We start from the raw sequence: 217,330 nt of genomic DNA, 5'->3' as shown, positions 1-217,330 counted from the left end.
TAACTGATCGGCATTACCTCATATGGGAGCTCTTTTCGTTCAACGGCTAGAAAGCAAAACAACCGAGTTATTCAGTAATCTAACGACCAGAATAATACATACAGATTCGAACACCATCGAACTCACGAATCTCAAATGGGATCTCGTAGATAGACTCCATCACTGATTTTTCAACCACTTCCGAAACCTTACCCGACTTAACCACTTTGCCTTTCTTCATCGCAACAATGTTATCTGAGTAACAAGAAGCGAAGTTGATGTCATGAATCACGATAACGACCGCTTTATTGAACTCATGCGCTAAACGACGCAACGTCTGCATAATTTCGACCGAGTGTTTAATATCAAGATTGTTCAGAGGCTCATCTAAGAACACATAATCCGTATCTTGCGCCACAACCATCGCGATAAACGCCATTTGACGCTGACCGCCACTCAACTCATCAAGGTATTTGTTTTGGATGTCAGTAATGCCAAGGTGTTCTAGTGCTGTATCGACGATCTTATGATCTTCGTCTTTCAAGCGACCTTGAGAGTGTGGGAAACGACCAAAACAGACCAATTCACGAATCGTAAATCGCATGTTGATGTTATTTGATTGTCTTAACACGGCAAGGTGCTTCGCTAGCTCTTTGGTATCCCACTCAGCCAGTAACTTATCGCCAATGACCACTTCACCTGCGTCACTGTCGGTTAAGCGGCTCGCCATTGAAAGTAGTGTACTTTTACCCGCACCATTTGGGCCAATGATAGAAGTCACTTCGCCTTTCGGGAACATAGCACTGGCATCATCCACCACGAGTGACTTGCCATACTTCTTACTTAAACCTGTTAATTTAATCACTACTTACTACCTTTACTGAATTCTGGTGCGTAACAACAAGAACATAAAATACAAACCGCCGACCAAGTTAATAATCACACTCACAGTGGTTTCAAACGCCATCACTTTTTCGATAAACCATTGGCCAGAAACCAATAGCACGATCGCTAATAAGCTGCTTGCGATGATAAGCACACGATGCTGATAAGATCGGAATATCTGGCGAGCTAAGCTCACGGTGATCAAGCCAAAGAACAGCACAGGGCCAACCAGAGCCGTAGACACCGCGACCATCACTGACACAATCACCAAAGTAATCTGAGTCAGTCGCTTGGTGTTCACGCCAAGGCTTGTCGCGTTATCAACACCAAGCCAAAGTACATCAAGCTTAGGCGCCAACAACCAAAGGCCAAATAAGCTCAAACCCAATGGAATAAGGCTGAGGTAAACCAGTTCGCCTTTCACGTTATTGAAGCTTGCGAACATCACATTCTGCAGCACCGCAAATTCATTGGGATCAATCAACATCGCAAGGAAGTTCGCTAAGCTCGAGAATACGCTGCCACACACGATGCCTATTAAAAGCAGTGTGAAAACGTTATTTCGCTTGCTCTTAAAGTAGAAATGGAACAAAGCAAACGAGAACAAGTTCATCACAGTCACAGACATCGAAAAGTTTGCGATTGAATCAATCACCCAGAAACTGGTACTGCCAAACACAAACAGAAGTACCGTTTGAACCAGCATATACAAACTATCAAAGCCCAAGATGGATGGGGTTAGAATTCGATTATTAGTAATAGTTTGGAAAACCAATGACGATGCAGAAATCGCCACCGCCGCCAACACAATTGACAGTAGTTTAGGTAGTCGCAGAGACAAGAAGAACTCATAGTTATCCCACGTAAGTCCCTGCCCCACAAATACAGCCGCCATACACAAAGACGCGATAGCCAGAATCGCAATTTTTACTGAATCACGCATTCGACTTGTCTCTCATGATTAGGTAAATAAAAATCATGCCACCAAAGATGCTGATTACCATCGAGATTGGAATCTCATAAGGGAAGATGACGATTCGAGCTAGCAGGTCACAAGCCAACACCAAGATCACCCCCCAGTAGGCAGTCCAAGGCAGAATCTTCTTCATGTTATCGCCCATCATCAGCGACACGATATTCGGCACGATAAGGCCAAGGAATGGGATAACACCAACGATCATCACCACAGAGGAGGCACTGATAGCCACTAACGCAACACCAATGAAGACGATCTTCTGATAATTCAAACCGATGTTTTTCGCGAAGCTCTCACCGATGCTCGCCGCACTGAACTGGCTCGCGAAATAGTAAGCCAATACACAAGCAGGCACCGCGAGATAAAGGATTTCATAGCTGCCCTGCAACACGCTCGCAAAGTTCGCCATAGTCCATGCCGACATGGTTTGTACTAAGTCGTACTTATAAGCAATAAAGGTTGTTAGAGACGAAACAACGTTGCCATACATAATGCCAATCAAAGGCACCAATACCGCGTTCTTAAACTTGAGGTGTTGTAGGAAGCGAACCAATAGCATGGTGCCAAACACTGCAAACGCGAAGATAAAGCCTAAGTAGCTCCATTGCGCAGCATTGCCTAGCACTAGAATGCCGACAATGTAACCCAACATCGCACAGTCAATGGTGCCCATCGTCGAAGGCGCGGCAAACTTGTTCTGTACGATTTGCTGCATGATCAAGCCAGAAACACTCAATCCCGCTCCGGCAAGCACGATCGCGAATAGTCGAGGAATCCGACTAACAATATAAATAGAATTGGCGTGTTGGTTGCCATTGAAGAAGTCACTAAAACTGATTTCAGCGACTCCAATCATCAATGACGCAACGCATAACACAACAAGAAATACAGCAGCTGCAATGGGTTTCAACATAGGAATAATACTAAAGATAGGTCTCGGGTAGCCCGTATAAAAAAGTGAAAAAGGGCTTATAAGAACACTCTTATAAGCCCGAAAATCTGATGGTTAGTAACTATTGAATCGTACGTTCAATGTCACTAAGCATTCTATGAATCGCTGTCACACCGCCACTAGCCAAATACCAAGCACTTGAATCAAGGTAAACGATATTGCCGTGCTGCGCTGCAGGTGTTGCCGCAACCAGTGGGTTATCAAACAGTTGTTGTGCGCGTCCTTCTGATTTACCAATCGCTTTTTCGCGGTCAAGCACGTAAAGCACTTCAGGTTTTGCATCAGCTATGTATTCAAAAGAGATTAGGTTGCCGTGTGTTCCTTTAATCGGAGCCACGGTTGCACTCTTTGATTCCACGAAACCAAAGTCATCAAAGATGATTGAGAAACGGCTGCCTTTGTTGAACATCGCAATGTTGTTACCGTTGTTCATTAGCATCATTGCTGAAGTTTCGTCAGACGCTACTTTGTCGTTTACCGCTGTGATAGAAGCTTGAGTCTCTTTAATGATCGCTTCGACTTCAGCTTGCTTATCAAAGATGTCGCCTAGCACACGCCAGTTTTGCTGAGCATCAGCCCAGTACTTGTCGCCTTCAATAGAAAACATGACAGTAGGAGCAATTTGTGCCAGTTTGTCGTAAACCTTAAGCATGCGGTTTTCCGCGATGATGATGTCAGGCTTCAACATGTAGATAGCTTCAAAATCAGGTTCGCTTAAAGAGCCTGTATTTGCCGTCGTATCTTTGTACGAAGCTAGGTAATCAGGCAGCAAGCTATGAGGCGCGCCAACTGGCTGTACACCAATTTTATCGAGCACGTCTAAGCTACCGTGACCTAGAACCACCACTCGCTGTGGTACTTCAGTAAACTGCGCTGTGCCTTTCACATGCTCAATGGTGACGGTTTCCGCATGCGCGGTCATCATGAATGATGATGCTAGAACGATGGCAAGCCCGCTCAATAACTGGCGAACTGAATTGATTGTTTTCTTCATGTTTCTTCCTTTGCCATTGATACAAACCACCACTCATGACAATGAAAGTCACATTACTCATAGACGAGCATGGGGCGTACACAACTGCTAAATAACGATAATTTAAAGTCTGTCATTGGATTGACAACAAACTTGTAACGCAAGTGAGAACTATTATCAATTATATTTGCACTAAATTGGCGACACAACAACTTTATTATTCAGAAATGTAAAAGTGAGTATTCATATTTTGCGTAGTCAGGAGAGATGCTAGGGATCAGAAATAACAAAAAGACGCGAAGAGGAAAGTGATCATCAATCTGAAGAATAAACTGATGGGGAAAGTGCCCGAAAACCCTGCAATTAAAACTCTGAACCCCAGAATCACAACGCTCAACCTCAGAGTCAAGAATTGTAATTTACAATGTAAAGATCATATACAACAGAGACTTAATCATCACCAAATTAGCTGATCAATTAAACCCACTAATGACAACGAATACGAACAGCTGAAAAGCCAAGACTCAGTCAGATATCATGGTCAAATCCCTGACCTTCGCTCATTTAACCTTCAGTAACCGATGGTAAATCACCCAAAAATATTTTTGAATTTAATTGAAAATAGGGTTGTAATTTTGAAAACTAGGCGTATAGTTCGCCACCTGGCTCTAATCTATAGAGCTGTTAATGCTAAAGTAAGTCCAAGTTCCACATAGACAGTTCTCGATTCCCTCGTTACACCATCTCTGCGTCAGCTTTCACCCAGATAGTCATTCAATAGCTTTTAAATTCGATCCTACTACCGATCTATCGTCATTTGCTCTTTTGTCAGCGAAGTCAGAATAGATCGAGCACTTAAATACAAATGTAATAAACACAAGGCACAGTTATGTCACGCAGAACAACACGACAAACCCATTGGTACCAACTATCACGCGAAAAAACAGTCAATAAACTAAAAGGTAATAAATGCTCAAGATTAAAATAGATTTACACAAAGAAGAGATTTCATGGGTCACCGAGATTCGACAGCTCAATAGCGATATACTCCACCGCCACATATTGCCCAAGCTACAACATCACAGCTATCTCATCGACTTTGAATTTAATGAACGAGAAAGCATCGGAACTATCGTTTCAGGCAACGGAAACACCCTAGGACATTTCACACTCCTATAGCATTTCCCAAAGGCTACAAAAGAAACACCATCTAGTCCCAAAGATGTAAAAGATGTCACCCTCAATTCGCTCTAGCAGAACAAAATAGAGTAGAAGTAAAACAGATCTGAAACCTAGCCCTTTTTGCATTTCACACGCGGCTAACGCTAGCTAGGTTATCGTACTTCTATTGAAACCAACTTATATCAAACTCTAAATCACCATTGAGTCATTATCAGTGCATTCATGGACTAATAAGTTAACGGCATCGACCTTAACTTCTGATCAAGAGTATATATGTGTTCTGCAGCTTGCATGTGTTGAGGGTAATCACTGAACTTCTCACGATTCTCCTCATTCATCTTACATGTCTCATCCACCAGCATTAACTTCCAATACAGCTTCGTTGTATGCAACATCGCCAGTAACGGTTTGAACACCTCTTGCTCATAAGCTTGAATCAACTCTTCAATCAACTCGTCACGTTCGTCTTCGCTTGCGATTGAACCCTCGGTTGCCGACAACACTTTTTGATACTTCAGGTTTTGTTGCAGCTTATCCATGACCGTTTGGTTTTCTTCCGCTAAGTCAACAAGCTTCGACTTAATGATGTTTACCCAATTCGCTTGGCTCAGTACTGTGTCATCAACGTTGGTAAAATCTTCTCGTATTTGTCGTTCAACATCTTTTTGAGCTTTCTTTAAAACCGCACGCACCTTTTGGAAAGGCAGCTGATACTCCTTACTTAGCTCGATAATCAGTTTATGAAAACCACCATTTGGAAGGTGTAAGTTTTCTTTAAACGTCGCCATTGCAGCTTCTTGCTGTTCGGTAAGGTGAGTCATTCTGTTTCCTATTCTTTATCACTTATGGTGCTGAGCCCGCGATCATACCACTATTACCCTCGTTTTTTCGGTAACTTGAACAGTTACACCTCGCTATGCCGTTAAATTCACCCAACTCTTTACCTTTTGCCTAGTTATTAATCCATATGGCATGAAATGGTAAATCCCTACCGGTGAAAGTTCGTACATTACGCGCTCAGGGTATATCGCCAGACAGGAGTCGTTACTTACATATGAAAGACAACCGCGAGAAATGAGAAAACAGATGACCTATTCAGAATACAAAGAATCCGATTTGCATAAGTGTGTAAGCATTGGTGCAGAAGCAATGGTATCCATTGCCAAGTTTGCCTTTAAAGCCACCACCCTTTTATTTCGGTTTTTCCGCTGGCTTGTCGTATCGGCTTATACCTACGTGATGAAGTAATTCTATATTGGAGTGGTTGTTTTCATTACGACTTATCTAAATACCCCAAAGCGCGCCCTATTAGGTCGAGCTTTTTTTTGTGCCCAGTTTTATACCTAGCTTTATGCCAAAAATCCGAGTGCATTTTATATCGTCAGTCGCGCTAAATGGTAAAACTGACCATCGAATAAAAACCATACTACACCTGTTCCAACGAAACAGACTTCTAACTTATACAGGTACTAAAATGAAAAAGATTGCACTTAAAATTGTAGGACTAACGGTTTTGGCTTCTGCGCTAACTGGTTGTATCGGTAGTAACGCCGTAACAGGGAAAGTGATGAAATTTAACGTTGAAGTTGTCGATAACCGCTATGCTCGTGCAGGTGTAAACTTCTTATTAGCGCCTGTATACGGTATTACTACCGCAGCAGACTATGTGGTATTCAACTCACTTGAATTCTGGACAGGTAAAAACCCTATCAGCGGTTCACCACACGTATTTGATACAAAAACAGACACGCACTTCAAAGTGAACGATGAGCTGGACCCAAGCTTGAAAGAAGCCCCTGTCGGCCCAATTTCTAACAATCGCACCATTGAAACGGGTGAGATGATTAAGATCGACGAAAACACGATTCAAATGGACATCGTCTATACATCTGGTGAAACAGCGACTCTAACGGGCATCAAAGACGGTCAAAACGTTACCTATTACATGGATGGTCAGCTTGTATCGCAAACAACTATCGCTGAATTAGAGAAGATTCAAGGCACTGAAGCTTAAGGTTCATCGCCCACACAGAGTTCAAACTTAAAGAGACTTTTGAGCTCATAAAATAGAACAAGCCCGGCGATTGCCGGGCTTGTTTGTATGTGCTCTATTATTTGTAAATGCTCTATTGGGACTGAGACTGTGCAAGTCGAATGCTCACCAAACTCGCCACCATGATAGCTAAGTAAAAGCTGCCGATAATGGATTCCATAAACACAAAGAATTGAGCAATAGGCAGAGCTGGTAATATGTCGCCGTAACCAACCGTAGTCAAGGTGATAAAGCTAAAGTACATCGCATTAAACAAGTTCGTCAGCCAGACTTGCTCTTCTAACCCGTTAAAGGCATTAGGAAAGATCTCTAAAATTAACAAGTAGATGGTCGACCAAGCAAACCCTAGCAACAAGTAAATACAGATGGAGCCGATGATGTGATTGGGTGTCACCGTTTTGGCTTTCATCACCTGCTTCAACGCCGAGTAAATGTGTGAAAACAAGAACACAGCCAACGCCGATAGCGTCACTATCGACAGGTTATAGCCTTCCAAAAATGAAAACACGCCAGACACGAGCGCCGTAATCAATAACAGCCCATACCAAGAGCGATACAAGGCTCGCTCTTTATGAATACCGGCAATTGAACTCGCCAACGTAATAATGATAAGAAATAGGATTGTTTTCTGGCCTTGCGGATAAAACTGCTGCATCACCGCGCAACCAAAAAACAACACCAACAGTGCATAGAATAAGAAGTAGAAGTTGTCGTCTTTAGAGACTGGCTTCATCTATTTTCCCTCGACCTCTGCAGGTTTTTTCTCAGTTTCTTGTTGGTTTTTCTCTTCAAGTCCAAGCCACGCCATCATCAGCTCATAGCTTAAACTCAGTATCACAGCACCGACAAACAGACCGACGATGCCTGACATAGCCATTCCGCCCAGAGCACCCAATAGAATTACCAACATTGGAATGTGAGAGCCACGGCTCAGCAATACTGGCTTTAAGATAGCGTCACTGCCGCTCACCAAAATACACCACACTAAGAACAAGCTCGCCGCCAGTGTCGATTCAACGCTGAACATGTAGATGATCGCCGGCAATAGAGCGAGAATCGGTGGAAGTTGGATTATCGCAATGAGCAGCACAGCTAGCGCCCAAAACGCAGCTGCTGGAACGCCTGCAATCACCAAACCGATTGCCGACATCATGGATTGAATCACAGCCACACCAATCACACCTTGCACAACGCTTCGCACGGTCGATTTAGAGAGCTCTACCAACTCTTCACCTTTACCGCCCGTTAAACGCGCCACTAAGTGAGTCACGCCGGTTTTGCATTTATCGGCATTACTCATGAATGCACCCGCAATGATGGTAGAGATGATGAACTGAATAAAGCCGCCACCTAACGAGCCAAGAACAGAAGCCGCTTTCGTCGCAAACTGTTTAAGTTCATCCGCATACTTTATGAAAGTGCCTTCAATATTGTTGGAGGCGGCAACCAAGGTTGAATAAACCTTCTCACCTATGAATGGAATATCTTGTAAGGACTCTTTCGGTTTAGGCAATGACAATGTGCCATCTTGAAGCCCTGTCATCAGGTCAGTCGCGCTGGTGTAGATACCAGAAGAAAGCGCCGCCAAAGGAATAAATAGAAGAATCACACCAATAAAGCTCAGCAATGCACTGGCTTTACCTTTCGACATCCCGGTTTTATTTGAAATTGCGACCGCCACTGGATACAACGCAGTCGCAATGATCGCACCCCATATCACCAGAAGAATGAATGGGCGCAAAATCGAAAAACACCAATACACGAGCATGGCAATCGCTGCGATCTTGATGGCAGCGTCTATCGCCTGTTTTGAAAAATCATCGGTTAACTTCATGAGACGTCCTTGTTAGACAAAATTAAGGCTGATTTTGTAGAAACTTCCAATTCCGTGTTTCTAGGAATAGAGAAGCCAAAATCATATATATGCCAATTAACACTAATTGGAATATGCGTATAAGAGTGTTGCTATCGATGTCACCGGAGCTCATCAACGTGCTACCAACCAGTACGAGCAACGTACTAAATGCAGTGGCGAAAATAGGTGCTTTTTCGGGAACCGTGTAGATCTTGGTAGCCATAAGAATGCAATAAGTCCTATAAACAAAGAATAGAAGACAATGTTGGGTACTATAGAAAGAATTGAAAAAGCAGCAATCGCCAGCAATCCCCCGATACCGTTACTTATCACCAAAAAAGCGCTCAACTTTATCGACTTCTCTGACGTAATCATCAACGATAACAACGCAATGAACATCATTGTCAGTAAAGCTTCAGATATTTGAAAAATAAAGAAAAAGCACACCACTGGATAGGAGATAATCATCGCCTTAAAGGCCGCATACCAACGCTGTTTCTTTTCGAGTGGCGCAGCAGCGAAGCCTGAGAACGCCGATTTAGGCTCAGGGAAAAACACATGCACTAACGCAAAACAGGAATGTGTGTAACCATAACGCTCTGCCAGGTTAGAATAATGTTTTAAGTCGTTATCAAAGCGGCGTCGATTCCAGCCCCCTGTCAGTGAATCCGTTTCCACCAGCATTCTTAATCGACGCTCCAATATCTTGCGTCGGCTAATATCCGTAAAGGTCACCACGTACTTGTTATTGTGCGGCAGAATTTCAGTTAGCTTTTCCACCACAACGTTTACGGTAAACTGCTCACCAAGTCGACTGACGCCACTCAACTCACCTTTCCATCTCTGGTTTTCCTTCAGTGAGCGAGTAATGGTCGTGATTAGGCTGCTGTTATTCATAAAACAGAGATCAGAAATCGGACGAGATTCGACTTGGTCAAAGGCATAACCTGAAACCCGAGAGAATTGTTGATTCACTTGTATGACCCTCAATTGACTATCGAGGACAATAAAACCTGCGACACCATCAATGATCGCTTCCGACAAGTTATTCTTGCTTTGAGCCATTTCATGTCGATAAAGGCGTGCGGTAATAAGAGTGCTAAGTAAAAACAACGCACACACCGAAAAAAACATGGCTGGCGTAGAAGCAATACTCAGCAACCACAAGCTAAATGCCATATTGAGGACAAGTGCAGACACCACGTATAGCGGCATTTTTCGGTCATAACTTAACTTGTTCATAGTTTGCTCTGGTGATGGGCGAATGACTATGATGGCTAAGTTTTAATTAAGATATTTACCATTTTACGACACATACAAATTCAAATTACATATCGAACAATAAGTGCATAGGGTTACACTAACTATTAAGCGGAAGAGATTGAAAAGATTCGAGACCGCCACTTTGAATGCCAACCAGTGCCGGGTTACCTTGGCCTACTAACCGAATATCTCCGTCAAAATAACGAATAAACAAACGGTTAGTGGCCAAGCTCGTGTTTACTGACTTGGTAGATTACTGAACGGCTAGCTCCCCTCTGCGTACCCAGAATGCTCGAACATGGTCATAAATCAGATTAAACACAAACGCGTAAATGGTAATAAAAATGGTCACGCCGATGTCCATCAAAAATGCTTGCCATAACCCCACGTTAAGTAAGTATGCCATCACAGGGATCGTCGCGATCAACAAGCCAGCCTCAAATAGCACGACATGAAAAACACGTAATTCGAGCGAACGCTTTGATTTTTCACCCGTGAAATAACGATCAAAAATACGGTTAAAACAGTAGTTCCAAATCATCGCGATAGTCGCAACAACTATCATGGTTCCTGATAAGGCATTCACATCGTGATCAGTAAATATCGCTAAACCTATAATTGACAGTGTGACGGCCAATACTTCAAACAACACCGAGTGGAAAACTCTCTCTAACGTACTCATACATTCCTATAGCAATTTATAACATGGTGGACTTACCGAAATTATGTCACCGAAAACAATAAGAGAAAGTTAACAGCCATCACATTTAGTGATAGCTTAAGTATAAGTACCCCATTTTGTATTGAGCGAGAGATAACATGTACAGTTTTGAGCAACTAAAAGTCTTCGTCACGGTGTGTGAAAGTGGCTCTTTCTCTGCCGCCGCTCGCAAACTGAAACGAGCTCAGTCTGGGGTAAGCCAATCGATAGCCAACCTCGAAATTGCCATTGACCAAGAGCTGTTTAACCGAGAGAAAAACATCCCCGTTTTAACCAGCAAAGGTAAAGCGTTATTGCCTGTGGCTAAGTCCATTCTTGACCAGCAAAAGTACTTCGATCAAAAAGTAGAATCGCTGACCCAAGAAGATGAGCACGAACTGATCATTGCGGTTGATGAAAGCATCATATATAAGAATTTCATTAAGATAATCAGCTCACTGGCCGATCAGTTCCCAATCACGCACTTCGATATCATCACCACTTCTACCTTCGATGTTGAAGATCTAGTGAGACGTGGCAAAGCGCAGATTGGCATCATCTATGCGGATGGTGAACTTAAAGTGGATATGGACTTCTTCTTACTGGGCCAAGCGCGTTTCCTAACTGTTAGCTCTGCCACTCACGAACTGAGTCGCATGTCCGTAGTACAAGACTCGGACCTCAAGCGTTATCGCCAATGTGTGCATCGCAGCTCAAAGCAGCGCGAATTGTGGTTCACCTACGGTATTAGCTCGATGCTTTGGTACGCCAACAACCACAAGACCATTGTTGATCTCGTTGAACAGAACGTGGGTTGGGCTAATGTGCCCGAGATGATGGTGATGGAAGGCATTCAAAAAGGCGACCTTGTGGCGTTGCCTGTTTCGCACGAGCATGGTGGTTGGATTACTCCAGTGGGATGTTTGGTGTCTCGCAGCCACATCAACGGCCCAGTTCTCACCAGCCTTATTGAGCAGCTTAAGAGGCACTCACTGCAATACAATCAATGGCAGGCTAACTAACCTCCCCTGTTCTTCACTCATCGTCAATTCATAGATTCAATATCGACGTGGGACTCACCACCGCTACCTCATTTCTGCTTATCTTGCCGATAAATATCTTTGTCGTGTGGATAAAACACCCTAGTTGATGTCCCAAAGTGACATAACTACTATGCGATCCCAACGGGTTTGTCTTTTCAAACGAATATAGACAGACCCAAATCGTTCTTTAACACCACTGACCCAACTTCAAATCTCCCAGATAAGCGCTCAGCCTTGCCGTTGCTTATATCGGTTTCAAATAGATCACTTTTTGAATATTAATTCGCACCCAGTTTATGAGCGCTCTTTGAGTGCTTTTTTATATCTAAATGAACCTTTTGGAAAATTTGTCGTGAACGTTTTAAGAAATATTTGCCCTGAGAAAATGGGTAAAGAGCGTAACAAACGAGAGTATGATTTACGCGTACTTAATTGTGTCAGTGAAAGCGAATATGAATCGCGTATGGCGGTTTGGAATAGCCTTGCGTTAACTGCTACTCCGTCTGCTTCGGAAACAAAGGGCTTCATCGATGAGTCTTTCAACAAGCTTCAACAAGACCTGAAAGAAGCTAGCCGTGAGTTATCGATTAACTACACGGACTTCATCGCAATGGCGCATGAAGAGATCAACTACATTAAGGTGTTTGTTGCTGATAAAACAGCACAATACGGTTGGTACGCTGCGATCGTTCTTATGGTCATCGGCACGGTTGCTCTGTGTATTCAGTAAGTTAGACCACAAATTTTACTGGCTACTGCATCGAGCGCTTTAATGCGCTCTAACTAGAAAACAAATGACGAGTCTCATTTGTTTTCTAGCCACCACAAACTCACTCTCCCATCAAAAACAACAAATCTTGGGTCGCTTGTTTCGGGTCTTCTGCGTGACATATCGCTGATACCAAGGCCAGGCCGTGAATACCTGTCTGAACCAACTGCGGAATGTTCGATTCGTTGATTCCACCGATACCAACAATCGGCAATTTCGTTGTTTTCAAAGCCATTTGAATGCCTTCATAACCCCAATGTTTCTTTAGATTCGTCTTAGTCGGTGTGGCAAAAATCGCACTGAGACCAATGTAATCGATCGGCAAACTATCTGCTTGTTGTAGCTGCTGTTCAGTTTCAATTGATAACCCAAGAATCTTGTCTGAACCAATCAGCTTACGTGCTAACTCTGCAGGCATATCCGATTGACCCAGATGCAAACCATCGGCGTCGACAGCCAATGCTACGTCCACTCGGTCATTGATGATCAGCGGAACACCTGAGCCAGCCAGAATCGACTTAACCGCTTGTGCTCGTTCAATGAAGGCTCTTACGTCCCCATGTTTTTCTCTTACTTGAACCATAGTGACGCCACCCGCAACCGCTTGTTCAACCACGAATTTAAGCGTTTCTAGATCTTGTTGGTCGTCAGTCACCAGATAAAGTTTATAAGGGTTCATCGCGTACCTTTGAAGTCGATTTCTAAAATTGGTTTTCTGCCATTTTACCGACAAATCACATCCTATGCATGGAAGTTAGCACTTAATTCCTTAAGTTAGGCGGTTGAATTCAAATACGCAACTCGTTGAAAGCATGTTGAAAAACCCGATTTTTCTAACAAAAGCGTTACTTATTACACAAACTATTCGCTTTAGCATGCCCAGAATGCTGTTTTATGAAATACTCCCCTATGAAGGAATCAGGTAAATATAGGGATAGTTATGCGCCACCTTTCTATAGCGCTCAAGATCAAGCTGGGTTATGCCATCTGCTTGCTCTTTTTCGTCATTTCAGGCCTTGTGAGTTACAAAGGTATTCAAACCTTGTCGAACGGCTTTAGCCAGTACAGTGACCTCAGCCACAAGGCGACATTGTCAGGCAACATTCAAGTGCACTTTCTTCAGATGCGTTTAGCTTCTGAACGTTACTTAGAGTCATTGGATGATCAATACGAAGCGAATTATCAATCGAGCAAACTTGCGATTGATGAACTGCTGAACAACTTAATCCAAACCACCACCAATACTGATAGCTTGTCGAGCCTGCAATTAGTGCAAGACAGCGTTGCAGCTTTTGATGCGGCTTATGGATCAATGAAACAGAGCCAACTGCTCATTGACCAGTTAGTGAACGTGGAGATGGTCACACGAGAAACCAACGCACTGAAAGCGGCTCAGAGCTTATTGTATGAGTCTTACAATAACAATGATCCAAACGCGAGCTTATACACAGGCATGTTGATGGAGAACTTCCTCGCAGCCAAGATCACAGTGCTGAGTTACTCAAACAACAACGACCTCAAAACCTATGAAGCTGGTAAAGACATTTTTGAATATGCTCTGCCAGGTATAGAAGGCGATATTGAATCTCTTAAATCATCTCCTTATCAAAGTGAATTGATTGAAGATTTCTCTAACCAACGGGAAGCGTACGCGAAAGGCTTTGAGCAAGTTCATCAACAGATGATTGAGAACACGCAAAGAACCGCTACCCTCGCCTCTATTGGTGACAGCTTAGCGATTTCGGTAGCTGATGCTCAGAGCATTCTAGAACAACAGAAACAAGCATTAACACCAGAACTGCAAGCCAGCGAAAAGCGCTCGATTCAAATCATCATATTGCTGACGGGTGTGGCTTTAGTTATTGGCATGACGAGCGCCGTGTTGGTGACTCGCTCTATTACTAAAGGCATCGCACAAGTTAAACAGATCACCAACGAGCTTTCTCAGGGCAACCTGAATGTGGAAGTGAACATTGAGAGCAAAAATGAGATTGGCGAACTGCTGACTAATATGGAGATCACCATTGAATCTCTGCGCGATATTGTTGGCCAAGTGAACCGTTCTAGCGTGCGTATTGGTGAGATGTCGGAGTCACTCAATCAAGTGACCAATAACAGCTCGACCAACGCAACACAATTGAATAGCGAGATGATAAATATCTCTTCTGCCGTTGATCAGCTGGCTTCAAGCACATCAGAGATAGCTTCAAGTGCCAACCACGCCTCTCAAGTCGCGAACCAAGCGACCGAGAATGTCGCGATGGGTCTCAAGGAAGTAGACAAGACACTGCACGAAATTGGCAGCGCCGATGAAAGCATGCAGGTCAGCAGCCAGAAAGTGACCGACCTGCACAAAGAGTCGATGAACATTGGCGCGATACTGGAAGTAATCAAAGGCGTATCTGAGCAGACCAACCTTCTCGCGCTGAATGCCGCAATTGAAGCCGCTCGAGCAGGCGAACAAGGTCGTGGATTTGCCGTCGTAGCCGATGAAGTAAGGACTCTGGCTAAACGTACCCAAGATTCTGCAAGCCAGATTGATGAGCTCATTACCTCACTACAACGTGGCGCTAAAGATGCGTTAGAGTCAATTAAAGAGAGCCACAGCACGGTTTCAGATGCTTCAACTCAAGCACAGCAAGCTTCTCAGAACTTACATGTGATTAATCAACACATCCAAGATCTGAATCAAGCCAACAGCCAAATCGCAGTGTCAGTTGATGAGCAGGATCGTCTCACTAAATCACTCGGTGAGAACGCGCAAGGTGCAAACACCATCGCGCAAAGTAACCAAGAATCAGTCAGCAGCATTTCAGGTGCAGCCAGCGACTTAACTGAGGTTGCTCACCACCTAGAGAGCCAAGTGAATCGATTTAGAACCTAGCCAGCTAGTCCATACACAGCTGGCACAGTTCCAAAGCAATAATAAAAAGCCCCCAGCACATAAGTGTCGGGGGCTTTTCTTTATCTAAAGAGATTTAAGTTAGGCTTGTGGCTTAGAGTTCGGTTAACCCTACTGAATCTTCAATCGTTGAATCAGAGTCTCTTCGTCTAACTGATACAACTCATCAAGCAAGTTAATTTGCAAGCTACCCGGGCCGCGTGAGTTTTCAGCTGCGATTTCACCAACCACACCTAATACCGCTGCTGCCGCCAAACCACTGTCATCACCAATAGCAGCAAATGCGCCCGTCAATGCTGTTAAAGTACAGCCCATGCCTGTCACATACGGCATCATTGGATGACCATTGTTTAACGTCACAACACTGTCTTTCGTGACAACGTAATCCGTCTCACCAGAAATAACTACATTCGCGCCGTATTCAGCCACTAAGCATTGCGCAGCGCCTAATGCAGCATCACTGCTATCCAACGCATCAACGCCTTTGCTCTGTGCTTGCTCACCCGCTAGCGCGATAATCTCAGACGCATTACCACGAATGATTAGCTTATCGGCTAAACGTGCAATTTCACGAGAAGTCTCAGTACGCAGCGTACTTGCACCGCAACCCACAGGGTCAAGAACCACAACCTTATTGTTCGCGTTAGCTTGTTCGACCGCGAAGCGCATTCTTGGCGTCCAAACACTGTCTAATGTGCCAATGTTAATCACAAGCGCGCCAGAGAATGACATCATCTCAGCCAGTTCTTGTTGTGAGTGCGCCATGATAGGCGAAGCGCCAATCGCCAATAACGCGTTGGCCGTGTTGTTCATCACTACATAGTTAGTGATGTTCGCAACCAGTGGTTTTTGCTCTCGTACTGCGCGCAACGATTGGATGATTTGTTCAGTTAGCATGGATAAATCCTTATTCGTGAAAGTCGCTTTAAGCCGCGGTTGAGTCATTAAGTGCATTCAGACCTTGCTGCCAAAAAGCCACTTCCATACGCGTTGCCGTTTTGAAGATATGAACGATGTTCTGACCGCGCTCGCTGTTGATATCAATTTCAGCAAGCAGCTGGTTGAAGTATTCCGCGCCCGTTGCCACGCCAGATTGGAACTCTTCTCCGCCGTATAGTTGCAGCCAGCTTGCGTACGAGTTGCCTTCTAATACAGTATCACTGCTTTCTAACAGCGCTTTACCAATCACGGCATAACCGATTGAACACGGAGCCAGTGCCGCATATAAGTCGACAAGATCACCCGTCATACCCGCATCTAGAACGTAGCGCGTGTAGGCAACAGTGCCGAAATCTTCAGGCTCGTTTTCTAAATCCGATTCGGTTAAACCCCACTGACCACAGTAAGTCACGTGGTGTGAAATTTCAGAATCTAACAGAGCATGAACACTAGGCAGTGCACGACGCATATCAGCCAAGGTTTTAGCCTTGTAAATTGCCAATGCATAAGCACGGGCATACTGCTTTAAAAACAAAAAATCTTGCTTCAAATAATGCAGAAAACACGGCTGAGCGAGGGTGCCGTTTGCTAGCGTTTTAACAAAATCATGCTCGGTGTAGTCTTGCCAATCTTGCTGACAGGCTTGGATTAAGTCTTGGTATTTCATGAGATTCCTTAGTCAAAAGTCGGTACGTAATCAGCGGCTTTTGGTAGTGATTTGATGATGCCTTTGTCGAACATGAACTGTGCGTAATCGTCGTAACGCTTCATATCTACAGCAGAAGGGCGAAGTGCAAAGCGAGTCAATGTGTCGTTCCATGCGCGTTGGTTAAGCTCGTTATTCAACGTATCTGGTGAATACGCCACAAACTCACTCCAAGAGTCTTGCGGGTGGTTCACAATGTAAGTCGTTGCTTGCTCGAGCGCTTTGTTGAATGCTTTGATGGCTTCGTCGTCGTGTTTCTTTGCGTTCGCCACAAAGATCAACTCGTCGTAAGCTGGCACACCGTGCTCTTCTGGGAAGAATGCTTTGGCTTTAAATCCTTCAAGGGCTAGCTGGTTCGTTTCGAAGTTACGTAAGCCACCCCAAATTGCATCTACCTTGCCTGATGCCAGTGAAGACGAAAGAGCCCAACCAACATTGATGGTTTGCACATCTGTAAACGCAACGTTTTCCTGAGCCAGCATGGTACCGATCGTCGCTTCTTCATTACCCGCAATCGCGATACCGATCTTCTTGCCTTTCAGATCCGCTAACGAATCGTTCTTGCCGTTATCCAGCACCATGAGTGTGTTCAGTGGTGTCGCAATAAGGGTTGATGCACGAACGAGAGGCAAGCCTGCCGCCACATCCATGGTTAAACTTGGTTGATAGGTTACTGCGAGATCGACCTTACCTGCTGCAACGAGTTTTGCAGGTGTGCTTGGGTCAGCGGGTTCTTGGATTTCAATCTCTAGACCCTGATCTGCAAAGTAACCGCGCTCTTGAGCAATCACAATTGGACCATGGTTCGGGTTTACAAACCAATCCAACATCAGTGTCAGTTTTTTCTGTTCCGAATCCGCTAATACATGACCTGAAACCAATGAAGCAAGCAGTGCCACTGCACCTACCAATTTGGTATTTTTCATAGTTAACCTTCCCTTTTGAATATTATTATTGTGTTTATAGAGCTCATTTTTAACGAGCTATTGTTGAGATAAATAGCGTTGAGCGAAGCCTTATTAAACAAAGTGTTATTGAGCAAGCCATTACTGGTTCTCCCAAGGGATAGCTTTTTTGAGTAATTTATCTGTAACGAAGTAGAGCGAGATAGACAGCACCGCCAAGATGAACAAGGCAGCAAACATCTCATCGATGATCATGCGCGCGTTGGCCTGCAGCATTAAGTAACCCAGCCCCTCACTCGAACCAACCCACTCGCCGACAACCGCTCCAATTGGCGCAATCACCACCGCCACACGAATGCCAGACGCTAAGGTTGGCAGTGCGGCAGGAAGTTGGATATGACGTAGCAATTGCCACTTCGATGCACCCATCGTCTTGGCAAGATCGAGATAACCTGTCGGTGTATTGCGTAGACCGTCGTAACAACAAGTGGTTACTGGGAAGAAGATAATGATCGCCGCCATCACCACTTTTGATGCGATGCCATAACCTAGCCACAGCATCAGTACTGGCGCGATAGCAAACACAGGGATCGCTTGGCTGGCAATTAAGATAGGCAATAGCCAACGCTTTAGCGGATCAAACATCAGCATCTGCAGGGCGAAAAACAGCCCCATCGACAAACCGAGTAACAAGCCAAGTAGGATCTCTTGCGCAGTCACCCATGTGTGTTTTAGTAACACATCGTAACGTTCAATCAGCTTTAAAAAGACTTCTGCTGGCGTGGGCAGAATGAAGCTCGGCATCTCGAAGATAACCACAACTAACTGCCATAAACCGAGAATCACAGCACTGCTGATAAGCAAACGAACAACAGGATTCATCTGACGATGGCGTGTAGTGTCAGCCTGTCCGTTAGTTGAATGAGCTACAGCTCCACTTCGCGTTAGATCATTCATAATCACGCTCCAACTGATCTAAGATCGCTTGTTGCAACTCGGCACACTCACCATCGAGCACTCGTGGTGTTGATGTGAGAGGCACAGATAAAGACTGAGCATTCGCAGGTGTGCCTTGCAACACATACAAATTGTCCGCCAAACGCACCGCTTCTTGTGGATCATGGGTGATCAACACAACGGTTTTATCTCTCAACAGCTCACACGCTAAGCTCTGTAGTTTGTGTCTCGTTACCGCATCCAACGCAGAGAACGGCTCATCCATCAGCACCACTGGCTTGTCTTGCATTAAAGTTCGAGCCAAAGCGACACGTTGACGCATACCACCAGACAACTGATCCGGCATCGCATTCGCATAATCAGCCAAACCAACCGCAGCGAGCAACTCGAGTGCTTGATTGGTTTGCAGTGCTTTGTCAGAAGCTGAATTTTGAAAACGATGACTCAGACATACATTGTCGATAACCGACAGCCACGGCAGCAACAAATCCTGCTGCGCCATGTAAGCGATGCGATCCGTTAAAGGCAATTCATCAGAGGTTGTCAATATTCCCTGCCACTCCACCTTGTCGTCCAACAAGCCTGCCAGATAACGCAATACCGTGGTTTTCCCGCAGCCACTTCGACCTAGCAATACCGTCCACTTACCTGCGTTTAAGCTAAGCGACAATCCCGATAAGGTTGCGTGCTCACTGTCGTTATAACGTAAAGAGGCATTGCTGAGCTGAACACCCACCGTATTAACAGACATTCCCGTGCCCAGCGAAGAAGTGATTTACGGGCCCATGACCTTGGCCGACTTGCAACTCATCAGCATGAGCAATCGCGCGCGAAATGTATTGTTTGCCTAGCTCAACAGCCTCTGACAGCGTGTTGCCTTGCGCTAAGAAAGAAGCAATAGCAGATGAAAGCGTACAACCCGTACCGTGGGTGTTTTTGGTAGGAAAACGCTTCGCACTAATCAAAGCAGACGTGGTTGGCAGAATCAGTAAGTCGTTACTGTTCTCATCCTTCTCTAAATGACCGCCTTTGAGAAGAACGGCTTTAGCACCTAGTGCACGCAGGTCTTCAATCATATCCTGCATTTCGGCTTCGCTTTCAGGCACAGCTTTGCCCGTTAGTGCTGCGCCTTCCGGCAAGTTAGGAGTAATGATGTCTGCCAGCGGAATCAGCTCTTGTTTTAACGTCGTAATTGCCGAGTTTTCTAACAGCAGATCACCACTTGTCGCGACCATCACAGGGTCAATCACTAAGTGTTTAGGTTGGTATTGTTTGATTTTGTCCGCGACGACTTTGATGATTTGCGAATCAGCCAACATGCCGACTTTTACCGCCACGATATTCAAATCGGTAAACACTGCATCTAACTGACTAGCGACATGCTCTAGTGGGATTGGAAATATAGCGGACACGCCTTGGGTGTTCTGAGATGTAATCGCGGTAATTACCGAACAAGCGAAGCTACCCGTTGCAGACATGGCTTTAATATCAGCTTGAATGCCCGCGCCACCACCACTGTCAGAACCCGCAATGGTCAAAACAATCGGAGTATTGATCGAAGAAGATTGGTTTTCTGGTGTTTGAGTGCTGTTAGGTGATACTTGAGAATTGGAATGCTGTGTCATGGTCGCTCCTACTGTCTAAAAGACGTAAGAGAACCGAACTTTGGCCGCAAAGAGAGTGTGGAGGTGAAAGCAATGAGAGATCATTGTTGAACCACGTAGGCAAAGTAATCATAGTTCCCTACGCCAGTGTTAACTGAATCAGGTTCAACGGGTCTCGAATAACGATCTCAGCAAACACCAACTAAGGTATATGCCCCCCGACTATTGATAACGATAGTAACAGCACTCTCGCAACTGAGATACTCATTTTATTCAATTATAAGAATCACGCATGAATTTAATTCAATTAATCCCGTTTTAACAAATACTTATAATGGCTTTTTAGTTGGCTGAGATTGGATGAATAAACACATCACTATCAAGAACATACCTAGCCATCCAACCAATGGAATAAGCTCACCCACAATACACACGGCCAACACGGCGGCAACGACTGGCTCAAGTAAGGTAATCAAGTTGGCGCTACTCGCTGTGACATGGCGTAGCCCAAAACTGAAAGCGATATAGCCTAAACATTGAGGAAGTAACACCAAGTAACTCACCACCAATATATTGGTATTCGATGCGAACAAGTTATCCCCCGTAAACCAAAGCGTTGGCAGTAGCAACATCGCTCCTAGCCCAAATATGCTGCCCATCGCTGCTTGCGACTTAATGCCTTCGTCTATCAGAGCTTTTGTCGCCCATGAATAAATGGCGTAACACAACCCAGCAATCAACCCTAATCCAATGCCCAAAAGCTTCAGATCGTCACCAGAATCATTCGCTGATGATGATTCTGAAAATACCAGTAGCCCAATACCAACCACGCCAATGGCAAAGCTCGTTAACCAACGTTTGTTGATATTATTCTTTTTGCTAATAAGACACTCTAAAAGTGCAGAAAAGAAAGGAGCAGTAGCTATCGACACCACTGTGCCCATTGCGACACCCGATAACTTCATCGAAGAGTAAAAAGCCAGAGGATAGATCGCCAAAGCCAGCGCACTCGCCGCTAACAACTTTTTGTTGAGCAAAAGCTTATCAAGTGAAGATAAGATCTTTCGATACGCCAAGCCCGCTTGCATTAGACCACCGACGCCCATAGAGAAAGCACCAATCGCTAGTGGGCTTAAATCAGGCGCAAAGCTTGCGGCGGTGCCTGTCGTGCCCCATAAAATAGAAGCAAACAAGATGGCTAAAGTGCCCGTTTGGAATTCGTTAACGCGATTGATGGCAAGATTCATTTCTATTACCCAATTTTCAGTTCTGAAATAGATAATAGTGAAGATTGATAAAAGTTAGTTTGCCGAAAGGACGCTATTGTTGTTTCTAAAGACTCTCTTTCATTGAGCCTAGAAACGCCCTTGGAGACATCCCAAAGTGCTGAGAGAAGCGACGACTGAAAGCAGACACATCACTATAGCCCACATTTTCAGCAATCAATTGAACCGGTAAATCGGTATGAGTTAACAAGGCTTGGGCTTTCTCCATGCGATATCGAGTGATGTATTTAAGCGCACTGATCCCCAGGCACTCTTTGAAGCGTTTTTTAAATTGAGTGGGGCTCAAACAGGCCGTTTCTGCAAGTTGTGAAATGGATAACGGTTGCGTGTAGTTATCCGCTATCAGCCTTTGTACCGCCCGGATTCTTGGGTCGATGCTCTTGCTCACTTGTTGTTGCTCTAACAGCAGTGAAAACACATCCAAGATGGATGACTCAATACCGCTATCGACCTGATATTCCAGCTGCTTCTCAACAAACAACAAGAAGCTCATCAAAGGTGGCGTTATCGTGAAAACCGAGAGCTCATGCTCCAACAAGTGCTGCGGCAACTCCGCCATATCCGCGACAATAAACCGCGCGGCTTCATCCGCTTTAAACGCATGCGCTGTAGTTACCGGAATCACCACACATTCTCCCACGGCCACTTTGCCGACATACCCCACCATCTCGATATTGATACTGCCTTGGATCGGCAATACCAGTTGATGATGGTCATCATGAGCATGGGTATTAAATTGCTTGGTGTAAGATCGAATACTTAAGCTAGATTTCATGAGCAACGCCGGAATTCAGTTTATTGAAACATGAGTGTTAAAAAGAAATTACATGATTTAAGCGAGGGAGTCACATCGGACTAGTATTTTTGTCGTATCTCTTTCTAGCCTTTCTAAGTCGGAGCAAAAAAGCCGTTTAAGTATTGATACTCAAACGGCTTTTTACTCAAGTCTAATTCGCAATCTCAAGAACAGTTAACCGAATCGGCTATCACTTCCTAACAAAATCGCTCATTCAGACTCTATTATTTTTGAAGTTGCTCTTTAGCGGCTTCAACCTTAGAAAAATCTAGGCCAAGCTCTTCAACTGCTTCTTTGATTAGCGCAGGGTTTTGCATTACCTGGCCCATCAGCATTTGAAGTTTATCTTGTGGTAAGCCAAGTTGGCTGATCGTCGCCATTGCTGCAAGAGGGTTCTCGGTCAACGTCTTGAATAGCTCGCTGATCTGCTCGTCGCTAATATTGTTCTCTTTCAACATTGCTAAAATCGGGTTCATTTTTTTGCCTTTGAAACACTAAATTAAGTAGGAGCACAGCATACCATCTAGCTGTGCTCGATTGTACTAGCAACTTATACTTTGCCTACTGTGAAGTAACCCTAAGCCTAGCGAGACTCTAATGGGTAAGAGCGGTAGCTCCACATACCATAGGTTCTAAGCGCATCTCGGTAGATACCTAGTAGCTCACCATCACTCGCCTTCTTAAGATCTGCGAGTGGCTTGTCTGGGTAAGAAACCGTATCAAAAGTAATGCCCTGAGGGCCGGTTTGCCAGCTAGCGATTTCAAACAGAGTTTGACCACGACGAACATGGCTTGCCGAGCTAATAATGGTCGCGTGCTTAATATCATGGCGAGCAAGTGCGTAGCTACTGAACAAGGCATTGCCAACCGTGCTAGTCGCATAGTTTTCTTCAATGATGCGATCTTTGCTTACCCCTTTATCGATAAGCCAGTCCGCCATCAACTTGCCTTCAGTCTTGTGGTTCTTGGGCACGCCACCCGTTAACACGATCATCGCATCCGGATTCGCTTTAGCCATCGCCAATGTCGTCTCAAGACGCTCAATCAAGATCTGATGCATTGAGCCGTCTGGATTCAGCGCATAACCTAGAGTAACGATAGCGCCGTGATCATCAAGCAACCCTTTGTCCGCAGATTCTTTAAGCGGTGTTTCTAGCACGCGATCGACCGTAGCAAAAATGCGTTTGATGTCTTCTGCTTTACCTTTGTTCAGGCTTTCTAGCTTCTCCATGTGCTTGTTGGATTCACTTTCATTACCTTCAAAACGCTGCCAAACCGCAAGATAAGCGTGAAGATCAACATCGTCTGGTGCAACCGTCAGCGCTTGTTCAAACAGCTCAATAGCTCGCTCTGCATTCTTGTTGTAGATCTGAGCGTTCGCTGCCGAGATAAGCAAGTCAGTACGGTAAGGTTCTAGTTGGTAAGCTTCTAACAATCGGTTAGTCACAATTTCCATGTTACTTGGCATTTTAGCCGTGAAGCCCGCGTGAGAAATTCTTGCCGGAGACTTAAACGCCTGCAACGCATCAAGAAGTAATTGGTCGACAACTTGTCGCTTGGTCACCAACTGCGCGTAATCCGCAGAAGCCTGTACAGCGCCATCGTTAGCTGCAAAAGAATAAGGTGTTGCGCCAAAAGCGAGCATGCCACCAAGAGCGAGGGCGATAATGTTCTTTTTCATGGAAAGATCCTGTGTCGTTAAGTGTTCACATCAGATTTGCTCACCAATGTAAGCCGCCAAGATTAAAAAACCGTGAACCAAACCTTACTCTCCAAGGTTTATATTCATTTGTTGCATAAGATGTGGCTGCAGATCACGATTTTATGCGCCAGAGTAGGCTCAAATATCCAGATAGCTTCGAGTTATGAGGAGCTCCCTTGATGTCTTAGGAATATTTAACTTCAAATCCCACCTGCCTATTCCATCTAAATCCGTAAGTTTCGAAGCTCTGTCTTATTTCTAAATGTACGTTTTATGTTCATTATTTCAGCAACTTAAAACGCTATCTCCCTTTTAGTCCACGCTCATTCACGTTTGCTCACCAAGTTCAAAAAGCACAGAGTGTGATATCAAATCAGTCAATTCACAGAAAATTCAAAAATCAATCATTGAACGATCGTTCAAGTGGTGCTTTAATAAATGACCAATACAAGGAGTTACCCCATGCTTAAGTTCTATTTTCACCAAACACCAAACCCAATGAAGATCGCTCTGTTTTTGGAAGAGACAGGCCTAGATTTTGAACTTGTTCCTGTCGATACCTTAAAGGGTGAGCAGCATTCACCGGAATATCGTTTAATCAATCCAAATGGCAAAACGCCTGCGATTGAAGATGAAGGACAACGTGTATTCGACTCTAACGCTATCCTTCTGTATCTCTCAGAGAAAACAGGCAAGCTTGGCGGTCAGCCAGAAGACAGAGCTGAACTACTCTCTTGGATGATGTTTATCGCGAGTGGCCTTGGTCCATATTCAGGCCAATCGGTACACTTCCGCCATGCTGCACCAGCAGGCTTAGACTACGCTGTGAACCGATACCTACGTGAAGCACAACGTCACTACGAAGTGTTAGAGAAGCATATAGAAGGTCGTGAGTTTATCGTCGGAAATGAGTACACGATTGTCGATGTCGCTGCATGGGGCTGGATTGATAAAGCACCTGTCGTGCTTGGTGAAGAAGGCTTAGAACCCTACCCGAACTTGAAGCGCTGGTTTAACGCAATCAACACTCGCCCTGCTGCACTGCGTGCTCGCGAAATCGGCAAAGGCATTGAGTTTAAAACCGAACGTGATGAAGAAGCGAAACGAGCACTGTTTCCTTCGAATTTCCCAATCAACGAATAATTCAGCATGAAGTAAACGATGTGGAGCGAAAGCTCATTACTGGGCGAGCTATCTAAAAATCAATAGTATTGTTTCTATTAACTGATACCACACTAGTTAAAATATCAATACTATTGATATAGCTATTGTAAGAACCCTTACCGACATCCGATGGTGTCTCTGTCGGTCGTGCCGGGGAAAAGTCCTGAATCAATTACTCTGGATCGCAGCGAATTTGTAAAGCATATGTTAGGCATGAATTAAACTTCGACTACAAAGCATAAACTTATTTTCAAGATACCAAATGAAAAAACAATCATGTGACAATCAACTAAAGAGACGATAAATGAGTTTTACAAAGACTAATAGCATTTGAAAGTAATATTAATTTTTGAATGCTAATTCAAATAATTAGGCGTTCTGATAGTTTTGCTTTTTTCGTTAATATTCTAGGCAACAAAATGAGATCAGGCTGCCTTAGTGCTTTACTTGTTACAATATCTGGTACGTGCTACCTGTCTATAGGTTTTTCAGGACTTGAGAATCAGTTTGGTATGGTATGGGCAGGAGCTGCGTTAATCGTCTTAATCGTGTTTAATTTGACGCTGCCACTCTCTTTAGGCGCTTACTTTTATACTACAAGTATATTAGGTTGGCACTGGTTTGAGGCATCATTATTCACGTTAGTACTAATAACCATCATAGTTCCTGCGATCATTAAATCTGTTAGTCACATTCTAAATCCAGCGTCTTCTGAAAATTAGACAGATTATTAGCGCGCAGGTTTAATGACATTGATTTTATCAATTTCACGTAAAAAAAGAGCCGCTTTAGCGGCTCTTGATTTTCAAACTATTCGAATCAGTTCAGATTACTCTTTACCGAATACGTTGTTTTCTTGTTCTTGTACACGAATGAAAGTTGTACGCTTAGTTAGCTCTTTAAGCTTTGCTGCGCCTACGTATGTACAAGTTGAACGTACACCACCAAGGATGTCAGAAATTGTGTTGTGAACAGAGCCACGGAACGGAAGTAAAACAGTTTTACCTTCAGCAGCACGGTACTTAGCAACACCACCTGAGTGCTTGTCCATAGCCGACTGTGACGACATTCCATAGAACTTCATGAATTGCTTACCGTCTTGCTCTACAACTTCGCCGCCTGACTCAGAGTGACCTGCTAGCATGCCGCCTAGCATTACGAAGTCAGCACCGCCGCCGAACGCTTTAGATACGTCACCCGCACATGAACAGCCACCGTCACCGATGATCATGCCGCCAAGGCCGTGTGCTGCGTCGCCACACTCGATGATTGCAGAAAGTTGAGGGTAACCTACGCCTGTTTTAACACGTGTAGTACAAACAGAACCAGGGCCGATACCAACCTTAACGATGTCTGCGCCAGCTAGGATTAGCTCTTCAACCATGTCACCCGTTACAACGTTACCAGCAGAGATAACTTTAGTCGGGAATTCAGCACGTACTTTTTGTACATACTCAACTAGGTGCTCTGAGTAGCCGTTAGCGATATCAATACAGATAAATACGAATTCGTCGCTAAGCGCCATGATTTGCTTAGTTTTCTCAAACTCAGCTTCAGAAGTACCTGTTGAAACAAATACGTTGTTCAGCGTTTTCTTGTCTGCTGTTTTTGCGAACTCAGCCCACTGCTCTACTGTGTAGTGCTTGTGTACTGCAGTCATAACACCGTGCTCTGCTAGAGCAGCTGCCATTTCAAAGCTTGCTACCGAATCCATGTTCGCTGCAATTACTGGAGTACCAGACCATTGACGACCGCTATGCTTGAATGTAAAATCGCGGGTTAATTCAACTTGAGAACGGCTTTTAAGGGTAGAACGCTTCGGACGGAAGAGTACATCTTTGAAACCTAACTTAAGTTCTTGTTCGATACGCATGATAATTTGTCCTGTAATCATATTACGTGTCGTGCGTTTTCGGTAAGCGTTGGCAGACGCTTTACTGAGTTTCGGACACAAAAAAACCGGAGCGTTGGCAGACGCTCCGGTTTTCAGCATTATAGGCTGTGATTTACTAACAGCAAGTCTGATATTTCATTTTTTTTTGTGCTATCCTCTCAAAGATTCCATATCTGGTAAAAGCTTCCCGCCCGTCATTTCCTACTAAATTCATAGTAATTAATAACTTAACAACATATTCACGCAAACGCTGTCGGTTTATTGCGCAAACGTTTCCCTTGCAAATTCGGCGAAAAAATCTTCGATAAGGCAAATTTGTGAAAAAAGTGCCCTTTAATCACATAAAAATCACACTTTTCTTGAATCAAAAAATGCGTTTTTTCTTAAATAATTTCATTTTTTTCTGACTTTTTTCGCTTCGAGTGCCGATCTCAGCCCTCTTTCATTAGCCCTGAAATTTATAAAGTACAAAGGCAAGATCGATTAGCACGTTCGAAACTTGGATGAGCGGGGTAAAGTCCACAAAATATGGCAGGTTAGGTGCGCTTATTTATGAGAACCCAGCGGATACAAGCCGCTGTTTATAGAGCCTAACAACAACTCGACTAAAGTTAACGAACACGGAACGCCTTTCTTTAGTTCGAACTCATTACTACAGGATCAGATACAAAAATGGCCAAGGGGATTAACCTTGGCCATTTTTATTTGGTTTTCAGAGTGCTCTTATAAGGCGATTCAATTTTCACCTTAAGGTACGTCAAGCCTTTTTCTGAGACATCAGAGCTTCAGCAGTCGCATCTTGAATCGACAAGAACAAGGATGTCACTTGCCCAGTTGGAGAACGCATCGGGTTAAGCGTGACGTTCTGATACATAAAGTCGGCTTGCTGAGTTACTGGCCTCACGTTGCGGCACTTAAACAGATAAGGCCTTTGTTGCCATGTAATGAAGCTGCGACAGCCTAGGTCATAGACTGGCTTGGTTTTCAGCCTAAACCACTCTTCTGGGATCTCAGGAAACAGTTCAAAGATCGATTTACCGATCGCGTCATGCGATTGCTTACCGCTATGGTGCGTCATAAAGCCATTCCAAACTTGTACCTGAAAGTCACGGTTAATGACCACCAGCCCCATATCGACGTTTTGAACCATGTCCACCATCCAGTGGAACTGTTCAAATTCAGCAGGAAGATTCAGCATATTAAAACTCCTCCATTAGGTAGGCCAATTTGTTGTCTAGAAGAGGCAGAGACTCATCAACGAACATAAACAGAAGGTCACAACGGATAGAAGTGCCATCAATGTTGTAGCTAACTTCAAAGGTCATGGTCTTTTTAAATGAGCCGCTGGTATTTTCGATGACCGAGTCGATCGAGATATGTTGCCCTAGTAGAACAGGCGAACTCTGGAAGAAACGAACTTCTGATTGCTCCCCTAACCCATTCAAGAAAGAGCCGACTAAGATGTTCGATACATCCATCAGCAGCTCTAGTTCTTCTAGCTGCTCGCTTTCTGTTGGCACCTTCATGAGCTTCTTAAGGTCGCTCACACTGGAATCACTCAACAAAACTAGTGCTTCACCTGCAATGCCTTCTCCGCTGAAGCCTTGGCAAACACCCGACACTTGGTCGTTGTCGGCTAGGTCGCGAAGTGCCATGTGCAATTCACTCACTTCGAAGATGTTAACGTTCGGCAGCGGTAGGTGAACAAACACATTAAAGTGACGAGCCAGTGCATCAGCGGCACGGCCTATCGCTACGTTCGCGACTTCCATATAGATATCGCGTCTGCGAAGTATTGGCAGTTCTAAAGCGGTTGGGGTAATGATTTGAGGTTGTTTTGGCGGCTCAACATGCTCACGTAAAATGGCTTTTAGCGCTTCTTTATCGATCGGCTTTTGCAAAAATGCTTTGGCGCCAAGATCCAGCACCTTCTTTTGTGCTTTTGGTTGTATGTCACCAGAAACAACGACAACAGGCGTGGTATCACCTAAACGTTGCATCTCTTCCAATGTGCCATAGCCGTCTAATTCCGGCATGGTTAGGTCGAGGAACATCAATTTGAATTGGTTTTTAGCGAGCTCTTCAAGTGCATTAAGCCCATGAACAGCAAAAGTTATATCTGCATTTAGAGAACTAGGCAGTGACCGAGCCATCTGCTTCCTTGCTAACGCAGAATCATCACATATAAGAACTGGGAACGACATAAATGCACCACTGACAAATTAAAGCTAATTCGACCGAGTGTAACAGAACATTATGGTATCAGGTACGGGGTGAATGGATTTATGTGCAGATTATTAGTAAGAATGATGAAACAGGTGGGTAAGCTATTATTTCGCATTATTCTTCATGAAAAACAATATGCTACAAAGGTAATAGCCAATCCTTGCTGTTGAGTAATAGCACTATTATATTTAACAGCAGCCTTAACAAGCGGGTTTATTAAGGCTCGACTGACTCATTCATTGAACGGCTTTATGTAGCCATGATAGAGAGCTATCCAACAAAGCTAATGCAAGAGAACTAGAACTGATATGAAGGCCATAAAATCAGTAATGCGAAACGTATGATCACAGCAAATACCAACAACGCGATCCCCAGGCGATACCATTTGTATTCGGCGATGTTCATTGGGATACGCTTGTAGAACATCGTAATCACGCCTTTCCAATCGCTACTGCGTCTTCCGTACTGCATCATGCTCGTCAAAACAAACAGTGCGCCAAGCACTAACATTCCTTTTTCAGCCCAGAACAATCCAACTTCCATTTGTGTATTCCTTGATAAAACGGTGAGCAACTCAAATCATTCTAGTCACCTTTTAGCTCGGTTTCTGTAAGACCAAGGTCTAAATTACGAAGTACGCAATTTAGGGCTTATAGGTCATTGTTGGTAATTGATAGTTCTCGGTCAGCAATACAACGTTTATCGTTCAAGGTTCCATGGTAAAGGCGAGCATCACAAGCAAATCACGTATAAGCATGATTCGACAAATCTGGAGATTGGTTGTTCTTTTGAATGACACGCATCAATTGGATAAGCAGCAGAATACCTGTCACGCCTAAGCCAACACCGATTCCGCCCCAAATCCCTGCCAATTCGAACTTAGGCATCAAATACCAAGCCGCAGGCAAGCCAAATACCCAGTAACCGATGGCAGTCATCACGGTTGGCATAGAGACAATCTTCATGCCTCTTAGCAGGTTAATCGCCAGTAGTTGCCAAGCATCAACAATAAAGCACAAAGCAACGACCCAAATCACAGAAGCCAGTAGTGAAGTCATAGCACCCGTGCCATCGTCTAACTTGAAGATAGAAGCGATCATCTCAGGCCATATAATGAACACGGCCGACAACGCCACACTCAACACCGACACCAATATGAAGCTTTGAATCGAGGTTCTTTTTATTCCTTCGTAGTTACCCGCGCCAAAATCACGGCCAACCAAAATCGCCGCAGCTTGTGAGAAACCAAAATTGAAGTTCCAAGTAAAGCTTAAACATTGCAGCAAGATTTGGTGCAAGGCTAACGAAGCAATACTGATCGTGCCCGCCATCAAGGTGCCACCGTAAATCAAGCCATGCTCAAGTAAAGCAGCCAAGCCGATAGGTAGACCCATCAACAACAATGGGCTCATCAACTTGATTGAATACTCTTCTGTATTTAGCCAAGGGGCGAACTGCTTAAACTCGTCACGCTTAAATACCCAAACCGTGTATCCAACCATCACGATAAATGCCGCGATAGCCGTACCAAGCCCTAAACCTGTTAAGCCCATGTCTAATTGGAAGGTGAGAAAGTAGCTCACTGGCACATTCAGAATTACGGTGATAATCGACATCACAAGAATGGAGCGCACGTTGCCAAACGCACTGGTTAAGCCACGAAGTACCAACAAGATAAGCGAAGGCAACATTACCCACTTCAAAGCATGGACATATTCCATGGCTAAAGTGATCACTTCTGGTGGCTGTTTGGCTGCTTCTAATACCAACGGAGCAAACCAGAAGCTGGCCATTAAGGTCACGCTGAGCACGAATGCCAACATGGTTGCGCCTTTCACCGCCAATCTAATTTGAGTATTACCAAACTCAGGGCGAGCTACTCGCTGACCATAAGCGATCGCAATCAAATTCGCGACACAACCCACGGTGCTGCTCGCAATAATGAAGATGAAAAAGTAGATTGAGGCACCTAAGCCACCAGCCGCAAGGGCTGACACACTGATACGCGACATCATCCAAACATCAGTAAGGACTAAAGCCATAGAGATCAGCTGTGAAATGATCAAAGGGAATGCAAGAGTGAGTATTTTTTTCATGAGCGCCTCAGTTAATTTCGCCCAAAATACGATCGATGAGGCTGGCGTTCAATTGATAAATTTGCGACTCTAACATTCCATAAACTCATGCGAACGAATTATGACCCCATATCCTAGCTTGCCATCATCACATAATGGCTTAAAAGCCTTTGAAGCTGCCGCAAGGCTGATGAGCTTTACTCTGGCTGCCGAAGAGCTGCATGTGACACAAAGTGCGATCAGCCGACAGATCAAACAGCTTGAAGATGAGTTAAACGCATCACTGGTTATTCGTAAGCATCGAGCCATAGAATTAACGGTACAAGGTCATGATTTGTATGTCGCTTTGCGAGAAAGCTACGGTAATATCGAAGCTGTTATCGCCTCTTGGAGTGAGCCCAAGCAGAAGCGTATCGTGATCAAAGCGACTCTGAGTTTCGCGACGCGAGTATTGATCTCCAAAGTTCGGGAATTAAACGAGCGTTATCAAGATCATGAGATAGTCATTGTTCCTGTGATTGAGGAAGACGAATCGATTAATAGTAGTGAGTATGATCTACTGATCTTCCACACGCGTTTCAAAAAACGCTATGACAAGGCACCTGACATTACCTTCTTGCGTGAAGAGTTCATGGCGCCGGTTTGCTCTACTAGTTTAACCACCAAAGACACCGACCTTGATTCAATCTTAACCTTGCCAAGGCTGCATCCAACCTTAGATCATCACGACTGGAAAGTGTGGCTGGCCGATGTTGAATTCCCACCAAAGAAACCTGTCAGAAATACCAGCTTCTTGTCTTTAGATATGGCGCTCAGTGCCTGTCTATCCGGTGAAGGGGTTACGGTCACGGATCTGTTGTTAGTTCAACAAGATCTCCAACGAGGCTTCTTGTACTGCCCTAGAAATGCAAAAATCCAACACAGTGCTTGGACTTACTTCATGCACCAGCGTAGTCACACGCCTATCATCAACGACCTTATTGAATGGCTTAGAGAAGAGACAACAAAAGAGATCGAGTTGCTGAAAGTACTCGCACAGCAATATCAATGGTTTGGTGTAATAGAACAGGACAAAGACTTTGGTCGGCTCTTCTAAACTACGTTATGATTCCTTTTCCCCTCAACCAATTGATATTTTTATGCCTTCTTTCTCTTTTTCACTGATCCCTGTAGGGGTTCGGTTCATAATCCTTTCTGCTTTTGGATTCGCACTGATGTCAGCTTGTGTGAAATACGTTAGCAATTACGGCATACCTGTATTTGAAATTGTTGCAGCAAGGGCTTTGGTGTCGTTGATCATCAGCTACATCGACGTCAAACGAAAAGGCATTTCGATCTGGGGAAATAACAAACCTTTGTTGTTTGTTCGAGGCGCAGTTGGTACAGCAGCCTTGATGTGTGTTTACTACGCTGTGACCACTTTGCCATTAGCCGAAGCGACCATTCTACAATACGTTCATCCTGTATTTACCGCCCTACTTGGCGTGTTATTTCTGAAAGAACGCGTCCAAAAATCGACCATGACCTGCATTGCGTTCTGCCTAGCTGGGCTATTAGTGATGGTACAACCAAGTATGAACAGTGGCGCGAGCAGCGAGTTACCGCTATTTAGCATTATGGTGGCGTTATGTGGCGCATTTGGTAGCTCAATTGCTTATGTGATTGTGAGAAAACTTAGCCAAACGGAAGATAGCTCAGTCATCATCTTCTACTTCCCATTGGTTGCGCTACCAATCTCAACAGCTCTTATCTGGAACGACTTTGTATGGCCTAGCCTATTCCTAACCATGATGCTTGTGCTCGTCGGGATTTTCACACAAATAGGACAATACGGTTTAACCAAAGCAATGCAAACCCAGGCAGCAGGTAAAGCTTCAGCTTACTCATACGTGCAGATCGTCTTCTCAGCGCTATTAGGTGTGTGGATCTTCAATGAGATTCCATCGGTTTGGACTTATCTAGGTGGTGGCCTGATTGTCACTGGTGCACTCATTAACGTGTTTGGTAAACAGCTATTGGTGCCGTTCAAGGCTAAATAAGTAACCCACTCAATATCAGCTGATAAATAGAATCTAAAAAGGGCATTGCGGATTATTCCACGATGCCCTTTTCTATAAATGCTCTCTAGCGCGCTTTCATTCAGCTAACCAACTTTAACAAAGCGGCGTATTACGTAACTAACTCGTGGCATTTCGTAACTTAGGATCATCACTCAAATACTCAACAAACTCGATTTCAAAGCCTGCAGGATCCACAAAGTAGACATTTTTTCGATAAGGTTCTTCGGCACCGGGTTTGGCAATTGGAAAGCCCGCATCAACAAGGCGTTGAGTGACACTTTCGATATTATTGGTCACATAAGCGAAGTGTGCGAGACCAACAGAATGCCCAGCCAAATCTCTATTTTCACCTTCACCGTGATCACTTATTGCTATGTATTGGTACTCGTCGCCAAAATGCAGCCAGTTACGTGGCTTACCTGACCACTCCCCTTTTCCCTCATCACGGACATACCAATGAGGGAACGCCGCTTTATAGAAAGCCAGCATTTCTGGGATATCTTTTACCACTAAATTCACATGTTCAAGTTGGATCATTCTTCTCTCCTTAAAGTATTCTCGTAAGCAACGTTGCATATCCTAATACCTCAAGTTAAGTTGAGGTAAAGCACTAATTTGCATTTATTTCGAGAACGTCTTTAGAGCCCAAACTGTTCTACTTTGACTACATACAAACCTTAAGTTTAGACGACTTAATCTAATGTGGCTTCCTTGCCTGTGTTCTGTTCTTTGTGCCTTGGTGATCTCGTTGTTCAGAACAGATAACTAAATCGCGACACACATTGGTGTATTTGAAACAGGGTCACGAAACACGCTCGCTTTGAGATCAAACACGTTACTGAGCATAGTTTCGGTCATCACCTCATCAGGCGAGCCTTCTGCTATTAAACACCCTTTTTCCAAAACCACTAGATGGTCGCAGTAACGACTGGCTTGGTTAAGATCATGCAACACAACAACCACCGTTTTTCCTTTGGCATTCATCTGTTGCATCAGGTTCATTAATTCCACCTGGTGAGACATATCAAGGTATGTGGTCGGTTCATCCAACATCACTACGTCCGTATCTTGTGCAATTACCATCGCAATCCATGCTCTTTGACGCTGGCCACCAGACAGTGACTCAACAGGCTTATCAGCAAACTCAAGCACACCTGTATCACGCATAGCTTGTTCGACAATCCTTTGATCGTCCTGCCCTAGCCTCCCCCAATGAGACACATAAGGCGAACGGCCATATTCGACCAACTTTCTTACCGTGATCCCCTCAGGGCTTACCAAGATTTGCGGAAGAAGTGACAACGAACGAGCAAGCGCTTTATCGCCATAGCTTGATAGCGGTTTGTCTTCAAACAACACCTCTCCAGCCACTGGTTTGTTAATTCTGACTAACGTCTTTAACAAGGTAGATTTACCGCACCCGTTAGGTCCTATCAATGCGGTGATTTTTCCCTTAGGGATAGAAACCGACAGGTTCGGTATGATCGTTTGTTTGCCGTACGCGACGGAAAGATTCTGCGTTTTAAGCATGGTTACCAACCTCGATAACGATAGAGAAGAAAGATGAAATAAGGCGCGCCAATCACAGACGTGAGAACGCCTGCTGGCAATTCAATAGGTGGTTGTAGACCTCTGGCCAACCCATCAGCGCTGGTAACCAGAATTGCCCCCACCAGTGCAGATGCTGGGATTAACAATTTATGATTATGCCCAAACAACAAGCGTGCTAAGTGAGGTGCCAATAAACCCACAAAACTGATCGTTCCAGCAACAGAAACGCTAACACTGGCAAGCAATACAGCGGCCAATAACGCGAGAGCTTGAATCTGTTTTGGATTAGTGCCCAATGTGGTCGCACTTTCCTCGCCAAGCCCCATCACATCTAATCGCCACGCCAACCATAATGCCATGGGTAACAACAAGAGCAGCACGCTCCAAATAAACGGGACTTGCTGCCAGTTTCGTCCCCAAAGGCTGCCAGTAAGCCACACCATAGCCGTGTTGATCTCGATCGGGTTGGTAACCAGCAAGAAGTCGATACAACTGGCCAGAAACGCACTCACCGCAATACTAACCAGCGCCAATTTGGCGGGTGTTGGCCTTGACCACCATGCCAATACCGCAATCAGCCCTGCAGCCAATACCCCACCGAACATAGCTACAACAGGAAGCACACTGACTGGCGCATTGGGGAACCAAACTAAACTCGCTGTCGCAGCAAGGCCTGCCCCGGCGCTAATACCCATAAGATCAGGCGATGCTAACGGATTACGTATCACGCCTTGCACTAATACCCCTGAAAGCCCTAACCCTGCGCCCACGCTTATCGCGAGCAACATACGTGGTAGCCGATACTGATGGATAACAAAGTCGTCGCTGGAAAACGCGACCAAATGTTCGATGACTTGAGAAACAGAAAGCGAAGCTGCTCCGACAAACAAACCTGCGGATGCCACTAATATGAGAATCCCTGATAACAAAATTATCTTAGTGTGATAGTGCATTAAGATCTCCTCGTCGCAATCAAAATAAAACAAGGTGTTCCGAGCAAAGCAGTAATAACACCAACGGGTGTTTCAGTCGGGAAAGCAATCGCTCGCGACAGTGCATCTGACCAAGACACTAATGCTGCGCCTGCCAATGCTGAAATAGGAATCAGTAAATGATAATTGTGCCCAACAATAGGTCGAACCAAATGAGGCACTAACAATCCAACAAAGCCAATTGGCCCTGCGATAGCGACGCTTGCTCCGGCAAGCAACACGATCGTCAGTCCACTCACGAGGCGAGTAAACCTGATGTTGCTGCCCAACCCCACTGCAACTTCTTCGCCAAGTGCCAGTAAGTTGAGGTTGCGGGCAAGACTCATTGCCAACACCAAACCAATCACTACAGGCGGCCAAAGCTGTTGCCATTGCTCATCATCCACACTAGACAGTGAGCCAGTAAGCCAATGCAAGACGCTATAAGCCATGTCGTCAGCAAGAATCAGCGCCGCTCGTGTCAGTCCGAGCAATAACGCAGTAATGGCGATACCCGCGAGAACCAAACGTAACGGATGAGAACGTTCGGAGAAAAAACCACCGAGGAGCATAACGGCACCGCCGCTTAGCAATGCACCAAGAACCGCATTAAGGATTGGGTTTAAATCACTAACCACAGGTATGCCTATTGCAGCTAACGCCATAAAACAGGCTGCGCCAGCGTTAATGCCAAGAATCGACGGAGACGCGAGTGGATTGCGCGTCAAACCTTGCATCAATAACCCAGCGACGGCCAAACTCGCACCAATCAATAGCCCAGCACAAGTTCTTGGCGCTCTTAGCGTCGCCAATATTTGATGAGTCATGTTGCTTTCATCAAACGCAAACCAGTAGTGAATCAAGTCACTCAATGTTAAAGAGAAATTAGACCACCCAGTCATAGAGGCCGCGTAACCAGACAGTGCCAAACACGACACTAATGCCGTAAATAATATGACTCGCCACGACAGTATTGGCCAGAATCGCTTACTTTTAGAGAACGACATCGTACTCATGATGGGTCCAAGATCTGCTCAAGATTTTTCGCCATTTGTTCTGCCGCTAACATGCCTCGATTCAATGACCAAAGTGCTGGTGACACTTCTACAACTTGCTGATTTTTAGCAGAGGTTAGTACATTGAATAACGGATTTTTCTGCCAATCATCAACAATATTAGGATGAGAGTAAGCGCCAAGGAGCAACCAATCCGGATTGGTTTTCAACAACAACTCAAAACTGGTTGGTAAATATGCCTTCTCTGTTGGTTTCACAATAGGGCTCGCAATACCTAATGCGGTCAGCACGCCCCCTGCGTAAGATGCAGGGCTATGTAACCACATACCTTTATCCGACACGACAGCGAATTGGACGGTTTGTTTGAGCGAGAAATGACTTTTGAATTCAGCCATGGCGTGTTGATGTTGTTGAATTCGTTGTTCCATTGACGATTGCTTGTCGAGAGCGATGCCAATCTTGAGCGCAGACTCCAAATTCTCTTGATACGTCTCGCCGCGGCTTTTGAGCAGCAGAGTTGGTGCGATGCGTTGTAAATCTTGATAGACAGTACGATGACGCTCTGCATCTGCAATGATCAGGTCAGGCTTTAATACCGCAATGGCTTCTAGGCTAGGCTGAGAACGCATGCCAACTGATTCCCATGGTTGAACCAATTCGCGTACCGCCGGAATCACTCGCGAAGCATCATTGTCATCAGCAACACCAACAGGAGAAACCCCCACCGCAGCTAGCGCATCTACAAATGAGAACTCCAACACCACAATACGTTGCGGAGTAGTCGCTATCTCAAACTGACCCTGCTCATCTTGTATGACCCTGGTTTGTGCTGAACTGGAGAATGAAAACAAGCTTAAAACCAACAAAGCTAAGGTTATCGCTATCCTGCTGAATAAAAACTGCTTATTGAGTGACAGCAGTCCGTTCGACAGCATCAATTGATTCGAAAACAAAAGGCGAGAGTTGTTTTCCATATTTAATTTTCCTTAAACGCTAGAACCGTGAAAGTCGCCAAGAGTATTGGCGACTTTTATTCGTTATTACTTTCAATAAATTACGTATTAGAACTGATAATTCAGATCCAAAGTGTAAGAACGTCCTGGTGCTGGATAACGACCAACCGGGCTGGTATCAATACCGCGGAAGTAATAGTCCTCATCAAACAAGTTGTTCACCGCAAGGTTCATTCGCAGCTTACTGTTTTCATCCTTGTACAAATCCGAACCTAGGTTAAAGTTCCAGACCATGTAGGCAGGCACTTTACCTGTCGCGCCCGTTGCATCTTCGGCACTTGTATTCGCATTGTCAGAGTAAGACTCGCTGAAGTAGTAACCAGACAAAGTCGTATCTACCTTGCTAAAGGCGTAAGTCGCATCCCAGCTAAATTGGTGTTTAGACGTATAAGGGAGTTGATTACCTTTGTTTGCACCCTCTTCCTCTAACGTTGCATCTAAGTAGTTATAGCCAGCGCCCAAACTCAAAGCTTGCATCGCTTGAGGAATATAACGACCAGAGAGCTCAACACCTTGGTGAAGGGTTTTACCAATGTTATCGAAAGTTTGGGTAGCACTTTGCCATTGCAGCTGATCTTCAAAATCAATGCGGTAAAGTGCAATGTTAAAGCTGGTTGAATCTTGGTTGTAGCGAGCACCCAACTCGTAGTTCCACGCTAGCTCACTGCCCTCTTCACCCTTGCCTCGAATGTAAGCAATTTGTGGTGCACGCAAAGATTTCTGTGCATTAGTGTAACCAACCCATTGCTCTGTCAGGTGGTATGCCAAAGTTAAGCCCGGCAACCACTCCGTCACTTTGTTGTCTGTGCTTTGTGCTGTACCCAGATCATCAAACGTCATATCAATCGATTCGTAACGAATACCCGGCGTGACTTTCAGTACGTCATTGAACAGGCCGATTTCATTGCTGATGTAACCAGCAAAAGCGTCAGTATCTAAGTGCCAATCACGTGGGGTTGTTGTAGCACCACCAGCAATTGGCGTTTGAGTCAGCTTGTAATCGATATCTTCGTTGACGTAGCGTGCCCCAACAATCACATTTTGCGTTACGGTATTTCCGTCAAAGTACATCGCGAGTTTAGGTTCAACACCATAAACAGCAAATTCACGTGGTGACGTACGAATATCGGTTGATGGTAATGCCGGGTCCGCCCAGTGACCGCCAGCGCTGTTAAAGCCCCATTGGAAGAAACGCTCAGAACGGTGGCCAAACGTCAGTATTTCTAATTCGGCGCTATCTGCAATATTCAAGTCATGTAAATACTTCAGGCTCCAACGCGTTGAAGTGCCTTGATATTCATCGTATGGGCGCTTCGACTGAGTACGATCTTTTTCGTAATCATCTGGCGATAAAGCGCCCGGCATTTGGGTGTCGGCATCATAACGTTGAACGAAAGCTTGTAACTCTTGAGTATCGCTCAGTAACCATTGCAATTTCGCTTGGAAGTTTTTTACATCCGTGTCGGAGTGTTCACGGAAGCTCTCACCTTTTAAGAAGTTCCCCTCGACTTGAAGTGCCAGCGTATCGGTTAACCAACCACCCGTTCGCAGGTAAAAGTCGTTGAGCGGCGTATCGCCACCCTCGAATACAGTAAAGCGATTACTGATTTCCGTTTGCCACTCATGTGGAATAGGCTTGGTCACCAAGTTGATCACACCACCGACGTTGTTTGGTCCGTACTGAACCGCCGCACCGCCTCGCACAATATCAATACGATCAAGCATCGACAGCGTTGCAGGGAAAATTGATTGTCCTGTGTGACCATACGGCGCCAGTGTCAGAGGAACACCATCCATGAGGAATTGAGCGTGCCCACTGCGACTCGCTTTCAAACCACGCACTGAGATGTTAGGCAAAACACCGGTGCCCGTTTCGTCTTGAACCTTAATGCCCGGTACACTTTGGAAGGCAGAGTCAATCGAGAGTGCGCCAGTCTTTTTAATTTGTTCATTAGTCAGAACAGTACGAGCTCCCGGATACTCTTTCACATCCTCAAGTTCTGAATTACCGATCAAGCTGCCCGTCACGACAACCGTTTCCATGGTCGTCGTTTGTGGATCTGACGCGGCAAATGCGCCCATGGAAGTCACTGAAGCGATGGCCATTGCAAGGGCACTTAGACGCAACTTTTGATGTGATTGAGTACAGGGTTTACCATCCAAATTCTGGTAAGGCATGAAAATCTCCTAAATAGGCAAGTTAGGATCAAAGGCTATGTTTACGATTCAGCGCTTTGATCCTATGGGCTAAACGGCCTCAAAATGAAGCCAACTGTTCACTCACTCGTAGTGAACAAATCAATCGTTTTTAGAGTCGAACTAGCTCTTAGAAATGAACGAACTCTTAGAACTGAATTAGCTTTTAAAACTGATAGCCGTAGCTGAGCATAAATTCGGCTGGTGCTCCGTAACCAATCTGGTTAGTACCAGACGTGCCGTTGGTTGCGCCCAGAATGTATTTCTCATTAAGCACGTTGTAAGCATTCGCTTGAACTTTGTGACGACCCGTGGTGTACGCTGCCATCAAGTCAACCGTGGTGTAGTCACCCAGAGCTACCGCTTCATCATTACCCGCGTAACGGTCGCCTACGTATTTCACGCCACCACCTAAACGCCAGTTGTCATCTAACTGATAAGTGCTCCAAAGAGAGAACAAATGATCAGACACATCGTTTGGCTTTTTGCCTGTCTCTTTGTTCTCCGCGTCTAAATAGCTGTAGCCTACAGAAATGTCCCACTGCTCGGTAAACTGACCGCGAGCTTCTAATTCAATACCTTGGTGACGAGCTTCGATCTTGTTAACAACGTCTCCGTCTATATTGGTTTCAGGTTGTTCTTGATCGATTTGGAAGACCGCGGCATTCAGCATCAAAGCGTTATCTAATAGGTAAGCTTTTGCGCCAATTTCTTTTAGATCGGTGTGGAAGAATTCTGCTAATTTAGGGTTGATGTAGATACCTGAGTAAGGCAATTGCCATGAACGAGCTAAGCTTGCGTACACTGACATATCGTTGTTGATTCGGTAGACCAAACCACCGCGGTAGCTCACTTTGTCATCGTCTAGATTCTCTTTTGCTGAGCCCGCTTTTTGCTGTTCCAGCTCCATCGAGTCGTAACGCACATTGCCGATCACTGAAAGATCACCAAAGGTGTAAACGTCTTGAATGTATACACCTGTCGTCGTTGTCGTGTTATCACGGAAAGGTTTGAAACCCGGATCAGGTGTTGGGCCTGCTACAGGGTTGTAGATATCTTTTGGAGGTAAGGTTTTATCACTTGCGAGCGTTAAGTCGATATTGATCTGATTATAATCCGCACCGATCATCATTTGGTTCGAATCGGTTTCCCAAACTAGCTCAGATTGAAGAGTCGTCGTGGTACGAGGATCGTAACCGAAGTTATTTACAGTCTGAGATACTTCATTCCCAGTTACCGTCCCTTGGCGTGTACCCTTTTGCTCAAGCTCGATATGGTTGTATGCTGCGCGGTTTGTCCATGCCCATTCACTGTTCAAAAGCCATTCATAATTAACGCCAACACGAATGCTGTCCGACTCTTGATAGTCATTCGTACCACCGTAAAATGTGCTTTCCGAGACATCGACAGGCTTACCGTTTTTAGATGGAACACCACGATATGGCACCAACTCTTGGTGCGCATATTCTACATCGAGATCAATGGTATGCCCCTCAGCAGGCAATACACGAATGGTCGGTGCGATAAAGAAATCATTAGAGTCGACGTGATCTACATAGGAATCAGACTGTCGACTTTCCACGTTGATACGACCACTAACCTTGTCACTAAGCGCCATCGAGCTGTCAACCTGACCAACAAAAAGATTATTGCTGCCAACACTGCCGTTGACGTGTGTGAAATTATCACCGTTAGCACGCTTGGTGACCAAGTTGATGATACCGCCGGCTGAACCTCGGCCGTAAAGTGCGCCTGCAGGGCCCTTTACCACTTCGACACGCTCGATATTCGCAAGGCTTCGGTACGATTGCAGAGTCCCGTCATCACGCATACCATCACGGTACATGTCGTTGAGTGCATCAAAACCACGAATCACAAATTGGTCTCGGCTTCCCTCACCCAAGGTATTGTTAACCCCTGCGACACCATCAAGTGCATCCACCAAACGTACAGCACCGCGGTCTTCCATTTCCGTCTTTGTGACCACCGATACTGCCTGCGGTACATCCAACCATTCGACATCCGTTTTGGTTCCTGACTGAGGCATGTGCTCCGCGTAACCTTCGTACTGATGACCAATAACTTGTAGGGTTTCATCTACCGTTACTTCTGCAGCCATTACATTCGACACGGTAGCCACTGCGGTTAATGCACCTCCAATAGCCAAAGCGAGAGGGGACAAGGCCAATCTAATGTTCATTTTCTAATTCCGTTTTAGTTTATAAAATAACAATATTGCGAATAAGAACAAATATCATTTATATTTGCAATATATATTTTTTGATCTATATTTGCTTTGCAATATGCAACACCACTAATGATATAAGAATAAATAAAAACAATAAGATAGAAAAATTCTCTTTCTTTTAACCCCGAAAGAGAGCACTTGAAAGCGAGTTGTGAGCAGGCGACAACAACGTTTTGGAAATTAGGAAAGCCCCATGAAATCTACGATAATCATCGTGAGTCACGTCGTGAATGATGCGATCACTCACGGCTTCGTGCCGACAGCAAAAGCGATGGGTCTCCACGTCATTTTGATCACAGACCACAAACTCAACCACTTAAAACTGGCAAATGAAGATGACCGCTTTAATCCCGATGAAATTTTGGAATGCGATGTCTTCAACCCTCTTGAACTCATCGAAATCATCACAGAGCAAGAGCTAGAACCTCATGCTGTTTTCAGTAACAGCGACCACCTACAAACTTCCACCGCAATCTGTGCACAGTTCTTTGGTGTGCCTGCTAAAGATTGGAATGTGACTCTTAAGGCGAAAAACAAATACTTAACTCGTCAGGTTCTCAACGAAAAATCGTTACCTAATACTCAAAGTGTTTTGTTAAGTCGAGAGAGCGCTCCTGTATTCGATTTCGATTTTCCTGTCGTTGCGAAGCCCAAGGAAGGCGTGGCTAGTTTAGACGTGCAGCGCTGCGAGTCTGCAGCTGAGCTGGATAACTATTGCGATACGTTTTGGCAAAAGCACCCTACGACTCCCATTTTGGTTGAGGCGTTTTTACAAGGTCCGCTTATCACTGTCGAAACCATTGGTGACGGGGAAAATTTAGTCGCACTTGGGGGGTTCGATGTAGAACTCTCTGCGCCACCTTACTTCATCGAAACCGCTGCGAGTTGGAATGGTATTAACAGCGTTCACTACCGAGAAGAATGTATACGTCAGCTTCAAAAATTTGGGGTGGGGTTTGGTGTCTGCCATAGCGAATTCATCATCACAGATTCAGGGCCGGTACTGGTCGAGATCAACTATCGAAGTATTGGTGATGGACGAGAGTTTTTACTTGATAACCTCAGTGGCGGGAATTGGTTCAATACCATCTTAAATCTTCACTTGGGTCACAAGCTTGACCCTATATTTCGTATTGATGGCAGTGCCCATGTGCACTATGTAGTGGCGCAACAAAGCGGTTTGATTGAAGGGTCATCAACCTCTTTCATTCACCAAGAGGGCGATATTGTCACTCAACAGCAAGTGCTTAAGAAGGTTGGTGAGACGTTCCAACAAAGTTTCTCCAACAAGGATTACCTAGCGAGAATTTCGGTCGTTTCTCCTTCTGGTCGAACACTAGAACCCGCGCTACAACAGGCAATCTCTCGCTTCAATCTAACAGCAACAAACGAGGTAACAGCATGAATGAAAACGCGTTATACCTCACTCAACGCTTAGTCGATACTTGCTTGCGTGAAGATTTATTCGGATTAGTTTCTCAAAGCCGATTTGAATCTCAGCTCCCGAGTACACTCAAGTTATCTTCTTATCCTCGTAATCAAATTTGGGCTGTTTTTGCGGGTTCAGACTTTACACTCTACTTGCCCGTTACTCCGAGCTATTACATGCAGCGTTGGGTATACGGCCAACCAGATGGCTCGAAAGGTGATAGTTGGTTCATCGAGAGAAATGGTGTCGTTGAAGCACAGCAGCACTATCAAGATTGGATCGAATTATTGAAAGCAGGTGCTCACGAAAGCTCGCATTCGTTATTAGATGGTTATTTGCAAGAACTCGAATGCGCAGAAAAACACAAAGGATTGTGTGATAGCGCCTTCAGTCAGTACTCGGAAGCACTCATGCTGCCAATTTCTCAACTAGAACGTTGGGAGCAAAAGCTATTACGTGCCGATCAAATCGCATCCTATCTTGACCACCCTTACTACCCGACAGCACGTGCTAAGTTCGGTTTAAGCGATCACGACCTAGAACAATTTGCGCCAGAATTTGCACAATGCTTTGAACTTCGTTGGCTCGCAATCGAAAAGTCACTCGTTACATTGACCAGTCCACAACCAGAATGTTGGCCAACGATGGAGCAAGTGGGTCTGCCCGCCGATTTTGCTCTTAGCCATGAGTTATTCCCCGCACACCCATTAACACTAAGAAGTCTTGATGGACTTCCTGACGGTGTCATTGAAGCGCCGGTTGCGTGTTTTGAGGTGACTCCTACCCTGTCAGTACGCACTGTGGTTGTGAATCACGCACCACAGATCCACATCAAGGTGCCGCTGATCATGCGATCTTTGGGTACTAAAAACATTCGCCTAATCAAACCCTCCACGCTCTATGATGGGCATTGGTTTGAACGTTTGTTGACGCACTTAGAGCAAACAGATCAAGATCTACACGGCACGTTTTTCCATTGTAATGAGAAACATGGCGGCCATGTTGGAGACGATAAAACCTTTGCTTACGTTGTGCGTGAATATCCGCCGAATTACTTCCAAGACAAAGCACTGGTGCCTGTGGCTGCTCTTGCCAGTCCAATGCCTGATGAACGCTTGTTCTTGGAACACCTCGCCGAACAGTATTATCAGCAAGATACACTGACTTGGTTTAAAGATTACGTTGATCTGCTTTGCAAAGTGCATCTTACATTGTGGATTCGTTACGGTATCGCGTTGGAGTCTAACCAACAAAACGCCATCATTGCATTCGATGAGCAAGGCAAGATGACCTTAGCCATGAAAGACAACGATGCAGCGCGTATCTGGCCAGAACGTTTCCAAACGTTTGAACAACAATCGCCTGTAAAATGTGAGCAGCTTTTAGATCAACGCATCACTGTAGACAACGAACTTGCTCTTGGTCAGATGTTTACCACGATTACTTTGCAGTTAGACATTGCCGCGATTGTCGAAGCAATGGCGACGAAAGGAATCGCCACGTCAGCTTATCTGTATGAAGTGGTTGCCAATAGCCTTTCCCTACAGCTTAGCCAGTTGGACAAACAAGGACACAACACCAAGCTCGCAAACGAGATGTTGTTTGAGTCACCCAACCTATACGCTAAATATCTATTGAGCTCAGGTAGCTTGTTGTCTAAAGAGTTATCCGGTGCAAGCGATATCAATAAATTTTATGGCTTGTCAGCACCGAACTTTTTATTGCTAACCAGCGAAGAAGCACAACACGCTTACCTTGAAAACATCAAGCAGAGTGTGAGTTAACGCATCATGACCAAACTCATCTATTGTGTACTTTTAAGCCACTTTATCGCCGCGTTTGCAGCCTTAGGAATGCCGCTGTTTTTGCCAATGGTATTGCCAACACTGGATGCAAACATTACTTCGGACTGGGCGGGGGTACTGTTCATTTTGCCGACCTTTTGCACTGCCGTTGCGGCACGCTTTTGGGGGCAGTTTGCTGATAAATATGGCAGACGTCGCTCTCTATTACGTGCTCAACTCGGGCTTGCAGCAGGCTTCGCGCTGTGTGGCTTAGCCGGTAATCTCTCAATGTTTGTGTTTGGTCTTATCATTCAAGGAACCTTTGGTGGCACCATGGCCGCCTCAAACAGCTACTTATCCAGCCAAATCAACGATGCGAAATCACTCGGTAAGTCACTCAATAAAACTCAGCTTTCTGCCCGTCTGGCGCTAATTATTGCTCCGATAGGGCTTGGCTGGAGCTTATCAGAAACAAACCCGCTGAACGCGTATCTGTGGTTGTCCGCTTTGCCGCTATTCGCGCTATTGATCACCTTAACATTACCCATCGATGACTTAGCGAAATCTAAGGGAATTGTAAAAGATCAGGTATCGAATAAAGCTCAAAGCAGCCAAACCAACTCGTTAAATACGCTTTATTGGGTGTTTGGCGCGCAGTTCAGCTTTGCTTTCGCCATGGTCGTCACGTTCCCCTATTTCTCGCCTTATGTGCAACAATATGGCGTGACAAGCCAAGCGTGGATTGGGTTTTTATATGCCCTCCCACATGGTGTTTATCTGCTCTTTGCAGGAAAAGTCCATCTGTTCTCAGAATGGGTTGATCGCCACCAGTTTGAACGCAATCAAGCGCAGCGTACTTTATGGCTAGGCTTTGGTTTGCTTTCACTCAGTGCAGCAATGCATCTCACTCCTTATCAAGAAGTGTTGATTATTGCTCGTATTGTTTTCGGACTTGGCATGGTTTGCTGTTATCACGGCTTGCATCAAGCGTTAGCAAACCAAATTGATCGACGACAAAGCGGCAAAGTATTTTCGCGCTTTGACGCTATGTCTAAATGGGGTGGCGTTACGGCTGGGTTGAGCGCGTCTTTTATATCAAGCTTGGGCTGGCTTGAGGTTCCTTTCATACTTTCTATGTTGGTCAGTGGCATTGCTGCTATCGCGCTGATCATCCATTCAAAATTTGGACATCAACATGTTACAGAATCAATTATCTCCAAGTGAGTATTACGCTGAAGACCAAGCTCTTCAAAATCGTAAAAAAGTACTGCTAAACCGAGAAAAAGCCCAACTCAATACCATCATGGGCGTGGTGAACTGTTACTTACGTGAATACGCGATACCCAATGAACAGGTTAATTGGCGCTACAGTTCTGCCTCTCTGCCTCAAACTTTGAAAAGAAACTACAACGCTCACCAGCGCGTGGCCATTCACCTACCTCACCAAGATCAACCTCAGAAAAATGGTCTGATGGTTTTACCCGTTGAGTACATCAGTAAACTGGGGAAAGTGAAGCTCAGTGATACACCTTGGGCTAAAATGCCCGGCGCAGCTTGGTGCAAATTGGACGCAACGCAAACCCTGACGCTTCTACTCAGTTACCTAAAAGAAATGCTGACGATTCCATTCAATTACGAACTGGTCGAGCAAATGGAAAACAGTTTGTTGATCACCGAACAGTTCCTAAACTCAGACAGCTCACCTCAGCATCACAACGCGTTTATCGCATCAGAGCAATCGTTACTTTGGGGACATACTTTTCATCCAACGCCAAAGAGTCGTTCAGGTGTCAGTATCGATGATCTGCTAGCGTGTTCCCCTGAGGTTGGCGCTAAGGTTCCCCTGTATTGGTTTAAGGTCGACACCGCGTTGCTCGACGTCTTGAGTTCAGATGCCCGAACCTCACCAACGACCATGCTTGAACAACTTGCACCTGATGAAAACAATTCAGCAGGTACCATGCTTTACCCTTGTCACCCTTGGGAAAGTTACACACTTTTGCAAAACCCAGTGGTCAAAACGGCCATTGAACAAGGCAAAATCATCCCGCTTGGATTAGGTGGTGAAAAACTCTTACCCACTTCATCCGTGCGCACTCTGTACCACCCAGATATGGATTGGTTTGCTAAGTTCTCTATCAATGTACGTTTAACTAACTGCGTACGTAAAAACGCATGGTATGAGCTCGATAGTGCCGTTCAATTAACCTCGATTCTGCATCCCATCAAAGAGAGTGAACAGTTACGTAATCCTGTATTCAAGGTAATGACTGAACCTTACGCGACCACATTGGATCTAGAGTCGGTTGCCGAGCAGGAACAAACTGATGTTATTAAAGCTCGCGAGTCGTTTGGTATTTTGTATCGAGAGAATTTCACCTTAAGCGAAACCGATATTTTGCAACCAACGTTAGCGGGTGCCCTCTTTGCTTACGATACAGACGGGAACAGCTGCATCGCCACTCAACTCAAACAAAAAGCGCAAACAACACAAAGCCAATATGACAATGTCGCCACGCTGTGGTTTGAGCGCTATCTGCATTGTTTGATTCCGGGCGTCTTTAACTACTACTTCAAACATGGGGTTGCGTTTGAACCGCACTTACAAAATACGTTGATTGGATTTGAAAAAGGCATGCCTTGCTGTGTATGGATTCGAGACTTAGAAGGTACCAAGCTACTACGCGAATTTTGGCCATCAGAAACACTTCAGCAACTTTCAGAGCGTGCTCGTCAATCGGTGTACTACAGTCGTGAGCAAGGTTGGAACCGTATTGGCTATTGCACCTTCATTAACAATATCAGCGAGGCCATTTTCTTTATCGCTGAGGGTAACTCGGCACTTGAGAATACGTTATGGGGAACTTTAAAAGACGCTATCGTCCGCTGGACGTCTATCAATGGCCAGCAACCCGAACTAATGGCATTGCTTAACGATGGTCATTTTCCAAGCAAAAATAACTTCACAACACGTTTGATGCAAAATGCCGATAAAGAGTCCGGTTACACCCAAGTTGCAGCACCGTGGCCAACTCATTCAAAAGGAGTTCACCATGCTTAATTCTCCTCAACTTTCAGCCTCTATCCATCAAGAAATCCAGCAATTGGCCAAGCAACAAACGCAACCATTATGTGCTTATCTTTATGATCTCGATGCATTGGAGCAGCACATTAAGCAGATGCGCCATGTATTGCCAAAAAACGTAGAGCTATTTTACGCCGCGAAAGCGAATCCTTCAGAGCCGATATTACGCACTTTAGCCCCTTATGTTGATGGTTTCGAAGCAGCATCAGGCGGAGAGCTTGCACACCTCCACCAGCAACAACTCAATAAACCACTGATCTTTGGTGGCCCAGGGAAAGTGCCCAGTGAGTTAGATCAAGCGATTATACTCGATGTTGATGCGATTCATGTAGAGAGCCTCACTGAGTTACAACGCATTGGTTCTTTAACACAAAAGTTGAATCGACCTGCTCCGATCTTCCTGCGTATGAACATAGACATTGGTGACATCACACTTAGCAAATTAGCCATGGGAGGAAAGCCCACCCCGTTTGGCCTCGATGAGAGTGAGTTAAGTAATGCCTTGATGTACCTACGCGATTCCCCCTTAATCAAGTTGAATGGCTTTCACTTCCATTTGATGTCACACCAGCTTGAAGTCGGTCGACACTTAGCTTTGATGGAACGCTATTTCCAAGTAGTGAAGGAATGGAAAGAAGAATACTCACTTGAAGATCTTACGATCAACTTGGGTGGCGGTATGGGAATCAATTATCAAGATCAGAAACAACATTTTCCGTGGGTAGAGTTTTGTGACAAATTGGAATTTCTGATTGCCAAAGAACAACTACAAGATTGGACACTGCGTTTTGAGTGCGGGCGCTACATCTCAGCACCTTGTGGCTACTACGTGATGGAGGTGTTAGACATTAAACAAAATCTCGGTGAAAACTTTGTGATTGCTCGCGGAGGCACACATCATTTCCGTACTCCGGCAGCGCAAAGCCATGACCACCCTTTTGCAATCGTGAAAAGTAATCAGCAACCCACTATTTCAAACCCAATAGACCAGACTACAGCCACACTAGTTGGTCAGTTGTGCACCCCAAAAGATGTTCTGGCACGGAATCAAAATATCGATCACATCGACATCGGTGACTATGTGGTGTTCACGCTAGCAGGCGCTTATGCTTGGAACATCTCGCATCAAAACTTCTTAATGCATGAACCTCCGGTGTTTCATTACTTCTAGGCATCCGCTGTGCTCTATGATTTCTAACTGATAGTTTGAGTTGAAACTCCATAGAGCCAGCTAAAGGCACTCAATAAAAAGGCGTTAGTAAACTCAAGTCTACTAACGCCTTTCTTCTGTTTATCTTAGCCCTTTTGCAAAACAGCTGCAGTGATTGAGCAACCGCCCCCCCACAGTGATCGTAATGCAGAACCAAACCGTAGTTAATTCGAATACAAGCACTTAGCATTTTTCATCGACTGCGCAGCGGGAGTGATACATGGACAACAGAATCACTATCTTAGAGTTTCTCAGAGTGTTCGATTGCATTCGCTCCTCGGGCAAGCAATTGGACAGCAAGTATCAATTGGGCGAGATGGTAGCGTGGCACGATTACGATGGTTACACCTGTTGGTTGAGCTACCGAGACGTTACAGTGACCCTAATGTTCCACGGCTCATTGAAGATCGAATACGACAAAGCATCGAACTATGAAGACTTCATCAAGCGTTGTTTAGCTATGCTTGAAACTGAACCTTCTTCATAAGTGAACCATCGCTGTCGAGTAAACAACGCAGAGCCTGCGGGGAAAGAGTGGAGAAATTCATGAACGGAACCCATTGTAAAACACGGTTACCCCTTAGGTTAACCACATCTTTACTCCTTCTACTCAGCCTACATTCGTTAAGTCTTAAGGCTAGCGCAATAGGGACAAACATGATCGACTTTACACAAGCGAGTGAGCATCAAAACTGGACAGTGACCAACGACGATGTAATGGGTGGCATCTCTACAGGCGAGCTCATTTATCTTGATGATATGAGTCGATTTAGGGGCGAGCTATCGTTAGAAAATAATGGTGGTTTCAGTTCTGTAAAGCGCTCCATTGAATCACCTGCCCATGAAATAGACAGTGCAGAGCTAGTATTCGTTGGTGATGGTCGCACTTACCAACTGAGGTTCACAACATCGAAGGACGGCAATCGAATTCAATACAAACACGATTTCGATACGATAAAGGGAGAACAGTTTAGCAAGGCGTTCCAATTCAACGATTTTCAAGCGGTGTTCAGAGGTCGGCTACTGAGCGATGCGCCGGAACTTAAGGCACGAGACATCAAACAAATCGGTTTTTTGATTGCGGACAAAGAGCCCTCGCCTTTTGAGCTAGACCTAATACAGCTTCACTTCAGAACATCGAAACCTATCACATCACCAGAAGCTGACTAAACTGACTAAACTGAAAACAAACAAAAGCCCCTGAAACCTTTTGACTAGCAATCAGATATCAGGGGCTTCTTCTATTTAAACCGTCAACAATTCAAAACAACGGCGGATTAAAACATCAGCAATTAGTATTTGATAGCTGTTTTACCAATCGAGGCACTGCTTTCAATACGTTGGTGTGCATCTTTAAGTGTTTCCACACTAAAGCCATTTAGGGTCGTGGTTAGCGTCGTTTTAATACGGCCCGCATCAATCAGGTTCGCAGCTTGGAATAAGATGTCTTGCTGCTTCTGGATATCTTCAGTGTTAAACAGTGAACGTGTAAACATCAGTTCCCAAACAAAGCCTGCTGATTTACCTTGCAGCGCTGATAAGTCAATGCCACCGTCAAACTCTACGATCGAACTGATCATGCCTTGCGGTGCGATCAATTCAACCATCGCATCCCAGTGCCCTTTTGTGTCTGCAACATTGAAAATGTAGTCGACATATTGAATGCCTTGCTCTCGCACAGACTCGACAAGGTTACGGTGGTTCACCACATGATCCGCCCCCATATCCCTTACCCATTGTTCCGTTTCAGGTCTTGAAGCTGTTGCGATAACATTTAAGTTGGTCAGCTGCTTAGCCAGTTGAATCGTAATTGAACCTACACCGCCTGCTCCACCAATGATCAGGATAGACTTTTTCTCTTCAGGACGAACACGCAGGCGGTCAAACAACGCTTCCCATGCAGTTAGTGTTGCTAGTGGCATAACGGCTGCAGCTTCATCAGAAAGGCTCTTAGGCGCTTTAGCGGTAATACGGTAGTCCACAGCTTGGAATTCTGCGTTAGCACCCATACGTGTTACGTCACCCGCATAGTACACACGGTCACCGACTTCGAAGCCTTCAACGTCAGCACCTTTGCCAACAACTTCGCCGACTGCGTCATAGCCCAGCACTTTTGGCTGCTCAAGAGTTTTGTCTTTGGCATTACGAATACGAATTTTTGCGTCAGCAGGGTTAATAGAAGTCGCGCTCACTTTTACCAGCAAGTCATTATTTTTTAGTTCTGGCAGACTCGTTTCAAACTCAAATAAACTGTGTTGCTCTGTAATCGCAAGTGATTGAGTAAATCCGATAGCTTTCATTTTTGATGGTACTGACATTGTGCTTTCTCCTTGAATTAGACGAGTTAATCTTAGTCAATTCTCACTCTAGATAAACCGCCTAATATTTGAATGATTCTCAAATATTTTTTGATAATGGTGTTACCGCTATCTGGGTAATGCAGACGTCTCACTGCATTGCCAACGGCTTAAAGGTTAAATAAGGCCTTTCTCAATCAACCAATCATGTGTTACTTGATCTTGTGGTTTACCTTCACGGCAAACTTTGTAATCCAGCTCTGCGATGATGTCGTTCGAGAAACGTAGGGAATCCAACTTCTGAATCTGTAGCTCGCTGAACAGATGCTTCTTGTCATCTCTTAAAAGAAGTACCGCTCTATCAACAATTCCGAGTAAGCCTTTTGGCTCTTTGAGCTCACGAATATCGTAACGATAGTGCAAAAACTGAGGTTTCCACAGTGGCACTACCATCCACTCTTTGTTTGCGACCGCACTTTCAAATGCACTGAAACAATCGTCTTCACTGCCAGGAAAGAACTCGTAGCCGGCATCGCTCAGGCCATAGTCTTTCATCATCTGGATAGAGAAGCGTGTGATGCCAGCGCCGGGGTTGATACCTTGGATGGTCGAGTTCATTTTCTCGATCACTTCAGCTTTTAATAAATCAGAGACTTCAGAAACCGCCGCTTCAGGCACATAGTCTGGTACGCCCCATAAAGCATAAGGTTCATAATGAAGCCCAAGCTCGATAAGTGGCTCAACTTCTTCAACGCCCGCTTTGTAGATACCGTGACTTGATGGCAACCACGCAGAAGAAAGCATATCCACTTGGCCTGCTTTCAGCTTTTCAAAGTTCTCCTGATGTGGAGAGAAAATACGCTCTACCTCAAAACCCATGGATTTCAATACATTGGCAACCAATGATGCGGTCGTACGGTGGAACGACAAATCCGTTACACCCATTGTGATTTTCTTAGTCATCTTATCCCCCTAGATCGTAGGTTTCGTCCATACGATGTGTACTGCGCTACGTTGTCGATATGGGGAAATGATAGTGAGAAAATTACTAATGAAAAACAGCCTCATATTTGAATTATTATCAAATTAGTTTTGACAATTAAGTATTTGAAGCTAACTTAGAAGCGATAAGTAGAGATAACCCATTTGCAGATTGTGATGGGGAAATATCCCAACGCCATGTTTAGAACATAATTCAATACAGGTAGATAACATGCTTCTTGAAGATTTACAGGTCATTTTGAAAGTGGCGGAGTTTCGCAGTATCACCGCTGCAGCCACCAACCTTGATATGCGCACTGCCACAGCAAGTGCGGCAGTAAAACGTATTGAAGCGGCACTCGGTGCGGAGTTATTTGTAAGAACCACGCGCCACCTAAGGCTCTCTTCAGCAGGCGAGCGTTATTTACCGGAATGCGAACAAGCCTTAAAGATGTTGGAGCAAGCAAAGCTCAATATGCGCGAAGAGCTCGGTATTCTTGACGGTGAAATTCGCATAGCGCTTTCATCAGATCTAGGACGCAACCTAATCACACCTTGGTTAGATGAGTTCTTGCTTGAATACCCAAAGGCGACGCTTCGCACTAGCATCAGCGATAGCAATATCGACTTCTACCGAGATTCCGTCGATATGGCGCTGCGTTACGGCTCTCCGACCGATGCGAACATGTATGGTTTCAAGATATGCGATGTGCCGAGGATATTGTGTGCGGCTCCTGAATACTTGGCTGAAATGGGCACACCAAAACACCCGAGTGACTTAGCTCAGCACAATGGTTTGCTTTACCAACTCCATGACATGTTGCAAGACGAGTGGGTGTTTAACGATGGTACTCAAGATCATAAAGTGAAACTAAAAGGAAATCGCGCTTCGAACGACGCAGACCTTGTAAGACGTTGGTGTATCGCAGGTAAAGGGGTGGCAATAAAATCTTGTCTAGACATGTCTCCTCACCTGCTTTCAGGCGAAGTGGTTAAAGTTATGCCTGAATTTAAGCCGACACCTACCGAGCTGTGGTTAGTGTGTCCAAGTCGTCAATCCATCACCCCTACTGTGCGTCTACTGAGAGATTTATTCAGAGAGAAAACCGCTGAGATCCTTTCGCAACTGAGCAAACAAGGCATTACAGAAGGCACAACATCTTAAGGTTTAATGTCGCTTATATAAGAAGCAGAGAGACAAAAAAGGCGTTAGCGAACTTCAATTCGCTAACGCCTTTCATCATTAGAACATCATAGCTGCATGATGAACCTTAATAAGAGTACTTAGTTTAATACTCTTAATACAAAAGCTTAGTTTGACTCGTCTTCAACATCGCAGTCTGCGCAGCACTGAAGAGCAATCTCATGTTCGAAGGTGATGGTGTCTTTACCTTCTTCTACTAGCTCTGCGATTTCGTCTACCACTTCTTTTTCATCATCCGCTTCGATTCCGCTTGCTAGCTCTTCTTCTGAATAACCGAAGAAGTTCAGTAGTAAATACTCACGCGCTTCATCTTTCGTACAAACCACGTCCGCTGAAAGATCAGGAGTGACCTCGCCTTGTGCAAGTGTTGCTGTCACTTGTGCGATAGCATCGTCTTTCATCGCAGGCGTTAACCAACCAAGATCAGTACTTACTGTCGTTTTTTTACAGTCGAAGCAAGGCAGTTGGTGAAAGTAGTATTGAAAGGTAGTCATAGGTAAATTCTTCTTTAAATGTTGTATAGCGAGATTATGCGCGTTTTGTAGCAAAATACTATCTCAATCACAACCTGAAACCGCTTCGTTCTAAGTATTTTTTCAAGCTCCGCGCAAGCTGATGTGATCATCCTATAAAAGCGCTGTTTTGCGCATGCTTACTCAGCTTTACGCTTGTTTACATTTGTACGGGTAATATATGCCTCATCAAATAATAAGCGTGGTACCTCACAATTGCTTTGGCTCTTGCTTAGTTTCGTCGTTCCAGCTATCAGCTATGAGTTCACGGCTTACTTAACTACTTAGCTACTTAGCTACTTAGCTACTTAGCTCGGATTTGTTTGAAATAGCTTTGTTTTCAATTAACTTACTTGCACTTGGCTTATTTTGAACCACGCTTATTTAAATAACCCCTTCTCGGATACCCAATCAATGATCATCACAAAATATCAAGCCCTTGCCCTTTCATCAGTTGCTTTGCTCGTTACAGGCTGCTCACCATCATCAGATACACCCTCGGTCAGCAACGTCAGTGATTACCAAGGCTCAGCGAGTATTACTCAAGGGTTGGCGACCACCGTTGAATCGAATCTCTTTGAGTGTGCAAACGGACGTAGCCGAGTGGCGGGCGTCGGGGAGATTACGGACTCAGAAGGAAAGGTTTGGACGGTTCCAGCCAAAAACAACTTTTCAACAGGGCCGAAAGCCTTTGATCTTTATGAAGAGTGCTCAAACACCACGCCAAGCAGCCTAGCCGAAGTCGATCAAAGCTCTGTACCGGTAGCTGTTGTGGATCAAGACGGTGAGGAAATAACAGGTTATATTTTTGCCGATAACTATTTCGAACTTTATATCAACGGCAAGTTAATCGCGGTAGACACCGTTCCTTTCACACCGTTTAACTCAAACATCGTCAAATTTAAGGTGAAGAAGCCTTACACGATTGCGGTGAAAGTGATTGATTGGGAAGAAAACCTAGGTCTTGGCAGCGAAGATAACCGCGGAAAGGCATACCACGCTGGTGATGGTGGCTTTATCGCGAGCTTTAGTGACGGAACCGTGACAGGTCCAGACTGGCAAGCACAAACCTTTTATACCTCACCGATTTATGACCTGACTTGTTTGAGTGAAGTGGACGGGAAGCGTCTTTCTGAAAGCTGCACCACGGAAGGAACTGACCACGGTCAAGATGCCTACGCCGCTCATTGGGAAACACCAACCAACTGGATGAACCAAGAGTTCGATTCAACATCTTGGCCTCTAGCATCGGTATATTCAGAAGACGATATTGGCGTGAACAATAAAAAAGCGTACATGAACTTTATCGAAAAATTCAGTGGTGCTGGCGCAAGCTTTATCTGGTCGACAAATGTCGTTCTCGATAATGAAGTGCTACTGAGATACGAAGTTAAGTAGCTTTATTCCTTTGTAAGCAAGCCCAGTCACGAGTATGACTGGGCTTACTACTCAAACAACTTGCTGATGTTTCTAATTCACAGCGAACCTGATCCTAATCTTGGGTCGCTTGATTACGACGAAGTTTGCGAAGTCTTGTTTGCTCCACGCGACTTAGCTTTGTAATTGTGTAACCAGCAACAAAACAACCCGATGCACAAACCCCAAAATGCACTGCCGATCCCCAGTAAATTGGTGCCAGAAGCAGTGAATAAGAAAGTAAGCAGTGCAGGCTCTCGATAGTGGGTGTCTGCCATCGAAACAGCTAAACAATTCATCAAGGTCGGCATCACCGCTAAGCCAGCAACCGCAATGACAATCTCGGAGGGCACAGCGCTAAACAGCGACACAAATGACATCCCCATCACGCCAGCTAATAAGTAAAACCCGCCCATACAGATCCCCGCCATATAACGTGTCTTTGGATTACTATCCGCATTCGGGCCCATGCAAATAGCGCCCGTAATCGCAGCAAGGTTATACGCAAAGCCACCAAACGGCGCGAAAATCAAACCCGTCACCCCAGTGGTGCTAATGATCTTCGATGAATCGATTTGGTATCCGTTCGCTTTTAGAACCGCAAATCCCGGTAAGTTCTGTGAAGCCATCGTCACTATAAACAATGGGATACCGACACTGAACAACGAAAAGAACTCAAAATCGGGCGTGATGAACACTGGGGTCGTTAATCCCATAGTCACCTGACTAACATCGAGTTTGCCAAAACCCACACACATAACCAGTGCGATAATGAAAATGCTTGGGATCAGTAAATTTCCTAACCGCGCTTTCGCCAGAATAAATACAGCGAGCATGACCGCTACGACTTGCGCCTCTTCCATTAGCGACGTGAACAAACCCAAACCGAATTGCAATAGGATCCCCGCGAGCATCGCAGAGGCAATCGATGTTGGGATCTGTTTTAGGACTTTCTCAAATATCCCCGCTAATCCAACTAACGTGATCAACATCGAACTGAACAAAAACACGGCCACTGCCTGATTCATTGTCAGCCCTTCAAGAGATGTGATTAGCAACGCTGCTCCAGGCGTCGACCACGCTGTAACCACAGGCTTCTTGTAGTAAAACGAGAGCAGTATTGTGGTTGTCCCCATGCCAATACCCAACGCCCAAAACCATGACGCCACTTGTTCTTCGGTTGCTCCAGCACTCATTGCCGCTTGGAAAATAATCGCCGCGGCGCTCGCATAACCAATAAAAACAGCGATAAAGCCGGTACTGGCATGAGAAAATTTTAGCTTAGTCATGTTAATTTCTTCCTGCGTGCGTTATAACGTCCATAGACCAAACCTAGCACCGTGCGCTATAACGCACAACTTATTTATAAAAAACTTGTAGAGAAAATATGCAACCAGAAATTAAAGTTGGCGTTAACTTGAAACGCCTTCGCCAAGAAAAAGGCTGGAGCTTAGACAAAACAGCCAAAGAAACTGGCGTGAGCAAAGCAATGCTAGGACAAATTGAACGTGGAGAATCCAGCCCGACAGTCGCTAAGCTTTGGCAGATAGCTTCTGGGTTCGAGGTGTCACTTTCGAGTTTTATCGCGGCTAGCTCAAACAGTGAACTGACGAGTTTATTCAGAGATGCAAACGAACTAAGGCATGAGGAATACAACATTGGTTTTTTCGTCAGTTTGTTGTTTCCTTTTGAGGAAGCACTAGGATTTGAAATATTCGAACTCACCCTAGCACCCGATTACCAGCATGAATCCGCCCCACATAACGCAGGCGTCACTGAGCACATCTTATGCATTTCAGGAGAGATGGCCGTGATGTTTGATGATGAGTGGCATACGTTACGCGCAGGACAAGCCGTTCGCTTCAACGCCAACCAGACCCATGCCTACAAAAATATCGGTGAAGGAAACGCCGTATTTCATAATGTGATTCACTACCCTAATAACAAGCAATAGTGCCGGATTTGGTGCTAACGGATGTTTAGCTCTAACCGGATGTTCAGCGCTAACGAAAGAGCTGGCAGACCACTGGCTATTACTAACTTAAAGCGACTATACGTTGACGACCATGCTGCCATCTTCGGCTTGATAACGAGCCCATAGTTGAGAGAGGTTTTCTTTATTAAGCTGTATCTCTTTTTCTTTCAGAAACGTTTCGTTGTGCAGCTTCGAATACGAGCGCTCAGCAAGGTCACAGCTAAATGTAACGATGGTTTTCCCTTTCCCCATTCTAGCCGCAGCGTATAGCGCACCTGCTACGTTCAACGACGAACTGCTTCCTAGAAGAATACCGTCATGTTCCGCAACAAGGCGGGATATCGTCACCAAATCCTGATCGGGAAGCGTGATTGCACGATTGATTTTTGCCTGCCTGAAATTTTCAACCGTTCGCATGATCCCTATGCCTTCCGTGAACGAACTTCCCGTTGATTGATAGTGTCCATTACGTAGAAACGAATAAATGCCGGACCCATTTGGGTCAACTAACCAAGTTTCGAGATTGGGTTGCTGCTCAGATAGATAGTGTGAGTTTCCGGCAATGGTTCCACCCGTCCCCACCACTGAAACTAGAGCATCAATATTCCCCTGTGTTTGCTGCCAGATCTCAGGTCCAGTATTTAAATAGTGCGCTCGATAATTACTGAGATTTTCAAACTGATCTGCCCACCAATAACTCTCATTTTCGACACCAATCCGCTTAGCCGTGTGGTAAAAATGTTTCTAAAAGAGAAAAAACCGGTGACCTCGTTGATGTAACTGAAATGACCAAATTAACCAACTTATTTCAAGACAGTATCGAAGGTCGGTTTCAAGCAGGCGAAGAACAGCAAGACCCTGAGATGTTTAAAAAGTCCGAACTGATGTTTATGTCAGGGGAAGAGTTACCTCGATGCTGGACAGATCCAAACTACCGCTCAGGGACTAAATAACCTTAGCGCTTCCAGAGCACCCGATGAGTCGCAATTTAAGCTCTGTTCTAAAACTGTTTCACGATCGCCTTGTAGGCTATCCCCCTGTTAAAACATTCAGACGCATCTTTACTAGACACAAAAAGCGAGCCACTTGGGCTCGCTTTTGATTGTCTTTTTCTTGCTTAGACTTCAGTTCAGATTACAGAAGTTCTACCGACTGTTGAGCAATCACGAATTCTTCGTTGGTTGGCAAGCTATTATAATCGCACCTATTAACACGGGTTTGGACAAAAGTGTGTCAGCAACTTTACTATCGAGGTGTTGATAAGTGTGTTGATTTCATTGATTATTGCCTCAGTCCATATAGTGATGAAGCGGTTGCTAAAACCTTATTGTATTGATTTTTCCTTGCGTTTAATAATCAATAGTGCCAAAAAAGATACAGCTAATGCCATTATAGAAACGATTGTTCCGATGTTCCCACTTGGTGCAAAGTCCCAATCATTAAAGAAAAATGCGGGTACGATAAAAACTTCCACTGTATATATCCACAAATTATAAATCGTATGAAAAATTATAGCGCTATATATACTCATGTATTTCAGTAGAACTATTGATGCAGTGATACCTAGAGAAAAAGCAACGACAGGGTCTTCATGGCCGTAGGCGAATAAGAGTGACGATAAAATTACGCCTACAAACTTGTTTCTCAAAAGTAAGCATATGCTACTTAGCAAGATAAACCTGAAGAAAAACTCCTCTGATAACGGAGCTAATATAACGGTTTCGAAAAGATAATTTAGTTTCTCGCTTACTTCCAGTTCACCACTAACGAGAAATCCTACGATATAGTCGACTTCTTGTCCCGTGACATATTGCCGGATAAATTCCATATAGAACAACGTGATACAAGCCACGCCAATCGCTAGCACAGTAATTGGGAATACATGATGAGTAAAAGAGGAAACTTGTGGAGTTACTGAAAAGAGGCTATTTTCACTCTTCTTTAAAGTAAGCATCATCACAAACGCCACCACCCAAAAAAGGCCTCGAAGATCATTAAAACCCATGTCGCCCCATAAGTAATATAAGGCAAGTGCCAATATGCTTATGGGTAACGAGGTTTTAAGTCCTACGGTGGGAAAGTTATCCATTTGTACCATATCTAAATTTATTAATTCTTGCATTTAAAGATTACATTTATATCATCCGCCTCACATTAATTTCAATCGTATCGAGATCTTCACGACTAAATAATCTGGTGAAAAACTGGAACAGGATATGTATGGGTTTAACTCTGCCGGATTTTGAGGCACACGCGTTTTAGAGTCATAGCACTGAGGCGTTCTTGTCCCAAAGCATGGCGGCATAACACGTCTCTGGACAGAAATCATTTAGACTATTTACTTAAATCGGGAGTCACCGGATTAGTTCAGGTATCTAAAACTCCAAGGTCTCACCATCAGCAGGAATAAGGACTTTATATGACAAACCGTTTTTATCAATTGCTTCTTTAAGAATTGGTCGAGTCACTGCACAGTGATTGAGTGCCTCCATATGGTTCGCAACCACCTTATTAGGGGAAAGGCGAATAAACTCCATGACCTCATCAATAGACATCAATAACGGTTGACCAACATCCATACGAGCACGGCCTGCTGCCACCACTGTGATGTCGGGTTTTAACTCATTCAAAGCTCGTCTTACATCATCGGTTAGAACCGTATCTCCGCTAATATAGATAGAGGGTTCATTGGGAAGCTCTAAGAAAAATCCGACGCCATTTGCCATTAGCTTATGAATCCAACCATGACCGTGTAAAGCAGGAACCGCAGTTAGCTTTCCGCCTAAAAAGTCGATAGTTTGCCAGTCTTCAATTCCCCAATTTACCGTTAAGTCGTATTTTTCTAGGTAAGCCTTATCTTTGGCTGGTGTCGCAACTGGGATATTACGACTTGTTAAAAACGTCTCACCTGCCGGATCTAGGTGATCTCCATGTTGTAATGCCTTGATACCAAGTGTTTGACTGTGAGTAATTAAGGTATGAGTAACCTTGTTTAGTAGCTCATCGGCATTACTTGGCATCTCAACCGTTGGATTTTTCGCGGCCTTAGCCTTAATGACTGAAAACGGAGGCATAGAGCCTTTTTTCCCCAACATAGGATCAATAAGGATAAATTTTTCGCCAGATTCAATGATAAAAGTTGCGCTACGTAGGTGATGGATCTTCATAATACCTCTCTAAATTCACTCATGAGTCATATTCTCTATGTGATTTAGTATGCTATTTTCGGTAATCTTGCCATACTGTCTCGAAAGTCAATATTCGCGCAAATCGAGACAAATATGGAGAAATCAACCGAGTTAGTCAAAATCACTTTGATTGCCTTTGAAGGGATCAGTGCTTTTCATCTCTCTGTACCCTGTATGGTGTTTCAAGATATCTTTTTCGATCAGCCGCCTCGGTTTGACTTGAAAATCTGTAGCGAAAAAAGCTCGCCATTGGAAACAAGCTCAGGATTTGGTGTGGTGATCGATAGAGATTTGAGCGCTATTAAAGAGGCGGATATTGTGATTGTTCCAAGCTGGCCAAATGACCTGCCAGAGCCAAGTGAGCGACTTATAGAGGCGCTAATAGAGCATCATGGGAAAGGTAAGCTACTAGTAGGACTCTGCCTCGGGTCTTATGTACTTGCATGTGCTGGCGTTCTCGATGGAAAACGTGCCACAAGCCATTGGGCGTTTTCCGAACAATTTCAGCAGCAATTTCCTAAGGTGAATTTTGATCCAAACCCTCTATTTATTGAACATGAGACTATCATTACCTCAGCAGGGGTAGCAGCTTCGCTAGATTGCTGTCTCCACATAGTGCGCCGCCTGTGTGGCAGTGTACTTGCGAATGATCTCGCACGTAAGATGGTGACAGCGCCATTTCGAACTGGTGGACAGCAACAGTACATACCTGCTCCGATTAGCGTAAAGCCACTCGCAGAAACAAGCATCAGCCTTGTGATTGAGCATGTCGAACAAAACGTCCATCTGCCTCACTCACTAGATGCAGTCGCTGAGCGCTGTGCGATGAGCAAAAGAACCTTCACACGCCAGTTTAAAGCTACCTATGGCTGTACATTTGGTGAATGGTTGCAAAATAAACGCTTGGTGCTCAGCCAACGCCTACTAGAAACCACTAAGTTATCTGTTCCTCAAGTTGCAGAGCAAGCGGGTTTTGGCTCTGACAGTGTATTCAGAAAGCACTTTAAATCGGCTTTTCATGTATCGCCGATTCAGTGGCGCACTACATTCAAGCAATAGTCTTAATTTCATTGAGGGCGATGGGGCTAGATCGTCGCATCTATTACTTTTTGTATCTGAAACCTTGCAAGTTCAATTCTAGGCGTTTTTGGGGCATCACAAGCCAGCCCTAACATCACTAGTTTGAAGCTACAAAATGATTTGCCGAAATCAATAGAATGAGTTTTGACTATCTCGCTATAAGGCCACTTAGCGATGGTCTATCCAACATATGAGCACAAAAAAAGCGAGCACTAAGCTCGCTTTTAACCATCTGTTTTTAAAGTAAATTACAGTAGTTCTACCGACTGTTGAGCAATCACGAATTCTTCATTGGTTGGGATAACCATTGCTAATGCGTTTAGCATTTCAGACTTACCGATGATGCCTTCAGCACCAAAGCGAGCAGATTCGTTACCTGCTACATCTTCAACGAAACCTAGAATCTTAAGGTTGTTTAGGATTTCACGACGAATTGGTAGGGAGTTCTCACCGATACCACCAGTGAAGATGATGCCGTCTAAAGAATCTAGCGTTGCAAGGTAAGAAGCAATGTATTTTGATACGCGGTAAGTAAACACCTCAAACGCAAGCTTAGCGCCTTCATGGCCCTCTTCCATTGCTTCTAAGATGCCACGAGCATCGCTCGTAAGACCAGACACGCCAAGGAAGCCAGACTCCTTGTTTAGAGAGTTAAATACTTGCTCTTGTGACCAGCCTTTCTTAAGTAGGTATTCGATGATGCCTGGGTCTAGGTCACCACAACGTGTGCCCATCATTAGGCCAGAAAGTGGTGTGAAGCCCATTGAAGTATCAACACTGTTACCGTCTTTGATTGCACATACAGATGCGCCATTACCTAGGTGAACAGAGATAAAGCTAGATTTTTCGATAGGCTTGTTAACCATCTTCGCAGCTTCACGGCTAACGAAGTAGTGGCTCGTACCGTGGAAACCGTAACGACGTACGCCGAAGTCTGTGTATAGCTCTTTTGCGATTGCACCAGTGAATGCACGTTGAGGCATTGTTTGGTGGAAAGCAGTATCAAATACAGCGAACTGAGGTAGAGAAGGGAAAGCTTCAATTGCAGCACGGATACCGATAGCACCTGCTGGGTTATGAAGTGGAGCTAGGTCAGATAGGCTTTCAATTTCGTTCGTTACTTCTTCAGTAATGCGAACCGTTTGAGTGAACTTCTCACCGCCGTGAACGATACGGTGACCGATAGCCACGATATCAGCCGTGAAGCCTAGGTCTTCCATCAGGCCAACCAATTTGCCAATGGCAATTTTGTGGTGGTTATCTTCACCTTGAATGGCAATTTCAGTTTTCTCGCCTTGGAATTTCCAGCTCATACGAGCATCTTCAAGACCAAAACACTCCCCTAGGCCACTTAATACTGCTTCACCAGAAACAGAATCGATTACAGCAAATTTTAGGGATGAACTACCCGAGTTAATAACCAGAACAAACGAATTAGACATTGGATATGGATCCTGTTTCAGTACGAATTGGATGAAGTGTTTACTTCAATTTTAGTTAAGTCCATTATTCAATAATTTTTGAATCTTTCAACTTTTGTTTTGAAAAAATCACTAAATGAACACAACTAAGTTGATCTTGGTCATTAAATTATTTATTTCGAGAGCGGAATTAAAAAATAGTTGAATAAGAAAATTAATGAACAGGTGACGCAAACGAGTGCTCACGTTATTTTTAACTTGATTCAGTTAATTAAAGCGACTCGAACAAATGCAGGTGATCCGCTTGAAAAACAACCACCCTTCCCTTTCGTCTGCTTATCATTACCGATAACTTTTTGCTCGATTTCTCAATTGCTCAGTGTTTGCATCAAAAAGCTCACTGAAGTTGAGAATAGTGATCTGATCTTATTTTGATTGCCTTCGAGCACAACTCTACGAATAGATGTACTGTAACGACGCTTAGATAGCCTTCACTCTTTGTTTCAACATCTTGTAGCACGTTCTTTTGGTATAGGCTTAGAACGCGATACAGCTAAGTTTTGGCACTAACATTCGTTCTAGGCGCGATGCTTAGTTTCATGGACGAAGCATAGTTACAGGAACGAAGCTTGATTAAAGTAAGTTAGCTACGAATATCGAGCCAACCAAAGCTTAAGTTCAAATAGCAGGCACAAAAAAGCCGAGCATTACGCTCGGCTTTTAAATTCAGTGTCTAGACCTAAAGCGTCTAAGCGACAGGTTGATTAACCTTCGTTGCGCTCTGGACGACGACCACGGTTACCACCGCCATTGCCGTTACCATGGCCACGTTCGCCACGGAAGTTACCACGGTGATCGCCACCACGGTTACGGTCGAAACGACGTTCGCCATCACGTCCGCCAGCAGAGTTACCATCGCGAGCACCATCACGGTTGCCACGGTATCCACCACGACCGCCTTCACGGTTACCACCTTCGCGGTTGCCGCCTTCACGGTTACCACGGTAGCCGCCACCATCACGACCGCCACGGTTGCCACCACGGTTGCCATCACGACCGCCGCCGCCACGACGAGGCTCACGGAAGTCATTGAAATCAACAACTACAGCGCCAGCTTCTTTTTGACGAATGCGAAGTTTGCTTAGCTTACCAGCAGTTTCAGAGTTCATTGCTTTTGGCAGCTGAACGTAAGTAGAACCTTGGTCTAGCTTGATAGCACCGATAGAACCTTTAGTTAGGCCAAGTTCGTTTGCTAGTGCGCCAACGATGTCTTTAACCTGAACGCCTTGCTCACGGCCAACTTGTAGTTGGTAAGTATCCCAATCTTGAGTATTGAAGTTGCGACCACCACCGTCACGGCCGTTGTCACGATCTTCACGACGCTCTTTGCGACGGTTCTTATCACGCTCAATAGCAGCGATCATTGGGTCTTCGCCAACGTAGAATAGTGGGCTCTTACCTTGCTGACGCTTAAGAAGCATTGCAGCTAGAGTAGCAGCATCAACTTCTAGAGACTCTTGAAGAGTAGAGATAAGACCTGCAAAGTTTTCTAGTGCTTTGCTTTCTTTCTCAGTTTCAAGTTCAGCGCCAAGCTTAGCAACACGTGCAGCAGCAACTTGGTCACGTAGAGGAAGTTGAATTTCTTCCATTTGAGACTTAGTTACGCGCTCGATTGTGCGAAGCATGCGAATTTGGTTAGTGCGAACTAGTAGGATCGCTTTACCTTTACGTCCAGCACGGCCAGTACGACCAATACGGTGGATGTAAGATTCAACATCGAATGGGATGTCGTAGTTGAATACGTGAGTGATACGTGGAACATCAAGACCACGAGCTACAACGTCAGTTGCAACTAGGATGTCGATAACACCTTGTTTGATGTGATCAACAGTACGCTCACGTAGAGACTGAGGAATATCACCGTGCAGTGCAGCAGCTTTGAAGCCACGTGCAGATAGCCAATCAGCTAGACGCTCAGTGTCTTGACGAGTACGTACGAATACGATTGACGCGTCAGTTTCTTCAGTTTCTAGAAGACGAGACATTGCTTCGTCTTTTTCTACGCCTTTAACAACCCAGAAGTTCTGCGCTACTTTATCAACTGTGTGGTTAGTACCAGCAACGTCAACTTTAGCCGGGTTACGTAGGTAACGGTCAACAATAGTCTTAACCATTGGAGGCATAGTTGCAGAGAAAAGTACACGTTGTGCAGATTCTGGAGCTTGCTCTAGGATCCAAGTAACGTCATCTACGAAGCCCATTTTCAGCATTTCATCTGCTTCATCAAGAACAAATGTGTGTGCTTCATCTAGGTGTAGACGGTCACGAGTTAGTAAGTCTTTAACACGACCTGGAGTACCAACAACAATGTGAGCACCGCGGCTTAGAGCACGCATTTGGTCAACAATTGAAGCACCACCGTAGATTTCAATAACTTTAAGACCTTTGATATCACGGCCAAGGTTTTTGATTTCCGCAGCAACTTGAATCGCTAGCTCACGAGTAGGAGCCATGATGATTGCTTGTGGTTTGTGTTGGTTCAGGTTGATTTTGTTAAGTAAAGGCAGAGAGAATGCTGCTGTTTTACCAGTACCAGTCTGTGCTTTACCTAGTGCGTCACGGCCTTCAAGAAGAAGAGGAATAGCTGCTGCTTGGATTGGAGTCGGAGAAACGAAACCCATGCTATCAAGAGCTGAAAGAATGTTATCGTTTAGGGCTAATTCATTAAATTGAATTACAGATTCGGACATTGGGATCCCACTATATATAAGTAAACAAAAGGTCCCGGGAGCTCTATCAATTCCAATACTGATCCAATCAGATACTGATTCCATTCAGAGTTACGAAGCAGTAATAAAACACTTCAAGCCATTAGGGACGTCTAAGGGAGGCGGATTATTCCCTAAATGCATAAAAAAATCCAGAAAAAATTGAAATACATCACATATTTTTCGCTTTTACATCAATACTGGTTATCATATCGTCAAAACTTGATGAATATCTCGTCACAGCACCCATCTCCTAGCAAATTGACCTAGTTAAATAAGAGGGCAATTAATTAACGCTCACTTCGCCTTTAAGTAGTAATCAAGCCTCGCAATGATTATAGTGTGCTCAATTGTCCTCGATAGATAAAAGTCAAAATGTTTCAAGATAATCCTCTACTCGCTCAGCTCAAGCAGCAAATCCAAGAAACCCTCCCTAAAAAGGAAGGTACCATCAAAGCCACTGAAAAAGGTTTTGGTTTTCTCGAAGTTGATAGCAAAACAAGCTTCTTTATCCCGCCTCCGTACATGAAGAAATGTGTGCACGGTGACAAGGTGATTGCCATCATTCGCACAGAGAAAGAGCGCGAAGTAGCAGAGCCTGAGGAATTGGTTGAACAAGGTCTTACTCGCTTTATTGCACGAGTTAAGCTTTTCAAAGGCCGATTGAACGTTGTTCCTGATCACCCGCAGCTCAAAAAACTGCAACTTAAAGCGAAAGCAATGAAGGGTCTAAACCCTGAAACGCTTAAAGAAGGTGACTGGGTTGTTGCTCATATCGTTCAACACCCATTAAAAGGTGACAACGGATTCTTGGCTCAGATCTCTGAGAAAATCACAGACGCTGACGACAAGATTGCACCTTGGTGGGTAACGCTGGCACAAAACGATCTACCAAACAGTGAGCCTGAAGGCATCGACAACTGGCTAATCAACGATGACGCCGATCTTGAACGTGTAGACATGACGCACGTCCCTTTTGTGACTATCGATGGCGAAAGCACAAAAGATATGGATGACGCGCTTTACGCGAAGAAGAAAGAGAACGGTGATTTTGAACTGACTATCGCAATTGCTGATCCAACGGCTTACATCTCTCCAGATGATGCGATGGATAAAGTGGCACGCGAGCGCGGTTTCACTATCTACCTTCCTGGTCGCAACATCCCAATGTTGCCTCGTGATCTTGCTGACAACCTATGTTCACTGATCGAGAACGAAGTTCGTCCTGCACTTTGCTGCACAGTAACGGTATCTAAAGATGGCGTTATCGGTGATGACATTAACTTCTTCGCTGCAAACATCAAATCTCATGCTCGTCTTGCTTACGACAACGTATCAGACTGGCTAGAAACAGGTGCATCAGAGAAATGGCAACCATCAGAAGAGATTGCTGCAATTGTTTCTGATCTTCACCAATTTGCTCAAGCACGTTCAGCATGGCGCTCAGCAAACGCTGTTGTGTTCCCAGATCGCCCTGACTACCGCTTTGAACTGAGCGAAGATAACGATGTTGTCGCTATCCACGCTGACATGCGTCGTAGCGCAAACAAGCTGGTTGAAGAATCAATGATCAGCGCGAACATCTGTGCGGGCCGAGTACTAAAAGAGAGCTTCAACCAAGGTGTGTTTAACTGCCATTCTGGTTTCAAGGCTGAGAAAATCTCCGACGTTCTTGAACTGGTAAACCCGCAAGCGGAAACGCCGTTCACTGAAGAGCAAATCATTTCTCTAGAAGGTTTTGCTACTCTACGTCGTTGGTTAGGTTCTTTAGATAACAGCTACTACGACAACCGTATTCGTAAATTCCAAGCGTATAGCGAGATCAGCAATGAGCCTGCACCGCACTACGCGATGGGATTAGATATTTACGCAACTTGGACTTCTCCAATTCGTAAATATGGCGACATGATTAACCACCGTATGCTTAAAGCACACATCTTAGGTAAAGCGCCAATTCAAACACCAGATGAAACTATCGGTGATGAACTTGCCCTGCACCGCCGTCACCACGGCATGGCTGAGCGTAATGTTGGCGATTGGTTGTATGCTCGCACTCTAGCCAATGCTCCAGCAGAAGAAACTCGTTTCCAAGCTGAGATTTTCGATATTAACCGTGCAGGTATGCGTGTACGTTTACTTGAAAATGGTGCTGCTGCATTTATCCCTGGATCTCTCATTCTTAATAATAAAGAAAGAATAGAGTGCAACGGTGATATGGGTACTGTATCTATCGATAAAGAAATGGTATACAAACTGGGAGACGTTTTAGAAGTAGTTCTCTCTGAAGTTAATCAGGAAAACCGTAACTTAGTAGCAAAACCTACTCAAGTATTTGCGGACTTGCCTAGCGAGCCTGAAACGACAAACGAAACCGAAGCTTAAAGGCTTTAACAGCTACAGCTTTCAAGGTTACGGCTTTCAAGGTCAAAGCTATCAAGGTCAAAAGCTTCAAAGGTTCACTTCTAAAGGCGCTAATTATTAGCGCCTTTTTTGTAAATGTCTCATGCTTAAACAATACTTAAAAAAAACAATCAATAAGCAATCAATTTACAACGTCAAAGAAGCTCACTATGTCATCAATCACAGTTACTCAGTTCAGAAACTTCATTCCCAGGAGACGAGAACGTTATCCTGCCTCTAAAAACGGTATCTTTATAGTGTCGAAAGGCAGCATTTCTTTTGTGTTGCCCAATGGTACTCAAGCCTCGTTGCAAGCGGGAGATTTCACCCTTTACAATTCTGGTCAGATTAAAGACATCACGGTTAACACTGAAAATGGCGAATTCAGCGCAACCTGCTTAGATTTTGATTTGGCTATCTTTCAAAAGTTCATTAATCAGTTCAGCGATTTAGAGTCCGCTCGAATCCCAGACAAGTACATTAAGTTCAATCAAACGGATACTGAGCTCTGTCAGTTGAAAGATCTCATCATGTCACTGGCCAACTCTTCTTCTCAGAATGACTACGCACTCACTCAATTAGGCTTAAGTTTGCTGTCTTTGATGGTGGAACAGTACCCAGCTCTATTGGCTATTATTGCTCGAGCTTCAAGGTTAACCGTGACCCAAAGAGTCATTCATTACATCGAGCAAAACATTGAAAACAATATCTCTTTGGATACGCTCGCCAGTTACATGGGAATGTCACCGGCTACGCTTAAACGTCGCTTATCGGCTGAAGATCTGTCGTTCTCAAACTTATTAAAGATAAAACGTATTGCTCATGCAGCCACTCAGCTAAGAACATCGGATAAGTCGATCACTCAAATCGCGTATGAGTCAGGCTTTAAAAGTGCCGCTCACTTCAGCACGGCCTTTAAAACGTATCACGGAAAAACACCAAAAGACTTCCGATCGCTAGTGGCACAAGCACAACTGCAGAGCGTAAAGCCGCAAGTTTAAAGAAACAAAGCGATAGATTGATGTGGACGTCTTAGTTGGGAACTGGTGTAAACCAAGTGGCTTCAATATTAAGCCACTTGGGTGTGGGATGAGATGATTTGGCTTTGGGATTCAGTGGTTGAGTTTTGATACTCATTGATTCAGCTTTGCGAGCAGGCCACCAGCAAACGTGAAAACAGAGTGACTATGACCAGAAGTACGATTTAGGGTCTTTTTCTATTTCAGCCAAAATAGCATCAAGATCCTTCGATTTAGGAAGGTACGGATACGGCCCCCAATTCACAGAGTCGGTTTCGACATCCCCTTCAAGCGGCACCATCACTAACCAACAAGACAGCGACTCATCAAAAGTCACGCAGACGATCTCGTTTATATAATCACTGTGAGATGAGTCGAGTAGATAATGCGCCTGAGAAAACAGCACACCACCCTCACACTCTTCATATAGGGATTTGCCTAGCTCGACAGGTAAACTTCGATTTCGAGATGTACAGAGCCTCTCGGCCCCAATTAAAAGACGATTCAGCTCGATATGAATGACGGACATAACACCCCTTGTAACTTCATAGAAACTTCTAAGTAGTGAATTCCTCTACTTAGCTTAGGACTCAACAAACATTTTAGCGAACAAGCGTAATCAAAATACCTGCCCTGCTCCCAGAAACGAATCTTGCTTTCGGAAACCCAGAAAGCTACGACTCATCAAGCGAACAGCTATACATCGAGAGTATGGAATTTCACAAAAGTGTCATATAACCGACCTATCATATGCGACAAATGTTATTAACTAGGAGTTGTTTATGTTACGAGTCGCGCTTGCCTCTCTTTTATCCTTAGCCCTGTCTTCTCATGCTGCTTTAGCACAAGAAACCACTATTTCGGGCTCCACCTCAGTATCACGAGTGATGGATGTATTAGCTGAGGAGTACAACAAGACTCACCCTGATAACTATATTGCGGTTCAGGGCATTGGTTCTACAGCAGGTATTACCATGGTTAATAAAGGTGTCTCTGACATCGGTATGAGCTCGCGTTATTTAACCGACCGCGAACAAGACGAGAAGTTGAAGGTATTTCCAATTGCCTTTGACGGCCTAGCTGTAGTAACTAACCGCTCAAACGCTGTAAGCAACGTTACACGTGAGCAGCTGTTCGATATCTACAAAGGCAAAATCACGAACTGGAAAGCTGTGGGTGGCGCAGATCAGCCTATCGCAGTTGTCACTCGCGAAGCGTCTTCTGGCTCACGCTATAGCTTCGAAAGCTTGCTTGGTTTAACGAAGATCATTAATGACCGTCTAGTGTCTGACATCAACCCAAATAACTTGGTTGTAAACAGCAACAGCATGGTTAAAACGATTGTTAACCATAACCCACACGCGATTGGTTTTATCTCTGTTGGTTCAATCGACCGTTCGATTAAAGCAATTACATTTGAAGGCGTAGAGCCAACATCTAAGAACATTGCTAACCACAGCTATGAATTGGCTCGCCCATTCTTGTTGCTGCACAAGACAGACTCAGTTTCTGACGAGAGCAAAGACTTCATCAAGTTCGTGAAGTCAAAGCAAGGGCAAGACCTTATCGAAGAGTACGGCTACACTCGCATTAAATAAGTGGGATAGTTTTATCTAATGTAAACAAAAAGAGAGAGCACTATGCTCTCTCTTTTTTGAATCTTTATAAATCGCTGCTTTACAAACCACTTAGAAGTGAAGTTGAATCACTGAAACGATCACAGCGCCAGGACGACGAATACCTTCGATTTCGACGCGAATTTCGCGTTCAATCTCTAGGCCTTTCTTAATTGGCGTTACTTTTGTTAGCGTACTTTTAGCACGAACATTACTGCCCGATTTAACAGGGTATGGGAAACGTACTTGGTTAAGACCAATGTTTACGACCATCTTCGCTGTTGGGAATTGAGACTTGTCAGGGTCAACACTGTCAGTCAATCGAGGAAGCAGAGATAAAGTTAAAAAACCATGTGCGATGGTTGTTTTGAACGGAGAGTCTGTTTCCGCTTTTTCAGGCTCAGTGTGAATCCACTGCATATCTTCAGTAACAAGGCCGAACTGGTTAATACGGTCTTGACTTACATTGATCCAGTCGCCAGTATGGATGACTTCACCGATCTGTTGATTAAGCTCATCAAACACAAGTTGTGCTTCTGGCTTAAGTACGATCGGCTGTTCCACCGGCATCTCTGGTGCATCTTCATTGACAGCAGGTTTGTGGTGATCACGAACCCACGCAAAGAAATGGCTATTTTGCGTACGATTAAGAAAGTCGCCCCAGTAATCTCTAAGAGCTGGAGACATCCATTGCATAAACTCTGAGTGTTGCGAAGACATGCTATCGCCTCGGTGTTTAAATAAATCAATGACTTTCATAAGAACCTCAATGCACAAAAAATTTCAATATAACTTCGTAATTTTGAAACACTTCACACTATTGTGCAAATGTTTTCGAGCATACAACCGTTAGCTGAACCTTGTTAAAATCATATTAAACATATACTTACCAATAAAACATCATTTTATTACAAAACCCAAATTAGAGTGTTAGCTCTATCACATGACAAACATTTGTTTATATAAAAGGCGTTTTTATTCATAAGTGGAATAAAAAAGGCTTAGCGCAATGCTAAACCTTAGTTTTTACAAGGAATTAGTTTTCCGAGGGTTGGTCTTGTAAGAGACGAATCTTACAAGACACTCAATCCCCCTATTCGTCATCAAGCGGAACCAGCTTGGTATTACCACCGTGTGCTTTCTCACGCTTACGTTGCACGAATGCGTAGAAGCCAGGGATTAGGAACGTACCCGCCAGTAATACACATAACAGGCCGCCGATCAGTGAAATACCCAGAGAGTTCTGACTCACGTGACCTGCGCCCGCAGCGAAGATAAGCGGGAAGATACCTAAGATGAACGACCAAGACGTCATGTTCACAGCACGGAAACGCAGTGTACCGCCCTTCACCGCTGCATCTTCAATCGGTGCGTCTTTCTCTTCACGCTCTACCTTTGCGAATTCCACAATCAAGATTGCGTTCTTCGCGGCCAAGGCTATCAAGAGAACCAAACCTATTTGTGCATAAAGGTTCAGCGGAGTGCCCGTTAGATTCAATGCCAAGAAGGAGCCTAAGGTTGCGACAGGTACCACGAGGATAATCGCAATCGGAATTGTCCAACTCTCGTATTGAGCCACCATAAACAGGTAGATGAAGATCAGAGCCAGTGCGAAAGCAAAGATCGCTTGGTTACCTGCTAGTACTTCTTGGTAAGCCATGCCTGTCCATTCGTACTGATACCCCTGAGGCAATACTTCTGCAGCTACGCGTTCCATTGCCGCAATCGCATCACCACTTGAGTAACCTTCTGCAGGTTGACCTTGAATCACGGCACTGCGGTACATGTTGTAACGCCATGCTACATCTGGTTCGAAGATCTGGTCGTAAGTCACTAATGTGCTTAACGGGATCATCTCGCCATTAGACGAACGAACGTGGAATCGTTGTAGGTCGTCCATGCTGCTACGGTGTTCACTGTCAGCTTGCATGGTTACGCGGAAGTTCTTACCAAACATGGTGAAGTCGTTCACGTACAACGAACCAAGGTTACCTTGTAGTGTTTGGAAAATTTCCGACAACGGAATACCTAATTGCTGCGCTTTCTCACGGTCAATATCGACATAGTAGTGAGGTACGTTCGCACGGAAAGTACTGAATGTGTGTGAAATCTCAGGCTGTTTGCTCGCCTCAGCTATCACGTCATTCATCACCATCGCTAGATCAGTTCGGCTACGACCTAATGTATCTTCAAGAACGAATTCAAAACCAGACGCTGCACCCATACCCGGTACTGCTGGAGGCCCCATCGCAAACACGACAGCTTGAGGAAGTTCAGTCGCAGCACGACCATTAATACGCTGTGAGATAGCCTGAGCAGAGTGTTGACCATCCAGTGCATTACGCATGTCCCAATCGTGAAGCTTGATGAACATTGACGCACCATTCGACGCAGAAGCGCCCGTCATAAATGCGTAGCCGTTAACCAGTGTTACGCCATCAACACCCGGCTCTTGTTCAACCATTTCAAGCAGCTGCTTAGTCACTTCTTCGGTTCGAGACAAGGATGCCGCGTCAGGAAGCTGAACGTTAACCAGCAAAATGCCTTTATCTTCTTGAGGTACAAACGCCGTAGACGTTGTCTTCGCAAAATAAGTCACAGCCGCCAAAGCCACAAAGAAGAAAGTGAACAGCAGAACGCCTTTCTTAACTAAGAAGCCAGCCACTTGACCGTATTTGTTAGTAACAGACTCTAGACCACGGTTAAATGCTTGGTACCAACGCGCCGTGTTACCACCACCCTGCTTAAGAACCAGTGAACACAATGCAGGTGATAGCGTTAATGCGTTAATTGAAGAGATAACAACCGCGATACAGATAGTCAGAGCGAACTGACGGTACATGATGCCAGTAATACCAGGAAGCATTGCAACAGGGATGAATACCGCAAGTAGAACCAAGGTCGACGTAATGATCGGCCCCGTTACTTCTTTCATCGCAATAAGCGTGGCTTTACGCGGTGAAATGGTTGGGTCTTTAGCCATTGTGGTATCAACGTTCTCGATAACCAAGATCGCATCATCTACTACGATACCAATCGCTAGTATCAAACCAAACAGGGTTACCGTGTTGATGGTGAAACCCGTCATCTGCATGATGGCAAACGTACCAATCAAAGATACCGGAATCGCAACTACAGGAATCAAGGTTGCACGCGCACTACCCAAGAACAGGTACGTTACCGCAATAACCAGCAAGATGGCTTCGATTAAGGTCTTTACTACCCCTTTGATCGACTCAGCAACAAACAGTGTAGTGTCGTAACTTGCTTCATACGCCACGCCTTCTGGGAAGTTCTTGCTTAAGTTTTCCAGCATCGCCATCACAGCTTTGCCACTTTCCAGCGCGTTAGCGTCTGATTGAAGTGACAGCGTTACGATCGACGCATCTTGACCACGGTATTTACCATTACCGTCGTAGAACTTTTTACCAAGCTCAACACGTGCAATGTCTTTTAAGTAAACCGTTGAACCGTCTTGAGTTGCACGAAGAACAACATTTTCAAACTCATCAGCTGTTTCTAATCGGCCTTTTGTTACCAAGTTGAACTGCACTTCTTGTGCGTTGTTATAAGGTGCAGCACCAATACGGCCTGCAGCAACTTGAACGTTCTGCTCTGCCAACGCGCGGTTCACGTCTGAAGTGGTGATATTGAGGTTAGCCATTTTCTCAGGATCTAACCAAACACGCATCGCGTATTCACCACCACCCAACACGTTAACTTCACTGATGCCCTTCACACGAGCCAGTTGGTCTTTAATGTTTAGGTTAACGTAGTTGATCAAGAATTGATCGTCGTACTCACCGTTTGGCGAATAGAAGTTCAATACCATCAAAAGGTCTGGTGAACGCTTTTTAACGGTGACACCCACCATTCGAACTTCTTGCGGAAGCTTCGATTCGATTTGAGCAACTCGGTTCTGAACGTTGACCTGAGCCATATCTGGGTCAGTACCAACATCAAAGGTCACATTAAGGTTGTATGAACCATCGTTAGCGCTTTTAGAAGACATGTAGATCATATCTTCAACGCCGTTAACCGACGTTTCTATGGGGTCGGCTATCGCCTGTTCTACTACTTCAGCACTTGCACCTGTGTAGAATGCGGTAACACTTACAGAAGGCGGGCTGATTTTTGGATATTCCGCCACTGGCAAGATAGCGAGAGAAATCGCACCCGCCAGCGTTAAGATTATGGATATTACAAGGGCAAACTTAGGCCTTTGAATAAAGAAACGACTCAACATAACTACGCCCCTTACTCAGCTTGTTCAGCAGAAGCTTGAATGCGAACAGACATACCATTACGTACACGCTGTAAGCCTTGAGTGATCACTGTGTCATTCTTCTCCAGACCGGAATGAACAATCACACCACCTTCAACCTGACGACCCATTTCGATGTTTCTACGCTCAGCCACAGGAGCAGCTTCGCCTTCAACTAACACCATAACAAAGTCGCCTTCAAGGTCGGTTTGAACCGCGCGGCGAGGAATGGTTACGACATCAATAGATTGCTTCTCACGCAGATCAACACGAACGTGCTGACCAGGAAGCAATTGCTGGTCTGGGTTATCGGCAATAGCGCGCATCGCGATCGTACCAGTGTTTAGGTTGATACGGTTGCCCAAGAAATCGAGCTGACCTAGATGTTCGAATGCTTCGCCATTTTCAAGCATGATTTGCACTTCAACACGATCAGAATCGCTGCTGCCGTCACCTTCAATTCGGTCCATACCTAACTCAATACGCTCACGCTCACTGATGCTGAACGATGCATGGATTGGGTCTAGGCTAACCAAAGTTGTCAGAACACCTGAAGACGGTGAAACTAGGTCACCTTTACTTACTTTAGTGTCACTGATTCTTCCAGAGAAAGGCGCGATAATTTTGGTGTGAGAAAGCTGGACATTCGCGGCGTTTAACTGAGCTTGGCTTGCTTCTAACTGTGCTTGAGAACCTAATAGGTTTGCCGTTAATGCATCAAATTCAGATTGAGAAATACTGCCCTTAGGAAGTAGGTTCTTACCACGATTGAAATCAAGTTCGGCTTTTTTAAGGTTGGCATTCGCTTGAGCAACAGCCGCTTTCGCGCTTGCTACTTCTGCTTCAAATGATGAAGGCTCAATTGAGTAAAGCAATTGCCCCTTCTCGACCATTTGGCCTTCTTTGAAATGGCGGCTTTGCAGGTAGCCAGAAACTTGTGCAGTAATTGCCGTGTCTTCAACGGCTTCAATACGACCGATGTACGACTTACTTTGTTGGTGAGAAACGACGCTAACATCCTGTACAGCTACGAGAGGTAAAGGCGCTTGCTTGGCATTCTGAGCATCTTGCCCACATCCAGCAAGAATAAGAGAGCTTGCAAGAGCCGTAAGGATTAACTTTTTACGCATGGTTATACCGTCACTTATGAGAAATTGAACAGCATAAAAGTTACGTAACACAATTGCTTCAAATGTCCGAGGAATATCAATTATAACTGGCCAAAGTGTATCAATATGTTAATTGAAACCAAGTGCTTATAAAGTGATTACAAACACGCTACAATTCCTAAGTAAATCAATCTCTCAGCTTTTGTTCTCTATGGATATTGTCTAACATAATGTATTGTCAGACAGATAAGCATTCACATTTAATTGTTAAGGAATTCTCATGATTTCAAAATGGGCTAAACGTTTCTATCAAATGGCGGAATTGGTCGGTTCTTGGAGTAAAGATCCTTCAACTCAAGTCGGCGCCGTAATCACTAAGCACAACCGCATTGTTTCTGTTGGTTTTAATGGCTACCCACATGGCGTGTCTGATAGTGCGGATACTGATGACAGAGAGATGAAGTACCTCAAGACACTTCACGCTGAAGAAAATGCGATCTTATTCGCCAAGCGTGATTTGGACAGCTGTGAAATCTGGGTGACTCACTTCCCTTGCCCAAACTGCGCAGCGAAAATCATCCAAACCGGTATTTCTGCGGTTCACTGCCCAGAGCAAAGTGAAGACTTTCTTTCTCGCTGGGGAGACAAAATCAAAGTGAGCCAAGATATGTTTGAACAAGCAGGCGTAAAAGTCGATTGGTTGCCACTGGCTGACCTAGATTAAACGAACAGATAGTTAGAACAAAAAAGCCGAGAGTCGATATTATCGCTCTCGGCTTTCTTTTGTTTGGGGCTCAGCGGACTGCAGGATTAAGCACTGACAGGAAATGCTTCAGCGTATGCTTCCATGAAATCTTTACGAATCTCTTGCTCTAGATGAACCGCCTTCTCGGTTGGACAGAAAATCATAAAATGGACTTCTTGCTCACCTGTCGAACTGCTTGTGATATGGATGTGAGGCTCAGAACCCGGAAGGTCAACACCAGCGTGCTTTTCGATCACACCGTTGTAACGGCGAGCAACATCGATAAACTCTTCGCAATGCTCTTCAATTTTCACAATAAGACCCGACAGCATAGGGTATAGGTTTACAAAGTCTTTCACCGTCACAAAAAAGTTATGATAAACATAACGCTTCATGAAGTTGAGGTTCTTAACCGGATAAGTGAAGAACATGCTATTAGGCAGCGTGGCTGTCTTGCCAGTGAAGTGATATTGCCCATGATACAAATCGATTTCTTGAATCACGGTCGCCATCAGATTGTGCTCAATCACTTCACCGCTGATTTTACCCACTTCGATCCAGTCGCCGATTCTAAATGAACGAGAACTCGCACGCTGAATAGAACCGGTGAAACACAAAATGATCTCTTTTGAAGCCACTACTATCGCAACAGCAATGGCCGTGACAGATAGCGCAAACTCGCTGATTTCGGATTTCCACAGCACAAATAACGTCACAACAATAATCGCGAATGTGCCGTTTTTGGTTCGTGACATCCAGTTACGTTGGTCTTCACTAAGGAAAGCAACATCACCTCTTATTTGAGATAAGGTGATTCGGCGAATGATTAAAATAATAGTGATAATCAACGCACTAAAAATAAACTTATGAGCGAGTAGAAAATCAATTACTTGCCACACTTTTTCCATTACTTATTCCTTAGCATTACAACGACGAGCTTTACAACGATTAGCGGAGACTTCGCTATGAAAAAGCGCTCAAAAATAGAGCGCTTTTTTACGTGCCTAAATCAGCTATTGGTAAGGCTATCATTTTATCTTGGCAGAAGTAATAAATTGGCCAAAAGTTTCACACCAAATCACAACCGTATTAAATCGATTAAGATCAGTACCTTCGGGAAGCTCAACCATAAAGCGGTCGAATGTTTTCACATCTCCGACTCTCAATAACTCGTTCTTGCTGTCATTGAAAGCGTGCTCGGTTTCAATGAACTTAGGCGAGAGATAAACCTTGTAATCAGGTCCCGGCGCCAATTCACCTTCAAAAGCGATCGCACTTTCGGATACTGAGACGATGCCTTCTCCCCAGTGCAAGAAGTCACTGTCTTGTCGATCTTTAGTGAACTCGCCCGTGTAGATAGCCTGCTCACTGATCGCTTCAACAGAACTTGAGGAAGGAGAATCAGGCTCAATCAAGATAGGCAATGCGTAAACACCTAGCCCAAAACCAACAGCACCCACGGCTAAGTGGGTGCAAAGTAAAACTAACTTTTTCATCGCGTACTCCCTTATGCTTAAAGAGAGTATTATTGAATACTCTCAAAAATACAAAGAGATATAACGCTCTGATGTTCTATTTTTGGTAATGCGTTGCTGTACGTTGTGACAGTTCAACAATCACTTTTACCGCTTGCTCCATGCCTTGAATGGTAATGAACTCATGAATACCGTGGAAGTTGTAACCGCCAGTAAAGATATTCGGGCATGGTAGCCCCATGAAAGATAAGCGAGCACCGTCTGTACCACCTCGGATTGGTTTAACCATTGGCTCGACATTGCACTCAATCATCGCCTGCTTGGCCAATTCAATAATATGTTGATGCGGTTCAACCATCTCTTTCATGTTGAAGTAGCTATCGGTTAGCACCAGCTCAACACGGCCTTTCTCAAGGCGCTCATTCAGCTCATCGACTTTCTGCTGCATGAATGCTTTACGCGCTTCTACACCCTCACGTTCAAAATCACGGATGATGTATCCCAGTTCAGAGCGAGCCACACCCATTTCCGCCGATTTCAGGTGGTAGAAGCCTTCATAACCTTCTGTGCACTCTGGTGTTTCTTGCGCAGGCATCATCAATTGGAATTGCGCTGCAATGTTCATCGAGTTCACCATTTTATCTTTTGCGGTGCCCGGGTGAACGTTCACGCCATGACAGATAACATCGGCGCTCGTGGCATTGAAGTTCTCAAATTCCAACTCCCCTACTGGGCCACCATCGATGGTGTACGCCCACTCGGCGCCAAATTTTTCAACGTCAAACAGGTTCGCACCGCGACCAATCTCTTCATCCGGCGTGAAACCAATGCAGATGTCGCCGTGTTTGATGTCTGGATTCGCTTTCAGGTAAGCAATTGCACTGATGATTTCAGCGATGCCCGCTTTGTTGTCGGCACCAAGCAGAGTTGTGCCGTCAGTCGTAATCAGGTCGTGACCATGTAAAGAATCAAGATCTGGATACTGGCTTGGGTTCAAACTCTCGCCACTTTCCCCTAATTCAATCGTTCCACCTCGGTAATCTTTAATCACTTGTGGTTTCACGTTGGCGCCTGATGCGTCAGGAGCGGTATCCATGTGCGCCACAAAGCCAATCGCAGGCACATCGTAATCGACATTCGACGGCAGTTTCGCCATCAAGTATCCATTGTCATCTAAAGACACATCAACTAAGTCTAATGCCACCAATTCTAACTTTAAGGCTTCAGCAAAGGTAATTTGACCCGGTGAACTTGGGCATTGCTGATTAGAAGGATCGGATTTGGTATCAAAAGTAACGTAATTCAGAAAACGTTCTACAAGCTTTTCCATAATTCATCTCACCATGGATTAAGTAATTGATTTACTGACTTAATTATTATGTCGATAAGTGATACATCGTTAAATAAATACGAGCACAGAGTCAGTAGCGAGGGTTTTCATCTTACGCCCCTGACCATGTATGTAATTGCTCTAAATCATTATTGTGCGAAATTAGATGCGCTTCCTATACTTGAAAACAGAGGGTTTCGTCAGTTCAACATTGCATACGGATGATAAGAGATCGCTTTGTACGCATTCTACGCCCTCCGCTCTCAGCCTAACAAAAGTACAAAGTGGATGATGATCACAATTTATCCTTGATGCAGAATCTGTCATACGTTACACGGAGACACAGTTATGACGATTAATAAATATTTCATTTTCTCTCCTCAAGCCTCTGAGGAAACGCTTCGACCAGTATTAACTGAGAAAGAAGTTCAAAGGCAGGAAGCTCTAAGACAGGCGCAGATCCAGGGTGGATTAGACACAAACGCGACCTCGTAACTCAATGAATACCTAGCACTATTAAGACCCCTATAAAAAAGCTCTACGCTCTATCCGGTAGAGCTTTTTTTTATTTTTGATCTGTTCTCCTCTCCCCCACTCCCAAACAAGCTGAACATTAAACCTTCGCTCATTGCTTGTTGTTCTTCACTTCTCGATCACCAATTGGCTCATAGTTTCTCGCGAATGTATTTTCACGCATTGCACACACTAGCTTGCAGCGCTGAGAAATGACTCACTAAACTCCCCGATGCCATACCTTGTCGTGTCATTTTGTGCTAATAATTCATATTCGTTTTCATTCCTCACTCGCCCTCTTTTCAAAACTATAATGCGAGTACCAGAGAACCTAACCACAGGAACCCCGAATTCAATGGAATATTCAAAGCTAGGAAGTAGTCAAATTCCCGTTTCCCGTATCTGTCTTGGCAGCATGACTTGGGGGCTACAAAATACGCAGCAGCAAGCCGACCAACAGATCGAATACGCATTAAGCCAAGGTATTAACTTTATCGATACTGCAGAGATGTACGCGGTTCCACCTTCTCCAGATACCTACGGAAAAACAGAAGCGATCATTGGTAACTGGTTATCGCGTAACCCACAGCGTCGACAAGAGTTGATCATTGCGAGCAAAATTGCCGGGCCAGGGCTTCCTTGGGTTCGAGATGGCGGCCCGATAACGGGTGAAGCGGTGATCGCAGCCGTTGACGCATCATTAAAACGCCTACAAACAGACTATATCGACCTTTACCAACTTCATTGGCCAAATCGTACAACGCCTCACTTTGGTAAGCATTTCCCGAATCACATTCGATTCAGTGATATTGACCGAAAGCAGCATGAAGCTGGGATGTTGGAAATCCTACAAGCACTGGCAAGCTGCATTAAGGCGGGGAAAATTCGCCATGTCGGGCTTTCAGATGATTCTACTTGGGGCATTAACACATACCTCAAGCTGAGCGAGAAACACGATTTGCCACGTATGGTTTCGATTCAGAATGAATTTAGCTTGCTGCACGCAAAAGACTGGCCATATCTGATTGAGAACTGTGTGCATGAAGATGTCGCTTACCTGCCATGGTCACCTTTAGCTGCAGGCATGTTGAGTGGAAAGTACATCGATGGCGCAAGACCGGAAGGCAGCCGTTGGACTTACATGCAACGTAAAGGCATTTTCCGTGACACTGAATCTGCCAACGAAGCGGTTAAAGGCTATGTTGAAGTGGCGAATGCTCACGGGTTCACTCCAAGCCAACTGGCATTGGCTTGGTGTAATCAAGTTGATGGGGTGACGTCCACTATCATTGGTGCAACGACCATGGAGCAGCTAAAAGAGAACGTAGCCGCTTTCAGTAAACCGTTCTCAGAAGAGATCCTGACTGATATCAACACAGTCTTTAAGCGCTACCCTGCTCCGTATTAGGCTGTCAGTTCAGCTTAACTTAGGTGAGTAAATCCCATAAGAGCGCGCTATTTAGTGCGCTTTTGCTTTTTATGTAGATCGCATTGAGTCATCACGCTTTTGGTTCGCTAACCTTTGCTCTATAATGCGCGGGCTTATATCTAGGATAAAAACATGATTTCAAAAAACCAATTAAAACTCCTTCGTGCTTTGGGCCAAAAGAAACAACGTAAAGCCCACGGCCTGTTTCTAGTTCAAGGTGAAAAGAACGTTCTTGAGCTGTTCAATAGTGACTTAGTGGTGAAGAATGTCTTTGCTACCGCTGATTTCTTATCTGAAAATCATGCTTCACTGATTGAGTTTGATTGTGTTGAAGCCTCGCTGGATGATCTAACCAAAGCGAGCACTTTGGTCAGTAACAACGCAGCGATTGCGGTTGTTGAGATCCCAACGTTTGAACTACCAGAAGCAACAGGACTGATGATTGCGCTTGATGGCGTTTCAGACCCTGGCAACCTAGGTACGATTATTCGCGTAGCAGACTGGTACGGCATCAAGCATATCGTTGCGAGCAGCGATTGCGCAGACCCATACAACCCTAAAACGATCAGCGCGACTATGGGCAGCTTTGGCCGCGTACACGTAAGCCAAACAGACTTACCAGCTTACTTAGAGCAAGCGAACCTACCGGTTTACGGTGCTTTCTTAGAAGGCGAAAGTGTTCATAAGACTGAGTTTACTGCTAACGGCATTTTATTGATGGGCAGTGAGTCTCACGGCATCCGTGAACACGCGGCTAAATACGTGACTGATAAGATTACGATTCCAGCATTCGGTGGCGCAGAGTCTTTGAACGTTGCAATGGCGACAGGCATTATTCTCGACAACATGCGTCGTCAGCACTGCTAGACCTCTAAGCTAACTAGCCAATCGACAGTGTTCAGATATTAAAAAAGGCGTATTGATTAAATCAGTACGCCTTTTTATTTGAGTTCTTTTCAACAATTACTTTTCTAGCATTGCCAACTTATCAGGCACACCATTCCACTTTTCCGCATCATCCATCGCTGGTTTTACTTCTGTTTGCACAGGCCAAATCTCAGCAAGTTCTGCGTTCACTTCAATGAAAATCTTTTGATCTTCAGGCAGTTCATCTTCTTGGAAGATCGCTTGAGCATCACATTCAGGTACACATAAACCACAATCGATACATTCGATCGGGTTAATTACCATGAAGTTTGGGCCTTCATGGAACGCATCTGCGGGACACACTGCCACACAGTCTGTGTATTTACATTGAATACAATTATCGCCTACGACAAATGCCATGATGCTCTGCTCTATAAGTTAGTCAAAATTGAAGAATGGGGATAATACTCATCCCAAAGCAAAATTCAACATCATACGGCTCTAATATCGTGTCTATTTGCTCCATGTTTCCAAATTAGTATGACAGATAAATCAATTTCTCGTAAAATGCGCGCCATTGTGAGCTTATCGCTTCTTTGAACATCAGCGTTTCCATCAAACTCTGTATTAAGAAACGATCTAGCTAAGACACCTATAAAAACGAGACATCGAAATGATACGTTTAACCGAAATTAAACTCCCACTAGACCATGAAGAGTCTGCTATTCAAGACGCTATTGAAGCGAAACTTGGTATTAACTCTGATCAGGTACTCTCTTTTAATATCTTTAAACGTGGCTACGATGCTCGTAAGAAATCAAAGATCTTACTTATCTACACGCTTGACGTTCTCGTTGAAAACGAAGCTGAGTTGTTAGAACAATTCATTAGCGACCCGCACGTAAAAGTGACTCCTGATATGGAGTACAAGTTTGTTGCTAAAGCGGTTGAGAACCAAACTGAGCGCCCTGTGGTTATCGGTTTTGGCCCATGTGGTCTATTCGCTGGCCTAGTGCTTGCTCAAATGGGTTTCAACCCAATCATCGTTGAGCGTGGTAAAGAAGTTCGTGAGCGTACGAAAGATACCTTTGGTTTCTGGCGTAAGCGTACGCTGAACACAGAATCAAACGTACAGTTTGGTGAAGGCGGCGCAGGTACTTTCTCTGACGGTAAGCTGTACAGCCAAGTTAAAGATCCAAAGCACTACGGCCGTAAAGTAATTGAAGAGTTCGTTGCTGCGGGTGCACCAGAAGAAATTCTATACGTAAGTAAGCCGCACATCGGTACCTTTAAACTGGTTACCATGATCGAGAAAATGCGTGCTTCTATCATTGAACTCGGTGGCGAAATCCGTTTCAGCACTCGCGTAGACGACGTTCACATGGAAGATGGCCAAATCACTGGTCTAACACTTTCTAACGGCGAAGAGATCAAATCTCGCCACGTAGTACTGGCTGTTGGTCACAGTGCTCGTGACACGTTTGAAATGCTGTACGATCGTGGCGTTTACATGGAAGCGAAGCCTTTCTCTGTTGGTTTCCGTATCGAACACAAGCAATCGATGATCGATGAAGCTCGTTTCGGTAAGAACGCAGGCAACCCAATCCTAGGTGCTGCGGACTACAAACTCGTTCACCACTGTAAGAATGGCCGCACTGTATACAGCTTCTGTATGTGCCCAGGTGGTACTGTGGTTGCTGCAACGTCTGAAGAAGGCCGCGTAGTAACGAACGGCATGAGCCAATACTCTCGTGCAGAACGTAACGCAAACAGCGCAATCGTTGTAGGTATCGACCCAGAGCGTGATTACCCAGGTGACGCACTGGCTGGTATCCGTTTACAGCGTGAACTAGAAAGCGGCGCTTATGTTCTTGGTGGTGAAAACTACGATGCACCAGCTCAGAAAATCGGTGACTTCTTGAAAGGTCGCGATCCAAGTGCAATCGGTGAAGTACAACCGTCATTCACGCCGGGTATCCACCTGACTGATATTTCAAAAGCGCTGCCTGATTTTGCTATCGAAGCGATTCGTGAAGCAATCCCAGCGTTCGAGAAGAAGGTCAAAGGTTTCTCTACGCCAGACGGCCTACTAACAGGTGTTGAGACTCGTACGTCTTCTCCTGTATGTATCAAGCGTGGTAAAGACTACCAAAGCATCAACCTTAAGGGCTTCTTCCCTGCAGGTGAAGGCGCAGGCTACGCAGGCGGCATCCTGTCTGCTGGTATCGATGGTATTAAGGTTGCGGAAGCACTTGCACTGTCAATGGTAGAACAGAACCAAGCAGAGAAGATTGAGATCGCTTAACAACGCGTTTTAATATTATCTAAAGCTAAAAATCCAGTGTCTTGTCTACACTGGATTTTTTTATGTGCATGTGACTAGCGGTGAGCAAGCAACATGGTAGAATGCAGCCATTAATCTTATCCTCATATAAGATTGTTGAACCTTTCCATCGCTATTTAGCCAAATCATACCGAGAAACTTATGCCATTTTCCAAGCTTGGATTAAGCTCACCTATTGTTAAAGCCGTTGCAAAACAAGGCTATGAAAAGCCAACCTCTATTCAAGAAAAAGCAATTCCGATTGTTCTTTCTGGTAAGAACCTTATTGCTGCAGCACAAACAGGTACAGGTAAAACTGCGAGCTTTGTTCTCCCTATCTTAGAAATGCTATGCAAAGGTGAAACGCAGCGTAAAAAACGTATCCGCGCAGTTATCCTGACACCAACGCGTGAGCTGGCAGTTCAGGTTGAACAGAACATCACTAAGTACGCGAAGTTCCTAAACCTAACATCACTAGCGATGTACGGTGGCGTGTCTTACCAACACCAGAAAGATCGTCTTATTGAAGGCGTGGATATTCTTGTGGCAACACCAGGTCGTTTGATCGACATGTACGGACAACGTGCCGTTCACTTTGATGAAGTGGAAGTACTGGTTCTAGATGAAGCTGACCGCATGCTAGACATGGGTTTCATTGAAGACATCAACAAGATCATCGCGCGTCTACCACAAGACATCCAAAACCTGCTGTTCTCGGCAACGCTTTCAACGCCAGTGCGTGCACTAGCGAAAAGTGCAATCAGTGAAGCGGAAGAGATTTCGATTGCCAAGACTGATGCGTCTAAAGCGAACATTGAGCAATGGTTGGTAACGGTAGATAAAGACCGTAAGTCAGCACTATTGAGCCACATGATTACCGAAGGTAACTGGGACCAAGCGCTTATCTTTATCGAAACCAAGCACGGCGCGGCTAAGTTGGTTGCTCAACTTGAGAAACGTGGTATTCAAGCGGAAGCTTTCCACAGTGGACGTAGCCAAGCGATTCGTGAAAAAATCTTGGCTGACTTTAAGAAAGGTCGCCTAAAATACTTAGTCGCGACGGGTGTTGCTGCTCGTGGTATCGATATCGACAACCTAAGCCGCGTAGTGAACTACGACATGCCATTCCCAGCAGATGATTATGTTCACCGTATTGGTCGTACAGGCCGTGCTGATGCATCTGGCGAAGCGATCTCTTTCCTATCAAAAGATAACTTCAAAAACCTGTGCATTATTGAAAAGCGTCTTGGTCACTTGATTGAACGTCGCGTTGTTGAAGGTTTCGAACCACGCAAAGAAGTACCCATTTCAGTATTGAACTTCGTTCCTAAGAAGAAAAGAGAACAGCAACAAGACTAAGTAATTTCAGCGACAGAAAATGCAAAGTTGCATTAACCAAAAGAAAAGTCGCGTTAGCCAAAATGAAAATAAAACGAAGCCCTATGTGGCTTCGTTTTGTTCTTTGAAATACATATAACGTTGAGGCAATAAGATGATCACTCCTATCGCAACGAGATTAACCCGCGGCCAAGACCTAAAGCTAGAGATCCAGAGGCTAGTGACAGCGCACAATATCTCCGCGGGCTCTATCGCGTCTTGTGTCGGATGTGTTTCTCAACTCAATATTCGTCTGGCTAATGCAAACAATACCAAGCTAATCACAGCTCCGTTCGAAATTGTGTCTGTAATGGCAACGCTAACCCCAAACCACCAACATGTTCATATATCCGTTGCTAATGAAAATGGCGATTTGATAGGTGGGCATTTGCTTGAAGGGACGATTATCGCAACCACGGCGGAATTGATTGTTCACCGCTATGATACCTTGACCTTCAACAGAGAGCATGACGATTCGACGGGTTACACTGAACTTACTATCAGCAATAGCAAATAACTGATTTACCCATAGCAACACCAAACGCCCCATACAAAGCGATACTACCAAACAGCAATTAGGAAACACGATGGCTCCAAACTCCGCAGATTCCGTTATCGTTCTCGATTTCGAGACCACAGGCTTATCACCAAATATGGGCGACCGAGCGATTGAGATCGGTGCGGTTAAACTCGTTAACGGCGAAGTCGTCGACACCTTCCAGCAGCTCATGAACCCGGGATTTCGTGTGAGTGGATTCATTGAAGGTTATACCGGAATCAGTAACCGTATGTTAAGCACAGCGGCCAGTTGTAGTGAAGTGATGGATGAGTTTGCAGACTTCATTCAAGACAGCCAACTTGTCGCTCACAATGCCTCATTTGATAAGCGCTTTCTTGATGCGGAATTAGATAATATTGGTCGCGATTACAATGGACAGTTCGCTTGCTCAATGTTGATAGCTCGTCGTCTAATCCAAGACGCACCAACTCATAAGCTAGGCGACCTTGTGCGTTTCAAAAATATCGACAACGACGGTACTTTCCACAGAGCGTTAGCCGATTCAGAAATGACAGCAAGGTTGTGGTTATTGATGATCGATGAGCTGCAGAGTGACCACGGTATTCAACAGCCGAGCTTCCAATTGATGCAGAAAATATCGAAGACAGCCAAAGGTTCGATTCCAAAACTACTGATGAGCAACAGGGGTTAGGTTCCGAAATTCACCTTAAAGTGGGATGAAAGGCTAGCTCGACAATAACCGCTAGCCTTTAAAAGAGACGCTCTACTCTTGCAATGACTTCAACGTTCCTTTGAGGCTTTCTAATTCATTCATAAAATACGCCCACTGCTTGTTACTGCTGGTCGCGGCGATATCTACTAAAAACTTGGCTGATGTTTCCATATTTTGGTTGAGTTGTGACTCAAGTTCATCAGGATAATAAGCTTCATTGTTTAAAAGCAACTTCATGATAATCGGCTGAGCAATATGCAGATCGCTCTTCTTCGCCATCAGCGTCGTTAGCTCTTGATAGGTGTTGTTTTGATATTGTCGCCAACTGCTATTGGTATTTACCCACTCTTTAGACCAAGCCAAAATAATCTGTTTTTGTTCTTTCGATACTGAACCTAACCACCGTTCTGCGCGCTCTTCTATTCTGCTTCGGTATCGCTCTCTCGAATCGTCATCGTTCAACGACAACCTTTCTTCATAATAGTCTTGCTGCTTTTCACGAAAGTTCTTTAAAAACTCCCTGTCTTGCTTAGGGCTAAGCTGCATACTCAAGGCGTAAATATCTGGAGCGAACTTATTGACGATTGTGCGAATATGCTCTTTCGTTTGTTCACTTTGGCCCACAATAAAAGCGGGATTCATATCCGACCGATCTACGTTTTGAATCGCTTCTAATTGCGAGATGTACAGAGGTAGCTGAGTTTCTTTATGCCATTTCTGTAATATATCTAATCGCTCTTCAAGCTCTGATTCTTGGCTATTTGAGAGGGAAACAAAATCTTCTATATAGCTAACGACAAACCAACCTATATTGTTATAGGCGAACTTGGTCCCGCACCCAGTAAATAGAAAACAGATCACTAAAACTAACCACCGGCACTTTCTCATTCTACCCTCTCACGACATTCAACAAAGCCACAAACCGATTAACTCATCCCTTTAAGGTTAGCCCAGTTTTTATAACGCTAATTCTAGCTCTTATAAAAGTAGTCTTAATAAACAGTGGTCGTAAGAACTTTGAGATAAATTGAGACCCAAACTTGCTAATCTAGCTATTTAGGCAAATGATTAAACTAAAAATAATTAATGGCAGTGATGTGACTTGATTTTATTACTCATTTGACGTGATACGAACCCTATAAATGAGTTGGGTTGACGTATTTAAAATGATTGATATTTGGGAGGGAAGCTATGGCCGCTATTCCTGATCATCCAAGCGATTTAGAATATGAGCTTTGTTATTTTGATGATGGTTCAATAACCACAATCACGATATTGGTTCACAATCGACAGGAAGCGATGACTTGGTATCTTAGCGAAGGAAAACATATCAACGATCTTTATTCGATAAGACCCGATGAATAATGCTTTGGTATAGAGGACTAGGTCGATAAACCTAAGATAAGAAACTTAAGTGGCATTTTGTGGAACACCCTTTACTGCAATGCCATTAATTAGCAATGTCGTTAATTAGACATATCGCAGCAAAGGGATTCAGTCTCGGATTACTTCAGGATTCGGGCGCGGAATTGACGACCCTTCATTTTACCTGATTCGATTTTGTTCAGTGCTTTTTTAGCCACAGATCTTTCTACCGCTACGTAAGCACGCATTGCAAACAGATTGATCTTACCTACTGATTTACCATCAATGCCGCCTTGGCCCGTCAGTGCGCCAAGAATATCACCAGCACGAAGCTTAGCTTTCTTACCGCCATCAATTTGGATGGTAACCATGTTTGAGTAGTACGGCTTAGCAATTGGTTTTGCTGGCAGTTCAGATGGCTCGATTGGCATGTCCATGTACTCATCAATTTGAGCAACACGGTACATCTCTTTTTCACTAAAAAAGCTGATCGCTACGCCTTTGCTTCCTGCACGGCCAGTACGACCAATACGGTGTACGTGAACTTCAGGGTCGCGAGACAATTCAAAGTTGAACACAGCATCTAGGTTATCAACATCAAGACCGCGAGCCGCAACGTCTGTCGCCACTAGAATCGAGATGGTTTTGTTTGAGAACTGAACCAAAGCTTGGTCACGTTCACGCTGTTCCATGTCACCATGAAGTTCGATAACACTGAAACCGCGGTGGCTTAGCTCATCGTTTACGTTCTGCACTTCTTTCTTAGTGTTACAGAACACAACCGCAGACTCCGGTTGGTGATGAAGTAACAGCAACTCTAGAGCGTCATCACGAGCTTCAGAACCTTCTAACTTGTAGAAGTGTTGTTGGATGCTTGAGTGATCGTGTGTTGATTCAACCTTCACCATTTCTGGATTGCGCATAATGCGGTCTGCAACAGATTTGATCTGTTTAGGGAAAGTCGCACTGAATAGCAGAGTTTGGCGTTCTTTTGGCGCCGCTTCAATCACAGCATCCAAAGCGTCTTGGAAACCCATCTCTAGCATGCGATCCGCTTCATCTAACACAAGTGTGTTCAGCTCAGACAGGTCAATGCGGCCTTTCTCTAGGTGATCAAGAATACGACCAGGTGTGCCCACAAGAATGTGTGCGCCATGCTCTAGTGAACCAATCTGTGGGCCCATTGGCATACCGCCACATAGTGTCAGCACTTTAATGTTGTGAATACCACGAGCAAGAGTACGAATCTCTTTTGCTACTTGGTCTGCAAGCTCACGAGTCGGACATAACACTAAAGACTGAACACGGAAACGCTTAACGCGTAGGTTCTGCAGCACGCCTAAACCGAAAGCAGCTGTTTTACCTGAACCCGTTTTACCCTGACCGATAACGTCCTTGCCATTTAGGATAGTAGGAAGACTTAACGCTTGGATCGGCGTCATTTCAGTATAACCAAGAGAATCTAACGTATTTAGAAGCTCTGGTTTAAGGGCGATTGAAGAGAATTTTGAAGTGCTCAATGGAAATATCCAACTGGTGAAAAACAGAGTGCATTATGAGTGTTTTTGAAAATTATTCCACCTTAATCACAGTTTTGGAGAAACATGTTAGGCGAACACAAAAAAGCCAGCTTACTTAGCTGGCTTTGACTTCTATACGAATTGCTTTCTATGGCACACCGTGACCTTTAGATGCCACCCATACGCGATACCACTGTTCGCGCGTCAGCTCGATTTTCAGTGCATCAACGGCCGTCTTCACACGCTCAATCTTACCAGAACCAATAATTGCAATTGGACTAGATGGTAAACGACGAACCCAAGCGTAAATCACTTGATCAATGCTGTCTGCACCCACTTCTTGACGAATCGCCTCTAGCTCATCACGAACGCGAACCGCTTGCGCTGAATCACCACTGAAGATGCTACCACCACCGAGACAAGACCACGCCATCGGGCGAATGCGGTTCATCTGCAGTTGATCTAGCGTGCCATCATGAGCCACTTCGAAGTTCAATGGGTTGATTTCAACTTGGTTGGTCACTAACGGCTTACCGAGTCGAGATTGAAGCAGTTCGAACTGACGCGGTGAAAAGTTAGAAACACCGAAGTGCTTAACTTTACCTACTTTGTGTAGCTCTGCGAACGCTTCTGCTACTTCATCGGCATCCATTAACACGTCAGGGCGGTGAATCAACAATACATCGATATCGTTAACACCTAAGTGCTCTAATGAGTTATTTACTGATTGGTAAATATGCTGCGCGCTGGTGTCATAGTGATTGATCTTACGATCTGGAGTGTGGTCACCACATAGGTTGATATCGCACTTGGTGACGATTTGAATATCATCACGAAGGCTTGGTTCAAGCGCTAAAGCCTCACCAAACAACTTTTCACATTGGTAGTTACCGTAAATATCCGCGTGATCAACAGTTGTGATGCCAAGATCAATATGTTGTTTCAGGAAAGTCAGGCGTTGTTGCGGGGTCATGCCCCACTCTGCTGTACGCCAGTATCCTTGCACCAGCTCAGAAAGTTCTGGGCCTTGTGGCGCTATCGTTACTCTTGCAACCATGGGTTGTCTCCTTTATCAATACTGAACGTATCCTAATCTCGTTTTACCGAAGGCTCAACGTATAACAAATGGCAAAGCTAAACGCTTATTAAAAATGTGAGAGCCGCAGAAAAACGAACACTTAAATGAATTATAACTTGCTGTCTGCCCGCGAGCCGTTCTCCTGAAAGGCTTGTTTAGCCTAATAAATAACGAAACTATCTATAAATTTGAGCAATTAAAAACGATTAAGTTCAACCGTTAAGTTGTCACCATCACTCTGTAACTGAATCCAAGGAGAAGTAGAGCTAGAAGAAGATAAGCTAGGCACATTCCACACACTCAGTTGCTCTGCTGAACCGTGAGGCGCGTTGATGAATTCGACCAGCTGTTTATCCACCTTATCGAAACCAACACCTTCATTTCGAGCTTGTTCGAGTTGAGCTGTAACATCGAATTCATCTTCACCAATACGAATTGAACTGAGAGCAAAGCCATCTTGGCGAAGGTATGCCTGAAGCTTTGTGTAACTTAGGTCCGAATATGGCAGGTTTAAGCGAACCGTTTCGACACTTGAGTCCCCCAACTCCAGTTCAACATACACATCCAGGTCGTAATATTGGGTTAAGTCACTGCACAACAAAGTACCTTCGATCTCACCACAATCCATCAACTCGATATCATTAATATAGTTTTGAGAATTCGGCAGACTTGGGCTGCTGTTAAATACTGTTCTTAGCCACCAGCTTTTGGTTGCTTGCGCTGAAAATGAAATAGCATTGAGGGACAGCATTAGAGGCAAGATTAGAACTTGAAAGATTTTCATCGACTGGGCTTATTTAGCGCTATATGAAGTGTCCATTATACGTGACCAAACGACAAACAACTGCTCGAGTCGCAAATTTTAGGCGAAAAAAAACGGGCATACATGCCCGCTAGATAATTTCATCACCGAATAACGTAATCCGTCACGTTGAGAACCATTACGAAAGAGAGAATATCACTCTCCCACAACAGTTACAACATGACATACCCATTACTTGTAGCCACCTTCAATAGCAGGCTCTTCAAGCGACAATCTGACTTTGTTACGTTGAATAGCTTCTGGCGGCAAGCTGATGAAGCCGTATTGGTTCAACACGCCTTGATGATCTTGTGACAAGGTAAGCCCAACAAAGAACTCCTCTTGTTCCGTAAAGCCTTTGCGATGCGCTGGAATATTCAAGTACATGTAATAAACCGTTGCTAACGGGTAACGACCAGAGAGGATCGTTTCTTTGTTTAGGTCGTAGTTCACACCTAGGTTATCAACCACGCTCAACCATTTCACATCAGAGATCTGATCTGAGTAAACGGTGTAACCAATGGCGGCATCTTCGTCTTCAATCTTATTAATCAGATCAGGTAAATCCGCTAAGAACTGAGTATGGGCATATTCTCCTTCTGTTCCACATTCGACCCAACTTGAAAAGGTAGTATGGCCTTTCAGGTTGTGATCAATGGCAAAGGGCAACATATGAGTATCTAGGCTTTCACCGTTACGAATATCACTACTTGCTGACCATTTTGGATGTTTAGGATCGTTAGAACAACCAAACACATCAATTAATTCAGCGACGGTGATTGATGTCGCAGGGTTATTTTCATTGGCTAGAATCGCAATCACTTCAGCGGTAAACATCAGCTCTGTTGGCCTATAACCGTAACGCATATCAAACCTAGCCATCTCTTTGTCAGTCCACTTTTTGGAAGTGATACCAACACGCGAGCGCTGCATGATCATCTGTTCTGGGACGCTGTCACTCAACAAGATTTCTAAGTCGATCTCTTGGCTCTTAAGCAGATCTTCTACAAGCCCCTGCATATTCGGCTCAATCGCGACCAAACCAATGTCACTGGCATCATTCGCGAACGTCGATGCAGAGAACAACATAGGTACAGCAGCAAGCAGTAAGCCCGATTTATTCGATAGACGTTTCATTACTGGCCTCCTACTGGATCAATCGACGTTTTAGACTCAACATCGCTATTACTATCGAGCTGCATTTCTGAAGTGAAGATGTTCCAAGATGGATTCACTTCCATGCTTTCTGTCTTAATCACCGCAATCGTTCTACGCTTACGCTTGTGAAGGTGCTGAGTTAAGCTGGTTATCTGAGTAAACTCTTGTTCGAAGATACGCTCACCATTGATGCCTCTATCAATCAATGCATCTCGAATCACGCCAGTTCTTTTCTTGGCCAATGCTTTGTTATAAACGTTTGTACCTTCAGCACTGGTATCTCCGACCAAGGTAACCGAAGCATCAGGCTGCTCTCCTAGTAAACGCACCAACTCATTTAATACCGCGGTATGATCAGGTTTAAGGTCATACTTATCAAAATCAAATGCCACACTTAATACTTCAACATCTTCGACAATTTTCCAATTAGCACACCCTTTAATGTCTACCGTTACACCTTCTGGCGTATCGGCACATAGATCTCGCTGGTTAATCACACCATCTCGGTCATTATCCGCTAAGTCATCAATTTGGTGGCGTGTCATTGTCGTATCAGGCGTTTCTGCACATCCCATTAGCAAGATAGAGCTAAGTAGCGCTAGTTTAAAATATCTCATTACTTATTCTCCCCTTGCCACTCTTCTGGATGTTCAATCCTCAACGCATACGTCAACATACCCATCGCATTTAACACTCGATAAGCCGCTAACGTTTGATCATATTCAGTGCTGATGAAGTTTCTTCGAGCCAAAAACACTTCTACTTTTGCATCCAGTACATCAAGAAGGCTTCGTCTACCAACATTGAATTGCTGGATATAGCCAAGCTCTGCAATTTTCGCTGCATCAACATTCTGTTGAAGTAAGGATTTTTGCTGCTCAAGCATTTTGTAAGCGTTCCAAGCCAGTTGTGTACCTTCTCGAACCTCACGCTCTGTTCGTAATCGGATCGCCCTTGCCTCTTCCACTCGCCAAGCTGACGATTCAACCCTGGAGTCGGTAGAGAAGCCATTAAACAGGTCATAATCCATCGTCAACATGATACGTGCATCTTCATCGACACCGCCTGGCGGGTTAGATACGTTGTCATTCTTATTGGCATGAAGCTCAAGTTTTAGTTCTGGGTAGTAATCCCCTTTCTCGCGGCGCATCTCTTTACGAGCCGCGTCGATATCAAGCAAAGAGGCTTTGATTTCAGGGTGATTCTCGACAGCTTGTTCAAGTGCGACCTGTGCTGAGCTTGGTAATAGAGCGTAATCAAACCGGGGGTAAACCAAGTTCACCGCAGGTTTGCCAACCAAGCGTAGATACTGAGTTTGCAAATCAAACAGGTTGTTCTGAGCGGCGATAAGTGAAGACTGCGCGGTCGCGACACGGGCGGAGATTTGAGCCAGATCCGAGTTGCTACTCAAGCCTTTGCTCTTTTTATCTTGGATATCTTGATAGATCTCTTGGTGCTCTTTTACATTACGCTTAGACAATTCAAGTAGCGTCTCTGCTTTTAGGATATCGAGGTAATTTCTCACCACATCTAACGATACGTTTTCAGCTCGCGAAATCAGAGTTAGACGCTCAGCTTCTGCTTCGAACGTCAGTCGATCGACATTCGAGGTCGTTTTAAAACCATCGAATAGTAACTGGGATACTTTAACGCCAATTTCCGTTCTCGTTAGGCCTCTATCATCGCTATCGAGTTTGCTGCCACTGTTGTAGCGTGTCTCTTCATAGCCTGCTGCCGCGTACAAGTTCACTTGTGGCATATACAAACCACTCGCAGCGTCTCCGTCTCTGACCACCGATTGGTATCGGGAGTATTGCGCCAATATCTCTGGGCTATAGTCGATGGCAAAGGCCACGGACTCTTCTAATGAAGCTGCTTGAGACAGCCCACTCATTAGCAAGCAAGAAGAGAGTAAGAATTTTGAATGCATTACACTTCCTTTTATATTTATGCTTTAACCCACCTCATCGTTCACGAAGTGAGTTTTCCTTAGCTCGTAAAATAGGTTTTAACCAATAACTCAATACTGTTTTCTCTCCGGTTAATATATCGACCGCGACTTGCATCCCTGGGATAATGCTAAAGGCAGAGTTTTGTTGCTGGTCTTCGTTTAACTGAATATGGGCACGATAATAGGCGTTTCCGTCTTCCGTTTGTAAGGCGTCGGCACTCACGTAAATCACCTCGCCTTTAAGTCCGCCATAAATGACGAAATCGTAGGCCGTGAATTTCACTGTTGCACCTAACCCGTTATGAACAAACGCAATATCTTGCGGAGAGATTCTCGCTTCAACAATCAGGTCACTGTTTGATGGAATGATCTCAATGATCGGCTCGCCGGGACGAACTACACCACCAATGGTACGCACAAAGATCTCTTTGACTGTGCCATCAACGGGCGCGACAATTTCAGTACGCTTGAGTTGGTCGGCAATCGCCTGCTGGCTTTCGTTCAGCTGCGCTATCTTGCTCGCCACTTCATTCAACTGGCCTTGCACTTTGGTACGAAAATCTAAAGCGATACTTCGATGATCCGCTATCGACTCTGAGTAGGCAGCTATCTGCTTCTGCGCTGCTACTTTTGAGCTAGCAATATCACCTTTGAGTTTGACTACATCACGGTTGAGTTTAAGTAGCTCAACTTCCGCAACAGCACCGCTCGCTACCACGTCTTTCAGCATGTTGCGCTCACGAATCACAATCTCGAGGCTGCTTTCAAGAGTCTGGATATTGTTAAACGTATCGACACGAGCTTGGTCTTGTTGCTCGATACGAAGTGCCGCCTCTTCCAGTTCAGACTTCAACTGTCCTAAACGTTCTCGGTAGTTCGCCTTGGCATTCATTAACGCAGGGTGGCTTGATACATCAACCGCAATATCTTGAGGCACCAAGACCACTCGCTCATACCACTCTTTCGCATCGTTATTTAAAACGACCGTCGACAGCTCAGCCTTTAATCTTAATTGCTGAGCAAGCAAGGTATCCGCTTGTTGAGCCGACTCTAAAAACGCCGCCTTAAAACGTGTGTCTTCTAACTTAGCTAGAGGTTGCCCCTTCACTACAGATTGGCCTTGTCGCACCATGATCTCTTGAACCAGTCCACCTTCTAAGCTCTGAATGGTTTGCACCGAAAGACTTGGAACGACTTTACCTTCACCGATCACGACTTCTTCTAATGTTGCCCACGTAGCCCAACCGATAATTGATACAATGAGTAGAGCACTCAACCAAATCAGCTTTCGAGAGCGGAATGCTAAGTGGTTGTTGGTCCATTGAATATCATTACTCATGACGACCTCCCTTCACCACAGATACCGTCTTAAACCGGCTCGTACCTTTAGGTACACTTTTCTTCTGTAAAGAGAGAATTTCTTTAGGTTCACCTTCTGCCACGATTTGACCTTTATCCAATACAATCACTCGATCACACATCATCAAGAATGAAGACTTATGGGAGCTGATTAGCATTGAAGTTTCTCTCGGCATACTTTGCAGCGCATTGAAGAATTGAATCTCAGCTTGACTATCTAATGCACTGGTTGGCTCATCCATAATCAACAACTTTGGACAACGATACAGAGCTCTCGCAATGGCAACGGCTTGGCGCTGACCACCAGAAAGTAACCGACCACCCTCACCGACAGGTGTTTCAAGGCCATTGCTTAGGCGCCCCATGTAACCATTCAAACCCGACTGTTGAAGAGCTTGTCTTAGCTTTTCTTCATCAACGTTGGTCGCACCAAGCGTAACGTTGTCGTAAACACTGCCAAAAATAAGATTAGTGGTTTGCCCTACCCAACCCATGCCACTACGCAGAACGCTGGTTGGCCATAATTGCCCATCGATTTCTTGATAGAAAGCTTGTCCTGTTGTTGGCAAATACTGGCGCGCAACAATCGATAGTAGAGTTGTTTTACCCGCGCCTGCCGCACCGACAAGACCAACTCGCTCACCCGGTTTGATCTCTAGGGAAATCTCCTTTAATGCAGGGCTTTGAGTCTCTGGATAAGTAAACGTGACTTCATCTAGCCTAACCCCACCGTCAAAGTCACCCTTATCAATCACTTGATGCTTAGACTCTTCTTGCGGTAACTCCATGATCTGATTCAAACCTTCGACTGCAGAACGGGTTTGTTGAAACCTCAACAATAGAAGAGAAAGCTGGTTCACTGAGCTCGCAGCACGTCCACTCAACATCACCACAGCTATCAAACCACCCATACTCAGCAAGCCTTCAGAGATCTGATACACGCCGAAGATGATGAGAGTGATAGTAACGATCTGCTGACTCGACTGAATGGAATGAGTCACGATATTGGAATAGTGACGAGATTGAGCCTGCCATTGAGAGAGCGATGAAATAGTCTGTTCCCAACGCTTCTGAGTGATTCCTTCAGCATTGTTTTGCTTGATATCCGGAAGGGTTGTTAAGCAATCAAACAGCTGTGCTTGTCTTTGTGTCGACAAACGTGCGGTTTCATCGAATGTTTTCTCGACTTTACCTTTCATCGCAATGCTCAGCACAATCAATACCAGCATAATTGCGACTGGGATAAACATCATTGCACCACCAAGCCAACCGATAAGGAACAGGAACAGCAAGGTAAATGGCAGGTCGACTAAAGTAACCAAAGAAATAGAAGTGAAGAAATCTTTAACACTATCGAAATCTTGAAGCTGTCTGGCAAATGCGCCTACCGACTGAGGTCGATTTTCCAGCTTCATACCAAGGACTTTAGAGAACAGTTGAGAAGACAACTTGTTATCAATATAGCGCCCAGCCATATCAGTCACAGAGCTTCGTGAGCTTCTCAATACCCAATCAAAAATAACAACGATACCAACGCCTGCTGCTAATACCCAAAGCGTGTTAAACGCTTGGTTTGGCACAACACGGTCGTACACATTCATGGTAAATAACGGAACCACTAGCGCAAGCACGTTGATCAAGAACGAAGCGATAAACAGATCGCGATACCAAGGCTTCACTTCTTTGACCACCCGCCACAACCAACGGGTGTTGGATTTACTGTCATTGCGCTCATGTGCCTGAACACGGGCGTCATCAAGCGCTTGAGCACCCACTTGCCAAACAAATGCATCCACTTTAATGACTAAGTCTTTAAGGAGAATTTGTTGGCTTAAGTTGGATTCACAATTCAATACTTGAAAGTCGCCAACGGAGCTTTGGGTTACGACAAGAGGAGACCCTGTCGCGGACTCAACAGCAACAACAGGGAACTGACATTGATTCAATAATTCTTTTTTAACGTGGCTCAGCGTTAACCCAGATCTCTCAATCGCTCTTGGAAAAAGGGATTCATTGAGCCTGCCTTCATCTAAAGGTAGGCCAGACACTATTTTGGAAGGATGGCTGCGAACATTAAAATGCTCACATAACCATTCAACACAACCTAGCCAGCTGTCTTTTTGTTCTACCAATCTAAACTTCCTTTTATAGACTGTACATCCAACTTACAGCGTTAAATTATTGTCTTCTATCATTTTTTGTAAAATTTGTGCTTCTAATGCACTGCTACTGTCACCTTGATACAGATCGTCGTACGTGACATCGGCTATTAAGATGTTTTGTTGAACGTCTTCGTCGCCATTAGGTTTAATAGAAATGGTCACGCCTTCACCAGATTCTTCTAAATCTAGATATTGTGTTGCCCCTAGCCCTGTATTAAGCCCTAGGCTTCCCAAAATACCCGAGAGGTCAATTGCATCAGTATCTGGAGACGCATCAAAATCTTGAATCACATCGTAGCTTGGTGCTTCTGCACTCCCTAAGCCTGAAGAGGCGAACACAAAATTATCTGAGCCCGTCCCGCCAATCAGCAGGTCGTTATCATCTGTCGCGGTAATCGTAGAATCCCCTTCAGCGACAAACTCAATCGATACGGTTTGGGGTAACCCGACCGCTTGGTTATTGCCTATCTCTGCAGACGGCTCTATCGTTAGGTCAAATTGATCACCACTGTTGTAGCCCCCGGTAATCGCTAGGTTAGGCACATCTGCCAAGTCCACCACATATTGACCATCGACCATAGAGCCGTGTGAGAACGTCAAACCTGCGGGAATATCATAAATTGTAATGAAGCCCACTTCTGAATCAGCAGGGTTTACAAGAGAAAGGTCTAAACCAAGAGGAATCGTGCCACTTGCTTCTGCCACGATCGAAGAGTATTCAACGCTCAATAACGGTGCATCAGGCTCTGGTGTGATAATAAGCGTCATGTCTTGTGAGCTCGGGTCACCCGTGTCGACCACTAACTCACCGAGTACCGTATTTTGATCAACCGTTCGGCCGGTAATCGTAATATCGAGGTTACCAAACGCATCGCCCGCAAAGAATTCAAGCTCATCAACAGAACTTGCTTTAACGAGAATCGTCGCCTGTATGATGCCACCAACACTGGTGAAAGAACTGGTTTCTGATCCAATTCGAATTCGGTCTAACCCAACTAACCCTGATGGGTCCGAAGTTCCATTCACTGTTACCGTAATTGCTAAAAACTCATCACTGTTAGTTTCAAAGCTATTGGCATCAAGAGGAATCACGATGCCATCATCTTCACTTCCAGTGAGCTGTTCAGGTAAATCGAAGAACTCAACTTTATCACCAATAGGATTCACACCGACGGTAAATTCAGATTCGGTATAGCGGATTTCTGTGGTGCCGATTTCTTGAGTAATGGCTTCTAGAGACAGATTAATATCGCCACTAAAGTCTCTTGGTGGCAGAATGACTAGATTAGATAACTGACTTGGATCTAACTGCCACTCATAGGTAGGGTTTCCATCGAAGGTACCGCCATCAGCACCATTGTTTGGAACCAACTCATAGTTGTCTCCGATTTTAATCGCGACAACTGCGCCTTCAGGAACTCCCTTCAACGAAAGCGACATGTTTTCAGAACCATCTTGGTCAATCAGCTCTGCGCTAAGTGATGACAACGAAATGTAATTATCTTCATCTCCGATAATATCCTCTGTTATCAAGTTCGCCGCATCAGCGACTGGCTCAACAGTAATAGTCACGACCGTCGTTTTATCTTGCGTATCCGTTTCTGTCACGCAATCCGCTTCATCGGTAATATTTGCTGTCACAGTGAGGGTAATTTCACCACTGTAATGCTCAGGTGGCGTAACTAACACATCACTCAAGCGGCTAGGATCCGTTACCGTCCAAGTACCATTGCCATTATCAACTAACAACCCGGTGTCAGTTGGAGTTTCAGACAAGGTCGCTCCATTCGAAATGCTCACCGTTAGAGAGTTAACGGTTTCTTTACCGGTAGCGCTATTGCCTTCACCAGTGATTAATTGTCCATCTTCAACGCTATCACCAAGAACCAGTTCAAGGTTAAGGTCTGTCGCGATGTCTTCTTGAATGGTTGTGGAGTCGGCTTCAACCGTAATGTCATCGACCACAGGCAGAACTTGGATACTAATGGTTTGGGCCGTCGTCACCGTATCACCGCTACATGGTGAGGTCTCAATTGTCTCTATGGTGAAATCAATACACCCTGCAAAATCTTCATCCAAGCCCGTTAACGTTAGTTTTGAAAGTCCATCTGCAGTGATTGAATAACCGACGATCTCACCAGAAGCATCGTATTCAGCAATCACACCATCACCGGAGATCTCAACGCCTTCAGGAAGTGAATCGGCAGGAATATAGAAAGAGATTTCATTGTCTGGATCACTGCCAACATCGGTGTTTAGCAAGCCAGTGAGATCAATATCTTCCCCTTCAGGTGTTTTAATTTCGCCATCGGGTTGAATCGGGCTTGGTGGGCCAACAGGGTCACAAGAACCGCCACCGCCGTCATGACCAGTAATTTGCAGCGGGAAAGTCGCATCAATATATCTCGCATCATCACCATCAATCACACGAGCACGAACCACAATATCCAGTACCGGAGTATCACTTGGGCTGGAAATCGTCGCATTATCTAAAATGTACGCTGCGAGTTCTTGGAAAGAGTCACTCGTTAACCCATCCGCAGATATGATCCAATTCCCAGAGCTATCTTGAGCGGCACCATTAGGGTGCTCAACAATCAACGAATAGCCGTCGGGAATCTCGATCAAAATATAATCGAGGTACTCTGACCCATCGATATCCGCGTCGACGAACGTCACGGCGTTAGAGATATCAACAGGCGAGCCGTCTGTACTCTGTAACAGCTCTGTAGAGCCTTCTAATCGAGTATCTAGCTCGACACGAGCATCTACAGTCACGCTAATAGAACCAGTAATATCTTTAATATCCGTTGCACCAGTTGGAGAGGTATCCGTGACTTCATAGGTGATAGGAATTGAGAATGTTCCGCTTAAATCTTCTGTCGCTGTAACAGAAAGCCTGCCGCTGCTTAGAAGATCCGAAAGCGTTGGCGTTGTTGAGTCCAGTAGAGTATCCAAATCTAAGCCTGAAGCTGGGACCTGAATAACACTCCCATCAAAATAAAGAGTGAGATCTGCAGGTAGGCTATCAATGACATATCCCGTCAAGGATTCGCTGCCATCAATATCCTGATTCACTGAAGGTTCAAGGTTCAGGCCGATTTGACTGTCTTCGATGCCTTGAGTACTGACCACTTGACCGTCTTCTTGATCAACGACCGGCGCTAGCTCTACTTTAAGTGTCATAGGAAACTCGCCCGAATCACCATCGGGCTCAGTTGAGATAGCAATAACGGTGAGTTCTAATTCACCACTAAAATCAAGAACTGGCTTGAGATACAGATCATCCAGTTGAGCGTTAGAAACTTGGAATACGGGCCCTGTCACATCATCAACATACGCAATCGTCAGCGAGACTGGTTCACCCAACGCATCCACCAGCAAAGTGCCTTCAGGAATGTTAGTAAGCAGTATGTTGATCTCTTCTGAAACATCGTCATCCGTCGTTTGTATAAGGAAGTCGAGCTGTATTAACCCATCTTCATTCAAGACCGATTGGTTGCTGATGACTTTACTGTCACTGTCGTATTGCCAATGACCATTACCACCGTCTACCGCGATAGGTTCATCCACAACACCTTTCAAAAAGATATTGATGGTTTTTGTATCACTTGACGCTTGCCCATTGATAGGAATAAGTGAATCGATCGTCGACTCAGTCGCTATTGCTGTTACGTCTATTGACAGATCTTCAGTAAAGGAACTGATGTCTTCTTTAGGCTGAATATAAGCAACACCATTGGCGATAGCTTCGGCAGTGACTGAATAGGAGTTATTGCCTATCTTTGCGGTACCACCACCTTCAACAGACCAGCCATCTTGAACTTGGATAATATAACTTAACGATTCAGAACCATCGGTGTCCGCCAAAGCGCCTTCAATAACGTCTTTGAGGTAAATAGCTTCATCCTCTAATCCCTTGTAGTCTTTAACAGACACATGAGGAGTATCAGCATCAGGTGAAATATCGACAGTAACGGTATGTACAATACTTGCCGTTTTATTATCTGGGTCAACGAATGAATTGCCAGACTCTGTTGCAACCGCAGTAATCTCAAACTCAAAGCGACCCGCTAGGTTGTCGTCAGCCCTGATTTCCATTTTATCAATCTGAGCCTGTGTGTAAGATTTCCCTTCTTTGACTGCGTTGCCATTTAACGTCAAATTCAAGCCGTCAGGAATCCCACTAATCTGGTAGCTCAATGTTTCTGACGTATCTTGATCCACCAGCTGAGCTGTTATGTCCAAACTGACTGGGTCTGAGTCATCTTCTACTGAATGATAGGAGAATACGGAAGCCGACCAATCCGGTGCATCAGCCACCGGTAAAACAGACACTGCAACATCAGCCGTCAGTTCTTTAGGATCCGTATCAGTGCTAATGATTGCGTTGATCGCTAGGATAACCGTTGAGGTGGTATTGGATTCATGAAGCGCGGGACGATAAGTCAACTGTCCATTAGGCCCAGTGAACTGACTATCAATCGCTGCCAATTGACTTCCAGACAAGGTGACCTTGCCGTCTACAACTTGAAGCAACACCCCATCAAGGTACAAGCTACCACCGTTTAGCGATGCTTCTGAGAACTCGATAGCAGTAACGGTTTCGCTTTGGTCGACATCGCCGGTTGCCACACTTACAACGATAATCGCGTCATTGTCTTCTGTGGTTTCAGAATCTTCATAACGAATAAAACCTTCGTTATCATCCAGAATAAGCTCAGCAGTACTGGTAACTTTATCACCGTCCGCATCTCGCACCAGATAATCGATGTCATCGACGATCTTAGGATCTGCAGGGTTTGTTGATACATTGGGATTTGTAGTCAGCTGGTAGCTACCATCTGAAGAAAGCGTAAACTGACCGTAAGTAGACCCACCATCATAATCATTAATTAGATTAATCGTGATAGGAGTGCCTGCGTTATCAAAGGTATAGGTAGTACCGCGATAGTCAAAACTTACAATGGTTGCGCCATCGGCACCTGCGAATTTTTCTGTTAGAAATTGTCCATTAAGGTCATCACCCTCAACCATTTCAATTGCCCCTGAACGCGCAACTGGGACAGCATCTGTTACGTTGACAGAATAAATTGCCGGATCAGAGCTATCGCCGTCCGCATCGTTGACCACCAGTTCAAAATTGAGGGCTAGATTATTCTCTCCATCAGCATTGGCGTGATCGAGAGGTGCATAAAGGTCGAACTCTGTTGTCCCGTCAGTATTAAAACGAATCCTAAATATATTGTTTCCATCAGAATCTTGACCGTAATACCAACCATCAGAATCGACAGCTTGCAGTGAAATGTCTTTCCCTGCACTCGAATATGAAAGTGCATCAAACGCAGCGGTGTCGACCGTCACAGAGACAACATCATCGGAACCTTCGATGATTCCTAACGAAGGGCTAGAATCTTCAACACCAACCTGTTCGCTGTCTCCAAGCAGACCGTCTTCATCAACAGAAATGCTTCCGATAACAGTAATTTTAGGGTTTGCACCATCGTAAATCTTAATATCAGATTCTTGTGTATCTCGTGAACCGTCTGAATCGATTGTGACGATTGAGGCTGGAATCGACAGCTCTGTGTCCTTCACACCGGTTCCGTGGTCTATTGACTGGTACAAATCAATCTCAACCGTGACATTCGTGGAACCATTGGCTTCTAAGCTAAAATCTTCAGGAAGTCTCACTTGGAAAACAGCATCGCCATTCGACAATACCGCATCAAACGTTCCATCCCCATTATCTCGCCAAGACAATGCTTCACCATTACGTGTCACCGCCTCACCGTCACTATCAAGAACGGCTTGGCCAGTTGTCACATCTAACCCCAAGAACACGAGTGGATCGTTGCCCGCACTCACGGCTAAGCTTGCACTCGCTGTTGTTCCAACACCAGACGGGGTTGTATCAGCAACAGGGTTTTCACTCAACTCGACCATGCCAGAGCCAATCGTAGGCTCCCCACCATCCGTAATCGAGACGTTCAAGGTTAATTGAGTTTCATCGTTGTCATCATCTTTTGCTGTGATGACAAAAGGAATTTGGTCGGTTCCATTCGTTTGGTCGAGGCCCTTGAATAGTTCAAAGGTGTAAGTGACATCAGTATCGGTCTCACCTGACAGAGAGGTAAAGCTCAAGGTGAACGCTTTATTTTCAGCACTTTCAGAGCCAACATAACCAGTAAGTTCATTTCCGTCTGCAGAGACCACATAGATGATCTGTACACCCCCACTAAACAACTGCGGCTGATCTCCAACATCAAAAAATACAGACTCAACAAAGTCACTTCCGACGTTGAGATTGAAAGTGCCAGTATCTGAAACACTGCCGTGAATAAGATCTAATTCGTCCACAGCAGCATTGCTAGTTGAAGTTAATATTGGGTCGGCTCCATCCTGGATGATCCAGTCGAATTGCCCTTGTTTTAAAGAAGTGCCATCTAAATCCGTTCCATCAATAATAAGTGGCAGGGTGATGGAGTCGTTGCTGAACAGGTGGTTGATAGACTGTTCTAACACTAATGTGACATCTGCTAGAACATCGATACCACTAGCGACTGCACTCAACGTTAGCGTGAATATCGTTTCACCATTTGCTTGTGCGGTAATCGTTTTACCATCATTCGCTAACGTGTAGGTTAGAGGAAAGTTCTCATCTCCGGTCGTCAAGCCCAAGGCGTCTAACTGCACCAGAGTATTAGCATTAAATACAATAGAAGCGGGATCTGGATTATCTGATCCAGCGGAAACGGTAAACTGGCCGACTACAGTTTGAATTCCATCAGACACATCACCTTCAGAGCTGGTCGTTGTGCCATCAACAACTAGCCCTGCATCACCATCAAAAATATCAATGACCGCAGTGCCGTTTCCGAAATCATTACTAATGTCGCCAGCAACATAGTTGAAGGTGATGTTCTGATCAACTGTGTGGTCCAAATTCCTGTTGGCGACGAACTTCCAGTGGCCATTCGCAAATACGGTCAAGGTGCCTTCGCTAGTAGCAAATGAAACCGGAGAGCCACCAACAATCGTCTTGGTCGTACCATCAACTTCAACACTTTTTATCGTAAGTTGAGTATCCAAATCGATGTCGTTATTCAACACGTTCCCTGACGCAATCTCACCCTCGATCATTTGATAAGACTCATCAAAAACCAGAGGTTCAGAATCTTTGATGACAATAGGTAAACGTCCTATCACTAACTCCGTTGTACCATCAGCATCGGTTTGCAAACCTTCGATGAGCAGAGCCGTCAGAATTGAATCTAACCCAGCTTCCTGATCAATCGCCTTATAAAAATTGATATTTACGTTGCTGCCGGAAATTGACGCATCGAATACTTTTTGCCCATCGCTTCGTGTGCCAATTAGGCTTTGTTTATCAGCCGATACAGCAACGGTTATCGATAGGGTTTGAGAAGTTAGTGACTCTGCGATGCTTTGATCATCGCTAAAAGAGAAGTCCGCATAATCGATGCGAATATCAGAGGTCTGAGTTTGATTTCCAGAAATCCCGACAACAGTTTCTGAGAACACAACCGACTCGGGCAGTATAATGCTTGGCATATCATCGATAGCTTGATTGCCTACCGTATTGAAAACTTTGGCATCAACCGTCCATTCTGACGCCAAGTTTAGGGACGAGACATCTATATTTTCAACAACCCAATTACCTGATGCATCAACAACACCCTCAAACACAAGAGTCTGAGAGCCATCATTAACTTCAATATAAACAGGAAGACCTTCGGCAACATTGGTTGTGCCTTGCATGGTTGTAAGTTGGCCGCCACGAAATGCCAAAATACTAAAACCGTCTAGCGTATCAATGTCTATAACAGGCGAAACAGTATCAATAACAATTTGCCCTGCGCTATTTATTGCAGAAGCAGGGTTACCGGCAACGTCAACAGTGTCAGCCTCAATTTGAATGCCACCATCGGAAAAGCTGGTTAGATCCACGCCTTCAACTGACCAAGCACCATCAATCACAGTTGCCGTCAGAACAATGACATTCGTTGTGCTGTCAGAAATACGAATATTGACCGTTTGGCCATCTTCTACGTTCTGTACCGTACCAAAGAATTTAGCCGACTGAATTTCGAAGCTATTGAGGACACCGTCGCCACCATCATCAACCGCAGCGGTGATGTCCGCTAGCGTATCTTTCACGATCGTGTCGGTCGCTGTTGTAGGGTTTCCAGCAATATCGATAGTATTGGCAACAACGGTTAGCTCACCTTCTGCAAAGCTTGAGTAGTCTTGAAGAGTCAGAGTCCAAGTTCCGCCGGATACTTCCGTTGTGTATTCTTGTATCGTTCCTTGGCTATCGGTAATTGAAATGTTGATGGTTTGCCCATCTTCTACATTGGCAATCGTACCAACTAGCACCCCATTCGATATTTCAAATTGATTGTAAAACTCATCACCAAAGCCATCGAAGTCAACCTCAATGTTGGCTAATGTGTCTTTGATTGTGGAATCGTTAGCTGCAATGCTATTGCCAAAATCATCAGCAATGACAGCATCGACTTGAAGATCCCCCTCCTCCAATGAAGAGAGGTCGACGCCATTGACGACATACGTTTCATCGCTTGTGATGGCTGTGGTGGTTACTGTGTTTCCGTTAACATCAGTGATGGTCAGAACAACGGTACGCCCGTCTCGAACATCCACTGCCGTGCCCGTAATCGTGACACTTGGTACTTCAAACTGATTTTCGTAACCGTCTCCACCATCCAAAATATCAACGGTTAATAGTGCACTAGGTAACAGAATATCAAGGTTACCCTCATTCGAGGTTGTATCTTCGTCGGCATATTCTGCAGGACGCGTATCAAAACCCGCCTCAGCGAGCGTTTCATCTAAGGTGGAACGAACATAAGCAATAAAAGAGGCGCTGGAACTAGGTTGATCATTTACTGAGTTAGGCTGTTGAGGTGCGCTTTCAATGTTGTTGACGAGTTCGGTGACCACCTTTTCCAACTGTTGTTCAACTGCGACGATTTGTGGTTCGGTTAGGGGCTGAGCCTCTTGTAAATTCTGAGGTTCAATGCTGACGACTTGCACGCCTTCAACTTTTGGCTGCGTAGCAGGTAATTGAAGCCAAGTCCCATCAGGGAATACTTGCCACACAACACCACCAACTTCGATATATAAAATAGGATCCATCCTAAACCTCTTCCTTACAAAAACGCTGACCTTGAGAACATCAATTTACTCAATAAAAAGCCGGAGAAATCAGCACACTCTCTTTAGTTAATACTAGCAAACAACAAATCATTAACAATTAATTAATTATCACTGATACACTGTAAAGTAAACCGATAGGTTGTGACTTGCATTCAGTTATATCTATCGTCACAAAATACGTTCAATGAATGTGTCATAATGTTGAAATTACTGGTTAAATTTCAAGGAATGTCATGACTGCAACGAACTATCTCAACCAATTGAATCAAAAGTATCTTGCGACTCATAAAGCGAAAGAAGACTTCTTTTGGGATACATATATGGGTATCAGTGACGACCACGATGGTTCGACACTCGCACAGACTCAGTGGACGGAATTTCTAAGCTCTGCCGAACAGATTACTGCTATCGAAACGCAACTCGCTGCTATTGATGAAATTCAAGATCCTCTCGAAAAAGAGAGTACGCTGACAGGCTTGAATGGTTGGTTGGCGACCTTTAGATCTCACGCTATTGAGTCTGAGCAGTCACAGAAGCTTAAATCCGATCTCATAAAGTTTGAGGCTGAACTGTTTGAGAAAAAACAGAATCATGTAATGACTTACGTAAATGAAACAGGTGATGAAACAGAAGGATCGCTGCCCGTTTTAGGTTCAGCCGTTAGAAGTAATGGTAATGAACAAGTTAGGCTTTCTGCACATCAAGCATTATTAGATTTAGAGCAATGGCTGCTGGCGAACGGCTTTATTGAGCTGATCAAAAAACGTAACCAATTTGCTCAATCACTGGGGTTTAAAACCTTCTTTGATTACTCGGTGGTAAAAACCGAACAGATGACGACAGAACAACTGTTTACGATTCTGGATGACTTCGAAGCACGCACGCGTGATAGCCATCAACAAAGCCTAGCGAACTTAGCTAAGCAGAAAGGCAAAAGTGCACTCGAAGCTCATAACTTCACCTACTCTTTCGCTGGTGACGTTATGAATTATCTTGATCCTTATGTTCCATTCTCAAAGTCACTTCGACGCTGGATTGAATCTTTTGGCCGCCTGAATATCGAATACTCTCAAGCGACATTAAAATTGGATCTGCTTGATCGCAAAGGTAAATACCCTAATGGTTTCTGTCACGGGCCTATTCCTTCTTTCTATGACCAAGACACTTGGGTGCCAGCTCAAGTCAACTTCACGAGTAATGCTAAGCCCGATCAAGTAGGCAGTGGTTATGATGGGATTAACACCTTGTTCCACGAAGGTGGTCACGCTGCTCACTTTGCCAACGTGAAAATGAACGCGCCGTGCTTCTCTCAAGAGTTTGCACCGACCTCGATGGCTTACGCGGAAACTCAGTCTATGTTCTGTGATAGCCTGTTGAATGATGCCGATTGGCTCAAACAATACGCGCTTAATGCAGATGGCCAAGCAGTACCTGACGAGTTAATCAAAGCAATCATCGATAACAAACAGCCCTTCAGAGCTTATCAAGAGCGCAGCATTTTAGTGGTTCCGTATTTCGAGCGAGCACTTTACGAATTGGCGGATGAAGATCTGACACCTGAAAAGATCACTGCTCTGGCTCGTAGCAGTGAAAAGGCAATTCTTGGATTGTCTTGCAGCCCTCGTCCACTGATGGCGATCCCTCACTTATTGTCTGATGAAGCATCTTGCTCATACCAAGGTTATCTATTGGCTCATATGGCGGTGTATCAAACACGAGCTTATTTCACCGACAAGTTTGGTTACTTAACAGATAACCCAGAGATCGGGCCTTTGTTGGCGAAACACTATTGGCATAAAGGCAATAGCGTGAACCATAACGGTACAATCGAAAGCCTGACTGGGGAAGGTTTTAATGCCAAATATCTCGCTGACGAGTGTAACTTATCGCCAGAGGAGGCTTGGGCGATTGAGGAGCAAAAAATCAAACAGCTGTCGACAAGAGAACGTGCACCAGTCGCGGATTTGAATGCGAAGGTATCGATCGTTGATGGAGCAACTGAATTAGCGAATAATGCAAAGTCGAATGACCAAATGTGTGATGATTTTGAGCACTTTATTATTGAGCAATACGGTCGATAGATTGAGTTTTAATGCTAATGAAAAAGGCAAAAATGAGTAGTGACATAACTCATTTTTGCCCCATTGTAATCTAGACCTTTTACTCATTTACAACCTGTTCATGAGCTTTCCCCTACGAAAGGTTATCTGAAGCAATGTGTTGTCCAAGTTATATGCAAAGGCTATTTACCCCGTCATATCTGTTGGTATTGTTGAAGGTTAAAAAGAAAGAAGGCATTATTGGCCCATAAAATACGGACAGTCGACGTATAGAAAGCGTTATGAGCTTCCAAGAATAGAAGGAAAATATGGCAGTTTTAGAAATTCTGACTGCACCAGATCCAAGGCTTAAGGTCAAAGCGGAAAAGGTGCAAGATCTCTCCACGGTACAAACATTAATAGACGACATGTTGGAAACGTTATATGCGACTGACAATGGTATTGGTTTGGCTTCAACTCAAGTTGGTCGTAAAGAGGCCGTTGTTATTATTGACCTTTCCGAAAGTCGAGATGAACCATTAGTTTTGGTTAATCCTGAAGTGGTTAGCGGCTCGGATAAAACATTGGGCCAAGAAGGTTGTTTATCAGTTCCTGACTATTATGCCGACGTAGAGCGTTTTACTTCAGTTGTTGTGTCTGCTTTAGATCGCGAAGGTAAACCAATGACCATCGAAAGTGATGAGTTTCTAGCTATCGTAATGCAGCACGAAATAGATCATTTGTCGGGTAACTTGTTTATTGACTATCTTTCACCACTTAAGCGTCAAATGGCTATGAAAAAGGTTAAAAAGTACGTTAAAGCGCACTCTTAACTTCCGTCTATCAATATAGGTTATTACATCCTGTTGGCTGCGTGAGTAGCCAATGCTTTTCGAACAACAAAGTTATCTGCTTCGCTTTGTCATTTCGGTCATTAAACATTGCTTACGACAAACACATATAGAAGGTCTCTTATTGTGGTCTATCCGCAGCCAACCACTATTGGCTAGGCCATTAGACATTTATTGGTTGATAATTACGGTATGACAGAATCGCTTGGTGATCACGCGAGTTAGCCATCGTGACTAACTCAGAGCTGCCCCAAACCTTCACAGAACCTGCACACGGAACATCTGAGCAGTACACCAATAGACCAAGTTAATCTAATCCGTACTTTGTTCTCTTATGCGGAATTTTTCCGTAATTCGACCCCGCAACTATATACCGATTCACATAACAGGTTGATACCCGTTGAGTTTTATAATAAATGGCAGCAACATAGACGGAATGCAAAGACGGAAAAAGTCCGTCTATAAAGCGATGATCTAGGAGGTGATTTTGCTCGATTTACTCAAAAAAGTTGTTCTAATTAACCTATTAGCGGCTCTTGTTGTTGTCGCTCTAGCCCAGTTTGTTCCATTCTTTGCTACGACACAATTGGTCGACTTTCTTTTCTTTGTTGTCATCGTCATATGGGTTTTAGCGAAGCTAATGTGGGAAGGTGGCATCCATAGTAAGACGACTCGGTTCGATGACACTAGAACAGATAAAGTCTACAAAATGGTAGAGGGACACGATTTCGAAAAAGACGAACGCGAGCACTATCGAATGAACTACCAGACAGGCTTGGTTTTCTTCATCGCTGGTCTGCCAGCGTTTATAGTTTGTTTAGTTCTTCAATTTTCATGAGCACGAGCATAACAAACGACTAAAGTTTCAAGGCACTTTTTCTAATCAGGACGAAACGGTTTAGAGCAGCACACCTAAAACGTTTCTGTCCAATAGTTACTTAGGACAAACCAACATACTACAATAGGAAATTTTTCCGGCTTAGTTATTCGTTATCTTCACTCAATGCAAATTTGATCTCGTCTGAAGAGAACCCCTTTCGACTTAGCATCGCGTAAGCCTTGGAGCGTTCTTTATGATCGTTTAGGTCATAAGACTTCTTCTGCAACTGTTCTAAACAAGAAGAATAGAAATCTAGCTGCTCTTCATTAATCAATCGGTCGATGAGCGATGACAGCTCACTTGTGTCGATTTGTCGTTGTCTAAGTTCTTGCTGAATGGCGGTCAGGCCCTTGCCTTTACGAGCATACTTGAGCACCTCTTTTTCCAAATCGGCTTTCTCGGCCTTAATTTGAATGTTACTTTTCAGTTGATGCGCTTGTGGGTGCTGGTCAATCGCTACCTTAACTTGTTGATAGCTAAAGCCACGCTTTTGCAGTGTCGCAACCAGCTTTTCACGGCTCATGGTAAAGCTTGAATAGTAGTGGTTGATTCGGTCTATCAAGATGGTTTGTTCATCAATAGACTTTTCGAACGACACTTTATGGATTGCATCAGAAATCACTGAATCGGTCAGCCCCTTCTTCTTCAGTTTTTCGACAATGTATCGAGAACCGAATTCACCAAAGAAAGCTTGTTCCACGAATTGTTCTGCAAACACTTGGTCAGACTTGAGATACCCGAAGCCTTTCAATGTCCCTAGAGTTTCATCGATCCATTCTTGATTGTCGGTTTTCACTTTGAGCTTCGCCACTAACTCGCTTTCCGTCATGTCTCTCTGAGTTAAATGCCACATCGCAGAGTTCATAACACTTTCAATTCGCGTCGCTTTTCTTACCGTTGTATTTCTAGTATTCGTTTTTTGCTGTGAATCGTCCATTCGATTTCAACTTTCCAGATTAAGCCTACCCCATCATAACGTAATTCTAAGGTGGTTGAGTGACATAAAAGAATGAAGCTCAACATAAGCGGCAGCCAATAAAAATGGACGCTTGTTCAGCGTCCATTTGATATCACATTAAGAATGATGGCTCTAAGCCATGCTTAGCTTTTTTCGTAATAGCTCTTTTCGAAATCGCTTCGCGCACTAGCTCATTCGCTTAACTCTCTTCGTGATTGTAAATATGTACATCTCGTTGAGGGAATGGAATCGTGATGCCTTCTTCATCGAAGCGTTTCTTCACGGTTTCCGTTACATCCCAGTACACATCCCAATAGTCATCAGTCTTAACCCAAGGTCGAACTACGAAATCAACAGAAGACGTATTCAAGGTATGAAGCTTGATCATATGCTCTGGTTTTTTCAACACTAGAGGGTGTGCAAGAATGATGTCGTTCAATACCGCTTTCGCTTTATCGATATCATCTGAATAACCAATACCGAAAACCATATCAACACGTCTTACACGTTCTGCCGTGATGTTGTTGATCACGTCACCCCAAATCTTGTTGTTTGGGATCACCAAGCGTTGGTTATCAATGGTTTGAACAGTCGTCGATACTAAGCTCATGTCTTTTACCGTGCCTTGCACGCCTGCCACTTTAACCATGTCACCGACGTCATAAGGACGGTAGATCAAGATCATCAAACCCGATGCAAAGTTAGATAGTGTGTCTTGCAATGCGAAACCAATGATGACACCGGCTACACCGAAACCAGTAAGAAGAGGTGCTAGCTCTATCCCTATTTGAGACAGTGCGATAAGCAAACCAATAAACACGACCGCTTTAGATGCGATGGATACAAAGAAGTCCTGCATCAATACACTGAAGTCCATTTTAGAGTGCGAAACACTCTTACGAACGGTTTTGCGAGCCACGTTAGCAATAAGGCGAGTTACATACAAAATACCGAGAAACAGAGCAAGTTTAACGATAAAAGAAGGGGTATTTTCAAAAGCCCATGAACTGAACGAACGAAGCCAACCATCCAACAGCTCCAGTGCAACATCAACATCCAACACATCGGCGTTAATGTCACCTGTCGTCGCTAGCAAAACACGTTTGTACGAAGTCACATCCACGCCAAACGGTTCCATTAGCGTGATGGTTTCTTCTAAGCTCGCGACCATAACGCTAGTTCGCTCACTGAAGCGTTCAAGCTCAGTTTTAATCGTCGCTTTCTCTTCTTCACTTACATAAGATAACCGGCGTTCTAAATCTTGACGTTGTGTATCCGTGTATAGAATTGCATTAGTAAGATATTGAGAACGAGAAACAAGTGCCGTTTTGAGCTCACCTTCAGGAACAGCAACATCAACACCACGCTCTTTCGACCAATTTAAGGTCTTAGCAAGCTGCTGATAATAGACATCCATCATTCCGATTCGTTTTTGAATACGCAATTCAAGGCGTTTTTTAGCGTCACCTTCAGCTGAACGGTTTTCTTTACTCATTGAAACGATTTTAGTTTCATTCAACGACAGCAATTTTTGTAGCAGTTCGACCTGCTGAGCAAGAGTGACATCCAGCCCCTCTTTTTTATCTGACGATAGCTGTGAAAAAATCTCTTCGCGTAGGCCCTGATTCTTACGCCTTAAGATATCTTCAAGAAAGGGCTTCTCAGCATCATGCGCCGTTTCTAATGTTGCTAGATCGAGCATTAACTGATCTTGTACTTCTGCGATTTTCTCAACGCTCTGCGCATAACTTCCAAATGCGACAAACGCCAACATTAACAATAGACAACGCCAAACCTTCATCATATTAATTCCTATCACTGTCTAAATTGACCCTATAAATAGTAGTAAAAAGAATATGGATAACAAGCATTTAAACGTATGTTATGTTAAAAATTCGCAAATTATCAGCCTGCTTCTAATATTTGAGAGTTCCAATCCCCTCTTATGACCTGTAGAGTACGCATCCAACAAAGAACAGCAGCCAATATCTTCATTCGAGCACAGCACTAAAGCGCCCTAAATACGATGTTGGCTCACAGCAAGAGAGCATAAAAATGAACAACGAACTTGATATTATTGAGTCTCTAGAAGAACTAGAGCAATTCCTAATTTCAGTGGAAGCTGGCGGTTTAGGCCTTGAAGGCGTTGAAGGTGTAGGCATGGCAACCAATAATTCAGATGGTCGTCACTTCGTTGCTGTATTCAATAGCAGCCATAAAGTTCTGCTTGCTCGCTGGATCACCAAAGAGGTGTTTGATAACGGTAAAGACTTGGTACGTAACGGCCCTCGCCGCACTCACTAAGCCTTTCCAATAGCACCAATGATTAAAGCCCAACACGTTCACTGACGATCTGTTGGGCTTTTTTGTATCGCCTGTCCCGTCCTGATAGTTAATAAACCACTCAATACAGAATAATTAGCGATAACTTTCAGTTGTTGTGAACTTTAGCTACAGCTCAATGTCGTATTCGCGTGAATTGGTGTTTATGCGTCTTTTATCGTGTATCTGCCGTTTCCCGTATTTATACATAGTTTCACTTTAACCATTTTATGACTTGTGGCACGAAGAGAACTTATCTAAGCTAACCACAATTCAATGAGCTTGCTTTAACGACTAACAGATTTGATTACTGACTAATTTGCTGAACACATCGCTACTTTTCTTATCCACACAGAACCGCCGACAAAAGCATTCGCTTTGGGCGCTCTTCCTTACCGGACTGGTTATCGTAACTTGTCTGGCGAGCACTCTGGCCGTCAAGAAAGTATCGTTATCTGCATCCGCTAATGGCCAATCAGTCCTAGTTGGCACACAAACTCATACAGAAACCAGTAATCCCCAAACCAACATCGCTTCTTCAGAAAAAATGGCTGCTCTATACGCCAGCGTTTTCGGCTTAGAAGCCTCAAAAATGTTAACGTCCCCCAATTCAAATTCATGCAGCCTAAGTTCGAAAATGCTGACCTTTGCCGCACCTAAAACGGGCTGGCTGATCCCTTTCGTTCTGATGATTGCTGTTGCATTCAACTTATCTCCGCACATCTCGAGATTATCCGGAGACAATCATCGCTCTACTCGACCGACAAAACACCGATTGCATCTAAAGCACTGTATATTTAGAGAGTAAATAACCGGGCTACTACACCCTTTTATTTATTTTTTGGAGATACATTTGTGTACAACACACTACTAACTAAGTTTGTCGATTCGTTGGCATTCTGCATGCGTACATGCGCGAAAACCTTAGTCACTGCCCTTTTGGTTATGACGTCATTTACCGCCTTGGCACAGACAACGGGCTGGCTTAGTGTGCCTGAGCATCCGCCTGTTAAAATGCGAATGATGTCGACGGGTGAACAGTCGGATGACGGCTCTAAGATCCAAACCGTGCTCGATGTCGTGCTCGACGGCGACTGGAAAACCTATTGGCGCAGCCCAGGCGAAGGTGGCATTCCGCCAAGCTGGGACTGGTCTGGTTCAACAAACATTGAGTCAGTAGAGTGGCACTGGCCGATACCTAAATACTACGAGCAGCTTGACGTCATGACGTTAGGCTACAAAAAAAATGTCAGCTTTCCTGTCACTTTATCCCTGAAAGACAACACGAAGCCTGCGATATTCAGGGCATCGTTTACCTTTCCGTCGTGTACCAATATCTGTGTGTTAACCGATTACGATATCGAACTGCCGATTGACCCACAAACTTTAGCGCTCGATGAAGAAGCGATGTTCTTGTTCAACCAAGGCATGAGCCAATCTCCACGAGAAGCTAATCGCACTTCAGTCAATGGTCTATTTTGGGACAAGAGCAAGCAGCAACTGGTTACTCAGCTGACAAGTAAAAATGGCTGGGATAAGCCGATGGTGTTGATTGACGGGCAAGAAGTGATTGATGACTTCTTCTCTCAACCAAGCGTCCACATCACAGACAATACAATGACGGCCGTATTTGATGTGAGCAACTGGATAGGTGAAGTCGACTTAACGGACCGTACCGTGAGTGTCACTGTTTCAGATACTAATTTCGCCGAAGAGATGACGGCCCAGGTTGGCTCAGAACCGATCGCTTACCAAACAAGCAAAAACGGCTTTTTGGCGATGATAGGCTTCGCTTTAATTGGTGGTTTGATCCTCAACATCATGCCATGTGTGTTGCCAGTCTTAGGAATGAAATTAAACAGCATCATTCAAAACCAAGGTGCATCTAATCGTCATATTCGACTCTCATTCTTAGCTTCTGCGTCAGGTGTCATTACATCATTTGCGCTGTTAGCCCTAGGTATGACCGCTCTAAAAATGGGTGGTAATGCAATTGGCTGGGGAATCCAGTTCCAAAATGTTTGGTTCATCGGGTTCATGCTGATCATCACTTTGCTGTTTTCGATTAACCTGCTTGGGTTATTCGAATTCAGACTACCATCAGGTTTAAACACGTGGATGGCAACCAAAGGCGATGACTCACATTCAGGCCACTTTGTTCAAGGCATGTTTGCAACGCTGTTAGCAACGCCGTGTAGCGCGCCATTCCTTGGCACTGCGGTTGCTTATGCACTTGGAGCAAGTTACCAAGAGTTATGGGCTATCTTCATCGCGCTTGGTATCGGCATGAGTGCGCCTTGGTTGATCTTTGCGCTATTCCCAAGCCTAACCAAATTGCTTCCAAAACCTGGGGCGTGGATGTTCAAAGTTAAGCTGGTGTTTGGCTTAATGATGTTCATTACCAGCCTATGGCTAACAAGCCTTCTGAGTCCATTCATTGGTAAATTCCCTACTATCCTGCTGTCGCTATTTATCGTGATTTCAGTATTGGTTTGGATTGGCCGTAAGTTGGGTCGCAAGGTGCTTATTCCTATCGTCGCAACCACAACCTTGGTGTTTGGTGCTGCATTGATCGTAGGTAGTGTCACCGCTGATAACTGGGCAACTCCGATTGTTGACGATCTCGCTTGGCAAAAGCTGGATGCGAAGCAAATCCCTCAGCTCGTTGATCAAGGCAAAACGGTGTTTGTTGATGTAACTGCTGATTGGTGTATCACTTGTAAAGCCAACAAGATCGGCGTCATCCTTCAAGACCCTGTCTACAGCCACCTACAGCAAGAAGACATTGTTTTGATGAAAGGTGATTGGACAACACCAAGCGAAAGTGTCACTCAATACTTACAAAGTAATGGGCGATTTGGTGTGCCATTTAATATCGTCTACGGCCCGAGCTATAAAAGCGGTATTCCACTGCCTGTCATTCTCAACAGTGACACTGTCGTTCAAGCCATCGATGCTGCGAGATAACTGATGAAGACTCCCAACAATGAAGAGAAATCTAGCACGACTGCAGACAACGCAGTAAAGGGTGAGGCCAAAAAGCCAAGTCGTCTTAAGAAGTGGGGAAAGGAGCTGGTTTCAATGATATTGATCGTTGGCGTGGTTTCATTTGCCATGGACTTTTATCACAGCAGAAGTATGCCTCAGGGCGATGCGGTTCCAATTGTGGGTCAATCGCTCCAAGGCGAAGATATTGATGTTATCGAGCTAAGCAAAAATGGTAAGCCAGTCATTGTCTATTTTTGGGCGACATGGTGTGGTGCCTGCAAATTTGTAAGCCCAACCGTCAATAGTTTCAGCGATTCCCATCAGGTGGTTTCGGTCGCTCTATCGTCTGGTCCAGACGAACGTGTCCAGCGCTACTTGGATGCAAAAGAGTATGACTTCCCTGTTATCAATGATCTTTCTGGAGCAATCAGCAGAAGTTGGGGCGTTAATGTCACTCCAAGCATCGTCATCATCAAAGACGGAAAGATCAGCAGTATCGCAACAGGCGTTACTTCTCCTATAGGGCTGTGGTTAAGAACCTACTTTGCCTAACTCGCTCACAAAGAAAAACAGAGCAAAGCTAAGTGAATAAACCAACTCAGCCAGTTTAACAAACAATATTAATGTGAGCGCAACCTAATAAGCGCTCACGATTATCACGAATTAGAGAAAAGACAATATGAAAAAGCATCTGATAAGCGCACTGATTTTAGGCTCACTAATGAGTACTAATGCCTTCGCAGAATTAAACAAAGAACAAACTCAACAACTTGAAGAAATTAATCAATTCCTGAAGGAAAACCCATCGACGATCTCTGGATTGCATACCAGTTTAGAGCAGTACGTAGCAGGTCAAGAGCAAGCTAAGAAAGCCCAAGCGGAAAGCCATGATTGGTTGTACAACAATGACGCTCACCCGATCCTTGGCAATCCAGATGGCAAATCGGTCATCGTTAATTTTACCGACTACAACTGTCCTTTCTGTAAGCGCTTAGAAAAAGGGTTAACTCAACTGGCCTCTGAAAATAGCGACATTAAGGTCATCAATGTCAACCTATCATTTAAGCAGCAACAGGTTTCGGGTCTAAACACCAACGCAGCGCTATACGCGATGAAAGTATGGAAAGATAATCCAGAAGCGTTCCCAGAAGTTGATAGATTGCTGATGGCGAAAAGCGGTATTCACTCGAAAAGCTCACTAGAAGCCGTTGCCAAGAAGACGGGAACAGAGGCGGAACTAAAAACAACTCAAGAACAAAACCAGGTTCTAACCACTAACCATCAAACGTTCAGTGCACTCGGCTTAACGGGCACTCCAACCATGATGATGAACGGAAATGTTTTACCAGGGTATGTGCCTTACGACCGACTTAAAGATATCGTGGATGACGCTTTTTAGTCGAGTGTAGATAGAGATAAAGACTCGAAAGAGAAGTGAATAAAAGCCGACTCGCGCAACCCGCAGTCGGCTTTTTCATTGCTTCGAAACAATAGAACACTTTGAAACGACAGTTTTGAAGTCATGGTTTTGAAACAAAAAAAGTCGAAGTGTCACCATCTCGCAATAGATTCTTAATTTACCCTCGCTACGCTAAAAGCAGTTCTGTCGATGAGTCAAAGACGTGTTAACTCAAGACAACTGTCCTTTGACCGAGCCTTGCTCGGTCTTTTTTTGCTTAACTCAGCAAGCGACAAACAAGCGCGCCCGGCTCCCTTAATGCATCCACGTTATAGCTGAGTACACGACCAGAAGATGGTGCGTGATAACGACGACATTCATTACCGAACGCATCATATTGGATGGCGAGCAGATCATCTTGTTCGACACTTTGCAAAAGCTCAACCTGCGGCAATACAAAACCACCAATATCAGCGCGGATAGAAACCACATCATTACCCTCTATCCAATCCATTCTCGGCAGTTGCATTTTGTCTGGGTTATTTAGGTTAATTTCGAACATTTCATAATAAGACAGCATGTTAAAAACACCGTCTACCGCACGTTGAATCATGTCAGGCTGAGTAAATTTCCCCATACCAACTTCCACCGTGATGCTCGGAATTCCACTTCGATTCCAAACCGTTTCTAAGATACCTGGATCGCCTGGGTCATTCAGAACACAATCTGGCGTCATCAACCTTGCCATTTCAAGGCATTGTTCAATTCGGTAGTCAGCAAAAACATAAAGTGGGTAGACCGCGCCACGAGTTTGGGTATGTAGGTCAACGGCGAATGTCGCATTGTGTTTGAGTAAGCGATCCCACAAAGACGCAACAAAGCGCTCTGCCGCTAAGCCATTCGCATCACCCGGAAAAAGTCGATTAAGGTTGGCAGGGCAAGAGCCCGGATCCGAAGAGATAAAATCGCGGCTGTGGTTAAGCAAACCCGACAAGTTCACAGTAGGCACTATCGTGACCGTGCCTTTGAGAGTTTTACCGACTAAGTCTCTGATAATTTGCTGAGCAGCCAACACACCGTTGAGCTCATCACCGTGAATACCAGCGGTGATCATCAACTTAGGACCTGCTTGACTGCCTTTGAAAACAGAAACCGGCATGTTCTTGGGTTGCCCTAGCCCATCACTGGTGACTTGAAACCAAAACTGGTGCTCTCCAACGGGTAGGTCTTCAACATTCAAGGAGCCAATAACCTGCCTACCTTGTAAAACATCGCCTAAGTACTCTGTTTTCATCCAACGTCTCCATCTTGTTGAGCAAAATCTATTCTCTTCTAAGTTTTTGCATCATAGAGGATATCTTAATCAGTACAAACAGTTAATAAGATGAACAAGCTCTGACTTTCCCATAATACTCACGCATATCATCATCACTTCCCCTAAATAAAAGCTTGTGAAAGTCTGCACTTAAGAACCGATAAGTTATATAACCATTCACAAACCACTCAGTCTATTGAAATGAAAGTGCAATAAAATCAACACTTAAAAAGTTCCCTATTCACGAAAATGTAATTTTATAGAAATGAAAGCTTAATTTAGCTGCTCTAAATTAGCTTCATATCGAAACGGAGAGCACATTGCTCACGGATTTTAAAATACAAGGTAAGTGATTATGAAAAAGGCAGTTCTAGCTTCTGCAGTGGTAGCAGCACTAGTTTCAGGTTCTTCTCTAGCAGCAACAGTTTACAGCTCTGATGGTACAGAACTTAAAATTGGCGGTCGTGCGGAGGCTCGTTTCAACGTATCTGACAACAACGAAAGCGCATCTGACAGTTCTTTCAAAGACAAGTCACGAGCTCGTGTGAATATTTCAGGTAAATCTGAACTTTCTGACGGTTTATATGGATTCGGTAAGTATGAAGCAGAGTTCACTAGCGCATCAACAACAGAGTTCGAAGACGGAAGTGGCAATACTGTAAAAATTGAAAATGAATCTCTTACCAATCGCTACTACTACGCAGGTTTAGGAACCAAATTCGGTGAGTTCTCATACGGTAAGCAAGATTCTTCACAGGTAATGCTGACTGACATTACAGATACAATGGCAACATTTGGTGCAGATGCTGCTGATGCCGTTGATGGCAACAAAGATAAGCGTGAGAATAACTTCCTTTACTCTGGCGAGTTTGACGCGTTGACGGTACAAGCTAACTACATCGCTGCAAATGAAAAAGATGCAGATAGTTTTGGCCTTGCTGCTATGTATAACCTAGGCGCTTTTGACCTTGGTGCGGGTTATGTTTCTCAAAAGAATGGTAACTTCGATGACGATCAAATCAACCTTGTAGCTCAATTTTCTATGGATGCGTTTACGGTTGGTGGTCTATACACAATGGCTTCAGTTGCAGATAAAGATTACACAGGCTACGAGCTTTCAGCTATCTTCAAAGCAACTAAACAGCTATCACTAATTGGCGTATACAACTACGGCGAGTTCGATAAAGCGGCTGACGAAGAAGCAAATAACTTTGCTATTGAAGCGGTGTACAAGTTTAACGGCCACATTCGCACATATGCTGGTTACAAGTTTGAACAGCGAGACAATAAAGATGACCAACTACAAGCGGGCATCCGTTACGACTTCTAATCTAAATCGACTTTAGATACAGACTAAAAGGTTGGGCAATAGCTCAACCTTTTTTCATATTCAAATATTCTGACTGACTTCATCAATGCTTTTTCTGGTTAAGTGGTGCTAAATCCGTATCATAGGTGTACCACATCAAATAATTAGAAGCATCATGTCACAACACCATCCGATCCAAGGCGCTAGCTGGATGCTAACCGCAGGCCTAGCCTTTGCCGTTATTAACAGCCTAACTCAAATTGCTAGCATTCATTTCGGACTTACTTCTACCACCGTTGCCGTCATTCAATACGCCATCGCGTTGTTCGCTATTCTTCCTTATCTGAAAACGCTGGGCATTCGTCGCGCACTAAAAACCGACAACCTCAAATTGCACGTATTCCGTGTCTTCTTGTCTGTTATTGGTATTCAACTTTGGATATGGGCACTGGCTTACCCAGTACCAATTTGGCAAGGCATTGCCCTTCTCATGACATCGCCATTGTTTGCAACCATTGGTTCAGGGCTTTTCTTAAAAGAGAAAGTTGGGGCTGCTCGCTGGGGCGCGACCTTAGCAGGCTTCGTGGGTGCGATGGTGATTCTAGAGCCGTGGGCTGAAGATTTTAACTGGGCAACGTTATTACCAGTCGGTGCCGCTTTCTTCTGGGCATGCTACTCACTGATGGTGAAAAAACTCTCTTCGCAAGACAGTCCTTCAACCATGGTGGTCTATCTTCTACTATTAATCACACCATTTAACATCCTGCTTGCTGCGCCAGGTTGGCAAACGCCAAGCGGCGGTACAATCTGGGCTATATTGATTGTTATCGGTGTTATGACGGCACTCGCTCAATGGGCGATAGTAAAAGCCTACTCGGTCGCTGATGCTTCGTTTGTGCAACCTTTTGACCACGCCAAATTACCGCTAAATGTTTTAGCAGGTTGGATTGTATTTAGTTGGGTTCCACCGGGTCGTTTATGGCTAGGGGCTGCTATTATTATTGCGTCAGTTGCATTTATAACGCACTGGGAAACCAAAAAACCTTCAAAAGTGAAGAAAGTTTAAGGTTGGTGAAATAAATAGTTCGACTGTCCGTTCTATATGGATAAGAGAATTCAAAAGAGGCCGTAACCATGAAGAAACCAGTCAAGATTACACTATACCGTTGGGCAGGCAGCTGGGGTCCATTTAAAGTTAATATCCCATGTGGGGAATGTACCCTTACCAAAGACATTCTGAAGGATACTTTTGAGAATGAATTGGCCGATGTCGATGTCGAATTGGAAGTGAAAGATTGGTTGTCTCACTGGTGGGAGCCGCTAAAATTAGGCTCTTGGCACGCTCCAATCCTTGTTGTTGAAGGCAAGGTTGTCAGCCAAGGTGAAGCGCTTAATCGCGGAGTCTTGGTTCAATCGGTGATCAAAGAGTGGACCAAACGAGACAGCCTAAAAGGCAACATCGTTTATGGTAAGGCGACCTGCCCATTCTGTGTTAAAGCAAAGAAAATGTTGGATGAAGCGGGTGTTGAATACCAATACCACGATGTCGTAAAAGACAGCGCCGCTTTGTACCGTATGATTCCAGAGGTAAAGGCACACATTGGTGAGAAAACACCGGTCACCGTCCCGCAGATCTGGCTTGATGGTAAGTACATCGGTGGTGCCGATAACTTAGAAGCGTGGATGAAAGAGAATGGCTTAGATAGCATCCCTAATAATGTGGTCGACTTATCCAATCAATCTGCTGGCTGAGTTCATTAAAAGCCATTAGTCAGAAGCTTAATTGGTATTTTTTGTGTCCATCCACAACAAAACAAAGCGATAACTTTCACCAATCGCTAAAACGAAAAAGGCCTTAAACTTCATCGAGTTTAAGGCCTTTTAAAATTCCGTTTTTGAAAATGCTTATTTAGCCATTTTCTTCATCATTCGCTTAAAGAACGATGGTTTCTTTGGCTTTGAAGTGCCGTACAATGCTTCGTGCATCATGTTTTTTGCTGCCATTTGACCAAGGTATGCGTGGCCTAGTTCGTAATTCATGCTTATCTCCGCACATAATCAACTTTCTTTAGCGCGGATTCTACACTTAAAACGCCCAAAAACAAGATCTAAATCACACTTTAATGCAATATTAAGCATTCATTTGCAATTAGCCTAATTTTGTCTCTGTGCTAATCAGCATTGTTTTTGTATATCAATGAGTTAACCTAAATTCTGGTTTGAGCTTAATGCTCCATTCCTAATAACAACCCAAGACATTGATTTAGACACTGATAAAAAAAGCAGCTCAATAGAGCTGCTTTCTAAAATGCTTTACTGAGAAACCTAGCTGCGCTTTGGCTGTCTGTAAGTTTTACCGGCAATTTGGTATGTGTCTTTTTGCTTCAATTCAAACATCGTTTCAAAGAACCAAGCTGCAAATTTGATTAAGTCATCGCCTTCATTCATAACATGTTCGATGTACTCTTGCTCTTCGCCTTGTTCATTTTCTTGAAGCGTCACGTGGTAAATACGCTTTTCGCCTTCCACTTCAGCAAGTGCAAATTGACCAGTCAGTGATGCAGCAGCCTCAGCGACTTCTGTATCCTCATTGGATTTCAATAGCTCAAGCGCTTGAGGCAGGCCATCTAGTGCGCAGATAGCTTTTACCAGTACTTCAAATTCATTTTGCTGCATTTTGTTCTTACCTATTCAATGGACCGAAGCATTGTAGAAAACCATCAGCACAAATACAACGTATTAACGATGGTGCGTTAAACGATAGTGAATTTAGTGTTTAGCTATATTCCACTTCAACAGTATCGCCTTTGTTGTTCATTTTGGTTGAAGACCAAAGCACTCCGCCCATGGCTGCGCCAATAATGAGGTAGAACACGCCTAACTGTAGATGAGTCGTGACCCAACTTTCTACCAGATACCCACCCAATAAACCCGCTAAACACATCTGAATTGAGCCAGACAATGCCGACACTGCGCCCGCTTGTTTCTTATGAGGTTCTAATAACATGCTGATTGATAATGGGAACGAGATGCCTTGTGCTATCGCCAACCAAGTAAACGCCCAAACTAAGTTAAAGATGGATAACTCATGAGTAAGAAGCCAAGTTCCCGATGCCAAGATAATCAAAATAGCTAGGCTCATCAGTTGGGGCGTACTAAACCTACGATTGAGTAAGTTTAAAGCGACGCTACCTATCAGTAAGCCTGCCGAAGGGACAATCATTAATGAACCATATTCAGCGGCGGTCAGCCCCAATTGCTCTTGCATTAAGAATGGAAACAACGATAGCGATACCAAACTCGCCATGTAGCTCATCCAGTTGTAACTGGCACTGGTCAACACTTGGCGATTGGTCAACAAGCGTCCGTAGTTATTCACCACTTGGCACGCATCAAAGCGGCTCTTTCCGTATGGCAAAGTTTCATGCAGAACAAAGTAACCCAGTGTAAATATCGCTAGTAGATACAATAAAACGAACAGGAACACCGCCTGCCAACCAAGGTGGAATGAAATCCAGCCACCAAATACAGGCGCAATGATCGGCATGATCGAAGCGGTCAGAGAAATATAAGACAAGGCTTTAGTTAGCTGAGGGCCATCATAACTGTCACGAAGCACACTTCGCCCAAGAACCGAGGCACTACCCGCCCCTAAACCTTGTAGCAAGCGACCAACTTCTAGCGCCGTCATATTGTCAGAAAACACAACACAAACGACTGTACCAATCAAATAAACACCCTGACCTAACAAGAAAATAGGTCTTCTTCCCACCGCATCGGACATCGGTCCGTAAAATAGCTGAGACAAGCCAAAACCCACCAGAAACAGCGTAACGAGCAGCTGTACATCTACTTGAGTAGCACTTAAATCAGAAGCAATTAGCGGCAATGATGGTAAATAGATACTCACCCCTACCTGCCCTGTAGCTATGATCATCATGGCTAAGAGTAGCGGTGTTTTTTTAAAGGTCGATTGGCTCAAAAAATTCCCTATTCGTTTGTTATTTGTTCATCAGATGAGTTTACATTCAAAACCAATAATTGATAATTAGCTAAATTGGAATTTAATTAAGTCCCAACAGGAAATAATATGGATTGGATTCTTAACGTAAAAAGTTATGTAAAAGTGGTGGAAGAAGGCAGCTTCAATGGCGCAGCGCGTAAACTCAATACCACCACCTCAGCGATCAGCAAAAGAGTGAACTGGTTAGAAGAACGTATCGGCACTCAACTATTAAAGCGCACCACGCGCTCAATCAGCCAAACCGAAGCGGGGGCTCTCTTTTATCTGCGAGCCAAGGATCAGCTCGATAATTGGCAATCGATTATTGATGAAACCCGATCGGTTAACCAAACGCCTGCGGGCCTACTAAAGATAGGCGCAACCATTGCTGTTGGTTCTAAGTTTCTCGTGCAATACATGGACGACTTCTTAGAAAAGTATCCAGACATTAAAGTACAGCTTATCACCACCACGCCAGGTCAATTACCTGAGCTTGGCTTGGACCTGGTGATCAGTCGTGAACTGGAACAACTCAACTCGTTAAGCTTCAAGAAAACACCACTGTTCGAACACAAAGCTAGCTTTTATGCCGCACCAAGTTACTTGGCTAAACATGGTTATCCCATCAACGGGCAAGACTTAGAGCAGCACAACTCCTTAATATGGGGAGAGCGTCCTATTCGTGAAGTCACGCTAACTAAAGGACAGCGCATCACTTTGAACGGTAACTTTGCGACCACCAACCCTGAGGCTTTGTTTCATGCCGCCAAGCGAGGAATGGGCGTACTGTTAACCATCAAAGCAATGATCAAAGAGGATCTTAAACAAGGGACACTGGTTCCAGTATTACCAAATATTACCGCCGACGAAGTGATGGTTTACGCGTACTACCCTAAGCTTGACTACTCGCACACGCGAACCAAGCTCTTTTTGGACCATCTGAAAGACAGGCTAGACAAAGAGCGTAGCACGCAAGCTCTGTGAAATAAGTCACATTTTAATTTGAAAAGTTATACAACACGGCCAATAATAAACTTGACGCATATAGATTATACAAGTTCGCACATATACAAGATAATACGTATACCGCTTACACAGTGAATCTGGTTAACTAGGGGTGGTGGCTATGACTCAACATACGCACAACAGCATGATAGACACAGAGCGCATTGGCCGTTTGCTGAAATTGGAAGGTATCGACCTTTTAGAGTCAGCTGTGCTTACTTTACATCAGACCTTTGATACTCAATACACCAGCATCATTGAGAAGAAGTACTTCCCTGACCAAACCGTTCCTTTGGTGATCGCCCATTCTGATCATGTATTGCATGACAAAATCAATGCGCGCCATGGTCACATCTACCAACAAGCCGTCAATCAAAGACACCCAGATTGCTCATTTGCTCAGTACATCGTCCAGTCATTGCCAACATCGGCATTTAGGCAGGAAATCACCTCACAAAACTCCATCGCGATCCCGACTCGAACTCAAAGTGGCGAAGTGATGGGCGTGCTGTTTTCAACGTTCACCTCGCCTCTTAGCCCTGATCAGCAACAAGACGTGGTAAAGCACCATCAATTGTTCGCCGACATCATCATCCACACCTTGCGTGAAATGTGGTTTAACGATCGTTCCGAACAACTTGTAAATCAGCTTAGTTATGAGGTGTCACACGACAGCCTAACCGGGTTACTCAACCGAAGCTGTTTATCAGATACCTTAGAGTCGATTACTCAACAGAGCGTCACTCCGTTTACATTGGCTTTACTCGATATCAATAGCTTCAAAGCCATTAATGACATGCACGGCAATTATATTGGCGATAAAGTACTTCAATTTGTCGCAGAAACCTTGCGGAGAACCTTACCCGAAAGCAACCTGACTTTCCGGACTGCTGGCAACGAGTTCGCCTTCATCACCTACCATTCTGATCCGATAGCCGTGTGCGAACAAATACTGGCCAAAATTAAGCAGGGCTACAGTAGCGTTGATATCAAGATAGATTTCGACGTCAGCATCGGTATTGCCAGTTCGGATGGAGACAACAAAGACGTTGAGCAAATCATCTTCAATACCAGCTTGGCGCTTAAAGAGTGTAAACACAGCCAAGATACTCATATTCAATGTTATGACACTCACTTAAGAGTTCGTTACCAAAGAAAAACCGAGCTAGTCGCAGCGCTACGAAGTGAGCTGGAAAACCCAATTTCACAAAGCTATATCCCCGACAGCAATGGAATGTACGTAGTGGTACAGCCGATTGTGGGTCAAGGTGAAACGCAATGGGAATATTTCGAGGTACTGACTCGCTGGAAAACCGCCAGACATGGAGACATCTCACCCGTAGAGTTTATTCAAGTGGCAGAAGAGTCAGGGCTGATTGTCGAATTAGGTGAACGCATTATTGAATTGGTGTGCCGCGCTAAAACCACACTAGAGCAAGGCTTGGGCTACAAGGTTAAACTTGGAATCAACTGCTCTGCGCACGAGCTTACTGATTCGAAACGTTATATATCCTACCTGACTCGAACCATTGAACAGCACCATTTTAAGGCGAATGAGTTTGTTATCGAGTTAACCGAAACCGTTCTGTTATCGCCAACACAAGAGACAAAATCCGCGCTTAACTTTCTGAGAGGACAAGGCTTCACGATTGCACTCGACGACTTTGGTACAGGCTACTCCAGTTTGAACTACATCCACAGCTACCCTATCGATTGCATTAAAATTGATGCGACCTTTATTCGAGACTTGTTAACTAGTTCGACCTCAGAGAGCGTAGTATGGCTGATTGTTCAACTGGCCCATAGACTCGATGTATCTTTGGTTGCGGAAGGTGTTGAGAAGCGTGAGCAATTAGAAAAGCTGCACGCGATGGGATGCGACAAGATCCAAGGTTACCTCTACTCACCTCCAATGCGGCCTGAAGCTATCGTTAGCTATGTCGCGCACTCAGAGCCTTTAGTTTAAACCCTTACCGAACCTTCTATTGAGAACTAAAAAGCCGCAAGAGCATCACTTAACACTGACTGTGTTTTGTGATGCTCTTGCGGCTTTAAAACAGTTTAATGGCTAGCTACTTACTAGCATTATTAACCATTGCTAGATTGCGCGTTTCTAACGCTGCCTTCAATAGCTTGTCGGCTTCATCTCTCGCGGCTGTGAATGTCGCTTTTTCCTTTTTAGGCACAGAATCGGCCATTGGGATATTCGCTTTCATCGCATCAACAGGGCGACCACGTTCGATCAGTTCATAGTGCAAGTGAGCACCTGTCACTCGACCCGTTTTACCCGATAGGCCAATACGTTGACCACGAGATACCGTTTGTCCTTTACGAACAAGGATCTTGCTTAAGTGCAAGTAGCGCGTTTTATAAGTGCTACCGTGTTGAATCACCACATAGTTACCCGCATAAGGGTGTTTACGCGTCATGATCACTTTGCCATCACCCGTTGCTTGAACAGGTGTGCCAATTGGTGTCGCGAAATCCGTACCGTTGTGCGGTGAAATGCGGCCAGTCACAGGGTGTAAGCGCTTAGGGTTAAACTGAGAACTTTGGCGCCAGCTACTGCTCACTGGGTAACGTTGGAAAGCACGTTGTAAGCTATCGCCATTAGCATCGTAATATTGTCCGTCAGTGTGTAAGTATGCTGACACAACGCGGTTACGATTCATGATCTTAATTGCTTCAATTTCACGTTTTCCGGTTGCAACACCATCAACATATTGCGCTTTTTGAAGCACTTCAAACTGATCGCCAGCACGTAGGTCTCGGCTAAAGTTCAGCTTATCTTTAAGAAGAGTCACAATATGGTCAATCTCAAGACTGCTCAGGCCAACCTTGTTCGCCGACATAGAGAAGCTGCCTTGAATATCACCCACTAAAGGTTTTTGCTTCCATTCACCAGGAATAGAGATGTCTTCGAATTCGTAGCTGCCGTCATCAAGTAATCGGTAAACCACTTTGTCCGCGACGCTAAATTGAAGTTCCATTTTAGAAAGGTCGCCGGTCGCTTCATCACGCCAAAAGCGTAATGTATTACCCGGACGAAGCGTATCTAAAGCAAGGAAGTTCAAATCAGTTTCCATCACGCTCATCATCGATTTGTAAGAAAATCCAAGCTGAGTGAAGATGCTACTCAAGTTATCGCCCGTTTGAATTTGATACTCAAATGTCGGCGGCTCAATAACGGTAACAGAAGATGGTGACAGAATTGACTCAATAACGGTTGAGTCGGGCAAATCAAGATCGATCGTTTTCGTCAGATCCGATTGTGACGATTGCAAAGCAACACCAATCGCAGCAATAAGTGGCAGTCCCAAAATAGCTACTTTTTTTACAGGTGAAAGCTCAGCAAACGGAGAGGGAAATATTTTTGAATACACGGTAAACAGGTCTTTCTACGATATAAAGGCATAGGATATGCTTTTCAAACGCATAAATCATCAATGCATTGTCATAATATGATGTGAATCTTCCCAACTTAGCCTAAGTCATTGAGTTGCCGTAGATGAAGAGCCACCAGATAAGAAATAAAATTAACCGCTAAATTTAAAAATAAAAAAGCAGAAACGGCTAGTTTCTGCTTTCTATTGGTTGACGTTATTCCGTTTCGAATAATTAATAAACGAAGCGAATTAGTCGCTGATTTTAAGACAAAGACTATGCGTTAACCGTCGACACTAAGCAGTTGTCTTCACCAAACTCATTTGGGATGTAACGGTCAGCATTCGCATCGTTCACCCATTGTTGGTCATCAACTAGGTAGCGGAATTGAAACTCGCCATCTTTAGGTAGACGAGTTTTAAACTTGTAAACCTTCCCTTTGGCCAGTTTTTTCATTGGGGTGGCTTTCCAATCAAGAAAGTCAGCAACGATGGATACAGAGTTCGCTTCTTGAGCTTCTAGCTCGAAGGTCACTTCAACTTCATCTTTCGTCTTAAAAAAACGTTTATTAATCATTCGCAAGCTCCATTTGTAATAATAAGCGGACACAAAGCTAACTGTGTCTAAATTTCATTCATCTAACTAAGATAATATGTAATTTGGCTCACATAAACAACAGATCCTTACATTCACGAAAACGTTATTGCTTACCAATTGATTGCGTATCAAAAGAAAAACTCATTAACACCTTTTCAGAAGGGGGTTCTGCAAATGATTGTTCCGCAGAATGCTGAGTAAAGCCGATAAAACCTTCCCCAGTAAGTTTATTCTGTGATTGCGAACCTGGCTGCTGAGCTACCTCCAATGTCTGAATTTGTATACGATCACCCAGTAAAAGTTGGTCGACTAACACCACACGGCTTCGTTGCAGGTCATGCTTAAACAGGCCTAGATAATAGAAAACACCGCTGCCTTGGTTAGATATCCACATCGGCGCGACAAAGAAACTCGCCTTGCCCAACGTGGCGGCTGAAAGATTATTGGTGTCTACCGTTACCACACCGCGCTCAACACCTGAGTCATAGCGTCCAAACGCGATGGCTCTAGGCTCATCAACTTCATTGATAAAAGCGTAGGCGTTAGTCTCAGGAACTTTAATTGTCCATGGATTGGTCGTCTTCAAATCAAAAACGGTTTCTACGACTGGGTCATAACTCACTTGAGAAGAAGGAAACTTCGCCAAGATCTCTTCATCACTTAAGCTAAAGCGATAAATACCCGCTACTATCACCACAACCAGCATGACAATTGGAATCAGTAGAATCAGAGGGATAGGTAAGATTTTCTTTTTCATGGGCAATTATATTCTTTTGTTTTCATCCAGTTGTGCAGACCATAAAGGGCTTTAGTATAATTATCAATACAGGGTTAACCAGAAGTGGAGCATGGATGGATATCAATCATATTAAAGATAGAAATATCAGAAGTTGCGAATGCCGCTGTGGAGCAGTCAACCTAGTATGCCGAGGTGAACCTCAACGTACATCTGTCTGCCATTGCTATGAGTGTCAGAAACGCACCGGAAGTGTGTTCGGCGTTCAGGCTCGGTTCCCAATAGAACAAGTTACACTCAGCGGTGAAGTGACCTCTTTTTCACGCATCAGCGATACGGGTAATGAAGTCACCTATCAGTTTTGTCCCAAGTGTGGCACCACCATGCTTTTGCAGTCGGTTGCCGCCGCTGATTTTTATATCGTCCCGCTCGGATTATTTAAAGAGCAAGACTTCCCACTGCCGAGCTTTTCGGTTTATGAAGAACGCAAACACGGTTGGGTTAAGTTCGACCACCAAATGAGCCATTACAACTAGTTCGTCATTGAGCGTTATCTTTATCTCGTTATTGACCGTTATCTTTATATAGCAACAGTATTAAAACAAACTGCAATACTGTTGCCTAAGATCAAATATCACCGCTTCACAGCGCTAGCGTATCTTTTGTCTAGCGTTATAATCTTGCTCCTCTATTTAACCCAGGGTGAACCACATGATTTCTAAGTTACCTCGCTGGGTTGAATACGGCGCCCTTTTGTTAGCTGGTCTTGCTGGCAGTGTTAATGCTATCGGCTTACTTGGCTTCCAACATCAAGCTATCTCCCATATCTCCGGCACCATGTCTTTGCTAGGCAGTAGCCTGCTTACACCGACCTCGGCTTCTGTTCACCTCCTATTGGTGATCATGAGCTTCATGTTAGGTGCGGCGTTCAGCGGGTTCTTTATTGAAAACCAAGCATTGAAGTTAGGACGCCGTTACGGTGTTGCACTATGTATTGAGGGTGGATTGCTGTTTTTGGCGCTGTGGACACTGTTGCAAGGCTATACTTCAGGTCAGTATTTCGCTTCAGCCGCGTGTGGTTTGCAGAACGCGATGATCACCACTTACAGCGGGGCAATCATTCGAACAACACACATGAGCGGGATCATTACCGATCTTGGGATCATGATTGGCGCTCGCTTAAAGGGGATGCCTTTTGACCGCCGTAAAGCCAAACTGCTAATTTTCATTGTGGTTGGCTTCCTGTTTGGCGGCTTAATTGGCGCTTGTCTGTTCCAACGCTTCGAAATCTTGGCATTGGCTTTCCCTGCCTCTTTTGCTTTCATTATTGCGTTTAGCTACTGGTTATACTTGACCTATCGAACTGAAACCCCAGTCAATTTATAAATATCTGGCAATATAACCTCAAACTACGTAACATCCGCAACACTTTATTCTAAACTCTTAATACGTTGCAGAATAACCAGTATGAATATTTAGCGATATTTGATGAATAGTATTGCAAGCGATATTAATACTGGGTAATCTTGCACCCAATGAGAAAATACGGACGTTTAGTGAATAAAAATGCCAAGGATGTGGCTTTTTTACGTGTAGAAATTCGAGAACAATAACATGTCTAACAACAAGAATACTGCTCAAACAGAGAAATCTAAAGGCAGTTTCTGGGTTTTCTTAATCCCATCATTGATTGGTTTATTCCTTTTCATGGCGCCAATCAGCTATCAAGGTGATCTAACCATCCCTGTAGCTATCTTAGCCAAATCAATTCAAGCGGTTTTCGGTGAATATCTAGTTCCTATCATCACTGCGATCGTTGCTTTCATGTCTGTAGCTTCAGTTTTAAGCACCATTTTTAAGCCTACATTCATTACATCAAATTCATTTTTAAACGGCCTTTTCAACCCATCTCCACTGTGGTTGCTGGTTCGTTTAATTGGTGGTGCTGCAGCCGTTATGGCTTTCTTCCAAGTTGGGCCTGAGGTTATTTGGGAAGAAAATACTGGTGGTCTGGTTCTAGAAGGCCTGCTTCCGACACTGTTCTCAGTATTCATCTTTGCTGGTTTGCTACTTCCGCTTCTACTTAACTTTGGTCTACTAGAGCTGTTTGGCACGCTACTAAGTAAAATCATGCGTCCAATCTTCAACCTACCAGGCCGCAGTGCTATTGACTGTATGGCTTCTTGGTTGGGTGACGGCAGTGTTGGTATCCTGCTTACAAGCAAACAGTACGAGAAGAAATTCTACACTCAGCGTGAAGCTGCGGTTGTTGGTACGACTTTCTCAGCAGTATCTATCACATTCAGTCTTGTGGTTATTGCTCAGGTAGAACTAGAGCACCTGTTCCTACCTTTCTACGCAGCAATCTGTTTAGCGGGTATTGTGGCAGCGGTGATCATCCCTCGCCTTCCACCACTAAGCATGAAGAAAGATACTTTCATTGATGGCAGCAAGCCGCACAAAGACGCTGACGCGATCCCAGCAGGTCACTCAACGTTCTCTTGGGGTCTTGAGCTAGCGGTAAATAAAGCATCTCAAGTAAAGTCGGCTAAATCTGTATTTGGCGAAGGCGTTCGTAACGCCGTAGATATGGTATTTGGCGTACTGCCTGTTGTTATGGGTTTAGGTACAATGGCACTGGTTATTGCGGAATACACGTCTGTGTTCTCAATCCTAGGTCAGCCTTTCATTCCATTCCTAGAGCTACTTGGTGTTCCTGAAGCGGTTGCAGCATCTGAAACGATTGTTGTTGGTTTTGCGGATATGTTTATCCCAGCAATCCTTGCGGCTTCTATCGACAACGAGATGACTCGCTTTGTTATTGCAGCAATGTCGGTAACTCAGCTGATCTACATGTCTGAGGTGGGCGCTCTACTTCTAGGCAGTAAGATTCCAGTGAACATCTTAGAACTGTTTATTATCTTTATTCTACGTACGTTAATTACGCTTCCAGTTATCGCTGGTGTAGCGCATCTAATATTCTAAATTAGATACTACTTATGTAACTCAATAAAGATTCAGTTTATAAAGCCTCACTTTTGTGGGGCTTTTTATTAGCACAAATATATACACAGCATTATTTAGAGTTCAATCAATTTATAAGTTCTGTATATCACTTGATTTCATATCATTTATTCAACCCACCTCTTGTTAATAGAAAACTGAACGCATAATCGTCAAATTAATACATTCTTAATCCCTCCTTAAACTCTGTCTAGCCCCATTCCCCAACTCATTGAACCAAATACTAAAAACAACAAATATGTGATTTAGTGAATTTTGTATTGTTTAGGTTGTTGTATTTTTGTAGTCTATTTTGTGAAATTACATTCAAGTAAAATCCAATCTAGTCGATATATATAATTACAAAAACACGATTAACTTTAGTCTTCGCAAAGCCTGTGAGAAGGGGAAAACTCAATGAAATTTAGCCATAAGGTGGTTGCTGCATCATCAGCCTTGCTGCTAGTGACAGTATCATTGCTTTCAATACAACAACTTTACACTGTAAGAAGTGCAGTAGAAAACCACGTCAATGCGAGCCTGAAAGAGATGGTCTCGGGCGTGAAAAATACCGTCGTATCGGAGATGAACGCCAAGAAAGCGTTGGCTCAATCGACGACTGAAGTCATCGAGATCAACCCTGAAGATCGCGCTTACGTTAAAGAAATCTTAGAAAAGCCAAAGCTTAAAAACAGCTTCCTAGCGGTTGGTTTTGGTTATGAAGCAAACGGTTTCGTTATTGAAAATGATGATGGTTGGGATGCCGGTCCAGACTACGACCCACGAATTCGTCCTTGGTACATTGATGCTAAATCCAAAAACAGTTTAGTTGTTACCGCTCCTTATGTGGATGCATCAAGTAAGAAAGTCATCATATCAGTAGGTACTCCAGTTAAAGACAACGGCCGCTTTACTGCGGGTATGTTCTACGACCTAGAATTAACGAACCTTGCTACCTTGGTCAACCAAGTGAACTTGTTTGATGCGGGTTACCTGTTCCTAGTAACAGCCGACGGCACCACGATTGCTCACCCAAATGCGAAAAACAACGGTGAAACGCTATCAAGCTACATGCCACAAGCGACTATTCGTGAAGGCTCTCAAGAAATTGAAGTCGACGGCAAAATGTTCCTAGTTAATTTCACCCACATCCCTAGTGAAGATTGGTATATAGGTGCAATCCTCGATGAAGAGATCGCGTTCCAAACCGTTGAAGAATTGAAGAACAGCTCAATGATCTACTCGTTGATTGCAGTTATTCTCAGCATCATTGCACTGACTGTTCTGATTCGTGTGTTAATGCGTCCACTGGATGCGCTTAACCAAGCCATTCAAGATGTGGCGAGCGGTCAAGGTGATTTAACTAAGCGCCTAGATACCAACACAGACCAAGAGTTCTCTGACCTAGCGAAAGGTTTCAACACCTTTACTGAAAACCTGCAAAATCAGATCATTCAATCGAAAGCGATTGGTGTTGAAATTAAGCGTGGTACTGAAATCACGGTTAAAGGTGCAGGCGAATCAGCGAAAGCGATGAATACCCAACTGGAAGAGCTTGAACAGTTAGCGACTGCAATGAACGAGATGGCGGTTACTGCAACTGAAGTTGCAAACAATGCTCAAGGCGCAGCAGCGGCAGCCCGTGAAGCAGACGAAGCAACGCTAGACGGCACATCTGTCGTAAGTGACACCACTCAAGCGATTGATAACCTTTCAGCACGTATCGACCAAGCGGTTGCCGAAGTACAAGTACTTGAATCAGCAACAGCCAACATCGAAACAATTCTAAAAGTAATCAACGATATTGCAGACCAAACCAACCTACTGGCATTGAATGCGGCTATTGAAGCGGCGCGTGCTGGTGAATCAGGCCGTGGTTTCGCAGTCGTTGCCGATGAAGTTCGTACTCTGGCACAACGTACTCAAGAATCGACGACGGAAATCCGCAACATGATCGAGCAGCTCCAAGCGGGTGCAAGCTCAGTATCGAACGCGATGAACCAAAGTAAAGACACAGCCACTGACGCCGTTGAACGCGCTCAGCAAGCGAACTCTTCACTTGACCGTATCCGTGACGCGATTCAACGCATCTCAGATATGAACATTCAAATTGCTTCAGCAGCAGAAGAGCAGAGCTTGGTAGCGGAAGAGATCAATAACAACACTGTTAAGATCAAAGACCTTTCAACACAAGTATCAACAGCGGCCCAAGAAGCGAATACCGCAATGCAGCAGCAAACTGACAATGTTCGCCAACAAGACGAGCTATTGAATAAGTTTACGGTTTAACCAAGGTTTGGCTCAGTTGCCGTTTGGCTGAGTCGCCATTTGGTTTAGTTACCGAGCAATAGCTTAAAATAAAAAGCCCCGATTACTGATTGCCAGTAAGCGGGGCTTCTCTTTCTAGTCTATCCAAGTTAACTCGTGACAGGCTTCAATTCATTCGTCGTTAACATCATGCATTGGTTCGATTCCACCTTGATGGTTAAATCCTTACCAACACATTCAAACACATCATCCGACAGTAAATCGGTTACCGCACCAGTCCAATTTAATGAGGCTGTTTTGCTTCGCTTCGACTTGTTGATCACCACAATGCCTTTATCGCCACGGACAAACACCAACAAATCATCATTCGCTTCAACCACACGCATCGCTTCGCCATGAACATGGTTATGGAATTGAATCATGCTTTTCATGTAAGGCGCTTGCCAGTCGTTAAGCCAACGAGGCTGACCGCTCTTGTCCAGAATACCGCTGGTGCTCAGTTCACTGTAAACAAGCGGCACACCGCCGTCTCGACCAAGAATGAAAGCATGAGCCAATCGCTCATCCACTTCATCCATCACATGCTCCAAAAACACCTCGTTATTGGGAATATCATGAGTGACCGCAAACGTGATCGCTCGCATATTCGACAGAGCCTGACCAAAACAGTATGGGTTAATCAAAGACTTAAAGCTGCCCTGCTCTTCAAATGCTTTGAAGATGGTGTTGAACAACGGGAAATCGTAAGCGCCTAAGCGAGTGTGTTTAAGATAAGGCTCAAGGAACAGCTCATACTCTTCTTCTGTCGCGCCGCCATCGGTAATGATCTCACCGAAGATGTGCATTTCTTCGCAGATGTCATCCGTCCACACCTTGCGTAGGTGTGCCAGTGTCATATGCTTTGCCGCATCAATGCGAAATCCTTTCACACCAATCTCTTTCAGTGCTTTTAGGTAGGCTCTTTGTTGTGCCACCACATTATCGTTATCGAGTAGCGTTGGCAGGCCAGGATCGCTGGCGCCACCGGTAATACGCCCGTTTTGCACTTCCCACGTGTCTTTCCAGTTCTTGATACCAAACGCTTCCACGAAGTCGTTCTCATCAAAAAGAGGCTCAGAAAGGTCACCAAACAAACGTATGGATTCATAATAGTCAGCATCTTTTTGATAAGACGCCATGTCTTGCTGATTGGGATACGTTAGATCACCGCGGATACCCGATTCGTTGGCCATGTGGTTAAACACCACATCCACATAAGTACGAAGCCCATGTCGCTTTAACGTGTCGACCATCGCTTTAAAATCTTGTGTGTCACCCAACTGATTATCGATCACACGATAGTCTTGGGGCTGATAGCGTTGCCACCATTGAGTACCAGAATTTCGATCGCAACCTTTAGGGCCGCGCAGCGATTTCATCGCCGGTGATACTAAAACAGATTTATAACCCAACTCTTGGATCAGTGGGGCGTTCTTCATTACGTCAGCGTAGCACCAGTCAAAGGCATGCAATATGACATCTGTCGCTGGATTGCTTAACATAGCTGAACTCTCCATGTTGTTCTCCTACCAAACTCGTTTACAGCTTTCTAGATAAATACAAAGGCTAAAAGGCAAAGCTGCATAAATTTCCTTAAGGATGGTATTTATTATATGAGTTACTCATTAAAACCCCTCCTCCTCTCACCGATTAGTCACGGCGGATAGTTAAGGGCGTAGCGCCAATTATCGCATAACGTCTGGGATGAACACTCAACCGTAGTGCTTTAAAACGCGCACAAAAGTCACAAAAAAGGAGCGTATATACGCTCCTTTTATTCAATCTAACACATATTTATAACTAAGTTCTGTAAAGAACCTTCACCACATGCCAACCGAATTTTGTTTTCACAAGGTGTGGTACAAGCGTCTCGCCAGAGAAACAAACCTTATCAAACTGAGGCACCATTTGACCTTTTTTGAACTCACCTAGGTCGCCGCCCTTCTTACCAGATGGACAGGTTGAATGTTTCTTCGCTAGCGTTTGAAATTTAGCGCCCTTTTTAAGCTGTGTCATGATGTCTTCTGCTAGTTCTTTATGCTTCACCAGAATATGAAGCGCTGCTGCTGTTCTTGCCATGATAATTCTCAGTTTGTTGCTGTCTGCTTGTCGACTAACCATCGACAGCGAGTATTTAGCGTGATTTTAACCCAAGAACCGCTATTCTTCACTCTATAACCGAAAACAACTGCCTTAAAGGCCATTAAAAACCGCATCGCGACTTGCTGCGGCTTCCATTTCCCTTTAAATTAATCCTTATAAATTAAGCGCGTATTAAGTAGGAGCCACTTATGGCCAAACCGATCAGTAAAGCGAGTCAGTCACAGGGAATGTTGATGTTCAAGTTGTCCCTCACTCAAAGTTTTGCGATTGGCACGCTTAAGGTCAGAGAAATCGTCCCTTTTCAGCCGATGACTCAGATCCCCTACTCCCATCATCACGTGATTGGTACAGTGACTATCCGCGACCTTACAGTTCCTGTGATTGATATGTCCGCTGCGATTGGCTTCCGTCCGATAACACCCGCTGAATACCAAGATTGTGTACTCATCGTTACTGACTGTTTGAGAACAGTTGTGGCGTTCTTGGTTCGTTCAATTGATAAAATCATTGAATGCGACTGGAAGAGCATTGAATCTCCACCCACCAGTGTGGGTCGCAATGTGTTTGTAACGGGTATTACACGTTTTGAAGACCGTATTGTGCAAATGCTCGATGTGGAACTGCTGCTTTCTAAGATCTACCCAGCTTATGAGAATGCTCATATCCCGATGCTGACCGATGTAGAAAGGGAACGCCTCAAAGCATTGAACATCTTATTAGTGGATGACTCTTTGATTGCACGTAAACAGTTATCTGATGCCTTAGACAGCATCAACATCCCTTACAGCATATGTAACAACGGCTTAGATGCCATCGACCTAATGCGACGCCAAGCCAGCGCTGGCAATGCCATTGATCTTCTGGTGAGTGATATCGAGATGCCGGGATTAGATGGTTATGAGCTTGCATTTGAAGTGCAAAACGACAGCGCTTTAAGTCACGCTTACTGTATTTTGCATACCTCACTGTCCAGTGAGATCTGTGTCGACCGTGCCAATCAGGTGGGGGCGCATGAAGCGCTTGAGAAGTTCAACGCGGGTGAATTAATCGAAGCTATGCTACGCGGTGCAAAAGTCTTAAACGGCGCCTCTACGGCTGCTTAGGCTCTGTTTTAGAAGCTAAACCGAGCATAGTGCTCAATGGTTTAGCTTCTTAGTCTCTTCTTTCTTCAAATCTTAATAAGAATAGAGCTAACCGTTAGTCTTTGTTTTCTGGCATAGACTTTTTCGGCATAGAGTAGCTCTTACTCACGAATTCCACTTCCTCGACTTCATTGACATGATTGGTAAAAGAGGCCAATGCATAGAGAGTGTTCGCGACTAGGTTGGCGTATTTAAAAAGAATCGGGGCTGGCGACTTTTTGCTTTCATGATGTTCAATACTCACCAAAGCTCGCACAACTTTCTTAGCCTGACAACGACACAAGTGAAGTTCACTAGACACTCGGTGTCCACCGGGTAAGACAAAGCCTTTAAACCCCCCTTCTAACTGCTCACGGATACGATGATAATCTTGCTTGAGCTCGACCAATTCAGACTCGGTGATGGCAAGCTTACCGCGCACAGAGCCATTCAAATGGTAGATGTTTGGCTGCAAGCGTTGCAGGATCTCACGAACCTGAGGCTCTAGCTCTAAAGACAACACCAATCCAACTCGGCAACAAAGTTCATCCGACAAAATCTCAAAATCACAGATAGGACTGTCTTCATAAATAAACGGGTAACAGAACTCGTCCCAATCTCGACTTACTGGTTTCACGTACCGATCCTTACATATAAATAGTCATCAAACGCCAATATACCAAACTCTTTGATTTAGACATAAAAAAGCCCTCACATTGGAGGGCTCCTAAAGAAATCGATTAAACGAGATTACTCGTTAGATACTTTTCTGTGACCTTCTTGTAGGTGAACGAAATCCACCAGATCGTCGCCTGACACTTGGTATGCCTGACCAAAGCCTTTAACGAACAGGCCGTTCTCAGCTTTAAGGTTAAACAGAGAGAAGTCTTGAAGTTGGCTCAAACCATCAATGATTTCACCAAAACGCTCTTGCATCTGGCCAATCACTTGAGTCCAAAGTTCCGTTTCACGCTCCACAACACTTGCTTGAGCATCAAACGTTAAACGTTTACGTGCGTAAAGTTGCTTCGAGCTCTCTTCGTCTTCAATCATCATCAAAGAGACCTGAGGGTTCGCTTTCAAGTTGCGAGCATGACGAGCAATATCAGAAATTAGAACAAAGTAACCTTCTTGGTTCTGAACGAAAGGTGCGTAACTTACGTTCGGGCGACCTTCTTCATCAACCGTTGCAAGTTGAAGGGTACGGCGCTCTTGGCGAAACTCTTTAATTTCTGGACCTAGGCGACCTTGTAGACGTTCTTGTTTTACTTGCTGTTCCATGGGTAATTCCTTTCTTCACTTTCTCTGATTTATTATTTTTGCCCAAGGTTGAGCGATCATTAGCGAACTAAACGATCCTCGAGCATTGATGTCTTGTTTAAGCCAGTTGGCAACCCTATGTAAGATTGCTGCTGATTATTTACTGTAAATTGAACTTAAGCTTGTTCTTTTAGCGCTTTGAAGCGTTCTACTTGGTCGGCAATAAGCTCACGCTTTTCGTTGCGGCCTAGGTAAATCTTAAAAATGTTCTCACCGGTTTCACTGAAGAAGCCGAAGTAATGACTTTCACGACCCATGAACGCCTTGCTCACCAAACCGATATGTTTAACGTTATCAAGTTTAAGGTGACCATGAAGCTCGCCCTCTTTGCCCATTAGGTTGTAGTAACCACGCGCTACCTTACCTTTCGGGAATGGCGCTTTAACTTCAAAGATAGAACCAAATGAATGCACGATAGTGGTCACAGGGCCCCAACCCACTAAACCTTCTAGAATCTCTTGAGCACGGCTGCCATCTAGCATTACCGCCATGTCGTTTGGAAAAGCAGCAACCACTTCAACCTCTGAAACACCTAGCTTCTCAGCAATTGCTGTTGGCAGTAGTTTTGGCTCTTCTTCTAAAATTAAAGCTACGCGTTGTTCTAGAGTTTCTGTCATTTCTAATGTTGTATCTGTCATTGAATATGTTCCGTATAAACGAGTAAGTTATAAACTAAAAATTCGATATTAAGCGTGCTTTAAACTTGCATGCGGGTGAACGCCTGAACCTGATGCTTTCTGTGCTGGGTGCATCGCTTGATATTCAGCGTTAAGCACTTGAATCACACTCTGAGCGAGGCTTACTGCCCAGAAGCTACCAGCAATAGTCAAGCTCAGGTAATTCTCTGAAAGCTCAACCAAACCATTCTTCTCCCAATGTGAGAACAGAGGCTTCAAGTAATCGAACGTGTCTTGTCCCATAAAGGTCGGCAACGTACTTCTTCTAACAACACCAGAGTCAAAGCCTGCCTTTAATGTCGAGAAGATTGGCTCTAGTGAGCTTTGCTTCGTCATCATCGCAATAGGTAATTGACCTTGCTTTATAGACTCCATGTAGCTGTCTAAAGTTCGATGTTGCATCACTCCATGACCACCGATGTTGCCACCAGCACCACAACCAATTGGCAGAACTTCGGCATAAGTTTTCGCTAAGCTGTTGTAAATGCTGCGTTCTCGGTTATCACGAGTCCAGTGATTCACGCTCAGTTGCTTAACCTTATTTTTTGCCATGAACTCGACGCCCGCCAAGTACATGCTCGCTTTATCTGGCGTATTCGCTGGTGGTGGAATTTTTCCTTTCTCAACGAGATTAAGCATAGGAGCATTACCCCCAACAATCAGTTGGTAGAGGTCAATACCGTGAGCACCAGTAGACATGTAATCTTCTAAGTCTTGTTGGAACACTTCCATAGACTGGTATGGTAATCCGTACAGCAAATCCAGAACGATGGGAGCTTGCTCGGTGCGGCTCAAAGCACTGATACGTTCCAACACCACTTCACGGTCATCTAAGCGCTTGGCGCTGCGTCGAACCTGAGTGTTGAAACTTTGAATACCAAATGAGAAGCGATTGAAACCACCTTCAAGCGCGCGATCAAACATCTCGTCGCCAAAGCGATTGATGCGCCCTTCCAAGGTCATTTCCACATCGTTTGCTAGTGGGAAATATTGGCGAATAGCCTTGCCTAACTGCTCGACTTGTTGAGGAGACAAGTCAGTAGGTGTTCCACCACCAATGTAGACCGCATGAAACAATCCAGACTGAGCCCAAGGAGTTTTGGCTTTTTGCTTCAACTCAACCATCAGCGCATCGAAATACTCATCCACTAATTTGCGACTTGCAGCATTTTGGAAAAAGTTACAAAACGTACAACGCACACGACAAAAAGGAATATGGATATACAAACAACGTTTATCCTGTTTTTTCCCTTCACTTAGCATCAGTTCATCAAAGAGCTCCAACTTCTTGCTCGGATCGACCGGAATTGAACTTCCTCCGGCATGTGCAGAATGCTTTTTCGCAAACGCAAAACGAAGCGGATCAGGGCTAGAAACACCCAGAATTGATTCGTCAAATTTATAGATATCAAGACTCATATAATCTCTCTAAACACTTACATAGCAAAGTCTGGAAGACTATTCGCTAAAAACTGAGAGAATCATAAATAGACGCAAATGATAATGCAATTGATAATTGATCTTATTTAGATTCTAAGCAATAATCCGGTACAGATTTTAGATTTGGTAAAGGATTGAATGTGAACGTTCCTAGATATGTTATTGCAGGCGGTGCATCGTTAGTGATTCATGCGGCGCTATTGTTTGTCGCTCAAGAATCCAAAGTATTTGCGATGTCTGCAGGTAGCCAATCGAACACGGTATCGATCAATTTCACGCCTAAGACCACGCCTTCCCCTGCTCAACAAAAAACCATCACAGAGCCGGTTGAACCAGAGCCAATCAAAGAAACGGTCTCACAAGCTGAACCTAAACCTGTCGAACCCAAGGCCGTTGAGCCAAAACAAGCCAAACCGACACCAAAGAAAAAAGCGATCACCAATAAGCCTCAACCCAAGAAAGTAGAGAAAAAGGTTGTTGAAAAGAAGCCGATTCAAAAGAAACCAAAGACTGAGAAAAAGGTCGTTAAGAAAAAACGCCCAGAACTAAAACCAGATCCAAAATCCAAACCATCGCCTCAGCCAGAAAAACTGGCCGACAAGAAAGTCGATAGAAATCTGGCCGAGTCTGCCAACCAACCTCAGGAAGTCAACCAAGGCGTATCAAACCAAGAGCCCGTCTTAGTCACTAAGCCCTCTTTTTCTTCACGCCCGACACCACCGAATTACCCACGCCAAGCTAGACGTCGTGGCGTTGAAGGTGTCGCAACTTATGAGGTCTGGTTAGACGCTGAAGGCAAACAAATTAAACAAGCATTAGTAAATTCATCAGGCGCACTAATGCTCGACAACGCCGCTTTAGACGCCATTAAACAATGGAAATTCTCACCTCACACTGTCAATGGTCGAGCGATTGCTCACCGTGTACAAATACCTGTTCGTTTTAGGTTGGATTAATCATGCAACAAATCAGTTACTTACAAGATCAACTTGGCTTAATGACTTGGCCTCTTCTCATCTGTTCTGCATTAACAGCAATGATCATCGCTGAACGCGTCTTCCAAGTGATGCTAAGCATTGGTGTTGGCAAACGCGCCATTCGTCGCGAGCTCAACCAGATCTCACCAACCAACAGCAAAGAGATCGAAGCATTAGCACAATCTATTTCAGGTAAACGACCGCTGCTGTACAAGGGCGTGTCGATGTTGCTTGCTAACCACTCTTTTTCGAAAGGATTACGTGAAGATGCAGCAGGAATTTGGCTACAAGAAAAACGCCACCAGCTTCATGCCGGGTTGAGATTACTTGGTTTAATCGGCGTGATCAGTCCACTGATCGGACTGCTTGGTACGGTACTTGGACTTATTGAGATGTTCAAAGGGGTTGCAGCTACAACCGGCAGTATTACACCGAACGATCTAGCTGACGGCCTTGGCTTAGCAATGAGAACCACAGCGGCAGGCTTGATGATTGCGCTTCCTGCGATCTCTGGCGCTCAACTGGTTGGGTTATGGGCCGACCGAGTACTGGCTCAGTTAGAACATACTCTGAACTATGTGAATGTGTGGCTAGAAGGTATGTCGATTCAAACCAATCACTCTGACGAGACTAAAGGCTCATCAGTAAACAAAGTCGGTGATGTGAGCCAAGCATGATTAAAACGCCCCACTCATCTCAAACACAAAGTTTAGCGCCAGATTTAACACCGCTGCTCGACATCATTTTTATCGTGATGGTTTTCCTGCTTCTGACAGCATCAGTGAAGTTGGAGTCATTAGAAGTCGAACTACCAAGCTCTGATATTAAGAACGTTTCTGAAGTTCATAAAGATTCGATCAGCGTCAATATCTTAGATCGCGAACCTTACTGGGCGATTAACGGCAGAGAGTACATCGACTGGGAAAACTTCAAAATTGCCTTACTCGAAGAAACAGGTTCAGCGGATAAAAAGCCGATCATCATTGGCGCGGATAAAGCTGCCAACGTTGAGAACCTAGTGAAGTTGCTGTCGTTCCTTCAAGAGAATGGAATACCAGCGACTCAATTACTCACTGAAGATGGCTAGAGCAACTCTCTATTTTCATGAGGTTAAGCTCTAGTTACTAAGAACAAATAGCCAGAGCTAGACCTCTTTCGAATCGAACTCACAATGCGAACGGACTGCTCACTGAGTATCTTCGCGATACAAAAAGAAAATATAAAGAACTTATTATGAACAACTTAAACGTGCTCAATAAATTAAAGACCAAGACACATCTCCTTTCAGTTGCCGCTATGAGCCTGGCACTTAGCGCACCCGCAATGGCCAACGACGCTGAACAATCTCGAATCATCAGTGCTGGCAGTGCCGTTACTGAATTGGTTTTGGCATTAGGTGCCGAAGAGCAGTTAGTCGCGATTGATGTGACCAGCCACTTCCCTCAAGGAGAAAACCTGCCAAAGATTGGTTATCACCGAAACCTGTCTGCGGAAGGCTTACTTGCCCTAGAACCGACCACGTTGATTGGCTCAGATGAAATGGGACCAGACAACGCGATTTCTCAATTAAAATCGGCAGGCGTCAATGTAGAGATCGTCAACACCGAAGCAAATGTTGAAGGGCTGTTAAAGCGTATTGACCAAATCGCCAAGATTACCCATACCGAAGCGCACTCGCAGCAAGTTAAAGCTGAAGTAAATCAGAAGATTGCAGCACTGAAAGCGAACCAGGTACCAAGTAACGAAGCGAAGAAAGTACTTTTCCTGTTGCTGCACGAAGGTCGCCCTGCGAACGTTGCTGGCGGTGAAACTTCGCCAAACGCAATCATCGAGTTAGCTGGCGGTATCAACCCTGCCGCTCAAAGCCTAACGTCTTACAAGCCACTGTCGATGGAATCACTGGTAGAAATGCAGCCAGATGTGATTTTAGTCAGTGGTCGTAGCTACCAAAAAATGGGCGGTGCTGATGCCATCCTGAAATCGCTACCTATGTTAGCGGCAACGCCTGCAGGTATGAACAAGCAAATCATTACCGTAAATGGCAGTGCTTTGGTTGGCGGACTTGGTCTCGAGAGCCTTTCAGAAGCTAAGCGATTAAACGCTCTTATCTATCCGCTATAACTTATCTACCCGCTATAACGCGACTACCCTATTTTTACTGTTGCTAGTTCAATGCCCGTCACCAGCCTACTTTCGCAATGTTGGTGATGGATATTGAAGTTAGTGACGGACATTGAGGCCCTTTATGTTGTTACGATCCGTCCCGCTGAAAACATCGATGTTAGGCCTAGGTGCTACCCTAGTCTTCGTCGCACTGTTTTCAATCACCGTTGGGCCAATGAACATTAGCTTGGCTGACAGCGCAGCGAGCTTACTTCAGCCAAACAATGACTTAGCACCCCACATCAACTTGGTGATTCAAGATATTCGCTTACCTAGAACCATTTTGTGTATGTTGATTGGTGCGATTCTCGCGTTATGTGGTGCTGTTATGCAGGGCTTATTTCGAAACCCACTTGCTGAGCCTGGGATCATTGGTGTGTCTGCTGGTGCCGCGCTAGGTGCAGCTCTGGCCATCGTGCTTTTCTCTGAGCTTTCGCTTCAATATCCTGCTTTCATGAACTTTGCTGCGGTTCCTGTGTTCGCTTTTCTTGGCGGCGCTTTAACCACACTGTTGGTGTATAAGCTGGGCACGGGTAAATTCGGCACCTCTGTCACCATCATGTTGTTAGCGGGCGTGGCGATCAGTGCGCTCTCTGGCGCAGGTATTGGCTTCTTGAATTTCATTGCTGATGACCAAATGCTGCGTGATCTTTCGTTGTGGTCAATGGGTTCATTGGCAGGCGCTAAGTGGTCAGGCATTTTGCTGGCTGCTGTCACGCTCGTTGGATTGTTTGTTGTTTTCTACCGCCAAGCGATGTCTCTAAATGCTCTATTACTGGGCGAGTCAGAAGCACAACACCTTGGTATCCCAGTTCAAAAGCTGAAACGAAAGCTGATTCTACTGACGGCTGCGGGCGTTGGTATCACGGTTAGCCTGTCTGGCATGATTGGTTTTATTGGATTGGTTATCCCACATTTAGGTCGCATGTTAGCAGGCCCGGACCACCGAGTTCTGTTGCCACTATCAGCGGTACTAGGCGCACTACTGCTAACCGCCGCAGACATGTTCTCACGCGTGGTACTTGCTCCGGCAGAGCTACCTGTAGGTATTGTCACTGCGATTATCGGTGCCCCATTCTTCTTATATCTACTATTTCAACAGAAAGGGAGAATCCTTTAATGTTTCCTTCAGCTTTAAAAGCGACCGATATCGAAGTGAAGTTCGGCAGTAAAGTGATATTAGATGGCGTTTCTATTGAGATTGAAGCGGGAAAGGTAACCACACTGCTTGGGCCAAATGGCGCAGGTAAAAGCACGCTGCTTAAAGCTTTGTGCCAAGAGATATCAAGCAACGGCGATATCCAGTATTTTGGACACAGTAAAGACAAGTGGCCTTCTCAAAAGTTAGCGAAGCACCTTGCTATGCTTCCTCAACACAGCACATTGACCTTCCCATTCTTGGCACATGAAGTTGTCGAGCTTGGTGGGATTCCTCTGCAAGAATCCAACAAGAAGCTGACCAGCATTGCTAGCCAAAAAATGGATGTTGCTGATGTGACTCACCTGAGTGAAAGACTTTATCCTTCGCTATCAGGCGGTGAAAAGCAGCGAGTGCACTTGGCTCGAGTATTAACTCAGCTTCACCACTCTGGTGACCAATGTATTTTGATGCTTGATGAACCAACCTCTGCACTGGATCTTGCCCACCAGCACAACACCTTAAAGATTGCGAGAGAATTAGCCGATAACCACAATGCCGCGGTTATCGTGGTTTTGCATGATCTCAACTTAGCCGCGCAGTATTCCGATCGATTGGTGGTATTGAAAGATGGCAATTTGGTGTGTGATGGCAAGCCTTGGGATGCACTGAAACCTTCGATGATAGAAGATGTGTATGGTTACAAAAGTATCGTAGAAAAACACCCAACCATGAGCTTCCCTCAGGTTCACCCCGCACAATAAGTCCGATTAAGGAGCGACTCGTTTTGAGTATTCGTTCTTGATAACAATGACGTAATCCTAAGCCTCGATTTGTTCGGGGCTTTTTATTGGCTCACAGCCACTATCTCGGCTTAAACTCAATTTTATTAATAACCACAGCATCAAGCACCAAAACGACTCACCTTGAGCATTTGAGGCTCTAGAAATGAACACTACCCGTTAGGGTTACTTAGCTTTTAACACTGAAGAGTAAAACAAGCCGCGAGCGTAAGCATATAAAAAGAAAGGAAATAACATCATTCAGCATCAATCAACAAGACTGCGACATCGATGTGGGATTGAGAGAAAAACGTACAAGAAGTGAAACTGCAAGCACAAAAAAAGCCCCCGTAGGAGCTTCTTTTATTGAGTGCTGATTATTGGCTCATACGAATCAATGATTTACCAATCAGCCACTCTAGTTCTTTACCGCTAGTATCGCCAAACTGAGTTTCAGTCAGCTTGTATAGACGATCAATACCGTTTGCAGCGAACTCATGCGCGCTCTCAGCAGTAACGATATGATGGAAAAGTAAACGTAAGATTGCTAGGAACTCAGCGTCTTCAAGTGCTGCAACCCAGCTAGCTGAAAATGCGTCAAGGCCATTTTCGAAGTCAATGTGTTCCATGAACATCTTGAAAATACGACCGTCTAGAGCAGCAGTAAAATCCGTTTTCTTTGGAAAGTGATGACTTATACCTGTACGAGAAACACCCGTTTGTTGACTCAACGTCGTGTATGACATCTTGTCGTAACCCAATCTTAGTAGCTGGTCTACAACGGCATCCATGATTTTCTGGATCGTGATTTCTGTATCTTCTTTACTACGCTTTGGCATATTCAGGCTCTTCTCTTTGTAAATCCATCTAACTCAATCAAATGAAGTCAGAATGAAAATCGTTATCAGCATTATGTGAGCAAGGTATTTTTTCGCAAGTATTTATAACTAAATTCACACAAATACTATGTACGAACAATTTTACAGTGATGCCTCTTTGGACACTTTGTCTAATTATTCTTCGAAAATCACCTTACAATCCTAAGTCGATAAGTTTAAATAACTACTTAGAATATGAAATACCCAACGAAAAATTCATTGTATAAATACCTATCAAGCGATAGATAGTCTTATAAAATCATTTCTGGCGCAACTAAGTGAATGATATTCTGACATATTAATAACATTCCTTTTCAACAAAACGTGAGGTAAATCACATACATATTTGGCGGCGCGAATATAGATATTCATCAAACACCTTAACAAACAACATAGCATACCAGTATAAATTAGTTCAAAGGTTTTAATTTTTGTAGATACAGTTCAAATTGCTCGTTAGAATAACCTCAGACTTTGTAAGAGGATTATTTATGAGCCAAGATATTGGTAACAACGATGTATGTGAGGCTTGCGGCTGTGCAGGCGAAATCGGGTTCATCATTAAAGAAGGCGACGATGTTGCTGAAGTAACGGTTTACGGAAACTCAAAAGCACTGATTGAAGCTGAGTTTGCTAAGTATGTTGAACTTGCTAAACAAGTGTCTAGCAACGTTGAGTTCGAAGCATCAGAGATGACTGAAGAAAGCACAGAGTTGCACGCTCGCTTTAAATTTGAAGTTAGCGCTGAGAAGATTATTTTTGAACTTAAGACTCGCTCTCTAGCGCGTTAATATAAGCATTTATATGCTTATTAAAAGACGAGTGAATTACTCGTCTTTTTTTAATTGAACCCAAGCCAGTGACCCATTTTGCTCAAAATCGTTTTCTGCAGCGCACTGAATCACTACGCCCCCCACCTCTAACACTGCCCCAATGCTATAAGCCTTGTCATCGTAATAACAAACTCGTTGCTGTTGACCGCCTTGTGTCACAACCACCGCAGCTTTACCGGGCGTTGAAATTACTTTGTTGGCACTCGCAGACATTGAGCCAAACACTGAAGCGGCTATCAGAAAGACCTTAATAATTCGTATATTTACTCTAATCATTAATTTACCTATCATCTTTGCTCCATTCCTCGTTAATCTACCGCCAAATGGGTAAAACACTATGCGAGATTAATTTTTCCATTATAGTGTAAGCGTCTATCGTAATAAGAAGCCTGTTATGCTCAGAATAATTGCACTTATTATTGGTTCCTTAACCATAACAAATGTCAGTGCTGAACCACTCGATCACTATCAAATATTGAACCATCTCGATAATTACGGAAACTTATATCTACGAAATAAGCCTTATACATCACTTCCAACTGGCTTGGTGGTAGATGGTAATCTCAATATAGAGAATACTGCGATCACACGCCTACCCAAAGGGTTAGAAGTGAACGGCAGCCTTAAAGGCTCTAACAGCCAACTCGCTCGAGTCCCGAGCGGGGTTAAGATAAAAGGTTACGTCAACTTGATTGGCAGCCAAATCACCAGCTGGCCAAGAGGTGTAAGAGTGGGCGGCTTTATCAACCTCACCGACACTCCACTGGAAAGGCTACCGAATGGCTTTAGAGTAAAAGGCGATCTGAGCGTGATCCGCACTCCTTTAACCGAGTTACCCAACGGGATCGTGATTGACGGCGACCTTTATATAGGCGGTTCTGGGATTACAACATTCCCCGAGACCATGACAGTCAAAGGCAACATCTATCTGGGCGGCAACACCGTAACCAAATGGCCAACCAATCTAGATCTCGGTGGTGCAGTCGCTCGCTAATTCAGGCTAATGCTCTAATACTCTAATGCTCTAATGCTCTAATGCTCTAATGCTCTAATGCTCTAATGCTCTAATGCTCTAATACGTTAATGCTCGATCGCAGCAACAAATGGTGATTCAGAAACAAAAAAGGAGCCCAAGGCTCCTTTTTCAATTCAATCAAGTTGCTAATCAACTAGCAAGCTAACTAACGCTCGTTAACCAATGTTCTTCACTGGGTTGGCGTAGCTATCGATCAAATACTGACGCGCACCTTGTGGCAGGCTCGACAGTTTAGCTTCAAACTCTTGTTTAACGGCCGCTGTAATCGACTCATCTTCTTTTTCTGCTGCCAGCAAGTTTACTGGGAACAGTTTGTAGTTATCGTGGATCTGACGATCGATCTCTTCAGCAAGCGCTTCAGGCGTATCAAAATCTTGGTCGATAACCTGACCGAAACCAACGTGAACGCGTCCTTTATCACCGATGATGCCTTGAATGATACTTTCGATATCTTCAAACTCACCCTTTTCGTAACTGCCGTTTACGTCTTTTTCGAAAAGCTCTATCGCTTTAGCCGTGTCACATGGGTCGTTCTCGTAAGAAATAGCCACAGGAACAATCTTCAATGACTTCACGTATTCAGGGAAAGCAATTTTTTGCTTACGTCCTTCAACGTGGAACATTTTCAAAATTGCTGGCTCAGTAAAATCGTTACCGTCTTTCGCACGACCTTCCTTTTGAGCGATCCAGATTGAGTTGCCCGTTTCTAGAGAGTGCTTAATGTAAGAAGACAACTGCCCTAGCGCTTTCATCATCTCACGCGGTCCTTTCAAAGAACGCTTTACGATGAAGCTCTTGTTTAAACGCATCAATTCAGTCGCACATGGCTTTTTCAACAGGTTGTCTCCGATAGCGATACGACAAGTCTGATGATTATTTTGATGCAGAGCGTAATTTACTAACGCAGGATCCATAGCAATGTCACGATGGTTTGATACAAACAGATAAGCTTGGTTCGCATCCAGTGACTCGATACCAGTGTACGTCACACCGTTAGTGGTTTTCGCTAACGTGTCGCGTAAGTACTTTTTTACTTCAATCTGAATGGATTCAACGCTAGTCAGCTTGCTCCATTTCATTTTTAAGTACACACGCAAAATCGGGCTCATTAATGCTTTGAACCAAGACGCATGGTTTGAAAAACGGTAGTGCAAGATTGCACTGATAAATTCTTCATCATTAATAAGACGGTTTAGTGCCGCTGGAATTTCATCATCGCCGTAAGGGCGAATATCAACATATGGATCGGTTGGAGAGGTCATTTTTTAATTCATATAATAAAAAGCTGGCTCATTCTACGCGTTGTTTTGACTTCTCGCAGCTACAGAGCCCATACTTTTGACAAGGTCAGACCAGAAACATTGAAAATCCCCTGTTATTGTTGGCATTCTTTAAGATTAACGGTAATCTTGACGCCCCAAAATTAAGGTACTATCTATGAACTTCGCTATTGAATATACATCGGCTTACTTTTCACACTTGGTGATCACACCACGCAAGAAAGTACTTAAACATAGCCTTGTATCGGTTCAAAGTGGCTTGGTTTTGATTAAGTTAGGCAAACAAGAGTATGCCGTTGAACCAGGACAAAGCGTCTGGATTCCATACGACTGCCTAACGTCACTGACCTACTTTCCAAACACTCAGGTTAACCGTGTCGATTTTTCTGTTCGTTTGACGGATTCATTCCCAAGACAAGCGGGTTACATTACGCAAACCAACCTCTCTTCGGCACTACTAGAAAAGCTAGAACAAACCAAAGCTCGTGCTTCCAATGCCAATAATACGGAACAAGCGTTTAAAGATATGCTTTCTGTCTTGAAGCAAGAAGTGTTGTCGTTTAAACCACTGCTTTGCGAAAGTGCTCTTTCTCAGCGATTCAATCAATGGAACATTGATGATTCAAACCTGCCACAAGAGCACACTCTGGTGATGGTGATGCGAGAAGCGAAGAAACGCATGCAGTCAGGTCAAAAACGTTCACTTGTGATTGATGATCTGTTCTCAGGTAAAGAAGAAGAGTTCGAGCAACTGTGTATGCTTGTTTTTGGTGAAGATTTATAGCTTGGCGGAAAGTGAGTGCTGGTATTAAAACTCGCAAGCCAGATACTAAAAAGCCGCAAAAACTGAGTTTTTGCGGCTTTTTTAATTCTTACTATTTAGACGTAGATAGCAATCTATCTGTGTATCTGCCTGTCTAAAATGGCAACTCAACCTGCATCATTAGGTCGGCGTCACGTGAGTCGTGCCAACGATAATCAAAGCGCATACGCGGCTGCCCTTCGACTTTCTCGCCAAAACCGATGCTGAGTTGAAGACCATGATTCATCAACCACTCTTCAGTCGACATATCATACTGCTCATCTTCAAGGTCTTCTGGAAACCACATACCCAAGCCAACATAGTTTGACTCAATGCTTTGTGTCAGCAATGGCGAGTCTTTGGTTTGAAGAACCCAGTCAGACCAATAGTCCGGTGTGCTTTCCGGTTCATCATCGCTCAGCCCACTGATTTCCATCATACGTTGGCCAAAAGACTCAATGCTGGTCGAGAAATCTAGACAATTGTCATCTTCATCAGAAGTCAGCATGATTGAATCTAAGCTAAAAAAATCACACTCAGCATACGCAGGCATACTACATGCTGCCATGATCAACGTCGCTGGTATCGCGCTCTTTAGCATAGTCCTCTGACCTCTTGATTAGTGAACTTACATTATCTGATACAGTCCACTATCTTGCAACATCTTTGTAACTGACTTTGTACTCAGTTTTGCCACATCGCTTCCACTTATCAGTGCATTACGTATGTCTGTACTGCGAATTTTCACTTTTTCAGGGCAAGCCATTACAGACCACTGCTCAGTAATCTCATCTGATTTATAGAAAGATGAGAACTTAAAGAAGTTATCTGGGCCAATAACAAACGTCAGTTCAGCGTCACGATGTAACTTTTGCAGTTCACTGAGTACAGCAAAAGTCGTCACGCTTTCGCCGGGTGTAAATAAGCTCTTTTCGATCAACGAAAGCTCAACTTGATCCAGTGAAAGATCACTGATAAATGCATTAACTAACTGACATCTCGTATCAAAGTCTAGCATCTCTTTTCCCCAAGCATGGGCAATACTTGGAACGAGTAGAATTTTGTCAAAGTGAGCCAACGAATCAATCACACTTTTATGCCCTAGGCTCGGTGGATTAAACGCACTACCGAAAATGGCTATTTTTTCCATTGTTTATTACTGCCTTCTCTTTCTAAGCTTGTGCAAAGAGGTTTTTAAATCGGATGATTTAGGTATGATAACACTAGATTTTTAATTTGCTTGCAGGAAAGGAATACGAATGGAACAGTTAATTCGTGACGAAATGCGCGTACTACCCTCAATTGACCCTCACTTCGAAGTGACTCGTCGTGTGGACTTTATTAAAACGAAACTTCAGCAGTCAGGCTGCAAGTCTCTGATCCTTGGTATCAGTGGCGGTGTAGACTCAACGACCTGTGGCCGCTTGGCACAAATGGCCGTGGATAGCCTGAATGAAAACTCTGGCAGCAACGACTACCAATTCATTGCGGTTCGTCTACCTTACGGCGAACAAAAAGATGAAGATGAAGCACAACTTGCTCTCTCTTTCATCCAGCCTTCTCAATCTGTTTCTGTAAACATCAAAGCGGGTGTTGATGGGCTTCACGCAGCATCTCACGTTGCACTTGAAGGTACAGGTTTACTACCAACAGACTCAGTAAAAATCGACTTTGTTAAAGGTAATGTGAAAGCTCGCGCTCGCATGATCGCGCAATACGAAATTGCGGGTTACGTTGGTGGTCTTGTGATTGGTACTGACCACTCAGCAGAAAACATCACTGGCTTCTACACCAAACACGGTGACGGTGCATGTGATTTAGCGCCTTTGTTTGGCCTGAACAAGCGTCAAGTTCGTGAACTTGCAGCAACGCTAGGTGCGCCAGAGCTATTGGTTAAGAAAGTGCCTACTGCCGACCTAGAAGAGCTTGATCCACAGAAAGCCGACGAAGCAGCATTGAACCTTTCTTACGACCAAATCGATGATTTCCTTGAAGGTAAAGAAGTCCCTCAAGACGTGTCAGACCGCTTAGTAGGCATCTACAAAGCAACACAGCACAAGCGTCAACCGATCCCAACGATCTACGATTAATTGTTTGAATTAATCTTAGAATCAAAAAGGCCGGAAGTTCATTTCAGTGAACTTCCGGCCTTTTCTATTCAATGTGCTTTTCTTTCTGGCCTTCCGACCTACCGAGTTAGTCTACAACTTCGATATCAGTTTGAGGCACACTGCAACACGCCAGTATTTGCCCCATGTTGCGTTCATGCTCTTGCAACGCCGGTACATCAGGTTGATGAACTTGCCCAGACTCAAGGGTCACTTTACAAGCACCACAGAAACCCGCGCGACAGCTTGATGCGATAGACACACCTGCCGACTCAGCTTGCTCTAGTAGTGTTGATTGGTTGTTGCCTTCGAACAGGTAGCCGTTAACGCTCAACTGCAGTTGCTTCACCGCTTCTTCCGTTGATTGAGCAACACCAAACGCTTCTTGATGATAATGCTGAGGATTCAGCCCCATTTGAATCAGCAATTTCTTGGCATTATCCATAAAGCCGTCAGGGCCACACACGAATGCTTGGCGCTTATGAAGGTCCTCAATTTTGGCGACATGAGACACACTCAAACGACCTGACAAACCATCCCACTCTTTCGTTGGTTGGCTTAGTGAATAAATCACACTTAGACCAGCATGTTCGCGAGCGATCTTATCAATCTCAGCTTGATAAGGGATATCTTCTTCACTGCTGCATTGGTGATAGAACACCACATCATCAATCTGACCATGGTCGGCTAAGTAACGAAGCATCGACAACATAGGGGTGATGCCGCTTCCCGCTGATAACAGCAGTAATGGATGTGTTGGGTTATCTTCTAAGTAGAATGCGCCATCTGGATTCTGAGCAACTAGCGTGTCACCGACTTGGAAGTGATCATTGAGCCAGTTTGAGATTTGACCATCGTCCACTCGCTTCACGGAAATCGCCAAACGACCTGCGCGTGAAGGGCTAGAAGATAACGTGTAACGACGAGACACTTTCTCGCCATTAATTACCATTTCAATCGGTAGATGTTGCCCTGGCTGATAGCTTGGTAATGCGTGGTTCTCTTTCGCTGGCTCTAGCCAGAACGTCGTAAAGTCTCGAGCGATCTCTTCACGCTCAACGCAAGTTAAGTGTAGCGATTCTACCCATGTATCTTGGTAGTGCTCTTTTTCTTTAGTTTCTAATACTTCAACAACATCACCGGCTTTGACTAAGCCTTCATTTTTAGCCACAAGGTTTTGGCCAAAGAAAACGCCACCACGTTCATTGGCTCTGAACGTAGAAAAGGTATTGAGTGGCTCTTTTGTTGCTCTGAATTCGCCGCTCTCAACATCGACTGTCGTTAGGATACAGCGCTCACAAGGCTTCACCGCTTCGAATTCAACCTCACCAATTCGAATGCGCTTCCAACCATCTTCAGCAAACGCTTCAGTGTTTGAGACGACAAAATTGGTGCGGAACTGATCCATGGAATGCGTTTCAGGACTACGGCGATTCAACTCATCAAGCGAAGCTTGGCTGATGATTAACATCGGGTAACCATCGGCGAAACTGACATTCTGACCAAGCTTTTCTCGAACACGATTAGATTGCTCACCACAGAACAGAAGTTCTACGCGAACACCAAGCACATCGCTAAACCAATCATCCGCCTCGTCGTTGGTGGTATACGCAGTGAAGCTATCTTTCCACACTGTTGCAGGCGCTTCTTGCATCTTGAAGTTTGCATATTTTAGGCGCAGCGGTTCTTTGCCTTCGTAAGTAAAAATCAAACCGTCTGGCTGCAAGCTAGAAGACACCTTGACCATTTTAGGGTACTTACGCGCCGTCACCATTGAGCCGTCAGCCAAGGCCAACATAAAACGTCTGTCGAAGGTAAGGCCCTGTTTTTCGACCCAAGCAGAAGAGAGTGCAATCCCACCTACTGATTTAACCGGAAACACATTAATTTGAGATAAGGAGGGCTGTTGACCTGAAAGCTCTTGCTCCAAAGCCTTTTGATCCAAAGGTGACTGCGACATAACGATTCCAATGTTTTGTTGTTTGTCCCAATGCTAACAAATGGTTATAAATAGATAAACTGGCAGGCATTAAACACTTGATACTAAGTAGGCATGATTAAACTAATAGAATGGCATTATGTTCCGGCAAACCTAAAACTCTTGAAACTAACGATGATGCTTTACACACTAAAAGTAACCCGAATTTATTCACGCTATTTTTAAGTAGATCAGCAATATGCTGCACCTTGTTTCGACAATTGACTCAATGAGCCAGGTTTGCCTAAGTGATAGCCCTGAAAATAATCTATTCCCTGCGATTGTGCAAAACGTAAATCTTCATGGTTTTCTATACCTTCAGATAACAATTCAATCTGATACTTCCGAGCTAAAAATCTAAGACGCTCCCAAAAGGTCGAATTATCACTCCGGTTTCTCATTAACGACCGATCTATTTTCACTATGTTCGGTTTAACAACCCTAATCAGTGCTTCACCAGTGTTATAACCACTGCCATAGTCGTCTATCGCGATTTTAATTCCAAGACCACGACATACTCCAAACTGGGACATCATCCTTTTCTCGTCAATGCCAACCGGGTATTGTTCATTCTCAGTAAGCTCAATCCATAAGGTTATACCTAACTTGTTGCATGCTTGCCAAATTGGGGAAATATCACGTAGAAAAGTGAAACTTAAAACGTGATCAGGGGAGATATTAATAGTCAGAAAATCAATCATTTTCTTCTGAGACAATAATTCCTCGGACACTCTTAACAAGAATATTTGAGTAAACCATGCAATCTTCTTAGAGTCTAACAGACAGCGAATTGACGATTCAACATCGTGCCCTTTTTCCCAACGTAACAAAACCTCAGCACCGACAGTTCCATTGCCATTAGTTATCGGTTGAAAAACAGGATAAAACAATCCCTGATTAACATCGTCAATAAGTGCTTCGGCTTGTAAATTTTCAGACAACATATTCGTATTCATAAACAAACCTCTTTTTGTGATTAATCCATCCTACAGATCAATAACTAGCAAGGATTAGCATGAACAAATCATATGTAGCTTTACATGCCTACTTCTTAACCGTGAAGACAAACTGCATAAGTAGTTAAACGAACTCCTGTACAAATACACAATGCCGTTTCAAAACGGTAATCTCGAGTCTGTTACTTTTAGATAGGTTATTAAAAACGCCATAAACTATCATAGATGACTATACTTCAATTAGATCAAATTACGCTTAGGGATAATGTATGTTTGGTGACTATTTAAAGGAATTGAGAGTCTCACTAGGTCTTACTCAGAGTGAGCTTGCTGTTAAGTTAAACCTTGCAAATGAAGAGTTTCGCTCTGTAGACGTGGTAACTCTCAGTCGTTGGGAACGAGGAAAAACCAAACCAACACTTGCAAAATGCCTAAGAATCTTGCGTTGTTTACAGGTTGACCTGAGTGACTTTTATGAATTAATACCTAATCCAAACGAAACAAAGCTACTAGACGAGATTGAACAACTTCGTTTTAATAACAGGGTAACGAAGCTTTCATCATTAAGTTATGAAGAGCCACAATCAGCTTTAATTACTGAGATGCCACTTCTTTTGAAAGATGATGACGAGATACTATCTAGCCTTAAAATCTTTTACGAAACAGCCATCCATACACCGAAGGGTTTTTTCGACATTAATCTATATGACTACCAACAAAACAAACGAGCTATTTTAAAAAGATTTATAACAGAAAGCGGGCAGTTGGTAGGTCACTCACTTAGTTTTATATTCGAAAGTGACTATTTTGACAAAGTTACTCATTCAAAAATCATTGATATCGACCTGACAAAATCTGTCAGTTATAAAAATTCGACTAAGTTATCGGTTTGTAATTATAATCGTTACTCTTCTAATTTCCAGATATTTCGATGTATGTTAGTTTCTCAATTTATAAACCTAATTCACTATTCAAATGTTCAACGTTATTATTTCTTTAATGCATGGCCTGAAAGCGGACAAATTTTAGAGCAACTTGGATTTAAGAAAATAGCATTTGATATTGAGTCAGAAAAAGGAGGTTTTAAATTAGGCAACCGCTCATTCGAACATTGCTTATACGAAATTGATACAGCGACACTTCTTTCTCAACCCGAAATAATAACCCTCATAAAAACAACCCAGTGGGATAACCAATACTCAATCAAAAATCATTAGGCATAGCCAAACAGCCTTTAAATTAAGATGCCTACCATCTTAAGTTTCTACACATAATAATACTTCGCCTTATGCAAAAGATTGGAGAAAACTACTGTGTTTGGCGAATACTTAAAAAAATATCGAATCGCGAATGAACTAACACAAAGTCAAGCAGCTACAAAGCTCAACTTACTCGGAGGAGATCTATCGAACATTGATACCGTTACACTTAGTCGATGGGAAAGAGGAACAACTAAACCAACTCTTAGCCGTAGTATTCGTGTTTTGCGAGAATTTACCAACGATCTTGAGCCTTATCTATCTAAAGTTAGTCATTTACAACATCAAGACCCTAGTTCTAAAAATAGAGTTGATCAATTCAATACTCTGATGGAAGAGAAATACCGTAGTTTAAATAACTTGATCGCCAGAGCAAATTATCAGTCAACATCGATGATCGAACACAATCCTGTTTGTGAATATCCGATTGGAAATTCTAATGATAGTGAGATTGTAAATTCTGTACTTGTTTTTCATGAGAAAACCTCTGATGAGAATATTAAGCATGGACTCTATAAAATCGATTTTTTAAACTATTGCAATGAAAAACGTTTCATTGCCTATAAATATGTCGACAGCGTCACAGGAGAGCTATTAGGACATAACATAGGCACTATATTCACGACTGAAGGTATGATCTCCGAAATTGAAACACTTTCTCAAAAGTCGATTGATGAAATAGATTTAAGAAAAACCGTTCCTTATAATAAAAGCCGAAAATTAGCTTATTTTGCGGTGAGCCAGCATTCGCTGTACGAGCGACCTTTTCGTCTACAATTAAATAGAGAATTCAGGTTTCTAGCAAAACACGCTAACATTACCGACTACTACACAACAGTTGCTATAAAGAGCTCAGCAGAAGTACTCGAAAAAATGGGATTTTCTGTTGTTTCGTACGAGAAAAAATCAACCAACGGTGCAATCAAAATTGGTAAACACTATTATTCTAAAGCTTTAATGCACATAAAAACAAGCCAGCTATTTACTCAACCCGAGTTCTTGAACTTGCTTACAGGCTGTCAAACCTGTTCAAACCCATGCTCAATTAGCTCTCAGTGTTGCTAAGCGGTCTCTTTCCGCGCACATTAACAGGAGTACCAATCCATCGAAAGATAGTTCTGATGGATGAACTCCTGCTTGCTTCAATCTTTCAAAACACAGCTCTACAGTTTTGACATTCGTATTCGATATTATTGAACCAATATACCTCATTATTTTCCCACTTAAATTATCAGTACAATCTATATACTATGTAATTAAGCGATTGAGTATTAAAGCATATGGTAAAAAGTTAGAATCTAATATGCTATGTTCGCTTGACTACATGTCAACCTCACGAACAATTACATCATCTACTTCATTGTTTAGTAATGTTACATAACTGCTCTGAGTCATGCCTCTTACAGCTTTCGTGTTTTGCATGCCATCCACATTCGTTAGACTTTTGTCAGAATAAATTGCTCGTATATCTCCATCGACTCGGCCTGAAAACGTGACATCATCAGCACTAATAGAAGCAATCGCTGAGGCTGCAAAAAATAAAAACGAACATAAAACGACCTTAATATTGACAAACGACTTCATAAACACCTCAAATGTAATTGGTTACATATGAGAGTTTAGCTTATTCGCAGGAAAAAAGAAGTCTAATGCCTACCAGCCACTCTTGCATCCGTGATATTAGATTTGTAAACATTAATTTGTTCAGAAAAGTCCATTCATAATAATCATGATATAGCATGGATACAGCCACATCAATTCACCAGACTTATACATATTATGCGCTGGTTAGCTATTTGATGGCAGTTAAACCTTAGGGAGAGACCGAAGAGTAAAACGCTAATACATATCTTGCAAGTCTTCATAGTAGTTTAATGGTTTTACATTAAGAGAATTAAATTTTATCTAACTTCGTAATATTTAATACCTGAACCTAAGATCTGGAATGTAAACCATGATTCTTGGCAACACTTGATTATTCACATCAACGTAAGCTATGTAAGATCATAGATGAATAGTTAGACAGATTTAATCGAGTGCAAAAAAAAGCATCACCATACCTTATAAGAAATAGGTCTAGTAATACTTTAATATTGATCAGGTTACCGGTAAGAGCTTATTCTAATACTTGGCCAGGAATGATCAAATCAGGATTTTCAATATCATTACTCTCAATGATCTCTTCTAAATCGAAGCCGAACTTTCTACGTAGTTCATATAACCAATCACCTTCTTGTACGACATAAGGTAATGTCGGCTTAACAGCAACTTCGGATATACTGTTAGACATAGTATCGAAGTCACAGTCCGTATCAGTTGGGTCAGATGTGCAATCCGGAGCTTTCGTAATTTCAAGTGACGAAGGGCGAGGTTCAACTTGGTCAGACTCAATCTTACGCTTGCTGTCATTGAAATAATAAGATAATCCAACCACGGCTTCTCGTTGATTTTGCCCAAAATCATCATTCAACGTTTGATTAAGTGCGATACTCGCACCGAAATATTCATTCAAAGCATACTCAGCAAGGTACTCTATTGTTGGATATTTATCTTCAAATCCGACTCCAACCTTCAAATCAATTTCTTCTCCATCATGTATACTATAAAGCAAACCTAAATCAGGTATGTACTCAGAATCATCTAATAATTTATAATGTTTGATACCTAGATTCAATTGAAGTCGGTTATATTGGTAGAGAAAATAAATAGATTGAGAATTCTCAAACATATCTCCATCAAAATTATAGCCATAGTTTGCCCCTACCCCCAAAATATGAGCAGTTGGCTTCTCAGCAACCGCTGCACCGCTGGTTAGTACTAGAAACATAAAAAAAATATTATTAATTAGTCGGTTCACAGGTTCACCTCATAAACAACATTAAACGACCCTTGGTAATTACCTGAACTGAGTGCATTTCCATCGACATCAAAACTAACATCGTATGCTACATCAACTTTGTTACTACCTTCTCCATTCACTGTAATCACTTCTGAATCAGGAAAAGATGCGGTATTAAGTACTCCGTCTTGGACAATCACCTTGTCAGGGCTTTCGCAGCCAATGGCACACGTGATTGTGTAGGGTATCTTTTCTAGCGAGTTATCAATATTTGTAAGCTCATAGTCACCTGACGTAGGGCTAAATGTCATAATAACGCCTGTAGGTAAAGTCCCTAACAAGCTAACATCATACCTCGTTGTACCAGAGATCCTTTTTGTTGCAGTATCATACTGGGGTTCAATATTCCCGTCTCCAAGTACCGTTAATGATTCAAGGATCGCAGCTTGATAATCAATCGTGATAATTAACGTCTCCGGCACTCTGGTATAAGTCATCGTACCGGTTTGACTTGTAAAAAAGTAAGTGGGTGAAAGGTTAATTGATGCCGTAAAAGTTCCAGATCCAACAGGGGCTGCGAACACATCATTACTGATATTAGGCAAAGCGAAAGCAGGTCGATAAAACTTAAAAGGCTCTATTCTGCTTGTTGCTGTGTAACCCATTCGCGACACACACAAAGTCGACTCTTGGCCCACTTTCGCACTCGAACCACTTATATTTGTAGCTGCACACTCATTGGCAACTCCCATTCCCACATTTGACCCGTAGTCTTTTGATGTGAAATAACTAGCCGAGCTACCCAAATTGTACTCAACGCCTAACAACTCCAGGCTGGTGTTAAAACTTTCGCCTGTAGAATGATTAACAAAGCTAACGTTATTAACGGGTTGATTATCCATCGTTGCGGGATACCACTCTGCCGTTGGTTGCTCTTGCGCTATCGTCCATGCAGATGGAGATATAGCTTCACTACCGAAATAACTATTTGGCGCCGCATTGTTCCAAACCACAGAGTTGTTTGCTGTAATCGTTCCGTATACATCTGCAGCATGGCTACTATCTAAAGCCGTGAATAATAGCGCTATACTAATTAGGCTATTTCTTTTTAATAGTGATATTTTTGTTATAACTGTAATCATGGTTGGCTACCTTAACGGATAACGAATCGACATTTTGCAGGCCTTCTGCTAATTTTATGGTTTTCTTTCGACCAGATAGTATTGTATTAGTTTGTTTACATTTGTTACTAACAGAATTCGGTTTACAGTTATCAAACTGCATGTAGAAAAATGTGTTACCATTATTTTCCACATAAACTTCTGAACCGTTATATTTAACTTTGTAGTCAACATTAGTATTTTTTGCAGGTACAATATAATAAGGAGCATAACCATAATTAATACCAATTATACTTTCTTTTTTATCTCCATCGATAACGCTAGGCATGAAAGTCACTTGATAAACTTTGTCCTTCTCTAAATCATCACAATTAACCTGACATAAATTCTTTACTGATACACGACGTCTTTCCCCCGGATTTAATATCAGTTTATTGGGTAATAGCGCAAGATCCCATAAAGGTAAATTATCTTTTGTTAGCTCTACCTTTTCTAACTCTCCGTTTTCAACCTTTACTTGGCTAACGTTACCTTTTATATATTCAGGTTCAGTTTTCGAACTAGTCAGAGTAAAAACTCCATTACCATCTTCTCCAGCTATAAGAAGCATTTTATCTATGCTAAATGCATGGCTAAAAGAGGTCGTCATTAATAGTATCGAAGTAAATATTACACGTTGCATAATTTTCTCTATGTTAGTTATAAGCATATGGCGTCATCTCCATATGAACTGCATAATTAATGAGTTCATCAACATACAGTTTGTTTGCCGTAGTTAGTTGCTCAGGAGACTTAGCGAATATATACAAATAACCGCCAAGCTTTTTGTTTATAATTTCAACACCTGAGTTGTTCAGTTTGTTCTGATAGTTCAATACAATATTACTATCCTTGTATTGCCCTAAGTAGTAATAATAAACACCATCAACTAGGGCTATCTGATAACCTTCACTATTTTCTTCGAATGATGGCATACAGAAGTTATTACCTAAATTCAAATTATTAACCGATGATAACTCCGGTATTACACATTGGTTTTCCTTAGATATAATTTTGTAAGGTTGTTTATCTTTCACCTTAAATTGATACACACCTTCAACAAGCTTGTCAGTAGAAACACAACCTCCACCGATACATTCAACTCCGTCTATTGGATTTCCATTTATATCACTAAACGTCGATATAAATGATTTCAACTCAGACAACGACGTATCCAAACGGATAACAGTTCCTGGATAACTAGTAGCCGACGTATAAGACTCACCATTGTTGTAAAAATCAGAGGCTTCCGTATCAAGCTTGAATTCATATTCATAGAACTCTTTTAATGGATATACCGTCAAAGCATCTCCACTAACATAAGCATTGCTTTGTTTTCCATTCTGCTCGGAGTTAACTACCGCCAAGAATTTTCCATCCGAAGACAGTTCCCCTGTATCATTATTCGAAATAAAATAAGAAGATGACTTTTCACTCGTAAACTCTATTCCTTGAGAAGTTACGATATTACTTGTACCAATATATGCAGAAACACTTGTATTACTACTTGAATTGATATAGGCATAAGAGTTTGAGTCAATATGTTTATTCTTATAATTTGCAGACAATGATAAATCGGCACTGCTTTGGTCTTCAGTAGAATCTTGATAATAAAGTCCCGCAGAGCTTGATACATTTAGATTGTTTCTGTTAATTAGACTACTTGAGACTGTATCTCTATGCGATAGCGCAACATCACCACTATCATCTATTTGTGCTTGTGTACTATGTGTGTATGTGTTTTCCTGGCCTATTGGAATAATTATTGAGGCCATAACACCATAATTTATATCGCTCGATTCACTTGCTGATAACTCTAAGTTCACCTTTGAGTCAAGTGGTAATGATGATATCTGCACGCCACTTCTTGCAGACCAACTTTCTGATTCATTATTATAACCATTACTAAAATCTTTATATTGGTTTTTTGTTAATATACCCGATATATATGATGATATATTTCTCGTTAAGTACTTGTTGTAATTTACTGATAATGACGTATAGTTCGAGTTACTGAATAAAAGTTGAGACAAACTAATATCTCCAATACTATTATCATTTTCACTATCAAATTTTGTGTAAGATACACTTAAGTTATAAATCCCCACATCAAAATTATAAAAACTAGATCCATCGTCAAATAATCCTGTTACTGCCGATATTCTGGACACTTCCCCTAAAGATAAATGACCACCAACATAATTATAATTATCTTCCCCTGTAATAAACGAACCTGCACCCAGTGCAAAAAAATCCGTAACTTGATAGCTCAATTTCCCATTGGTGAACATTGGACTTTCATAATTATCATAAGCAAAGTTGATGGATTTCTGGTCAAAATCGTCCTCTAGTCCCGTATTCGTCAGGTCTCTTGATAAATAACCGGCTGTAATATGATAATCTAGTTCGCCGGTTTTAATCGACGAAGAGCTTGTATTGACTATCAACCTATCTTCTGTGTAAAACTCTTCACTGCCATCAAATATTCGAATTGTCGCAGTATAAGTACCAAATGGTAGCTCGTTATAGTCAAAGTATTCTTGCCCTGCATCCACATTACGACTTAATAGAACACGGCCTCTATCATCATTAATTTCTAGTCGACCAGCTCTTGAAATGTTCAAATATACTCGTCTAGAATTAGGAGATGATTTTTTTACTAGCTCTCTCGTCGATCCAATCGACAACATGTAACCAGAAGTTTTGCTGCCATTTTCTAAAAACTGAGTACTATTCCAAGAGCGTTCTTGGTATTTATACCCGACAGAGAAACGAGTATTACCACCAACATAGTTATACGATGAGTCATCCGAACTGAAACCATTGACATCACTAAAGTTTAGATCATTATGCAAATAGCCATACTTGCCAAAACCTGCATAATTTTCATGTTGATAAGAATAAGACGATGTATAATCAGTGTTGTCGCTATAAGAACCAGATAGATTCAAACCATGTGACATAATGATCGCGTTTTGATCGATCTCTTCTTTTACAAATTTTATTTCTGACTCTTCTATTATCTCAGTTAAGAATTGTGAGTTAACATGAATAATCAATGATTGGCTATCTGGCACATAAACAAAATCATATAAATCAGGTAGTAGACCACATTCACTTCGATAACCTTTACAATCTAGGCTCGATTCAACCCCATTTACCAGTGTTGTTGCCATCGCATCGCTAACATCTTTCTCAATACCAAGTTCATTCGCCAATGCTTGTGCTACAAGTTGTTTTTGTGAAGTGGGAATTCTTACTTCATCACCCGAGATGAAAGCTTCCGAATAGAATAATTTGTTGTTATCAGCCGAGAGAATTAGTGGCATTCTTATCAACTTCTCTTCAAACATATCTTCAAATCCATCTGGAATATTTGCGACGGATTTTGAACTATATATTATGGCCAAGAAAAATATGATAATTAAGTTTAAACCAAACCAAAGTCTAATAAACATTATAGTTGAAGCTCCACATTGAACGTAATACGACCATTGCAATCTAATGGCTCATCACTCGGTATATTTTTATTTGTCACTAATTCAAATTCATTGGTAGAGTTTTCATATTCAGTATTTTTAATATTATTAAATTCAAAGTTTGGTATATTTAAAATATCAGAGTAATGTTTTCTATCGATATAGAGATCGACAAAATCATCATACATAGTCTCACCGCTATCGTTGAGAACACATTTAGAAGTGAACTCTGATATGTTATAACTGTATTCAAACGAATCCCCAGTGCTTGTTGGTATATTCGTTCTAATATAAGAATAAAAACGCCCATTTAGAAAGGTTTCGTTCTCACTATCATACTTCAGTGCAATAAACTCATCAGATAAATCTACACTTATAGAATAGTCATACAAATTCGCTCTATTTATTTGTGTATTTACTGGAAATGAATAGCTTTCATAGCCAAAGCTATTGAAACTAAAAATAACAAGCAATAATAGAAAGAAATAATTTATATAGATATTCATTTTCATCAGCCTCGAAAAACAAGGCACTTAATTAATTAAGTGCCTATCAAATAATGAGATTTTTTCTTATGGCAAAGTTGCAATCATATCAACGTTAACGATAACTTCTGTACCAGCAATATCATCTGGAGTTGAGTGTACTGTATCGTTAGCAACATACAGTTGAATCGTATCGCCTGGTGAAAGTAGAGTTGAAGCTAAGTAGTCAGCTGAAGTAAGTTCCGTCCCTGTAAGGTTATCGCCAACGACAATGTTAGGCTGTACTTCACCCATTGAAGCTGGAAGCACATTTACTTGTGATACCGTCCAGTTAGCTGGAGTTAAAGCCCCAAGCACAGCCCCCGTGTAGTCATGCGCTTCCAAAACAACTGGTTTAGTCGTTGCGAACGTACCGTCAGCGTTCACCTGTAACGTACCAACAAAAGAACTAGAGTCTTCACTACCGCCCGCACCAGTAACAATGATGTCACCGTTGGATACAAAACCAGGAACAAAGCCGCTGAATACTGCAGAACCAATAGAGGTATCGCCAGGTGCAGCAAAAGCCGGAACAACAGCAATTGCAGACAATAATGTAATGAGTGTTAATTTTTTCATTTTATTTCCTTTAATATAATATAAGCATTGCGTTAGCCTCTTGCTAAACAACGGGCATATAATATTAAAATAACTACGTTTTAGGTTAGCACGTTGGAATTATTTATAGTTAAATATGCCTAGTCGATATATCGCCGACTAGTTCATTTATCTAGGGAATAAGATCTGTACAATAAATACTTTCAGTTACACTAAATTGGATATCATAATAACCATTATCAAACTTTGAGAAAGGTGTTTCAATTGGATATGAGAAGGGGTAACGCTGGTGACTATCTGAGTTATAAAAATGAGCATCATAACTATTTTATTATATTGCTTTATATAATATTAATTATGACCATCACAAGTTAAACTACCTAAATCGTAACCTAAGTTATTATAATCTAGCGTTTAATTTACAAGTGATGTCTTTAGTTGGGGAAATAGAGTGAGACGGAGAATTTACCTTGCGGTTATTAATTAATAAATATCAACATGACAATAACACGTAAATAATTCGCATTAAAAATGCCAGTAACATCGCTACTGGCTTACTAAAGATTTTCAACCTACTTTAAAGGGAGACAGACTCATAACTATCATCTATAGCATGATAAAAAAACGTGTACTTGGCTACCAAAGTAATTTTGGTCGGCCTCAGGAGTAGATTCAGGACCTCTATAAAACGTGATACCACCGTTTCCCCCAGATGGGTCCGCGTAATTATTAATGTAAAACTTATAGAGATAACCATCTCCTCGGAACCAAAACTCATCTAGGTAACCGGCATGTGAATATATACGACCTGCAGGTATGGCTGTATATGCAGGGTCTGCATTCCAAGCGCTAGCAAACCGCAATGCAATAGTTGACGAGTCAAATTCTTTCCACCCACCACCATCGAAGTTTATTGATGAGCAGTAATATTGAGTCTGGTTGCTATCATATCCAGACTCTATAAAGTTCGTGTCATCTGCGTCATACCCATCACTTCCGATTACCGAATACGTATGATCGGCAGTATCATTCGGAGCAAAAATCGAAGCATTATTATCACTATAGCGGAGTACTTGTTCTCTCGTAAGCAACGGAAGAAATTCACTTCCTTCATATGAAGTTATACCCAAAGGTGCGAGTAAAGTAACGTTCAAGTTATCACAAAATGAGGCATAGCAAGCTTCAATATTAACATTAAATTCAGGTTCTGTATTTGCGGTAGAATACGCTGTCAAGATACCTGTATGTTCATCAAAGGTACTAGCGTTCAACTCAGTTACTGTCCAATTGACATATTCGGCTGGAACTTGTTCCATTTGGCCAATTGAGTTAGTTATAGTCGCCTGATATAATTCATGTTTATCTAGCTCTAAGTCACGTTGAATCGAAGTCACACCATTTAAACTGATAGATACTGGGGTGATTTCTGGGATATAAAAAGCATTAGTACAAAGAACATAATTTACCTCTCCATTATTACTAGCAGTGACTGAACCATCAAATAGATTGACTAGTGTTGTGGTAGTTTCATCAACCTGGTCACGAGTCCAATACGGTTTGTCATTTGGATATCTATAGTCTGTAAATATTTGACCATCAGGCTTCCAAGCATAAAGTTCTTGCAAATCTGCTTGATCCGGTAAAAAAGCACCTCTTGCAGTACAAATTGCTTCAGCAACACCTTTCGAATGCGCTACGGTTGTTACATTATCGACGGCATTGGTGCCATCTCCTGTTCCTATTATTTCGAATTCAATACTCGCAGTTTCTGCCTGCTCCATAGTTAAAGGTGGAGTAACAGTAGCAGGTCTGACTCCATTAAAATCAATTATCGGGTATAAGTCTTCGGATTTTAACTTTATTATCCCGGTGGCATAGCCTCCTTTGTTATCAGAGACAACGTAAGTGATATTGTGATAGCCAGAATTAGAAGTAGTAAACGTGAAAATAGTGTCATTGAACAGATTACCATCTAAGTTAGCATCTTCTATAATGGCAACATCAGCATCGTAAGCATAGACATCAATTAATTGTAATGAATCACCATTAGGATCAGAAATGAGACTCAAAACGTCAATTGTGACCGTTTTCCCGTATGGAACTTCTGACACTATTTTTAAGGTATCAGGATCGGTAAATGTCTGTATATATGTAGAGTTAGCTATTGGAGCACCATTTACTGTTGTTGAAACTGCAATATCCAGGCTACCACTAAGAACATTTACTCCATCACTATAGCTATATAAAACCCTCTCAACTCCGGATTCAAGTCCAGCACCTGGAGTATACTCTATAACGTTATTCGCGGGATCAGATACTGCTGATGAAAGCGTTGAATCGCTATTAGGCAAAGTTAGCGTCATACTAAGTGTATAGCGACTCGTGTCGACCTCGTACCCCAAATTTGCTAACTCGTCCTTCACGTTCACCGAAATGGGTGTTCCAGTTGAAGTTGCAGATGATATGGGTATTAATTGTTCACTGTTTTCAGCTATAGCGATTCGAGCTGTAGCCTCACTATAGCCATCATAAGATATCGCTGTTGACATTCTTGACACAGAGGATCCAACACGAAATCGGTAGTCACATAGGTTTACTTGCGTTGCTTTAATATAAAAACCATTTTGGTCGTTAGAAACCACATCGCAATGATAGTCAGAATTAAGGGATTCAACATTCAGCAGAGCAACAGGTGTCCCATCAGAACTTTCCATATTGTTGGAGAGATCAACATAAAAAGTTTCACGAGGTTTAGTGTGCTGCATGGTATCTTGAACGGAGTAAAGTACGTTCGATTGAGCTGGCCTATCTGGGCTATCTGGGCTCGAAGTAGAACCAACTCCTGAATCACCATTACAACCTGAAACAGCCAAGATTAAAGCTACCTGTAACAAATTAGCCTTCTTTGGCAACACATCTAACATATCGTTTGACCTTTTTAAAATTTAACCTTGTAGGATACGAATTCTACATTCGATTGCGATGTTATCTTTTTGCAACTGGATATGTTTAGCAAATATGCAAAATTGACTCTTGGAAATGCCTAGTCATAAAATCACGGCCAAACTTCAAATGATTAAATGTATATCTTGATGGGAATACTGATTATAAGCATTTGGTTATAAATAGATAAACTGGCAGGCATTAAACACTTGATACTAGGCTAGTATCTTGAGATGTTTAGCTTTCTATCTTGATACATTAAGGCAGCAATGCAGTAACACTCTCGAGACGTTCTATAATATGAACACGTTTACCGCATTGAACTTTCATTGAATAAAAAGGATTTATCATGAACAAACTCGTCATTATCATCTTATGTGTACTGCTTCCGCCTGTTGGCGTGTTCTTCGCTCGCGGCGCCGGGAAAGATTTGGTGATTAATATCATTCTTACTTTCTTCTTCTGGGTTCCAGGAATGATCCATGGTCTGTGGGTAGCCACCCGCTAACCCTTATTAACAAATAGATACCGAATAAAATATCCATAAAAACAAGCTCCTAGCCATGAAGAGTTAAAAATAGGATGAAATGAAAGTACTTTTCCACTATCATCCTGTCGCCTAAACGTAAGCGATTGCTTTCACAGATTTCGCTGAGTTTAGGCTCCAACTACATAACACTTCAAATGGTGGGAGCCTTCAATGACACAACTTACGATTACTCGTCCTGACGACTGGCACGTTCATCTACGCGATGGCGAAGTATTAAAAGATACAGTTCGCGATATCAGCCGTTACAATGGTCGAGCGTTAATCATGCCAAATACCATCCCACCGGTAACCGATACCGAAATGGCTCTTGCTTACCGTGAACGCATCATGGCAGAGCAGCCAAGTGAACAATTCCAGCCTCTAATGGCACTTTACCTGACAGACAACACAACACCTGATGAAATTCGTAAAGCGAAAGAATCTGGCGCTGTTGTAGCAGCGAAGCTATACCCTGCTGGCGCGACGACTAACTCTGATTCAGGTGTAACTTCAGCTCAAAAGATTTACCACGTACTCGAAGCAATGCAAGAAGTGGGTATGTTGCTGCTGGTACACGGTGAAGTAACGGCTCACGATGTTGATATCTTTGACCGTGAAAAAGAGTTCCTAGACACAGTTCTAGCACCGATTGTTAACGACTTCCCTAACCTGAAGATCGTTCTAGAGCACATCACGACGGCAGATGCTGCGACTTTCGTTAAGAACGCTAACGAGAACGTAGCGGCAACCATTACTGCTCACCACTTGCTTTATAACCGCAACCACATGTTGGTTGGCGGCATTAAGCCACATTTCTACTGCCTACCTATCCTTAAGCGCAACACACACCAGTTAGCACTTATTGAAGCAGCAACAAGCGGTAGCAAGAAGTTCTTCTTGGGTACAGACTCTGCACCACACGCTAAAGGTGCAAAAGAGTCAGCGTGTGGTTGTGCAGGTTCTTACACAGCGCACGCTGCGGTTGAACTGTACGCTGAAGTATTCGATTTAGAAGGCAAGATTGAGAACCTAGAAGCATTCGCGAGCCACAATGGCCCAGACTTCTACGGCATGCCACGTAACTCAGATACAATTACGCTCGTTAAAGAAGAGTGGAATGTTGCTGAAACGATGCCTTTCGGTTCAGACATCGTTGTGCCAATCCGTGGCGGCGAGGCGATTGCTTGGTCTGTAAAATAAGCACTTGGGCTGTTAAATAAACACCCTCCATTTAGCCAAAAGGGTCACCATAGTAATTATGGTGACCCTTTTTTGTTTCGATAAAAGACTGTCTTATTCCCAGCAGTAATTTAACGATTACTTACCGCGAATTTTTCCGATAGCAGTCCAAATAGCAACGACAATCAATCCAGATAAAACCCCAATCACACCATTTAATAGCGTTGGTACCACCGCAGTCGCAATCGTATGTCCACTGAAGTCCATAATAATCGGTTCAATTAAGTGATGAATTGCTGGAACGTTGTGTACCACAATACCGCCTCCAACCAAGAACATCGCAGCCGTGCCGACAACCGCAAGCATCTTCATTAGCTTTGGTGCAAATGCGACTAACCCATTACCCAATCGGGTTTTAATGGCACTCCCATTTGATGTGCGTTGGAGATAGAAACCTAAATCATCCAGCTTAACGATCCCTGCCACTAAGCCATAAACACCAATCGTCATCACAACCGCTATCAAACTCACCACAAGAATCTGAGTCACGATACTTGTACCCGTTACGGTACCCAGCGCTATTACAATGATTTCCGCAGATAAGATGAAGTCGGTACGAATTGCGCCTGAGACCTTTCGCTTCTCATACTCTTCAACAGATTCACCCGAGCTGCTTTCCTCATCTTTCTCTTCGTGTTGATGAGCATGAGGAAAAAGCTTTTCTAAGATTTTCTCTGCCCCTTCAAAACAAAGAAACAGACCACCAATCACCAGTAGTGGCATGATCAACCAAGGAATGAATGCACTGATCAATAGTGCTGCCGGAACCAAAATCAGCTTGTTTTTAAATGAGCCTTTTGCGACCGCCCATACCACTGGGATTTCTCTTTCAGCAGAAACACCGGATACCTGCTGGGCGTTAAGGGCTAAATCGTCACCTAATACGCCTGCGGTTTTTTTAGCGGCTACCTTAGACATCAATGCGACATCATCCAACACGGTTGCAATGTCATCTAACAGTGTTAGTAAACTTGCTCCAGCCATTTTGTTGTCTCTTTATAAAGAATTGAACCATCAATAAAATGTAACACCATCAATTCACTCATCAAAGTTATGAGTCTGTAAAAAATAAAGTCACAAGTTGTGTTTTCTATTGCTGTCTCTGTTAGACAGGAATAATCTGTCTTAATCTTTCACGAACATAAAAGAAAAAGTATAGATGAAAAGTGAATCTACCTACCCGATTGGTAAGCCAGGGCAAAAATGGCAACAAGCAGAACGTGAAGCATGGTTAGCTCAACGAACGGTTAAGCGTGAATACCAGCAAGAAGTTGTACCAAAGATTAAAGCACTTGCAGACCGCTTTGACATCGAACAATACGGCGCACTGAGCTACGACGAAGCTCGCTTCCCACTCTTCGCTATCAAGAGCAAAAACTGGGACGAGTCAAAGCCGACGATTCTGGTGACAGGTGGTGTTCACGGTTACGAAACCAGTGGCGTGCATGGCGCGATCAAATTCGCTGCGACTCAAGCAGAAAAATACACGGCGCACTTCAACATTGTTGTCGCACCTTGTGTGAGCCCTTGGGGCTACGAAGTGATCAACCGCTGGAATCCAAATGCTGTTGATCCAAACCGCTCTTTCTACGACGGTACGCCAGCAGAAGAATCAGCAAACCTACGAGCTCTAGTAGCGTCTCTGCCAGAAGTATTGGTTCACGTTGACCTGCATGAGACGACTGACTCTGATGAAACTGAATTCCGACCTGCACTCGCAGCTCGTGATGGCATTGAGTACATCGAAGGTATGATCCCAGACGGTTTCTACACTGTTGGCGATACTGAAAACCCACAACCTGAATTCCAAGCTGCTGTCATCGCTTCAGTTGAAAAAGTAACCCACATTGCGCCTGCGGATGACGAAGGCAAGATCATTGGTTCAGACGTCACTCAACACGGCGTGATCAACTACCCAATGAAGAAGCTTGGCTTATGTGGCGGCGTGACTGACTGTAAGTACGGTACAACCACAGAGGTTTACCCAGACAGTGACAAAGTAACAGACGAAGAGTGTAACGATGCTCAAGTTGCTGCTGTTGTTGGTGCTTTGGATTACGTTATTCAGCACGAATTGAACGCGTAAGCGTAAACCCGCTCATAGCTAGAACCGGGCACCTAGACTAATAACTAAGAGCCAAGAACTAAAAGAGCCACAAATGACTACTCACTTGTGGCTCTTTTTTGTTTCTCTTTCGCTGATGTCTTCTACGGCATAAAAAAGCTCCCTTGCACGCGGTGCAAGGGAGCTTTGAATCTGCTGATTAGAGTAAGTTTCTATCTAGAGGTACTTACTTAGTGGCCGGAGTAACCGTTTCTTGCCCTTTACCGACTTCTGTCAGTAGGCCTTTCAACAAGCTCACACAACCAATCAAAAGAATGATCGTAAACGGCAGTGCTGCAATAATCGTAATAGATTGCAGAGCTTGGATTGATTGAGTACCACCAATCCACAGCATCACCATCGCGATAGCACCTGAGATAACCGCCCAAACGACTTTCTGTTTCACTGGCACTTCTAATTTACCACCCGCCGTCATGCCATCGATAACGATAGAACCTGAGTCCAACGTTGTAACGAAGAACACGATGATCAGCGCGACTGCGAGAACAGACAGAATGCTACCGAACGAGTAAGCATCTAGCATGTAAAACAAGCTTAGAGATACGTCTGTAATGCCTTGGTCGAGGCCAAGTTGCCCCACCTGATTAATCACTTGCTCGATAGCTACGCCACCGAAGATAGACATCCAAGCTGAAGTCACCAATGTTGGGATAATCAATACGCAAAGTAGGAATTCACGAACCGTACGGCCTTTAGAAATACGCGCTACGAACATACCGAAGAAAGGTGCATACGCTACCCACCATGCCCAGTAGAACACAGTCCAACCATGCAGCCATGTTGTGTCTTCACGACCCGCACTTTGGCTCAAAGCTACGATATTTTTCACATAGCCCGTTGCCGCCGTTGCCATTGAATCAAGCACAGTTGTGAAATTCAATACAGCGATAAGACCAAGGAATATGAATGCAATAACCATGTTCAGGTTACTTAGGAACTTAACACCACCGTCCATACCACGTAGTACAGAGATGATCGCCAAGCCCATGATCAGAACGATGATAGATTGCTGAAGGAAGATGTTGTTTTCCAAGCCGAACACGTGGCTAATACCACTTGCTGCTTGTGTACCACCTAAGCCCAATGAAGTCGCAAGGCCAAACAGAGTAACCAGTACGGTTAGTACATCGATTACATCACCAGTTTTGCCCCACACACGCTCACCCAGAATTGGGTAAAACACAGAACGCATTGATAGCGGTAAGCCTTTGTTATAAACAAAGTACGCCAGACAAAGCGCCGTCATGCCATAGATAGCCCATGCATGAAAACCCCAGTGGAATACGGTTGCGCCTAGCGCCAGTTCACGACCAGCGGCTGTGAAAGGTTCTGCGTCTAATGGCGTTCCGAACCAGTTAGTGAAGAACGCAGTTGGCTCTGCAACACCCCAGAAGATAAGTCCAATACCCATACCTGCTGCGAATAACATCGCAATCCAAGATGACATTGAATAGTCCGCCGTCGCGTCTTCGCCACCTAAACGGATTTTACCCAACGGTGAAAAAGCAAGAACAACAGCAAACGCTAGCATGATGTTAGCTCCCCACATAAACAGGAAGTCAAACTTTGATAAAACAGCACCCTTAATAGAATCAATAGCAGCTTTAGCGTCTGCTGGAGGAAGAGCAAGAAGAGTGATGATGAAGAGAAGAGATAAGCCAACTGAGGCTACGAAAACTGTGTTATGGACATCCATGCCCCATTTACTGACGTTGTCTTGACCAACTTGATAGTCAGTAGAATCAATACTGTACTTTTTTGATTTAAAACTCATAAATTATGATGTTCGCATATCCGATTCAACGAATATAAGGACGCTCTCCATATCCAACTACTACTTGATTGGCTCGCCGCATCGCCTAAATAAAAGGCAATAAAAATCACAATAGTTAGTGATAAATGGACTTACTGGCTCAATCCCAAGGCGCGTATTATAGCACAGCTCAAAGCATTTTGACTGAGATTTCGCTCAATAGTCGCCCAAACCACCGTTGACAATGATAGTTAACCTAATAAAAACAGAATAAAACAAAAGAACAAAATTATTTAAATACAACAACTTAAATCAAAACCACACACTGTAACGTCACATCCAAAATTTCTGCATATAATTTTGATAATCGCCCAATTTACTTATAGCTCTAATAAAAAAGCCCCGCTATAGGGGCGGGGAAAGTTACCAAAGGTAAAAGAGAAATCAGTGCTCAAATGTCAGTGCTGCGTCTCACAGATCAGCACTGCACATTTCAAAGACAGTTCGTTAGATTGCGAAGCAAAAACCTAGGTTATAGTCTTCACCATTTTTCGCCGTGAACTCTTTGTCTTCACTTGATGCATTCGGGCGGCCACTTTCATCGCCTTTTACTAAGCTCACCCAGTGACGGATGCCAGAAGAACGGCTCGCCTCAGTTTGACCAAACGTGGTGCACGTCTCTAATTGGATATCTTGAATATCAACCAACTCCAGGCGGCCAGTGCCTTTACGAGCACCGATTGTCACTTCAACGTGCGTACCGCTTTCATCACGGAATAGGATTGCTGAAGGCTTAGATTTATCACCTGTGTAAGCCACAAAGTGTTTAGCGCGTTTCAAACCTGTGTGTTCACCGTTTTTGAAATAAACCTGAACGTGTCGGTAGTCAATCTCGTAGCTCACTACATCTTCGTGAGAACCAGACTCGAGAGGGAATAGAGTATCAAGCAACTGTTTCGCCATTTTCTGCTTTTCGAGTTGCTTGTCTGCTTTCACCATTTCGACGGCAAAGACAGCTTCAGCAATAAAAGTTGAATGGTTTCTGTGAAGTTCTGTTTTGTCTAGTGTCAGCATATTCATAGTCTATCCCTCGTACGGCTTTAAATTTCATTAAGGTCAAACATCCCAATTGACCCTTTTCAAAATTGTTCTTTACTGTGTGGTTTCCATGTTTTTCATACTACTGTTATTTTTGAAACAATTTCACAACAAAAATTACACAGTGTGAATTTTACTAAATTGCTTTTTTACACAAACCGGCATTTCGAGCCCCCAGCCCTTTATTTAACTGGGTTGAGGGTTCCGTAGAAACGCGTTTACGTGTTGTTTGAATTTGTGTAATAACCGACCCCTACTAGCTTATTGTCGATAACACGGTAATACGTGTGCTTGGTTTCGACTTTACTCGACAGCGGGTTCAACCAACGATAAGTGTAAACACCTCGGCCGTTTTCTTTCGCAAGGTTCAACATCTCAGTAAGAATTGGCTTATCGTCAGGGCTTAGAATCTCGCTGTGCGAACGCCCAACTAGCTCAGGAGAGACCCCATGCGCCAGCAACTTTCCAGAGCTCATATCCATCACAAACACATACAAATCCCCTTCTACAAAGCTGCCATCGGCATCATTAAACTCATTTAGGCTCTCTTGTTCTGACTCCACTATCGCGGTCATCGCTCTCGCCAGTAAATTCTTTGCTTCGGCCGCACTGGAACGTTCAGGGTAATAACCGACAGCGACAATCACATCACCCACACGTTCAAAGAAAGTCGTTTTCGGCTCACCCATTCGATCGGTCGGATTGGTCCAGTGATACTTCACTTCACCAAAACCGTTGTGTACTGCTTTGGTGATCATTTCACGGAAAAAAGGATTACCGTAGACGTCTTGCGTATCTAAAACACTGTCACCCACTAACACCATTGACGAGCCGCCGCTGGCAAGGAATTGGCCATCAATGCCCAACGCAAACACATAAAGCTCACCATCGATATATTCAGGGTCACTCATGAAGTCTTTGACGCTATCGTCGCCCTCTTTTTGAACGTGTATCACTGCCTTGGCAAGCAAGGTTTTGGCTCTTCTTTCAGCCTTACTGACAACATGTGGTTCAGAAATATCGAGCACATTGACAGGCTTGGCTTCTTTCTCTATTTCAGAGTGTTCCGCACGTAAACTAATACCACTCACCACTGCAAACACGGCACAACCAATGAGGATGATTCTGGATAAATTCATGGTTATCTCTCCTAATAGCCGACTAAGGACGGTAGCCAAAGCGTAATTTGTGGGAAGAAAGCGATAACGAAAACGCCCACAACAGAAGCAAGAACAAAGGGATGGATCTTCGCGGTGATTTGTTCAACCGTGGAACCCCCTATTCCCGAGGCGACAAAGATATTTTCCCCAAGCGGCGGCGTTGCAAAACCTATCGATAAGGTACACACCACCACGATGCCCACGTGAGTTGGATCAGCGCCCAGCATGTACATGATTGGCAGTAACACTGGCACGATGATCATGATCGCCGCTAAGGTTTCCATAAACATGCCGATGAACAACAACAAGGTAATGGTTAGCGCCCACACCATGTACATGTTGTCGGTAAAACTGAGTAATGATTCAGCCACGACAACCGGGATCTTTTGCTCGATCAACAAGCGTCCAAATACTGTTGCTGCAAAGAGGATCAACAACACACGTCCGGTGATCCATGTCGTGGTCGATAGAGATTTCATCACACTTTTGAACGACAATTCGCGGTGAATAAATACACCCACAAACAACGAATAGAATATCGCTACAACCGCAGATTCTGTTGGTGTGAACATGCCGCTGTAGATACCGCCAAGAATCAAGAACGGCGCTAATATCGACCATAAACCGCGGCGCAAGTAGTGCCTTACATCGCCAAACGACCAGGTTTCAGTCAACCCTTTATAGCCTTCTCGCTTAGCAATGAAGTAGTTGGTTACCACCAGCGTCGAAGCCATGATGAAGCCCGGTACAACCCCAGCAACAAACAGTTTTGGAATAGACAAAGAAGCAAACTGGCCGTGTTGAGCAATGGCTTCCGGTGGCGCCATTAAGCCCATTGCGGAGATACCAAAGATAACCAAGGGAATGGATGGTGGGATGATAATGCCCAAGCCACCAGATGCAGCAGTAACTGCCGATGCGTAGCTCTTATCGTAGTCACGCTTGACCATCGCAGGCACCATTAGCATGCCTACCGCAGCGGTGGTTGCAGGGCCTGAACCCGAGATAGCACCAAAGAAAAGACACGCCATTACCGTTGCTGCGCCAAGGCCACCTGTTACGGGACCCGCTAAGCTTTCGGCGATATCCACCAGACGTTTGGAGATACCCGCCGCCTCCATTAATGCACCCGCAAGAACAAAGGCTGGCAGGGCCATTAGCGGGAAGTTACCCACCGAGGTAAACGCGATTTGTACTAAAGCGATGGGATTTTTGTCGAGCAACATATAGGCCGCCATCGAAGCGCCAGCCAGTGATACTGTGATTGGTGCGCCTAGGATTAACAGCGTTAAAAAGCCACCAAATAAAATTAGAGTTAAATAGGATTCCATTATTACATCTCTCTATTACGACTATTCTCTGTGATGACTATTGCGCTGACTTTTGTGCCGTCATTTTGCGCAGCTCTTTGACTTCTGGATCTTCGTTGGTTGCGCCTTTGAATAAACGCTCATAGTTGTTCCAGATAATTCGAATCATCATCAGTGAAAACGCGATAGGTAAAATCATGTAGAAGTACTTCATCGGGATACCTGTAGTCTGAGACTTCCAAAACAGATTCATTTTGTTGAACACGAAGTCGTAGCTGAGGCAAACGAAGTAGCCGTTGAAACAGAGCCATAAGAAGTCAGCGATGGTTTCACTCACGGTCTGCACGATTGGCGGAAAGAATTTAAAGTGAAAGCTCACTCGGTTGTGCGCCGACATCTTGGCCGCAACAACAGCCCCTAGATAGGCAAACCAAACGAACATGTAAGTAGCGACCTCATCCCCCCAAGGGATAGAGTAATCAAAGAACTGACGAGTAAGGATTTGTGTAAACAGCAATAGGACAAAGCTTGCGAGCAGCAGACAACAGGTATATTCCTCAATGTTGTTTAGGTGCGTTTTTATTGTTTTAGCGACTGACATATAACCTCCAATGTTGATTTCCACATGACAACCAGTCGCTCACGGTCCTAAAAAGATCAGGTACAGAACAGATCAACGAGTACAGCCATGTAAAAGCCCTATCTCACTGTTCTATCGCTAGGTGATTAAGTAGCGCAGAACAGCCGATAGGGCGAATCTAATCGTTACTTTCTACCTAGTAACTCAAGAACGTCGTCTAGCTTGTCTTTGCCTCCAATGCTTGAGTAGAACTTAGGCCAAACTGACTTAGTCACCTTGCTGATCCACTCTTGCTCGTTGTCTGCTGGGTCTGTGAATACCATGCCTTTCGCTTGTAGCTCTTCACGGATCTTGTTTTCCGTATTTTCTAGATAAGCAAAACTGTGCTCTGTCGCTTCCTGACCTGCTTCAAGAATGATTTTTTGCATTTCAGGAGTCTGTTGTTGGAAGACCGTTTCACTCACAATTAGAGGTTCCAAAGAGAAAATGTAGCGAATGTTGGTCACGTACTTTTGTACTTCGTTGAATTTCATCGCGTGGACTGTGATGTAAGGGTTATCCTGTCCATCTACCACGCCTTGTTGCAGGCCAGTGAAAGTCTCAGACCACGCCATTGGCGTTGGGTTTACACCCCATGCTTGATAAGACGCGATCATGATTTCGTTACGAGGAACACGAATCACTAGCCCTTTCAAATCTTCTGGTGAAGCAACAGGCTTTTTCGAGTTAGTCAAAACCCTAAAGCCAGAATAAGCCCAACCTACGATGCGAACACCAGCATCACGAATCGTGTTATCAACTAAATCTTGGCCTACTTGACCTTGAGTCAGTAGCACTGCTTCTTCTGCGCTTTGAATCACGTAAGGCATGGTCAATAGACCAACGGTTGGAGAGAAAGGCGTCACGTTGTTGATCGCCAGTACAGAGAAGTCGAGAAGACCAATTGCCGCATCATTGACGGTATCTTGCTCATTGCCTAATTGGCCGTTCGGGAACAGATCGATTTTCACTTTACCGTCTGTTTTTTGCTCCATCAGTTCAGAGAATGAGGTCGCTAATTCCCACTGCGTACCACCAGCAGCATCGCCGATAGCCATTTTAAAATTCGCTGCTGCCGCGGTATGAGATAACACCGTTGTTGCTACAATAGTGACACCAGCAATAATTTTATTTTTAATCAATTTCATAGTCTTAACCTTTCCTATCATACAGACTTCCTGCCTGTACTTTGCTCACAAGGTGACCTGGTACAACTTTCCTGGTCGTAATTCTATTTCCCTATTTTGGAAACAATGTTCGGGTAGTTACAGCCTTTCATCCTTTAACGAATACCACTGATAAAGGAACCGCTGCCCCATTCTTCGAAACGGTGCAAACATCTCTGATTCCACCACTTCCCTCACGTTGGGGAACGGAAGTTTTGATTCAAATATTGGTAGGTCGAGCTTGTGACCTTCGCCTGCTATCCACTGAGCAAGGCGCTTACCTGCTTGAGCGGAATACATCACACCATTGCCGCCATACCCTAGTGCGTAGAATATGGATTGCTTTGGATTCGGCTGATAGATTCTTGGCATCATATCGTGGCTAACATCCACCCACCCCCACCATGAATAATCGATTTTGATCTGATCGAGAGACGGGAATTTTCGGGTCAAATCCGCTCTCAACATGTCTTCGTATTTCTTTTCAGGTGCATTCTTGCCACTGATGGCACTGCGTGTACCGATCTGCACTCGGTTATCGGGTAATAAACGGTAGTAATGACGCAAAATTCTGGTATCAGTAATCACCTGATTGGTTTTGAAGTTACACGCGGCGATTTCGTCTTGAGTTAACGGACGTGTCACCATCGAGTTAGAAAGTACGGGTAATAGGCGATTTTTAAGCTCTGAATGCAAACCTTGGCTGGTATACCCGCCAGTACAAACACCGACAGAGCGAGCCTTAACCACACCACCTGGCGTTTTCAGGTAATGCACACCGTTGCGAGTTTCCCAGCCCATAACGGGACTCGATGGGTGAACTTTAACGCCGAGTGCTCTCGCCTTTCTTAGATAACCAAACGCCAGTTTCCCTGCATGGATACCAATACCTTCTGGCTCATGCATTGCGCCTGCCGCTTCTTGATCACCAACGTAATCACGCTTTACGGTTTCCGCATCTAAGATCTGCGCATCGTAATCGAACGTGTCGCGCAGCAACTTGGCTTCTTTTTCAAGTGTTGCCATCACTTTGGGACGATGGGCAACGTATAAGTGGCCGCCCGACTGTGGGTCACAATCAATGTCTTTGATCAGAGACTTAAAGGTGTTCATACCATCGACGCATTCGCGATGCATTTTCAGTGCGGTTTCTAGTCCCCAGCGTTCAATCCACTGAGAACGCTTCAAACGTCCTGACGCACACTGAGCCTGGCCACCATTTCGGGTACTGCAGCCCCAACTCATACGGTTAGCTTCAATCACAGTCGCTTTAATACCGTACATTTCAGCAAGGTGTATCGCGGTGCTTAGGCCTGTGTAGCCTGAACCGATTATCGCCACATCCACATCCATATCCGATGTAATTGGACCATCATCTTCAGGTGGCGCGCCTGCGGTATCTACCCAATAAGTCGGGGCGTATTCCTTACCGTGACCTGGGCTCTTGTCTTTAAGTGGATCGTATTTTGGATCGTATCTTTCTTTTGCTTGGGTACTTTCTTGTGCTTGGGTGCTTTTCACCTTTGGCGACACATCGGCTGCCGGTTGTTCCATTACTAAACTCATAATTCGACTCTCCTAGTCATAACACGTGGACTGATTTTGGTTTCGTGTCTAGCTCTTGGGAGTGTTGTTAGGAGTCAAAAGAGGTCGTGTTTTACGGAAGGCATTTTTTACGCTGATTTTTCCATCTTTCAGGGTAAACACATCAACCATACGAGCTTCGATGACGGTGCCATCTGGGTTAGTCGCAGAGAACGTTGATTCGCTTACCGCGCGGTCTCCACACACAAAGTGGACAGGATCGCTCCAGGCTGCATCTGGAAAGTTCTGCCAAACCAATTCAAAGCTATTGCGAACGGCTTCGTACCCTTCGATAGTGTTGCCAAGTTCGCCTTCTCCTGCCACGGTGTGGAAGACACAGTCTTCGGTCATAAACGACATTAGCGCTTCAATATCATGGTTATTCCATGCATCACTAAAAGACTGTAAAAAGGCGGTGTCGACTTGGTTTTCCAGCACGAATGTCGCTGCATTGGTTTGCATATTCATATTCCAGAATCCTTTATGTTTTCGTTATTGGTTTAAATTTCAGTAGCTTTGCGCCACTTTTTTATTAGAGTGTTTAAACTAGATCTGTAAAAACTTAACAACTTGATAACAAGGTTCATCACTCTAACTTCGAGTTACTTTATAAACAATCTTTAAGCTCACAGATTTCATCTTTTTATAAATTAATTGGTGTTCTAATTTTATTTATCTCGTAATCACTAGATCTATATGAGCTCTAAATAAAATCAGTAGAAATATTAGACTTTAGTCGAAATCAAAATCTTGATGGTACTTTCGGCCATACTGCTCAAGCTGGCGATCATGAGTATTCACTTGTAATTCAATATTACCCTCACCTTTATTAATAACTTGATTGTTATCTACATGGGCTTCATTTTTTATATCAGTTAGCTTCTCTTCGATATAATCAGTCGGTTCATTTAAAACATTCATGGATATTAACTCCTTTATCAGGTTTACTTTCGCTGACGGAAGAATATGAACGGATACTAGACCGTTTGAATATTCTTTCTCATCGTACAAAGGCTGAATGGCATCATTACTGCCGTCCTTAAATGGATGAATGGAATACCACTTGTCCTTGCGCGGCTCTTGCTGATCGCAATCCGCCACATTAAATATCTGAGTTTTGTTGATATTACACGGCGAGCTAAAAACACTAACCCGCTGATAATCAATAGCTTTAATTATGTTTATGCAGTCTTTACTTTGGCTATGGCACACAGACCACAACGCATTAATCAGGCTATCTGTCCATTCAAGTAAACGGGTGGGAAAGCCCTGCTTTTTGGCTAAACACATCAATAACCAATCATTTATGTCGTATGAGCTCAGCGAGTGACCACCGTAAACTCTCACTGTTGAAAGCAACTCTTGTTCGACACGGCGTATGTTCTTACGATTGGAACGGCCTAAACTTGGCATTAGATTATTATTTTCATAATCACACACGTTATACATCAAACCACGTTGGTCACTGCATTCATTCATTAATGAATTAATTATTTTATACACCTCTTCGAGTGAGCTTATATAACGTTTATTGTTCACAGCATGCATGTAATAGGTCACTTAATTTAAATTTATTACAATTAAAAATTAACTATCATGGTTAATCAGTATCGTTACGAATGATTTTAAAAATGACAATAGGTATATGTCTTTATCAATGGCCATATATCCTCATCAATAACTAACAGTTATAAAACCATTAACTAGGGAGCAATTAGCTAAGGGTCGATTAATAAGGAACGACAAAGTTTATATAACTAAAACCACTTATATATACAACAGTCATTTAATTCATGTTCTAACGTTTGACTAAGGATTATTGAAATACGGGTTGCCGGTATTCACTTAAGTACATTGCCAATACCCGTTAATATTGCCCGACCACATTCTCGATTGCACTTTCTCTAACACTCTCGAAAATACCATGGCCGGACAAACTTCCTACGACTTATACGTAATCTTTGTATTTATCTAGGAAACGAACCGGTGTTGATAGCGCATCTCGGCGGAACGGGTCGCCCAACTCCTGAGTACACATGATTTCAATGATGGTTGTTTTGCCTTCGTTCATCTGCATGTCGATGGCTTTTTGCAAGGTTGGACCTACATCTTCAAGCTTATCAACCGTGATACCTTCAGCGCCCATTGCTCGTGCGATTTCAGCAAAGCTTTGGTTATCTAGCTCACCGGCAACAAAGCGTCGGTTGTAGAAGTCGACTTGGTTCTTCTTCTCTGCACCCCATTGACGGTTGTGGAATACCACGGCTGTCACTGGAATGTTATGACGAACACATGTCATGGTTTCCATCAGGCTCATGCCCCACGCACCGTCGCCTGCATAAGAGATAGCTGGGCGATGAGGTGCTGCTGCTTTCGCGCCAATGATGGTCGGGAACGCGTAACCACAGTTACCAAAACTCATTGCCGCAAAGAAACTACGTGGTTTTTCAAAGCGTAAGTAGCTGTTTGCCACCGAGTTGATGTTACCGATATCGGTTGAGACCATTACGTCTTCTGGCATCGCTTTTTCTAGCTCACGCAATACTTGGCGCGGGTGAAGGTATTCACCACCAGAGAACGGAGTCTCGTGTGAGTTTTCTTCAATCATATCCAAGCTGAACGAGTCACGTTCGTGTGTCCACTCATCAAGCTCTTTTTCCCAAAGTGCTTTCTCTGTTGCGACCGTGTCTTGACGAGCGCCTTTATTGTCATCACACAACAATGCACGGCCTTCCAATCTTTCAGATAGAGCAACCGCAGCTGCTTTCGCATCACCACAGATACCAACTGAAATCTTCTTAACCAGACCTAGCATCTTGTTGTCGGCATCAATCTGAATGATTTTCGCGTTCTTCGGCCAGTAGTCCATACCATGTTGAGGCAACGTACCAAATGGACCAAGACGTGTACCCAAAGCGATAACCACATCCGCTTGAGCCATCAACTTCATTGCTGCTTTCGAACCTTGGTAGCCTAAAGGACCACACCATAATGGGTGACTAGCAGGGAACGAGTCATTGTGCAGGTAGCTGTTCACTACGGGTGCGCCTAATCTTTCTGCCAGTGCCGCACACTCTTGAACTGCATCAGCCATTACCACACCGCCACCAGAAATGATGACTGGGAATTTCGCTTCAGCTATCAGGTCTGCTGCTTCATTCAGAGATTTCTCACCACCTGGACCACGGTCTAAACGCGCGGGTTTAGGGATCTCAGTTTGAGTTTCGCCGTAGAAGTAGTCACGTGGAATATTCAGTTGAGTTGGACCCATTTCACTCATCGCGCGGTCAAAACATCGACCCGTGTATTCCGCCATACGGTCTGGGTGCGTTACGTGTCCTTGATACTTAGTGAACTCTTGGAACATTGGAAGCTGGTTACACTCTTGGAAACCACCTAAGCCCATTGTTTTAGTGCCTGTCTCTGGCGTCACAATGACGACCGGGCTATGTGCCCAGAACGCAGCTGCAATTGCTGTTACACAGTTACTAATACCAGGGCCATTTTGCCCGATGACTACACCGTGGCGACCCGATACACGAGAATAACCATCTGCCATGTGGGCAGCGCCTTGCTCGTGTACTACTGGAACCAATCGAATGCCAGCAGGAGCAAAGATATCCATTGCGTCCATAAATGCTGACCCCATGATGCCGAACATGTCGGTAACATCATTAGCAACCATAGTTTCAACGAACGCTTCTGATGGTGTCATTGTTACTGTGCCGGAAACAACCGTACGTTTTTCTTGCTCACTCATTCTTCCATTCTCCTTGAGTTAACCAAAATTTCATTTTTCGGAATGAATCGTCTCTTTTTTTAATTCATTTTCACCTTAGTAGTAGATTTTTTGCGCGTCAACTTTTTATATTAAATTGGAACAATTCATTCTAATTAATAAAACTGGATCACATTATTGATAGTTTTTCGTACAAAAAGTGCCGTTAACTTAGAGTGAGCTGTTAATAATCGATGACATACCGCCCATCGCGGCAGTCATGGAAGCTATTAAGAGGGAAGAAAAATGAATGATGCGGAATTGATACCAACACAACCAATAAGTGTGAGAGAGTGTTTTGGCATCGACAGCAACCTAACCGTATTGGCGTTTGAACATGCGGGAGAGTATGTACCCAAGGTCGATCCTAACTACTGTTTTGATCCTGAAGTAACGCTAGCCATATTGGCGGGCTTCACTTCTAATCGCCGCACGTTGATACAAGGTACACACGGAACGGGCAAGTCTTCCCACATTGAACAAATCGCCGCGAGATTGAACTGGCCGTGTTTGAGGATCAACCTAGACGGGCACTTAAGCCGATTGGATTTCATAGGAAAGGACAGCATCGTCATTAAAGACGGAATGCAGGTAACAGAGTTTAAAGAAGGCATTCTTCCTCAGAGCATTCAACAACCCATCGCACTGGTGTTAGATGAGTACGACGCTGGTCGTCCTGACGTGATGTTTGTGATTCAACAGCTATTAGAACAAGACGGCAAATACACCTCTTTAGAACAAAACCGAGTGATCACGCCTCACCCTTCTTTCCGCTTGTTTGCAACCTGCAACACGCTTGGCTTGGGTAACTTCTCAGGTTTGTATTCTGGCACTCAAGTGCTTAACCACAGTCAGTTAGATAGATGGAACATCATCGCTACGCTCAACTATTTAGACCCACAACATGAAACCAAAATCGTGTTATCTAAGCTTCCAGATCTGAATAATGAAAGTGGCCGACAACTGGTCGAGAAAATGATCGCAACCGCAGGATTAACGCGTAACGGGTTTCGGGCTGGCGACCTTTCGACTGTGATGTCTCCGCGAACAGTGCTCACTTGGGCTGAAAACATCCAAATATTCGACGATGTAGCGACGGCATTTAGGTTGTCATTCTTGAATCGCTGTGAAGACGAAGAGAAAGAACTGGTTAGCGAATACTATTTCCGTTGCTTTGGTGAAGCCTTGGAAACGCATACTCAAAACTATTCGCACTCGGAGTCGTAAACCATGGCCAATGTTTCTTCTCAGCAGAAAAAGATCCTCGATATTGGTGTGTCTGTCGCCAGAGCAATCAGTGGCGAACTCAATCTGAACTATCGGGGAGAACGTCTCTATAAAGGCAATAAGCCCTGTTATTACCAGTCCGCACATACTAACGATCTCACCTTTGTGTCTCGCCACGAGCTAAAAAACAGCAAGCTATCGATGCAGGGCAAGATCGATTCATCGGCACTGCGATTATTGCTTTCAGACGCTGACCTCCACTATTCACTACGCCCTCAAAACGAAATAGAACGTCTGCTTTACGACTTCTGCGAACAGGTCCGAATTGAATCTCAAGTCCCGCCTTATCTAAAAGGCGTGACCACCAGCATCCAATTCAACTTTGCGTATTGGAGCAACCAATATCATCAAAATGGCTTTACCGAATCACGAATAGGCATGTTGCTGTTTACACTGATGCAAGTCATCTACACCCGCTTAACTGGCGTTCCGGTGTCTGAACCTATCGCTGAGACCATTGAATCAACTCGCGCCGGCATCGTGCCTACTTTTGGGCACAGCCTTAAGCGCTTAAAGCAACATAGAACCGACCAACAACAGTTTGCTCACTGCGCCAATCAGCTTACAGCCCTTGCACAAGAGTTAATCAACCAAGAACAAGAGAGTGATAACTCGCCCACGCCAACGGTCGAAGAAGACATCAAGATCCTTGCGCAGCTTGCCCTTATCGTTGATGGAGACATTCAAGATCAAGACGTCGATACTGACATCACGGGCAGTAGCAAGGTATTCGAGTTGTCGGGTGCAAATTATCAGGTCTTTAATTCAGAATTGGATCAAGTCATCGCGGCAGACAAACTCGTCAGGCGCGCCCTATTACTCGAACTGAGACAAAAGCTCACTGATGAAATCATGGCGAGACAAGTCAACACTCGCCGTTTAGCCGCGATGCTCACTCGCTTTGTTGCCACTCCACAAACGAACCGACGTCAGGATCATTTAGAAGAAGGCATTGTTAACGCCACCACCATAACCAAGCTCATCACGTCGCCATTGGATCGCACTGTCTTTTATCAACCTGACATCGGCGCATCTCATCAATGTGCCATCACGTTTTTGATGGATTGTTCAGGCTCAATGCAAAAGCACAGTCACAAGCTAAGTCTGCTGATGGACACCATTCTCAAATCCGTTGGATTGGCTGATATCCCATTTGAGATCATTGGCTTCACTACCAACAACTGGAACGGTGGCAAGGTCTATCGACAGTGGCTTAAACAAGGCCAACCAAAGCACCCAGGCCGCTTGAACGAAGTTCGGCACATCGTGTTTAAGGATTTTGATACGCATTGGAGACGATCTCGCCTTGGCATTGCGAGTCTTCGTAAAGCAGACGTCTTTAAAGAAGGGATTGATGGCGAAGCGGTGCAGTTCGCTAGCCAGCGGTTGCAACAGCACACTGCTCAACGAAAGGTTTTGATCGTGTTCTCAGACGGCTGCCCAATGGATACCGCCACCAGCACCGCCAACGATCAGTTCTATTTGGATAACCACCTCAAACAAGTGATTGAACGTGAGTCGATCAAAAACGGAATTGAGATTCATGGCGTGGGGATGGGAGTGGATTTGAGCCCATATTACCGCAACAACATTACCTTGGACGTACAAGAGAGCTGCTTGTTCGGGCTATGTAGGAACATCTTTGAGATGCTAAAGCGCTGACGTGTCAGTGAGGAGGGAGTCATCAAGCATTAAACGAGAATCAAGCCCTCCTCCTTCAAAGATAACTTTGATAAAGAAAACGTTCTAAGCCAAAAACAACGACCATGCAGAGACCGCCATCAAATACCCGCCTATCAACATCAACACAATAAACACTAACTTTCTGAGTTGATCATTAGACAACGGCGGTGGGAAACGTCGAGCAAACATCGTGACAAGCGCCACCAAGGGGACAGCAATAGCAGATAACCACAGTATGCTCTGTTCCATGTCGCCTGCAGCGTAGACATTGACAGTACGCGACATCGACGTACAAGCGAAAACCATCAGCAGTGTGCTTCGCACCAGATCGAGCGTAAAAGGTTGCCGATAAAGATGATAAACAATCGGTGGACCTGCCATCCCAAACAACCCACCCGCTAACCCAGAGCTAAAGCCTGAGACAAGGAAAGATACGGTTGCCGAGCGATCCTTTCTGGTTTTAGGTTTGAACATAAAACTCAAACCTGCGAATAGCACCATCGCACCCAATAGTCCTCGGAGAATATGGGTTGCCGAATCGCTTAACTCGTCCAGCAAGTACACCCCCATCGAAACGCCGGGAATAATACCGATGACCAACACCACCAGAATCTTGAGTTCCCCAAGCAGTGGCTTACCCATCAATGCGACCAAGCAATTGAACAAGGTCACAATACTGACCACAGCGGCTATAACGGGTAAGGAAACCAGATTAAGGCTAACCGTTAAACCAATCACGATGATACCGAGGCCAAATCCGGTGACAGTTTGAAAATAGGTACCCACCGCAATAGTGGTAAGAATGGCGAGTAAAACAGGTAACTCCATTAGCTATCCTAATTAGGTTGTTTGGGGGTTGGATATGAGTGCGAATTTGAGTGCTAGATTCAGGAGCGAGATGTTAATACCTAAAATCAAACGTCGACTCTTGTCTTTCTTCAACCTCAGCTTCAGTATCAGCCTTAGAATCAGACACTTTCCCTTGCTGTGCTTGCACTGCGGTCACCGCGATCACATTAAAGATGTCTTGTGCGCAACACCCTCTTGATAAGTCATTCGCAGGTTGATTTAACCCTTGTAATAGTGGACCAATCGCAACTGCCCCGCCTAATCTTTCCGCAAGCTTATAACCAATATTACCGGCTTCTAAATTGGGGAATATCAACACGTTCGATTGACCTTTCACCTCTGAATCTGGCAGCTTCTTCGCGGCAATCTCAGTCACAATCGCGGCATCGAGTTGAACATCCTGATCGACGGCGATTCCGGGACAACGCTGTTTCACGAGTTGAGCCGCGGTACGAACCTTATCGACCGATTCGTGCTTGGCACTGCCGTTGGTCGAAAACGACAGCATTGCGACTTTAGGTTCTTCCATCAGTAGCGTTTGAGCGCTGTTTGATGCGGCCACTGCAATCGATGCTAGCTCGGTTTCATTGGGGTTAATCACCAAACCACAGTCACTGAAAATCATGCCGCCTTTAAGATTATGGAAAGGCTCACACAACATCATCAGAAAGAAACTGGACACCAATTCACTGTCTGGCGCGGGGCCGATAATCTGAAGCGCAGCTCGCACCACATCAGACGTGGTATAAACCGCACCATTAACTGTGCCATCCACCAGCCCCTCTCTGACCATCAAATTGGCAAAAACGAGCGGGTCTAGAACCAGCTCTAGCGCATCATCGTAAGTCATACCTTTCGCTTTTCTTAATGTATACAACCGCTCAGCGAGCACTTCTTTGAGTGATGACGCCTGTGGGGAAACAATATGAATGCCAGCGAGGTTAATGTGGTGAAGTTCTGCAGCAGCGATGATCGCCGATTCATCGCCCACAAGTGTGATGTGAGCGAGCTGTTTATCGATTGCTATTCTTGCAGCAGCTAGCACTCGCGGGTCCTCCGCTTCACTCAAAACAACGCGCTTACGATCTAAATGAGCTTTATCAATAATCCGTTCAATCGCCTTCATCTTTAAATTCCATTTATTGAGATTAATTGTTCCATAATTTATATTTATATTATTGAAATAACAAAAAAGGTCAAATTTTATTCAGATAATTGAAGAATAATGATTTGGTATGTACACTCTTAGGCATAGACATATCGCAAGGATGAATCACTGTATGCAAACAGAAACACCGCAAGTTCAAGGGGATACACCGACCCTCCGACTTTTTGCACTATTAGAGGTGATAGCGCAAAAAGACGAGTTTATTTCTCTGCAAGGTTTAGTCGAAGAGACCGGATTACCAAAACCCACGCTGCACCGAATGCTTCAACAGTTAGAAGCGGCGGGCATCATTCAAAGAGATGGCGACGAAAAGCACTACAGCTCAGGTATTCGACTCAGAAAACTTGCCGAAAACCTACTTTTGAATAGCACCATGCACAGCGCGCGACGCACTATCCTTGAAAACCTTCGAGCAGAAGTCGGCGAGAGCTGCAACCTAACCGCACTATCGAGCGGTGAGATCATCTACCTTGATCGCGCAGAGACCGAAGCGCCACTTCGCTTCCACCTGCAACCCGGCTCTCGCGTTCCTGTTCACTGCTCAGCGACAGGTAAACTGTTTTTGGCTCACATGTCGAAATCACAGCGCAGAAGACTGATTGAAAACGTGCCACTGACTCAGTACACAGTCAAAACCATCACCGACTACTCAGTGTTAGAGCAAGACATCGAAGAAGCGAAGATCCAAGGCTTTGCGATTGATGACGAAGAGTTTCTGCCAGGTTTGGTGTGTATTGCGGTACTTATTCCATCGCCTACGGGCCAATCTAATCTCGGCTTAGCAATTCAAGCACCTGTAATTCGAGTGAAACCGGACGAAGCAATAAAATTCTTGCCCGCACTTCAAAAAGCAGCAAAAGCGCTGGCGAAGATCGAAGCTGATAATTGGAGTCAGCAGTAAGCACTTTCTTAAAGAATTTCGAAGTCCATGACTTAGCTGCTCATGGATTTCGAAAGCCCTACTTTGGTAAACAATGCTTGCGCAAACAAGGGCTTCAAAACTATCGAATTAACGACCACAATCTGCGACTAATCAACATTTGGTCGAAGTGATCTGAACACTCGCCAACCCGCACATCAGCAACACGTCTAAAGTAATCACGACAAAGGAATCACGATGCTAAACATTGATAACCAGCACTTACTCTCTTTTATGGTGACAGAAGCGAACAACGCAGTTGCAGTCACAAACCCAGCAACGGATGAACTCATCGGGAACGCACCGATATCATCAGAAACAGAGTTAGCGAGCGCGATCGAACGAGCTCATGTAGCGCAGAAAGAGTGGGCAAAAATCCCTGCTAAATCTCGTGCTGCACTACTTCATCGCTGGCACCAGTTGATCCTCGAAAACAAGGATGACCTTGCTCGAATCATGACAATGGAACAGGGCAAGCCGTTAGCCGAGGCGACAGGTGAAGTCGTGTATGGCGCGAGCTTCATTGAATGGTTTGCAGAAGAAGCGAAGCGCACTTATGGTGATTCCATTCCTAGCACAGTCGCTGGCAAACGCTTGGTGACCATCAAGCAGCCTATTGGTGTCGCATGTGCGATTACGCCATGGAACTTCCCGATTGCAATGATCACTCGTAAAGCGGCTCCTGCCTTAGCTGCAGGTTGTAGCTTTGTCGTGAAACCTTCGGATGAGACACCGCTTTCTGCGTTTGCTGTGGTTGAACTGGCTTATCAAGCGGGTATCCCTAAAGATCTGCTCCAAGTAGTGCTTGGTGAAAGCCCAGAGCAAGTGGGCAACCTATTCACTTCGCATCCGCTTATCAAAAAAATCTCTTTCACTGGGTCGACCCGTGTGGGCAGTATTTTGATGGCTCAAGCAGCAAAAGGCATCAAACGCACCTCAATGGAACTTGGCGGTAACGCGCCATTTATTGTGTTTGACGATGCCGACATCGATGCAGCCGTTCAAGGGGCAATGGCGTCGAAGTTCCGTAATGCAGGTCAAACATGTGTCTGTGCAAACCGATTCTACGTTCACAGTAAAGTGTACGATGAGTTTGTGGCTAAATTCGATCAAGCGGTTCAGCAGCTTAAGATTGGTAACGGTTTAGATGAGGGTGTCACGATTGGACCTGTTGTCAGCCTGAATGCGAAGAACAACATCCAAGCTTTGATAAACCGAGCGATTGAACAAGGTGCTGCGCCTGTCACGCCAACTCAGGAGCTTAATGGGCTTTTCATTCAGCCTGTTGTTCTTAAAGATGTAAAACACAGCATGGACATCGTTCAACAAGAGATATTTGGCCCAGTCGCGCCTGTGATGAAATTCGACACGGACGAAGAGCTTATCGAGATGGCCAACGATACGATTTATGGTTTGGCGTCTTACTTCTACAGTCAGAACATCCACCGAGTGTGGAACATTGCAGAAGCGCTTGAGTACGGTATGGTCGGCATTAATGATGGTCTAATCTCAACCGAAGTCGCGCCTTTCGGTGGTGTGAAACAATCAGGTATTGGCCGTGAAGGTGCGAAAGAAGGCATCGATGAGTACATGGACATTAAGTATCTTTGCTTTGGCGGAAAATAAGGTTGGTAGTAACTAAGTTCTGGCAGTGATTAGGGCTCGGAAATAATTAAGTCTTAGTGAGCACTAACCTGCCCCATTCTCCCCCCTTCCCACCACAAAAATGAATCAAAAAAAAGCCGCGCTATAAAAGCGCGGCACCTTGGGCTCGGTTAAAGGGGGTTTCTTTTTTTAGTATTTTACAATCTCTGTTTTTGTTATTCGGTTGCTTCACTATCCCTGCGCTTTCAGTTTTAGACGCATCGCGTGCAGCACTGGCTCGGTGTAACCGCTCGGCTGAGCACAGCCTTCGAATACCAACTGACACGCCGCTGAAAATGCAATGCTGTTTTCAAAATCAGGCGCCATGTTACGGTAACTCGGGTCGCCAGCGTTTTGCTCATCCACCACTGCGGCCATACGCTTCATGGTTTTCATTACCTGAGCTTCCTCGCAAATGCCGTGACGTAACCAGTTCGCAATATGCTGGCTTGAAATACGCAGCGTCGCTCGGTCTTCCATTAACCCTACATCGTTAATATCAGGTACCTTCGAACAACCAACGCCTTGGTCAATCCAACGAACCACATAACCCAAAATACCTTGGGTGTTGTTATCCAGTTCACTTTGAATATCTTGCGCGGTAAGCTTTTGATCGCCCAGTAACGGGATAGTAAGAATATCATCGACATTGGCTCTCACTCGCTCACGAAGCTCTTTCTGACGGCTTGGTACACTCACCTTATGATAGTGCAGCGCGTGCAAAGTCGCGGCGGTTGGAGAAGGAACCCAAGCGGTATTGGCACCCGCTTGTGGATGTCCGATTTTCGCGTCCATCATCTTCGCCATATTATCCGGCTCTGGCCACATACCTTTACCAATCTGGGCTTTACCTTGCAGGCCACAAGCTAAGCCAAGATCAACGTTTTGATCTTCGTATGCGCCAATCCAAGTCATGGTTTTCAGCTGTGTTTTAGGAGCAAAAGGCCCCGCTTCCATACTGGTGTGAATCTCATCACCCGTTCGGTCTAAGAAACCTGTGTTGATAAACACAACACGATCTTTAGCTGCACGAATACATTCTTTAAGGTTAACCGAAGTACGACGCTCTTCGTCCATGATGCCGACTTTTATCGTGAATCGATCTAGCCCTAATGCATCTTCAATACGGCCAAACAATTCATTAGTAAAGGCGACTTCTTCAGGGCCATGCATCTTAGGTTTTACGATGTTGATACTGTTCGCAGTCGAGTTTTGGTACGCGCTGTTGCCTTTTAAATCATGCATCGCAATTAACGAAGTGATCATGCCATCCATAATGCCTTCAGGCACTTCATTACCTTCGGCATCAATAATCGCAGGGTTAGTCATCAAGTGGCCGACATTACGGATGAACAACATGCTGCGGCCTTTTAGTGAAATCTCACCACCCATCACGCTGGTGTATTGGCGATCGGGATTAAGGTTACGAACAATAGTTTTGCCGTTTTTCTCTAGTGATTCTTGCAGATCACCTTTCATCAAGCCTAACCAGTTACGGTAAGCCAATGCTTTGTCTTCACCATCAACTGCAGCAACCGAGTCTTCGCAATCCATAATGGTTGTTAGGGCAGCTTCGACCAACACATCTTTAATACCCGCCACATCAACGCTACCAATCGGTGCGCTTGGGTCAATTTGAATTTCGATGTGCAGATTATTGTGTTTAAGAAGAATGCACGAAGGGGAACTTGCGTCACCTTGATAGCCAATGAACTGGTCGCTATCAATGAGAGTGACTTCTTCGCCGTTATCGAGTGTCGCTATGAGCTTATTGCCGATGCTAGCGTTACTGATGCTGTATTTGGTCACGTCTTTATGAGAGACACCGTTTAATGGCGCTGCATCATCAAGGAACTCACGAGCATAAGTCACTACTTTAGCGCCACGAGCAGGGTTAAAGCTTCCGCCCTTTTCCGCGCCATCACTTTCACTGATCACGTCCGTTCCGTAGAGCGCATCATATAGACTGCCCCAACGCGCATTGGCTGCGTTAAGTGCAAAGCGTGCGTTCATGATTGGCACCACAAGCTGCGGCCCTGCTTGTGTTGCGATCTCAGGTTCTACGCTGGCTGTCGTCACTTGAAAGTCATCGCCTTCAGGAACCAAATAACCGATCTGCTGTAAGAACTGTTTGTACTCTACAGGATCTAGCGTTTGCCCGGCACGCTCTTGGTGCCAAACGTCAATTTGATGTTGAAGATCTTCACGCTTGATAAGCAATGCGCGATTTTTTGGCGCCAAATCTTCAAGAATGGTTGCAAATGATTGCCAAAAGTCTTCAGCGACAATGCCTGTTCCAGGAATCACCTGCTCATTAATTAATTGGTAGAGGGTGCTATCAATGTTCAAGCTTCCCTGTTGAATACGACTGCTCATAAAATCTCTCTCAAACTAATTGATGGCTACTCAATAAATTTTCGTGACTAGCTCAAATTTACTTTACTGATTTAAACTTACTTAACGGACATGAATTTAGCTAATTTATGCCGGTTATATTGGATATTCATATAAAAAATACCCTACAAACTATGTTATTCCGTCACTCCACTCTCGATTTCGTTAGCGACACTTTTAATCAAACGACGCATCCACTGATGGTCTGGATTGGTTTGTAACAATGGACTCCACGCCATCTTCACCTCAAAGGGTTCAATCGCAAATGGCGCAGGCTTGATCAACAATCTAGGATTATTGCGCTGCAGTTGAGCTGCTTTGGTAGGAATAGTCAGGATAAGGTTCTTCTGCTGAGCGAAGAGAATCGCCGACAAATAGTGTCGAGTAAACACCGTGATGTTACGGGTTTTACCGATGCGCATTAATGCCTCATCTATCCAACCAAGCTTTTGTGCTTCACTTGGGTTTATTCCCACTCCCGTTCCCATACCTGTCTTACTTACCCAAATATGTTGTGCCTTTAAATAAGACAAAATATCGAAGTTGTCGGCGATCGGGTTGTCACAACTAAATAGGCAAGAAAACCCGTCGTGCCAGAGGCTCATCTGGTGAAACGACTGAGGAATATCGTCAAATCGGTTGATAATTATATCAACGGTACCTTGCTCTACATCCTGATAACTCACGTCACTTGGCGTCATGATATCCAGTCGTATTTTCGGTGCTATCTCACTTAACCTTTTCAGAAGAGGTTGAATAATGGTCGACTCTGCATAGTCACTCGCCATGATACGAAACACGCGTTCACTGTCTTCTGCATTAAACTCTGTGGTCGGTTGCAGTGTCTTCTCTACATTCGCCAAGATGTTTCGAATCAGTGGCTGCAACTTATGCGCGCGTTCGGTCGGTATCATCCCTTCACTTGTTCTTACTAATAGCGGGTCTTCAAACAGATCACGCAATCGGCGAAGGCCATTACTCATGGCTGGTTGAGTAATACCCAATTGATTTGCTGCTCGTGTAACGTTTCTTTCACGTAGCAACATGTCTAAATACACAAGCAAATTAAGGTCTATACGAGCAATATTCATAAGAAAAATACCGAATATAATAACTATAAATTAACAAAATTATCACATGAGTGGTTATTCTTTGTCCATAGCAAAGTTTTAATCCAAGCCAATTTGGCAACCATACCCCACGTGAAACTAAGGAATAGTTATGTCGCAAATTACACAAGATATCGAAATGATTGAAGTTGCAAAAAGCGCTGCTGGTGCTCCATGGGATGCAATTAACCCTGAATCTGCTGCTCGTATGCGAGCTCAAAACAAATTCAAAACAGGTCTGGATATTGCGCAATACACGGCAGATATCATGCGTGCAGACATGGCGGCTTACGACGAAGACAGCTCTCAATACACTCAGTCTCTGGGTTGCTGGCATGGTTTCATCGGCCAACAAAAGCTGATTTCTATTAAGAAGCACTTTGATGGCAAGACTGACCGTCGTTACCTATACCTTTCTGGTTGGATGGTTGCTGCACTTCGCTCTGACTTTGGTCCACTTCCAGACCAATCTATGCATGAGAAAACATCCGTTGCTGGCCTAGTAGAAGAGCTATACACATTCCTACGCCAAGCCGATGCTCGTGAACTGGGTGGTTTATTCCGTGAGCTAGACGCTGCGCGTGAAGCAGGCGATGTGAACCTACAAGACCGTATTCAAGACAAAATAGACAACCACGTGACACACGTAGTGCCAATCATTGCCGATATCGATGCTGGTTTCGGTAACGCAGAAGCGACTTACCTAATGGCTAAGCAGATGATTGAAGCGGGAGCTTGTTGTCTACAAATCGAAAACCAAGTAGCCGATGAGAAACAATGTGGTCACCAAGACGGCAAAGTAACGGTTCCACACGCTGACTTCCACGCAAAACTTCGTGCGCTTCGTTACGCTTTCCTTGAGCTAGGCATCGACAACGGCATCATCGTTGCTCGTACCGATTCACAAGGTGCTGGCCTAACAAAAGAAATCGCCGTAGTGAAAGAGCCGGGCGACCAAGGTGACATCTACAACTCATACCTAGATGTTGAAGAGATTGATGTTGCTGATATGGCTGAAGGCGATGTTTGTTTCAACCGTGACGGCAAGCTAGTTCGACCTAAGCGTCTACCTTCAGGTTTATACCAATTCCGCCAAGGTACTGGTGAAGATCGTTGTGTATTTGACTGTATCGAAGCAATCAATGCAGGTGCTGACCTACTTTGGATTGAGACTGAGAAACCACACATCGGTCAAATCAAAGAGATGATGGACGGCGTACGTGAAGTTCACCCTAATGCGAAGCTGGTTTACAACAACTCTCCATCATTCAACTGGACGCTAAACTTCCGCCAACAAGCATACGATGCGATGGTAGCAGAAGGTAAAGATGTTTCAGCTTACGACCGTGCTAGCCTAATGAGTGCTGAATATGACGAAACTGAATTGTCTAAACGAGCTGATGACAAGATTCGCACATTCCAAGCGGATGCATCTCGTGAAGCGGGTATCTTCCACCACTTGATTACGCTACCGACTTACCACACTGCAGCGCTGTCAACCGACAACCTTGCAAAAGAATACTTCGGTGACCAAGGCATGCTGGGCTATGTTGCAAATGTTCAGCGCAAAGAGATACGCCAAGGCATCGCTTGTGTTAAACACCAAAACATGTCTGGTTCAGACATCGGTGATGATCACAAAGAATACTTCGCGGGTGAGAATGCACTAAAAGCCGCGGGTGAAGCGAATACGTCTAATCAATTTGATTAACCGCTAACGCTAAAGCCTCCCCCGTCCTTCTCTCTTACTTAGGTAAGATCCGGGGGAAGGCTTTGAGATAAAGCTTGTACTGCCAGCTTTATCTCAAAGCCTCAGATTTGTGTTCCACACCACGGTTAACCGAACAACTTCTGTTTAAGCTAACTGTATACGTATTTGTTAAGATTCTTATTTTTTGAGAGTGCCTATGACTTCAATACCTACACACCTACAAGATGCAAAAACACTGTTATCAGAGAATGGTTTCGCGACGGGTGATACTTGGTATCACGGCACATCTTCCGCTTTATTGGCTTCTATTCAAGGCCAAGGTTTAAAACGTTCTGGAGACAAAGCGCTCAACGAAGCAGCTTCAAAAACTATGGCGACCATCGGCAACAACTACACCGAATCGGTTGAGCCAGTGTTTCTCACCCAGAGCAAAGAACTGGCATATTACTGGGCTCAACAAACCGTTCGTGAGCGAGGCGTTCGCTTCGAAGGTGAAGAACAGCCTATCGTATTAGCGGTAAACTTATCTGAAAAGCAACGTGCCAAAGTAAGACCGGACGTAGGAGCAATGAGTCTATTGATGATGAGTGTGGGCGAGCAATTCATGTCTCACCTCACTGAAATTTATCAAGCCAATAACATTGCAGGCCCCGACATCGAGCTTCGTACTGCTGATCGCATGGACTACCTCAATAAACTCGGTATGGCCTACATTGATGAAGACATCAGCCGTGCTTGTGTTCAGGAGTTAGCTGAGCCCGAGTTGGCCGACTGAAAACGTTCAACAAATCAGTCTTCTTAAAAACAAAAATGGCTCCCAATACGGAGCCATTTTTATTTGCTATAAGCCTATCTCACAAGATACAGACGCATCTAGATTATGAGCACAGAAGACCTTTCTGTGCAGGTTGCGTCATTTCGATGTCACCTTGTAGAGAACGGTAAACGATGGTGTTCCACACTTCACCATTATCCATTTCAAACTCAATAGCGTAATTCAAACCCGCGACAACCTGAGTTCGAACACTCAAGATCTGCTTGAGCTCAGCTGAAGTGTTCATTTGGCTAAGAACTGCGTTTAAAGCTTGCTTGGCTTCTGGTGTTATCTCACTTTTCGACCAACCACCCGTCAGGTTTTTAGTGCTGCAGATGGGGTTCGCATTCTCTTGCGGTTGAGTTGGTACTTCTGATTTCTGACTACACCCAGCTAACGCCACGACACTAAACAAGGTTGCTGTTCCAAGTAATGATGTTAATCGTACGTTCTTCATAAATTCTCTCTACCTCAATCATTTACGAGGGATTACTCGCAATAATGTTTCATATGCAGGCAAGCTTAAACCTCGAATGTCATCACTTCATCAGAGATTATGGTGTAACTACTCTATAAACACAGGAGATTGTCAGGAAAACAAGACGAGCACTGGAGCTCTGCTTTTATCCACCTGATATTTAAATCATTAAAATGAGTAGCGAGAGAATAAGCGAGTAATAATACAGACATAATTAATCAGATAATTACATACTTCACACCAAAAACATTCCTATCACGATTAATAAGATGAGCTCATCTTGATGTAGATTGTGATATTGGTTCAAAAAATAGATATTTGAAATTATTTTATAAATCCAAAAGTTTATGCTCGACTTAATCATGTCTAATTTTAAAACTGTGATCCAACCCTACAAGTTGTTGATAATAATGTATTTTGTTCATCTTTGAATTCATTCAAATATGGAAAATCTTTATTGTTGAGGGTGAGTGCAAGTAGTAAAATCTCGCCCGATTATGCAACTTACTTCTCACACCATGGACACAAGTAAAGTTACGATTGGCTCTCTCAAAGTAACGTAACTTCAAACACATACCTAAAATCAGTGTCCTATAGATAATGCAGATCAAATAAAAATAATTATATAAACCTAGGCTAGGTTAAACATGAAATTAACGTCGTCTTTAGGCTCACTGTTGGCTAGCAGTCTGTCTATCGAAATAAAACAGCGAGCGCTGATAGAGCTCGTCATCAACACTTATCAGCCACATGAGCGCACTGAGCTTTTTCAAAACGTGACTGAATATCGTAGAAGCCAGTTAGAATTGCTTTTCCCAGAGCATCAAAACAAAAGCTACTCTGTATTGTTTGAGGTGATGGACTACCGCGATCTGATTCTGCGCTATCCAAATACACTATCTGCAGAAATTGCTCTTCTAGAACAGGCTGTAGGGCAGTGCTATATGCATTGGCTAGATTTCTGGTGTGAGTGTGAAATTGCTGCGATCAAAGCAAAATCTCCATTAAATCCAAGCTCCATTTCTCATGTCGACCTCCCTATCAATGACAGTGCTTATTACGGTGCGATCATCGAACAGATAGAACATGAGCCACTTTTGGTACAAACACCGAGTCACCCACAAGGAATGCCAATCAGCGATGCCATTGCTTTAAGCAATCTCGAGGTGTTCATCAAGGGCGAGAAATGGTTTGAGATGCTGCCTTTATTACACCTTTCTCAGGCAGGTAAGCATTTTATTCTGCTCAAGCATCCAGTCGATGAAGCCTTTCCAACACTGGTTTCCTCTGCGCTGATTCAAGACTGGTCTAAGAATGACACTTGGCTAAGTTACGCACCGCCGTTCAGCAATGAGCAATGGCAATACTGTTTACCCAATTACGGCTACGATGAACTCGCAGGGTTACAACTTTTCACACCGCCTACACTGTCAAAATGTTACTCTCTCCCAGAATTTGACCAACAATTCCAGTTACAATTGTCCGACAAAGATGCCCTGTGTGAGGTGTTACGTCTGACAGTCAGTGGCAATACCCAACAAAAGCTCTATTTCCTCTACCTTTCTCAAAAAGAGCTGATGAGTGTGTTACACCAAATAGGCTATAAGATTGGCTTCACTATTATCGAGCAACCTTTCATGCTTCAGTTTTATCAAACCATTGATTCCAATGCATACTTCCATTCTGGATATTGCGAATTAAATGACGATGGCACGACAATTTATCGTGGATTCTGGAATTTTGAGATGATGGTAAAAGCGTTCAATAATGTCGATTTTCGAAGCTACAAACGCGCAGTGCGAGAAAGCAGAAAGTCATTAGAAAAGTCGCGCTCGGCAGGAAAAACTAGCTCGGTGAAAAAGGATGAACATGTTTGATTTCGGCCTAGAGGCGATCATCTATGCAAAAGCAATCACACTGCTTGCAACCGTGGCTGTGGTTGTCATGTGGTTGTTCTATTACTGCTATCGCCTGAAACAGAAGAACGAAGTGATCGCAGGGACACACCATGCCCCTTACATCGCGTATTCGATCTGCATTGTTGCGTGGATCAGCAGTAACGCTTATTTCCATACCGACTTATTACCGGAACTTGGGGCCTCGGCCGCCGTGTTCGCCGCAAAGTTTGCCAACCTCGCCTCGTTCTTTGCGTTTGCCTTTGCCTATTACTTCTCGTGCAAACTCGCCGCTGAACAACGTAATGGTAAGGTTCATGTGTGGCAGCAAGCCATTTTCGTCACCCTGACCGTCTACTCCTTCTTTATCAATTTAAGTCCGGGGTTAACCGTTGAACACGTCACCATTGCAGGCCCAAGCCAGTTCGTGATTGAGTTTGGCCCGCATACGCCGTACTTCTTTATTGGGATGATTAGCTTTGTAGTGCTAACACTACTCAACCTGGTGGCCATGCGCGCCAACAGCAGCAAGCTAACTTTAGCCAAAACCAACTATATGATCGCCGGCATTTTAGTCTTCATGCTGTCTACTGCGACGATCCACCTAGGCATGACCTACTTCTTGCGTGATTTCTCGCTCACTTGGCTGCCACCAGCTTTGTCGATAAGTGAAATGTTGTTCGTTGGCTATGCCCTGCTGACCTCGCGCTTCTACAGCGTGAAATACCTGGCGTACATGAGCCTAAATGCGATGTTGGTTTGTGCTATTTTGGTGATCCCTTTTGGCGCGATATTTATCCCGCTGACAGACGACAGTCAATGGCTTGTTGCTATCCCAATCTGCGCGATTATCGGCATCACGTGGCATGTTCTCTACAAGCGCGTAAGCCACTACGCCTCGTTCTTTGTCTACGGAAACAAGAAAACGCCAGTACAACAGATCCTCTCACTAGAAGACGATTTCAAGCTGTCGATTGATGATGCAATGCGTCGATTAGGTAGCCTATTGCAGATTCCCGAAGACAAGTTGCGTCTGGTGAACAGCAACTACAACGAAACCTTCTACGAAGATTACCTGTCTACCAACAAGTCCGTTTTAGTGTTCGATGAGCTGTCTCAGGAGCTTGATTACACCGCACCAGCCAAGCGCTCGATAAAAGCCCTATATGACAAGATGAGCTCCAACGATACCGCTTTGGTGATGCCTCTATTCGGCCAGGGGAAATCGGTCACGCACTTGTTAGTATCGTCACACAAGAGCAACGATCAGATGTTCTCTAACGAAGAGATCTCTGCCCTGCAAACCTTGTTAACTCGAGTACAAAGCACTATCGAAGCCGATAGACGCATCCGCCAAAGCCGTGCCCTTGCTAACTCAATCGCTCATGAAATGCGTAACCCACTGGCTCAAGTGCAATTGCAATTTGAACTATTAAAACAGCACATTGATAATCAAGCTCCAGCGAAACAGATCTTACTTGATATTGAGAACGGCCAAGCTGCGATTCAACGTGGTCGACAGCTGATTGATATCATCTTGCGAGAAGTCAGTGACAGCTCACCCGAGCATGGACCAATCACCATGACCTCTATCCACAAGGCCGTGGATCAAGCCGTCAGCCATTATGGCTTTGAGAACGAGAAGATCATTGAGCGAATTCGTTTACCACAACATGCTGATTTTGTGGCAAAGCTGAATGAAACCTTATTCAACTTCGTCATTTTCAACCTGATACGTAATGCAATCTATTACTTTGATTCTTATCCAGAAAGCCAAATTGAGATCAGCACCAACACCGGACCGTACGAGAACGTTCTAATATTCCGAGATACCGGCCCCGGCATTGACGAAGCCATTACACATAAAATTTTTGATGATTTCTTCTCTTACCAAAAAAGCGGTGGTAGCGGCCTAGGGCTCGGTTATTGCCAACGAGTGATGCGTTCATTTGGCGGCCGAGTTGAGTGCCACTCTAAACTTGGGGAGTTTACTGAGTTCCACCTGTACTTCCCGGTGGTACCCAATGCCCCCAAAGCAGACGCACTTCGTACGCCTTACTTCGATGATTGGAAAGGTAATCAAACCGCAACTGAAAACAAAACCAACGCTGAAGCTAAGCCAGATAACCAAGCAGAAACGCAAAGTTCAGAACCAACAAGTACGCTAACCCCAGAGAACCATTTGGCTCCAACCGTGCTTATCGTCGATGATAAAGAAGTGCAACGCACGCTTGTTCAGATGTACCTGAGTCGACTTGGCGTAAATAGCTTACAAGCTAAAAACGGCGAGAATGCCGTCGAGCTGTTCAAAACACACAAGGTCGATTTAATCTTAATGGACGTACAAATGCCGATAATGAATGGTTTTGACGCAAGCCAAATCATCAAGGCACGCTCTCCTCAAACGCCAATCATTGCTTTGTCTGGCGAATCAGGACAGCACGAGTTAGATATGATCAGCAAGTTGATGGATGGTCGCCTAGAGAAACCAACCTCCTTGAACGTGCTGCAACACGTGCTCGATAACTGGCTTGAAAAAGACTGGGCGTCGAATGCTCCCAAAGAAACCGAAGATGAAGAGTAGATGGCTAATGGCTAATGGCTAATGGCTAATGGCTAACAAGTTAATCAACGACTGATAAAAAATCCCCTCAAGAAAGGTTCTTGAGGGGATTTTTATTATGGGGGTGAACTCGTGAAATTCAGCGAGTTATATTTCATTAATATTGTTGTTCGCTCAGACGAACAAAGTCACACCCGTTTCTTGGTTAATTGAAATAGATAGTGCCACTCCATTTCTTACCAAGCTTAGATTGATAACGTCCGATCGCCACTCGATATCAGAAACTCGAACCTCATCGTTTTGCGTCAAGTTATGTACCGTGGCAACTTTAAGAACCGCTTCTTGGCTACGTAAAATCGTGTAAGCTAAATCACTGGTTGCAGGGTTGTCTGGCGCATACCCCAACAACAGAGTTGCTGAACTATCTGTTATCAGCTGCTGATTAAATTCAGTTTGTCCATCAATCGAATAACGCAAATCAATGGACACTTTAAGAGGCATGTCATGGCAGCTCGTCATTCTTGCTAAAGGCCCATCTAGTGGATTGTCGCAACCTTGTGCCTCCGTCAAAGCGCTGTGTTGTCCTCTGACATGCCAGACCAAATCTAGTTGTTGGTGGTGAGGGTTTTCCGCAGTATTGAATTCAATCGCCACATCCCCTAACCACAGAATTTGACGGCGAAACACAACGTCTTTGTACGCGGCTAAATCCCACTGAACAATAGTATGGCTATCGACCGTCGGTAACTCACCACACCAATCTGTTTGTGTGTCTAACCATGTGTAGGACTGTTCTTTTACAAATGTATTCACTTGAGGGTTGGCTGGCGGTTGATTCTTCTGATTCACCGCCAAGGTGTTGTGCGTCACCGTATTTTTATAATACCCATAATGCAGTTCAGCACCGTACCCTGTTGTTCCCAAGTCAGGCAAAATTTCTTTACCATTTCGAGTAATGATCACCCCTAGTCGATCATAGTGATCATGCTCACCACCATACGGAGAGTGCTTAATTAATAGCATGTTATCGTGCTCTCGATCGTGCATGATCGTGACGCCTGATTGTTCTGCATGAATAGACTGGCACATGAGCGGCTCTGCCACAGGTAATGCATCAACACCGTACAACAGTGCGTCGATATTGTTGCGTGGCTTATCCTGATAGATGCTCTGCAACGCCGATGCAAATAAAGGGTCTCGGAACTCGCGATACCCGAATTCGAACAAGTGGCTATGAGTTAACTTCTCTTGACCCGCAATACAATCGTTCAGACGTGGAAAGTCACCCGTATTGATGAGTAGCTTGAGCGGGAACGCCAACATGGTATGGAAGTTTGGCGCCGCTTGTAGTGAGTACTCTGTTTTACATGCCATTTTTTCGAAATTCAGAAGTGCTTGTAAAGCGTAGTAATGATAATGGATAGAACCTTCAAACCATAAGCCCTCCCCCTTTACACCATGCTCTAACTGATACTTCAAGCCATAAGGAGTGCTCACCGCAAAGTCGATGAATTTTCGGTCACCAAGTATCAAGCCTATCACACCAATAGTCGCAGAAATTTTCATTTCATGGTTATGCAATTGATCAGCTCGATGTTGCATCAGGAACTCAGCGCCTTCGCGTAACAAGCGCTGTTCAATAAATAATTGATCTTCGGTATTCAACTGCTCTTTAACGAAATCATAGCCTCGGGCAAAATCAATATTGCAATTCGCTTCGCAAAGAGTCTGTGCATTTGCTTTTCCTGGACCGTTATATGGAATACCGCCGTGTTCTTCGTAATTCGGGTAGTATTCAGCATAACCCAATAAGATCTCACGAACTTTTTCGAAGTATTTTCGGTCTTGAGTAATGTGCCAAAGCAAGCCTAGGTCATTACACGCTTTAGAATTGAGCCCATTAAGCCAACGCCACCATGCACCGTCATAAGGTTCCCCAGTAAGCACTTCGCCATCAACAGGGCACACATGTTCAGTGGGTCGGTCTCTATCCCAACTTAAGCGAACCCCATGCGTTGGGCAAAAATAATATAAATTCCATGTTGCGCGGGCATCGGGTGGAACGAGAGTGTCTGAAGTAAGCACAACCTGATTATCTTGAATAATTTGTTCGATGATCTCTTGGCTGGCATTTTGACGAATGACCGCCATTTCCTGAGAGGTAAACTGCAGCATAATGGATACCTATACTAAATCTTTAGATGAATGAAAATTGAAGTATTGTTTGGCGTTTTGATAACAGATGTTCTCGACACTCTGTTTAAGCAAAGGCTCATCATTCGGTAGTTCCCCGTCATCGACCCACTTACCAAGTAAGTTACATAGAATGCGACGAAAATAGTCATGACGAGAGAGTGACAACACGCTGCGAGAGTCGGTTAACATTCCTACAAAGCGCCCTAGCGCCCCTAAACTAGCTAGATCTTGAAGTTGTTTTTCCATACCCGCCTTATGATCGTTAAACCACCACGCAGAACCAAGCTGCACTTTACCTGGCTGCGCATCACTGTCTTGAAAAGCGCCTATGATTGACCCAAGCACTGGGCTATCTTTCGGGTTAAGGCTATATACGATGGTCTGAGGGAGTTGGCGGTCTTGATCTAACAAACTCAATAAATGACTAAGGTTTTCTGCAATTGGGTTGTCACTGATAACACTGAACCCCATACCGCCACCTAGCTTATCAAAGCGGCGCCTATTCACATTAGTTAACACTCCAATATGAATTTGCATCGACCAACCGTGCTTGTGATAAGCCTTACCAAGCACTTCAAAAACGGCTGTCTTAAACTGCGAAATTTCTTCACTATCCAGCGCCTCACCACGGTTAACCTTTGCTATCGCTTTATCAAGCACTTCAGAGTAATAATGTGAAAACTCCACAACTTTTAGCCCTAAGTCAGATAATCGGCAGTTATGTTGTGCAAAATAGTCCACGCGAGACGTGATTGCTTGAGCGTAGCTTGCAAAATCGACGATATTAATATCAGTGATGAACGCCAGTGAATTGAGTGTCTTTTGAAAACTACTTTGATTCTCTATTTCAATCAGGCTGTCAGCGCGAAATGTCGGCAAGACTTGTACAGCAAATTCTGAACGATTCAGTTTATCGTGATAGCTCAAATCGCTAAGTGGATCATCGGTAGTGCACAAGGTATCGACTCGACTCTCTTTAAGCAGACTTTGGAATCGGTGAGACTCTTGGCTGAGTTTTTTATTACAGTGTTGCCAAATAACCGCGCAATTCTCTGAGTTGAGTAGTAAATCGAGACCGAAGTATTTCTTAAGCTCCAAATGACACCAGTGATACAGCGGATTGCCGATAAGATACGGCATGGTCTCACACCACTTTTGAAACTTTTCATAATCACTCGCATCACCTGTGATGTAATACTCATCGACTCCGTTACTTCGTAATGCACGCCACAAGTAGTGATCGCAACTCAACCAAGCCTGAGCAATATTGTCGTATTGATGGTTGTCATAAATCTCTTTGGCATCTAAGTGGTTGTGATAATCAATAATAGGAAGCCCTGCCGCGTAATCGTGATATAAACGCTTGGCAGTGTCCCCCTGCAATAGAAAATCTTTATGTATGTATGAAGACATAATTCAAACTCTTGTAGAAAACTGTATTGATAAACTTTAGGGAAAAATTCATTCATGAAATTGTTTCCTAAAGCCCCTCTACGAGGTGGTTCATATAAGCCAGAGAGTTTCCCCTCTGGCCTATACCCTTATTACTTTTACATGGCTAGTTATTGCCGATTACTTAGATGTAGATACTTCTAAACGAGGCGTTTTCCTCGCACTCTTCAATAACAGAGAACCCACAGTAACAATCACTGCGCCGCAGAAGACAAAGGCCATACGACCCCAGAACGGGTTCGGGATTAGTACCATCGCCGTTACAAGTGCACCGAAAACCAGAATGAGTTTGCCTAGCATGTCGCGTTGTTGGCGATCCATTTCATCTTGTCCTTCGTCTTCGATAACAGGAGTCGCAACATCACTCCAAAACTCTTTAAGTTCTGTGTTTCGTTCGCCCACTGGCTCTTTGTAGAACTTAGTTGTTAGACAGAAGAAACCACCCGTGATCACAAGGTGACCAATAACCCCAAGCAGAACTTTTAGGTCACTCGCTTCACGTCCTGTGAACGGAACCTCTAGGTTTAATAGATTGGCAACTACGTCTGCTGTAAGCACAAAACTCACGATGTAAGACACCAACATGCCCACAGCCAAGGTCGCCCAGGCTGCCCAGTCGGGCGTTTTCTTAATAAACATACCGAAGAATAACGGCACTAGAATTGGCATCTGTAACAGCGTACTTACGTACATCATTGCGTCGAAAAGGCTCAAGCCACGAAGAGAGTTAATGAACAGAGCCACCATTATGATCAATATGCCGAAGACCATAGTCATGAATTGACTCACTCGCATCAGCTTCTTGTCATCCGCGTTTTTATCTATAATTGGTGCGTAAAAGTTACGCACGAACACACCTGAATTTCGGTTTAGACCTGAATCCATTGAAGACATTGTTGCTGCAAATACAGCCGACATAAGCAATCCCACCATACCAACCGGCATGACGTTTTCGACAAACACTAAGTAGACTGCATCAGCTGCTTTACTACCAAGTTCAGCCGCGTGCACAGTTGCCGCTTCAGGATAGATAATTGCCGTTACCCAAGGTGGTAAGAACCAAATTGCAGGTCCAACCAACATCAATACAAACGCTAGGAGTGCCGCTTTACGTGCGTTAACAGAATCTTTCGCCGTTAAGAAACGATATGAATCTTGCATGTTGTTGATGTTTTGCAGCTGCTTAACGAACATGAAGATAAACCAAGATACGAACAGCAATGGATAGTTCATATCAGAGCCCATGACACTGTCGACAGGGAATTGCTCGATAAGATTCGCTGGACCACCAATTTTTGCCAATGCAGCCACAGCACAAACCACCGTCACCGCCATGATCACAACCATTTGTACAAAGTCTGAAGCAACAACCCCCCATGCTCCGCCCAGTACTGAAATGAAGAGAACAATCAAGCCAGTCACAACTATCGTGGTTTCGATATCCACTTTAAACACAGCACTAACGAACAGTGCGAGACCATTTAGCCAAATACCGGTGTAAACCACACTTGTCGGCATTGTCGCCCACGTAAACACTTGTTCATTCGTTGCACCGAAGCGACGACGCACACCTTCAATAGGTGTAACAACACGCATTTGTCGAAAGCGGTATGAAAAGAACAACCACGAAAGTAGAAAGCCAAATGCGTTCGCCATGAAAATAACCATGATTGGGAACCCATCGGTAAAAGCTTTACCTGCTGCGCCAGTAAATGTCCAAGCACTAAACTGCGTCATGAATGCGGTAGAGCCAACCATCCACCACAACATCTTACCTCCTCCACGAAAGTAATCACTGGTAGAGCTGCCTGCAAAACGTTTGAAGATGACGCCAATCGCTATCATAAAGATAAAGTAGACACCAACAACGAGCATGTCGATATTCATTACGAACCCCTTTTCATTATTGTTCCGTTTAAATGATTTAATTTTTAAAATGCCATTTCATTATTACATCAACGGCATTTTATTTAAGGGTGTTCTGTAATTTTTGTGATCCAAACAATGCAAAAGTCATACAAATGAGAACGAGGTTGGATTATTGAGATCGGCGGCTTTTTAGGTTGAAAAGATCATTGATGGATATTTGGATACATCGTGGCGAGAAGGGACAAAAATAGATCAAGTAACCTAGGGGTCTAGCGACCAAATTACGAACCTAGGAGGTATACCAAGCCATGACTCAGGCGCCTATTGCTTGGTATTGACTGAATATCAGCCACTAATTATCCAAACACCGGATCTAAAAAAGCCAGCCTCATTGGGCTGGCTCTCTGAAATCAAGCGCTTGAATTAGTCCAAAAGCGTACGAACATAATCAGCAATTTCTTGATTTTGGCAGTTATCAAAGAAACACTGTTGGAAACGAGGGCTATCCACAGCAGTCTTCACAAGCTCTTGATCGATAGCGCGCAGTGAATCAATAAAGTTATCCTTCACTACCGCTGCTTTTACCTCATTAAGAAGCGCGGCATTGCGTTGTTGTGGCTCTGCTCGCTCTAACGGGTAACCTTGACCACGCTCACCTGTGAAAGCTTTTTCAAAGATGTAACGAACGTTCAATTCACCAGCCCAACCAAAACCTTTCGCAAAAGCGAGCGCGATAGCATTACCGTTGTTGATTTGGTTAAACAAGAACGCATCAGAAGGCTCTAAACAGTAACCACAAACCACGCCTGGATGTAAGTTCAGCGACATCAAAGCACCTTGGCCAGTGCCACATCCTGTCACAACAAAGTCAACCGCCTTTGAGTTAATCAGAATGCTCGCCATAATACCTAGATGAATATACGTTAAGTGGTGATCGTTCTCGTCTGTCATTCCTAGGTTGAAGACATCATGACCAAAACCACCAGCAACTGACTCTAGTTCAGCTGATACCATTGCATTTTTGCCTGCTTGACTGTTTTCCATCATTAGTGCGATTTTCATTTACTTTCTCCCGCAGCATTACTGCAAATTTAAAAATTAGTGCTCAAATGTTCGTTCTAAAAAATTCAGAGCTTAAACAAAGTCTTTACGCATTGGCGTAAAATTATCAATTAATACGCCGGCTTCTAGGCAAACACAGCCATGTTCGATACCCGGCTCTTTGTACATAGTGTCGCCTGCGCGCACCACTTGCGTTACATCACCAATAGTGAACTCAAAGGTTCCCGACAAAACGTATGTGAGCTGCTCATGAGGATGGGTATGCAACGCACCAACAGCGCCGGTTTCGAAATGAACTTCTACAGCCATCACGTTCTCGCTATGAGCAAGCACCTTGCGAGAAACTCCCGCGCCAAGATCTTCCATTTTCACGTCTTCGTTATACACAAACATGTCGTTTTTATTCCTGTTGTTGCGGCGTAATTTTGCACTTGGCGTTATCTTGGTATAGACGAAAAATAGTAACGAGGTTAATCCCTATCACTGATATTTCCATCAGCGAGCCACCAATTGAACCAATAATCAGATTATTAGTTAGCCAGCATGTAGCTCCCAATAAAAAGCCAACTCTTAGTGCAATACCGTTCAATCTAAATATTGAGTACGTTCCAATAATCGTTCCCGCTAAAGGCAGAAGTTGATACCAATGCTGAGCAAAACCGATTCCGCTGCCAACCGCGAGGGCAATAAATAACCCTGCAGCCCACAGCGATTTGGTATACATCGCGGTGCCAGTTCTGAGTGCTGAAATCAAAGCACCGATTGCCGATGTAATGGAACCCAATAATAAAAAGTGAATAAGATGGTTAACGTTCAACATCAACATAACCACTTTGAGCTTTTTGTCGTCCTTCTGGTAAAAGGTCGAAAGGCCCAGAAGGAAACTTACTAGCCCTACAGCTTGTGCAACGACCTCGTTAACCATCTTATATTACAAAAATCGTTATCGTGCTAACCATCCACCATCAACAGCAATGGTATAGCCATTAATGTAATCCGATGCAGGTGATGCTAAGAACACACATGGGCCAGCGACATCTTTTGGTGTACCCCAACGATCAGCAGGAATGCGCTCAAGAATAGCTTGGTTACGATCTGCATCTTCACGCAATGCTTGAGTATTATTGGTTGCCATATATCCAGGTGCAATCGCATTAACATTAATGTTATCGCTCGCCCATTCGTTCGCCATCGCACGGGTAATACCCATTACAGCACTCTTAGACGCAGTATACGAAGGAACACGAATACCACCTTGGAAAGAGAGCATTGATGCGATATTAATGATCTTGCCGCCAGTGCCTTGCGCTTTAAACTGCTTCGCAACAGACTGAGACATAAAGAAAACGGTCTTAGTATTGATGTTCATTACGTCATCCCAGTTTTGCTCAGAAAACTCAATCGCGTCTTCTCGGCGAATAATGCCGGCATTATTAACAAGGATGTCGATGTGACCAAACTCAGTCAGCGCTTTATCTATAATTCCAGGAATATCTTCCTGCTTTAGAAGGTCAGCACGTACGTCTAGAAACGTATGACCCGCTGCATTCATTTTTTCGATGGTATCTGTTGGCTCAACACGATTTACGCCAACCACTTTACATCCAGCTTCAGCTAAACCAATTGCCATACCTTGACCAAGACCGGTATCACAACCCGTCACTATCGCTACTTTACCTTCCAGATTGAATGACTCTAACATCATGTTCGCTTCCTCAATTACGTTTAGTGTTGTGGCATTTCTGTAATGTCGCCCACTCGATTTAGTCATACAATAAAACATAAATTCGTTGCTGACAATTATTTTTGAAACGACATTTCAAAAATAATTTCTAATTAAGTTAAAACTTTGAAGTTGATCGTTCTCGTTTTTTATTTTTTTGAAAAGGCTTTTTAGAAATTACGAAAAGTGGTATTTTGTCTTGATATTAGATAGCCTAAAGGAAGAAAAATGGAGAAGTCCACCCAACCAGAAGCCGTTTCATCGGTATTAAAAGTTTTTAATATTCTTGAATCTCTGGGGGAACAGAAGGAAATAGGCGTATCAGACCTTTCACAACGTCTAATGATGTCTAAAGCCACTACCTATCGCTTTCTACAAACAATGAAAATGCTTGGCTATGTATCTCAACAAGGCGAAGCTGACCGATACTCACTCACATTAAAGATGTTCGAACTTGGTTCAAAATCACTCGAGTGGGTTGATATGATCACAATTGCAGAGAAAGAGATGCGTGTGATTTCAGAAGAGACTAATGAAACCATTCACTTAGGTGCGTTGGACCATGGCTCTATCATCTACATACACAAGATCGATTCTAGCTTCGCGCTGCGCATGCACTCGCGCGTTGGTCGAAGAAATCCTCTGCATACGACTGCGATTGGTAAGGTTTTATTGGCAGAACGTGACGAAGAATTCGTTCGCACTCAGTTGGCAGACGCCGAGTTTGTGAAAAGCACAAAAAATACCCTTGAAAACGTCGACCAACTTATCGACGAACTTAAAGCGGTTAAGCTACAGCACTTTGGCGAAGATAATGAAGAACAAGAGCCAGGCTTACGTTGTATCGCAGCTCCAGTTTACGACCGTTTTGGTACCGTAATTGCTGGCGTCTCAATTTCATTTCCTACCATTCGATTTGATGAAGAGAAAAAAGCTCACTATGTGGCGTTACTGCACAACGCAGGTAGAAATATATCCAAGCAATTAGGGTTTAATGATTACCCAATAAAATAATGATAAAGGCGGCAGTTATTGCTGCCTTTTTTATTGCGAGTTGTCCCCTTCAATTAATAGCCCAAGAATCATCGACAAGTCATGTTGTGCGTAAATAGAACGACATATAGCTCAGATAAACTCCTCCCCCCCTTCCACCAATCATACGCAGACCATCAAGCCTATAACCCACTATGAACAATGATACCAATCCGGAAAATTAA

The 217,330-nt window shown here is 44.0% G+C and carries 186 protein-coding genes, 1 pseudogene and 1 riboswitch; of the genes and pseudogenes, 74 read left to right on the top strand and 113 right to left on the bottom strand.

Going from position 1 to position 217,330, the window contains the following annotated elements; translation table 11 throughout:
- Nucleotides 1-79: 79 nt before the first annotated feature.
- The 4 genes from AB4503_RS15375 to AB4503_RS15360 form a co-directional block, all read right to left on the bottom strand.
- Complete coding sequence (locus AB4503_RS15375) at nucleotides 80-844, bottom strand: ABC transporter ATP-binding protein (RefSeq protein ID WP_017061894.1); 765 nt, start codon at nucleotides 842-844, stop codon at nucleotides 80-82.
- A gap of 12 nt (nucleotides 845-856) precedes the next feature.
- Nucleotides 857-1,807 (bottom strand): iron chelate uptake ABC transporter family permease subunit, encoded by a 951-nt coding sequence (locus AB4503_RS15370; protein ID WP_372115337.1) that lies wholly within the window; start codon nucleotides 1,805-1,807, stop codon nucleotides 857-859.
- Nucleotides 1,800-2,753: an ABC transporter permease gene (locus AB4503_RS15365; RefSeq protein ID WP_102320323.1), complete on the bottom strand. Its 954-nt coding sequence runs from the start codon at nucleotides 2,751-2,753 to the stop codon at nucleotides 1,800-1,802. The genes AB4503_RS15370 and AB4503_RS15365 overlap by 8 nt, the downstream gene beginning before the upstream one ends.
- A 100-nt stretch (nucleotides 2,754-2,853) precedes the next feature.
- A complete protein-coding gene (locus tag AB4503_RS15360; RefSeq protein WP_372115336.1) occupies nucleotides 2,854-3,786 on the bottom strand; it encodes a siderophore ABC transporter substrate-binding protein in 933 nt (310 codons plus the stop codon).
- Nucleotides 3,787-4,734: 948 nt separating this feature from the next.
- Between AB4503_RS15360 and AB4503_RS15355 the strand changes: the two genes are divergently transcribed.
- Nucleotides 4,735-4,944, top strand: a complete 210-nt coding sequence (locus AB4503_RS15355) for a hypothetical protein (RefSeq protein ID WP_004731601.1) — start codon at nucleotides 4,735-4,737, stop codon at nucleotides 4,942-4,944.
- Nucleotides 4,945-5,174: 230 nt separating this feature from the next.
- Here AB4503_RS15355 and AB4503_RS15350 read toward each other — a convergent pair whose 3' ends face one another.
- The gene (locus AB4503_RS15350) at nucleotides 5,175-5,768 is read right to left on the bottom strand and encodes a hypothetical protein (RefSeq protein WP_372115335.1); all 594 of its coding nucleotides are present in this window, start codon (nucleotides 5,766-5,768) and stop codon (nucleotides 5,175-5,177) included.
- Between the two features lie 265 nt (nucleotides 5,769-6,033).
- Here AB4503_RS15350 and AB4503_RS15345 point away from each other — a divergent pair, with 265 nt between their 5' ends.
- Together AB4503_RS15345 and AB4503_RS15340 are read left to right on the top strand one after the other, a co-directional pair.
- On the top strand, nucleotides 6,034-6,195 hold the full coding sequence (locus tag AB4503_RS15345; protein WP_019820087.1) for a hypothetical protein: 162 nt from the start codon (nucleotides 6,034-6,036) through the stop codon (nucleotides 6,193-6,195).
- A 226-nt stretch (nucleotides 6,196-6,421) separates the two neighbouring features.
- Nucleotides 6,422-6,961: a DUF3332 domain-containing protein gene (locus AB4503_RS15340; protein ID WP_017061899.1), complete on the top strand. Its 540-nt coding sequence runs from the start codon at nucleotides 6,422-6,424 to the stop codon at nucleotides 6,959-6,961.
- 112 nt (nucleotides 6,962-7,073) lie between these two features.
- Here AB4503_RS15340 and AB4503_RS15335 read toward each other — a convergent pair whose 3' ends face one another.
- From AB4503_RS15335 to AB4503_RS15320, 4 genes are all read right to left on the bottom strand, one after another.
- On the bottom strand, nucleotides 7,074-7,733 hold the full coding sequence (locus AB4503_RS15335; RefSeq protein WP_372115334.1) for a potassium channel family protein: 660 nt from the start codon (nucleotides 7,731-7,733) through the stop codon (nucleotides 7,074-7,076).
- On the bottom strand, nucleotides 7,734-8,834 hold the full coding sequence (locus AB4503_RS15330) for an AI-2E family transporter (protein ID WP_017068458.1): 1,101 nt from the start codon (nucleotides 8,832-8,834) through the stop codon (nucleotides 7,734-7,736). It abuts the gene before it with no gap.
- Nucleotides 8,835-8,987: 153 nt separating this feature from the next.
- On the bottom strand, nucleotides 8,988-10,097 hold the full coding sequence (locus AB4503_RS15325) for a PAS domain S-box protein (protein WP_372115333.1): 1,110 nt from the start codon (nucleotides 10,095-10,097) through the stop codon (nucleotides 8,988-8,990).
- A 274-nt stretch (nucleotides 10,098-10,371) separates the two neighbouring features.
- A complete protein-coding gene (locus AB4503_RS15320; protein ID WP_372115332.1) occupies nucleotides 10,372-10,800 on the bottom strand; it encodes a PACE efflux transporter in 429 nt (142 codons plus the stop codon).
- A gap of 137 nt (nucleotides 10,801-10,937) precedes the next feature.
- On the opposite strand from AB4503_RS15320, the gene AB4503_RS15315 reads away from it, so the two are divergent.
- Nucleotides 10,938-11,840 (top strand): LysR family transcriptional regulator, encoded by a 903-nt coding sequence (locus AB4503_RS15315; RefSeq protein WP_372115331.1) that lies wholly within the window; start codon nucleotides 10,938-10,940, stop codon nucleotides 11,838-11,840.
- 406 nt (nucleotides 11,841-12,246) lie between these two features.
- A complete protein-coding gene (locus tag AB4503_RS15310; protein ID WP_017064409.1) occupies nucleotides 12,247-12,591 on the top strand; it encodes a hypothetical protein in 345 nt (114 codons plus the stop codon).
- A 100-nt stretch (nucleotides 12,592-12,691) separates the two neighbouring features.
- Here AB4503_RS15310 and thiE read toward each other — a convergent pair whose 3' ends face one another.
- Nucleotides 12,692-13,309: a thiamine phosphate synthase gene (thiE, locus tag AB4503_RS15305; RefSeq protein WP_017061909.1), complete on the bottom strand. Its 618-nt coding sequence runs from the start codon at nucleotides 13,307-13,309 to the stop codon at nucleotides 12,692-12,694.
- Between the two features lie 261 nt (nucleotides 13,310-13,570).
- On the opposite strand from thiE, the gene AB4503_RS15300 reads away from it, so the two are divergent.
- Nucleotides 13,571-15,514, top strand: coding sequence for a methyl-accepting chemotaxis protein (locus AB4503_RS15300; protein ID WP_372115330.1), 1,944 nt, complete (start codon nucleotides 13,571-13,573; stop codon nucleotides 15,512-15,514).
- A 129-nt stretch (nucleotides 15,515-15,643) separates the two neighbouring features.
- Here the strand turns inward: AB4503_RS15300 and thiM are convergent, their stop codons facing one another.
- The 10 genes from thiM to AB4503_RS15250 all read right to left on the bottom strand — a co-directional run bounded on the left by thiM (nucleotide 15,644) and on the right by AB4503_RS15250 (nucleotide 24,406).
- Entirely contained in the window at nucleotides 15,644-16,429 is a 786-nt protein-coding gene (gene thiM, locus AB4503_RS15295) for a hydroxyethylthiazole kinase (RefSeq protein ID WP_372115329.1), read from the bottom strand.
- 28 nt (nucleotides 16,430-16,457) lie between these two features.
- Nucleotides 16,458-17,138, bottom strand: a complete 681-nt coding sequence (tenA, locus tag AB4503_RS15290; protein ID WP_104216408.1) for a thiaminase II — start codon at nucleotides 17,136-17,138, stop codon at nucleotides 16,458-16,460.
- A gap of 8 nt (nucleotides 17,139-17,146) precedes the next feature.
- Entirely contained in the window at nucleotides 17,147-18,103 is a 957-nt protein-coding gene (locus AB4503_RS15285) for an ABC transporter substrate-binding protein (protein ID WP_372115328.1), read from the bottom strand.
- Between the two features lie 120 nt (nucleotides 18,104-18,223).
- The gene (locus AB4503_RS15280; protein WP_372115327.1) at nucleotides 18,224-19,039 is read right to left on the bottom strand and encodes an ABC transporter permease; all 816 of its coding nucleotides are present in this window, start codon (nucleotides 19,037-19,039) and stop codon (nucleotides 18,224-18,226) included.
- Nucleotides 19,032-19,790, bottom strand: coding sequence for an ABC transporter ATP-binding protein (locus AB4503_RS15275; RefSeq protein WP_372115326.1), 759 nt, complete (start codon nucleotides 19,788-19,790; stop codon nucleotides 19,032-19,034). The genes AB4503_RS15280 and AB4503_RS15275 overlap by 8 nt, the downstream gene beginning before the upstream one ends.
- Nucleotides 19,780-20,664 carry a bifunctional hydroxymethylpyrimidine kinase/phosphomethylpyrimidine kinase gene (thiD, locus tag AB4503_RS15270; protein ID WP_372115325.1) on the bottom strand — a complete coding sequence of 295 codons (885 nt, stop codon included), beginning with the start codon at nucleotides 20,662-20,664 and terminating at the stop codon, nucleotides 19,780-19,782. The genes AB4503_RS15275 and thiD overlap by 11 nt, the downstream gene beginning before the upstream one ends.
- Nucleotides 20,665-20,762: 98 nt before the next feature.
- A riboswitch (TPP riboswitch) is annotated at nucleotides 20,763-20,874 on the bottom strand.
- A 98-nt stretch (nucleotides 20,875-20,972) separates the two neighbouring features.
- Nucleotides 20,973-21,890 carry a DMT family transporter gene (locus AB4503_RS15265; RefSeq protein ID WP_372115324.1) on the bottom strand — a complete coding sequence of 306 codons (918 nt, stop codon included), beginning with the start codon at nucleotides 21,888-21,890 and terminating at the stop codon, nucleotides 20,973-20,975.
- Between the two features lie 85 nt (nucleotides 21,891-21,975).
- Entirely contained in the window at nucleotides 21,976-22,704 is a 729-nt protein-coding gene (locus tag AB4503_RS15260; RefSeq protein ID WP_029224262.1) for an AraC family transcriptional regulator, read from the bottom strand.
- A 245-nt stretch (nucleotides 22,705-22,949) separates the two neighbouring features.
- Nucleotides 22,950-23,201: a DUF2999 family protein gene (locus tag AB4503_RS15255; RefSeq protein ID WP_004731647.1), complete on the bottom strand. Its 252-nt coding sequence runs from the start codon at nucleotides 23,199-23,201 to the stop codon at nucleotides 22,950-22,952.
- A 107-nt stretch (nucleotides 23,202-23,308) separates the two neighbouring features.
- Nucleotides 23,309-24,406, bottom strand: coding sequence for an ElyC/SanA/YdcF family protein (locus AB4503_RS15250; RefSeq protein WP_372115323.1), 1,098 nt, complete (start codon nucleotides 24,404-24,406; stop codon nucleotides 23,309-23,311).
- 483 nt (nucleotides 24,407-24,889) lie between these two features.
- Here AB4503_RS15250 and AB4503_RS15245 point away from each other — a divergent pair, with 483 nt between their 5' ends.
- Nucleotides 24,890-25,570 (top strand): glutathione S-transferase family protein, encoded by a 681-nt coding sequence (locus AB4503_RS15245; RefSeq protein ID WP_372115322.1) that lies wholly within the window; start codon nucleotides 24,890-24,892, stop codon nucleotides 25,568-25,570.
- Nucleotides 25,571-26,420: 850 nt separating this feature from the next.
- On the opposite strand, the gene AB4503_RS15240 is transcribed toward AB4503_RS15245, so the two are convergent.
- The 5 genes from AB4503_RS15240 to AB4503_RS15220 all read right to left on the bottom strand — a co-directional run bounded on the left by AB4503_RS15240 (nucleotide 26,421) and on the right by AB4503_RS15220 (nucleotide 31,807).
- On the bottom strand, nucleotides 26,421-27,464 hold the full coding sequence (locus AB4503_RS15240; RefSeq protein WP_017062429.1) for a GMP reductase: 1,044 nt from the start codon (nucleotides 27,462-27,464) through the stop codon (nucleotides 26,421-26,423).
- A gap of 778 nt (nucleotides 27,465-28,242) precedes the next feature.
- Nucleotides 28,243-28,683 (bottom strand): PAS domain-containing protein, encoded by a 441-nt coding sequence (locus tag AB4503_RS15235; RefSeq protein ID WP_017062430.1) that lies wholly within the window; start codon nucleotides 28,681-28,683, stop codon nucleotides 28,243-28,245.
- Between the two features lies 1 nt (nucleotide 28,684).
- Entirely contained in the window at nucleotides 28,685-29,689 is a 1,005-nt protein-coding gene (locus AB4503_RS15230; RefSeq protein ID WP_372115321.1) for a response regulator, read from the bottom strand.
- A gap of 319 nt (nucleotides 29,690-30,008) precedes the next feature.
- Nucleotides 30,009-30,254: a hypothetical protein gene (locus AB4503_RS15225; protein ID WP_010430578.1), complete on the bottom strand. Its 246-nt coding sequence runs from the start codon at nucleotides 30,252-30,254 to the stop codon at nucleotides 30,009-30,011.
- A 200-nt stretch (nucleotides 30,255-30,454) separates the two neighbouring features.
- Nucleotides 30,455-31,807 carry an MATE family efflux transporter gene (locus AB4503_RS15220; protein WP_017062432.1) on the bottom strand — a complete coding sequence of 451 codons (1,353 nt, stop codon included), beginning with the start codon at nucleotides 31,805-31,807 and terminating at the stop codon, nucleotides 30,455-30,457.
- A 100-nt stretch (nucleotides 31,808-31,907) separates the two neighbouring features.
- Here AB4503_RS15220 and AB4503_RS15215 point away from each other — a divergent pair, with 100 nt between their 5' ends.
- Entirely contained in the window at nucleotides 31,908-32,882 is a 975-nt protein-coding gene (locus tag AB4503_RS15215; RefSeq protein ID WP_017068435.1) for a LysR family transcriptional regulator, read from the top strand.
- 43 nt (nucleotides 32,883-32,925) lie between these two features.
- Entirely contained in the window at nucleotides 32,926-33,825 is a 900-nt protein-coding gene (locus AB4503_RS15210) for a DMT family transporter (protein ID WP_372115320.1), read from the top strand.
- 138 nt (nucleotides 33,826-33,963) lie between these two features.
- Here AB4503_RS15210 and AB4503_RS15205 read toward each other — a convergent pair whose 3' ends face one another.
- The 7 genes from AB4503_RS15205 to AB4503_RS15175 form a co-directional block, all read right to left on the bottom strand.
- Nucleotides 33,964-34,383, bottom strand: a complete 420-nt coding sequence (locus AB4503_RS15205) for a VOC family protein (protein WP_017072063.1) — start codon at nucleotides 34,381-34,383, stop codon at nucleotides 33,964-33,966.
- Between the two features lie 228 nt (nucleotides 34,384-34,611).
- Nucleotides 34,612-35,376: a Fe(3+) dicitrate ABC transporter ATP-binding protein FecE gene (gene fecE / locus AB4503_RS15200; protein WP_029235210.1), complete on the bottom strand. Its 765-nt coding sequence runs from the start codon at nucleotides 35,374-35,376 to the stop codon at nucleotides 34,612-34,614.
- Between the two features lie 2 nt (nucleotides 35,377-35,378).
- Nucleotides 35,379-36,350 carry a FecCD family ABC transporter permease gene (locus AB4503_RS15195; protein ID WP_372115319.1) on the bottom strand — a complete coding sequence of 324 codons (972 nt, stop codon included), beginning with the start codon at nucleotides 36,348-36,350 and terminating at the stop codon, nucleotides 35,379-35,381.
- Nucleotides 36,350-37,384: an iron ABC transporter permease gene (locus AB4503_RS15190; RefSeq protein WP_029235209.1), complete on the bottom strand. Its 1,035-nt coding sequence runs from the start codon at nucleotides 37,382-37,384 to the stop codon at nucleotides 36,350-36,352. The genes AB4503_RS15195 and AB4503_RS15190 overlap by 1 nt, the downstream gene beginning before the upstream one ends.
- Nucleotides 37,381-38,358, bottom strand: coding sequence for a Fe(3+) dicitrate ABC transporter substrate-binding protein (locus tag AB4503_RS15185; RefSeq protein ID WP_017064387.1), 978 nt, complete (start codon nucleotides 38,356-38,358; stop codon nucleotides 37,381-37,383). The genes AB4503_RS15190 and AB4503_RS15185 overlap by 4 nt, the downstream gene beginning before the upstream one ends.
- Nucleotides 38,359-38,445: 87 nt before the next feature.
- Complete coding sequence (locus tag AB4503_RS15180) at nucleotides 38,446-40,575, bottom strand: TonB-dependent siderophore receptor (RefSeq protein ID WP_102444282.1); 2,130 nt, start codon at nucleotides 40,573-40,575, stop codon at nucleotides 38,446-38,448.
- 184 nt (nucleotides 40,576-40,759) lie between these two features.
- Nucleotides 40,760-42,793 carry a TonB-dependent siderophore receptor gene (locus AB4503_RS15175; RefSeq protein ID WP_017064385.1) on the bottom strand — a complete coding sequence of 678 codons (2,034 nt, stop codon included), beginning with the start codon at nucleotides 42,791-42,793 and terminating at the stop codon, nucleotides 40,760-40,762.
- 241 nt (nucleotides 42,794-43,034) lie between these two features.
- On the opposite strand from AB4503_RS15175, the gene AB4503_RS15170 reads away from it, so the two are divergent.
- The 7 genes from AB4503_RS15170 (at nucleotide 43,035) to AB4503_RS15140 (ending at nucleotide 51,519) form a co-directional block, all read left to right on the top strand.
- Nucleotides 43,035-44,246 carry an acetyl-CoA carboxylase biotin carboxylase subunit family protein gene (locus tag AB4503_RS15170; protein WP_017092039.1) on the top strand — a complete coding sequence of 404 codons (1,212 nt, stop codon included), beginning with the start codon at nucleotides 43,035-43,037 and terminating at the stop codon, nucleotides 44,244-44,246.
- Entirely contained in the window at nucleotides 44,243-46,054 is a 1,812-nt protein-coding gene (locus AB4503_RS15165; protein WP_372115318.1) for an IucA/IucC family protein, read from the top strand. The genes AB4503_RS15170 and AB4503_RS15165 overlap by 4 nt, the downstream gene beginning before the upstream one ends.
- 6 nt (nucleotides 46,055-46,060) lie before the next feature.
- Nucleotides 46,061-47,278, top strand: a complete 1,218-nt coding sequence (locus AB4503_RS15160; protein WP_372115317.1) for an MFS transporter — start codon at nucleotides 46,061-46,063, stop codon at nucleotides 47,276-47,278.
- Nucleotides 47,250-49,115 carry an IucA/IucC family siderophore biosynthesis protein gene (locus AB4503_RS15155; RefSeq protein WP_372115316.1) on the top strand — a complete coding sequence of 622 codons (1,866 nt, stop codon included), beginning with the start codon at nucleotides 47,250-47,252 and terminating at the stop codon, nucleotides 49,113-49,115. Before AB4503_RS15160 ends, AB4503_RS15155 begins: the two co-directional genes overlap by 29 nt.
- Nucleotides 49,108-50,310: a type III PLP-dependent enzyme gene (locus AB4503_RS15150; protein ID WP_372115315.1), complete on the top strand. Its 1,203-nt coding sequence runs from the start codon at nucleotides 49,108-49,110 to the stop codon at nucleotides 50,308-50,310. The genes AB4503_RS15155 and AB4503_RS15150 overlap by 8 nt, the downstream gene beginning before the upstream one ends.
- 259 nt (nucleotides 50,311-50,569) lie before the next feature.
- Complete coding sequence (locus tag AB4503_RS15145; protein ID WP_017081959.1) at nucleotides 50,570-50,836, top strand: DUF3081 domain-containing protein; 267 nt, start codon at nucleotides 50,570-50,572, stop codon at nucleotides 50,834-50,836.
- A gap of 47 nt (nucleotides 50,837-50,883) precedes the next feature.
- A complete protein-coding gene (locus AB4503_RS15140) occupies nucleotides 50,884-51,519 on the top strand; it encodes a CIA30 family protein (RefSeq protein WP_372115314.1) in 636 nt (211 codons plus the stop codon).
- A gap of 122 nt (nucleotides 51,520-51,641) precedes the next feature.
- Here AB4503_RS15140 and AB4503_RS15135 read toward each other — a convergent pair whose 3' ends face one another.
- Together AB4503_RS15135 and AB4503_RS15130 are read right to left on the bottom strand one after the other, a co-directional pair.
- Nucleotides 51,642-52,667, bottom strand: a complete 1,026-nt coding sequence (locus AB4503_RS15135; protein WP_372115313.1) for a zinc-binding alcohol dehydrogenase family protein — start codon at nucleotides 52,665-52,667, stop codon at nucleotides 51,642-51,644.
- A gap of 156 nt (nucleotides 52,668-52,823) precedes the next feature.
- Nucleotides 52,824-53,591 carry a glycine betaine ABC transporter substrate-binding protein gene (locus tag AB4503_RS15130; RefSeq protein ID WP_372115339.1) on the bottom strand — a complete coding sequence of 256 codons (768 nt, stop codon included), beginning with the start codon at nucleotides 53,589-53,591 and terminating at the stop codon, nucleotides 52,824-52,826.
- A 268-nt stretch (nucleotides 53,592-53,859) separates the two neighbouring features.
- Here AB4503_RS15130 and AB4503_RS15125 point away from each other — a divergent pair, with 268 nt between their 5' ends.
- Nucleotides 53,860-54,792 carry a LysR family transcriptional regulator gene (locus AB4503_RS15125; RefSeq protein WP_372115312.1) on the top strand — a complete coding sequence of 311 codons (933 nt, stop codon included), beginning with the start codon at nucleotides 53,860-53,862 and terminating at the stop codon, nucleotides 54,790-54,792.
- Between the two features lie 146 nt (nucleotides 54,793-54,938).
- On the opposite strand, the gene AB4503_RS15120 is transcribed toward AB4503_RS15125, so the two are convergent.
- Nucleotides 54,939-55,325, bottom strand: a complete 387-nt coding sequence (locus tag AB4503_RS15120; protein ID WP_102333936.1) for a hypothetical protein — start codon at nucleotides 55,323-55,325, stop codon at nucleotides 54,939-54,941.
- 432 nt (nucleotides 55,326-55,757) lie between these two features.
- On the opposite strand from AB4503_RS15120, the gene AB4503_RS15115 reads away from it, so the two are divergent.
- Entirely contained in the window at nucleotides 55,758-56,741 is a 984-nt protein-coding gene (locus AB4503_RS15115; protein WP_229647353.1) for a hypothetical protein, read from the top strand.
- 113 nt (nucleotides 56,742-56,854) lie between these two features.
- Here the strand turns inward: AB4503_RS15115 and AB4503_RS15110 are convergent, their stop codons facing one another.
- Nucleotides 56,855-58,048 (bottom strand): benzoate/H(+) symporter BenE family transporter, encoded by a 1,194-nt coding sequence (locus AB4503_RS15110; RefSeq protein ID WP_372115311.1) that lies wholly within the window; start codon nucleotides 58,046-58,048, stop codon nucleotides 56,855-56,857.
- Nucleotides 58,049-58,146: 98 nt separating this feature from the next.
- Here AB4503_RS15110 and AB4503_RS15105 point away from each other — a divergent pair, with 98 nt between their 5' ends.
- Nucleotides 58,147-58,713 carry a helix-turn-helix domain-containing protein gene (locus AB4503_RS15105; protein WP_372115310.1) on the top strand — a complete coding sequence of 189 codons (567 nt, stop codon included), beginning with the start codon at nucleotides 58,147-58,149 and terminating at the stop codon, nucleotides 58,711-58,713.
- A gap of 96 nt (nucleotides 58,714-58,809) precedes the next feature.
- On the opposite strand, the pseudogene AB4503_RS15100 reads toward AB4503_RS15105, so the two are convergent.
- Nucleotides 58,810-59,478: pseudogene (locus AB4503_RS15100) on the bottom strand (pyridoxal-phosphate dependent enzyme); the annotation flags it as partial.
- Nucleotides 59,479-59,519: 41 nt separating this feature from the next.
- Between AB4503_RS15100 and AB4503_RS15095 the strand changes: the two are divergent.
- Entirely contained in the window at nucleotides 59,520-59,687 is a 168-nt protein-coding gene (locus AB4503_RS15095) for a hypothetical protein (RefSeq protein WP_017062447.1), read from the top strand.
- Nucleotides 59,688-60,058: 371 nt separating this feature from the next.
- Here AB4503_RS15095 and AB4503_RS15090 read toward each other — a convergent pair whose 3' ends face one another.
- Together AB4503_RS15090 and AB4503_RS15085 are read right to left on the bottom strand one after the other, a co-directional pair.
- On the bottom strand, nucleotides 60,059-60,856 hold the full coding sequence (locus tag AB4503_RS15090; protein WP_017064369.1) for a CPBP family intramembrane glutamic endopeptidase: 798 nt from the start codon (nucleotides 60,854-60,856) through the stop codon (nucleotides 60,059-60,061).
- 253 nt (nucleotides 60,857-61,109) lie between these two features.
- On the bottom strand, nucleotides 61,110-61,901 hold the full coding sequence (locus tag AB4503_RS15085) for an MBL fold metallo-hydrolase (protein ID WP_372115309.1): 792 nt from the start codon (nucleotides 61,899-61,901) through the stop codon (nucleotides 61,110-61,112).
- A 114-nt stretch (nucleotides 61,902-62,015) separates the two neighbouring features.
- On the opposite strand from AB4503_RS15085, the gene AB4503_RS15080 reads away from it, so the two are divergent.
- Complete coding sequence (locus AB4503_RS15080; protein ID WP_372115307.1) at nucleotides 62,016-62,981, top strand: GlxA family transcriptional regulator; 966 nt, start codon at nucleotides 62,016-62,018, stop codon at nucleotides 62,979-62,981.
- A 269-nt stretch (nucleotides 62,982-63,250) separates the two neighbouring features.
- Here AB4503_RS15080 and AB4503_RS15075 read toward each other — a convergent pair whose 3' ends face one another.
- Both AB4503_RS15075 and AB4503_RS15070 read right to left on the bottom strand, forming a co-directional pair.
- Nucleotides 63,251-64,444 (bottom strand): acetate/propionate family kinase, encoded by a 1,194-nt coding sequence (locus AB4503_RS15075; protein WP_104216294.1) that lies wholly within the window; start codon nucleotides 64,442-64,444, stop codon nucleotides 63,251-63,253.
- Nucleotides 64,445-65,187: 743 nt separating this feature from the next.
- Nucleotides 65,188-67,257, bottom strand: coding sequence for a DEAD/DEAH box helicase (locus AB4503_RS15070; RefSeq protein WP_080582207.1), 2,070 nt, complete (start codon nucleotides 67,255-67,257; stop codon nucleotides 65,188-65,190).
- Between the two features lie 309 nt (nucleotides 67,258-67,566).
- Between AB4503_RS15070 and rnb the strand changes: the two genes are divergently transcribed.
- Both rnb and AB4503_RS15060 read left to right on the top strand, forming a co-directional pair.
- Nucleotides 67,567-69,573, top strand: a complete 2,007-nt coding sequence (gene rnb, locus AB4503_RS15065; protein WP_017059497.1) for an exoribonuclease II — start codon at nucleotides 67,567-67,569, stop codon at nucleotides 69,571-69,573.
- A 188-nt stretch (nucleotides 69,574-69,761) separates the two neighbouring features.
- Nucleotides 69,762-70,592: an AraC family transcriptional regulator gene (locus AB4503_RS15060; RefSeq protein WP_017064362.1), complete on the top strand. Its 831-nt coding sequence runs from the start codon at nucleotides 69,762-69,764 to the stop codon at nucleotides 70,590-70,592.
- Between the two features lie 184 nt (nucleotides 70,593-70,776).
- On the opposite strand, the gene AB4503_RS15055 is transcribed toward AB4503_RS15060, so the two are convergent.
- Complete coding sequence (locus AB4503_RS15055; RefSeq protein ID WP_372115305.1) at nucleotides 70,777-71,139, bottom strand: DUF3024 domain-containing protein; 363 nt, start codon at nucleotides 71,137-71,139, stop codon at nucleotides 70,777-70,779.
- 253 nt (nucleotides 71,140-71,392) lie between these two features.
- Here AB4503_RS15055 and AB4503_RS15050 point away from each other — a divergent pair, with 253 nt between their 5' ends.
- Nucleotides 71,393-72,208, top strand: a complete 816-nt coding sequence (locus tag AB4503_RS15050; protein WP_017064361.1) for a phosphate ABC transporter substrate-binding protein — start codon at nucleotides 71,393-71,395, stop codon at nucleotides 72,206-72,208.
- A 90-nt stretch (nucleotides 72,209-72,298) separates the two neighbouring features.
- Here the strand turns inward: AB4503_RS15050 and AB4503_RS15045 are convergent, their stop codons facing one another.
- The 3 genes from AB4503_RS15045 to AB4503_RS15035 form a co-directional block, all read right to left on the bottom strand.
- The gene (locus tag AB4503_RS15045; RefSeq protein WP_017059493.1) at nucleotides 72,299-72,985 is read right to left on the bottom strand and encodes a MaoC family dehydratase; all 687 of its coding nucleotides are present in this window, start codon (nucleotides 72,983-72,985) and stop codon (nucleotides 72,299-72,301) included.
- 334 nt (nucleotides 72,986-73,319) lie between these two features.
- Nucleotides 73,320-76,472: an efflux RND transporter permease subunit gene (locus AB4503_RS15040; RefSeq protein WP_372106317.1), complete on the bottom strand. Its 3,153-nt coding sequence runs from the start codon at nucleotides 76,470-76,472 to the stop codon at nucleotides 73,320-73,322.
- Nucleotides 76,473-76,483: 11 nt separating this feature from the next.
- Nucleotides 76,484-77,620 carry an efflux RND transporter periplasmic adaptor subunit gene (locus AB4503_RS15035; RefSeq protein WP_372055959.1) on the bottom strand — a complete coding sequence of 379 codons (1,137 nt, stop codon included), beginning with the start codon at nucleotides 77,618-77,620 and terminating at the stop codon, nucleotides 76,484-76,486.
- 259 nt (nucleotides 77,621-77,879) lie between these two features.
- Between AB4503_RS15035 and AB4503_RS15030 the strand changes: the two genes are divergently transcribed.
- A complete protein-coding gene (locus tag AB4503_RS15030) occupies nucleotides 77,880-78,323 on the top strand; it encodes a dCMP deaminase family protein (RefSeq protein WP_017059490.1) in 444 nt (147 codons plus the stop codon).
- An 86-nt stretch (nucleotides 78,324-78,409) separates the two neighbouring features.
- On the opposite strand, the gene AB4503_RS15025 is transcribed toward AB4503_RS15030, so the two are convergent.
- The 3 genes from AB4503_RS15025 to pepT all read right to left on the bottom strand — a co-directional run bounded on the left by AB4503_RS15025 (nucleotide 78,410) and on the right by pepT (nucleotide 81,149).
- Nucleotides 78,410-79,252, bottom strand: a complete 843-nt coding sequence (locus tag AB4503_RS15025; RefSeq protein WP_017064358.1) for a mechanosensitive ion channel family protein — start codon at nucleotides 79,250-79,252, stop codon at nucleotides 78,410-78,412.
- A 120-nt stretch (nucleotides 79,253-79,372) separates the two neighbouring features.
- Nucleotides 79,373-79,840, bottom strand: a complete 468-nt coding sequence (locus tag AB4503_RS15020) for a DM13 domain-containing protein (protein WP_017064357.1) — start codon at nucleotides 79,838-79,840, stop codon at nucleotides 79,373-79,375.
- Between the two features lie 76 nt (nucleotides 79,841-79,916).
- Complete coding sequence (gene pepT, locus AB4503_RS15015) at nucleotides 79,917-81,149, bottom strand: peptidase T (protein ID WP_017059487.1); 1,233 nt, start codon at nucleotides 81,147-81,149, stop codon at nucleotides 79,917-79,919.
- 348 nt (nucleotides 81,150-81,497) lie between these two features.
- Between pepT and AB4503_RS15010 the strand changes: the two genes are divergently transcribed.
- The 3 genes from AB4503_RS15010 (at nucleotide 81,498) to AB4503_RS15000 (ending at nucleotide 83,958) form a co-directional block, all read left to right on the top strand.
- The gene (locus AB4503_RS15010) at nucleotides 81,498-81,644 is read left to right on the top strand and encodes a hypothetical protein (protein ID WP_017059486.1); all 147 of its coding nucleotides are present in this window, start codon (nucleotides 81,498-81,500) and stop codon (nucleotides 81,642-81,644) included.
- 373 nt (nucleotides 81,645-82,017) lie between these two features.
- Nucleotides 82,018-83,070, top strand: coding sequence for an aldo/keto reductase (locus tag AB4503_RS15005; RefSeq protein ID WP_372115302.1), 1,053 nt, complete (start codon nucleotides 82,018-82,020; stop codon nucleotides 83,068-83,070).
- Between the two features lie 153 nt (nucleotides 83,071-83,223).
- Nucleotides 83,224-83,958, top strand: coding sequence for an RNA methyltransferase (locus AB4503_RS15000; RefSeq protein WP_102320729.1), 735 nt, complete (start codon nucleotides 83,224-83,226; stop codon nucleotides 83,956-83,958).
- Between the two features lie 96 nt (nucleotides 83,959-84,054).
- Here the strand turns inward: AB4503_RS15000 and fdxA are convergent, their stop codons facing one another.
- Nucleotides 84,055-84,378, bottom strand: a complete 324-nt coding sequence (gene fdxA / locus AB4503_RS14995; protein WP_004737806.1) for a ferredoxin FdxA — start codon at nucleotides 84,376-84,378, stop codon at nucleotides 84,055-84,057.
- 253 nt (nucleotides 84,379-84,631) lie between these two features.
- Here fdxA and AB4503_RS14990 point away from each other — a divergent pair, with 253 nt between their 5' ends.
- From AB4503_RS14990 to AB4503_RS14975, 4 genes are all read left to right on the top strand, one after another.
- Complete coding sequence (locus tag AB4503_RS14990) at nucleotides 84,632-86,263, top strand: NAD(P)/FAD-dependent oxidoreductase (RefSeq protein WP_372115299.1); 1,632 nt, start codon at nucleotides 84,632-84,634, stop codon at nucleotides 86,261-86,263.
- Between the two features lie 180 nt (nucleotides 86,264-86,443).
- A complete protein-coding gene (locus AB4503_RS14985) occupies nucleotides 86,444-87,640 on the top strand; it encodes a DEAD/DEAH box helicase (protein ID WP_372115297.1) in 1,197 nt (398 codons plus the stop codon).
- Between the two features lie 133 nt (nucleotides 87,641-87,773).
- Nucleotides 87,774-88,175 carry a PPC domain-containing DNA-binding protein gene (locus tag AB4503_RS14980; protein WP_017064351.1) on the top strand — a complete coding sequence of 134 codons (402 nt, stop codon included), beginning with the start codon at nucleotides 87,774-87,776 and terminating at the stop codon, nucleotides 88,173-88,175.
- 70 nt (nucleotides 88,176-88,245) lie between these two features.
- Nucleotides 88,246-88,869 carry a PolC-type DNA polymerase III gene (locus AB4503_RS14975; protein ID WP_017059480.1) on the top strand — a complete coding sequence of 208 codons (624 nt, stop codon included), beginning with the start codon at nucleotides 88,246-88,248 and terminating at the stop codon, nucleotides 88,867-88,869.
- Between the two features lie 72 nt (nucleotides 88,870-88,941).
- On the opposite strand, the gene AB4503_RS14970 is transcribed toward AB4503_RS14975, so the two are convergent.
- The gene (locus tag AB4503_RS14970) at nucleotides 88,942-89,778 is read right to left on the bottom strand and encodes a DUF6279 family lipoprotein (protein ID WP_372115295.1); all 837 of its coding nucleotides are present in this window, start codon (nucleotides 89,776-89,778) and stop codon (nucleotides 88,942-88,944) included.
- Nucleotides 89,779-90,081: 303 nt separating this feature from the next.
- Here AB4503_RS14970 and AB4503_RS14965 point away from each other — a divergent pair, with 303 nt between their 5' ends.
- Nucleotides 90,082-90,255, top strand: coding sequence for a hypothetical protein (locus AB4503_RS14965; RefSeq protein ID WP_017064349.1), 174 nt, complete (start codon nucleotides 90,082-90,084; stop codon nucleotides 90,253-90,255).
- Between the two features lie 140 nt (nucleotides 90,256-90,395).
- On the opposite strand, the gene dbpA is transcribed toward AB4503_RS14965, so the two are convergent.
- The 9 genes from dbpA to AB4503_RS14920 all read right to left on the bottom strand — a co-directional run bounded on the left by dbpA (nucleotide 90,396) and on the right by AB4503_RS14920 (nucleotide 109,465).
- Nucleotides 90,396-91,775, bottom strand: coding sequence for an ATP-dependent RNA helicase DbpA (dbpA, locus tag AB4503_RS14960; RefSeq protein ID WP_017064348.1), 1,380 nt, complete (start codon nucleotides 91,773-91,775; stop codon nucleotides 90,396-90,398).
- Between the two features lie 148 nt (nucleotides 91,776-91,923).
- Nucleotides 91,924-92,832, bottom strand: a complete 909-nt coding sequence (locus AB4503_RS14955; protein ID WP_017064347.1) for an aldo/keto reductase family oxidoreductase — start codon at nucleotides 92,830-92,832, stop codon at nucleotides 91,924-91,926.
- Between the two features lie 217 nt (nucleotides 92,833-93,049).
- Nucleotides 93,050-93,637 (bottom strand): hypothetical protein, encoded by a 588-nt coding sequence (locus AB4503_RS14950; RefSeq protein ID WP_372115293.1) that lies wholly within the window; start codon nucleotides 93,635-93,637, stop codon nucleotides 93,050-93,052.
- A 210-nt stretch (nucleotides 93,638-93,847) separates the two neighbouring features.
- On the bottom strand, nucleotides 93,848-94,792 hold the full coding sequence (locus tag AB4503_RS14945) for a PstS family phosphate ABC transporter substrate-binding protein (protein ID WP_372115291.1): 945 nt from the start codon (nucleotides 94,790-94,792) through the stop codon (nucleotides 93,848-93,850).
- A complete protein-coding gene (locus AB4503_RS14940; RefSeq protein ID WP_017059473.1) occupies nucleotides 94,792-95,430 on the bottom strand; it encodes an OmpA family protein in 639 nt (212 codons plus the stop codon). The genes AB4503_RS14945 and AB4503_RS14940 overlap by 1 nt, the downstream gene beginning before the upstream one ends.
- Nucleotides 95,430-96,743, bottom strand: coding sequence for a TolC family outer membrane protein (locus tag AB4503_RS14935; protein ID WP_102321358.1), 1,314 nt, complete (start codon nucleotides 96,741-96,743; stop codon nucleotides 95,430-95,432). Before AB4503_RS14935 ends, AB4503_RS14940 begins: the two co-directional genes overlap by 1 nt.
- Nucleotides 96,744-96,777: 34 nt before the next feature.
- Nucleotides 96,778-98,103 (bottom strand): HlyD family type I secretion periplasmic adaptor subunit, encoded by a 1,326-nt coding sequence (locus tag AB4503_RS14930; protein ID WP_017059471.1) that lies wholly within the window; start codon nucleotides 98,101-98,103, stop codon nucleotides 96,778-96,780.
- Nucleotides 98,096-100,255, bottom strand: coding sequence for a type I secretion system permease/ATPase (locus AB4503_RS14925; RefSeq protein WP_372115289.1), 2,160 nt, complete (start codon nucleotides 100,253-100,255; stop codon nucleotides 98,096-98,098). Before AB4503_RS14925 ends, AB4503_RS14930 begins: the two co-directional genes overlap by 8 nt.
- A gap of 33 nt (nucleotides 100,256-100,288) precedes the next feature.
- Entirely contained in the window at nucleotides 100,289-109,465 is a 9,177-nt protein-coding gene (locus tag AB4503_RS14920; protein ID WP_372115287.1) for an RTX toxin, read from the bottom strand.
- A 254-nt stretch (nucleotides 109,466-109,719) separates the two neighbouring features.
- Here AB4503_RS14920 and AB4503_RS14915 point away from each other — a divergent pair, with 254 nt between their 5' ends.
- The 3 genes from AB4503_RS14915 (at nucleotide 109,720) to AB4503_RS14905 (ending at nucleotide 113,214) form a co-directional block, all read left to right on the top strand.
- The gene (locus tag AB4503_RS14915) at nucleotides 109,720-111,567 is read left to right on the top strand and encodes a M3 family metallopeptidase (RefSeq protein ID WP_372115285.1); all 1,848 of its coding nucleotides are present in this window, start codon (nucleotides 109,720-109,722) and stop codon (nucleotides 111,565-111,567) included.
- Nucleotides 111,568-111,854: 287 nt separating this feature from the next.
- Nucleotides 111,855-112,358 (top strand): peptide deformylase, encoded by a 504-nt coding sequence (gene def / locus AB4503_RS14910; RefSeq protein WP_016785410.1) that lies wholly within the window; start codon nucleotides 111,855-111,857, stop codon nucleotides 112,356-112,358.
- A 505-nt stretch (nucleotides 112,359-112,863) separates the two neighbouring features.
- Nucleotides 112,864-113,214, top strand: a complete 351-nt coding sequence (locus AB4503_RS14905) for a hypothetical protein (RefSeq protein ID WP_102501375.1) — start codon at nucleotides 112,864-112,866, stop codon at nucleotides 113,212-113,214.
- 145 nt (nucleotides 113,215-113,359) lie between these two features.
- Here the strand turns inward: AB4503_RS14905 and AB4503_RS14900 are convergent, their stop codons facing one another.
- Complete coding sequence (locus AB4503_RS14900; protein WP_372115283.1) at nucleotides 113,360-114,193, bottom strand: RecX family transcriptional regulator; 834 nt, start codon at nucleotides 114,191-114,193, stop codon at nucleotides 113,360-113,362.
- A gap of 220 nt (nucleotides 114,194-114,413) precedes the next feature.
- Nucleotides 114,414-116,018, bottom strand: a complete 1,605-nt coding sequence (locus AB4503_RS14895; RefSeq protein ID WP_065583709.1) for a mechanosensitive ion channel family protein — start codon at nucleotides 116,016-116,018, stop codon at nucleotides 114,414-114,416.
- A 251-nt stretch (nucleotides 116,019-116,269) separates the two neighbouring features.
- Here AB4503_RS14895 and AB4503_RS14890 point away from each other — a divergent pair, with 251 nt between their 5' ends.
- Nucleotides 116,270-116,518 carry a hypothetical protein gene (locus AB4503_RS14890; protein WP_017062732.1) on the top strand — a complete coding sequence of 83 codons (249 nt, stop codon included), beginning with the start codon at nucleotides 116,270-116,272 and terminating at the stop codon, nucleotides 116,516-116,518.
- A 516-nt stretch (nucleotides 116,519-117,034) separates the two neighbouring features.
- On the opposite strand, the gene AB4503_RS14885 is transcribed toward AB4503_RS14890, so the two are convergent.
- The gene (locus tag AB4503_RS14885) at nucleotides 117,035-117,244 is read right to left on the bottom strand and encodes a hypothetical protein (protein WP_371722397.1); all 210 of its coding nucleotides are present in this window, start codon (nucleotides 117,242-117,244) and stop codon (nucleotides 117,035-117,037) included.
- 195 nt (nucleotides 117,245-117,439) lie between these two features.
- Here AB4503_RS14885 and AB4503_RS14880 point away from each other — a divergent pair, with 195 nt between their 5' ends.
- The 3 genes from AB4503_RS14880 to AB4503_RS14870 all read left to right on the top strand — a co-directional run bounded on the left by AB4503_RS14880 (nucleotide 117,440) and on the right by AB4503_RS14870 (nucleotide 120,923).
- Nucleotides 117,440-119,503, top strand: a complete 2,064-nt coding sequence (locus AB4503_RS14880) for a protein-disulfide reductase DsbD family protein (RefSeq protein ID WP_372115338.1) — start codon at nucleotides 117,440-117,442, stop codon at nucleotides 119,501-119,503.
- A gap of 3 nt (nucleotides 119,504-119,506) precedes the next feature.
- Nucleotides 119,507-120,076, top strand: a complete 570-nt coding sequence (locus AB4503_RS14875; protein ID WP_102332666.1) for a protein disulfide oxidoreductase — start codon at nucleotides 119,507-119,509, stop codon at nucleotides 120,074-120,076.
- A gap of 127 nt (nucleotides 120,077-120,203) precedes the next feature.
- Nucleotides 120,204-120,923 (top strand): DsbA family protein, encoded by a 720-nt coding sequence (locus AB4503_RS14870; RefSeq protein WP_102332667.1) that lies wholly within the window; start codon nucleotides 120,204-120,206, stop codon nucleotides 120,921-120,923.
- A 277-nt stretch (nucleotides 120,924-121,200) separates the two neighbouring features.
- Here the strand turns inward: AB4503_RS14870 and AB4503_RS14865 are convergent, their stop codons facing one another.
- Nucleotides 121,201-122,217 (bottom strand): succinylglutamate desuccinylase/aspartoacylase family protein, encoded by a 1,017-nt coding sequence (locus tag AB4503_RS14865; RefSeq protein WP_372115280.1) that lies wholly within the window; start codon nucleotides 122,215-122,217, stop codon nucleotides 121,201-121,203.
- A 376-nt stretch (nucleotides 122,218-122,593) separates the two neighbouring features.
- Here AB4503_RS14865 and AB4503_RS14860 point away from each other — a divergent pair, with 376 nt between their 5' ends.
- From AB4503_RS14860 to AB4503_RS14850, 3 genes are all read left to right on the top strand, one after another.
- Nucleotides 122,594-123,568, top strand: coding sequence for a porin (locus AB4503_RS14860; RefSeq protein WP_017064330.1), 975 nt, complete (start codon nucleotides 122,594-122,596; stop codon nucleotides 123,566-123,568).
- Between the two features lie 154 nt (nucleotides 123,569-123,722).
- On the top strand, nucleotides 123,723-124,613 hold the full coding sequence (locus AB4503_RS14855) for a DMT family transporter (RefSeq protein ID WP_372115278.1): 891 nt from the start codon (nucleotides 123,723-123,725) through the stop codon (nucleotides 124,611-124,613).
- A 68-nt stretch (nucleotides 124,614-124,681) separates the two neighbouring features.
- Nucleotides 124,682-125,299 (top strand): glutaredoxin domain-containing protein, encoded by a 618-nt coding sequence (locus AB4503_RS14850; RefSeq protein WP_050620585.1) that lies wholly within the window; start codon nucleotides 124,682-124,684, stop codon nucleotides 125,297-125,299.
- A 153-nt stretch (nucleotides 125,300-125,452) separates the two neighbouring features.
- Here the strand turns inward: AB4503_RS14850 and AB4503_RS14845 are convergent, their stop codons facing one another.
- From AB4503_RS14845 to AB4503_RS14835, 3 genes are all read right to left on the bottom strand, one after another.
- Entirely contained in the window at nucleotides 125,453-125,587 is a 135-nt protein-coding gene (locus AB4503_RS14845; protein ID WP_010431176.1) for a hypothetical protein, read from the bottom strand.
- A 285-nt stretch (nucleotides 125,588-125,872) separates the two neighbouring features.
- Nucleotides 125,873-126,223, bottom strand: a complete 351-nt coding sequence (locus AB4503_RS14840) for a hypothetical protein (RefSeq protein ID WP_017057980.1) — start codon at nucleotides 126,221-126,223, stop codon at nucleotides 125,873-125,875.
- Nucleotides 126,224-126,323: 100 nt separating this feature from the next.
- Nucleotides 126,324-127,529 (bottom strand): multidrug effflux MFS transporter, encoded by a 1,206-nt coding sequence (locus tag AB4503_RS14835; protein ID WP_372115276.1) that lies wholly within the window; start codon nucleotides 127,527-127,529, stop codon nucleotides 126,324-126,326.
- 108 nt (nucleotides 127,530-127,637) lie between these two features.
- Between AB4503_RS14835 and AB4503_RS14830 the strand changes: the two genes are divergently transcribed.
- Together AB4503_RS14830 and AB4503_RS14825 are read left to right on the top strand one after the other, a co-directional pair.
- Complete coding sequence (locus AB4503_RS14830) at nucleotides 127,638-128,534, top strand: LysR family transcriptional regulator (RefSeq protein ID WP_372115274.1); 897 nt, start codon at nucleotides 127,638-127,640, stop codon at nucleotides 128,532-128,534.
- A 142-nt stretch (nucleotides 128,535-128,676) separates the two neighbouring features.
- Complete coding sequence (locus tag AB4503_RS14825) at nucleotides 128,677-130,521, top strand: bifunctional diguanylate cyclase/phosphodiesterase (RefSeq protein ID WP_065583705.1); 1,845 nt, start codon at nucleotides 128,677-128,679, stop codon at nucleotides 130,519-130,521.
- A gap of 106 nt (nucleotides 130,522-130,627) precedes the next feature.
- Here AB4503_RS14825 and AB4503_RS14820 read toward each other — a convergent pair whose 3' ends face one another.
- From AB4503_RS14820 to AB4503_RS14810, 3 genes are all read right to left on the bottom strand, one after another.
- Complete coding sequence (locus AB4503_RS14820; protein WP_108110734.1) at nucleotides 130,628-131,938, bottom strand: peptidoglycan DD-metalloendopeptidase family protein; 1,311 nt, start codon at nucleotides 131,936-131,938, stop codon at nucleotides 130,628-130,630.
- A gap of 277 nt (nucleotides 131,939-132,215) precedes the next feature.
- A complete protein-coding gene (locus AB4503_RS14815) occupies nucleotides 132,216-132,515 on the bottom strand; it encodes an isoamylase early set domain-containing protein (RefSeq protein WP_009845720.1) in 300 nt (99 codons plus the stop codon).
- A gap of 124 nt (nucleotides 132,516-132,639) precedes the next feature.
- A complete protein-coding gene (locus AB4503_RS14810; protein ID WP_372115271.1) occupies nucleotides 132,640-133,293 on the bottom strand; it encodes a hypothetical protein in 654 nt (217 codons plus the stop codon).
- Between the two features lie 32 nt (nucleotides 133,294-133,325).
- Between AB4503_RS14810 and AB4503_RS14805 the strand changes: the two genes are divergently transcribed.
- The 4 genes from AB4503_RS14805 (at nucleotide 133,326) to AB4503_RS14790 (ending at nucleotide 138,564) form a co-directional block, all read left to right on the top strand.
- A complete protein-coding gene (locus AB4503_RS14805) occupies nucleotides 133,326-133,808 on the top strand; it encodes a GFA family protein (protein WP_170926836.1) in 483 nt (160 codons plus the stop codon).
- A 175-nt stretch (nucleotides 133,809-133,983) separates the two neighbouring features.
- Entirely contained in the window at nucleotides 133,984-134,658 is a 675-nt protein-coding gene (locus AB4503_RS14800) for a YoaK family protein (RefSeq protein WP_017062746.1), read from the top strand.
- A gap of 228 nt (nucleotides 134,659-134,886) precedes the next feature.
- The gene (locus AB4503_RS14795; protein ID WP_017067418.1) at nucleotides 134,887-136,257 is read left to right on the top strand and encodes a YjiH family protein; all 1,371 of its coding nucleotides are present in this window, start codon (nucleotides 134,887-134,889) and stop codon (nucleotides 136,255-136,257) included.
- A gap of 435 nt (nucleotides 136,258-136,692) precedes the next feature.
- Nucleotides 136,693-138,564 (top strand): methyl-accepting chemotaxis protein, encoded by a 1,872-nt coding sequence (locus AB4503_RS14790; RefSeq protein WP_017062748.1) that lies wholly within the window; start codon nucleotides 136,693-136,695, stop codon nucleotides 138,562-138,564.
- 128 nt (nucleotides 138,565-138,692) lie between these two features.
- On the opposite strand, the gene AB4503_RS14785 is transcribed toward AB4503_RS14790, so the two are convergent.
- Nucleotides 138,693-140,099 (bottom strand): alpha-amylase family glycosyl hydrolase, encoded by a 1,407-nt coding sequence (locus AB4503_RS14785; protein ID WP_372110937.1) that lies wholly within the window; start codon nucleotides 140,097-140,099, stop codon nucleotides 138,693-138,695.
- 283 nt (nucleotides 140,100-140,382) lie between these two features.
- Complete coding sequence (gene ppiC, locus AB4503_RS14780) at nucleotides 140,383-140,703, bottom strand: peptidylprolyl isomerase PpiC (RefSeq protein WP_017630085.1); 321 nt, start codon at nucleotides 140,701-140,703, stop codon at nucleotides 140,383-140,385.
- 170 nt (nucleotides 140,704-140,873) lie between these two features.
- Between ppiC and AB4503_RS14775 the strand changes: the two genes are divergently transcribed.
- Nucleotides 140,874-141,788 (top strand): chemotaxis protein, encoded by a 915-nt coding sequence (locus tag AB4503_RS14775; RefSeq protein WP_017062751.1) that lies wholly within the window; start codon nucleotides 140,874-140,876, stop codon nucleotides 141,786-141,788.
- Between the two features lie 94 nt (nucleotides 141,789-141,882).
- On the opposite strand, the gene AB4503_RS14770 is transcribed toward AB4503_RS14775, so the two are convergent.
- The 4 genes from AB4503_RS14770 to hutW all read right to left on the bottom strand — a co-directional run bounded on the left by AB4503_RS14770 (nucleotide 141,883) and on the right by hutW (nucleotide 145,222).
- Complete coding sequence (locus AB4503_RS14770; RefSeq protein ID WP_248642297.1) at nucleotides 141,883-142,443, bottom strand: ATP:cob(I)alamin adenosyltransferase; 561 nt, start codon at nucleotides 142,441-142,443, stop codon at nucleotides 141,883-141,885.
- Nucleotides 142,444-142,556: 113 nt separating this feature from the next.
- A complete protein-coding gene (gene hutZ, locus AB4503_RS14765; RefSeq protein WP_017064318.1) occupies nucleotides 142,557-143,087 on the bottom strand; it encodes a heme utilization protein HutZ in 531 nt (176 codons plus the stop codon).
- Between the two features lie 155 nt (nucleotides 143,088-143,242).
- On the bottom strand, nucleotides 143,243-143,764 hold the full coding sequence (hutX, locus tag AB4503_RS14760; RefSeq protein ID WP_016784265.1) for a heme utilization cystosolic carrier protein HutX: 522 nt from the start codon (nucleotides 143,762-143,764) through the stop codon (nucleotides 143,243-143,245).
- A gap of 48 nt (nucleotides 143,765-143,812) precedes the next feature.
- The gene (gene hutW / locus AB4503_RS14755; protein ID WP_372115268.1) at nucleotides 143,813-145,222 is read right to left on the bottom strand and encodes a heme anaerobic degradation radical SAM methyltransferase ChuW/HutW; all 1,410 of its coding nucleotides are present in this window, start codon (nucleotides 145,220-145,222) and stop codon (nucleotides 143,813-143,815) included.
- Nucleotides 145,223-145,383: 161 nt separating this feature from the next.
- Between hutW and AB4503_RS14750 the strand changes: the two genes are divergently transcribed.
- The 6 genes from AB4503_RS14750 (at nucleotide 145,384) to AB4503_RS14725 (ending at nucleotide 150,285) form a co-directional block, all read left to right on the top strand.
- Nucleotides 145,384-146,199 carry a TonB family protein gene (locus AB4503_RS14750; protein WP_372115266.1) on the top strand — a complete coding sequence of 272 codons (816 nt, stop codon included), beginning with the start codon at nucleotides 145,384-145,386 and terminating at the stop codon, nucleotides 146,197-146,199.
- 2 nt (nucleotides 146,200-146,201) lie between these two features.
- Entirely contained in the window at nucleotides 146,202-146,897 is a 696-nt protein-coding gene (locus AB4503_RS14745) for a MotA/TolQ/ExbB proton channel family protein (RefSeq protein ID WP_372115264.1), read from the top strand.
- Entirely contained in the window at nucleotides 146,894-147,307 is a 414-nt protein-coding gene (locus AB4503_RS14740) for a biopolymer transporter ExbD (protein ID WP_065104527.1), read from the top strand. The genes AB4503_RS14745 and AB4503_RS14740 overlap by 4 nt, the downstream gene beginning before the upstream one ends.
- Nucleotides 147,308-147,453: 146 nt before the next feature.
- A complete protein-coding gene (locus tag AB4503_RS14735; protein ID WP_372115262.1) occupies nucleotides 147,454-148,341 on the top strand; it encodes a hemin ABC transporter substrate-binding protein in 888 nt (295 codons plus the stop codon).
- Between the two features lie 124 nt (nucleotides 148,342-148,465).
- Nucleotides 148,466-149,503, top strand: coding sequence for a FecCD family ABC transporter permease (locus tag AB4503_RS14730; protein WP_372115260.1), 1,038 nt, complete (start codon nucleotides 148,466-148,468; stop codon nucleotides 149,501-149,503).
- Nucleotides 149,503-150,285, top strand: coding sequence for a heme ABC transporter ATP-binding protein (locus tag AB4503_RS14725; RefSeq protein WP_017062759.1), 783 nt, complete (start codon nucleotides 149,503-149,505; stop codon nucleotides 150,283-150,285). The genes AB4503_RS14730 and AB4503_RS14725 overlap by 1 nt, the downstream gene beginning before the upstream one ends.
- A gap of 395 nt (nucleotides 150,286-150,680) precedes the next feature.
- Here AB4503_RS14725 and AB4503_RS14720 read toward each other — a convergent pair whose 3' ends face one another.
- The gene (locus tag AB4503_RS14720; protein WP_004731875.1) at nucleotides 150,681-151,142 is read right to left on the bottom strand and encodes a TetR/AcrR family transcriptional regulator; all 462 of its coding nucleotides are present in this window, start codon (nucleotides 151,140-151,142) and stop codon (nucleotides 150,681-150,683) included.
- 530 nt (nucleotides 151,143-151,672) lie between these two features.
- Here AB4503_RS14720 and AB4503_RS14715 point away from each other — a divergent pair.
- A complete protein-coding gene (locus AB4503_RS14715; RefSeq protein WP_017062761.1) occupies nucleotides 151,673-151,972 on the top strand; it encodes a YfcZ/YiiS family protein in 300 nt (99 codons plus the stop codon).
- A 36-nt stretch (nucleotides 151,973-152,008) separates the two neighbouring features.
- Here the strand turns inward: AB4503_RS14715 and AB4503_RS14710 are convergent, their stop codons facing one another.
- Entirely contained in the window at nucleotides 152,009-152,305 is a 297-nt protein-coding gene (locus AB4503_RS14710; protein ID WP_017067955.1) for a YnjH family protein, read from the bottom strand.
- 103 nt (nucleotides 152,306-152,408) lie between these two features.
- Here AB4503_RS14710 and AB4503_RS14705 point away from each other — a divergent pair, with 103 nt between their 5' ends.
- Nucleotides 152,409-153,008 (top strand): hypothetical protein, encoded by a 600-nt coding sequence (locus AB4503_RS14705; RefSeq protein WP_372115257.1) that lies wholly within the window; start codon nucleotides 152,409-152,411, stop codon nucleotides 153,006-153,008.
- Between the two features lie 197 nt (nucleotides 153,009-153,205).
- Here AB4503_RS14705 and AB4503_RS14700 read toward each other — a convergent pair whose 3' ends face one another.
- Nucleotides 153,206-154,312, bottom strand: coding sequence for a 1-acyl-sn-glycerol-3-phosphate acyltransferase (locus AB4503_RS14700; RefSeq protein WP_017062764.1), 1,107 nt, complete (start codon nucleotides 154,310-154,312; stop codon nucleotides 153,206-153,208).
- 175 nt (nucleotides 154,313-154,487) lie between these two features.
- Here AB4503_RS14700 and AB4503_RS14695 point away from each other — a divergent pair, with 175 nt between their 5' ends.
- Nucleotides 154,488-155,114 carry a hypothetical protein gene (locus AB4503_RS14695; RefSeq protein WP_017064307.1) on the top strand — a complete coding sequence of 209 codons (627 nt, stop codon included), beginning with the start codon at nucleotides 154,488-154,490 and terminating at the stop codon, nucleotides 155,112-155,114.
- 133 nt (nucleotides 155,115-155,247) lie between these two features.
- Here AB4503_RS14695 and AB4503_RS14690 read toward each other — a convergent pair whose 3' ends face one another.
- Nucleotides 155,248-155,733: a hypothetical protein gene (locus tag AB4503_RS14690; protein ID WP_017064306.1), complete on the bottom strand. Its 486-nt coding sequence runs from the start codon at nucleotides 155,731-155,733 to the stop codon at nucleotides 155,248-155,250.
- Between the two features lie 27 nt (nucleotides 155,734-155,760).
- The gene (locus AB4503_RS14685; RefSeq protein ID WP_017064305.1) at nucleotides 155,761-156,282 is read right to left on the bottom strand and encodes a nicotinate-nicotinamide nucleotide adenylyltransferase; all 522 of its coding nucleotides are present in this window, start codon (nucleotides 156,280-156,282) and stop codon (nucleotides 155,761-155,763) included.
- Between the two features lie 109 nt (nucleotides 156,283-156,391).
- Between AB4503_RS14685 and nadE the strand changes: the two genes are divergently transcribed.
- A complete protein-coding gene (gene nadE, locus AB4503_RS14680; RefSeq protein WP_372115255.1) occupies nucleotides 156,392-157,222 on the top strand; it encodes an ammonia-dependent NAD(+) synthetase in 831 nt (276 codons plus the stop codon).
- A 106-nt stretch (nucleotides 157,223-157,328) separates the two neighbouring features.
- On the opposite strand, the gene AB4503_RS14675 is transcribed toward nadE, so the two are convergent.
- Together AB4503_RS14675 and AB4503_RS14670 are read right to left on the bottom strand one after the other, a co-directional pair.
- Entirely contained in the window at nucleotides 157,329-159,200 is a 1,872-nt protein-coding gene (locus tag AB4503_RS14675) for an MOSC N-terminal beta barrel domain-containing protein (protein ID WP_372058337.1), read from the bottom strand.
- Between the two features lie 209 nt (nucleotides 159,201-159,409).
- A complete protein-coding gene (locus tag AB4503_RS14670; protein WP_017062770.1) occupies nucleotides 159,410-160,174 on the bottom strand; it encodes an EAL domain-containing protein in 765 nt (254 codons plus the stop codon).
- 269 nt (nucleotides 160,175-160,443) lie between these two features.
- Between AB4503_RS14670 and AB4503_RS14665 the strand changes: the two genes are divergently transcribed.
- Together AB4503_RS14665 and AB4503_RS14660 are read left to right on the top strand one after the other, a co-directional pair.
- Nucleotides 160,444-161,391 (top strand): helix-turn-helix domain-containing protein, encoded by a 948-nt coding sequence (locus tag AB4503_RS14665; protein ID WP_372115253.1) that lies wholly within the window; start codon nucleotides 160,444-160,446, stop codon nucleotides 161,389-161,391.
- A gap of 96 nt (nucleotides 161,392-161,487) precedes the next feature.
- Nucleotides 161,488-162,498 (top strand): helix-turn-helix domain-containing protein, encoded by a 1,011-nt coding sequence (locus tag AB4503_RS14660; RefSeq protein WP_108110722.1) that lies wholly within the window; start codon nucleotides 161,488-161,490, stop codon nucleotides 162,496-162,498.
- Between the two features lie 255 nt (nucleotides 162,499-162,753).
- Here the strand turns inward: AB4503_RS14660 and AB4503_RS14655 are convergent, their stop codons facing one another.
- The 8 genes from AB4503_RS14655 to AB4503_RS14620 all read right to left on the bottom strand — a co-directional run bounded on the left by AB4503_RS14655 (nucleotide 162,754) and on the right by AB4503_RS14620 (nucleotide 172,917).
- Complete coding sequence (locus AB4503_RS14655) at nucleotides 162,754-163,017, bottom strand: hypothetical protein (protein ID WP_372115251.1); 264 nt, start codon at nucleotides 163,015-163,017, stop codon at nucleotides 162,754-162,756.
- A gap of 532 nt (nucleotides 163,018-163,549) precedes the next feature.
- Entirely contained in the window at nucleotides 163,550-164,290 is a 741-nt protein-coding gene (locus AB4503_RS14650; protein WP_065584792.1) for a LysM peptidoglycan-binding domain-containing protein, read from the bottom strand.
- On the bottom strand, nucleotides 164,287-165,414 hold the full coding sequence (locus AB4503_RS14645) for a hypothetical protein (RefSeq protein ID WP_017059956.1): 1,128 nt from the start codon (nucleotides 165,412-165,414) through the stop codon (nucleotides 164,287-164,289). The genes AB4503_RS14650 and AB4503_RS14645 overlap by 4 nt, the downstream gene beginning before the upstream one ends.
- Nucleotides 165,371-166,075 carry a hypothetical protein gene (locus AB4503_RS14640; RefSeq protein ID WP_229647381.1) on the bottom strand — a complete coding sequence of 235 codons (705 nt, stop codon included), beginning with the start codon at nucleotides 166,073-166,075 and terminating at the stop codon, nucleotides 165,371-165,373. Before AB4503_RS14640 ends, AB4503_RS14645 begins: the two co-directional genes overlap by 44 nt.
- A gap of 13 nt (nucleotides 166,076-166,088) precedes the next feature.
- Nucleotides 166,089-168,890: a CS1-pili formation C-terminal domain-containing protein gene (locus AB4503_RS14635; RefSeq protein ID WP_372115249.1), complete on the bottom strand. Its 2,802-nt coding sequence runs from the start codon at nucleotides 168,888-168,890 to the stop codon at nucleotides 166,089-166,091.
- Complete coding sequence (locus AB4503_RS14630; RefSeq protein WP_372115247.1) at nucleotides 168,890-169,417, bottom strand: hypothetical protein; 528 nt, start codon at nucleotides 169,415-169,417, stop codon at nucleotides 168,890-168,892. Before AB4503_RS14630 ends, AB4503_RS14635 begins: the two co-directional genes overlap by 1 nt.
- 66 nt (nucleotides 169,418-169,483) lie before the next feature.
- Entirely contained in the window at nucleotides 169,484-170,014 is a 531-nt protein-coding gene (locus AB4503_RS14625) for a hypothetical protein (RefSeq protein WP_372115245.1), read from the bottom strand.
- 581 nt (nucleotides 170,015-170,595) lie between these two features.
- Nucleotides 170,596-172,917, bottom strand: coding sequence for an adhesion domain-containing protein (locus AB4503_RS14620; protein WP_372115243.1), 2,322 nt, complete (start codon nucleotides 172,915-172,917; stop codon nucleotides 170,596-170,598).
- A 368-nt stretch (nucleotides 172,918-173,285) separates the two neighbouring features.
- Between AB4503_RS14620 and AB4503_RS14615 the strand changes: the two genes are divergently transcribed.
- Nucleotides 173,286-173,444, top strand: a complete 159-nt coding sequence (locus AB4503_RS14615) for a YqaE/Pmp3 family membrane protein (protein ID WP_017059962.1) — start codon at nucleotides 173,286-173,288, stop codon at nucleotides 173,442-173,444.
- A gap of 192 nt (nucleotides 173,445-173,636) precedes the next feature.
- Nucleotides 173,637-174,665: a dihydroorotase gene (gene pyrC, locus AB4503_RS14610; RefSeq protein WP_017059963.1), complete on the top strand. Its 1,029-nt coding sequence runs from the start codon at nucleotides 173,637-173,639 to the stop codon at nucleotides 174,663-174,665.
- A gap of 117 nt (nucleotides 174,666-174,782) precedes the next feature.
- Here pyrC and AB4503_RS14605 read toward each other — a convergent pair whose 3' ends face one another.
- Entirely contained in the window at nucleotides 174,783-175,688 is a 906-nt protein-coding gene (locus tag AB4503_RS14605; RefSeq protein WP_017059964.1) for a DUF808 domain-containing protein, read from the bottom strand.
- Nucleotides 175,689-175,863: 175 nt separating this feature from the next.
- Between AB4503_RS14605 and AB4503_RS14600 the strand changes: the two genes are divergently transcribed.
- Nucleotides 175,864-176,790, top strand: a complete 927-nt coding sequence (locus AB4503_RS14600; protein ID WP_017064294.1) for a M14 family metallocarboxypeptidase — start codon at nucleotides 175,864-175,866, stop codon at nucleotides 176,788-176,790.
- Between the two features lie 205 nt (nucleotides 176,791-176,995).
- Here the strand turns inward: AB4503_RS14600 and AB4503_RS14595 are convergent, their stop codons facing one another.
- From AB4503_RS14595 to xsc, 10 genes are all read right to left on the bottom strand, one after another.
- Nucleotides 176,996-178,603 (bottom strand): BCCT family transporter, encoded by a 1,608-nt coding sequence (locus AB4503_RS14595; RefSeq protein ID WP_171732749.1) that lies wholly within the window; start codon nucleotides 178,601-178,603, stop codon nucleotides 176,996-176,998.
- Nucleotides 178,604-179,089: 486 nt separating this feature from the next.
- Nucleotides 179,090-179,662 carry a malate synthase gene (locus AB4503_RS14590; protein WP_017059967.1) on the bottom strand — a complete coding sequence of 191 codons (573 nt, stop codon included), beginning with the start codon at nucleotides 179,660-179,662 and terminating at the stop codon, nucleotides 179,090-179,092.
- A 236-nt stretch (nucleotides 179,663-179,898) separates the two neighbouring features.
- Nucleotides 179,899-180,819, bottom strand: a complete 921-nt coding sequence (locus AB4503_RS14585) for a cache domain-containing protein (protein ID WP_017059968.1) — start codon at nucleotides 180,817-180,819, stop codon at nucleotides 179,899-179,901.
- A gap of 11 nt (nucleotides 180,820-180,830) precedes the next feature.
- Entirely contained in the window at nucleotides 180,831-182,171 is a 1,341-nt protein-coding gene (locus AB4503_RS14580) for a TRAP transporter large permease (protein ID WP_017064290.1), read from the bottom strand.
- A gap of 37 nt (nucleotides 182,172-182,208) precedes the next feature.
- Nucleotides 182,209-182,751, bottom strand: a complete 543-nt coding sequence (locus AB4503_RS14575; protein ID WP_372115239.1) for a TRAP transporter small permease — start codon at nucleotides 182,749-182,751, stop codon at nucleotides 182,209-182,211.
- A 164-nt stretch (nucleotides 182,752-182,915) separates the two neighbouring features.
- Complete coding sequence (locus tag AB4503_RS14570; protein WP_136974686.1) at nucleotides 182,916-183,917, bottom strand: TRAP transporter substrate-binding protein; 1,002 nt, start codon at nucleotides 183,915-183,917, stop codon at nucleotides 182,916-182,918.
- Between the two features lie 117 nt (nucleotides 183,918-184,034).
- Nucleotides 184,035-185,501, bottom strand: coding sequence for an NAD(P)/FAD-dependent oxidoreductase (locus AB4503_RS14565; protein WP_372115237.1), 1,467 nt, complete (start codon nucleotides 185,499-185,501; stop codon nucleotides 184,035-184,037).
- Between the two features lie 48 nt (nucleotides 185,502-185,549).
- Nucleotides 185,550-185,987, bottom strand: a complete 438-nt coding sequence (locus AB4503_RS14560; protein ID WP_017064287.1) for a nuclear transport factor 2 family protein — start codon at nucleotides 185,985-185,987, stop codon at nucleotides 185,550-185,552.
- A gap of 264 nt (nucleotides 185,988-186,251) precedes the next feature.
- Complete coding sequence (locus tag AB4503_RS14555) at nucleotides 186,252-187,067, bottom strand: FRG domain-containing protein (RefSeq protein WP_372115235.1); 816 nt, start codon at nucleotides 187,065-187,067, stop codon at nucleotides 186,252-186,254.
- A gap of 400 nt (nucleotides 187,068-187,467) precedes the next feature.
- Nucleotides 187,468-189,279 carry a sulfoacetaldehyde acetyltransferase gene (gene xsc, locus AB4503_RS14550; RefSeq protein ID WP_017057935.1) on the bottom strand — a complete coding sequence of 604 codons (1,812 nt, stop codon included), beginning with the start codon at nucleotides 189,277-189,279 and terminating at the stop codon, nucleotides 187,468-187,470.
- Nucleotides 189,280-189,543: 264 nt separating this feature from the next.
- Between xsc and AB4503_RS14545 the strand changes: the two genes are divergently transcribed.
- Nucleotides 189,544-190,524 (top strand): AAA family ATPase, encoded by a 981-nt coding sequence (locus tag AB4503_RS14545; protein ID WP_372115233.1) that lies wholly within the window; start codon nucleotides 189,544-189,546, stop codon nucleotides 190,522-190,524.
- Nucleotides 190,525-190,527: 3 nt separating this feature from the next.
- Entirely contained in the window at nucleotides 190,528-192,246 is a 1,719-nt protein-coding gene (locus AB4503_RS14540; RefSeq protein ID WP_372115231.1) for a cobaltochelatase CobT-related protein, read from the top strand.
- An 84-nt stretch (nucleotides 192,247-192,330) separates the two neighbouring features.
- On the opposite strand, the gene AB4503_RS14535 is transcribed toward AB4503_RS14540, so the two are convergent.
- Together AB4503_RS14535 and pta are read right to left on the bottom strand one after the other, a co-directional pair.
- Entirely contained in the window at nucleotides 192,331-193,095 is a 765-nt protein-coding gene (locus AB4503_RS14535) for a sulfite exporter TauE/SafE family protein (protein WP_102464849.1), read from the bottom strand.
- 73 nt (nucleotides 193,096-193,168) lie between these two features.
- Entirely contained in the window at nucleotides 193,169-194,242 is a 1,074-nt protein-coding gene (gene pta, locus AB4503_RS14530) for a phosphate acetyltransferase (RefSeq protein WP_372115229.1), read from the bottom strand.
- A gap of 154 nt (nucleotides 194,243-194,396) precedes the next feature.
- Here pta and AB4503_RS14525 point away from each other — a divergent pair, with 154 nt between their 5' ends.
- Both AB4503_RS14525 and AB4503_RS14520 read left to right on the top strand, forming a co-directional pair.
- Nucleotides 194,397-195,185, top strand: a complete 789-nt coding sequence (locus AB4503_RS14525; protein ID WP_372115227.1) for an IclR family transcriptional regulator — start codon at nucleotides 194,397-194,399, stop codon at nucleotides 195,183-195,185.
- Nucleotides 195,186-195,401: 216 nt separating this feature from the next.
- Nucleotides 195,402-196,829, top strand: coding sequence for an NAD-dependent succinate-semialdehyde dehydrogenase (locus AB4503_RS14520; RefSeq protein WP_372115225.1), 1,428 nt, complete (start codon nucleotides 195,402-195,404; stop codon nucleotides 196,827-196,829).
- 210 nt (nucleotides 196,830-197,039) lie between these two features.
- Here AB4503_RS14520 and AB4503_RS14515 read toward each other — a convergent pair whose 3' ends face one another.
- Together AB4503_RS14515 and AB4503_RS14510 are read right to left on the bottom strand one after the other, a co-directional pair.
- Nucleotides 197,040-199,223, bottom strand: coding sequence for a malate synthase G (locus tag AB4503_RS14515; RefSeq protein ID WP_372115223.1), 2,184 nt, complete (start codon nucleotides 199,221-199,223; stop codon nucleotides 197,040-197,042).
- 155 nt (nucleotides 199,224-199,378) lie between these two features.
- Nucleotides 199,379-200,332: a LysR family transcriptional regulator gene (locus AB4503_RS14510; protein ID WP_012600244.1), complete on the bottom strand. Its 954-nt coding sequence runs from the start codon at nucleotides 200,330-200,332 to the stop codon at nucleotides 199,379-199,381.
- 130 nt (nucleotides 200,333-200,462) lie between these two features.
- Between AB4503_RS14510 and AB4503_RS14505 the strand changes: the two genes are divergently transcribed.
- Both AB4503_RS14505 and AB4503_RS14500 read left to right on the top strand, forming a co-directional pair.
- Nucleotides 200,463-202,061: an isocitrate lyase gene (locus AB4503_RS14505; RefSeq protein WP_136981762.1), complete on the top strand. Its 1,599-nt coding sequence runs from the start codon at nucleotides 200,463-200,465 to the stop codon at nucleotides 202,059-202,061.
- Between the two features lie 196 nt (nucleotides 202,062-202,257).
- Nucleotides 202,258-202,836 (top strand): hypothetical protein, encoded by a 579-nt coding sequence (locus tag AB4503_RS14500; RefSeq protein ID WP_017067975.1) that lies wholly within the window; start codon nucleotides 202,258-202,260, stop codon nucleotides 202,834-202,836.
- 103 nt (nucleotides 202,837-202,939) lie between these two features.
- Here AB4503_RS14500 and AB4503_RS14495 read toward each other — a convergent pair whose 3' ends face one another.
- Nucleotides 202,940-203,332: a cystatin domain-containing protein gene (locus AB4503_RS14495; RefSeq protein WP_017064277.1), complete on the bottom strand. Its 393-nt coding sequence runs from the start codon at nucleotides 203,330-203,332 to the stop codon at nucleotides 202,940-202,942.
- A gap of 668 nt (nucleotides 203,333-204,000) precedes the next feature.
- On the opposite strand from AB4503_RS14495, the gene AB4503_RS14490 reads away from it, so the two are divergent.
- Complete coding sequence (locus AB4503_RS14490) at nucleotides 204,001-205,230, top strand: acyl-homoserine-lactone synthase (RefSeq protein ID WP_017066033.1); 1,230 nt, start codon at nucleotides 204,001-204,003, stop codon at nucleotides 205,228-205,230.
- Nucleotides 205,223-207,832, top strand: a complete 2,610-nt coding sequence (locus AB4503_RS14485) for a response regulator (RefSeq protein WP_372115221.1) — start codon at nucleotides 205,223-205,225, stop codon at nucleotides 207,830-207,832. Before AB4503_RS14490 ends, AB4503_RS14485 begins: the two co-directional genes overlap by 8 nt.
- Before the next feature lie 153 nt (nucleotides 207,833-207,985).
- On the opposite strand, the gene AB4503_RS14480 is transcribed toward AB4503_RS14485, so the two are convergent.
- From AB4503_RS14480 to kduD, 7 genes are all read right to left on the bottom strand, one after another.
- Complete coding sequence (locus tag AB4503_RS14480; protein WP_372115219.1) at nucleotides 207,986-209,986, bottom strand: heparinase II/III family protein; 2,001 nt, start codon at nucleotides 209,984-209,986, stop codon at nucleotides 207,986-207,988.
- A gap of 9 nt (nucleotides 209,987-209,995) precedes the next feature.
- Nucleotides 209,996-211,420: a glucuronate isomerase gene (gene uxaC, locus AB4503_RS14475; protein WP_372115217.1), complete on the bottom strand. Its 1,425-nt coding sequence runs from the start codon at nucleotides 211,418-211,420 to the stop codon at nucleotides 209,996-209,998.
- Nucleotides 211,421-211,579: 159 nt separating this feature from the next.
- Nucleotides 211,580-213,346 (bottom strand): sodium:solute symporter family protein, encoded by a 1,767-nt coding sequence (locus tag AB4503_RS14470; RefSeq protein WP_372115215.1) that lies wholly within the window; start codon nucleotides 213,344-213,346, stop codon nucleotides 211,580-211,582.
- Nucleotides 213,347-213,751: 405 nt separating this feature from the next.
- Nucleotides 213,752-214,390, bottom strand: a complete 639-nt coding sequence (locus AB4503_RS14465) for an RpiB/LacA/LacB family sugar-phosphate isomerase (RefSeq protein WP_372115213.1) — start codon at nucleotides 214,388-214,390, stop codon at nucleotides 213,752-213,754.
- A gap of 72 nt (nucleotides 214,391-214,462) precedes the next feature.
- A complete protein-coding gene (locus tag AB4503_RS14460; RefSeq protein ID WP_372115211.1) occupies nucleotides 214,463-214,783 on the bottom strand; it encodes a cupin domain-containing protein in 321 nt (106 codons plus the stop codon).
- A gap of 7 nt (nucleotides 214,784-214,790) precedes the next feature.
- A complete protein-coding gene (locus AB4503_RS14455; protein ID WP_372115209.1) occupies nucleotides 214,791-215,315 on the bottom strand; it encodes a YgjV family protein in 525 nt (174 codons plus the stop codon).
- Between the two features lie 18 nt (nucleotides 215,316-215,333).
- Entirely contained in the window at nucleotides 215,334-216,095 is a 762-nt protein-coding gene (kduD, locus tag AB4503_RS14450) for a 2-dehydro-3-deoxy-D-gluconate 5-dehydrogenase KduD (protein ID WP_048609765.1), read from the bottom strand.
- Between the two features lie 246 nt (nucleotides 216,096-216,341).
- Here kduD and kdgR point away from each other — a divergent pair, with 246 nt between their 5' ends.
- Nucleotides 216,342-217,127: a DNA-binding transcriptional regulator KdgR gene (gene kdgR / locus AB4503_RS14445; protein ID WP_048609766.1), complete on the top strand. Its 786-nt coding sequence runs from the start codon at nucleotides 216,342-216,344 to the stop codon at nucleotides 217,125-217,127.
- The last annotated feature ends 203 nt before the right edge of the window (nucleotides 217,128-217,330 follow it).

Source organism: Vibrio sp. 10N.222.55.B11 (assembly GCF_041473705.1).
GTDB lineage: Bacteria > Pseudomonadota > Gammaproteobacteria > Enterobacterales > Vibrionaceae > Vibrio > Vibrio crassostreae_C.
This window is presented reverse-complemented; position numbering and strand designations above follow the sequence as displayed.

What these genes read in the sequence shown, in the direction of transcription:
- AB4503_RS15370 (WP_372115337.1), bottom strand. Translation starts at nt 1,807, where the DNA reads ATGCGTGATTCAGTAAAAATTGCGATTCTGGCTATCGCGTCTTTGTGT.
- AB4503_RS15365 (WP_102320323.1), bottom strand. Translation starts at nt 2,753, where the DNA reads ATGTTGAAACCCATTGCAGCTGCTGTATTTCTTGTTGTGTTATGCGTT.
- AB4503_RS15360 (WP_372115336.1), bottom strand. Translation starts at nt 3,786, where the DNA reads ATGAAGAAAACAATCAATTCAGTTCGCCAGTTATTGAGCGGGCTTGCC.
- AB4503_RS15355 (WP_004731601.1), top strand. Translation starts at nt 4,735, where the DNA reads ATGCTCAAGATTAAAATAGATTTACACAAAGAAGAGATTTCATGGGTC.
- AB4503_RS15350 (WP_372115335.1), bottom strand. Translation starts at nt 5,768, where the DNA reads ATGACTCACCTTACCGAACAGCAAGAAGCTGCAATGGCGACGTTTAAA.
- AB4503_RS15345 (WP_019820087.1), top strand. Translation starts at nt 6,034, where the DNA reads ATGACCTATTCAGAATACAAAGAATCCGATTTGCATAAGTGTGTAAGC.
- AB4503_RS15340 (WP_017061899.1), top strand. Translation starts at nt 6,422, where the DNA reads ATGAAAAAGATTGCACTTAAAATTGTAGGACTAACGGTTTTGGCTTCT.
- AB4503_RS15335 (WP_372115334.1), bottom strand. Translation starts at nt 7,733, where the DNA reads ATGAAGCCAGTCTCTAAAGACGACAACTTCTACTTCTTATTCTATGCA.
- AB4503_RS15330 (WP_017068458.1), bottom strand. Translation starts at nt 8,834, where the DNA reads ATGAAGTTAACCGATGATTTTTCAAAACAGGCGATAGACGCTGCCATC.
- AB4503_RS15325 (WP_372115333.1), bottom strand. Translation starts at nt 10,097, where the DNA reads ATGAACAAGTTAAGTTATGACCGAAAAATGCCGCTATACGTGGTGTCT.
- AB4503_RS15320 (WP_372115332.1), bottom strand. Translation starts at nt 10,800, where the DNA reads ATGAGTACGTTAGAGAGAGTTTTCCACTCGGTGTTGTTTGAAGTATTG.
- AB4503_RS15315 (WP_372115331.1), top strand. Translation starts at nt 10,938, where the DNA reads ATGTACAGTTTTGAGCAACTAAAAGTCTTCGTCACGGTGTGTGAAAGT.
- AB4503_RS15310 (WP_017064409.1), top strand. Translation starts at nt 12,247, where the DNA reads ATGGGTAAAGAGCGTAACAAACGAGAGTATGATTTACGCGTACTTAAT.
- thiE (WP_017061909.1), bottom strand. Translation starts at nt 13,309, where the DNA reads ATGAACCCTTATAAACTTTATCTGGTGACTGACGACCAACAAGATCTA.
- AB4503_RS15300 (WP_372115330.1), top strand. Translation starts at nt 13,571, where the DNA reads ATGCGCCACCTTTCTATAGCGCTCAAGATCAAGCTGGGTTATGCCATC.
- thiM (WP_372115329.1), bottom strand. Translation starts at nt 16,429, where the DNA reads ATGCTAACTGAACAAATCATCCAATCGTTGCGCGCAGTACGAGAGCAA.
- tenA (WP_104216408.1), bottom strand. Translation starts at nt 17,138, where the DNA reads ATGAAATACCAAGACTTAATCCAAGCCTGTCAGCAAGATTGGCAAGAC.
- AB4503_RS15285 (WP_372115328.1), bottom strand. Translation starts at nt 18,103, where the DNA reads ATGAAAAATACCAAATTGGTAGGTGCAGTGGCACTGCTTGCTTCATTG.
- AB4503_RS15280 (WP_372115327.1), bottom strand. Translation starts at nt 19,039, where the DNA reads ATGAATGATCTAACGCGAAGTGGAGCTGTAGCTCATTCAACTAACGGA.
- AB4503_RS15275 (WP_372115326.1), bottom strand. Translation starts at nt 19,790, where the DNA reads ATGTCTGTTAATACGGTGGGTGTTCAGCTCAGCAATGCCTCTTTACGT.
- thiD (WP_372115325.1), bottom strand. Translation starts at nt 20,664, where the DNA reads ATGACACAGCATTCCAATTCTCAAGTATCACCTAACAGCACTCAAACA.
- AB4503_RS15265 (WP_372115324.1), bottom strand. Translation starts at nt 21,890, where the DNA reads ATGAATCTTGCCATCAATCGCGTTAACGAATTCCAAACGGGCACTTTA.
- AB4503_RS15260 (WP_029224262.1), bottom strand. Translation starts at nt 22,704, where the DNA reads ATGAAATCTAGCTTAAGTATTCGATCTTACACCAAGCAATTTAATACC.
- AB4503_RS15255 (WP_004731647.1), bottom strand. Translation starts at nt 23,201, where the DNA reads ATGAACCCGATTTTAGCAATGTTGAAAGAGAACAATATTAGCGACGAG.
- AB4503_RS15250 (WP_372115323.1), bottom strand. Translation starts at nt 24,406, where the DNA reads ATGAAAAAGAACATTATCGCCCTCGCTCTTGGTGGCATGCTCGCTTTT.
- AB4503_RS15245 (WP_372115322.1), top strand. Translation starts at nt 24,890, where the DNA reads ATGCTTAAGTTCTATTTTCACCAAACACCAAACCCAATGAAGATCGCT.
- AB4503_RS15240 (WP_017062429.1), bottom strand. Translation starts at nt 27,464, where the DNA reads ATGCGTATCGAACAAGAACTTAAGTTAGGTTTCAAAGATGTACTCTTC.
- AB4503_RS15235 (WP_017062430.1), bottom strand. Translation starts at nt 28,683, where the DNA reads ATGCTGAATCTTCCTGCTGAATTTGAACAGTTCCACTGGATGGTGGAC.
- AB4503_RS15230 (WP_372115321.1), bottom strand. Translation starts at nt 29,689, where the DNA reads ATGTCGTTCCCAGTTCTTATATGTGATGATTCTGCGTTAGCAAGGAAG.
- AB4503_RS15225 (WP_010430578.1), bottom strand. Translation starts at nt 30,254, where the DNA reads ATGGAAGTTGGATTGTTCTGGGCTGAAAAAGGAATGTTAGTGCTTGGC.
- AB4503_RS15220 (WP_017062432.1), bottom strand. Translation starts at nt 31,807, where the DNA reads ATGAAAAAAATACTCACTCTTGCATTCCCTTTGATCATTTCACAGCTG.
- AB4503_RS15215 (WP_017068435.1), top strand. Translation starts at nt 31,908, where the DNA reads ATGACCCCATATCCTAGCTTGCCATCATCACATAATGGCTTAAAAGCC.
- AB4503_RS15210 (WP_372115320.1), top strand. Translation starts at nt 32,926, where the DNA reads ATGCCTTCTTTCTCTTTTTCACTGATCCCTGTAGGGGTTCGGTTCATA.
- AB4503_RS15205 (WP_017072063.1), bottom strand. Translation starts at nt 34,383, where the DNA reads ATGATCCAACTTGAACATGTGAATTTAGTGGTAAAAGATATCCCAGAA.
- fecE (WP_029235210.1), bottom strand. Translation starts at nt 35,376, where the DNA reads ATGCTTAAAACGCAGAATCTTTCCGTCGCGTACGGCAAACAAACGATC.
- AB4503_RS15195 (WP_372115319.1), bottom strand. Translation starts at nt 36,350, where the DNA reads ATGCACTATCACACTAAGATAATTTTGTTATCAGGGATTCTCATATTA.
- AB4503_RS15190 (WP_029235209.1), bottom strand. Translation starts at nt 37,384, where the DNA reads ATGAGTACGATGTCGTTCTCTAAAAGTAAGCGATTCTGGCCAATACTG.
- AB4503_RS15185 (WP_017064387.1), bottom strand. Translation starts at nt 38,358, where the DNA reads ATGGAAAACAACTCTCGCCTTTTGTTTTCGAATCAATTGATGCTGTCG.
- AB4503_RS15180 (WP_102444282.1), bottom strand. Translation starts at nt 40,575, where the DNA reads ATGCCTTACCAGAATTTGGATGGTAAACCCTGTACTCAATCACATCAA.
- AB4503_RS15175 (WP_017064385.1), bottom strand. Translation starts at nt 42,793, where the DNA reads ATGAACATTAGATTGGCCTTGTCCCCTCTCGCTTTGGCTATTGGAGGT.
- AB4503_RS15170 (WP_017092039.1), top strand. Translation starts at nt 43,035, where the DNA reads ATGAAATCTACGATAATCATCGTGAGTCACGTCGTGAATGATGCGATC.
- AB4503_RS15165 (WP_372115318.1), top strand. Translation starts at nt 44,243, where the DNA reads ATGAATGAAAACGCGTTATACCTCACTCAACGCTTAGTCGATACTTGC.
- AB4503_RS15160 (WP_372115317.1), top strand. Translation starts at nt 46,061, where the DNA reads ATGACCAAACTCATCTATTGTGTACTTTTAAGCCACTTTATCGCCGCG.
- AB4503_RS15155 (WP_372115316.1), top strand. Translation starts at nt 47,250, where the DNA reads ATGTTACAGAATCAATTATCTCCAAGTGAGTATTACGCTGAAGACCAA.
- AB4503_RS15150 (WP_372115315.1), top strand. Translation starts at nt 49,108, where the DNA reads ATGCTTAATTCTCCTCAACTTTCAGCCTCTATCCATCAAGAAATCCAG.
- AB4503_RS15145 (WP_017081959.1), top strand. Translation starts at nt 50,570, where the DNA reads ATGGACAACAGAATCACTATCTTAGAGTTTCTCAGAGTGTTCGATTGC.
- AB4503_RS15135 (WP_372115313.1), bottom strand. Translation starts at nt 52,667, where the DNA reads ATGTCAGTACCATCAAAAATGAAAGCTATCGGATTTACTCAATCACTT.
- AB4503_RS15130 (WP_372115339.1), bottom strand. Translation starts at nt 53,591, where the DNA reads ATGGGTGTAACGGATTTGTCGTTCCACCGTACGACCGCATCATTGGTT.
- AB4503_RS15125 (WP_372115312.1), top strand. Translation starts at nt 53,860, where the DNA reads ATGCTTCTTGAAGATTTACAGGTCATTTTGAAAGTGGCGGAGTTTCGC.
- AB4503_RS15120 (WP_102333936.1), bottom strand. Translation starts at nt 55,325, where the DNA reads ATGACTACCTTTCAATACTACTTTCACCAACTGCCTTGCTTCGACTGT.
- AB4503_RS15115 (WP_229647353.1), top strand. Translation starts at nt 55,758, where the DNA reads ATGATCATCACAAAATATCAAGCCCTTGCCCTTTCATCAGTTGCTTTG.
- AB4503_RS15110 (WP_372115311.1), bottom strand. Translation starts at nt 58,048, where the DNA reads ATGACTAAGCTAAAATTTTCTCATGCCAGTACCGGCTTTATCGCTGTT.
- AB4503_RS15105 (WP_372115310.1), top strand. Translation starts at nt 58,147, where the DNA reads ATGCAACCAGAAATTAAAGTTGGCGTTAACTTGAAACGCCTTCGCCAA.
- AB4503_RS15095 (WP_017062447.1), top strand. Translation starts at nt 59,520, where the DNA reads ATGACCAAATTAACCAACTTATTTCAAGACAGTATCGAAGGTCGGTTT.
- AB4503_RS15090 (WP_017064369.1), bottom strand. Translation starts at nt 60,856, where the DNA reads ATGCAAGAATTAATAAATTTAGATATGGTACAAATGGATAACTTTCCC.
- AB4503_RS15085 (WP_372115309.1), bottom strand. Translation starts at nt 61,901, where the DNA reads ATGAAGATCCATCACCTACGTAGCGCAACTTTTATCATTGAATCTGGC.
- AB4503_RS15080 (WP_372115307.1), top strand. Translation starts at nt 62,016, where the DNA reads ATGGAGAAATCAACCGAGTTAGTCAAAATCACTTTGATTGCCTTTGAA.
- AB4503_RS15075 (WP_104216294.1), bottom strand. Translation starts at nt 64,444, where the DNA reads ATGTCTAATTCGTTTGTTCTGGTTATTAACTCGGGTAGTTCATCCCTA.
- AB4503_RS15070 (WP_080582207.1), bottom strand. Translation starts at nt 67,257, where the DNA reads ATGGAATCAGTATCTGATTGGATCAGTATTGGAATTGATAGAGCTCCC.
- rnb (WP_017059497.1), top strand. Translation starts at nt 67,567, where the DNA reads ATGTTTCAAGATAATCCTCTACTCGCTCAGCTCAAGCAGCAAATCCAA.
- AB4503_RS15060 (WP_017064362.1), top strand. Translation starts at nt 69,762, where the DNA reads ATGTCATCAATCACAGTTACTCAGTTCAGAAACTTCATTCCCAGGAGA.
- AB4503_RS15055 (WP_372115305.1), bottom strand. Translation starts at nt 71,139, where the DNA reads ATGTCCGTCATTCATATCGAGCTGAATCGTCTTTTAATTGGGGCCGAG.
- AB4503_RS15050 (WP_017064361.1), top strand. Translation starts at nt 71,393, where the DNA reads ATGTTACGAGTCGCGCTTGCCTCTCTTTTATCCTTAGCCCTGTCTTCT.
- AB4503_RS15045 (WP_017059493.1), bottom strand. Translation starts at nt 72,985, where the DNA reads ATGAAAGTCATTGATTTATTTAAACACCGAGGCGATAGCATGTCTTCG.
- AB4503_RS15040 (WP_372106317.1), bottom strand. Translation starts at nt 76,472, where the DNA reads ATGTTGAGTCGTTTCTTTATTCAAAGGCCTAAGTTTGCCCTTGTAATA.
- AB4503_RS15035 (WP_372055959.1), bottom strand. Translation starts at nt 77,620, where the DNA reads ATGCGTAAAAAGTTAATCCTTACGGCTCTTGCAAGCTCTCTTATTCTT.
- AB4503_RS15030 (WP_017059490.1), top strand. Translation starts at nt 77,880, where the DNA reads ATGATTTCAAAATGGGCTAAACGTTTCTATCAAATGGCGGAATTGGTC.
- AB4503_RS15025 (WP_017064358.1), bottom strand. Translation starts at nt 79,252, where the DNA reads ATGGAAAAAGTGTGGCAAGTAATTGATTTTCTACTCGCTCATAAGTTT.
- AB4503_RS15020 (WP_017064357.1), bottom strand. Translation starts at nt 79,840, where the DNA reads ATGAAAAAGTTAGTTTTACTTTGCACCCACTTAGCCGTGGGTGCTGTT.
- pepT (WP_017059487.1), bottom strand. Translation starts at nt 81,149, where the DNA reads ATGGAAAAGCTTGTAGAACGTTTTCTGAATTACGTTACTTTTGATACC.
- AB4503_RS15010 (WP_017059486.1), top strand. Translation starts at nt 81,498, where the DNA reads ATGACGATTAATAAATATTTCATTTTCTCTCCTCAAGCCTCTGAGGAA.
- AB4503_RS15005 (WP_372115302.1), top strand. Translation starts at nt 82,018, where the DNA reads ATGGAATATTCAAAGCTAGGAAGTAGTCAAATTCCCGTTTCCCGTATC.
- AB4503_RS15000 (WP_102320729.1), top strand. Translation starts at nt 83,224, where the DNA reads ATGATTTCAAAAAACCAATTAAAACTCCTTCGTGCTTTGGGCCAAAAG.
- fdxA (WP_004737806.1), bottom strand. Translation starts at nt 84,378, where the DNA reads ATGGCATTTGTCGTAGGCGATAATTGTATTCAATGTAAATACACAGAC.
- AB4503_RS14990 (WP_372115299.1), top strand. Translation starts at nt 84,632, where the DNA reads ATGATACGTTTAACCGAAATTAAACTCCCACTAGACCATGAAGAGTCT.
- AB4503_RS14985 (WP_372115297.1), top strand. Translation starts at nt 86,444, where the DNA reads ATGCCATTTTCCAAGCTTGGATTAAGCTCACCTATTGTTAAAGCCGTT.
- AB4503_RS14980 (WP_017064351.1), top strand. Translation starts at nt 87,774, where the DNA reads ATGATCACTCCTATCGCAACGAGATTAACCCGCGGCCAAGACCTAAAG.
- AB4503_RS14975 (WP_017059480.1), top strand. Translation starts at nt 88,246, where the DNA reads ATGGCTCCAAACTCCGCAGATTCCGTTATCGTTCTCGATTTCGAGACC.
- AB4503_RS14970 (WP_372115295.1), bottom strand. Translation starts at nt 89,778, where the DNA reads ATGAGAAAGTGCCGGTGGTTAGTTTTAGTGATCTGTTTTCTATTTACT.
- AB4503_RS14965 (WP_017064349.1), top strand. Translation starts at nt 90,082, where the DNA reads ATGGCCGCTATTCCTGATCATCCAAGCGATTTAGAATATGAGCTTTGT.
- AB4503_RS14955 (WP_017064347.1), bottom strand. Translation starts at nt 92,832, where the DNA reads ATGGTTGCAAGAGTAACGATAGCGCCACAAGGCCCAGAACTTTCTGAG.
- AB4503_RS14950 (WP_372115293.1), bottom strand. Translation starts at nt 93,637, where the DNA reads ATGAAAATCTTTCAAGTTCTAATCTTGCCTCTAATGCTGTCCCTCAAT.
- AB4503_RS14945 (WP_372115291.1), bottom strand. Translation starts at nt 94,792, where the DNA reads ATGAAACGTCTATCGAATAAATCGGGCTTACTGCTTGCTGCTGTACCT.
- AB4503_RS14940 (WP_017059473.1), bottom strand. Translation starts at nt 95,430, where the DNA reads ATGAGATATTTTAAACTAGCGCTACTTAGCTCTATCTTGCTAATGGGA.
- AB4503_RS14935 (WP_102321358.1), bottom strand. Translation starts at nt 96,743, where the DNA reads ATGCATTCAAAATTCTTACTCTCTTCTTGCTTGCTAATGAGTGGGCTG.
- AB4503_RS14930 (WP_017059471.1), bottom strand. Translation starts at nt 98,103, where the DNA reads ATGAGTAATGATATTCAATGGACCAACAACCACTTAGCATTCCGCTCT.
- AB4503_RS14920 (WP_372115287.1), bottom strand. Translation starts at nt 109,465, where the DNA reads ATGGATCCTATTTTATATATCGAAGTTGGTGGTGTTGTGTGGCAAGTA.
- AB4503_RS14915 (WP_372115285.1), top strand. Translation starts at nt 109,720, where the DNA reads ATGACTGCAACGAACTATCTCAACCAATTGAATCAAAAGTATCTTGCG.
- def (WP_016785410.1), top strand. Translation starts at nt 111,855, where the DNA reads ATGGCAGTTTTAGAAATTCTGACTGCACCAGATCCAAGGCTTAAGGTC.
- AB4503_RS14900 (WP_372115283.1), bottom strand. Translation starts at nt 114,193, where the DNA reads ATGGACGATTCACAGCAAAAAACGAATACTAGAAATACAACGGTAAGA.
- AB4503_RS14895 (WP_065583709.1), bottom strand. Translation starts at nt 116,018, where the DNA reads ATGATGAAGGTTTGGCGTTGTCTATTGTTAATGTTGGCGTTTGTCGCA.
- AB4503_RS14890 (WP_017062732.1), top strand. Translation starts at nt 116,270, where the DNA reads ATGAACAACGAACTTGATATTATTGAGTCTCTAGAAGAACTAGAGCAA.
- AB4503_RS14880 (WP_372115338.1), top strand. Translation starts at nt 117,440, where the DNA reads ATGCGTACATGCGCGAAAACCTTAGTCACTGCCCTTTTGGTTATGACG.
- AB4503_RS14875 (WP_102332666.1), top strand. Translation starts at nt 119,507, where the DNA reads ATGAAGACTCCCAACAATGAAGAGAAATCTAGCACGACTGCAGACAAC.
- AB4503_RS14870 (WP_102332667.1), top strand. Translation starts at nt 120,204, where the DNA reads ATGAAAAAGCATCTGATAAGCGCACTGATTTTAGGCTCACTAATGAGT.
- AB4503_RS14865 (WP_372115280.1), bottom strand. Translation starts at nt 122,217, where the DNA reads ATGAAAACAGAGTACTTAGGCGATGTTTTACAAGGTAGGCAGGTTATT.
- AB4503_RS14860 (WP_017064330.1), top strand. Translation starts at nt 122,594, where the DNA reads ATGAAAAAGGCAGTTCTAGCTTCTGCAGTGGTAGCAGCACTAGTTTCA.
- AB4503_RS14855 (WP_372115278.1), top strand. Translation starts at nt 123,723, where the DNA reads ATGTCACAACACCATCCGATCCAAGGCGCTAGCTGGATGCTAACCGCA.
- AB4503_RS14850 (WP_050620585.1), top strand. Translation starts at nt 124,682, where the DNA reads ATGAAGAAACCAGTCAAGATTACACTATACCGTTGGGCAGGCAGCTGG.
- AB4503_RS14845 (WP_010431176.1), bottom strand. Translation starts at nt 125,587, where the DNA reads ATGAATTACGAACTAGGCCACGCATACCTTGGTCAAATGGCAGCAAAA.
- AB4503_RS14840 (WP_017057980.1), bottom strand. Translation starts at nt 126,223, where the DNA reads ATGCAGCAAAATGAATTTGAAGTACTGGTAAAAGCTATCTGCGCACTA.
- AB4503_RS14830 (WP_372115274.1), top strand. Translation starts at nt 127,638, where the DNA reads ATGGATTGGATTCTTAACGTAAAAAGTTATGTAAAAGTGGTGGAAGAA.
- AB4503_RS14825 (WP_065583705.1), top strand. Translation starts at nt 128,677, where the DNA reads ATGACTCAACATACGCACAACAGCATGATAGACACAGAGCGCATTGGC.
- AB4503_RS14815 (WP_009845720.1), bottom strand. Translation starts at nt 132,515, where the DNA reads ATGATTAATAAACGTTTTTTTAAGACGAAAGATGAAGTTGAAGTGACC.
- AB4503_RS14810 (WP_372115271.1), bottom strand. Translation starts at nt 133,293, where the DNA reads ATGAAAAAGAAAATCTTACCTATCCCTCTGATTCTACTGATTCCAATT.
- AB4503_RS14800 (WP_017062746.1), top strand. Translation starts at nt 133,984, where the DNA reads ATGATTTCTAAGTTACCTCGCTGGGTTGAATACGGCGCCCTTTTGTTA.
- AB4503_RS14795 (WP_017067418.1), top strand. Translation starts at nt 134,887, where the DNA reads ATGTCTAACAACAAGAATACTGCTCAAACAGAGAAATCTAAAGGCAGT.
- AB4503_RS14790 (WP_017062748.1), top strand. Translation starts at nt 136,693, where the DNA reads ATGAAATTTAGCCATAAGGTGGTTGCTGCATCATCAGCCTTGCTGCTA.
- AB4503_RS14785 (WP_372110937.1), bottom strand. Translation starts at nt 140,099, where the DNA reads ATGGAGAGTTCAGCTATGTTAAGCAATCCAGCGACAGATGTCATATTG.
- ppiC (WP_017630085.1), bottom strand. Translation starts at nt 140,703, where the DNA reads ATGGTTAGTCGACAAGCAGACAGCAACAAACTGAGAATTATCATGGCA.
- AB4503_RS14775 (WP_017062751.1), top strand. Translation starts at nt 140,874, where the DNA reads ATGGCCAAACCGATCAGTAAAGCGAGTCAGTCACAGGGAATGTTGATG.
- hutZ (WP_017064318.1), bottom strand. Translation starts at nt 143,087, where the DNA reads ATGGAACAGCAAGTAAAACAAGAACGTCTACAAGGTCGCCTAGGTCCA.
- hutX (WP_016784265.1), bottom strand. Translation starts at nt 143,764, where the DNA reads ATGACAGATACAACATTAGAAATGACAGAAACTCTAGAACAACGCGTA.
- hutW (WP_372115268.1), bottom strand. Translation starts at nt 145,222, where the DNA reads ATGAGTCTTGATATCTATAAATTTGACGAATCAATTCTGGGTGTTTCT.
- AB4503_RS14745 (WP_372115264.1), top strand. Translation starts at nt 146,202, where the DNA reads ATGCAACAAATCAGTTACTTACAAGATCAACTTGGCTTAATGACTTGG.
- AB4503_RS14740 (WP_065104527.1), top strand. Translation starts at nt 146,894, where the DNA reads ATGATTAAAACGCCCCACTCATCTCAAACACAAAGTTTAGCGCCAGAT.
- AB4503_RS14735 (WP_372115262.1), top strand. Translation starts at nt 147,454, where the DNA reads ATGAACAACTTAAACGTGCTCAATAAATTAAAGACCAAGACACATCTC.
- AB4503_RS14730 (WP_372115260.1), top strand. Translation starts at nt 148,466, where the DNA reads ATGTTGTTACGATCCGTCCCGCTGAAAACATCGATGTTAGGCCTAGGT.
- AB4503_RS14725 (WP_017062759.1), top strand. Translation starts at nt 149,503, where the DNA reads ATGTTTCCTTCAGCTTTAAAAGCGACCGATATCGAAGTGAAGTTCGGC.
- AB4503_RS14720 (WP_004731875.1), bottom strand. Translation starts at nt 151,142, where the DNA reads ATGCCAAAGCGTAGTAAAGAAGATACAGAAATCACGATCCAGAAAATC.
- AB4503_RS14715 (WP_017062761.1), top strand. Translation starts at nt 151,673, where the DNA reads ATGAGCCAAGATATTGGTAACAACGATGTATGTGAGGCTTGCGGCTGT.
- AB4503_RS14710 (WP_017067955.1), bottom strand. Translation starts at nt 152,305, where the DNA reads ATGATAGGTAAATTAATGATTAGAGTAAATATACGAATTATTAAGGTC.
- AB4503_RS14705 (WP_372115257.1), top strand. Translation starts at nt 152,409, where the DNA reads ATGCTCAGAATAATTGCACTTATTATTGGTTCCTTAACCATAACAAAT.
- AB4503_RS14700 (WP_017062764.1), bottom strand. Translation starts at nt 154,312, where the DNA reads ATGACCTCTCCAACCGATCCATATGTTGATATTCGCCCTTACGGCGAT.
- AB4503_RS14695 (WP_017064307.1), top strand. Translation starts at nt 154,488, where the DNA reads ATGAACTTCGCTATTGAATATACATCGGCTTACTTTTCACACTTGGTG.
- AB4503_RS14690 (WP_017064306.1), bottom strand. Translation starts at nt 155,733, where the DNA reads ATGCTAAAGAGCGCGATACCAGCGACGTTGATCATGGCAGCATGTAGT.
- AB4503_RS14685 (WP_017064305.1), bottom strand. Translation starts at nt 156,282, where the DNA reads ATGGAAAAAATAGCCATTTTCGGTAGTGCGTTTAATCCACCGAGCCTA.
- nadE (WP_372115255.1), top strand. Translation starts at nt 156,392, where the DNA reads ATGGAACAGTTAATTCGTGACGAAATGCGCGTACTACCCTCAATTGAC.
- AB4503_RS14675 (WP_372058337.1), bottom strand. Translation starts at nt 159,200, where the DNA reads ATGTCGCAGTCACCTTTGGATCAAAAGGCTTTGGAGCAAGAGCTTTCA.
- AB4503_RS14670 (WP_017062770.1), bottom strand. Translation starts at nt 160,174, where the DNA reads ATGAATACGAATATGTTGTCTGAAAATTTACAAGCCGAAGCACTTATT.
- AB4503_RS14665 (WP_372115253.1), top strand. Translation starts at nt 160,444, where the DNA reads ATGTTTGGTGACTATTTAAAGGAATTGAGAGTCTCACTAGGTCTTACT.
- AB4503_RS14655 (WP_372115251.1), bottom strand. Translation starts at nt 163,017, where the DNA reads ATGAAGTCGTTTGTCAATATTAAGGTCGTTTTATGTTCGTTTTTATTT.
- AB4503_RS14645 (WP_017059956.1), bottom strand. Translation starts at nt 165,414, where the DNA reads ATGATTACAGTTATAACAAAAATATCACTATTAAAAAGAAATAGCCTA.
- AB4503_RS14640 (WP_229647381.1), bottom strand. Translation starts at nt 166,075, where the DNA reads ATGCAACGTGTAATATTTACTTCGATACTATTAATGACGACCTCTTTT.
- AB4503_RS14635 (WP_372115249.1), bottom strand. Translation starts at nt 168,890, where the DNA reads ATGTTTATTAGACTTTGGTTTGGTTTAAACTTAATTATCATATTTTTC.
- AB4503_RS14630 (WP_372115247.1), bottom strand. Translation starts at nt 169,417, where the DNA reads ATGAATATCTATATAAATTATTTCTTTCTATTATTGCTTGTTATTTTT.
- AB4503_RS14625 (WP_372115245.1), bottom strand. Translation starts at nt 170,014, where the DNA reads ATGAAAAAATTAACACTCATTACATTATTGTCTGCAATTGCTGTTGTT.
- AB4503_RS14620 (WP_372115243.1), bottom strand. Translation starts at nt 172,917, where the DNA reads ATGTTAGATGTGTTGCCAAAGAAGGCTAATTTGTTACAGGTAGCTTTA.
- AB4503_RS14615 (WP_017059962.1), top strand. Translation starts at nt 173,286, where the DNA reads ATGAACAAACTCGTCATTATCATCTTATGTGTACTGCTTCCGCCTGTT.
- pyrC (WP_017059963.1), top strand. Translation starts at nt 173,637, where the DNA reads ATGACACAACTTACGATTACTCGTCCTGACGACTGGCACGTTCATCTA.
- AB4503_RS14605 (WP_017059964.1), bottom strand. Translation starts at nt 175,688, where the DNA reads ATGGCTGGAGCAAGTTTACTAACACTGTTAGATGACATTGCAACCGTG.
- AB4503_RS14600 (WP_017064294.1), top strand. Translation starts at nt 175,864, where the DNA reads ATGAAAAGTGAATCTACCTACCCGATTGGTAAGCCAGGGCAAAAATGG.
- AB4503_RS14595 (WP_171732749.1), bottom strand. Translation starts at nt 178,603, where the DNA reads ATGAGTTTTAAATCAAAAAAGTACAGTATTGATTCTACTGACTATCAA.
- AB4503_RS14590 (WP_017059967.1), bottom strand. Translation starts at nt 179,662, where the DNA reads ATGAATATGCTGACACTAGACAAAACAGAACTTCACAGAAACCATTCA.
- AB4503_RS14585 (WP_017059968.1), bottom strand. Translation starts at nt 180,819, where the DNA reads ATGAATTTATCCAGAATCATCCTCATTGGTTGTGCCGTGTTTGCAGTG.
- AB4503_RS14580 (WP_017064290.1), bottom strand. Translation starts at nt 182,171, where the DNA reads ATGGAATCCTATTTAACTCTAATTTTATTTGGTGGCTTTTTAACGCTG.
- AB4503_RS14575 (WP_372115239.1), bottom strand. Translation starts at nt 182,751, where the DNA reads ATGTCAGTCGCTAAAACAATAAAAACGCACCTAAACAACATTGAGGAA.
- AB4503_RS14570 (WP_136974686.1), bottom strand. Translation starts at nt 183,917, where the DNA reads ATGAAATTGATTAAAAATAAAATTATTGCTGGTGTCACTATTGTAGCA.
- AB4503_RS14565 (WP_372115237.1), bottom strand. Translation starts at nt 185,501, where the DNA reads ATGAGTTTAGTAATGGAACAACCGGCAGCCGATGTGTCGCCAAAGGTG.
- AB4503_RS14560 (WP_017064287.1), bottom strand. Translation starts at nt 185,987, where the DNA reads ATGAATATGCAAACCAATGCAGCGACATTCGTGCTGGAAAACCAAGTC.
- AB4503_RS14555 (WP_372115235.1), bottom strand. Translation starts at nt 187,067, where the DNA reads ATGCATGCTGTGAACAATAAACGTTATATAAGCTCACTCGAAGAGGTG.
- xsc (WP_017057935.1), bottom strand. Translation starts at nt 189,279, where the DNA reads ATGAGTGAGCAAGAAAAACGTACGGTTGTTTCCGGCACAGTAACAATG.
- AB4503_RS14545 (WP_372115233.1), top strand. Translation starts at nt 189,544, where the DNA reads ATGAATGATGCGGAATTGATACCAACACAACCAATAAGTGTGAGAGAG.
- AB4503_RS14540 (WP_372115231.1), top strand. Translation starts at nt 190,528, where the DNA reads ATGGCCAATGTTTCTTCTCAGCAGAAAAAGATCCTCGATATTGGTGTG.
- AB4503_RS14535 (WP_102464849.1), bottom strand. Translation starts at nt 193,095, where the DNA reads ATGGAGTTACCTGTTTTACTCGCCATTCTTACCACTATTGCGGTGGGT.
- pta (WP_372115229.1), bottom strand. Translation starts at nt 194,242, where the DNA reads ATGAAGGCGATTGAACGGATTATTGATAAAGCTCATTTAGATCGTAAG.
- AB4503_RS14525 (WP_372115227.1), top strand. Translation starts at nt 194,397, where the DNA reads ATGCAAACAGAAACACCGCAAGTTCAAGGGGATACACCGACCCTCCGA.
- AB4503_RS14520 (WP_372115225.1), top strand. Translation starts at nt 195,402, where the DNA reads ATGCTAAACATTGATAACCAGCACTTACTCTCTTTTATGGTGACAGAA.
- AB4503_RS14515 (WP_372115223.1), bottom strand. Translation starts at nt 199,223, where the DNA reads ATGAGCAGTCGTATTCAACAGGGAAGCTTGAACATTGATAGCACCCTC.
- AB4503_RS14510 (WP_012600244.1), bottom strand. Translation starts at nt 200,332, where the DNA reads ATGAATATTGCTCGTATAGACCTTAATTTGCTTGTGTATTTAGACATG.
- AB4503_RS14505 (WP_136981762.1), top strand. Translation starts at nt 200,463, where the DNA reads ATGTCGCAAATTACACAAGATATCGAAATGATTGAAGTTGCAAAAAGC.
- AB4503_RS14500 (WP_017067975.1), top strand. Translation starts at nt 202,258, where the DNA reads ATGACTTCAATACCTACACACCTACAAGATGCAAAAACACTGTTATCA.
- AB4503_RS14495 (WP_017064277.1), bottom strand. Translation starts at nt 203,332, where the DNA reads ATGAAGAACGTACGATTAACATCATTACTTGGAACAGCAACCTTGTTT.
- AB4503_RS14490 (WP_017066033.1), top strand. Translation starts at nt 204,001, where the DNA reads ATGAAATTAACGTCGTCTTTAGGCTCACTGTTGGCTAGCAGTCTGTCT.
- AB4503_RS14485 (WP_372115221.1), top strand. Translation starts at nt 205,223, where the DNA reads ATGTTTGATTTCGGCCTAGAGGCGATCATCTATGCAAAAGCAATCACA.
- AB4503_RS14480 (WP_372115219.1), bottom strand. Translation starts at nt 209,986, where the DNA reads ATGCTGCAGTTTACCTCTCAGGAAATGGCGGTCATTCGTCAAAATGCC.
- uxaC (WP_372115217.1), bottom strand. Translation starts at nt 211,420, where the DNA reads ATGTCTTCATACATACATAAAGATTTTCTATTGCAGGGGGACACTGCC.
- AB4503_RS14470 (WP_372115215.1), bottom strand. Translation starts at nt 213,346, where the DNA reads ATGAATATCGACATGCTCGTTGTTGGTGTCTACTTTATCTTTATGATA.
- AB4503_RS14465 (WP_372115213.1), bottom strand. Translation starts at nt 214,390, where the DNA reads ATGAAAATCGCACTAATGATGGAAAACAGTCAAGCAGGCAAAAATGCA.
- AB4503_RS14460 (WP_372115211.1), bottom strand. Translation starts at nt 214,783, where the DNA reads ATGTTTGTGTATAACGAAGACGTGAAAATGGAAGATCTTGGCGCGGGA.
- AB4503_RS14455 (WP_372115209.1), bottom strand. Translation starts at nt 215,315, where the DNA reads ATGGTTAACGAGGTCGTTGCACAAGCTGTAGGGCTAGTAAGTTTCCTT.
- kduD (WP_048609765.1), bottom strand. Translation starts at nt 216,095, where the DNA reads ATGATGTTAGAGTCATTCAATCTGGAAGGTAAAGTAGCGATAGTGACG.
- kdgR (WP_048609766.1), top strand. Translation starts at nt 216,342, where the DNA reads ATGGAGAAGTCCACCCAACCAGAAGCCGTTTCATCGGTATTAAAAGTT.